Below are 181,260 nucleotides of genomic sequence, written 5' to 3'. Positions count from 1 at the left end.
GGGCCGGGTGCGGGGCTGGGACTCGGATCGGGAGTCGGCGCGGGCTGCTGCGGGAACGGACGCGGCTGCGGTGCCGGCGCCTCGCCGGGCGCGGCACCCTCGGGCGCTCCTGGAAGCGCGCCTGGTGGCAGCGGAGCCACTCCTGGCGGTACGGCTCCGGCGGGTGGTGCCCCCGGTGCGCCAGGTGGCATCCCCGGCACACCGCCGGGCGGCGGCGCTCCCTGCGGTCCGGCCTCCTCGGGTGGCATGGCCGCCTCGGACGGGATGGCGTGGATCACCGGCCGGATGTACAGCCGCGCGGTCTGCCCGAGGCTGCGGGCCTCGGTGCCGTCGTTGCCCGGGACCGTGATGACCAGGTTGTCACCGTCGATGATCACCTCGGAGCCGGAGACACCGAGCCCGTCGACGCGGGCACTGATGATCTGCTGCGCCTGGTTGAGCGACTCGCGGGTGGGCGGTGTGCCGTCCGGCGTGCGCGCGGTCAACGTGACACGGGTGCCGCCCTGCAGGTCGATGCCGAGCTTGGGCTCCGCCTTTTTGTCCCCGGTCAGGAACACCAGAAGGTAGGCGCCGATCAGCAGCACCAGGAAGAGGGCCAGATAGCGGACAGGCTGCACTGGCGCCGAAGACGATGCCACGTGTTTACAGTCTCCTCGGGATCAGTTCGTCAAAGTAGCGCTCAGTGCGCACACACTACGTGCTGAAGCTGGGACGTCAGCTGTCAGTCTTGGTGTTCGGTGCGTCGGCGGGCGACTCGTCGAGTTCCAGGTCGTCATCGAGGTCGTCGGTGATGCGGTCGCGCACCGCGAGCTTCATCCAGGTCGTCACCACGCCTGGTGCGATCTCGACGTCGACATAGTCGTCGCTGATGCCGGTGATGGTGCCCTGCAGACCCGAGGTGGTGTGGATTCTGTCCCCGATCTGCAGAGAGTTGTGCAGATCGATGGTCGCCTGCATCGCCTTCTTCTGTCGCCGGGAGGCGAAGTACATGAACGCGCCCATGATGATGAGCAGGGGCAAAAAGACGACCAAATCCATGACAGCAAATTTCTTTCGTATCGGTCTTGCGTGAAGGAACCCTACCTATTGTCGTGGGTTCTGATTCTCGAAGAGATCGTTGACCAGTGTGCCACTGCGGCACGACACCCTCACCGCCCGCCCACAGACAACGGATTCCGTTGCGATGGCCGCCCCGTCAGGGCGTTTCCGCACCTGAGTCGCGCTGGTGCCGACGGATTTGACCGAGTTGGCCTAGGCTCGACGCGAACCGTGAAGGAGGTTGCCCGGTGAGTGCCCTCGAGCAGAGTCGCCATCTCGCCACCGCCATCCCCGGCCCGCGATCCACGGAAATGATGGGCCGCCGGAATGCCGCAGTGGCCCGCGGCGTCGCCAACACCATGCCGGTGTACGCCGCGCGCGCGTTCGGCGGCATCGTCGAGGACATCGACGGCAACCGGCTGATCGACCTGGGGTCGGGTATCGCGGTCACCACGGTCGGCAACTCGTCGCCGCGGGTCGTCGACGCGGTACGCGAGCAGGCCGCCCTGTTCACGCACACGTGCTTCATGGTCACTCCGTACGAGGGGTACGTGGCCGTCGCCGAGGCGCTCAACCGGCTGACCCCCGGCGAGGGCGAGAAGCGCTCGGCGCTGTTCAACTCCGGCTCGGAAGCAGTGGAGAACGCAGTCAAGATCGCCCGCTCCTACACCGGCAAGCAGGCCGTCGTCGCCTTCGACCACGCGTATCACGGCCGCACCAACCTGACCATGGCGCTGACCGCCAAGTCGATGCCCTACAAGCACGGATTCGGACCGTTCGCGCCCGAGGTCTACCGGGCGCCGCTGTCGTATCCGTTCCGCGATGCGGAGTTCGGCAAGGAATTGGCCACCGACGGCGAGCGGGCCGCGCGCCGGGCGATCAGCGTGATCGACAAGCAGGTCGGCGCCGCCAACCTCGCCGCGGTGCTCATCGAACCGATCCAGGGTGAGGGCGGGTTCATCGTGCCCGCCGAGGGTTTCCTGCCTACGTTGCTCGACTGGTGCCGCGCCAACGACGTGGTGTTCATCGCCGACGAGGTGCAGAGCGGCTTCGCCAGGACCGGAGCGATGTTCGCGTGCGAACACGAGGGAATCGTGCCGGACCTGATCGTCACCGCGAAGGGCATCGCCGGCGGCATGCCGCTGTCGGCGGTCACCGGCCGCGCCGAGATCATGGACGCCGCCCACGTCAGCGGCTTGGGCGGTACCTACGGCGGGAACCCGGTCGCGTGCGCTGCCGCGCTGGCGACCATCGAAACCATCGAGTCCGACGGACTGGTGGCGCGCGCCGCGCAGATCGAGACATTGATGAAGGACCGGTTGCATCGCCTGCAGGCCGAAGACGACCGCATCGGTGACGTCCGGGGTCGCGGCGCCATGATGGCAGTGGAGTTGGTGGTCCCGGGCACGCTGGAGCCCGACGCCGAACTCACGCGCGCGGTGTGTGCGGCCGCCCACCGCGAAGGCGTGATCGTGTTGTCGTGCGGCACATTCGGCAATGTGCTGCGCTTCCTGCCACCGCTGGCCATCAGCGACGAACTGCTGACGGAGGGCCTGGACGTGGTGGCCCGAGCTTTGGCCCGACGATCCGAGTCCGCGACGACGACAGGGAGCTGACCTGATGACCACCGTGCAGAACTTCATCGACGGAGAGCTCGTCGACTCCGCCGGCGGGGCGACGATGCCGCTGATCGACCCGAGCACCGGCCAGCAGTACGGAACAGCTCCGGTGTCCAACGAAGAGGACATCGACCGGGCATACGCCGCAGCCGGCAAGGCATTCGCGGAGTGGAAGCGCACGACGCCGTCGCAACGACAGAAGGCGCTGCTCGATTTCGCCGACGAGGTCGAGAAGGCCGCCGATGACCTGGTCACCGCCGAGGGACGCAACACCGGCAAGCCCAACCATGTCACGGCCGTCGAAGAGATTCCGCCGATGGTCGACCAGATCCGGTTCTTCGCCGGGGCCGCGCGCGTGCTGGAGGGCAAGTCGGCCGGCGAGTACATGGCCGACCACACGTCGTGGATCCGTCGCGAGCCCGTCGGGGTCATCGGCCAGGTGGCGCCGTGGAACTACCCGATGATGATGGCGATCTGGAAGATCTGCCCGGCGATCGCGGCAGGCAACACCGTGGTCATCAAACCCAGCGACACCACCCCGGTGACCACGGTCATGCTGGCCCAGCTGGCCGCCAAGCACCTGCCGCCCGGCGTGCTCAACGTCGTCACCGGCGACCGGGTCACCGGCGCCAACCTGGTGGCTCATCCCGCACCGCAGATGGTGGCCATCACCGGGTCGGTCGCGGCAGGCCGGGCGGTTGCCACGAGCGCCGGCGGCAACCTGAAGCGCACCCACCTCGAGCTGGGCGGCAAGGCGCCGGTGATCGTGTTCGACGACGCAGACGTGGCCGCCGCGGCCGAAGGAATCGCCACCGCGGGCTACTTCAACGCCGGACAGGACTGCACAGCGGCCACCCGTGTGCTGGCGTCGGCGTCGGTCGCCGCCGACCTCACCGCCGCGCTGGCCGAGCAGGCGAAGGGCGCGACGACGACGTTCGGCCGACCCGCCGACGACGAAGACGCCTGGGTGCCGCCGGTCAACAACGCCAACCAGCTGGACCGGGTGCTGTCCTTCTTCTCCGACATCCCGTCCCACGCGACCGTCGCTGTCGGCGCGAATCGCCAGGGCGACAAGGGTTTCTACGTGGAACCGACGGTGATCGGCGGACTGCGCCAAGACGACCGCCTGGTCCAGCAGGAGATCTTCGGGCCGGTGATCACCGTGCAGTCGTTCACCGATGAGGACGAGGCGATCGCATTGGCCAACGGCGTCGAGTACGGACTGGCGTCGTCGGTGTGGACCAGGGATGTGTCACGCGCTTTGAGGGTTTCGTCCGCCCTGGATTTCGGCTGCGTGTGGATCAACACCCACATCCCGCTGGTGGCCGAGATGCCGCACGGCGGCTTCAAGTCGTCCGGGCACGGTAAGGATCTGTCGATGTACGGGCTCGAGGACTACACGCGCATCAAGCACGTGATGGCCTACACCGGTTGATCGCTCAGAACGCGATGAGGTCGACGATCATCTCGCGGATCTCGTCGGCGGTCAGGTCGCGGCCGTCCACGTGATAGGCGATGAGGTCGCTGACCAGGTCGTCGCCGGGCTGACGGCACCGCTCGGCGATCAGCACGTCGACGTAGGAGCCCAACGCGTCCAGAGTGCCGGGCTCGGCAAGCTTGTCGGTCAACCGGGCGATCGTCCACCAGTCCTTCTCCGGCACCCCGAGAGCACGGCACAGTCCGGGCAGACGCGGTCCGAGCACGATGCCCGCCACGTCGTCGTCGGCCGGAACCGTCAGCCGCGACGAGAACAACGCGGAGAGCCGCTCGGAATGCGGGTGCACGATCGGAACTCCTTCGATGATTAGCAAAGCTATTCATCTACGCTAACGTGCTCGGCGCCCAACCCCGGCCTGCGGCAGTTCGAATGTGTCCGATCTAACGCAGCCAGAAGTGCTGTGGCGCAGCCCGCATAGACGCGAAATCCCCTGCGGCGCAGGATCTCTCCTCGCGCCGCAGGGGTTTTCGGCGATCGATCGGCTAGACGGTCAGCTTGCGGTCGTTGCGGTGCCGGAACCGGCTCAGCAGCGACGGGCGACGCCGTCCCACCTGGTCGGCGGGTCGCTGCGTACCGAGCACTGTCGTGTCGTCGGTGCGGGCAACCGGTGTGGCACCGGTGTCGGCGACCGCCACCGGCTGCGGTTGCGTGACCGGGGTGTGGTGTGCGGTGCGCGTCTCCACGTACGCGATGTCGCGGGCGCTGCGCACCGACAACCGACCCAGTGCCAGGGCGCCCAGGAAGACGATCAGTGCGCCGAGCCCGTAGAAGTACGTCAGCTCCAACCACACGCGCTTGGACTCGGTGTCGGCGATCGGGACACCGGCCGAACCCAAGCCCAGCGGCCCGGCGAGCGCGCGGCCGATGACGAACCACGCACCGGCGCCGACGGCCAGCCACGAACCGAGCATGGCGGTCGCCCGGTTGCGGGACACCAGCATCAGCAGACCGCCGAGCACGGCGACCGCGCCGGGCAGGACCTCCAACCAGCCGCGGCCCATGGTCCAGACCCAGGGCTGGTCGGGGCTGAACGCGAAATCGAAGTTGGGGCCGATGAACGGAATCAGCGCACCCCACAGGCCCAATGCCATCACCAGAAGCCCGCTGGTCGCGCCGCGGCTGCGCGGAATCTGCAGCTTGCCCCTGCGGGGACGGGTAGATGTGTCAACCATGATGTGCCTCCTCGGGTATGCGGGCCGGATACCCCGTGGCCGGACCCGATAACCTCTGAAGAGCGTCAGTCGAAGAGGCCGGACTGACCCAGCCCCATCGCGCCGGCCGGCGGCGTCAGCCCCAGGTGCGTCCATGCCAACTGGGTGGCCACGCGGCCGCGCGGTGTGCGGGCGATCATGCCGGCGCGCACCAGGAACGGCTCACACACCTCTTCGACGGTGGTGGCTTCCTCCCCCACCGCGACCGCGAGGGTGGACACACCGACCGGACCGCCGCCGAAGCTGCGGGTCAGCGCCGACAACACGGCGCGGTCGAGCCGATCGAGGCCCAGCTCGTCCACGTCGTAGACCTCCAGCGCGGCCTTGGCGATGTCGCGGGTGATGACGCCGTCGGCGCGCACCTCGGCGTAATCGCGGACCCGGCGCAACAGTCGGTTGGCGATGCGTGGCGTACCGCGGGAGCGGCGCGCGATCTCGCTTGCCGCCTCGCCGCCGAGCGTGATGCCGAGGATGCCGGCCGACCGGGTGAGCACCCGTTCCAGCTCGGCGGGTTCGTAGAAATCCATGTGTGCGGTGAAGCCGAACCGGTCGCGCAGCGGCCCGGTCAACGCGCCGGAGCGGGTGGTGGCCCCGACGAGCGTGAAGGGCGCGACCTCCAGCGGGATCGACGTCGCCCCGGGCCCTTTGCCGACGACGACGTCGACGCGGAAGTCCTCCATCGCCAGGTAGAGCATCTCCTCGGCGGGACGGGCGATGCGGTGGATCTCGTCGATGAACAGCACGTCGTGCTCGACGAGGTTCGACAGCATGGCGGCCAGGTCGCCGGCACGTTCCAACGCCGGCCCGGAGGTGACGCGCAGCGAGGAGCCCAGTTCGGCGGCGATGATCATCGCCAGTGACGTCTTGCCCAGCCCCGGCGGACCCGAGAGCAGGATGTGGTCCGGAGTGCCGCCTCGGTTCCTGGCGCCCTCGAGCACCAGTTGCAACTGTTCGCGGACGCGCGGCTGGCCGATGAACTCACCCAGCGAGCGGGGACGCAGGCTGGCGTCGATGTCGCCTTCCCCGACGGTGAGCGCCGGAGACACCTCGCGGTCCTCGGCGTCGTCCGCCGGGTCTCGTTCGGAAAACCGACCCACGGTGCTACTTCTTCCCCAGCATCGACAGCGCCGACCGCAGCGCGGTCGACGTGGTGGCGTCGGGCTGCTCGGCGAGCACCTTGTCGGTGGCGTCCTCGGCCTGCTTGAGCGCGAACCCCAGGCCGACGAGTGCTTCGACGACCGGGCCGCGAACCCCGTGGGCGTCGATCGACGCGACACCCGCGGCGGCCGTGACGCCCACCTTGTCGCGCAACGTCAGCACCAGCAGCTCGGCGGTTTTCTTGCCCACCTTGGGAATTCGGGTCAGTGCTGTGACATCGCCGTCACCGATCGCCTGCCGCAGCGTGGGTCCGTCGTAGATCGCGAGCGCACCGAGAGCGATGCTCGGCCCGATGCCCGACACTCCCAGCAGCGTGAGGAACAGGTCGCGGGCGTCGGAGTCCGCGAAGCCGTACAGCGTCATGGAGTCTTCGCGCACGATCATCGCGGTGATCAGCCGGGCCTCGTCTCCGCGCCGCAGCGTGGCCAACGTCGCGGGCGTGGCCATCACCTTGTAGCCGACGCCGGCGGCTTCGACGACGACGTGGTCGAGCGCGATGTCGAGCACCTCGCCACGGACCGCGGCGATCACGTCGCACTCCCGACCGCGCCCGCGGCCTTCGCGGCCTTCAGGGTGGCGCGATACTTCCGTCGCTGCTCGGCAGCCATCTCCTCCGCGGCCGCCATGCGGGCGATCATCGGGGCGCGCCAGCAGTGACAGATCGCCAGCGCCAGGGCGTCGGCCGCGTCGGCCGGGGTTGGCTTTTGTTGCAGCGCAAGGATTCTCGTCACCATCTCGGTGACCTGCGCTTTGTCGGCGCGACCGTTGCCGGTCACCGCCGCCTTGACCTCACTGGGCGTGTGGAAGTGGACGTCGATGTCCCGGCGCGCGGCGGCCAGCGCGACCACCCCGCCGGCCTGCGCGGTCCCCATCGCGGTGTTGGCGTTCTGGTTGGAGAACACCCGCTCGATGGCGATCACGTCCGGCGCGTGGGTGTCCAGCCAGTGTTCGACCGCGTCGCTGATGGCCAGCAGCCGATGTGCCAGCGGGTGGTCCGCCGGGGTCCGAACGACGTCGACGTCGAGCGCGATGACCTGCCGTCCGCGGCCGCTCTCGATCACCGACAACCCGCATCTGGTCAGCCCGGGATCGACTCCCATCACCCGCACGCCAGTCCCTTCGACGAGAACATTCGTTCGATAGCGTAGCGGGCAGGACCGACCGCCCGTCGGTACGACACACCTCAGCTACGACACACCTCAGGTGTATGGGCGCAGCTCCTGCACCTGCTCCCCCGGCGCCGGCACGCGTCCGCAGACGCGTACACCGTGGGTGATCTCCTCGATCCGCCGGCCCGATGCCCGCCAACCGGCGACCTTCTCCACCGCGATCTCCTCGTCGGCGCGCTTGATCACCACCTTCCACGGCACGCCGAACAGTTTCGCCAGCAGCCAGAACGGCCACGCCACCAGGAACGGCAGGGCGATGACGAACATCAGCACCCCGAACCAGCTGGTCCCCCACGACGCCATGTCGAGATAGTTCAGCAGCGGCATCCAATGGCGGCGCACCGACCATCTCACCCCGTCGGCGTCCTTGAAGTGCGGCACGTCGTGAGCTTAGGGCCCGGCGGCCGTCGGCTCAGCTGAACGACGCGCGCGGCGCCCCGATGCCCGGATCGATCCTGACCGGCCCGTCCGCCGACGGGCTGACCGGGAAGTCGAAGATGGCGGTCGGGATGTACACCGTGGCACAGGCATTCGGGATGTCGACCACACCGGAGAGCCGGCCTTCGATGGGTGCCGCGCCGAGCAGCAGGTAGGCCTGCTCCGGGCTGTACCCGAACTTCGTGAGGTAGTCGATCGCGTGCAGGCACGCCCGCTGGTAGGACAGGTGCGAATCGAGGTATCGCTGTTCGCCGTCGAGGGTGACCGACGTACCCGAGAACGCCAGCCACTCGGAGTACTGCGGGTCGGTGTTGCCCGGCATGAAGATCGCGTTCTCGGTGACCCCGTAGGTCTCCATGCCGCCGGGGATGACGTCGACGCGCAGGTCGATGAACCCGCCCATCTCGATCGCACCGCAGAAGGTGATCTCGCCGTCGCCCTGGGAGAAGTGCAGGTCACCGACGGAGAGGTTCGCGCCGTCGACGAACACCGGATAGAAGACCCGGCTGCCCTTGGTCAGGTTCTTGATGTCCTGGTTGCCGCCGTTCTCCCGCGGCGGCGCGGTGCGGGCCGCTTCGGCGGCGGCCTTGGTGAACGCATCTCCGGTCAGCCCGCCGAGAATGGCGTCCTGCGGCTCGGGCGGCAGCGCCAGCGGAGGCACCCGGTTGGGGTCGGTCGCGATCAGCGCCGCCTCGCGGGTGTTCCAGCGGGCCAGCAGGTCCTTCGACGGGGCGGTCCCCATCAGGCCCGGATGCACGATGCCGGTGAACTCGACGTGCGGAACGTGGCGCGAGGTGGCCTTCTGGCCGGAGAAGTCCCAAACCGCCTTGTAGGCGTCGGGGAACTGTTCGGTGAGGAACCCGCCACCGTTCTGGGTCGGGAAGATCCCGGTGTACCCCCAGCCCTGGCCGGCCAGCGGGCCGGAGTCCTCCTGCGGGATGGGGCCGACGTCGAGGATGTCGACGATCAGCAGATCGCCCGGTTTGGCGCCCTCCACGGCGATCGGACCGGACAGCACGTGCACGGTGGTCAGCGGCGCGTTGAGGATGTCCTCGGCGGAGTCGTCGTTGACGATGGCGCCGTCGAACCACTCCCGGCAGTGCACCCGGAAGGAGTCCCCCTTCTTGACCGTGACGGCCGCGGGGATGTCGGGGTGCCACCGATTGTGGCCGAGCTTTTCCTGCTCGGTGAACCTCTTGGTGGAATCGAGCGGAAAGACGATGTCGGGCATGGGATCTCCTTACGGTCGCGGGAGCTTGCGGTGCAGTGGGTTGGTGCTGACGGGGCGTGCTCGCGTCGTCGGCGGCGGTGCGTTGACGACAGCGGGACGGTCGGCGGTGGCCCGTGTCGCGTCGTGCAGCGCCATCGCCGCGCCCCCCTTGGCGCCCAGGTGCGGCGCCGCCATCATCCGGCGGGCCGGACCACCGCAGTCGGGACACTCCACGACATCCGGACGGGTATCCATCGGATGGCGCTGACGCGTTGTGCCGCACCCGGTTTCGCAGCGAAAGACGTAGAAAACCAAGGCTTTTCCTCACTGTGCTGACCAACCCGGCGAGGCTCACATTACCGAGCAGCGGGTGTGTTCGCGCGGCAGTTGGAGAACCCGACAGCAGACGCGCCCGCCTGATGGAGACGACTACATGCCGTTGCAGGAAAAGGACTTTGCACTCTGCTAGGCCGAGGGGCCGCGGCTACTGGTGTTGCCGCTCATGCCCATGTTGCGTGCGGCCCACAGCGCGATCCGCAGGTTGATCCGGTCGGTCTCGTCGAGCGGGTTGGCGCCGGTCAGTTCGGCGATCTTCGCCAGCCTGTTGCGCAGGGTGTTGACGTGGACGTAGAGCTGATTGGCCGCCGAGGAGATGTCGTTGCCCGGAGCCAGGAACGCCTCCAGCGACGCCACCAGGTAGGTGTTGTTGCCTTTGTCGTGGTCCACCAGCGGCACCAGCAGGCGATGCACGAACGGGACCAGGCGCACTTTCGGAACGGCGGCGAGCAGCCCGTCGAGCGTGGTGATCTCGTCGATGTGGACGGCGCGGCGCCACCGCACCGCCTCGTGCAGCGCCTCGAGGGCTTCGGGGATGGCGTAGGCCATCGATTGGGCGTCCGCGCCTATCGCGACACCGCACGCCAGAGTCGAGGCGGCCAGGTCAGCGTTGAACTCCGCGGTGTGCGGGCACAAAGCGACGATGCGGTCGTCGAGCGATGCCACGGCTCCGTTGTGCCGGTCCACCAGCTCGTGCACCTGCGCGTGTACCTCGGCGGGGAAGGCGCACACGGCCACCGGCGCACCGGCGAGCCCGTAGCGGGTCAGCGCGGACTCGACCGGGCCGACGCCGAGCGTGCCGGCGACGAACCACCGCAGCAGGGCGCCGAGCTCCTGCTCCCGGGCATCGGCCTCGCGGTCTGACGCCCGACGGGACTCGACCCAGTCGACGATGCGGCGGAACGGGACCGCGGCGCGCTGGACCAGCAGCGGCAGGTCGTGGGCGGCGCACGTCCGCACCAGCGCGTCAGGCAATTCGTCGAAGACGTCTCCCAGACCGATCAGCAGTGCCGCGACGCCCCGGTCGGTCAGGGTGGTCACATAGCGGCGGATCACCTCGTCGGGTTGATCCGCCACCGGCACACCGACGCTGAGGATGAGTTCCTCCCCGGACAGATACGGCGAGGGATCGGCCAGTTCGGTGGGATAGACGTAGCGGATCGGCCGGTCGAGGTCATCGACCGGCGTGAGGATGTCGACGTGCAGATCCGGTTCGGCCAGCAATTCGCCGAGGCTGACGGTGCCATCGTGGGGTGCAGTTGCGACGGGATCGGCCGCCCGAACGGTCATGGCTGCGGAGTCTAGGTGGCTGATTGCATCCTCACAGGTCGAGTGTGAGTTTGCCTCCACGCGACCGTGACACGCAGATCATCATGGTCGTGTTGGCCTGCCGTTCGTCCTCACTGAGCAACTCGTCACGATGGTCGACCTCGCCGCCGAGCACCTTGGTCTCGCAGGTGCCGCAGAACCCGGCCGCGCAGGAGTATGCGGCGTCGGGATTGACCTCGAGGACGGCATCGAGAACGGACTTGTCCTCGGGCACCGTGACGGTGACCCCGCTGCGCGCCAGTTCGACGTCGAAGGCCGCACCGCCGACCGACACCGCCTCGGCGTCGGCAGCGGCGAACCGCTCGATGTGCAGCTGGATCTCGGGACGCCGTTCACACGCCTGTTGGACGGCGGCGATCATCGCCGGCGGCCCGCAGCAGTACACCGCGGTTCCGGCCGGACTGTCGGCCAGCGCGCCGGCGATGTCTGGCAGGCCGGCCTCGTCCTGTGCCACCAGTTCGACCCCGGCCATCGCGCACAGCCGATCGGCGAAGGCCATCGCCGATCGGCTGCGGCCGCCGTACAGCAACCGCCACAGCGGCGGATCCTGTTGGCAGCGAAGCGATTCGATCATCGCCAGGATCGGCGTGATGCCGACTCCCCCGGCCAGGAAGAGATAGCGCGAAGCGTCGACGAGCGAGAAGTTGTTCTTCGGGCCGTCGACATCGAGCACCTCACCGATGCGCAGTCGCTCGTGGATCTCCCGCGAGCCGCCGCGGCCGTCCCCGACGAGCAGGACGGCGATCATGTAGCTGTACGGATCGTCTGCCGGTCCGCACAGCGAGTACTGCCGCACCAGCCCCGAGGGGAGGGTGACCGCCACGTGCGCGCCGGGCTGCCAGGCGGGCAACGGGTCGCCGGCAGGGCTGCGCAGCACGACGCTGACGACGCCGTCGGCTTCCCAACGTAATTGAGTGACGCGCAGTCTCACGCGTGGACGTGACCGTTACTGGCCACAACCTCGACGAGTCCGCGGGCTTCCTGGATGGTCTGGACCGCGTACTGCGTGGCGCGGCGGTAGTTCAGCGTGTAGATGTCGGCGGGCGCCGACACCTCGAACGCCTGGCCGGCCAGCGGCACCTCCTTGGGATCGAGCCCTTCGAGCACCGGGGTGTCCTCGTTGAACACCATGGTTTCGGTCGCCAGGATCTCGTCGACCGTCCCGCCGCGGAAGTCGCGGTCGGTGGCCACACCCCAGAAGATGATGCACTTGTCGTAGCTGACCGGCGAGGGGAAGTCGACGAGGTAGCGCTTTCCGATCTCGGGGCCGAAATCGTAGAGGATGGTGGCGATTCCGGGCGCGTACGAATGGTAGTGCATCCAGGCGTCGCCGACCGCGGAGAACTTCGCGGAGGGAACCTGTTCGTAGTAGTAGGACGCCCAGACTTCCCGACCGTCGCGCCGGACGTCGAGGTCGGTCACGACCGGATCGACTTCGCCCATCGACGGTTCGTGCACGAACGGGAAGTGCGCCATGTCGCGGAAGTTCTCGGTGGCGGCCATGAACCCGCAGTCGGCGTGGATCGGTTCGGCTGCACGCCATTCCAGGTCGAGGTCGGCGATCTCCGGTGGGTGGGGCAAGTCGAACACCGGGTCGCCGAGGCACGTCCACACGTGTCCGAAGCGCTCGATGGCGGGGTAGGACTTGATCGCCGCCTTGGGCGGGATCCGGCCGTCGGCGGGAAGCGACGGGATCCGGGCGCAGTTGCCCGACGCGCCGTCGAATTGCCACCCGTGATACGGGCAGGCGATGTTGTCCCCCACCACCTTTCCGTCGGCCAGATTGCCACCGCGGTGGATACAGCGCCGATCGGTGACGCGCGCGGTGCCTGTCGAGTCGCGGAACACCACCAGATTCTGGTCGAGCAGCGTGGCCGACTGCGGGGTGATGATGTCCTGGGATCGGGCGACGACGAACCAGACGTGCTGGTAGGCCTCACGCAACTTGTCCGGGGTCAGGGCTTCGCGGTTCACTGTCGGTTCTCCTTACGGTCGGGCTGGGACCGGGGTCGGTTCGGGACGGGTCAGGACACGAGGGGTGAGCTGCTGGGCGCGGACGTACTCGGCGATCTCGGACATGCTCGCCACCCACACGTCGTCCATGGCGCAGACTTCGGCGATGAACTGGCGCAGGGCGGCGGCCCGGCCCGGTCGTCCCGACAGGAACGGATGATTGGTCAGGATCCAGGCGCCGCCGACGTCGCGCATGGCGGCCAGCTCGCTGCGCCACAATTCGATGGCCTTGGCGGGCGTCTCGATCAGACCGGTGCCCGAGAAGTCGGGGACGAAGCAGTACTGCTGCCAGTCGTCGAGCGCCCAGCTGACCGGCAGCTCCACCAGCGAGGTGTCGCCGACAGCCAGTTCGTACGGGTGGTCGGAGTCCATCAGCGTGGAGTCGTAGAGAAACCCGAACTCTGCCAGCAGCTTCGGTGAGTGCCAGTTCATCTCCCACATCGGGGCGCGGTAACCGGTGGGCCGCACCCCGGTGATCTCGTCGAGCGCTTCGAGTCCGCGTTCGAGGATCGCGCGTTCGGTGGCCTCGTTCACCCCGACCAGCGATTCGTGGAGGTAGCCGTGGTGGGCGATCTCGTGGCCGCCCTCGGCGATCGAGCGGATCGCGTCAGGGTGGCGGTGGGCGGTGTACCCGGGGACGAAAAAGGTGCCGGGGATCTTGAACTCGTCGAGGATGCCCAGCAGCCTCGGCACTCCGACCAGCGGGCCGTAGGCCTGGTGCGACATCGCACCCATACGGTCGGCGAAGGCGAGATCGGTTGTCAGCAGCGGAGACTCGGCGTCAACGTCGAATGTGAAGGCCACCGCGCAGCGCTTGCCGTTCGGCCAGGCCACCGGTCCTGCGGGAATCGGAGCGGTCATCGTTGTACCTTTCGTGCGAAGACGGACAAGAACTCCCAGGTGACGTTCGCTGCCGCGATGGCGGTGATCTCGGCGTGATCGTAGGCCGGTGAGACTTCGACGACATCGACGCCGACCAGGCTCACGCTGTCCAGGCCGCGGACGACTTCGAGGAGTTCGCGACTGGACATGCCGCCGGCCTCCGGTGTGCCCGTGCCGGGGGCGTGCGCCGGGTCGAGGACGTCGATGTCGACCGACACGTACACCGGTGCGTCGCCGACGCGGGTGCGGATCTTCTCGATGATCCCTGCGGCGCCCAGGGTGTCGATGTCGCGGCAGGTCACCACGGAGAAGCCGAAGTTGGCGTCCTCGACCAGATCCTGTTTGTCGTAGATCGATCCGCGCACCCCGACGTGGATGTTGCGGTCGAGCAGCAGGCCCTCTTCGAAGGCCCGGCGGAACGGTGAGCCGTGGGTGATGTCGGCGCCGTAGTACTGGTCCCAGGTGTCGAGATGGGCGTCGAAGTGCACCAGCGCCATCGGCCCGTGCACACTGTGCGCGGCCCGCAGCGACGGCAGCGCCACCGAGTGGTCACCGCCGAGGATCACCGCCTTCGTGCCCCTGCTCAGCAGGTCGGTCAGTTGGCCGGCGACCTGGTCGACGGCTTGCGCGATGTCGAACGGATTGCACGCCAGGTCTCCGGCGTCGGCGAACTGGCAGACCTCGAACGGCTTGACGTCCAATTCGGGGTTGTAGCCGCGGATCAGGCGCGAACCCTGCCGAATCGCGTTGGGGCCGAAGCGGGCTCCGGGTCGATAGGTGACGGCGCTGTCGAAGGGCACACCCACCACCACGACGTCGGCGTGCGCCACGTCCTCGAGCCGCGGCAGCCGCGCGAATGTGGTCCAGCCCGAGTACCGCGGCTGCACCTGCGGATCGGCGACGCCGATGATCGGCGGGCGGCCGGCCGACGAAGTGTTGTCGTTGTTCATCAAATGCCTTTCTAGACCCGGTTGCGGGAAAGTCCACCGTCGAGGTTGACGACTTGACCGACGGCGGCGCCGAGTTGGTGCCTGCACAGCAAGCCGATGATGCGCGCCGCTTCCTCGACTGTCCCGCATCGCCCGATCGGTGTGTCCTTGTACGAAACTCCGCCTGCCACATCGCAAATCGACCACTCCGAGTCGACCGCACCGATCGCCACCGCGTTCACCCCGATGCCGTGGACGCCGAAGTCGCGGGTCAGGGTCTTGGTCAGGGCGACGATCCCGCCGGCGGCGGCGGCCACGGCGGACAGGCAGTCGCCGCCGATGTGCCACCGGGAGGTGGTCAGCACCATCCGGCCGGCGGAACCGGCGTCGCGCATGTGGGCAGCGACGGCCTGCGCGTAGAGAAAGCTGCCGGTCAGCGTGGTGTCGACGTGTCGCCAGAAGTCCGGCATCGATTGGTCGCCGAACGCGGCCACCTGGGGCAACCCGTGCGCGACTACCAGCGCATCGATGCCGCCCATCGTCGCGACGGCGCGCGCGACGGCGGCCCGCACCGCGTCTCCGTCGGTGTGCGCCGCGCTCGCGAGCGTGCCGTCGGTGGCGGCGCCGCGCTCGGTGAAGTACTGACGCACCGCGGCGCCCAGCCGGGTGTCGATCCCGGAGATGAAGACGCGGCGCGGTTCTGTGTCCTCCATCAGATGACCGTTCCGCTGTTGACCGACAACACTTCTCCGCACAGGAAGAGATCGTCTTCCAGCAGCGCCTGCACGAGTTCGGCGACCTCACGGGGTTGGGCGATGCGCCGCGCCGGCAGGTCTTCGGTGAATCCCTCGGCCCGTTCCCACGAATCGGGCGGGAGCAGCGGCGTGTCGCAGGGACCGGGAGCGACCGCGTTGACCAGCACCCCGTCGGCGGCGACCTCCACGGCGATGCTGCGCAACAGGCTCAGTGCGGCGGCTTTCGCCGCCGCGTAATGCGCGTCGTTGCTGCCGCCGCCGATGGCGCGTTCGGAGGCGATCCCGACGATGCGTCCGCGGCGGCGGCGGCGCATCTGCGGGAGCACGGCGCGGCATACATGAGCCAGCCCGCCTACGTGCACCCGCAGCATCCGTTCCCATGCCGCCTGCGAGATCTCCAGAGCGGGGACCTCCTCGTAGTGGCCGGCGCACACCACTGCCGCGTCGATCGGTCCGAGTGCCGCCTCGATGTCGGCGATCGCGTCGTTGACCTCACGCTCTTCGGCCACATCGGCGATGAGCCATTTGTCCATGGACGGGGCGGGTTCCCGCGAGATCGAGGCGACCCGCCAGCCGTCGGTCTGCAGGATCTGTGCGATCTCCAGCCCGATTCCGCTACCGGCGCCGGTGACGACGGCGACGCGCTCCGTCATACGAGTTCCGCCCGCGTCTGCTCCACCGGCTCAGGCGGCCCGTCGGGGCCGTCGGAGCCCTCCTGGGGGCGCCGGCCGACCTTGCGCACTCTGATGATGACCGCGCCGAGCGCGAGGATCGCGCCCATCGCGACGAAGAACGCCCAGTTGATGTACCAGGTGTCCGACACCGTGCGCGGCCAGACGATGTTGACGAAGGAGAAGCCGGCCCACAGCAGCGCGAGCACCGCGACCGGGGTGCCGAATCTGCCGAGGTTCCACGGGCCGGGCTCCCAGGTGCCGCGCACGCGGGCCACCAGGCCGGTCACCAACGGGAACAGGAACGCCATGTAGTAGCCGCCGGCGGTGAAGGTCACCAGCACCGAGTAGATGTCGGTGGCTGAGATCAGGTAGACGAAGGCGCCGATGACGGTGGTCACCAGGATGGCGTTGACCGGCTGGGCCTCGGCCTTGGACAGCTTGGCCAGCACCTTCGAACCCGGCAGCACGCGATCCCGGGCGAAGGACCAGATCACCCGTGATGCGGTGGCCTGCAGTGCCAGGAAGCTCGCCAGGAAGCCGATGACGAACAGGAACAGGATCGGTTTGACGGCCGATTCACCGAGTGCGCTGCGCAGCACGTAGGTCACCGGGTCGGCCTCCTCACCGGAGGTCAGCCGGTCGAAGTCGGGCACCGCGAGGGTCACGGCCAGCGATGCGTAGGCGATCACGATCGCGATGAACGCCACGGCGAACAGCATCGCCTTGGGCACGCTGCGTTGCGGGTTCTTGACTTCCTCGGCGATCGCGCCGGCGCTTTCGAAGCCGAGGATGGACCAACCGGTGAACGCGAGCGCGGCCAGGAACGGACCCACCAGGTACGCCGTGGACCATCCGCTGGTCAGGTCGATGCCGTGCAGGATGGCGCCGAAGTCGTGGTGACGATGGAAGACCAGCAGATAGGTGCTCAGCCCCACCGAGGCGATGATCTCGGCGGCGATACTCGCACCCATCAGCGCCTTGAGGAATCCGCGTCCGAGAATGTTGGCCCCCGTGCCGGCGAGCAGGATGAGCAGCGCCACGACGCTCTGCTGCACAGCGGTCGGGCTCTCGATGCCGATGAGCTGGGCCAGGAAGCCGGCGCCGCCGTAGGCCACCGTGGCCATGATGATGACGAGCGCCCACATGTGCACCCACCCCGCCATCCACCCGACGACCTCGCCGGCCAGGCGCTTGGTCCACTGGTAGATCGAACCTTCGAACGGCCAACGCGAGACCAGTTCACCGAAGGCTAGGGCCACGAGGCACTGCCCGATCCCGACGACGATGAACGTCCACCAGAATCCGGGACCCGCGGTCGCGATCGACAGCCCGTAGATGCCGTACATCGCGACGATCGGCGAGATGAACGCGAATGCGAACGCGAACGCCGACCACAAAGAGAACTCGCGCTTCAATTCTCTTGGCGCTGAGTCTTTTTGCTTAACGGGCCTCATTTGGTGTCCCTTTCGCTACCCTCAAGACACGCAAGTATGTGCACGTTCCACCAAGAGCGGCATGCCAACTCGGCAACTGTCGTGGGGATGCACAGTCAACGGGTTTGCGGTTGTAGGTATCTACAACGTCGGACTCGCACACCGCCGCTTCGTCGTGAGAGAGCGCGCATCACCCCGTACATTCGCGGCGACGCCACTGCACCGGAGAGCGAGGACTCGTGCCCGACACCGACCAGACGACGTTCCTGTCGGCCTTGGAAGACCACCTGCGGTCCGCCGTCACCGATGACGTCGCCGAGCCGCTGCGGGGGGTCGACGAGAACCTCGGCGGCGTCGCGGCGCTGTGTCACTCCGCCGTGCAGTCCGGTGGCAAGCGTCTGCGGCCGCGGTTCGCGTACTGGGCGTGGCGCGTCGGCTCGCAGCCCGGTGCGGTCTCGCAGGCGTTGGTGGGCGTGGCCGCGGCGCTGGAGCTGCTGCACGCGGCGATCCTGGTCCACGATGACGTCATCGACTCCTCGGAGATCCGCCGTGGCCGGCCGTCGGTGCGGGCGGAGCTGGCGGCCGCTCACCGCGCCGACGGCGGGTGGGGCGACTCGCGGGAGTTCGGTGATCACATGGCGTTGCTCGTCGGCGACCTGTTGTGGTCGACCGCCCACGACACGTTCGACGCCGCGGTCGCCGAGTTGCAGGGCGACGCCGCGCGCCTGAGGGGAGCGTTCCGGAGTATGCGGCGGGAGGTGCTCGCCGGGCAGATGCTGGAGCTGCGCGCGCAGGCCGGGCGTGACTACCGCGCCGATACGGCCGAGAAGATCCTGCGCTACAAGACCAGCGTGTACACCGTCGAGCGTCCGATGGAGCTGGGGCTACTGGTGGCCGGTGGTGCGACGCAGGCGACCGCCGCGATCGTGCACGAGTACGCCGCCGCCGTGGGGCAGGCGTTCCAGCTGCGTGACGACCTCGCTGATCTTTTCGGGACCACCGACAGCAGCGGTAAACAGGGCGGCGACGACATCCGCTCGGGGAAACCGACGGAGCTGCTCGGCGTCACCCTGGACCGGGCCGGTGCGCCGGAAGTCGAGACGTTGACCGGGATCGTCGGCCGGGCGACTGCCGGAGAGCGGGACGTCGCTCGGGCGCGAGAGATCGTGCTGTCCTGCGGGGCGGTCGATCACGTCCGTCGGCACATCGCCGATCTGGTCGGCGTCGCAGAGCGCGCGATCACGCGGCTGGGCGGGGTCACCGACGACGAGACGCGCGCCGGCCTGGCGGCGATGCTCGCCGAGTGCACCGAACTGTCGTTCATGCCCGCGGCATGAGCCGGGCGGACTACTCCTCGATCTGGGCGAGGATCTCGTCGGGGATGTCGGCGTTGGTGTAGACGTCCTGCACGTCGTCGCTGTCTTCGAGCGCGTCGACCAGTTTCATCACCTTGCGCGCGCCCTCGGCGTCCAGCGGCACGGTGACCGACGGCTGGAAGCTGGCCTCGGCCGACTCGTAGTCGATGCCGGCGTCCTGCAGTGCGGTGCGCACCGCCACCAGATCGGTGGGTTCGGAGAGGATCTCGAAGCTGTCGCCCAGGTCGTTGACATCCTCGGCGCCCGCGTCGAGCACCGCGGCGAGCACGTCGTCCTCGGTCAGATCGTTCTTCTCCAGCGTCACGACGCCCTTGCGGGAGAACAGGTAGGCGACCGAACCGGGGTCGGCCATGCTGCCACCGTTGCGGGTCATGGCCACCCGTACCTCACCGGCGGCGCGGTTCTTGTTGTCGGTGAGGCACTCCACGAGAATCGCGACGCCGTTCGGCCCGTACCCCTCGTAGGTGATGGGCTGCCAGTCGGCGCCGCCGGCCTCTTCACCTGCGCCGCGCTTGCGGGCGCGCTCGATGTTGTCGTTGGGGACCGAACTCTTCTTGGCCTTCTGGATGGCGTCGTACAACGTCGGGTTTCCGCCGGGGTCACCGCCACCCGTCCGGGCCGCCACCTCGATGTTCTTGATGAGTTTGGCGAAGTTCTTGCCGCGACGCGCGTCGATCACGGCCTTCTTGTGCTTGGTGGTGGCCCACTTGGAATGGCCGCTCATGCAGGTACTACCTCTTTCGCCGACATCAGAGTCGATTGCCCAGTTTACGGTGGCCCGGGCTCGAGGCCCACCACATGGGACAACACGGGCGCACTGTTAAGTGCACCACAGTGGGCGCGTCCGATCTTACTCCGCAGTAAGATCGACGCATGACGTTCTCCCTGGAGCTGTCCTCCGACCTGCTCGACGTCCAGAAATGGGTGCACGAGTTCGCCGCCGACGTGGTGCGTCCGGCCGCCGCCGAGTGGGACGAGCGGGAAGAGACGCCGTGGCCGATCATCGCCGAAGCCGCCAAAATCGGCCTCTACTCCATGGAGTTCTTCGCCGAGCAAGCGGCCGAACCCACCGGCCTGGGGATGATCGTCGCGTTCGAGGAGATGTTCTGGGGCGACGCAGGCATCGCGCTGGCGATCCTGGGCACCGGGCTGGCGGCGGCATCGCTGGCCGCCAACGGCACCCCGGAGCAGATCGGCGAGTGGGTCCCGCAGATGTTCGGCAGCGTCGACGACCCCAAGGTCGCCGCATTCTGTTCGTCTGAACCCAACGCCGGTTCCGACGTCGGCGCGATCCTGACGCGGGCACGCTACGACGAGGCCACCGACGAGTGGGTGCTCAACGGCACCAAGACCTGGGCCACCAACGGCGGCATCGCCGAGGTGCACGTGGTGGTCGCGTCGGTGCACCCCGAGCTCGGCACCCGCGGGCAGGCGTCGTTCATCATCCCGCCGGGCACCAAGGGCCTGCGCCAGGGACAGAAGTTCCTCAAGCACGGCATCCGCGCCTCCCACACCGCCGAGGTGGTGCTCGACGAGGTGCGCATCCCCGGACGGCTCATCGTCGGCGGCAAGGAGAAGTTCGACGCGCGTATCGCCAAGGTGCGCGAAGGCAAGAAGGCCGCCGGCCAGGCCGCACTGGCGACGTTCGAACGCACCCGCCCCACCGTCGGAGCGATGGCGGTCGGCGTGGCACGCGCAGCATACGAGTACGCCCGCGATTACGCCTGCGAGCGTGAGCAATTCGGCCGCAAGATCGGCGAGTTCCAGGCAGTCGCGTTCAAGCTCGCCGACATGAAGGCACGCATCGACGCGGCGCGACTGCTGGTGTACCGGGCCGGCTGGATGGCCCGCAACGGCAAGGCCTTCGAGTCGGCCGAGGGTTCGATGGCCAAGCTGGTGGCCAGCGAGACCGCGGTGTACGTCACCGACGAGGCCATCCAGATCCTCGGCGGCAACGGTTACACCCGCGAGTACCCCGTGGAGCGGATGCACCGCGACGCCAAGATCTTCACGATCTTCGAGGGCACCAGCGAGATCCAGCGACTGGTGATGGCCCGCGCGATCACCGGGCTGCCGCTGCGCTGACCCGCACTCAGCGCACTACGGTCGCTCCCCCGTCCAGACGGATCTGCTGACCGGTCATGAACCGGGACTCGTCGGCGAGCAGATAGAGCGCGGCGTACGCGGTCTCCCAGCTGCTGGCCCGGCCCATCTTCAGTTTCACGACCTCCTTGTACGCTGCGTCGACCTCGTCGGGATCGAAACCGAACAGCTCCTGGGAGTCGTGGTTGCCCAGGGTGGAGTCGATGGGCCCCAGCATCAGGGTGTTGGCCCGGATACCGGCCTCGGCGTACTGCACCGCCGTCAGCTCGGTGATGTAGTTCAAGCCGCACTTGCCCAACGCGTAGGGCATGATTCCCATGTTCAGTCCGATCTCGTTCTTCACGCTGGCGATCGACGAGAAGTTGACGATGCTGCCGGTACTGGTCCCTTCGTTCTTCTCCATGCACTGTGCGGCGAACAGGTTGCAGTGGAAGCAGCCGAGCATGTTGACGTTGATGCCGTGGTTGAAGGCCTCCACCGTCATCGAGTTGGTTTCCAAGTCGAACGGCGGATTGATCGCGACGCTGTAGACCATGCCGTCCACGCGCCCGCTGCGCTGGATCACAGTGTCGAAAATGCGTTGACAGTCGTCTTTTTCGGCCACATCTGCCTGCACCGCGTAGGCGGTGCCACCCTCAGCGGCGATCATGTCGACGGTTTCCTGCGCGGCACCGAGGTTCAGATCCACGGCCACCACTTCGGCTCCGTGCCTAGCGGCGACGACCGCGGTGGCGCGTCCGTTGCCGATCTTGTCACCGGGCATCTGGCCGCCACCGACGATGACCACGACCTTGCCGGACAGGTCGAAGGCCGTGCGTTCCTTGTGCGCGAAATCAAGTGTCATCGTTGCTCTTTCGTGTCGTTCGGGTGGTCGGTGAAAATGGCCCGCTCCGGGCAGCCGTCGATCGCTTCGGTGACAGCGCCCTGCAGTGTGGGGTCGACATCGTCGTCGACGGCTTGCGCGTAGCCGTCATCGGTCAGCGTGAACACCTCCGGGCACAGCGCCACACAGACGCCGTGACCGGCGCAGGAGTCGTCGTCGACGCGGACTCTCACGGGGCGACCTCCAGGTGCAGGTCGGTCAGTCCGCGCAGGATGAAGGTCGGGACGTAGTCGTAGCGGCGGCTCCCGACGGCGCCATGCCTGCTCTCGTCGACGCCGATGGTGCTGGTGCGCTCGAGCAGTCGCTGGATCACCACCCGGCCTTCGGTCCGGGCCAGCGGCGCGCCGATGCAGCTGTGGATGCCGCGCCCGAAGGCGATGTGCCGCCGGGCATTCGGACGCTCGAGATCGAAGACGTCGGGGTTCTCGAAGACGCGGGGGTCCCGGTTGGCCGCACCGTAGTTCACCATCACCGTGGCGCCGACGGGGATGTCGACGCCGCCGACGGTCGTCGCCGCGCGGGCCAGTCGGAAGTCGCCGCGAATCGGGCTCTCGAACCGCAGCGCCTCCTCGATGAAGTTGGGCACCAGTTCCGGGCTGCGGCGCAGGGTGTTCTGCAGATCGCGGTCCTCGGCCAAGATCATCATCGCCGAGGACAGCAGCCGGACCGTGGTCTCCTGCCCGGCCGAGAAGAGGTTGGCAGCCACCCGGACCACGTCGATGACCTCGGGCAGGCTGCCGTCGGGGAACGTCGCCTGCGCCATCTCGGTCAGAATGTCCTCGCGCGGGTGTGCGCGGCGGTCGGCGATGTAATCGGAGAACCGGCCGTAGAGGTATTCCAGCGGGGTATGCGACATCTGCGCACCCTCGGTGCTGCCGAGCGCGATCTCCCCGGTCAGGACACCGGCGAGTTCGGCGCGGTCCTCCTCGGGCACGCCGAGCAGGTCCGCGATCACCAGCAGTGCGACCGGGTTGCCGACCTCGCGGATGAATTCGCCGCCTCCGTTGGCCAGGTACGGCGTCAGGACCTGATCGACCAGGCGCTCGAGGAATTCCTCGTTCTGCTTCAACCGCTTCGGAGTGATCAGGCGCGACAACAGAGACCGGTGCGCGGTATGGGTGGGTGGATCGAACGACGGCAGCTGGTCGCTGAACGGAAGTTCCGCGCGGCGCTCATCGATCAGCGCGCGGACTGCAGCCTCGTCGAGGCCCTCGAGTGGTACCGGGAATCCGGGGAACGGACCGGTGACGGTGTTGCAGGAAGAGAACGACTCGTGGTCACCGAGCACCGCGAGCGCTTCCTCGTATCCGGTGACCACCAGCACGCCCTGGTTCGGTTCGCGCAGCACCGGGCTGGTCTCGCGCATCCGGCGCAGAAACGCATACGGATCTGCGACCAGCGCGGGGTCGTGGAAGAAGTTGGTGGAGCGGAAATCGGTGGAGGAGAAATCGGTGGAATCGAGGGCACTGCTGGTCAAGTCCACTCCTGAATGGGGCTGGGTAGTCCGAAAACTGACCAAACGTACAGCCAGTTACCGACCGATCGTACAGCGATAAACTGTACGAATGGTCAGCGGATCGCCGATTGTTAGATGGTCTATGCGGAGGGTGCGGCTGTGAGCGGCACCACGCGAGCGCGACTCATCGACGTCGCCATCGAGCTGTTCCGGCGCCATGGCGTCGCGGGGACGTCTCTGCAGATGATCTCCGATGAGCTCGGACTCACGAAATCCGCCATCTACCATCATTTCCGCACTCGTGACGAGTTGCTGGAAGCCATCGTGGAGCCGGTCATCGCCGAGCTGGCACAGCTCGTCGAGAGCGCCGGTTCCCAGCGCGGGGCGCGGGCGCAGGCCGAAACCATGCTGAGCGGGTTCGCGGCGCTCGCAGTGGCCAACCGCACGCTGATTCCGATCCTGACCGGGGATCCCAGCGTCGGCGAACTGCTGCGCACGCGACCCGCGTGGGGTGCGATCGTCGCGCAGCAGATGGAGTTGCTCACCCGGGTCGAACCGGGCATGGGCGGTCAAGTCAGGGCCGCGATCGTGATGGCCGGGATCTCCGCTGCCGTCGGCGTGGACTACCCCGACGGCGGCGACGACCCCACCCGACTGCGGGACGAGTTGATCACCGCAGGCCGGCGCACCCTGGGCCTGCGCTCACCCCGTACGTAGCGAGTCGACGAACATCGCGTGCACCCGGCGGTCACCGGTCACCTCCGGATGGAACGACGTCGCCATCATCTGACCCTGCCGTACCGCGACAGGATGACCGGCAGCGGTGGCCAGCACCTCGACCTCCGGTCCGACCCGTTCCACCCAGGGCGCCCGGATGAACACCGCGTGCACCCGCCCGTCGATCCCGGCGAACTCCAGGTCCTCCTCGAAGGAATCCACCTGGCGGCCGAAGGCATTGCGCCGCACCGTGATATCGATGCCGCCCAGCGGCAGCGCCTCGCGCCCAGGCACCCCGGCATCCAGAATCTCCCCGGCCAGCAGGATCATTCCGGCGCACGACCCGTAGGCGGGCATCCCGTCGGCGAGGCGCTTCTGAAGCGGTTCGAGCAGGTCGAACTCACGGAGCAGATGGCTCATAGTGGTGCTTTCACCACCTGGAATCACCAGTGCGTCAACCGCGTTCAACTCCTCGGTCCGTCGTACGGTGACCGCTTGGGCTCCGGCGGCCTGCAAGGCCTGCAGGTGTTCCCGGGTGTCGCCCTGCAGCGCGAGCACCCCGACGCGGGGACTCACTCGCGGCCGCGAGCGAAGTCGCGCGGGTAGCGGGTGAGCCCTTCTTGCATGACCGCCGCCACCATCTCCCCGTACCGGTTGAAGATCTTGCCCTGCGTCAGGGACCGCCCACCGCAGGCAGACGGGGAGGACTGGTCGTAGAGCAGCCATTCGTCAGCGCGGAACGGCCGCATGAACCACATCGCGTGATCCAGGGACGCCACCATCAGGTGCTTGCGTTCCTCGATGTGGTTGACCTGGGCCGAGCCCAGCAGCGTCAGATCGCTCATGTAGGCCAACGCGCAGATGTGCAGGACGTGGTCATCAGGCAGCGGATCGCGGTGCCGGAACCACACCTGCTGCTGCGAGGCCTTGCCCTCACGCTTGGTCAGCTGGTCGCGCGGCACGATGCGCACGTCCCACTCGTCGAACTGGCGGAAGCTCGCGTCGTCGAACACTCTGCTCGAGGACTTGAAGTCGGGAATGTCGTCCGGCGGCGGCGCCGGCGGCATCGCGTCCTGGTGTTCGATGCCGCTCTGGTCGGTCTGGAACGACGCCGACATCGAGAAGATGGTCTCGCCGTGCTGAATCGCGCTGACCCGGCGGGTGCAGAACGACCCGCCGTCGCGGATCCTCTCGACGGTGTACACCGACGGCGACCGCGCGTCGCCGGCCCGCAGGAAGTAGCCGTGCAGCGAATGCACCACAAACTTCGGATCCACCGTGCGCACGGCTGACACCAGCGACTGCCCGGCGACGTGGCCACCGAAAGTGCGTTGCAGGAAACCGGATTCGGGACTGAACACACCACCGCGGTAGATGTTGACCTCGATCTGCTCCAGATCGAGGATCTCTTCGATCGCCATCTGGGAGGGGCTACCAGCCGCGCTCGGCGAGACGGTGCGGGACCGGGATGTCGTCGACGTTGATGCCGACCATCGCCTCGCCCAACCCGCGGGACACCTTGGCCAGCACGTCGGGATCGTCGTAGAACGTGGTGGCTTTCACGATGGCGGCGGCCCGTTCGGCCGGGTTGCCGGACTTGAAGATGCCGGAGCCGACGAACACGCCCTCGGCGCCCAGTTGCATCATCATCGCCGCGTCGGCCGGAGTCGCGATGCCGCCGGCGGTGAACAGCGTCACCGGCAACTTGCCTGCGCGGGCCACCTCGACCACCAGATCGTAGGGCGCCTGCAGTTCCTTGGCGGCGACGTAGAGCTCGTCTTCGCTCAGCGACGTCAACCGGCGGATCTCGCCGCCGATCTTGCGCATGTGGGTGGTGGCGTTGGAGACATCGCCGGTGCCGGCCTCGCCCTTGGAGCGGATCATCGCCGCACCTTCGGTGATTCGGCGCAATGCCTCACCGAGGTTGGTGGCCCCGCACACGAAGGGGACGGTGAAGCGCCACTTGTCGATGTGGTTGGTGTAGTCGGCGGGAGTGAGCACCTCGGACTCGTCGATGTAGTCGACACCGAGGCTCTGCAGGATCTGTGCCTCCACGAAGTGGCCGATGCGCACCTTGGCCATCACCGGGATGGTGACCGCGTCGATGATGCCCTCGATCATGTCGGGGTCGCTCATCCGCGACACCCCGCCCTGAGCGCGGATGTCGGCGGGCACCCGCTCGAGCGCCATCACCGCAACCGCACCGGCACCCTCGGCGATGCGGGCCTGCTCCGGGGTGACCACGTCCATGATCACGCCGCCCTTGAGCATTTCCGCCATTCCGCGCTTCACCCGCGCAGTGCCACGGGCAGGCCCGCTGGCGGCAGACGAGGACTGGGCGCCGAGCCCTTCGGTTTCCACAGCATTACTCCTTCAATAGCTATCGATTCAGTTTAGTGAGGGCCGCAAATCCGGGCTTTTCCGCGTCAGCGGATCGATTGCAGCGGCCGCTGCGACAGTGCGTCCGGCGCGTCGGCCAGCGCGTTCGCCTCGTCGAGGAGCTCGCCCAGCTGCAGCGGGTAGACGGCCTCACCGTTGGCGACCAATTCTTCGATCATTGTCGCATCACACCAGCGGTGGGCATGAATGTAGGTCCGCTCCAGCCCGGTGCGGCCGGCATCGGAGGGTTCGAAGCGCGCGACCCGGTAAACGAAGTACATCTCTTCGCTGCGCAGCACCGCACCGTTGAAATTGATGACGGCGTCGCGGCGCCACACCGGGCCGATCAGGTTGTCGGGCAACACTCGTAGCCCGGTCTCTTCCTCGAGCTCGCGGGCCGCGCTGGCGGCCAGCGACTCCCCCTCTTGGGCGGCGCCCCCGATGGTGAACCACCACCGGGGCTTGGGTGACGCGGTCGACGCCGGGTCGGAGCCGCACAGCAGCAGCACCGCCCCGTGCTCGTCGAGCAACACGACACGCGCCGACGTGCGGCGAGCCGCCGGCACCGCCTCGCGGGTCGACCGTTCACCACCTTCGGCGATCTCGAAATAGGTTGGCAGAGCGGCCGTTCCACCCAGCCTCAGCCACCGCACCGGACGCCTCTCGCGCAGCGCGAGAGTGTCGCGCACGGCATCGTTGTGGAAGCGGCGGGCCAACAGCACCCGCGCTTCGGCGTCGGCCAGTTCGGCGACCAGCGCGCGCGGGATCGAAGACGGGTCGACCCGGTCCAGCGCGGCTGACAGCTCGTTCTCGGCGGCTTCACGCTGGGATCGGGGCGCGCGTTCGGCAGCATCGGCCAGCGCGGCCAGCCGCCTGCCGTCGGGTCCGGCACCGTAAGCGTCGGCGGCCACCGCCCGGGCCACCACCGCGCGGCGGGCCAGCGCACCGTCGAGCGCCTGCCAGGACAGGTCGTAGCGCACGTGGAGCCGGTCCAACCGGTGCGCGGTCTGATAGGCCCAGATCGCGACGAGCACGACCAGCAGGACCAGCGCGACGACGACGACCGCCGTCGCCCACGAGATCACGACGCGACCTGGACTTTCACTCCGGCTCCGGCGACGGTTTCGTAAACCCTGAGGATCTGGCCGGCCACCACCGGCCAGTCGTAGCGGGCGACCGTCTCGGTGCCGCACTCGATGTACTGGGTGCGGGTCGCGTCGTCGGACAGCACGTCGATCAGCGCGGCGGCCAACGCGGGCGCGTCGTCCACCGGGACCAGGCGGCCGGCGTCGCCGTCGCGCAGCACCCGCCGGAACGCGTCCAGGTCGGCGGCCACCACGGCGGTGCCGGCGGCCATCGCTTCCACCAGCACGATGCCGAAGCTCTCCCCACCGGTGTTGGGAGCGCAGTAGACGTCGGCGCTGCGCATCGCCGACGCCTTGAGGCGGTCGTCGACCTGGCCGAGGAAGCGCAGGTGCTTGGCCAGAGAACCGGCCTGCTCGCGCAGTTCGTCCTCGTCGCCGCGGCCGACGACGAGGATCTCGACGTCACCGAAGCGCGCCGCCAGCGCGGGTAGCGCGCCCAGCAGCACCGCCATGCCTTTGCGAGGTTCGTCGAAACGACCGAGGAACAGCACCGTCTTCCCGGCACGCGGGTAGCCCTCGAGACGGGGCGCCGAGGCGAAGAACCCGACATCGACCCCGTTGGGGATTTCGACGGCGTCACTGCCCAACGCCTCCATCTGCCAGCGCCGCGCCAGGTCCGACACGGCGATGCGGCCGACGATCTTCTCGTGCATCGGGCGCAGGATCGGCTCGAACACCGACAGGGTCAACGACTTCGTCGTCGACGTGTGGAAGGTGGCGACGATGGGACCCGCGGCGATGTTGAGCGCCAGCATCGACAGGCTCGGCGCATTGGGCTCGTGCAGATGCAGCACATCGAACTGGCCGTCGCGCAGCCACTTCTTGACCAGGCGGTGGGTCACCGGGCCGAAGCGCAGACGTGCCACCGACCCGTTGTACGGGATCGGCACCGCCTTGCCCCCGGAGACGACGTAGTCGGGCAGAGTCGCCGCGGCCTCGGGTGACGCCGGCGCCAACACGCTGACCTCGTGGCCGCGGGCATGCATCACCTCGGCCAGCTGCAGTACGTGCGACTGCACGCCGCCGGGCACGTCGAACGAATAGGGGCAGACCATTCCGATGCGCATCAGGTCGCCTCCAGACGGGCCCGACGTTCCTGCGACAGGTCGGCCAGCCACTGCGGCTGCATCATGTGCCAGTCCGCCGGGTGTTCGGCGATGTTCTGCGCGAAGCGGTCGGCGAGCGCCTGGGTGATCGCCGTGACGTCGCCGCTGCTGGTGTCCAGCTCGGGATAGACCGCCATGCCCCAGTTGTCGGGCTCGAACCAGCAGTGCACCGGAAACAGCGCCGCACCGGTGGCCAACGCGAGCTTGGCCGGGCCGGCGGGCAGGCGGCTGGGTTCGCCGAAGAAGTCCACCTGCACCCCGGTGCGGGTCAGGTCCCGGTCGGCCATCAGGCAGACCACCCCGTTGTTCAACAGGCGGTCCCGCAGGACGTCGAACGGTGGCCGCTCGCCGCCGGACAGCGGCACCACCTCGAATCCCAAGGACTCGCGGTAGGCCAGGAAGCGGTGGTACAGCGATTCGGGTTTGAGGCGCTCGGCGACCGTGGCGAAGCTGCCGTGGTTCTGCACCAACCACACCCCGGCCATGTCCCAGTTGCCGCTGTGCGGCAAGGCCATCACTGCTCCGCGTCCCTGTTGCAGGGCCGACCACAGCATCTCGACGTTGTCGACGCTGAGCTTGCGGCCCAGCTCGGCGTGGTCCATCGACGGCAGGCGGAACGCCTCCCGCCAGTACCGCGCGTAGGAGGCCAGCGACGCGCGCATCAGTTCCTCGGGGACATCAGGGGCGGCGACGCCGATGACCCGCGCCAGGTTCTTGCGCAGTTGCTCGGGCCCGCCGTTGCGGGCGGCGTAGCGCGCGCCGGCGTCGAATGCGTTGCGCGCCACGATCTCCGGGGCAGCCCGCACCAGACGCCACCCGGATGCGTAACCCCAGTCGGTGAGCTGCGCCCCGACCGCCGACGGGATCGCCAGCAGTCCGCCGCGGTCGGGCCGGCCGCTCATTGGTCCGGTGTCTCGGCGTTGTCGGGGCCCGGGAGACGGTCCATCGCCCCGGCCGAGGCACGCACACTGTGCAGGCGTTGGCCGATGGTGATGACGCTGGTCACCGCGAGCACCCACATCGCGACGTCGAGCAGCCACGGCAGCCCAGCGAGCGGGAAGTCCGAGAGCCCGGCGCCGACGAGCACGATGATCAGCCGTTCCGGGCGTTCGATCAGTCCCCCGTCACCGGACAGGCCGCTGGCCTCCGCGCGCGCCTTGATGTAGGAGATCACCTGCGAGGACACCAGACAGATCATCGTGGCGACCACCAGCTCGGGGCTGTGCAGTCCGAACGCCGCCCACCACAGCAACCCGCAGAACACCGCGCCGTCGCTGACACGGTCGCAGGTCGCATCCAGCACCGCGCCGAAGCGGGTGCCGCCGCCGCGTTCCCGGGCCATCGCGCCGTCGAGCATGTCGGCGAGGACGAAGAACCACACGGCCACCGCACCCCACCACAGCTGCCCCATCGGGAACAGGATCAGCGCGGCCACCACCGACCCGGCAGTGCCCAGGATCGTGACGCTGTCGGGTGTCAGCCCGATCCGCAGAGCCCCTCTTGCCACCGGACGCGACAGCTTCGTGTAAGCCGCACGCGTCAGGAGGTAGAAGTCACTCACGGCTGTTTTTCCCACTCGGCGGCCAGCAGCGCGCGGGTGTCGCGCAGCAACTGCGGGATCACCTTCGAGTCGCCGATGACGGTGATGAAGTTGGCGTCGCCACCCCACCGGGGCACCACGTGCATGTGCAGGTGTTCCGAGAGCGAGCCACCGGCCGAGGTGCCCAGGTTCAGTCCGACGTTGAAGCCGTGCGGGCGCGACACGGCCTTCATGACGCGGATCGCTTTCTGGGCGAACGCCATCAGCTCGGCGCTCTCCGGCTTCGTGAGCTCCTCGAGTTCGGCCACGCGCCGGTACGGCACCACCATCAGATGGCCCGGGTTGTACGGGTAGAGGTTGAGCACCGCGTAGACGAGCTCGCCGCGGGCAACCACCAATCCGTCCTCGTCGGACATGTTGGGGATGTCGGTGAACGGCTCCGACGAGGCCGCCGAGCCGCCCTTGACGGCGTCGGCGATGTAGCTCATCCGGTGCGGTGTCCACAACCGCTGCAGGCGGTCGGGATGGCCGGCACCGCGGTCGATGATCGTGTCCTCCGGGTCCACGTCACGCCTCGTTCGTGTGGTCGATCGTCACCAGATCGGCTGTGGGGAAAGCGTTTTCTCTGCGCTGCACCCAGTCGACGATCGTCTTGACCGCCAACTCTCTTGGGACACCGTTGATCTGGGTGCGGTCGGCGAACCGGAAGGACACCGCGTCGGCCTCCACGTCGCGGTCACCCGCGAGCAGCATGAACGGCACCTTTTGGTTGGTGTGGTTGACGATCTTCTTGGCCATCCGGTCGTCGCTGGTGTCGATCTCGACGCGGATGCCGGAGCCGCGCAGTTGGGCAGCCAGTCCCTGCAGATACTCGATGTGGCCGTCGGCGACCGGAATCCCGACCACTTGCACCGGGGCCAGCCACGCCGGGAACGCGCCCGCGTAGTGCTCGGTCAGGACGCCGAAAAACCTCTCGATCGAACCGAACAGTGCACGGTGGATCAGCACGGGCCGTTGGCGTGACCCGTCGGCGGCGGTGTACTCGAGCTCGAAGCGTTCCGGCATGTTGAAGTCGAGTTGGATGGTCGACATCTGCCAGCTGCGGCCGAGCGCGTCCTTGACCTGGACGGAGATCTTCGGCCCGTAGAACGCCGCGCCGCCGGGATCGGGCACCAGCTCCAGGCCGGAGGCCTCGGCCACCTCACGCAGCGTGGCGGTGGCCTCCTCCCATACCTCGTCGGAACCGACATACTTGTCCGGGTCCTTGGTCGACAACTCCAGGTAGTAGTCGTTGAGGCCGTAGTCGGCGAGCAGCTCGAGCACGAACCCCAGCAGCGAGGCCAGTTCGTCGCGCATCTGTTCCCGCGTGGTGTAGATGTGCGCGTCGTCCTGCGTCATCCCACGCACCCGGGTCAGCCCGTGGATCACCCCGGACTTCTCGTAGCGGTACACCGAGCCGAACTCGAAGAGCCGCAACGGAAGTTCCCGATACGAACGACCACGCGACCGGTAGATCAGGTGGTGCATCGGGCAGTTCATCGGCTTGAGGTAGTAGTCCTGGCCCGGCTTGCGCACCGTGCCGTCGGGATTGAGCTCGGCGTCGATGTGCATCGGCGGGAACATCCCGTCGGCGTACCACTCCAGGTGTCCCGAGGTGATGTAGAGCTGCTCTTTGGTGATGTGCGGGGTGTTGACGAACTCGTAGCCGGCTTCCGAATGCTTACGGCGCGAATAGTCTTCCAGTTCGCGGCGTATCACTCCGCCCTTGGGATGGAACACCGGAAGGCCCGACCCCAGCTCGTCGGGGAAGCTGAACAGGTCCAGTTCGACGCCGAGTTTGCGGTGGTCGCGGCGCTGTGCCTCCTCGATGAGTTCCAGGTAGCGGTCCAGCGCCTCCTGAGACTCCCAGGCGGTGCCGTAGATGCGTTGCATGCTGGCGTTGTTCTGGTCACCGCGCCAGTAGGCCGCAGAGCTGCGGGTGAGCTTGAACGCCGGAATGTATTTGGTGGTGGGGATGTGCGGACCCCGGCACAGGTCACCCCAGACCCGTTCGCGGGTGCGTGGGTTGAGATTGTCGTAGGCGGTGAGTTCGTCGCCGCCTATCTCCATGATCTCGTCCGAACCCTCCAGGTCCCCGGACTTGTCGTCGACGAGTTCGAGTTTGTAGGGCTCGTCGGCCAGTTCTTCGCGCGCGGCGTCTTTGGACGGATAGACACGCCGCTCGAACAGCTGACCGTCTTTGACGATCTTGCGCATGCGCTTCTCGAGGGCTTCGAGGTCCTCGGGCGTGAAAGGTTGGGCGACGTCGAAGTCGTAGTAGAAGCCGTCGGTGATCGGCGGGCCGATCCCGAGCTTGGCGTCGGGGAACAGTTCCTGCACCGCCTGCGCCAGGACGTGGGCGGCCGAATGCCGGATGACGCTGCGGCCGTCCTCGCTGTCGGCCGGCACCGGCGTCACCTCGACGTCGGTGTCGGGAACCCAGCTCAGGTCGCGCAGCCGGCCGTCGGCGTCGCGGACCACGACGACTGCGTCAGACGCTCCCCGGGACGGCAGGCCGGCGTCGCGCACTGCCTGCGCCGCGGTGGTCCCGGCGGCGACCCGAATCGGGGCAGCCGGGGCGGGGCGGGCTGGCGCGCTCATGACGGGATCTCCAAACTGTCGAGGACGTGGCGTGGTGGGCCAGGACCGAGTCGCTGACGGCGACCATGCTATCGGGACGGGTCGCTAGCTCCCCAGACCAATGGGGCTGTCGAGCCACGGGTGTTCGAAGTTGACGAGTCCGGCAGCGAAAGCCAGGGCCCCGAACAACCACAGGGTGCCCAGGACGATGGCGGCGGTGAACAGTGCGCCGGCGACCTGCACCCAGAGTCCCTGCTGTTGGAACCAGGCCATGGCTGCGTCGTAGCGCTTGCGCGCGTAGCGCAGCGCTCGCCGGGCCCACTCGAACTCGGTGGCCAGGATGCCGAGCCCGAGGAAGACGATGGCCCAGCCTGGACCGGGGTATGGGATGGCGACGATGCCGAGCGCCAGGACCACGAGCCCGACAACGCCGATGGTGATGCGATAGCTCAGGTCGGCGACGCGGCGCTCCCGCAGCCGGTCGCGCCACCGCGCCCACCGCTGGACGACCCGAGGGCTGTTCGCGCCGCTCAAGGCTGTCCCGGCTTCAGTTTGACGAACAATGCGTTCGCGTCGGCGAGTACGTCCGGGCCGTCGAGTAGTCGCCCGGACACGAAGATCTTGCGCCCCACGAGTTCGTCGATGCGCGCCTCGACAGAGAGGTCGCGCTCCACGCGGGCGATCTTGCGGTAGTCGATGTGCAGGTATGCGGTGCGCTGGGCTTGGCTGTCGCTGAGCTTGAAGGAGGCGTAGCCCAACACGGAGTCGAACAGGTGGGCCACGGCACCGCCGTGAGCGGCGCCGTTGCGGCCGAGGTGGAACCGACGGAACCGGATGGTCCCTTCGAGCCGGTTGTCATCGGTGACATGCAGCTTCGAGGGGATGCCCAGGATATTGCCGCGGTTGGGCAGGTCGGGTCGGCGGCCCGACGGTGAGGACCACTCGTCGGCGTCGAAGGGCGCCAGCAGCTGCGACACCTCTTCGATCAGGTCTGCGGCGCGGGTGATGACGTCGTCGGGAGCGTCGGCGGCGCGGGCGTGGTCCTGCAGCGTGCGGACCGCCTCGATGAAGCGACCGTAGTCGGGCCCGCCACGAGTGGTCGGTTGCGGCGGATTGAAGCCCCCACCCAGTTGCGCATGGGATTCGTTGACGGTCACTTCCACACCGTATTGGGTGTTGCTTCCCGTGGCAGCACCGACTTTGCTCAGTGTGTCGAATCGACGGAAGTGCCAAGCTGGCGTCATGAAGTTGAGCGACGTCAGAGGCCGGCCGTTGACCTACTCCGAGATCGGCGCCACCGGCGGCTCGATGCCCAGCGGCTACCGCCACGTGCGGGAGACGGCGGTCATCGGTCACGGCCGTGAGCGGTTCGAGGAGGCCGCGGCGGCCGGCATGCGCTGGGGCATGTTGCGCGGTGCGGGTCTGTGGGTGGAGGCCACCTCCCCGGTGGCCGAGGTCGGATCCGAAGTGTTGGTCCACATGGGTCCGATCGGCGCGCCGTGCCGGGTGGTCTACGTCGTCGACGAGCCCGATCGACGCGGCTTCGCCTACGGCACGCTGGTCGGTCATCCCGAATCCGGCGAGGAGATGTTCGCGGTGCGCTTCGACCCGTCGACCGGCGCGGTGTACGCGGAGGTCAGCGCGTTCTCGCGGCACGCCACCTGGTGGAGCAAATTTGCCGGACCGGTGACATCACTGATGCAGCGACTGGTCACCCGCCGCTATCTACGTGCGGTGTGACCGGCCGGGGACGCCGACTTCCTCCGACCCCCACTTCACGCGCGGTGCCGGGCGGTAATCTCTGAGCGATTATTGACGTTTGAGCAGGGCGGTGAGGGTGGACGAACCAACCCCGGTCGAGGTCGCACATCTACGTGTGGCCGAGTTGGTGCAGGGTCTGCACAACAGGACCGACGGTGACGCCGACAGCGTGATCGCCGAGCTGGCCGAGCACGCCGCGGTCGAGATTCCGGGCGCCGACTGCGCCGGGATCACCTTGACGAAGAACTCCAAGAACATCGAGACGCCGGCGGCGACGTCGGAATGGCCGGTGCTCCTCGACGAGATCCAGCAGCGCCACCTCGAGGGTCCGTGCCTGACAGCGGCGTGGGAGGAAAAGACCGTCCATGTGGCCGATTTGGAGCACGACGACCGCTTTCCGAACTATCGGCGCGACGCATTGGCCGAGACGCCGATCCGGTCGGTCATGGCATTCCAGTTGTTCATCGCCGATGAGACGTTGGGCGCGTTGAACATCTATGCCGAACGACCGCGCGCGTTCGGGCCTGAATCACGCACGCTGGGTTTGATTTTCGCGGCGCATTCGTCGGTGGCGTGGAATTCCGCACGACGGGATGAACAGTTCCGTCGGGCGTTGGCCAGCCGCGACATCATCGGTCAGGCCAAGGGCATGGTGATGGAACGCTACAACGTCAACGCGGTGCAGGCCTTCGAGCTGTTGCGCAAGCTCTCGCAGGACTCGAACGTCCCGCTGTTTCAGGTGGCTACCGATCTCGTCGCCAACGCGCAGTCGTCGAAGGACTCCACGAAGACCCCGTGAGCCGAGGACAGTGGCGGATGGTCACCCGTCCGCCACTGTCTCCGCGGCTGCTACTCGTTGCCCCAGCGGTCGCGTCCAGCCGGCGCCGTCCCGGTGATCAACGCCCGGGGGATATCGACGTTGGCGATCGGCGCCGCTCCTGAATCTTCCTGCGTGGCTGACCAATCCGTTCCGATGCAGAGCAGGTCGGAGGGCACCGGGATCTCGTTGGGCAACGGGATCGGCAGGCCCGGGACCGACGGAATCGACAGCGGCGAGGGGTTCACCAGATTGGAGAGTCCGGTCGCCACCAGCGGAGTGACCGGGTCCGGCGGCGCCGGGACTCCCACCGATGCCGCACCGACCGCACCCGGGGCGGGCGCCGGCGGCGGCGGGAGGACGCTGGCCACCGACGACGCGGTGTCCTGCACGGCCCGCAGCGCACCCGGCGGGGTGAGCAGGTCGGCGACAGTCAGCGAGCTCCCGGGAGTGCCGGGGGTCGGCGTACCGGGCACACCGGCGCCGGTGTTGACCGGGGTGCCGGGGGTGCCTGGCACCGGCGGGGTTCCGCCGGACACGGAGGTGTTGACCGGGGTGCCGGGCGTCGCCGGCGTCGGCGGGGTTCCGCCGTTGACCGACACGTTGGTCGGAGTCGACGGCGCAGGGGGCGCGGGCGGAGTCCCGGCGCCACCCGACGCGGGGGTCGAGGACGGCGGGGCGGGCGGCGCCGGAGGTGTCGCGCCGGGCACCGAGGTACCGACGGGCGTCCCCGGCGTCGGCGGCGCGGGCGGCGTGACCCCGCCGGCCGGGACCTCGACTCCCCCACCCGGAGCGGGCGGCAGCGGAGGTGCCACGACGCCGGCTTCACCGAAGATCGGGGCGCCAGGGGCCGGAGGCGCGGGCGGCGTACCGCCGGGAACCGCAGCCGCGCCGACACCACCGGGAGCCGGGGGTGCCGCAGCACCGGGAGCCGCGAGACCGGCAGCGCCCTCCACCGGGGCGCCACCACCGGGCAGACCACCGGGAGCCGCAACCCCGGCCGCGCCCTCTACCGGGGCACCACCACCGGGCAGGCCCGCCGGAGCGGCGACACCGGCGTCACCGAAGATCGGTGCGCCCGGAGCGGGAGCGCCGCCACCCACGCCGCCGGCAGCAGCGTCGATGGGGGCCCCGGGGACACCTGGGGCACCGGGAACGTCCGCAGCGACCGGAACCGCAGCAGGACCTCCCGGTGCGGGCGGCGCGGGAGGCGCAGGCACGCCAGCCTCGGTCACCACCGGAACACCCGGCGCACCCGGAGCCGGAGGCACAGCCACACCACCCTCAGTCACCACCGGAACACCCGGCGCACCCGAAGCCGGAGGCACAGCCACACCACCCTCAGTCACCACCGGAACACCCGGCGCACCCGGAGCCGGAGGCACAGCCACACCACCCTCAGTCACCACCGGAACACCCGGCGCACCCGGAGCCGGAGGCACAGCCACACCACCCTCAGTCACCACCGGAACACCCGGAGTTCCGGGAGCGGGTGGAGTTGCAACCTCCACTGACGAAGCACTTGGCGTACCCGGCACACCCGGAGCCGGCGGCGTCGCAATCTCCACCGACGAAGCACTCGGCGTACCCGGCACACCCGGAGCCGGCGGCGACACAACCTCCACCGACGAAGCACTCGGCGTACCCGGCACACCCGGAGCCGGCGGCGACACAACCTGCGCCTCGGTCGAAACGGGCGCGCCCGGAGCGCCTGGGGCTGGCGGTGTCGCCACCTCGACGGAAGACTCAGACGGGCTCGCCGGTGCCGGTGGGGCAGGCGGCGTGAAGGTCTCGATCGTGCTCGCTGAGGGTTCTGCCGGAGCAGGTGGGGCCGGCGGGGTGAACCTCTCGATGGAGCCCTCGACCGGGGTACCCGGAGCCGGTGGCGCAGGCGGGGTCACCCCACCCGAAGAACCCTCCACCGGCACACCCGGAGCCGGCGGCGCAGGCGGCGTCACCCCACCCGAAGAACCCTCCACCGGCACACCCGGAGCCGGCGGCGCAGGCGGCGTCACGGCGCCGGCTTCACCGACGACGGGCGCACCCGGAGCCGGCGGAGCAGGCGGTGCGACATCACCGGCGGCGGCCGCGACGGGCGCGCCCGGAGCCGGAGGAACGGCACCGGCCTCACCGATCACGGGGGCACCGGCCGGCCCGACGGCGCCCGCGGCACCGTCTACCGGCGCGCCGACCACACCAGCGCCGTTGGCGCCGCCACCAGCTCCGGCGCCCCCGGCACCGGCGTCACCGGCAGCAGCAGCAATCGGTGCGCCGGGGACCGGTCCGCCCGGTCCGCCGGCAGCCCCGGCCTGCCCGACAACCGGCGCGCCAGGAGCAGGCAGGGCCGGAGGAGCAGCGGCGGCTACCGGAACAGCTGCGGGGCCGCCGGGTCCGGGAGGCGCAGGAGGAAGCGGTGCGCCGGCCTGGCCGACGATCGGCAGACCCGGGGCCGGCGGGACCGGCGGCGTCGCCACCCCGGCCGGGACGGTGGCCGGACCGCCGGGCGCGGGCGGCACGGGGGGAAGCGCGGCACCCGCCTCGCCCACCACCGGCAGGCCCGGAACCGGCGGAGCCGGCGGCGCAGGGTTGGCCACCGGCGTACCAACCGGCCCGCCGGGAACACCCGGCACCGGGGGTGTCCCGCCGTTGACCGACGTGACGGCAGGACCGCCGGGAGCCGGAGGCGCGGGCGGAACGCCGCCACTGGTCGAACTCGAGACCGGGGCGCCCGGGCCTCCCGGCACCGGGCGCGTGCTCGCGGCTGATGGCGTCGACACCGAGGCCGGCGGACGCGGCGGCACCGGCGGCGTCCCCGCCCGCGACGTACTGGCCGGCGGCACCACCACGGGAGGCTTGGGCTGGCCGGGCCCGGCGGTCAACGACGACGCTGCCTGCTGCAGCGCCTGGGGAATGTCAGCTGGGCGGGACACCATTTGCTGCAAGATGCCAACACACGGAACACCGCCACGGGTCGGCGCGGCGGTTGCCAGTGGGCTCAGCATCGGGGCACTCAAGAACATCCCCGCGCTGCCCATCATGACAACGACGATGCCCTTCTTGGTCCGTGACATGTGCTCCCAGTCCTTCTGCGTCGTGCTGTGCGAATCACTTCGCTTACTGGGCTTACTGAACCGACAATTTGTGAAAACGCCGCCGCGACAATTTGTGCGTTATCAAGCTGTTGCGAAGGAGAAGCGATCCCGTCACCGTCAGGACGCGGTGAGCTGCGGAAACGCGAAACGGCGAAAATTACACGGATGTGGTTTTCGCGTGTCTCACGGCAGCGGGGCGCGCCACGACAGCGTCGTTCCGCCGGAGGGTTCTGCGCGGACTGCAAACGAGCCGCCAACGTCTTGGGCGCGGCGACGAAGGTTGTCCAACCCGCTCGCGGTGATGTTGTCACCGATCCCGCGGCCGTTGTCCGACACTTCGACCGACAAATCGTCGTCGACGGTGACCACGACACTCAGCGCCGACGCGCCGGAATGGCGAACAACGTTGCTGACCGCTTCACGCACCACCGCTTCGGCATGATCGGCCAGCACGGCATCGACGACGGACAGCGGCCCGACGTACTGCACCGAGGTGCGCACGTCCGAGCCGACGAAGTCCGCGACGGCTTCGTCGAGTCGCTGCCGCAGCCGAGTGGCACCGGACGCGCCGCCATGGAGATCGAAGATCGTGGTGCGGATTTCCTGAATCACGTCCTGCAGGTCGTCCACGCATCCGGCGAGACGTTCCCGCACCTCGTCGGAGCGTGCCCGCGCGACCGTGCCCTGCAGGGACAGACCGACGGCGAACAGGCGTTGGATGACATGGTCGTGCAGATCGCGGGCAATACGGTCGCGGTCGGTGATGACGCTCATCTCCCGCATCCGGTGCTGCGCAGTGGCCAGCTGCCAGGCCAGTGTCGCCTGGTCGGCGAACGCCGACATCATGTCCAGCTCTTCGGCTTGAAAGACTTGCGCACCAACCGGTCTCATCGACACGAGCACCCCCGCCACCGCATCGGTGGCACGCAGTGGCAACACCAGTGCTGGTCCGTCACCCATGCCCACTCCGATGTCGATTCCGCTGAACCGTCCGGGAACCCGCCCGACGAACGCATCTCCCACAACGGTTTCTGACACCGCAATACGTGGAAGTGCCGAGGTATCGATGTCGCCCGCAGCAGCGACCACCATCAGCTGCGTGACGTCTTCGACGGCTACGTCGGGATCGACGGGAATGGCCACGAAAGTGGCTTTGGCGCCGCTGAGTTCCTGCACCTTCTCGGCGACCGAACGGAACACCCCTGCAGGATCGGTGCCCGACAACAGTTCGGTGCCGATGTCACGGGTGGCCTCGATCCAGGACTGTCGGCGGCGCGCCGTGTCGTAGAGGCGGGCGTTGTCGATCGCGATCCCGGCGGCCGCGGCGAGTGCCTGCACCAGAACTTCGTCGTCTTCGCTGAACTGCTGCCCGTCCCGCTTGTCGGTGAGGTAGAGATTGCCGAAGATCTCATCCCGAATGCGTACCGGCACACCGAGAAACGTCCGCATCGGCGGATGGTTGGGCGGGAACCCGACCGAGGATGAGTGACATGAAATATCTTCGAGGCGAATAGCTTTGGGCTCGTCCATGAGGACGCCCAGCACACCCCGTCCTTCGGGTAGATGCCCGATCAGCTCACTGGTGGCTTCGTCGATGCCTTCGTAGATGAACTCGATGAGTTCGTGTCCGTCGCCACGCACACCCAGGGCTCCGTACTGCGCGTCGACGAGCTCGATGGCGGTGTGCACGATGGTGCGCAGTGTGCGGTCGAGTTCCAGACCCGACGTGACGGCCAACATCGCCTCGACCAGCCCGTCGACCCGGTCCCGGCCCTTGATGATCTGTTCGACGCGGTCCTGCACCTCGGTGAGCAGCTCCCGCAGACGCAGCTGCGACAGGGTGGTGCGCACCGGCCCCAATCCCCCGGCGTCCGGCTCATCGGTTGTAGCCACCCCCCTATGGTGCACCACTGACCCCGCCCGGTCAGGTGATGACCATTGACTCTGGTGGTCCGCCGGCACCCCAGGCATGGTGGGAGTCGAAGGCAAAGGAGGTCACGATGCCCGCCAGCCGGGTCCCATCTGAAGTCATCCTCGACGCCCTGCAGTTGGCGTGCCGAGCACCGTCGTTGCACAACAGCCAACCGTGGCGCTGGGTCGTCACCTCCGACCAGGTCAAGCTGTTCGCAGACCCTGACCGTCTCCTGCGTGGAGCGGACGCCTCCGGCGGGGAAGCCCTGCTCAGTTGTGGCGCCGCACTGCACCATTTCCGCGTCGCGATGGCGGCCGCCGGTTGGGACACCACCGCCTACCGGTTGCCCGACGAGGACGACCGGCTGCACCTGGCCACCGTGGAGTTCGCGCCGGCACCATCGGTATCCACGGAGCAGAAGCGTCGCGCCGACGCCATCCTGTTGCGGCATACCGAGCGGCTCCCACTCGAGGCGCCGTCTGAATGGATCGCCGGGTACGCCGAAACCCTCAGCACGGCAGGGTCAGTCAGGATCGACCGGCTCGCCGATGAAGACCGCCCGATGGTGGCCGAAGCTTCCCATCTGGCCAATCTCCTGCGCAACGGCGACCCGCTCTACCAGGACGAGCTGGTGTCCACCACTTCGGATTTCGCTTCTCCGGACGCAATCCCACGAACCGCGTTGGCATCTCAGGACCAACAGCGGCACGTCGATGTGGGACGGGCGTTCCCGACCGGATCTGGCCCGCACCGACAGACCCACACCGCTGAGGACCAGTCCGCCATCCTGATCATGTCGACGGTCGACGAGGAACGTGAGAGCGTACTGCGTTGCGGCGAAGCACTTTCCGCGCTGCTCCTCGACGCGACCACCGCCGGGATGGCTACCTGCACCGTCAGCCATGTCACAGAAGTACCGTCGGGACGCGAGGTGGTGGCGGCGCTACTCGCCGATCGACCGTTCCCCCAGGTCCTGGTCCGGGTCGGGCGTGCCGCCACCCTGGATGCTCCCCCTCCGGCGACACCTCGTCGACCGATCGAGGAGGTCGTGGAAATCCACAGGAGCGCGGAATGAACGAACGCACCGGTAGCCCTTGCATCGTCGTCGGCATCGACGGCTCGCCCTCTGCTGTCGATGCCGCCCTGTGGGCTGTCGACCACGCCGTCGCCGACGGGCTCCCTCTCCGGCTGGTCTATGTGATCGAGCCGTCCGAGGACGGCGAACGGCCAGACCCGCAAGATCAGGCCCGACGGCTCGCGACGGCCGAGCTGGCGATCCGCTACGCAGTGACCGCGGTGGAATCCACCGAGAAAGGTGTCGACATCGATATCGCGGTTCTACACGGCCCGCCGGTGCGCGTTCTGCTCGAAGCGGCTCGGGCGGCCACGCTGCTGTGCGTCGGTTCGCGCGGACTGCGTCATGCCACCCGTGGTCGCATCGGATCCACCGCAGCCGCGGTGTCGGCCGCCGCCCACTGCCCGGTCGCCGTCGTGCGCGCACACCGCCCGCACAGCGCTCACCAGCGCAGCGTGGCCGTCGAGTTCAACGACGTCTCCGCCGGCCCTGCGGTCGTCCGGCACGCACTGGAGGAAGCTCATCGGCGCAGCGCCCCGGTGCAATTGATCGCCCCACCCCGCGTGTGTGCCGAGATCCAGGCGCAGGGGTCGCGTCAGTTCTCCCAGTGGACGCGTGACTACCCCGACCTCGACATCAGTCCGGTGAGTTGCGCCCACACCCTCGACTACCTGCGCCATCACGCCGATTCCATCCAGCTGCTGGTGGTCGGCCGCGACCGGGCAGGCGGGGTGGCCGATGTGGTCGGCGCGCCCGGCAATGTCGCACTGCGCGACACCGATTGTTCGATACTGGTCGTGTGAACCCCACGCAGACTGGAGTCCCATCGTGGTGAAGGTGTTCCTGGTCGACGATCACGAGGTGGTCCGGCGGGGGCTGATCGATCTGCTGGGCGCCGATCCGGACCTCGAAGTCGTCGGTGAGGCCGGCTCGGTGGCCGAAGCCCTTGCCCGTATCCCCGCCACCCAACCCGACGTGGCCGTGCTCGATGTCCGGCTGCCCGACGGCAACGGCATCGAACTGTGCCGCGACCTGTTGTCGCAACTACCGGACCTGCGCTGCCTGATGTTGACGTCGTTCACCTCCGACGAGGCGATGCTCGACGCCATTCTGGCCGGTGCCAGCGGCTACGTCGTCAAAGACATCAAGGGCATGGAGCTGGCGCGCGCGATCAAGGAGGTCGGCGCGGGGCGGTCCCTTCTGGACAACCGCGCCGCCGCGGCGCTGATGACCAAGCTGCGCAGCGACGACGAACGCGCCGATCCGCTGTCGGGCCTGACCGACCAGGAGCGCGTCCTGCTCGATCTGCTCGGCGAGGGACTGACCAACAAGCAGATCGCCGCCCGAATGTTCCTCGCCGAGAAGACGGTCAAGAACTACGTGTCGCGTCTGTTGGCCAAGCTCGGTATGGAGCGGCGCACCCAGGCGGCGGTGTTCGTGTCCAAACTCGACCGTCACCGCCGCCCCGGCGACGGCTGAGCGGGCCCGTTCAGCCGATCGGCGCTCCGTCGAGCGTCGTCATGATCTCCGACAGATCCCGCCGCGGAGTCGACGGCAGCGGGTCAGCGTTGACCGGCGCCCAGCCGATGCGCAACATCATCTGCGGGTGTGCGTCCGTTCCGAAAACATCGGCGCGCACCGTCGACCGCGTCTCGGCCACCTCCAACGGCTCGGTGATCGGGCAGCAGGCCAGCCCCTGGGCCGTGGCGGTCAGCATCACGATGCTGGCGGCCTCACCGGCGCGCAGCTGCGCGAGGCGATCGTCGGCGACGGTACCGAGCGCGACCACCACGGCGTTGTCTTCTCCGGGGTGGACTCCGGGCGGCTGGGCGAGCACGCCACCGGCAAACGACCGCACCGGGATCGGCCCGGTGCCGTCGGGTCCGGGGACGCTGCGTGCGGGCACACCGGCTGTGGACGCGTAGCGTCCGCTCCACGTGGTCAACTCGGCCAGGTACTCGGGGTCGGCCAGGTGCCGCGAGGCGGCGGCAGTGACCAACTGGCGCAACGCCTGCAGATCGTCGATGCGACGCAGGATGACACCTGCGCGTGCGGCGCGCGCGCCCATCAACGCGATGTCGCCGCCGGGTACCGGCCAGGCGCTGTAGTGACGACGGTCCGTGCGTCGGCGGGGAATCGCCGCGGCCAGGGCCACGTCGAGGTCGGCAGCCGGGTACGGGTACAGCTCGAGTGCGGCCAGATGGTCGGCATCGGCCGGGTCCGGAAACCGCCGGATCTTGGCTTGCCAGCCCAGCGCAGCCAGCGCGACCACGCAATGATGCAGTGCCGCACCGCAACTGAGCATCAGATCACGGCCGTCCGGGTCGGTGTGCGTCAGGAGCAGGTCGCGGTTGGCGTAGAGGTGAAGGCTGTGCTCGCCCACCTTCCACTGCCACGGCTGGGAGTTGTGCACCGATGGTGCCCGGCCGGCCAAAGCCAGCGCCGAGCGCACCGTCTCGGCATCGGGGAAGATTTCGTCCATCGACTCGACCGTCCTTCGCAGTTCGTTGGTCACCTACCAGGGTGCGCTGCCGAATGCGGAGCCGACGAGGGCACAAAGACCTCTACCTGGTCACCCCCGGTCGCAACCAGACTGCCGTGTCCGGCGGCAGAACGTTTCCGACGGCCGGAGCCGAAGCCACCGCCACCGTCATGTCGGCAGGCAACGAAACGTCGTGCTCGCCGGTGTTGACCCAGCACTGCGCGTCGCCACGCCGGAACGCCGCGACATCGGCGCCGATGTCGAGCCAGTGCACCGGTCCGGCGTCGCGCCACAGCGACGGCCGCAGTTGCAGCGCGCGCCGGTACAGGTTCAGCGTCGAGTCCGGATCCCGGTCCTGCGCCTGGACGCTGTGCTGCGCCCAGTGCGTGGGCTGCGGAAGCCAGGTCACCGCGTCCGGGCGCGAGGCGAATCCGTACGGTACGTCGGTTTCCGTCCACGGCAACGGAATTCGGCATCCGTCGCGGCCGACGTCGGTGAATCCGGACTGCACCCACGTCGGATCCTGACGCACTTCGTCGGGTAGATCCTCGATCTCTTCGAGGGCCAGTTCCTCGCCCTGGTAGACGTAGGCCGTTCCCGGCAGCGCCAGTTGGACCAGAGCCGCCGCACGGGCACGCCGACGGCCGAGTTCGTGATCGGGGTCCTCGTCGGCCCAGCGTCCGCGTTCCCAGTCGGTTTCGATCAGGTGGGTGGGTTGCGAGCGCGCGAACCTGGTGACGGTGCGGGTGACGTCGTGGTTGGACAGCACCCAGGTCGGGGGTGCGCCGACCGTCGCCGCGGCGGCGATCGCGTCGTCGATGACCTCGTGCAACACCGCTGCCCGCCAGGGTGTCCGCAGGAAATCGAATTGGAAAGCGGTGTGCAGCTCATCGGGGCGCAGGTAGCGCGACAGCCGTTCATTGCCGTCCACCCACGCCTCGGCGATGAAGATGCGTTCGGGGGTGTAGCGGTCGGCCACCGCCCGCCACCCGCGGTAGATGTCGTGCACGCCGTCCTGGTCCCACGCAGGATGACCGGCGCGGTCCTGCACGAGTGACTGTGCGGTGTCCACAGATTCGTCGGCGTCGGGCAGCCCGGCCTGTTTCACCAGTCCGTGCGCCACGTCGATGCGGAACCCGTCGACCCCGCGGTCGAACCAGAAAGCGAGGATGTCCTCGAATTCGGCACGCACTTCGGGATGGTCCCAGTTGAGGTCGGGTTGGCCGGGGGCGAACAAGTGCAGGTACCACGCGCCGTCGGCGAGCCGCGTCCATGCCGGACCACCGAAGACGCTCTGCCAGTTGTTGGGCGGCTGCGCGCCGTCGGGCCCGCGGCCGGCGCGGAAGTGGTAGCGATTCCGTGCACCGGGCTCGTCGGCCAGCGCGGCGCGGAACCACGCGTGCTGATCGGAGGTGTGGTTGGGCACGATGTCGAGCAGCACCCGGATACCCGCGGCGTGGGCGTCGGCGATCAGTTGCTGGGCATCAGCCAACGTCCCGTACGCGGGTTCGATGTCGCGGTAGTCGGCGACGTCATATCCGGCGTCGGCCATCGGCGACGGATACCACGGGTTGATCCAGATCGCGTCGACACCCAGGCCGGCCAGGTACGGCAGACGCTCTCGCAGCCCGGCGATGTCGCCGATGCCGTCGCCGTCACCGTCGGCGAAGCTGCGGATGTAGACCTGGTAGACGACGGCTGTCTGCCACCACGACATGTCTGCAGCGGGCACGACTCTCCTTCACGGCTGCTGGGATGCTGAGCCACCAGCCTTGCGGGCCGCCCCCGGTGTGTCCACTTGGTCGCTCTCCTCGGCGGGCCGATCCCCCACCGAACCTGTGAGGTGTGACACACTCGACGGGTATCGAATGTGCTGCCCGTGGCCCTCATCGAAGGCCACGGTTTCATATACGAGGGACAAACTTCATAAACGAGGACGTGATGAGACGAAACCTGTTCGCCCGCGGGCGACGGCGTCGCGCAATCGCGCTGGCCAGTGCGCCTCTGGTCGCCGCGACGCTGTTGTCCGGTTGCGGCAGCGAGGGCGGCCCCCCGACGCTGACGTGGTACATCCTCCCCGACAACGGTGGCTCGGTCACCCGGGCGCAGGAATGCGCCGACGCCTCCGGCGGCGCATATCAGGTGCGTATCGAAGCGCTGCCCAGCACGGCGACCGCGCAACGTGAACAGATGGTGCGGCGGCTGGCGGCCGGGGACTCCTCGATCGACATCGTCAGCCTCGACGTCGTGTTCACCGCCGAGTTCGCCAACGCCGGATTCCTGCGGCCCTACAGCGCCGAGGAGACCCAACGATTGACCGCCGGCATGCTGCCGGCTCCCGTGCAGACAGGTACCTGGGACGACCAGGTCTACGGCGTGCCCTACAAGTCCAACGCGCAACTGCTCTGGTACCGCAAATCGCATGCCGCGGCGGCCGGGGTGGATCCGGCCAGCCCCACCTTCACGTGGGACGAGATGATCAAAGCCGCTGTGGGGCAGAACAAGAAGGTTGCCGTACAGGCCCAGCGGTACGAGGGCTACACCGTGCTGATCAACGCGTTGATGCTCTCCGCCGGCGGGGAAATGCTGCAGAACGTGGAGGCCGGGCGCGACGCCACGCCGTCGATGGCCAGCCCCGCCGGCGACAAGACCGCACAGATCATCGGCAACTTGGCGCGCTCCACCGCCGCACCCACCGACATGTCGAACGCGTCGGAAGAGCAGGCCCGCGCGAACTTCCAGTCCGATCAGGGCATGTTCATGGTGAACTGGCCCTACGTGCTGGCCGCGGCCCGCACTGCGGCGCAAGACGGGACGTTGCCCCAGCAGGTCGTCGACGACATCGGCTGGGCGCGGTACCCGCGGGTGGCGCCCGACCGGCCCAGCGCTCCGCCGCTGGGTGGCGCCAACCTCGGGATCGGGGCGTTCACCGAACATCCCGACGAAGCCGTCGCGTTCGTCGAATGCGTCAACGCGCTTCCGAAAGCCACGCAGTACATGCTCGACGAGGGTGAGCCGTCGCCCTACGCGGCGACCTACGACGACCCGGAGTTGCGGGCCGAGTACGAGAACGCCGACCTGATCCGGGAATCCATCGCCGAAGGCGGGCCGCGACCACTGTCGCCGTTCTACACCGACATTTCCGGAGCGGTGCAGCAGACCTGGCATCCGCCGGCGTCGGTGAATGCCGAAACCCCGGAAAGGACAGACCAATTCATGGCTGACGTGTTGGCGGGGAGGCGGCTGCTGTGACCACATTGCAGACCCCACCGCTACAGAAGGAACCGGGCAAGGCCGCGCTCAGTGAGCGCGCCAAAGGGGAACGGCGGCTCGGTCTCTACCTGACGGCGCCGTCGTACCTGGTGATGCTGCTGGTCACCGCCTACCCGCTGGGCTACGCGCTGGTCCTGAGCCTGTACAACTTCCGCCTGACCGACCCGGAGGGGCGCCGCTTCGTCGGACTGAGCAACTACGGCGTCGTCCTCACCGACCCGGTCTGGTGGAACGACTTCGTCACCACGCTGGCGATCACCGTCGTCACGGTCGCGATCGAACTCGTGCTGGGCTTCTGGTTCGCGTTCGTGATGCTGCGCATCGTGCGCGGTCGCGGACCGTTGCGCACCGCGATCCTGATCCCATACGGGATCGTCACGGTCGTCTCGGCGTTCATCTGGCGCTACGCGTTCGCCATCGACTCCGGTTTCGTCAACCAGTGGCTCAACCTGACCGACTTCGACTGGTTCGGTGACCGGTGGTCGGCGATCTTCGTCATCTGCCTGTCCGAGATATGGAAGACCACACCGTTCATCTCGCTGCTGCTGCTGGCCGGCCTGGTGCAGGTCCCGGAGGACATGCAGGAGGCCGCCAAGGTGGACGGCGCCACCGCGTGGCAACGATTGTGGAAGATCACGCTGCCGAACATGAAGGCCGCCATCATGGTGGCACTGCTGTTCCGCACGCTCGACGCCTGGCGGATCTTCGACAACCCGTACGTCATGACAGCCGGCGCCAACAACACCGAGACGATCTCGTTCCTGGCCTATCGACAGAACGTCACCCTGGTCAATCTCGGTATGGGATCAGCGGTCTCGGTGCTGTTGTTCCTGTCCGTGGTGGCCATCGCGTGGGTCTTCATCAAGGTCTTCAAAACCGACCTCTCGCAAGTCAGGGGTGACCAGTGACCAAGAACACGAAGTGGTGGACGATCGCCGGCATCGTGATCGTCATCTACAGCTTCGCGCCGATGCTGTGGATGATCAGCTTGGCCTTCAAACCGCCGTCGGACATCGTCTCTGGTAACCCGCAGTTCCTTCCGAGTACGTTCACGCTGGACAACTTCGCGCAGATCTTCAGCCAGCCGTTGTTCACCCGGGCGCTGATCAACTCGATCGGCATCGCCGTCATCGCAACCGTCATCTCGGTGATCATCGCGATGTTCGCCGCGTATGCGATTGCGCGGCTGGATTTTCCGGGCAAGAAGGTGCTGCTGTCGCTGGCGTTGGGTATCGCGATGTTCCCGCAGGCGGCTCTGGTCGGCCCGCTGTTCGACATGTGGCGCGGCCTGGGCATCTACGACACCTGGCTCGGCCTGATCATCCCCTATCTGACTTTCGCGCTGCCGCTGTCGATCTGGACGATGTCGGCGTTCTTCCGTCAGATCCCGTGGGAGATGGAGTACGCCGCACAGGTCGACGGCGCCACCCAGTGGCAGGCGTTCCGCAAGGTGATCGTGCCGTTGGCCGCGCCAGGGGTGTTCACCACGGCCATCCTGACGTTCTTCTTCTGCTGGAACGACTTCCTGTTCGCGATTTCGTTGACCTCCACCGACAATGCCCGCACGGTCCCTGCCGCGCTGGCGTTCTTCCAGGGGGCGTCGTACTTCGAGTCCCCCGTGCCCTACATCATGGCGGCGTCGGTCATCGTGACCATCCCCGTCGTCATCTTGGTCCTCATCTTCCAGCGGCGCATCGTCGCCGGTCTGACCTCCGGAGCAGTGAAGGGATAGCCATGGCAGCAATCACCCTGCGCAACATCGTCAAGAAGTACGGTGACGGCTATCCGGCCGTCAACGACGTCAGCCTCGACATCGCCGACGGCGAGTTCATGATCCTGGTCGGGCCGTCGGGGTGCGGCAAGTCCACGCTGCTGCGCATGATCGTGGGCCTGGACGACATCACCTCCGGCGACCTGTTGATCGGCGACCGCAAGGTCAACGACAAGGCACCCCGCGAGCGCAACCTCGCGATGGTGTTCCAGAACTACGCGCTCTACCCGCACCTGACGGTGTTCGAGAACATCGCGTTCCCGTTGCGCTTGGCGGGCAAGCTCTCCGACGACGAGATCCGCAAGCGGGTCACCGACGCCGCCGACACCCTCGAGCTCGGTGAACATCTGGACCGCAAGCCCGCCAACCTGTCCGGCGGTCAGCGCCAGCGGGTGGCCATGGGGCGTGCCATCGTCCGCGAGGCCGACGCGTTCCTGTTCGACGAGCCGTTGAGCAACCTGGACGCGAAACTGCGCGGGCAGATGCGCACCGAGATCCTGCGGCTGCAACGGAAACTGGGCGTCACCACCGTCTACGTCACTCACGACCAAACCGAAGCGATGACGCTCGGCGACCGGGTTGCCGTCCTGAAAAAGGGTGTGCTGCAACAGGTGGCGAGCCCACGCGAGCTCTACGACCAGCCGGTCAATCTGTTCGTCGCCGGCTTCATCGGTTCACCGCCGATGAACTTCGTCCCGGCCCGGGTGCAGGGCGACCAGATCGAGTTGCCGTTCGCCACGATTCCGTTGCTCGACGAGTGGCGCAGCGCGCTGGGCGAAGGCAAGGACGGGGCGGTCTACATCGCCGGGATTCGGCCGGGGGCCTTCGAGGACGCCGAGTTCGTCGACGCCGAGAAGAAACAGCGCGGTGTCACCTTCGATGTCTCGATCGACGTCACCGAGTGGCTGGGAAACGAGCAGTACGCGTTCGTGCCGTTCGAAGCCTCCGCCGAGATCTCCGACCAGCTCGAACAACTGGCCAAGGATCTCGACAGCGAGCAGTTGCGCAGTCAGATCGTCGTCGAGCTGGACCCGATGAGCCGGGTCAGCGCCGGCGACAGCGCGACCCTGTGGCTGGATTCGCGGCGCCTGCACCTGTTCGATCCGCAAACGGGCGAGAACCTGACAAGGGTCGGCGAGTCGCGCGGACGGCACGCCGCACCGACGGGGTAAGCACACGGCGATGGCCGCTCCCGAGTTGCGGTTGCGGGCGCCGCGTCCGGGACTGGTCGCGCTGCCCTGGGAGCGCGCCCTCGCCGACTGGGGCGAGCCCGACGTTGTGCTGCGCACGTTGCCGGTGGGGCCCAGCCGGCACCTGGTCAGGTTCGTCGAGTCCGACGGGGCGTTGTGGGCACTCAAGGAACTCCCGCCGCGGATCGCAGCACGCGAGTACGACGTGCTCCGCCGGGTCGAGGCCATGGGTCTCAACTCCGTCCGGCCCGCAGGCGTGGTGATCCAGCCGGACTTCGACACCGCGATCCTGGTCACCCACTACCTCGAGTCGTCGTGGCAGTACCGCCGACTGTTCATGCGGTTGCCGCCTGACGCGCGCAAGCATCGGTCCCGGTTGTTCGACGCGTTGGCCACCCTGCTGGTGGAGCTGCACCGGCATGGTGTGTTCTGGGGTGACTGCTCGCTGGCCAACACGCTGTTCATCCGCGACGGGCAGGTTCTGCAGGCGTTCCTGGTCGACGCCGAGACCAGTGAGGTACACCCCAGCCTGTCGAACGGCCAGCGCAGCCAAGACATCGAGATCACCGTCGAGAACGTCGCCGCGGGGCTGCTCGACGTCGCGGCCAGCATCGACCGGTACGACCTCGAACCGGAGTTCCTGCGGGAGGCGCTCGGGTTGCGCGAACGCTATGAGCAATTGTGGGAATTGCTGCACGCCAAGCCGACTTTCGGTTTCTCGGACCGCTTCCGCGTGGAAGGCACCATCCGCCGGCTCAACGAGTTGGGTTTCGTTGTCGACGAGGTGTCGCTGCAGCCGGTCAGTTCGGGTACCGACGAACTGCGTCTGCACGTCGCGGTGGGCGACCGCAGCTACCACGCGACCGAGCTGCGGCGCCTGACCGGAATGAACGTCGGGGAGGGGCAGGCCCGCATCCTGTTGGGTGATCTGCACGCCTATCGCGGTCAGCTGTCGCAGGAGGCCGGCTACGACGTGGACCTTCCCACAGCCGCCAAGCTGTGGTTCATGGAAGTGGCCACCCCGACGATGCATCGCGCACATCAAGCGATCGGCGCAACCGGCTCCCCGATCCAGGCGTACTGCGATCTGCTGGAGGTGCGCTGGCTGCTCTCCGAGCAGGCGCAGCGCGACGTCGGCACCGAGCAGGCGCTGCAGGCGCTGTCCCGCCAGGCCGTGCCCGATGAGTCGGCTGCTCAGCTGCGGGTGGTGGAGATCCCCACCGAGCCGTTCTCGGTGCTCGACGAGGATGACTGATGCCGCACATTCGGACCGCGCCAGCCTATTTCTCCGCATCTGCGGATAGAGTATGGGCATGGTGCCTGCGCTCCGGATCAAAGAGGCCGCGACGCTCCTCGGTGTCAGCGACGACACGGTGCGCCGCTGGATAGACAGTGGAGCGCTGACGTCGTCGAAAGACGACGCGGGCCGCAAGGTGATCCCCGGCGATGTGCTGGCGGAGTTCGCGCGCGAGCATGCGGCGCCACCTCCCGATCTCCTGGGTGTCGGCAGCTCCGCGCGCAATCGGCTGGTCGGTTTGGTCACGAAGGTCACCGCCGACCGGGTGATGAGCGAGGTGCAGATGCAGTGCGGTCCTTTCACCATCGTGTCGTTGATGAGCAGCGAGTCCGTGAAGACCCTCGGATTGGAGCCGGGCGTGGTCGCGGTCGCCGTGGTGAAGGCGACGACGGTGATCGTGGAGACGCCGGTGGGCAGCTCATGAGGCGCTGGCTGTGCGCTGTGGTGGCCGCCGTGGTGTTGGCCGGTTGCTCTTCGGCGCAGCAGGACTCCCCCACTGTCACCGTGTTCGCCGCGGCGTCGTTGAGAGCCACCTTCACCGAGTTGGGCGAGGTCTTCGAAGAACAGCACCCGGGCACGACGGTGTCCTTCAACTTCGCCGGCTCCTCCGACCTCGTCGCTCAACTCGTCCAGGGCGCGCCGGGCGACGTGCTCGCCACTGCCGACACCGACACCATGGGCGCTGCGGTCGACGCCGGCCTGGTCTCCGACGCCCCGGTGGACTTCGCGGCCAACGTCTTGACCATCGTGACCGCGCCCGGGAACCCCAGGCGTATAAGTCGTTTCGCCGACCTGGCTGGACGGGACCTCCAGGTCGTCGTGTGCGCACCGCAGGTGCCGTGCGGGTCCGCCACCGAGGCGGCCGAGCAGGCCACAGGCATCATGTTGCGCCCGGTCAGCGAAGAATCCGCTGTCACCGATGTCCTGGGCAAGGTGACCTCCGGCCAGGCCGACGCGGGGCTGGTCTACGTGACCGATGCACGCGCTGCCGGCGACAAGGTCGACGTCGTGCCGTTCGCCGAATCCGGCGCCGCGGTCAACACATATCCCATCGCCACGCTGGCCGGTTCCCGCGACCACCGGGCCGCCGGACAGTTCGTCGAACTGGTCACCGGCCCGCGCGGCCGAACCGTCCTCGCCGCAGCGGGATTCACCACCCCATGATCGGGCGCCGCACCGCCGGGGATGTGACAGTCGGATTGCCGTCCTGGCTTTACGTGCCCGCCGCCGCGGGTGCGGTGTTCGTGATCCTGCCGCTGGTGGCGATGCTCACGCGGATCGACTGGGCGCACTTCATCCCGCTGATCACCTCGGAGTCGTCGCAGTCGGCACTGCGGTTGAGCCTCCAGACCGCCGCGGCGAGCACCGTCGTCTGCCTGGTGGTGGGCGTGCCCATGGCAATGGTGCTCGCGCGCAGCAGATTCCAGGTTCTGAAATACCTGCGACCGCTGATCCTGTTGCCGTTGGTCATCCCGCCCGTGGTCGGCGGCATCGCGCTGCTGTACACATTCGGGCGCCAAGGCCTGCTCGGCCGGGAACTCGACGTGCTGGGTGTCCGCATAGCCTTCACCACCGCAGCCGTGGTACTAGCGCAGTCGTTCGTGTCGCTGCCGTTCTTGGTGGTCAGCCTCGAAGGTGCACTGCGTTCGGCCGGTTCGCGCTACGAGCAGGTGGCCGCGACCCTCGGCGCGCGACCGACCACAGTCCTGCGCACGGTGACTGTGCCGCTGGTGCTTCCCGGGTTGGCCTCGGGAACGGTGTTGGCTTTCGCCCGGTCGCTCGGCGAGTTCGGTGCGACGTTGACGTTCGCCGGATCGCTGCAGGGCGTCACACGCACACTGCCTTTGGAGATCTACCTGCAGCGCGAAACCGACGCCGACGCCGCAGTAGCGCTGTCGGTGCTGTTGATCGCGGTGGCCGCGGTGGTGGTGCTCGCCACCGGCGGCCGGCGCCTGGGCGGCTCCCTGTGAGCGGCGTGGCCGTGCGGGCACGACTCGACCGCCGCAACCTCGATGTCGAACTCGCCGTCGACGACGGCGAGGTGCTCGCGGTACTCGGCCCGAACGGAGCCGGCAAATCCACGGTGTTGCAGATCATCTCCGGGTTGGTACAACCGGATGCCGGCCGCGTGCAGCTCGGTTCCCGGGTCCTGACCGACACCGACGCCGGGACCTTCGTTCCCCCGCACGCCCGCGGGGTGGCGATGCTGTCTCAGCAACCGTTGTTGTTCCCCCACATGACCGTCGCCCGCAACGTGGCCTACGGACCGCGCTGCACCGGCAAGCCGCGGGCCCTCGCGCGAGAGGTCGGGCACCGCTGGCTTGACGCCGTCGGGGCGGCCGATCTGGCCGACCGCCGCCCCGCCCAGCTGTCGGGCGGACAGGCCCAACGGGTGGCGCTCGCGCGGGCGTTGGCCACCGAGCCGGCGCTGCTGCTGCTCGACGAGCCGATGGCCGCGCTCGATGTGACGGCCGCTCCCTCCCTGCGGCGGCTTCTGCGCACCGTGTTGCGCGACGCACGTCGCACCGCCATCGTCGTCACGCATGACGTGATCGACGCGTTGGCCATCGCCGACACGGCGATCGTCATCGAAGCCGGCAGGATCGTCGAGCACGGACCCGTTCGACAGGTCCTGACCGCACCCCGCAGCGCCTTCGCCGCGCGGATGGCCGGGGTGAACCTGATCTCCGGTACCGTCGCCTCCCCGGGGGTCCTCAGAACAGCGTGGGGCACCGACCTTTCCGGACGGGGGGACGTCGAGACGGGCGCGCCGGCCGTCGCGGTGTTTTCACCGACCGCCGTGGCTGTCCACGCCGAGCCGCCGCACGGCAGTCCCCGCAACGTCTTCCCGGTGACCATCGGCGACATCGACGTCCAGGGAGCCGTGGCGCGAATCCGGAGCGGTCAGCTGCCCGACGGCGGCACCGGACCGGCCGCCGACATCACCCCGGCCGCCGTGGCCGACCTCGACCTGCATCCGGGAAATACCGTGTACTTCGTGGTGAAGGCGCAAGAGGTCGCGATTCACCAGGCGGACGCACGCCACGATGCATGACGAAACCGGTTGGTGGGTATCGCCGAAGTCGTAGCCATGACGACTTCAGGAGGATCGGTGCAGGACTGCTCGGGGAGTGGACGCCGCGTGGAGAACGAGCCCAACGCCAGTGCGGCGACGTGCCCGGTCTGCGGCCGGGAGGTTCCGGTCGAGCCGGAGGAAACCCCCGACGGTCTGGCTTTCGTCGTCGCGCCGCACGAACGTGCCGTCGCCGGCTGACTCAGGACGCACGCAGCACGAACATCGTGCCCACGACCGCGCCCTCACCGATGAGGGTGCCCATCTGCTCGGACTGCTGCTGCGAGGCCTTCCAGGCGTCGGTGTCGCCGTAACGGTCGGCCATCTCGGTGTCGACCTCGTCGGCGCGATCCTCCCAATCATCGGGCGCCGCACCCAGTTCCGAAGCGATCTGCTGGGCGTCGACACGCAAGCCGGCTTCGTCGAACAACGCGTGAAGCCCGTCCGCGGTCGGAAACCTGTTGCCCTCGGGTTGCTCGCTCGGCGCAATGTCGCGGGTCGCGACGAACACCAACAGGCCGATGCCGCCCCCGGGGCGCACCGTCCGTCGCAGCTCGGTCAGCAGTCCCAACTGATCGGGCATCGTGCAGAGCACACCCAGCGACCAGGCCGCATCGAAGGTGTCGTCCCCGATCGGCAGCGCCGAGGCGGAGCCTTGCACCACCGGGTACCCGAACAGTCGTCGCGCCGCGCGGCAGGCGCCCGCCTCGGGTTCGACGAGCACCGGATGAACGGCGTTGGTCTGCACCGCATAGGCTGCGGGCCCACCCACTCCGGCGCCCGCATCGAGCAACGTGCCTCCCGGTGCGAGACCGAGACGGTCGATCAGCCAGTCCAGCGCTGCAGGGCTACCGCTCCCCCGGCACGCCGCCGGTAGGTAGTAGTCGGCGCCCAGGCGGACACACACCTGGGCGGTCCACTCGGCCACGGTGTCGAACTCGGCCGACATCGCGTCGCTCATGATCGGGCCCGGATGCGTGCGGCCACCTCGGCCTTGATCTCGGCGCCGCGCCGGCTGCCGGCGGCGGTGCCGGAGCCCGACAGGTTCACGCCGGCGACCCCGTCGATGCGCAGCAGCGCCGAAGCCTCGGCGACAGCAGCCTCGATACCGGCCTCGACCGGGTCCGCGGCATCGAGCACGCTGCCGACAACCTCGGTGTCGAGCTCCAGTCCCGGAAGTCCCTGCAGCACAGCGGCCGACACCGAGTCGGTGAAGACCGCGACGCCGGCCAGCACCGGGATCGTCAGCCCGTGCGCTCGCGCGGCACCCATGAAAGCGGCCACCGTCGACGGTTCGGTCACGTGGTTGAGGACCGCGACCCGTGCCCCCGCGCGTTGCTTCTGCACCAGACGCAACGGACGCTGCTCGACCGGCGGCGCGGTCGGGGTTTCGGGCACAGCGGCGGTCATACCCAATTCGGCGGCCAGCGCCACCAGACGCGGCCCGTCCAGATCGAAGCTCTGTGTCACCTCCGGGCGTACGTCGTAGCCGCGCCCGTCGCCGGTCACACACAGCACGGTTTCGACACCCAGATGCGCCAGCCCGCGCAGCTCCTGTTCCAGCACCACGCGGTTGCGGTCCCGGCACGACAGGGAAATCCAGGGCCGGGCGCCACTGTCCATGATCAGCCGGCTCATCAGCGTCGGCGGGAAGTCAGGCCGGTTCTGGTGTTCCCCCACCAGAACCGCGTCGCAAGTCTGGGCCAGCTGCGCAGCGACCGAGCGGACGTCGTCAGAATCAAAAGGCGCACAACTGAAATCAGCCAGCACCAGCGGTGGGTCGGGCATCGGATCCTGGTGCGGATGATTCTCCGGCCACAGCACCACGTCGGGGAAAGCGCATGGGCCCGGCCGCATCTCGCACTGCCCGTCGAGGCGGACGCCGCCGCACGGGCCGAAGTGCATCCGCTTGGGACAGTCGACGTTCACCTCAGGACGCCTCTGCCTCACTGCGTTCCTCCTGCAGGCGGTCTTTGGTGCGCAGCAGCCGCAGCAGAGTCACCAGGCCCAGACCGCCGATGATGTTGCCGACCACGGTGTAGCCGAACCAGCCCAGCCAGTCGAGGTATCCGAACGGGGTGCCCCCGCCGAGCAAGGCGCCGAAGATCAGCAGAGAGTCCAGAATCGAATGGAACATCTGCAGCCCGGCCAGCAGGAACCCGCCGGCGACAGCGGCGGCGATCTTGGCCGGAACCGAATCGGTGCCGTGCTGCAGTCGCGTCATCAGGGTGATGACCATCCCGCCGAGCACCGCCAGGGACATCGTCTCGGCGCTCAGCGGGGCGGTCACAAAGTGCGTCGCCGACTCCAGCGTCTGCGCCCGCAGTTTCGGGAATGCGGTGATGATCAGCCACATGATGAGCCAGCCACCCACCAGATTGGCCGTCAACGTGCCGCCCCACAGCTTGAACAGCTGCGCGACGCTGGCCCGCTTGGCCACGACCGTCGTGACCGGCACCAGGAAACCTTCGGTGAACAGCTCACTGCGGCCCAGCAGCAACGCCAGGAAGCCGATCGAGAACGCCAGGCCCGCCAGCAGGTGGTCCCCGGTGGCGTGCAGCACCGCGAGATAGGCGAGCACACCGATGGCGACCTCGGTGCCGCCGAAGAATCCGGTGACGAAGATCTCCCGCCAGCCACGGTGCAGGCGCTGCGTGCCTTCGCCGACGATGCGCTCGAACGCTGCCTCGAGTTCGTCCTCGATGGGTCGGTCGGTCTCGCCCAGGGCGCGCTGACTGGTCTCACTCATGGCTGCCGATCCTCTTCTGGAGATTTCCAAAGCGATGGTGAGTACCCGCATCTTCGCCACTGATAGCGGATCCGCTCCCGCAGGCGACACACATCGAGCCCGCACCGAGTAGCCTGCGCAATGACTCACCAGGGGCGATGTCCCCATGCCCAAGCCAGGAGGCGCGGTGGATCTCATCGGTCGGCGCCGTGAATGCGAAGCTCTCGACGAGCTGCTCGCCGCGGTGCAATCCGGTCGCAGCCGGGCGGTGGTGCTCTGTGGTGAAGCGGGGATCGGCAAGACCGCGCTTCTCGACGAGATGGCGCGCCGGGCGACCGGAATTCGCGTGGTGCGCCTGATGGGAATCGAGTCCGAAATGGAGTTCGCGTTCTCGGCCCTGCACCAGCTCTGCACCACGCTCGCCGACGGGATGGGGCGGCTGACCGCCCCGCAAGCCGACGCCCTCGGCGTCGCTCTCGGTGAGCGCGACGGCCCCACACCGGACCCGTTCCTGGTCGGTCTCGGTGTCCTCAACCTGATGTCGGAGGCCGCGCTGGAACGCGGGCTCGTCGTGCTCGTCGACGACCAGCACTGGTTGGACCCGGCGTCGGCACGGGTGCTGGCCTTCGTCGGACGACGCCTGGCCGCGGAAGCGGTCGGACTGGTCTTCGCGACCCGCGTCCGCGGGGACGAGCTGCGGGGCCTGCCGGAGTTGGCCGTCGACCGCCTGCGCGACGACGACTCCCGCGCGCTGTTGGCGCAGAACCTCGACGGACCGCTGGACCGCAGTGTCCGTAACCGCATCATCGCCGAAGCGCACGGGAATCCCCTCGCGCTGCTGGAGTTGCCCCGTTCGCTCAGCCGTGCCGAACTGGCGGGCGGATTCGGCGAGCCCGGCGCGCCGGCGTCGCACAGCCTCGAGGCGACCTACCGTCGGCAACTGGAGGCGTTGCCGCGGAACACCCGCCGGCTGTTGGCGCTGGCCGCGGCAGAGCCGACCGGTGACCCGGCGGTGTTGTGGCGCGCGGCCGAAGTGCTCGGGCTGGACGCCGACGCCGCGGTGCCGGCCCTCGAGCTCGGCCTGGCAGAAATCGGCAACCGCGTGCTGTTCCGGCATCCGCTGGTGCGATCGACCGCCTATCGATGCGTGCCGCTGTCTGACCGGCAGACGATCCACGGCGCGCTCGCCGCGGTCACCGACGCACGTCGTCAACCCGACCGCCGCGCATGGCATCTCGGTCATGCGGCGATCGGACCCGACGAACGCGTCGCCGACGAGCTGGCCCGCTCAGCGGGTCGCGTCCGGGCCCGCGGCGGAGTCACCGCCGCCGCGGTGTTCCTGCAGCGGGCCTCGGAATTGACGATCGACCCCGCGCGCCGCGTGGACCTCGCGACCGAGGCGGCCGCGGCGAAGGCTCAGGCCGGCGCGTTCGACGCCGCCCGAGACCTGCTGGGCGTCGCGGAGTCCGCGCCGTTGACCGGTTTGCAGCGTGCCCGCGCGGATTTGGTGCGCGCACAACTGGCGATGGTGAGCCGACACGGCAACGACGCCGCACCGCTCCTGCTCGCCGCGGCGCGGCGGCTCGAGGACATCGATCCGGCGCGGGCCCGAGACACGTACCTCGACGCGCTGGCGGCGGGAGTCTTCGCCGGCCGGCTGGCCGTCGACGGCGGCATCGTCGAGGCCGCGAAGGCGGCCGCCACCGCCGCCGTGCGCATCGCCCGCACCGACTCGCCCGCCGATCTGCTGCTGCGCGGCCTGGCCACCCAACTGTGCGACGGATTCGAGCAGGGCTTGCCGACCCTCCGCCAGGCGATCCACGCGTACGGGCGCCCGATGACCCCCGAAGACGAGTTGCGATGGATGTTCCTGGCGTGCTTGGCCGCAGCCCGCCTGTGGGATATCGACCGGCACACCGCACTGTCCGCGCGCTACCTCGAGCTCGCACGTGCCTCGGGGACGATCACGCAGCTGCCGTTGGCCCTGAGCAGCCGCGTCATACCGCTCATTCTCACCGGCCACTTCGCCGAAGCCGCCCGCGCGATCGACGAGATGTGCACCGCCATCGAGGCGATGGGCAACAATCTCACACCGTTCAGCGCCATCGTGTTGGCCGCGATGCGGGGTGACGGCGACACAGTGGACCGCCTGGGTGCCGCGGCCCGAGCCGATGCCGAACGACGGGGCGAGGGATTCGGACTGACGGCGGTGGCATGGGCACAGTCTCTGGTGGCCAACGGCCGCGGCGACTACCAAAGCGCCTGTGCTGCAGCGTCGTACGCCTCACAGCATCGCGGAGATGCGTCGGCGGCCACCTGGTGGTCGCTTCCCGAACTCATCGAAGCTTCGGTGCGGCTACGCGACGTCGCGATGGCGACCGCGACGCTGGACCGGTTGGCTGAGATGACCACTCCCAGTGCGACGGACTGGTCGCTCGGTGTCGAAGCACGGTCGCGCGCACTGGTCAGCGAAGGCGACGTCGCCGAGGGTCTCTACCTCGAGGCCGTCGAGCGGTTCGAGCACGCAGGACTGCACCCGGATCTGGGCCGGGCGCGCCTGGTCTACGGCGAATGGTTACGACGACAACGCCGCCGCGTCGATGCCCGCGCACAGCTGCGCTCGGCGCACGACCTCTTCGAGTCCATCGGCATGGCCGCGTTCGCCGACCGTGCCCGGCGTGAACTGCTCGCCACCGGGGAGCACGCCCGCCGTCGCACCGAGGCACCGCCGAGGACCTCCGAACTGACAGCTCAGGAGAACCACATCGCCCAGCTCGCCCGCGACGGACTGTCCAATCCGGAGATCGGCGCCCGGCTGTTCATCAGCGCTCGCACCGTCCAGTACCACCTGGGCAAGGTGTTCACCAAGCTCGGCATCGAATCGCGCAGCCAGCTCAGCACCGCGCTGCCCGACCCGGTCGACCACTGACACGACTGGCCAGTGGCGGATGCGAACACCACCTCGCGCCACGCACCCTCTGATGATCAACCCACCTGTCAGAGGAGTTCACATGAAGATGCGCGCCGCGCGCATGTACGGCTACAAGCAGCCGCTGCGTCTGGAAGAAATCGACGTGCCGGCACCGGGTCCCGAGGAAGTCCTCGTCCGGGTGGGCGGAGCAGGGATGTGCCGCACCGACTTTCAATTGATCGACGGCTACTTCGACAACGGTCTGGCGATGGACTACCCGATCACGCCGGGTCACGAGATCGCCGGTTGGGTCGACGGTTTGGGAGCGGAGGTACCGAAATCCGCGCAGCTGTCCGAAGGCGACCAGGTGGTGGTGTTCGGCAGCTGGGGCGACGGCGCCTGCCGGCAATGCCATGAAGGCAACGAACAACTGTGCGCCCACGGCGTGTGGGCGGGCTTCAGCCGCCACGGCGGCTACCAGGAGTACATCCCGGTCAACTACCGCTACCTGATCAAGATGCCCGGAGGCGGAGAACTGTCACCGGACAATCTGGCCCCGCTCACCGACGCCGGGCTCACCCCGTACCGCGGTCTCAAGAAGTTGCGCGCCGCCGGCCATCTCGGACCCGGCCGCACCCTGGCCGTCAGCGGCATCGGCGGACTCGGCAGCTACGGCGCGCAGTACGCGAAGTTGTTGGGCGGCGGCGCCGACGTCGTCGCCTTCGCGCGTAGCGACGAGAAACTGAAAATCGCGGTGGACAACGGGGTGGACTACGCGATCAACGTGCGCGACAAGACCCACGACGAGGTGCGAGACGAACTCGAGGCCCTGACCGGACGGCCCGCACTCGACGCGGTGATCGAATGCGCCGGCTCCGAGGACGCGATCCGGTTGGCGTTCTCGCTGCTGGCCGCCGAGGGAGCAGTGGCATCGGTCGGACTGATCGGTAACCGCATCGACATCCCGCTCTTCCCGTTGGTGGCACGCGAATACACCTACTACGGCTCGTTCTGGGGCAACTACAACGACCTGACCGAAGTACTGGCCCTGGCCGCAGCGGGCAAGGTCAAGCATTCGGTGACGAGGGTCCGGTTCGACGATGTCAACGAAACACTGGAAGCCATCGGACGCGGCGACATCCTGGGCCGTGCGGTGATCGTCTATGACTGACATGGCTGTCGTACAACACGATTCGGCGTCCGCACGCAACATCGCCACCGTCACAGCTGGTTTCGACGCGTGGCGCGCCGGAACCGGAAGTCCGTATGACGCCCTGGCCGACGACGTCATCTGGGAGATCGTCGGCAACTCGGCGGCCTCACGCGTCTACACCGGCAAAGAGGACTTCCTGAACACCGTGATCCGCCCGTTCAACGCCCGGATGTCGCAGCGGCTGGTGCCCACTGTCCGCGACGTGTACGCCGACGGCGACACGGTGATCGTCTTCTTCGATGCCGAAGGCGTGGCGCGTGACGGCATCCCCTACCGCAACACCTATGCGTGGTTTCTCACACTGCGCGATGGTCACATTGTCAAAGCGACGGCGTTCTTCGACGCGATCGCGTTCAACGACCTGTGGCAGCGGGTGGACGGTTAGACGCGCGGTGTTGCGGCGCGCGGAACAATCGGTCCCCCCGTCGACGTTGACCGGTCCATGGCTGTCGAGGACCTGTTTGAACCGCTGACCGTGCGCTCGTTGACGATACCCAACCGCTTCGCGATGGCACCGATGACCCGCCAGGCATCCCCCGGCGGTGTGCCCGGTCCCGACGTGGCCGAGTACTACCGGCGGCGAGCGGCAGGCGAGGTCGGCCTCATCATCACCGAAGGGGTGCGGTTGCCCGACCCGGCGGCGGGCTACCCGTTCAGCATCCCGACCCTGGCCGGCGACGACGTCTTGGCGGGGTGGGCCCGCGTGGTCGAGAGCGTGCACCGCGAAGGCAGCACGATCGCCGCCCAGCTGTGGCATCAGGGCGTGGAGCGCAACGACGCCGACGGTGTCGTCGTGCTCAGTCCGTCCGGCGTCGACGGTCACGGCAACCCGAAAGGCCGCGCCCTGCAGACCGACGAGCTTCCGGCACTCGCCGCCCAGTTCGCGCAAGCCGCGGCGACGGCGCGCGAAGTGGGATTCGACGCGATCGAGCTGCACGGCGCTCACGGCTACCTGCTCGACCAATTCTTCTGGCCCAAAACCAATCTGCGCACCGACGGCTACGGCGGGTCGCTGTCCGAACGCACCCGCTTCCCGGCCGAGGTCGTGGCCGCTGTGCGCGCCGCTGTCGGACCCGACTTCCCGGTGATCTTCCGCTTCTCGCAGTGGAAGGGCACCGACTACGGCGCCTCGATCGCCGCGAACCCACTTGAGTTGCAGGAGTTGCTCGCTCCGCTGATCGACGCGGGCGTCGACGTCTTCCACCCGTCGACCCGTCGGCACTACGTCCCCGCGTTCCCGGAAGCCGACCCCGATCTCAGCCTCGCCGGCTGGACGAAGAAGGTGACCGGCGTGCCCGTCATCGCCGTCGGTTCGGTCGGCCTGCAGACACAGTTCCGCAGTGAGAAGCCCGGCCAGCTCATCGAACCCGCAGACGTCGACCGGCTGGTCGAACAGTTCGATGCAGGCGAGTTCGACGTCGTTGCGCTCGGGCGTGCGCTGCTGGCGGATCCAGGGTGGGTGCACCGGCTGCGCACCGGGAACCTCGGCGGATTCGCCGGCTACGACCCGGCGAAGGCGTTGGCCGCACTCGCGTGAGTGCGCTCGGAGGGTGCTTGCGGGGTCAGACTGCGGCGTAGCCGAGCATGTTGACCCCGGGGCACAGGTTGTCGATCGCGGCATTGACGATCAGCGCGGCCTCTCGGCGTTCGAGCATCGGGTTCACCTGCCAGACCTGTTCAGCGACAAGATTCGGGTGCCGACCGAACATCAGGCCGTAATCCGGCCGCAGCATCGAGCAGGCGGCCTTCCCGACGCGGAGTAGACCCTCCGGGCCCTGCGGTGAATTCAGGCCCAGTGCGTCCATCGCGCCGAGAAATGAGGCGTTGTCCGCGCTCGCTAAGGGCGATGTGGTCAGCGTTAGCGCCGCCGCGATGGCCGTAGCGGTGACAGCAACTCCGAGCCGTCCACCGAGCCGAACTGAAGAAGTGCGAGCCATTGCCAAGTCCCCCCGTGTCCACCCCGACGCGTACCTGCTCAGACGCTGAATCGCAGCATCGCAGACCCAGCAATGTACGCCAGTCACGAAACCGTTACAAGCCCGCTCTTGCGCGCACAGCGAACATGACGACACCAACGACAACGGACGATCCGACGCCCGATCGTCGAGCTACTGGTCGGTGCCACCACGGGCCGCCGAGACGCACCCACTAATTCGCCGAACTCAGATATGTTGGCGGGGAACGGATTACGAAGATCGACACCCGGCGCGACTCAGCATTTCGGGGCCACGGATGATGTGCTTTGTGGTGGTCCCGGCTGGGTTCGAACCAGCGACCTTCCGCGTGTGAGGCGGACGCTCTCCCACTGAGCTACGAGACCGTATCCGACAGGTCGGACGAGGCAGAAGACTAACACGCGCGCCCCCTGCCGCCAGAATCCGCTCCCCGGCCGCCTGCGCCATCAGCGCGCCTACCTGCGACGATGCCGGTATCGTACCGCCGATGACGGGGTGGGGCCTCGGGTTCGCCGTGGCGATGGCGGCGGCGTCTCCATGAGCGCCGTCGGACCCGGCGGTGCGGTGTTCGTCTGCGCCTGTGACTCGGCGCTCAGTGCCGCCGACCCGTTGAGTTACGGGCAAGAGCGGCAATTGGATTCGATTCGCTGCGTGGGCTTTTCGCTGTCCCGTGAGAGATACGCATTGTTCTGAAGGGGGAGAAATGAAGAAGGTGATCGCGGCGAGTGCCGCTGCTCTGGCCGGTGCGGCGACGCTGGGTGCGCCCGTCGCCGGCGCCGAGTTGGCGGGGTTCACGTCGCCGAGCGGCAACATCGGCTGCTTGCTGGCCGATGACTCGGTGCGCTGCGACATCGCCCAGCGCGACTGGGCACCGCCGCCGCGTCCGGCGAGCTGTCCGGACATGGTCGATTTCGGGCAGGGCCTCACGCTGCGCCCCACCGGCCCGGCCAGCTTCGTCTGCGCCGGCGACACGACCCTGGGCAGCGGACCCGCCCTGCCGTACGGCCAGTACCAGGCCGGCGGCGGAATGAGTTGCACCAGTGAGCCGTCAGGGATGCGGTGCTCGAACTCCGACGGTCACGGCTTCACGATTTCCCGGCAGGTTTACGCGCTGTTCTGAGGTGATTTGTGTCCGCGACTGCCGGTGGACTATCGTTCTGCATCGCGACGGGCGACGATCTCGCTCGTGGCGCGCGGATGTAGCGCAGTTGGTAGCGCATCACCTTGCCAAGGTGAGGGTCGCGGGTTCGAATCCCGTCATCCGCTCGAAGGTGCAGTGGCATCAACCCCAGCGGTGGAGTGGCCGAGTGGTGAGGCAACGGCCTGCAAAGCCGTGCACACGGGTTCGATTCCCGTCTCCACCTCCAAGTACGTCCCGGCGCGATTAGCTCAGCGGGAGAGCGCTTCCCTGACACGGAAGAGGTCACTGGTTCAATCCCAGTATCGCGCACCAGCATTCGCGTCTCACAGTCGATCGCAATAAGGCCCCTGACGGCATATCGCCGGCAGGGGCCTTACGCATACGCTCAGGCGCGCGGCGGCGGATTGACCACGCCGGGCCGCGCCGCCGGGTAATCGGCGTCTCTACGCTTCTTCAGGCCCGCCAAGCCCAACAGGCCGAGCAGTCCCAGAAGTCCCCAGAGCCCCGTGTTGTCACTGCCCTCGTCCTCCATGTCCTGCGCGAGCACTGTCGTGGCAGGCGCGGGCACGACGCTCTCCGACGCCTGAGCGACGCCGGCCCCTCCGAAAAGCAACGTGAGGGTGGTGGCACCCACGGCGACCGCACTGCGTGACCTGTTCATTTTCGCTCCTTTGCATTCTTCGTTTCGGAGCTAGCGACCCCCAAGCCGACGCTCCCCCTAGCTCGAGGCAGGGGGTTACCACCGCAAATCAAGCTAAACTCGGGAGCCTTTCCGAGGCCGACATTCCGGCTATAACGCGCAGGTCATCGACATTGAGTGAGTCACGTCACACGGTCTGCGATTAGTGCAGCTAACTTGACGGAATTCGCCGACTACCGCGCCGCTCAGCCCGTCCGGCCGGCGACTCGTCCCGAGCTCCGCATCGCGCGATCCCGTTGGCCGCCGTCAGCATTTTCGCCGGGAACGTTCGGGAAGAACGCAGCGAAAACGTGGATTCTGTTTCCGGTGCGGTTTTGCCGGCCGGGCGTCGGGGCTCGGGTGTTCGGCAGGTCACTCCAGTCACACCTATCCACCTTTTGCAGGGAAAGTTCGAGTGGAGCGCTGCAAAAAGCCGATAGGTGTGACAGGTGAGGTCACCGAGCCTGGGTCGCTGGGAAATCCAGGGTCGAGCAGGCCGCACCTCGGGATCGAACATATGATCGAACCGTGGGCATGCAGGAGATCGGCTACGGCGGGCAGCCGCTGCCCACGGTGTTCCGCCGCGTCGATCCGCCCGCCGCGGTCCTGATCGACCTCGTGGCGCTCTTCTCGCGCCAACCGCACTGCGCCGGGCGCTACCACCCGCAGGGGCTGCAGCTCGACGCCGTCGTCGAGGGCACCCTGACCTGCTGGGGACGCGCCGAACACGGCGGCTGGTGGGGCCTGGTCACCTACTCGGTCAGGCACGGCAGCGCGCAGCACAACGTGACCCACTGGGCGCCGGCCTGGGTGCTCAAGACGAAGCAGAAGTGATTTCGTGATTTCAACCAAGAGACCCTTGACGGACGTCAACTCGGACAGAATGCTTAGCCGCGTGATCAGGTTGACTGAGCAGCAGATCATCGAGGACCTCGCCCGCCGCTTGGCGGATGCACACACCGAAGTCGAGCCCACCGAGGTCGCGCGCGTGGTCAAGGAGCAGCACGCCCGCTTCGCCGATCGGCCGATCCGGGACTTCGTCCCCCTCTTCGTCGAGCGCAACGCCAAAGCGGAGCTGCAGAAGCTCGACTCCTGACCGAGTCACAATTCGTTACCGCTTTTCCAGTGAAGACCTAAGTCCCTATCAGGTCACTCTCAGGTTTGGGCCATAACTTCGCTAGTACACAGCGATGTGATGGTCAACCCCGATACGCTCGACCCGCCACCGATCCCCCCTGGGTGGCGGGTCGAGATCGTTTCCGGCCCCGAATGCATCCGCCTCGCGGGCGGTAACCGATAGTGTTTCCACACGCACCGCGCCGAGGATGAGGTGGGACATGATTCGCCAGTTGCTCGTGGCCAGCGCACTCAGTGCTGCGACCACCTTCTCCGCTCCGCTCGCCGGCGCCGAGCCGGGACCGATGTTCCCCGACAACCCCGGCCGGTATGCCACCGACGTTCCCGGCATGCAGTACGACGTCCAGCTGACCGCACCGTGCACGAACATGGAGCGGTTCACGTTCGGTCGCGGCAGGGGTGGCCAGGCGCTGCAGTGCCGGTGGATCCCCAATCAGTGGCCGCCCGTCTACACGGGGTTCTGGCAGGCGACATATGCGCTGCACGGCGTTCAGGAGATCGGCGGCCCCTGCCCGGATCCGCAAGCCGCAGCGCAAGCTCCCGACGGCCGGCCGCTGGTGTGCATGGGCGCCAAGGGGTGGCAGGCCGGGATCTTCAACAGGGAAGGCTTCACGCCGCTCTGACGGTCAGTGGCTGCGCAGCGTCCGACTCGGCTCGGTACCGAAGACCTCCTTGTACGCACTGCTGAAGCGTCCCGGATGACTGAATCCGCAGCGCCCGGCGATCGACGTCACGGTGTCGCGCGCCGGATCGGCGGACTTCAGCTCCTCATGCGCCCGCTCCAGCCGCACCCGACGCAGGTACTCCAGCGGCGTGGTGTCCAGATGCTCACGAAACGCATACTGGATGGCTCGCGGGGTGACGTCCCCGGCCGCGGCGATGTCGTGAATCGTGACGTCGTACTGGGCGTTCTCGTGAATGAAGTCCAGCGCACGCCGCAGCATCCGCGGATACTGCGCGTTTCCACGATCCTCGCCCCTCATCGGTGGACTGGGTTCCCAAGTTTGCGAAAATCGAACATCGGAGTGATTTATTCCACTGCATGACACCATCAGCGCATGACTGACCGCATCGAAGTGAGCCGCACGATCCCCGCCACGCCGGCCGAAATATTCGCCATACTCTGCGATCCGCAGGGACACGTCGCCATCGACGCCACCGGAATGCTCCAGGACGCCGACGGCAACCCGGTCCGCGGGGCCGGCGACTCGTTCGTCGTCCACATGGACCGCGAGGCGCTCAACGACTTCCCCCTCGGCCGCTACGAGGTCACTGTCGAGATCACCGAATACGACCAGGACCGACTCCTCGCCTGGACCATTCTCGGTCAGGTCCGCCCGCAGATCGGGCACGTGTACGGCTACCGACTCGAGCCGGACACCGAGGGCACCGTCGTCACGTCGTTCTACGACTGGTCTGCCATCGACCAGAAGTGGCGTGAAGCGGGCATCTTCCCGGTGGTGTCCGAAGCAGCCCTGCGCGCGACCCTCGGCATTCTCGACCGGACCGTGCGCCGCGGCTACCCACGCCCGTCAACCAACAGTTGACGATCCAGGCCCGTCAACCTACGGTTGACGCATGAGTGACGCCGCCAAGATCAGCCACCCCGTCCGCCTCGACGACCTGATCGAGGTGATCAAACAGGTCCACGACCAACCTCTCGACCAGCTGACCGACGCGGTCCTGGCCGCCGAAGCCCTCGGCGAGGTCGCCGACCACCTCATCGGCCACTTCGTCGACCAGGCGCGCCGCTCCGGCGCCTCCTGGACAGAAATCGGCAAATGCATGGGCGTCACCAAACAGGCCGCGCAGAAGCGATTCGTGCCGAAAGCACCCACCGACCCCGCGGCCATGGACCCCGCGGCCGGGTTCAGCCGTTTCACCGAACGCGCCCGCAACGCCGTCGTCGAAGCGCAGAACCGGGCCCACGCCGCGGGCAACGCCGAGATCTCGCCTGCACACCTGGTCCTGGGTCTGTTCGCCGACCCGACCGGGCTGGCCGCCCGATTGATCGCCGACCAGGGCGTGGACATCGCCACGCTTCCGGGCACCGTCACCCTGCCCGACCGCGTGGCCGACGTCCCCGCCCTCATCCCGTTCGACACGCGGGCCAAGAAGGCGCTCGAGCTGACGTTCCGCCACGCACTTCGCCTGGGGCACAACTACGTCGGCACCGAACACCTCCTGCTGGCCCTCTACGACGAAGAGGACGACGGCGGTGTCCTGCACGCCTCCGGCATCGACATCGAGCGCTTCGAACGCGAACTCGTGGCGGCACTGGAAGCGTTCACGCAGAACTGACCGCACCAACTCCGCCCACCGCCGTCAGCGGCGTGTGCGATCATGTCCACCACGTCGAGGAGGGATGTCGGGATGCGTCGTTGGCTCGTGGTGCTCGTCGCCGCTATCGCGGCACTCGCGGGCGTACTGGCCCCGCCGGCAGCCGCGGTCGGCATTCCGATCGGGCGTCTCGGTGAGACGCTGCGCGTCGAGTTCAAGGGCCTCGTCGCCGATGTGGCGATCAACAACATCGCCCCGTCGCCGGTCCCGCCGGGCTTCGGCTACCCTCCCCGGGCTCCCCGCTACCAGGTCTACCGCGCTGAGGTGACCATCACGCCGGTGCAGCTGCCCACCCCGTACGCGATGGGCATCACGTTCTCGTTCCGCGGTGTGACGCCGACCGGCGACGCCTACGAGCCCCGCAACAGCGATTCCCCCGACGCGCTGCAGTTCGGCATGCAGGCCGCCCAAGTCGGCCGCACGTTCACCGGCGGGGTCTGGTGGGACTGCTACCGCGACCTGGTCTCCAATGTCGTTCTGCTGGACCGGATCAGCGGCACCCGCCTGGCGCAGTGGAACGTCACCTGAAAGACTTGGCCACCCTGATCTCGCCGGCCACCCCGGAGTCCGTCCCCGAACTGGCCGCGCTGGCCGCGCGCACCTTCCCGCTGGCCTGTCCCCCGTCGACGGGTCCCGACGACGTCGCCGCGTTCATCGCCGAAAACCTCACCGCGGCACGGTTTTCCGAATACCTGAACGATCGCGGACGCGTCGTGCTCACCGCGACCGCGGGCGGCCACATCGTCGGCTACGCCATGACCGTTGCCGGCGTGCCCGACGACGACGCCGACGTCGCCGCCGCGGTGACCACCCGACCCGCGATCGAGCTGTCCAAGATGTACGTCGCTCCCGAAGCCCACGGCAGCGGCACCGCCGCAGCGCTGATGACCGCTGTGCTCGCGCACGCCGCACAGGCGGGCGCAACCTGCGTGTGGCTGGGTGTGAACCAGAAAAACCAACGTGCCCAGCGGTTTTACGCCAAACACGGCTTCTCGGTGGCAGGTGTCAAGACGTTCCGCCTCGGCACCCACATCGAGCACGACTACGTGATGCTGCGTCCGCTCTGACCGGCGGCGGTCAACGCCAGCAGTCGCGACGTCGCGCGCAGATACTTCTTGCGGAACCCACCGGCCAACATCTCCTCACTGAAGATGGTGTCCAACTTGGCGCCGGACGCCACCACCGGAATCCCTGCGTCGTAGAGCCGGTCGGTCAGCGACACCAACCGCAACGCGACGTTCTGGTCGTCGATCGGGTGCACCCCGGTGAGAAAAACCTGTGTGACGTCTTCAATCAGCGTCAGATACCGCGACGGGTGCATGGTGGCCAGGTGCGCGCACAACTGGTCGAAGTCGTCGAGGGTGGCACCGGCCACCGCAGCCGCGCGCTCGGCGACCTCGCCGTCGCTGAGCGGTTCGGGTGCGGGCGGCAGGCCGCGGTGGCGGTAGTCCGGCCCTTCGATCCGCACCGTGGTGAACATCGCAGCCAACGTGTTGATCTCGCGCAGGAAGTCCTGCGCGGCGAAGCGGCCCTCCCCCAACTGTTCGGGCAGCGTGTTCGACGTCGCGGCCACCGAGACGCCCCGCTCGACGAGCGCGGACAGCAGACGCGAGACCAGCGTGGTGTTGCCCGGGTCGTCCAGCTCGAACTCGTCGATGCACACCAGCACATAGTCGGCCAGCAGGTCGATGCACTCCGTGAACCCGAACACCCCGGCCAGCTGGGTGAGCTCACCGAACGTCGCGAACGCCTTCTTTCCCGACACCGCGTAGTACGACGACGCCAGCAGATGCGTCTTGCCCACGCCGAAACCGCCGTCGAGGTACACCCCGACCCCGGGCAGCACCTCCCGCTTGCCGAACAGCTTCTTCTTGCCCGCGCGCCGCTGCTCGGCCTGCTCGCAGAACGTGCGGCACGCCGTCACCGCGTCGGCCTGCGACGGTTCGGCGGGGTCGGGACGGTAGGTGTCGAAGCTGACCTCGGCGAACGTCGGCGGCGGAATCAACTGGGCGATCAACCGCTCCGGCGTCACGCTGGGATGACGATCGACCAGATGACCGACTTCGCTGGACCCGTGCATGCGCAGAACCCTAACGGCGCACCGCGCTTCTGCGTATGTCCGGCGGCGGGGACGGGACGCAGTTCACACTCGCGTATCCGGGTCGGGCCGACAAAGCGCGGGGACATCGGTCAGTAATGTGGGCGACATGCGTCGACTGCTCCGCGCTCGCCGCGGCGCCGCGGTGGCCGTCGCGGTGTCGCTGGCCGTTGCCGGGTGTTCTCCCGGCCTGGCCGCCAACCCCCGCTACGCCACCGACTCCGGCGCCGGCCCGCAGGGCGCCGCACCGACCACCGATCAGGCGGCCGGACCGCCGGCCATCGAAGCCCCCAAGAACGACCTGTCGTGGCGGGACTGCACGGCGCGGGTGTTCAGCTCCGCGGCCGTCGACCCGATCCCCGGCGTCCGGCTCGAATGCGCCAGTTACGACGCCGACCTGGATCCGATCAGCGGTGCGACCGGCTCGGTGAGCATCGGCGTCGTGCGCGCGATGTCCGCGCAGACCCCCGTCGACGCCGGCCCGTTGGTGATGACCACCGGCTCGGACGTGCCGACCTCCGTGCAACTTCCCGCCTGGCTGTCGCGCGCCGGCGCCGACGTGCTCAAGACCCGTCCGGTGGTCTCGGTGGACCGCCGGGGCATCGGGCTCTCCGGCGCGCTGGACTGCCGCGACGTCTACGACCGTCAGGAGATGTTCGAACAGGCGCAGTTCCAGTCCGGGGACGACCCGGTGGCCGCGTTGAGTTCGATCACCATGACCGCCACCACCAACTGCACCGACACCATCGCCCCCGGCGACTCTGCCTACGACAACGCCCACGCCGCCGAGGACATCGAGCGTCTGCGCACCATGTGGGATGTGCCGGCGCTGGCGCTGCTGGGCATCGGCAACGGCGCCCAGGTCGCGCTCGCGTACGCCGGTTCGCATCCGAACAAGGTGGCCCGGCTGGTCCTGGACTCTCCGCTGCCGCTGGGCATCGCCGACGAGGCCGCCACCGAGCAGCGCGTCAAAGGCCAACAGGCCGCCCTCGACGCGTGGGCCACCCAGTGCGCAGCGGCCAACTGCCCGCTGGGAGCCGACCCAAAAGCGGCGGTCGACGCGCTGCTGAACGCGGCGCGGGCCGGCAACGGCCCCGGCGGCGCATCGCTGGCCGCGGTCGCCGACGCGATCTCCACCGCGCTGGCGTTCCCCCGCGGGGGCCGCCTCGACGCGACCAACGACCTGGCCTTCGCGGTCGCCGACGCGCGGTCCGGCGACACCAACCGGCTCAACAACCTGATCAACCAGGCCGAGACGTTGCGCCAGAGCGACGGCCAGTTCGTCAACGGCTGCAGCGACGCCCTGAACCGGCCCACCCCGGACCGGGTCCGTGAACTGGTGGTCGCCTGGGGCAAGCAGTACCCGCAGTTCGGGGTCGTCGGCGCGCTCGACATGGTCAAGTGCCTGCACTGGCCCAGCGGCGCGGCACCGAAGGAGCCGGCGGGCCTGGAGATCCCCACGCTGCTCCTCGGAGTACAGAACGACCCGATCGTCGGCAACGAGGGCGTGGCCGCGGTCGCGGCCACCGCGATCAACGCGGGCTCTGCCAACCGTCGGGTGATCTGGCAGGGCATCGGCCACGGCGCGGTCGTCTACTCCCCCTGCGCGCTGCCGCCCGTGCTGACCTACCTCGATGACGGGCAGCTGCCCGACACCGACACGTACTGCCCGGCATGAGCCGGCGGGTCCGACGGCTAGGTGTACGGTGCGCACGTGCGTGATCTTGTTCTGAGCGCTTTCCGGCCGCGCACGTCGCCGCCGAGCACCGCCTCGGTGCTGCGATCGGTGCTGTGGCCGTTGGCGATCCTGTCGATCATCCACCGCAGCTATGTGCTGGCCACCAACGGCTACATCACCGACGACTTCGCACCCGTCTACCGCGCGGTGGTGAACTTCAAGCTCGGCTGGGACATCTACAACGAGAACTTCGACCACGTCGACCCGCACTATCTGTATCCCCCCGGCGGCACCCTGCTGATGGCGCCGTTCGGGTACCTGCCGGTCGACGCGTCGCGGTTCTGGTTCATCTTCTTCAACACGCTGGCCATCGTGCTGGCCGCCTATTTCCTGTTGCGGCTGTTCAAGTTCGGACTCGCCTCGGTGGCCGCGCCGGCGCTGCTGCTCGCGATGTTCTGCACCGAAAGCGTCACCAACACCCTGGTCTTCGGCAACATCAACGGCGTCATCCTGCTGCTCGAGGTGTTGTTCTTCCGGTGGCTGCTCAGCGCCGGTACACCTGGAAACCGCAACCACGAATGGCTGGCCGGCATCTCGATCGGACTGACCCTCGTGGTCAAACCCCTGTTGGCGCCGCTGCTGTTGTTGCCCCTGCTCAATCGGCAGTGGCGCACGCTGGTCGCTGCATTCGCCGTGCCGGCGGTCTTCAACGCCGCCGCCTGGCCGCTGGTCAGCGACCCGATGAGCTTCGTCACGCGCACCGTGCCCTACATCCTGTCGACTCGCGACTACTTCAACAGCTCGATCCTCGGCAACGGCGTCTACTACGGCCTGCCGATGTGGTTGATCATGACGTTGCGGATCGTGTTCGCCCTGCTCGGTGCCGCCGCGCTGTGGCTGCTGTACCGCTACTACCGCACCCGCGATCCCCTGTTCTGGATGCTGACGTCCTCGGGTGTGCTGCTGTTGACGTCCTGGCTGGTGCTCTCACTGGGCCAGGGCTACTACTCGATGATGCTGTTCCCGTTCCTGATGACCGTGGTGCTGCCCAACTCGGTGATCCGCAGCTGGGTGGCGTGGCTGGCGATCTACGGGTTCCTCACCATGGACCGCTGGCTGATGTTCCACTGGCCCAGCACCGGTCGGGCACTGGAGTACCTCAAGATCACCTACGGGTGGTCGCTGCTGCTGATCGTGGTGTTCTCGGTGCTGCTGTTCCGTTACCTCGACGCCAGGAATGACGGCCGGCTCGACGACGGCATCGATCCGCCCTGGCTGACTGGCGACGCCGCGGCGCGCGCACCGGCGACGAGTAGCCTGAAACCATGACAGCGACAGGTCCCAAGCTGGTTCTCAGCGACGATCAGTGGCGTGAGCGGCTCACCCCGCAGGAGTTCGCGGTGTTGCGGCGGGCGGGTACCGAACGTCCCTTCACCGGCGAATACAACGACACCAAGACCGAGGGCGTCTACCAGTGCCGGGCGTGCGGCTACGAGTTGTTCCGCAGCACCGAGAAGTTCGAATCACATTGCGGCTGGCCGTCGTTCTTCGATCCGGCCGACTCCGACGCCGTGGTGTTGCGCTCCGACGACACGCTGGGAATGCGCCGCGTCGAGGTGTTGTGCGCGAACTGCCACAGCCATCTCGGGCACGTGTTCGAAGGCGAGGGCTACCCCACCCCGACGGACAAGCGCTACTGCATCAACTCGATCTCGCTGCGCCTGGTGCCCAGCGAGTCCTGATCCTCCCGGATTCGGGAGCGCTGTTCGCGCAACAGGTTCGAGATGTCCGGCGCCGGCAACGGGGCGCTGAAGTGGAAGCCCTGCGCCACCTGGCACCCGTATTCCCGCAGTCGGGCCGCGGTTTCGGCGTTCTCGACGCCCTCGGCCACCGGCGTGACACCCAGTGAGTGCGCCAGACCGATCACGGCACGGGCGATGGCCGCCGACGCCGGATGCGTCAGGATCGGCGCGATGAACTCCCGGTCCAATTTGACCTCGTCGACCGGGAACTCGCGCAGATACCACAACGCCGAATAGCCCTTGCCGAAATCGTCGATGGCCACCCGGATTCCGCGGGCGCGCAGCGCTTCGAACACCGTTCTGGTGCGGCCCAGATTGTCCAGCAGCAGGTCCTCGGTGATCTCGATCGTGAGGCATTCCGCCGGCAGCGCGCGCTCCTCGAGCGCCTGGGTCAGTTGCTCACACAGCCCGGGATCGGCGATTGCCGGGGCGAACACGTTGATGGCCACCGGAACACCGATACCCGTCTCGTACCAGCGCGCGGCATCGTCGAGTGCGGCGGAGAGCACCACCGAGGTCAGCGAGCGCATCAGGCCGTGACGACGGACCAGCGGCAGGAACTGCGCCGGCCCGAGCAACCCCCGGCGGGGATGTGGCCACCGGATCAACGCCTCCAGCCCGACGATCCGGTAGGTGCTCAGGTCGAACTTGGGCTGGTACACCACGCTCAGGCCGCCCTGCTCGATGGCCGAGCGCAGTTCGCCCAACAGCTGCGCCGTCACCACACCGGCGTCCTCACCGTCGCCCTGTGGCGCCACCGGCTGACCCGACTCCATGCCGGGTGCGAACACCACCAGCCGACCGGTGCGGTCATGCTTGGCCGCCTCGAGTGCGAACTCTGCGCGTTTGTGCAGTTCGTCGGCCGACGAGCACCACTGTTCGGCGCCTGTGGTGGCCATGCCCACGCCGGGCCGCAGCCGAAGTTCCTGCCCGTCGACGACGAATGGCCGGTCGAACGCATCGATCACGTCCTCGGCCGTGTCCCGGGACGCGTCGGGGTCACCCATCATGATCACGGCGAACTCGTCGCCACCCACCCGGGCGACGGTGTCGCTGGCGCGCACCGCCCCGACGATGCGCTCGGCGACCCGGATCAACAACATGTCACCCGCCTGGTGACCGAAGCTCTCGTTGACCACCCGGAAGTCGTCGAGGTCGAGAACCAGCACCGTGACGTCGAGCGTATGACGTTGGTGCAGCTGTACCGCGTGCACCAGACGATCCAAGAACAGGGTGCGATTCGCCAGCCCGGTGAGCGGGTCGTGCAGTGCCCGGTCTGCCACTTCGGCCAGCAGACGACGATTCTCGGCGAGCACCAAGACCTGCCGGATCAGCACCGCCACCACCGTCACCGCGGCCGCGACGAACACCGGCCCGAGGCCGTCGACCAGAACCGGCGTGCACAGCACCGCGGACAGCGCGACCGGCAGATACGGCAGCCACACCGACAATCCCGGCGGTATCGAGGAGACGTCGACCGTGTCCTCACCCGAGGACGTCGCCGTCACCAGCGCGGCCTTCCCGATGCAGAGAAAACCCCAGGCCCAGCCGATCGCGATGACGTGGTAGTGCCGATCGGTGTCGACCGCGGTCAGATACACGTAGGCAGTGTCGGACGACGCGATCAGCGTCAGCCCCGCCGCCAACCAACCCAGATGCCGGCGTCCTCCGGCCGGTGCGCGCACCAGCATCAGCACCGCGACGGTGATCAGCGCGATGTCGACGATCGGATAGGACAACGCCATGGCGAGGACAGCGGGATCTCCCGACCGCACGTCGTGCACCGTCTGCAGCACGGTCACCCAGGCCAGCCCGAACAGCGCCGCACCGACGATGACGCCGTCGAGCAGCAGCCGAACCTGAGTCGTCTGCGGCGCCGTCGACAGCATGAACACCAGGCAGCCGCCGGCACCGACCAAGAAGGCGAGGTAGCCGGCGTCGGCCCAGGAGAACACCGGGTGCGACCCGGTGGTCAGGTGGATGTAGGCCCAGCTCAGGCTTGCCAGTCCCCAGGCGAGCGTGCCGCAGGTCATCGCCGACCAGGCGGCCCGGTCCCGGCCTCGCGCACGCACGGCGGCCGTCGCGCAGCACGCGGCGGCGAAGAGCGCAAAGGCGACGACACCGAAGTCGTCGACCAGACGGATCACGTCGTGCCCACCCCAATCGGTGAGCAGCCACCCCGAGTAAGCCGCCCCCACGATCACAGCACCCGCCGTGACCCCCTGCAGGTTCGGCATGGCGGGAGCTTAGCAACGTTAGCTGAGTTAGGGAAACAGTTCGGGTCCGAGACACAAGATTTGCCAGTCTGTGCCACATTTGCGCTGGCTGTCGCGTTTCCCAGTGCGGAGATCAGAAAATTATCGGACAAGAAAATTTGCGCAGGGTCCCGATCGGGCTACCGGATCGGGACGTCAGCAAATCGTCATGGCAGGGCGGTGACCAACTGCTCGACCGACACCCGAGGTCCGGTGAAAAACGGCGTCTCCTCGCGGACGTGACGACGCGCATCGGTGGCGCGCAGATCACGCATCAGGTCGACGATGCGGTGCAACTCCGGCGCCTCGAAGGCGAGCAGCCATTCGTAGTCCCCCAAGGCGAACGACGGCACGGTGTTGGCGCGCACATCCTTGTAGCCGCGCGCAGCCATACCGTGCTCGGCCAGCATCCGCCGGCGCTCCTCGTCCGGCAGCAGGTACCAGTCCAGAGAGCGCACGAACGGATACACGCAGATGTAGGCCCCCGGCTCCTCGCCGGCCAAGAACGCCGGGATGTGACTCTTGTTGAACTCCGCGGGTCGATGCAGCGCGACATTGCTCCACACCGGGGTCGAGGCGCGGCCCAGCGTGGTGGTGCGGCGGAAGTCGGCATAGGTGGCCTGCAGCGCCTCGACGGTCTCCGCGTGCGTCCAGATCATGAAGTCGGCGTCGGCGCGCATGCCCGCGATGTCGTACAGACCCCGCACGACGACGCCCTTGTCCTCCTGCTGCTTGAGGAAAGTCGCTGTCTCGTCGACGACGGCGGCGCGTGCGTCCTCACCGCGTTCCAGTTCACCGGGAGTCACCGAAAATACGGAGAACATCAGGTACCGGATGGTGGCGTTGAGGGCGTCGAAATCGAGCTTGGACATGCCTCTATCCTGCCACGCAGGCGATTTGGGATGGCGACCCCGTCGAAGGGGTCCGGGTCACTGCTGCACGTGCAGCCCGGCCACCGCCCGGGTCGCCGCGGCCACGCAGGCCGGCACACCGATGCCGTCGAGGTATGCGCCGGCCACCGCCAGCGTCGGGGGCAGCCCGACGCGGATGTCGGCGACCAGGCCGGCGTGGCCGGGACCGTATTGCGGCATCGCATCGATCCATCGCACCACCCGGGCGTCCTCGGGTTCGACCGCGACGTCGAACAGCGTCCGCAGGTCCTCGCCGGCCCAGCTCAGCAAGTCGTCGTCCCCGACGCTGCGGGCGAGATCGTCGCCGAACCGACCGAACGACAACCGCACCATCTCGACGTTGCCGCGACCGCCCCACTTGCGCGAGGACAGCGTGACCGCTTTGGCGTGAAGGCGGCTGCGGCCGGCCACCAGCACGCCGGACTGCTCGGGCAACGGCGTGCCGCCGGGCAATGCCAGTGCCACCACGGCCGCCGACGCCACCGGGATGCGCCGCGCCGCCGCGGCACTGCCCGGGGCGATGACCTCGATCAGCGGAGCCACCCGCGGTGCGGGAACAGCCAGCACGACCGCGTCGGCCGACCAGCGTCCGCCCTCGTCGTCGACGAGTTTCCACCCAGGCCCGTCACGCTCCAGACCGCGGACTGCGACCTGCGCCCACGTCAGCTCCGACCGGCTCACGAGTTCGTCGAGCAGCACCTGATAGCCGCCGTCGACGGCACCGAACACCGAGCCCGGCAGCGGCGGCGGCAGCGCCGCGCCGACGGCTTCGGTCAGGCTGCGCGCGCCGCGGTCCAGGGCAGCGGCCACGGTCGGTGCGGCCGCACGCAGGCCGATGGTCGCAGCCGATCCGGCGTACACCCCCGCCAGGAGCGGATCCACCGAACGGGTCACCACCTGTTCGCCGAAGCGGTCGCCGACCAGTTCGGCGACCGCGGGGTCGGCCCCGGCACGCCAGGCCAGTGGTCGGCGCGGCTCGTCGCGCATCCACCGGATCGTCGCCTCGTCGACCAAACCGGTCAGGGCGTCGGCGCGCGAGGGGATGCCGTTGACGGTGTCCTTCGGCAGCGCGTGCAGCCGCCCGTCGCTGTAGATCAGCGGCCGGGCGCCGGTGGTGCCGATCTGCTTGCCGGCCAACCCGAGCTCACCGAGCAGGGCGGGCACCTCGGGTCGGCGCGCCACGAAGGCCTCGGCGCCCACATCCAGCGGCTGACCGGCGATCCGCTCGGTGCGCAGCACACCGCCGAGGCGGTCGGCCGGGTCGAACACGGTGATCGACGCCCGGGAACCGGCCATCACCCGCAGCCGGTAGGCCGCCACCAGACCGGAGATGCCGCCGCCGACGACGCAGAACGACCGGCTCACAACTGGTGCACCAGCGCGACAGTGTCGGTGATGATGCCGGGGTCGGTGGTCGGCAGCACGCCGTGGCCGAGGTTGAAGACGTGCCCGGAAGCGCCCGCGTCCATCGCGCGGCGGCCATCGTCGACGACGGCACGGACCGCACGCTCCACCACCGGCCACCCGGCCAGCAGCACCACCGGGTCCAAGTTCCCCTGCAGCGCGACGCCCGGCTGGACCCGCCCCGCAGCAGCGGTCAGCGACGTGCGCCAGTCCACGCCGACCACCGCCGGAGTGCCGTGCCCGGTGACCGCCTCCGACATGGCGCCGAGCAACTCGGCGGTGCCGACCCCGAAGTGCGTCATCGGGACGCCGTAGTCGGCCAACGAGGCGAACACCCGCGCGCTGTGCGGCAGCACGTAGGTCCGGTAGTCCACCAGAGACAGCGTCCCGGCCCACGAATCGAACACCTGGATCGCGTCGACACCGGCGTCGAGCTGGACCTGCAGGAAGGAGATGGTGACGTCGGTCAACGCGGTCATCAGCGCGTGCCAGACGTCCGGCGCGCCCAGCATCATCGCCTTGGTGTGCTCGTGGTTGCGGCTGGGGCCGCCTTCGACCAGGTAGGACGCGAGCGTGAACGGCGCGCCGGCGAACCCGATGAGCGGCACGTCGCCGAGCTCGCGCGTCAGCCGGGTCACCGCCGCCGAGACCGGCTCGACCTGGTCGCGCTGCAGCTCGCCGATCGACTCCACATCCCCGGTGGTGCGGATCGGGTGCTCGATGACCGGCCCGACGTCGGGCACGATGTCCAGCCCGATACCCGCGGCGCGCAACGGCACCACGATGTCGGAGAACAAAATCGCCGCGTCCACGTCGTGCCGGCGCACCGGCTGCAGCGTGATCTCGGTGATCAGGTCGGCGTCGAAACAGGCCTGCATCATGGTGTTCTTGGCCCGCAACTCGCGGTACTCCGGCAGCGACCGTCCGGCCTGCCGCATCATCCACACCGGCACGCGGTGTGGTTTGCGGCCGGCGACGGCAGCCAGGTACGGCGATTCGGGCAGCTCGCGGCGCGTATTCATCGCCGTCCATGCTGCCATGCGCCTCTCGGCGCGCCTGCGGCCAGCGGCGACAAGATCGACTAGCGTCATAGGCTGTGACCACCGCCGAACCGGCTCAATTCCGTGAAGCGGTGGCGGCTATGAGTGCCACCACCGTACGGCCGGAGATCGAGCTGGGCCCGATCCGTCCGCCGCAACGCCTCGCACCGTTCAGCTATGCGTTGGGCGCCGAGGTCAAGCACGCCGAGACCACGGTCGTCCCGGAACGCTCCGAAGGCGACGCGTTCGGTCGGCTCATCCTGCTGCACGACCCTGAAGGCGCCGACGCGTGGGACGGCACAATGCGTCTCGTGGCTTACATTCAGGCGGATCTGGACTCCAGCGAGGCCGTCGACCCGTTGCTGCCCGAGGTGGCGTGGAGTTGGCTGGTCGACGCGCTCGAACAACGTGCCGAACACGTCACCGCGCTCGGCGGCACCGTCACCGCCACCACGTCGGTGCGTTACGGCGACATCTCCGGGCCGCCGCGGGCCCACCAGCTCGAGTTGCGCGCGTCCTGGACGGCGACGACCCTCGACCTCGGTCCGCACGTCCAAGCGTTCTGCGAGGTCCTCGAGCACGCCGCCGGCCTGCCGCCGGCCGGGGTGACCGACTTGAGCTCGCGGACGCGCGCCTGACCCATGCCAGACACCGAACCGGTGGGTTCCGCCATGGACGAATCTGGCGACCCCGGCGCCCCCGCCGCGCTGGCTGACTCCGCCGCCCTGGCTGACTCCGGCGGCACCGCCGCCGTGGCCGAACCGGAGGCCGAGCCGCTGCTCGCGCCCCGCGACGGCGTGCCCGACCTGTCGGTCAGCCGCTATGAGATCGCGCGCGCGGCCGAGTTGCTGGCCTCGGGCACCGGTCCGTTCGCGGTCGACGCCGAGCGCGCATCGGGCTTCCGCTACTCCAACCGCGCCTACCTGATCCAGATCCGCCGCCGCGATGCCGGCACCGTGCTCATCGATCCGGTCAGCCACGGCGGCGACTCCGTCGAGGTCCTCGCTCCGGTGGCCGCGGTACTGGCCACCGACGAGTGGGTGCTGCACGCAGCCGACCAGGACCTGCCGTGCCTGGCCGAGGTCGGGATGAGGCCGAGCGCGCTCTACGACACCGAACTCGCCGGCCGGCTGGCCAACTTCGACCGAGTCAACCTGGCGTCGATGGTGCAGCGCATGCTGGGCCTGCAGCTGACCAAAGGGCACGGCGCGGCGGACTGGTCGAAGCGGCCGCTGCCCGACGAGTGGCTGAATTACGCGGCGCTGGACGTCGAGGTGCTGGCCGAGCTGCGCGACGCGATCGCCGCCGAACTCGAGGAGCAGGGCAAGACCGAGTGGGCGCGACAGGAATTCGAGTTCCTGCGCACCTTCGAGGCCTCGCCCACCCGGCGGGACCGTTGGCGGCGCACCTCCGGTATCCACAAGGTGCGCGATCCGCGGGCGCTGGCCGCGGTGCGGGAACTGTGGACCACCCGCGACCAGATCGCGCGCCGACGCGACATCGCCCCGGGGCGCATCCTGCCCGACAGCGCCATCATCAGCGCGGCCACCGCCGACCCCGACACCGTCGAAAAGCTCACCGCGCTCCCGGTTTTCGGCGGTTCACGGCAGCGGCGCAGCGCACAGGTCTGGCTGGACGCGCTGGCCCGGGCCCGGACCGCCGAGCGACCGTCGGCGCAGGAACCGTCCAACGGTCCACCGCCGGCGTCGCGGTGGGCGCGACGCAAACCGGAGGCCGCCGCGCGCCTCGATGCAGCCAAGGCGGCGCTGGCCGAACTGGCGCAACAGGTTTCGGTGCCGGCGGAGAACCTGCTGTCGCCCGACACGGTCCGGCGCCTGTGCTGGGACTGGACGCCGGCGGGCGACCCCGAAGCGGCGGTCGACGAGTTCCTCCAGGCGTGCTCGGCGCGGCCCTGGCAGCGCGAGCTGACCGTGCCCGTGCTGGCACGGGCGTTGACCACCGCGCAACCGTGACGCCGGCGATGCGCTGTCGCGGCTCAGCGCAATAGTTCGGCCAGGAACGGCGTGGAGTCCGGCAGCGACGCCAGCACCGTGCCGCCGTGGTCCTGGTCCGGATACACCTTCAGCGTGACCGGCTCACCGTTGGCGACCAGCTGATCGTGGAATCGCAGCGTCAGGTTGGGCGGCACGTCGCGATCACGCAGCCCCACGCCGAGGAAGATCGGACGGTCGTAACCGTCGGACGGGATGCCCATGTAGTCATCGATGGCCTCGGCGGCGCCGGGCAGTGACGCGATCGGCGCACTGAACAGGCCCGGCACCGTGGTACCGGTCAGCTCTGCCGAAAGGTCGGACAGACACAGTGTTTCGGCCCGCTCGGCAGCCACTCGGCCGGCCGGGGACAACACCTCGTCGACGTTCAGATCCGGACGTGCTTCGCGCAGAGCGGCCACGATGTACGCCGCGTAGGCGGTGGCCACCGGTCCCAGCTCGGGCGGCACAGCCATGTCCGGCCCGGCCTGCTTGACCAGACTCTCCACTCCCGCCGGCGTGCCGGTCGCGACGACGCCGCGGTAGTCCAGACCGGACCCGGCGCTGAACTCGGTGGCCCAGCGGGCCGTGGCGACCGCGGCCGCACCGCCCTGGGACTGGCCCACCACCGCCCACTTGGGTGACAGCGGCAGCTCCATCCGGTGGGCGGCCAGCACCGCGTCGGTGACACCGCGGGCGGTGGTGACGCTGTTGAGATAGCTCATCAACCCCGGCGTCCCCAGACCGGTGTAGTCGGCTGCGACCACCGCGTAGCCCTCGTCGAGCCAATGGCTCAGGTACTCGCCGTCGCGGCCGCTGCGCGGATGCGCCGACGGCGTGCAGTCATCCCCCAGCCCCACCGTGCCGTGCGCCCACGCCACGACAGGCCAACCGCCTTGCGGCGCAGCGACTTTCGGCAGGAACACTGCGGCGGTTCCGACCGCCGGGCGGTCGTGCTGGTCGACGGTCGAATACAGGATCCGGTAGGCCGCGCCGGCACCGGCGACCGACAGGTTCGGGTCCAGCGGCACCGTTCCGATCAGCCCGCCGGGTGCGGGGACGGGCCCGGAGTAGGCGCGCTCGTCCATGCCCGACCATTGCGGCGGCGCCGCCGAGGCCGTCTGTGGGACTGCCACCAGACTGGCCACGAGCAACGCCGCAACGACAAGAATCCGTACGCCGAGAAGCGATCTCATTCGTCTAGTCGAGATGCTCGCTGACCTCGCGGTCGCCGACGGCCGGGCCGAGTGCGGACACCCATCCGGTGATCTGGCGGGCGATGTTGCGCTCGGTCAGTCCGGCCTCGCTGAGCACTTCACCCCGGGAAGCGTGGTCGAAGAACCGCTGCGGCAACGCCGCATCCCGGCACGGCACGTCCACCTCGGCGCGGCGCAGCGCACCGGAGACTGCCGAGCCGATGCCGCCCTGCACGCCGTTGTCCTCGAGGGTGACGACCAGTTTGTGGCGCGCCGCCATCGTGACGACGACGTCGGGGACCGGCAGCACCCAGCGCGGGTCGACCACCGTGACGCCGATGCCGTGCGTGCGCAACCGTTCGGCGACGGCCAACGCCATCGCGGCGAACGGACCGACCGCCACGATCAGCACATCCTCGGCGGAGTCACCGTCCGGGACCGCGAGCACGTCGACACCGTCGCGCCGTTCGAGCGCGGGGATGTCCTCGCCGACATCACCTTTCGGGAAGCGCAGCGCCGTCGGGCCGTCGTCGACCTCGAGCGCCTCGGCCAGTTCCTCGCGCAACCGGGCACCGTCCCGGGGCGCGGCCACGCGCATGCCGGGCACGACGTTGAGGATCGACAGGTCCCACATGCCGTTGTGGCTGGCGCCGTCGGGACCGGTGACGCCGGAACGGTCCAGCACCATCGTCACCGGAAGCCGGTGCAGCGCCACGTCCATCATCACCTGGTCGAAGGCCCGGTTCAGGAAGGTCGAGTAGACCGCGACGACCGGATGCATGCCGCCCATCGCCAGACCCGCTGCCGACGTGACGGCGTGCTGCTCGGCGATGCCCACGTCGAAGAACCGGTCCGGGTAGCGGTCCCGGAACGCCGACAGGCCGGTCGGGCCCGGCATGGCCGCGGTGATCGCGACGACGTCACGACGTTTGGCGGCCAACCGCACCAGCGCCTCGGAGAACGTCGACGTCCATCCCGGGCCGGGCACCGAAGTGGCCAGACCGGTCCGGGGATCGATGACGCCGCAGGCGTGCATCTGTTCGTCGACGTCGTTCTCCGCCGGCGCATAGCCCATGCCCTTGCGGGTCACGACGTGGACCACGACGGGCGCGTTGAAAGCCCGGGCATGGCGCAGCGCGCTCTCCACCGCGTGCTCGTCGTGCCCGTCGATCGGTCCCACGTATTTCAGGCCCAGGTCGGTGAACATCACCTGCGGGGACAACGCGTCCTTGATGCCGGCCTTGATGCTGTGCATGCACTGATAGCAGAACTCGCCGATGACCGGCACTCCGCGGACAGCCTTGCGGCCCTCCTCGAGCACCCGCTCGTAGCCCGGCTGCAGACGCAGCGCGGCGAGGTGCTCGGCGAAGCCGCCGATCGTCGGCGCATAGCTGCGGCCGTTGTCGTTGACGACGATGACCACCGGACGCTGGGACGCGGCGATGTTGTTCATCGCTTCCCAGCACATGCCACCGGTCAGCGCGCCGTCCCCGACCACGGCGACGACGTGGCGGTTGCGGTGCCCGCTCAGTTCGAACGCCTTGGCCAGCCCGTCGGCGTAGGACAGCGCCGAACTGGCGTGGCTGGATTCCACCCAGTCGTGCTCGCTCTCCGAGCGCGACGGATAGCCCGACAGGCCGTCCTTCTTGCGCAGGGTCTCGAAGTCCGGGCAGCGGCCGGTCAGCATCTTGTGTACGTATGCCTGATGGCCGGTGTCGAACAGGATCGGGTCATACGGCGAGTCGAAGACGCGGTGCAGCGCAAGCGTCAACTCCACGACGCCCAGGTTGGGTCCCAGATGTCCACCGGTGGCCGCGACCTTGTGGATCAAGAAGTCGCGGATCTCGCGGGCCAACTCCTCCAGTTGCGCCTGCGAGAGGTGCTGCAGATCGGCGGGACCGCGGATCTGTTCAAGCATCCCGCCAGTCTACGCACGGCCCGCGGGGTCAGTCCTGTCGAGCCTGGTACACGTCGGGCACCCCGTCACGGTCGTCGTCGACCGTCTCCAGCTGGTGAATGCGCCGGTAGGCGGCGTTTCTGGACAGCAGCAGCACGGACGCACCGGCCGCGGCGATCAGAGATCCGGCCAACACGCCGATTTTCACCAATTCGTCACGTTCGGTGCCCAGACCGTAGGCAAGATCGCCGATGAGCAGCGACACGGTGAACCCGATGCCGGCCAGCATCGACATCCCCAGAACGTCGATCCAGCGCAGCGACGGATCCAACTCGGCCCTGGTGACCGCGGACAGGATCCGGGTGGTGCCGAAGATGCCCAGCGGCTTGCCGAGCACCAGCCCGGCGATGATGCCGAGGGTCACCGGTTCGGTGAACGCGTGCGACAGCCCGCTCAGCCCGCCGATGCTGACGCCGGCGGCGAAGAACGCGAAGGCCGGGATCGCCACGCCGGCCGACAGCGGCCGCAGCCGGTGCTCGAAGTGTTCGGCCAGGCCCGGCCCGGCAGCGGGACCACCGGCGGCCGCGCTGCGCCACACCGGCACGGCAAGGCCCAACAGCACTCCGGCGACGGTCGCGTGGACGCCGGATTCGTGCATCAGCACCCACGTCGCCACCGCCAGCGGGATCAGCAGCCACCACGCGCGGATGCGTCGCTGCACGCAGACGGTGAACAGCACCAGCGGCACCAGCGCCCCGGCCAGCGCCCAGCCGTTGATCTGCTCGGTGTAGAAGACCGCGATGACGAGGATCGCCAGCAGATCGTCCACCACCGCGAGCGTGAGCAGGAAGATGCGCAGCGCCGAGGGCAGATGGGTGGAGATGACGGCCAGGACGGCAACCGCGAACGCGATGTCGGTCGCCGTCGGTATCGCCCATCCTCGCAGCGCGTCGGGTTCGGTCTGGGACAACACCGCGACGAAGATCAGCGCCGGCATCACCATGCCGCCGATTGCTGCGGCGATCGGCAGGACGGCGCGCGACGGGTCCCGCAGGTCGCCGGCCACGAACTCGCGTTTGAGTTCGAGCCCGACGATGAAGAAGAAGATGGCCAGCAGTCCGTCGGCCGCCCACGTGCCCACACTGAGTTCGAGGTGCAGCCCGAACGGGTGGCCGCCGATGCGGGTGTCGCGCAGCGCGAAGTAGGTGTCGGCCCACGGTGTGTTGGCCCACACCAGCGCCGCCGCTGCGGCGACCAGCAGCACCACCCCGCCGACCGTTTCCTTGCGCAGGATGTCGGTGATGCGGCTGGTCTCGGCCCACGATCCCCGGCTGAAGATCGTGCGGTTCCGTGCAGATTTGTCGGTCACAAAGGGCCTATCGGGTGCGGGCGCGGTCAGGTCGTCGCCGACCAGACTTCCCGGCACACCGGTTTCCAAGCGTAGGGCATGCCTGTCCGGTGAGGATTACGGCTCGGGGTGGCCGTGCGCCGTCGTGCCGTTGGGTGCGGCGCCGGACCGTGGTCCTCGGCCGGCGAAGAGCGCCTCGTCGGACCAGCGGGCCGCGGCGGCGTGCCCGGCGAGCAGTTTGAGGTAGAACACCGGGCCGAACCAACGTGCCGACGGGTACGGTTCCAGCGTCGCGTCCAACGCGATCCCGCCTGCTGTCAGCGCCCAGCCCAGCGGACGCCGGTGGGCGCGGAAGCGGCGAATCAGCACCGTGGCCGTCAACAGGTAGCCGTAGCGGACGCCGGCGTGCAGCCAGCCGCGGCGGCCGGCCCCGTCGACCCAGGCCAGCACCAACGGGTGCAGGTGCACCAGCGCGAACCGCAGGTGGTCGGCGTCGGTCTGACCCGGGCGCTCGTACCAGCGGGCGCAGGCGACGGTGTTGTTGGCCCACGCGCCACCCCACAGGTCCACCGCCGACACCGCCAACAGCGCCACCTTGGGCCGGCTCAGCCTGCGGGCGTGGCGCAGCGCGTCGACACCGCCCGCCCCGGCCAGCGTCAGGATCGTCACGGTTCCGGCGGGGCTGGTCTCCGGGCCGACGAACTCCAGCCATGCGCGCCGCAGCGGGCCGATGCGCTCGCTCATGCCTGTCCCGCGCGGGTCAGCACGGTGATGCACTCGACGTGATGGGTCAGCGGGAACGAATCGAACACCCGCAGGGCCTCGACCTCGTATCCGCGGGCCCGGTACAGGCCGACGTCGCGGGCGAAAGACGCTGCTTCGCAACCGATGTGCACGATACGAGGCACCTCGGCGGCGGCCAGCGCATCGATCACCTCGCGGCCGGCCCCGGTCCGCGGCGGGTCGAGCACCGCGACGTCGGCGCGCCGAGTCTGCGTGCCCAGGGCGCGGCGCACCGAGTCGTTGATGACGGTGACCCACCCCAGATCGGCCAGCGCTGTGCGCGCCGACCGCGACGCACCGCGCGAGGTGTCCACGGTGATCACCCGCCCGCCGTCGCCGACCGCCTGCGCCAGCCCGGCAGCGAAAATGCCTGCGCCACCGTACAGATCCCACGCGGTCATCCCGGGGCCCAACTGCGCCCATTCGACGACCAGTCGGCTGTAGAGCTCCGCGGCGTCGCGGTGGGCCTGCCAGAACGCGGTGACCGGAATACGCCAGGTGCGTCCACCCACCCGCTGCACGGCTTCGTATCCGCCTTCGACGACCGCGGTCTTGCGGCCGCCGCGGCTACCCGCCGTCACGATGTGGCGCACGCCGTCGTCGTCGACGGCCACGTGCACCGCGGCTCCCGGCGGCCACGTCTGCTCCGCGACCCCGGCGAGCATGTCGCCGGGCAACTGCGCGCAGTCCAGGCGGTGCACCAGTTCGTCGCTGTGGTAGCGGTGGAACCCGGCGCGCCCGTCGGCCGAGGTGTCCAGCCGCACCCGGGTGCGCCATCCGGTCGCCGAACCGCCCCCGACGGGTTCGGCGGTGGCCTCGTCCTCATCGCACCAGTGGTAATCCCCCAGACGCGCAAGTTGATTGGCCACCACCGCACCCTTGATGCGGCGAGCCTCCGACGGCTCGGCGAACGCCAGATCGCAACACCCGGACTGCTCGGGTCCGGCGATCGGACACAGCGATTCGATCCGCGCGGGTGCCGCGTCGAGCACCTCGGTCACCTCGGCGTTCCAGTACGACGCGCGCTCGTCGAGCACCCGCACCCGCACGGTCTCCCCCGGTAGCGCGTACCGCACGAACACCACCCGCCCGTCGTGGCGGGCGACGCACTTCCCGCCGTTGGCGGCCGCGTCGGTGCGCACCACCAAATCGCCCGTGTCAGTGCTCAATCCAGGAATCCCTTCCGCGCGTCGCCCGGCGCCGACTGCGGCGCCAGCTTCTTCAACCGTTCCGACGAGGACAGTTGCCACGGCACCGAGGTCACCATCACATTCGGCATGAACAGCAGCCGGCCTTTGAGACGCAACGCGCTCTGGTTGTGCAGCACCTGTTCCCACCAGTGGCCCACCACGTACTCCGGGATGAACACGGTGACCACGGTGCGCGGCGATTCCTTGCTGATCCGTTTGACGTAATCGAGTACCGGCCTGGTGATCTCGCGGTACGGCGATGCGATCACCTTCAGCGGCACGCTGATGTCGCTGTCCTCCCATTTGAGCACCAACTCCCGGGTCTCGGCGTCATCGACGCTCACCGTGACGGCCTCCAGGGTGTCCGGGCGGGTGGCGCGCGCGTAGGCCAGCGCGCGCAGCGTGGGCAGGTGCACATTCGACACCAGCACGATGGCGTGGTTGCGGCTGGGCAGCACGATGTCCTCGGCCTCCTCGGACTGGATCTCCAGCTCGCGGCGCACCGAGGTGTAGTGCCGGTGGATCAGGTTCATCACACCGAACAGCGCACCCATCGCCAAGATCGCGATCCACGCTCCGGCGACGAACTTGGTGACCACCACGATCACCAACACCGAGCCGGTGCACACACAACCCACGATGCTGATCGCACGGGCACGGTGCATGCGGGCACGCGCCTCGGGCTCGGTTTCGGTGCGCAGTAATCGGGTCCAGTGCCGCACCATGCCGAACTGACTCATGGTGAACGAGACGAACACACCGACGATATACAGCTGGATCAGCGCGGTCACCTCGGCGCCGAACGCGACGACGAACGCGATGGCACCGAACGCCAGGAACAGGATGCCGTTGGAGAAGGCAAGCCGGTCGCCGCGGGTGTGCAACTGGCGGGGCAGGTAACGGTCCTGCGCCAGAATCGATCCCAGCACCGGGAAACCGTTGAACGCGGTGTTGGCCGCGAGCACCAAGATCAGCGCGGTGACCCCGGCGATCAGGTACAGCCCCGGCGCGAAGTCGTGGAACACCGCGTCGGCGAGCTGGGCGATCAGCGTCTTCTGGTGGTAGTCGGCCGGCGCACCGACCAGCTGCTCCTGCGGGCGTTCGGCGATCTGCACACCGGTGGCCTGGGCCAGCATGATGATGCCCATGAAGAGCGTGACCGCGATGACGCCGAGCAACAGCAGGGTGGTGGCCGCGTTGCGGGACTTGGGTTTCCGGAACGCGGGCACCCCGTTGCTGATCGCCTCGACACCGGTCAGCGCGGCGCTGCCCGACGAAAACGCCCGCGCGACGAGGAAGATCAGCGCGACACCCAGCACGTCGCCGTGTTCGGCGTTCATCTCGAATTCGGCCGATTCCGCACGCAGCGGGTTGTCCAGGACGTAGATCTGAAAGAAGCCCCAGCCCAACATGATCACGATGCCGGCCATGAACGCATAGGTCGGGATCGCGAACGCGGTACCGGATTCCCGGATACCGCGCAGGTTCAGGGATGCCAGCAGCAGGATCGCGATGACGGCGAACAGCACCTTGTGGTGGTTGACGAACGGGATCGCCGAGCCGATGTTCGACATCGCCGAGGACATCGACACCGCCACCGTCAGCACGTAGTCGACCAGCAGCGCGCTGGCTACCGTCAGGCCCGCCGTCGGCCCGAGGTTGGTGGTCACCACTTCGTAGTCCCCGCCACCGGACGGGTAGGCGTGCACGTTCTGCCGGTAGCTCGCGATCACCACGAGCATCACCGCCGCAACGGCCAACCCGATCCACGGCGCCATCGAATAGGCCGCCAACCCCGCCACCGAGAGCACCAGGAAGATCTCCTCGGGCGCGTATGCCGTCGAGGACAGCGCGTCTGAAGCGAAGACCGGAAGGGCGATGCGCTTGGGCAGCAGGGTGTGCGACAGACGGTCGCTGCGGAACGGCCTGCCGAGGACGAGCCGGCGCGCGACGGTCGAAAGCTTGGACACGACAGCCAAGAGTAAGCCTGCCCACCCGGAACCGCCGCAAAGCTGTAGCGTTGCGCCGAGCACAGGTATCCAGCAACTCGCTGGCGCCGCGACCGGCGCAGGTGGAAGGACACGACAGGTGCGCGTAGTGGTGATGGGATGCGGCCGGGTCGGTGCGTTGCTGGCCGACAGTCTGGCCAGGATCGGCCATGATGTCGCGGTGATCGACCGCGACAGCGCGGCGTTTCACCGGCTCTCCCCCGACTTCCCGGGCGAGCGGGTGCTCGGGATGGGTTTCGACCGCGATGTGTTGGTGCGGGCCGGCATCGAGCAGGCTTCCGCCTTCGCCGCGGTCTCCTCCGGCGACAACTCGAACATCATCTCGGCGCGGGTGGCCCGCGAGACCTTCGGCGTGCAGCGCGTGGTGGCACGCATCTACGACGCCAAACGCGCCGCCGTGTACGAACGGCTGGGGATCCCGACCGTGGCCACCGTGCCGTGGACCACCGACCGACTGCTGAACGTGCTCACCCGCGAGACCGAAACCACCAAGTGGCGCGACCCCAGCGGCAACGTCGGGGTGGCCGAGCTGACGCTGCACGAGGACTGGGTGGGCCGCCGCATCAGCGAATTGGAGGCTGCCACCTCGGGCCGGGTGGCGTTTCTGATCCGGTTCGGCGCCGGTCTGCTGCCGGACGTCAAAACGGTGGTGCAGGCCGGGGATCAGGTGTATCTGGCGGCGGTTTCGGGTCACATCGCCGAGGCGCTGGCCATCGCGGCGCTGCCACCCACTGAGGATGCCGAGGGCCGGTGACACGCACGCGAGGAGCAATCGGATGACGCGCACGCGAGGAGCAATTAAGTGAAAGTCGCCATCGCCGGAGCCGGTGCCGTCGGCCGCTCGATCGCCCGCGAACTCGTCGCCTCGCATGAGGTCACGCTGCTGGAACGCAATCCCGAACACATCGACGTCACCGCGGTTCCCGCAGCGCACTGGCGGCTGGGCGACGCCTGCGAGCTGAGCCTGCTGGAATCGGTCAAGCTCGAGGAGTTCGACGTCGTCATCGCGGCCACCGGCGACGACAAGGCCAACGTGGTGCTGAGCCTGCTGTCGAAAACGGAGTTCGCCGTGCCGCGCGTAGTGGCCCGGGTCAACGACCCCCGCAACGAATGGCTGTTCGACGAATCCTGGGGTGTCGACGTCGCGGTGTCGACGCCGCGCATGCTGGCCTCGCTGGTCGAGGAAGCGGTGTCGGTGGGTGATCTGGTGCGGCTCATCGAGTTCCGCAAGGGCCAGGCCAACCTGGTCGAGATCACTCTGCCCGACGACACCCCGTGGGGCGGCAAGCCGGTCAAACGCCTCGAGCTGCCCCGCGACGCGGCGCTGGTGACCATCCTGCGCGGTGCCCGCGTGATCGTGCCCGAAGCCGACGAACCTCTCGAGGGCGGCGACGAGCTGTTGTTCGTCGCGGTGGCCGAGGTGGAAGACCAACTGCGCGAGCAGCTGCTGCGGCCGCCCAGCCGCTGAGCGGCGCTGTCAGTCCTGGCCGGCGACCACGTCGTCGACGTCGTCGTCCACCCGCTGCTTGCGCACCGCACGTTTGGCCGCCCGAATGGCCAGATAGGTCACCAGCGCGGCCACCGCGGTCAACGGCCAACCCATCGCGATGCGCGCCACGCCCAGCCACCCGGTCTGGTCGGCGTCGTAGAGGTGGCGCTGCACGACGAACCGCGACGCGAACACCAGCACCCACACCAGGGTGGCCAGATCGAACGCCCGCACCGCGGCGGCGACCTCACGCCAGTCGCGGTCGGCGGTGTTGACCCAGCCCCAGATGTAACCGACGACCGGACGGCGGATCACCACCGACACGGCGAAGACCACCGCCCAGAACAACGAGGTCCAGATGCCCAGCAGGAAGTAGCCCTTGGACGCACCGACCAGGTAGGCGATCAGCGCGCTGATACCGACGGCGAAGAATCCGGAGATCGCCGGTTGGGTCGACTCGCGCCGGGCCAACCGCCACACCAGGATCACGGTGGCCACACCGAGCGCTGCGGAGATCGCCGGCAGCAGACCGAACGCCGAGGACACCGGCACGAACACCACGACCGGCAGCGACGAGTAGATCAGGCCGCTGACGCCGCCCATCTGCTCCAGGACTGCCGCCCCTCGCGGCGCAGCGCCTTGCTGGTCCGGGTCGGTGTCCGGAGCGCTCACTTCTGGATCTCGTAGTGCGGGTTGTAGATCGCCTTGGCACCGCTGTCGAGCTTGCCCACGCGGCCACGCACCTTCAGCGTCCGACCCGATTCGATGCCCGGGATGCGGCGCTGCCCGAGCCACACCAGCATCACCGAGTCGGTGCCGTCGAACAGTTCGGCCTTCACACCGCCGCCACAGTTCTTGCCGCTGCACTCGACGCTGCGCAAGGTGCCGATCATCGTCACCTCCTGGCCGCGCTGGCAGTCGATCGCCCTCTGCGCGCCGGTGTGCGCGACGTCCTCGGAGAGCTCTTCGACATCGAGCTGCTCCGGGTCCTCGGTCAACCGGCGAGTGAGCCGCCGCAGGTAACCCTCGGCCGTGGCCATGGCTTCTCCTGACCTTCTGTCAATCCGCTCCTGCGGGATTACCCCGCCGCAGGCCACCGTAGACCTCCCGGTGCACAGATGCGAACGAGGCGCCGGTCCGTTTCACGCCGGCGAGCCGGCCGAGTCAATCCGTGTGGTGCCGACCGGGCACGATCGAGGACATGGCGGTCGAAATGCGCGGTGTCACCGCGGTCCTGCTCCCCGGTACCGGTTCCGACGACGACTTCGTCTACCGCGCGTTCGCGGGTCCGCTGCACGCTGCGGGCGCCACGGTGGTGACGCCGCGGCCGCAGCCGCAGCGCCTGATCGCGGGATACCGCGACGCGCTCACCGACGCCGCGCGGTCGGGCCCGATCGCGGTGGGCGGGGTGTCGATCGGCGCGGCGGTCGCGCTGGACTGGGCGCTGGCTCATCCGGCGCGAACCGTCGCGGTACTGGCCGCGCTCCCGGCGTGGAGCGGGGCGCCGGACACCGCTGCCGCCGCGCACGCGGCCCGCTACTCGGCCGAGGCGCTGCGACGCGACGGTTTGGCGGTCACCACCGCACAGATGCAGGCGTCCAGTCCGCCGTGGTTGGCCGAGGAACTGACCCGCTCCTGGGCGGGCCAGTGGCCGGCGCTGCCCGACGCGATGGAGGAAGCGGCGTCCTACCGGGCGCCCACCGCCGACGCGTTGACCGGCCTGGCGGCCCCGATGGCCGTGGTGTCGGCCACCGACGACGCGGTCCACCCGCTACACGTCGGGGTCGAGTGGGCATCGGCCGCGCCGCGCGCGGTGCTGCGCACCGTCACGCTGGACCAGATCGGGGCAGACCCAGCCGTGCTAGGCGCACAGTGCCTGGCCGGTCTGGCCGACCTCGACGGCGCGGCGTCGCGCTAGCCTCAGCCACCCATGCTGGTGCGCAGCTGCTGCATCGCCGAGCCTTGGGTGCCCTGCCGGGCCGCAGGTGTGGGCGGCTGTTGCTGCTGGGGCGGCGCCGGCTGACCGGCGGCCTGGGCCTGTTGGGCGGCCGCCTGCTCCTGCGCGAGGCGCAGTTGCGCGGCCATCGGCTCAGGGAGTTCGACCGCGAGCGGGGTACGGACCGGCAGCGGGGTGTCGCCGCGACGGACCACCGTGTCGGCCAATGCGTTTCGCGCCTGCGCGGCCAGGGCCCCGATGTGTTCGGCGGGACCGTTGACCACGCAGCGCACCATCCACCGGTAGCCGTCGACGCCGATGAACCGCACGACCGTCGCCCCGTCCGCCGCGGTGCCGACCACCTCGCGCCCCCATGGCCCGTCCTCGATGCTGACGTGGGGTACGTCCCGGCGCAGCGACTCGGCCAACTCGGCGGCCACCTCGCGCCACAGGCCCGCGGATTTCGGTGCAGCATAGGCGGCGATGGTGAACCGTCCCTGCGGGGTGACCACCCAGACGGCGCTCGGCACGCCGGTCTCGGCGAGCTCGACCTGCACCTGTCCGCCGTCCGGCATCGGGATCAGCACCGATCCCAGGTCCAGGCGCGCCACGGTGGCCACCTCGGGGTCGTCGAAGTCCTCGATGTCGAACGGACCCTCGAGCTCGTCGTCGGCGTCGTCCTGCGACGCCTCGATCCGGTCGTCGTCGTCTTTGCGGTGTCGCCTCAGTGCCATTTCCGCTTCCCCTCACTTCTCACAGGCTCGCGTGTCCCCCCGATGACCCGTGTCCCCCGTCGCCGCGCGTGGTGCCGGTCACGCCGGCCTCGTCGAACGACGACACCTCGACCAGCTCCGGCAACTCGACGCGCTGTACCAGCAGTTGGGCGATGCGGTCGCCGCGCCGGATCTCGATCGGCGTGGCGGGATCCAGGTTGATCAGCGACACCTTGATCTCGCCACGATAGCCCGCATCGATGGTGCCGGGACTGTTGACGATCGAAAGGCCCACGCGCGCAGCCAGTCCGGAGCGGGGATGCACCAGACCGACCATGCCGTGCGGAATCGCCACCGCGATGCCGGTCGGAACCAGAGCGCGGGCACCGGGGGCGAGCTCGACGTCGGTGGCGCTGTACAGGTCGACTCCGGCATCGCCGTCGTGCGCGCGGCTGGGCAGCGGCAACCCGCGGTCGAGCCGCACTACCGCCAGAGAGGTGGACACGACGTCAAAGACTACTCTTGGCCGCGTGTCCGACACGCGCGCCACGACCCAAACGGTCCGCTACCGCGAGCGGTTGCGGGTTCCCTGGTGGTGGTGGCCGCCGGCAATGGTGGTGGCCGCATTGATCGCCGTGGTGTTCCAGCGCGGCCTGACCGGTCTGCCCGACTGGGTGCCGTTCGCCGCGCTGCTGCCGGTGGCAGGGGTGACGTTGCTGTGGCTCGGCCGCTACGAGGTGCGCGTCGTCGAATCCGGCGGCCAGACGCAGCTGTGGGTGGGCGAGGCCCATCTGCCGACCTCGGTGATCGCGCGCACGGCGGAGGTGCCCAAGTCGGCGAAATCGGCCGCGCTCGGCCGCCAGCTGGATCCGGCGGCTTACGTGGTCCACCGGGCGTGGGTCGGCCCGATGGTCCTCGTGGTGCTCGACGATCCGGACGATCCCACGCCGTACTGGCTGATCAGCGCCAAGCATCCGGACCGCGTCCTGGCGGCGTTGCGCCAGTGACGACTGCGCGGCCTCAGGCCGCGCAGTCCGAGCAGATCATCATGCCGTTCTTCTCGCTCGCCAGCCGGCTCCGGTGATGGACCAGGAAGCAGCTGGAGCAGGTGAACTCGTCGGCCTGCTTGGGAATCACCCGTACCGACAACTCCTCACCGGAGAGGTCGGCGCCGGGCAGCTCGAAAGACTCGGCGGTCTCTGACTCGTCGACATCGACGACAGCCGACTGAGCTTCGTTGCGCCGTGCCTTCAGTTCCTCGAGTGAGTCCTCGGAAACATCGTCGGTCTCAGTGCGCCGTGGGGCGTCGTAATCGGTGGCCATGCCTGTCCCCTCCGTGAAGCTCGTTGCAGCGTTGCTTTGTACCAGCGTCGAACGCATCCGCCAAACGATTCGTGCCCGGAAAGCGACGCAGTGCACTGTGATTTATGTCACAATCATACGGGTCTGCGCGTTCACGCCGGTCGGGGCGTCGCGCGCGGGGCTCTAGAGTGCTCAGCGTGGTCGCGCAAATCACCGATGGAACGGCGTTCGACAAACGCGGACGGCCGTTTCGGCGTCGCAACCTGGTGCCGGGCATCGTCATGTTCGCCGTGCTTGCGGTCATCTCGCTGCTGGTGTGGGTGATCGCGCTGTCCCGCCCTGTCGACGTGGTCGAAGCCGCACCCTGCAACCCGCCACCGGCGCCGGCCGATCCCAATGCCGCAATGCCCGTCCTCGAGCCGGTGGCGCGCACCGCGATGACCGACGTCATGCCCGCCAAGCTCGCCGACACCCGCATCCGGGTGCTCAACGCCAGCGGCCAGGGCGGACAAGCCGCCGAGATCGCCGGCGCGCTGCGCGACCTCGGCTTCGCCGAACCGGAAGCCGCCAACGATCCCATCTACGCCACCGCGCGGCTGCAGTGCCAGGGTCAGATCCGGTTCGGCCCGTCCGGACGCGCCGCAGCCGCCGCCGTCTGGCTGGTGGCCCCGTGCACCGAGCTGTATCAGGACGAACGCAGCGACGACTCGGTCGATCTGGCCATCGGAACCGACTTCACCGAGCTGGTCCGCAGCGACGACATCGACGCCGTGCTGGCCAGCCTGATGCCCGACGCCACCCAGCCCGCCGACCCCGCACTGCTGAGCAAGATCCACACCGGAACCTGCTGATCAGGCTTCCTCGGCCGCACCGCACCGCCGCAACTCCGCGTCGAAGGCGGCGCTGATGCCCGGAGCTGCGGCGATCACCAGCCCCGACCCGTCCGGAGTCGACGGCAGACGCAGCCGCGCCCCGGCCTCCGCGGCGATCAACGCGCCGGCCGCCCAGTCCCAGCGCTGCACCCCGTCTTCGTAATAGCCGTCGAGGCGGCCGGTCGCGACCATGCACAGGTCCAGCGCGCACGATCCGATGCGGCGCAGGTCCCGCACCTGCGGGAGCAACCTCGCCACCACCTGGCCCTGCCGCTGCCGGCGGGCCGGGTCGTATGCGAACCCGGTCCCGATCAACGCCGTGGACAGGTCCTCGGCCCCGCTGCAGCGCAGCACCGTGACCACCTCCGCGCGCCGCACCCGCGCCCCGCCGCCGACCGCAGCCGAATAGACCGCGCCGGCGGCCACGTCGGCGACCGCGCCGGCCAACGAGACACCATCGCGCTGCACGGCCACCGACACGGCGTACGCCTCGATCCCGTAGAGGAAGTTCACGGTGCCGTCGATCGGGTCGAGCACCCAGGTGAGTTCCCCGTCGTCGCAGGTCTGCGGCCCGCCTTCCTCCTCGCCGAGGATCCGCTCGCCGGGGCGCAGCTCCCCGATCCGGTTGCGCAGCAACCGCTCGGTCTCGGTGTCGACGACGGTGACCGGATCAGTCGGGGTGCTCTTCGTGCGCACCGCGGCGGAGGCGGGCGGTCGTCCGCCGTCTCCGAACACCTCGCCGCGACGCCGCAGCACAAATGCGGCCGCTTCGGCGGCCAGCTGTTCGGCCACGTCGCGCAACCGCCCCGGGTTGATATCTGCACCGCTCATGAGCCCATCGCAGCACACCCGCAACCGATAATGTGGCCACCACCCACTCACCTTGGTAGAGGAGTCTCATGAGCGCCACGGAGTCCGCACCGCGCCGCGGGTTCGGCATCGACGTCGGCGGCAGCGGGGTCAAGGGCGGCATCGTCGACCTCGACACCGGTGAGTTGATCGGGGACCGGTTCAAACTCCTGACCCCGCAGCCCGCGACCCCGGAGGCGGTCGCGGCCACCATCGCCCAGGTCGTCGACCATTTCCAGTGGGACGGGCCCCTGGGCGTGACGTATCCGGGCGTCGTGGTCGACGGAATCGTGCACACCGCGGCCAACGTCGACAAGGCGTGGATCGGCCGCAACGCCGCTCAGGTGATCGGCGACGCGCTGCCGCGTCACCAAGTCACGGTGCTCAACGACGCCGACGCCGCCGGGCTGGCCGAGGAGCGGTTCGGCGCCGGCCGCGACAACAGCGGCGTCATCGTGCTGCTGACCTTCGGCACCGGGATCGGTTCGGCGGTCATCCACAACGGTGCGCTGCTGCCCAACACCGAGTTCGGTCACCTGGAGGTCGGCGGCAAAGAGGCCGAGCATCGTGCGGCAAGCTCGGTCAAAGAAGCCAAAGGGTGGTCCTACGAACGCTGGGCCAGAGAAGTCACCGATGTGCTGATGGCCATCGAGAACGCGATCTGGCCGGATCTGTTCATCGCCGGCGGAGGCATCAGCCGCAAAGCCGACAAGTGGATTCCGCTGTTGAAGAACCGCACGCCGGTCGTGGCCGCGGCGCTGCGCAACACCGCAGGCATCGTGGGCGCGGCGATGGCCGCCGAGGCCGACGTCACCACCACCACGCCGTGATTTCTGCGCCGGCGGCGCGCGGTGCGACGCGTCGTTTTCGTCGCTGGGCACGGGTGCGCCCACTCTGTCGTTACAATGGTCCTCGGCGACCGCCCAGCCCACACCGCAGCGGAGCATCCCGACATTGAGATCTCGCCGACATCGACATAGCCGACCCAATTTCGGTGGCGCATCACTGCGCGCCGAGACCGCACGACCGAAAGGGTGTACGTGGCAGCGACAAAGGCAAGCCCGGCAACCGATGAGCCGGTGAAGCGCACCGCCGCCAAGACCCCAGCTAAGAAGGCTGCGCCGGCCAAGAAGGCGGCCAAGAGCGCACCCGCGAAATCGGCCAAGGCGCCCGCGGCCAAGTCCGCCGGCCGCGGACGCGCCAAGAAGGCCACCGCGGCGGTCGAGGCCACCGACGACGATCTGACCACCGAGGCCACCGACGACCTGGAGGTCGAGCCCGGCGAGGATCTCGAAGTCGAGGACACCGACATCGATCTCGAGGACATCGAGGTCGACGACGCCGACGACTCCGGCGCCGCGGCCACCCCCAAGGCGGGTGCGACGGCGAAGGCCGACGACGCCGACGACGACATCGACGAACCGTCCGACAAGGACAAGGCCTCAGGCGATTTCGTCTGGGACGAAGAGGAGTCCGAGGCGCTGCGCCAGGCCCGCAAGGACGCCGAGCTCACCGCGTCCGCCGACTCCGTCCGCGCGTACCTGAAGCAGATCGGCAAGGTCGCGCTGCTCAACGCCGAAGAAGAGGTCGAGCTCGCCAAGCGCATCGAAGCGGGTCTCTACGCCACGCAGTTGATGGCGGAGTACGCCGAGAAGGGCGAGAAGCTGCCCGCCGCGCAGCGTCGCGACATGATGTGGATCTGCCGCGACGGTGACCGCGCCAAGAACCACCTGCTCGAGGCCAACCTCCGTCTGGTGGTGTCGCTGGCCAAGCGCTACACCGGCCGCGGCATGGCGTTCCTGGACCTCATCCAGGAGGGCAACCTCGGTCTGATCCGCGCCGTCGAGAAGTTCGACTACACCAAGGGTTACAAGTTCTCCACCTACGCCACGTGGTGGATCCGTCAGGCCATCACCCGCGCGATGGCCGACCAGGCCCGCACCATCCGTATCCCGGTGCACATGGTCGAGGTCATCAACAAGCTGGGCCGCATCCAGCGCGAGCTGCTTCAGGACCTGGGCCGCGAGCCCACCCCCGAGGAGCTCGCCAAGGAGATGGACATCACGCCGGAGAAGGTGCTGGAGATCCAGCAGTACGCGCGTGAGCCGATTTCGCTGGACCAGACCATCGGCGACGAGGGCGATAGCCAGCTCGGCGACTTCATCGAAGACAGTGAAGCCGTCGTCGCGGTGGACGCCGTGTCCTTCACCCTGCTGCAGGATCAGCTGCAGTCGGTGCTCGAGACGCTCTCGGAGCGCGAGGCCGGCGTGGTCCGGCTGCGGTTCGGCCTCACCGACGGCCAGCCGCGCACGCTCGACGAGATCGGTCAGGTCTACGGCGTCACCCGCGAACGGATCCGCCAGATCGAGTCCAAGACCATGAGCAAGCTGCGCCACCCGAGCCGCTCGCAGGTGCTGCGCGACTACCTGGACTAGAACCCGCGACAACGGCCTATGGTGCCGGTAGCGTGCACGCGTGACACAGACGCGGTCCCGCCGCCGGGTTCCTCCGGTGCGCCTGCTCAACATGGTTGATCGGCTGCGTGCCGGACTGGCCACGGCACACCGGTCGACGGCGCCCGGCAACGTGGCCCTGCTCGAGCTGGCGACCGGGTCCTGGGTGACCCAGATCCTCTACGTCGCCGCACGGTTGGGCATCGCCGACCGGCTCGCCGACGGACCGGCCCGCGCCGAGGACGTCGCCGAGGACGTCGGCGCGCACCGCGATTCCGTCCGTCGATTGATGCGCGCGCTGACCAGTCGCGGGGTGCTTCGCGAACAGCGGGACGGCCGCTTCGCGCTGACCGCGGTCGGTCAGGCCCTGCGCAGCGACACCGACAACTCGCTGCGCGACATGGTGCTGTTCATCGGGCATCCGATGCGCTGGGCCGATTGGGGCGCACTGGAACACGCGGTGCGGACGGGCCAGCCGGCCGCCGAACACCTGCGCGGGATGCCCTATTTCGACTACCTCGACACCGACCCGGAGTTCGCCGAGGTGTTCAACCGGGCGATGACCGCCGCCAGCGGACTCTCGGACGAAATCGCGCTCGGCGCATGCGATTTCAGCGGATCGTCACTCGTGGTCGACGTCGGCGGCGGCCACGGCAGCGTGCTGTCGACGATCCTGCACAGTGCGCCGCAGGCATCCGGACTGCTCTACGACCTGCCCAAGGTGGTCGCAGGTGCGGGACCGGTGCTCGACGCCGCCGGCGTGGCACACCGTTGCCGCGTGGTGGGTGGTTCGTTCATGGAATCGGTGCCGGCGGGCGGCGACGTCTACGTGCTCAAGAACATCCTGCACGACTGGAACGACGAAGACGCCTGCACGATTCTGCGCAACGTCCGAACCGCCGCCGCCGACGGGGCCCGTTTGGTCGTGCTGGAAATGGTTCTGCCGCAACGAGCTTCGTCGTTCATCGGGCACATGCTCGACATGGAGATGCTCGTGGTGGCGCACGGCCGGGAGCGCACCGAAGCGGAGTACGCATCCTTGTTGCGCGACACCGGGTTTCGGCTCGACCGCGTCATTCCGACCGTCACCCCGATCTCGGTGATCGAGGCGACGGCCGTCTAGCTCCCGCGTCAGCCGTTGTCGGAGCGGGCGCCGTTTCCGCTGCCGCCGGATCCGCCCGCGCCGCCGGCACCGCCGCGACTGCCCGACGCGTCGGTGCCGCCCGTGCCGGCCGCACCCGACGTTCCGCCTGCGCCGTCGCCGGACGGGCCGCCGGCACCACCGCGTCCACCCGCACCGCCGCGACCGCCGTTGCCGACGGCGCCGTCGCCACCGTCCGCACCCTTTGCGCCCTGCTCGCTGCCGGCACCGCCGCGGCCACCGGTGCCACCGGCACCTCCGTCACCACCTGCACCGCCGGCTCCGCCGCGACCGCCGTTGCCTCCGGCTCCGACCTCGACCGGGCCAGCACCCGGGTCGGACACGTCGGCACCGCCGCGACCACCGTTGCCGCCGTCACCGCCGACCGCGCCGTTGCCGCCGGTGCCGCCACCGCCTCCGAGACCACCGGCCCCGCCGTTGCCGGTCAGTCGGCCGCTGCGGCCGCCCGCTCCGCCGTTGCCGCCTGGAGTTCCCGTCATACCGGCCGCACCGGTACCACCGTCGCCGCCGGCGCCACCCACGCCGCCGAAGCCGACGCCCTGGTCGATCCTGACGTCGCCTCCGGCGCCGCCGTTGCCACCGCGGGCGCCGGTACCGCCGGTGCCGCCCGCGCCGCCCTCGTTGCCGAATGCCGCCGCGCCCGGACCGGTGTCCTGCGCGAGGCCCGCGTCGCCGCCGTCACCGCCGGCGCCGTAGCCGGCGCCGTTTCCGCCGGCACCACCGGCTCCGCCGATCGTGTACGTGTGGCGTGGGCTGAGGAACGAGGTGGTGCCCTGGCCCTGCCCGCCGCGGCCTCCTGCCTGGTCGGTACCCGAGCGTCCGTCCTCGCCGCGTCCACCGTCGCGTCCGCGCAGTGTTCCGTCGACCACGCGGTTGCTGAGCGGAAGACCTGTGGGGCCGCTGTAGTTCGGGTTGCCGGTGGCGGCCTGGCCGCGACCGGGGAAGTTCACGCCGTCGAAGCCGGCTCCGCCAATGCCCCCGTTGCCACCGTTTCCGCCGTTGCCGTGCAAACGCCCAGCAGCGCCGCCCGCGCCACCGTGGCCTCCGGCGACGCCGAGTGCGCCGTCCGCGCCATGCCCGCCGTCGCCGCCATCACCCGTCGTGGCAAACAGTCCTACGTTGCCGCCGTCCCCGCCGTCCTGGCCCGGAAAGTAGCCGTCTCCCCCGCGGCCGCCGTTACCGCCAAACAAACCGCCGTTGCCACCGTTGCCACCCCGCGCGCCGTTTCCCCCGTTGCCGAACAGCAGACCGCCGTTGCCGCCGTTGCAGGCTGCACCCTCACAGTCCTCAGACGCGTCCAGTCCGTCGCCGATCAGCCATCCCCCGGGCCCCACCATCGGGCGCACGGGCGCGGCGGCCGATACGAGATCGACGGACACCTCCGCAGTCCGGTTGTCGCGCGAACCGGCCGAGCCGATCCACCAAACATCTTGCTGACCAGTGGATTCATTCCCCAGAGACGACTCCGTCGACGCCAGCTGGACGTCCATCTCCACGATGTCCGCCGCGGTGGAATCCTGACCGAACAGGAGGCCGACGCCGATCACGGTGGCCCCGCCCGTCCCGGCAAAGAGCCACTGCCGAGTCGCTCGCCAATTGATCTTCCGCCCCGCGTCCAACCCAACGGTCATGTGCTGCAATCCCCTCCCGATACGCGCCATGGATTGCTGGAATCTAACATGGCAAATTATCTGGACGGTAAACGCACGCGCGCAGCGACCGGCGTTGGCACTCGATGGGATCAGCGTTTGCGCTCGCGCACCTTGTAGGTCGAGGGCCAGGATTCACGGGTCTCGTCGCCGACGAGCGGCACACCCTTGCTGCCGATCCGGACGTCGTAGGCTTCCTTGCCCGCGCCGGCTTCGCGGTTGGCGTGCTCGGTGGCCAGATAGATCAACTGGTCGATCTCGGCTTCGGCGAATGCCACGAACGTCGTCTTGCGCACGATCTCCTCGGCCGGCGGCACCATGCGGTCGGGCAGCACCCGACTGAGCACCGCGGCGATACCGAGCAGCGAGAACGGCACCACCCAGTAACAGACGAACGACACCGGGGTGCGCGTGTCGAGCAGCGTGGCGTCGCCCTGCACGATCGGCGGGATGGCCGCCGACACCGTCATCCCCGCGAAGGCCGCGATCCAGATCCAGGTCAGCACCCTGGTGATGCGGCCGAACACGTCGCTTTCGATGACCTCCTTCGGCTGACCGCTCTCGGCGAACTCACGCACGAACGGCTTGCCGATCAGCGCACCGACCAGCGCGACCAGGAAGATGCCCGCGGTGCTCAGCGGCTGCAGCCACCGCTCGAGAAACGACTGGTCACCGGCGAACGTCAACACGGTCAGTACCGAAAACGTTGCGACGGCGCCGATTTCGAGGGTCAGGCCGGGAGACCGCCGGATCCTCGCCACGACCAAGACCGCTACCGCCGCCGCGAGCGCAACCAGGACGGCCGTCGCGAACGGCACGTTGCCGACAAGAACCCAGTAGATGATCCACGGCGCAAAGCCAGAGAGTATGCCCACGAAACGGCAGTGTATTGAGTCACCCCGACGCCCTGCCGTGACGTGCGTCACCTCGGCATCACGCCATCGGTGCGAAGAACCCGTCCGGACCAGGCAAATAAGGGGTGATGTGGATCACAGCATCTACAGGGAGTTCTCCATACAAATGCGGGAACACCATGCCATCGGGATCGGCGGGAACACCCGGTTCCCAGCGCACTGGAGAGGTGAGTCGTGCAGGGTCGATGCAGAGCAGCATCAGGTCCGTACGACCGGCATACAGCCGGTTGGCCGGCAAATGCACCTGCGCGGGTGTCGACAGGTGGACGAACCCGACCGACTCCAGCGAGTCGGGTCGGTGAGTACCGAGGTCTCGCGCCCGCGCCCATTCGTCGGCGGAGCACAGATGGACGAGAACGGCCTCCGCGTCCATACCGTCGACCCCTCCCCGCCGCAATTCGGCTCTCGGTGAAACACGACACACCCGTGAACCCCCGGGGAACAACGCCGGAAGCCCACGCGTCTGACAGAGTAGAGATACGCCGCTACACCCTGGAGGTGCCACTATGACCGCAACGCTCACCAGCCCCGAACTGACCAAGGCTGACCGCTGCGACCGTTGCGGCGCCGCTGCACGGGTGCGCGCCACGCTGCCCTCGGGCGCCGAACTGCTGTTCTGCCAACACCACGCCAATGAGCACGAGGCCAAGCTGATCGAGATGGCCGCCGTCCTCCAGGTGAGCGCGGTGGAGGCCTAGTCACCGATCCGCCATGCTGGTCTGGTCATGGGTGACCAGTCAGCGCAGCCGGTGAAACGGCCGACGTCGTCGCGTCATCACCTTCGCCACCTGACCCTCCGCACACTGTCGAAAAGTTGGGACGACTCCATCTTTTCGGAGTCGGCTCAGGCTGCGTTCTGGTGCGCGCTGTCGTTGCCGCCGTTGCTGCTCGGCATGCTGGGCAGCCTCGCCTACATCGCTCCGCTGTTCGGGCCGGACACACTGCCGACCATCGAGAGTCAGATCATCGCGGTCGCCGACCGGTTCTTCTCCCCCAACGTCGTCGTCGAGATCATCGAGCCGACCGTGCGCGACATCGTGCAGGGGGCGCGTGGCGAGGTCGTGTCGATCGGGTTCGTCATCTCGCTGTGGGCAGGCTCATCGGCGATTTCGGCGTTCGTGGACTCGATCACCGAGGCACACGGCCAGACGGAGCTTCGCCACCCCGTCCGCCAACGCTTCTATGCACTCGGGCTGTACGTCGTGATGCTGATCGGCGCGATCATCACCGCGCCGTTTCTCGCGCTCGGGCCGCGCAAGGTCGGCGAGTTCATCCCAGAGAGCTGGGATCGGTTCCTGCAGTTCGGCTATTACCCCGTGCTGTTCCTGGGGCTGCTCATCGCGGTCAACCTGCTGTATCGCGTCTCGCTGCCCGAACCGCTGCCGTCGCACCGACTGCTCGCGGGATCAGTACTGGCGACGGTGGTCTTTTTGATCGCGACCTGGGCGCTGCGGCTGTACCTGACGTGGATCACCAGCACCGGGTACACCTACGGCGCGCTGGCCACTCCGATCGCATTTCTGCTGTTCGCGTTCTTTCTCGGCTTCTCGATCATGATCGGTGCCGAACTCAATGCCGCGGTCCAGGAGGAATGGCCGGCCCCCGAGACCCACACCAACCGGCTACGCGGTTGGCTGGGCGGCCGGGGCGATACCGACGCGGCTACTTCTTGAGCTGCTCGTAGATCCGCTTGCAATCCGGGCAGACCGGGGATCCCGGCTTGGCCGAGCGCGTCACGGGAAAGACCTCACCGCACAACGCGACGACATGCGTTCCCATCACCGCGCTCTCGGCGATTTTGTCCTTCTTGACGTAGTGGAAGAACTTGGGAGTGTCGCTGTCGGTCCCGTCGTCGACGCGTTCGTCGGTATCGGTGCGTTCGATCGTCTGGGTATCCATGCGCCTATTGTGCCTGGCGGCGAATCGGTAAGAAATGCGACGGGTTTCCCCCGGCATATATGTGGAACAGTGGAGGTATGACATCGCGACCCGGCCTGCGTCTCCCGTGCGTGACCACGAGCTGAACTTCGACGACGACGGGCGCCCGGTCCTCATCACCCGGGCGGCGCCCGCGTACGAGGAACAGCACCGGCAGCGGGTGCGGAAATATCTGACGTTGATGTCGTTCCGGATCCCGTCTCTGATCCTGGCGGCGGTGGCATACGGCATCTGGCACAACGGCCTGATCTCGCTGGCGATCATCCTCGTGGCGATTCCCCTGCCCTGGATGGCCGTGTTGATCGCCAATGATCGGCCTCCGCGTTCCGCCGAGGAACCGCGGCGCTACGACTCGAACAAGCGCATCCCGCTGTTCCCGACATCCGAGCAACCCGCCATCTACGGCGGGCTGGACGTCGAGCCGCCGCAATCGAGCGCCACCGAATTTCGCGACGATCGTCCGCGCTGAGCGGCATCTGCACCCATTCTCAGCACATTCTCAGGTCGGCGCTGAAAAACCGCTGATCAGAACGTGTGAAGGCCTCCGAACGTGGGAACTCATTGCGCGTCTAGGGCGTTGTAACTCACGAAAGTTCCACCCGATCAGGAGGCCGTCATGGCAAATGCCACCACCAGCCGCGTTGACCAAGACCTGGACGCTCAGAGTCCAGCCGCAGACCTGGTGCGGGTGTACCTGAACGGAATCGGCAAAACCGCGTTGCTCACGGCCGCCGACGAGGTCGAGCTGGCCAAGCGGATCGAGGCGGGGCTGTATGCGCGGCATCTCCTCGAGACGCGAAAGCGGTTGGGTGAGAACCGCAAACGTGACCTCGCCGCTGTCGTGCGCGACGGTGAGGCCGCCCGCAGGCACCTTCTCGAGGCCAACCTGCGCCTGGTGGTGTCGCTGGCCAAGCGATACACCGGCCGCGGCATGCCGCTGCTGGACCTCATCCAGGAAGGCAACCTGGGCCTGATCCGCGCGATGGAGAAGTTCGACTACGCCAAGGGCTTCAAGTTCTCCACCTACGCAACGTGGTGGATCCGTCAGGCGATCACCCGCGGTATGGCCGACCAGAGCCGCACCATCCGGCTCCCCGTTCACTTGGTCGAACAGGTCAACAAGCTGGCCCGGATCAAGCGCGAGATGCACCAGAACCTGGGCCGCGAAGCCACCGACGAGGAACTCGCCGAGGAATCAGGTATCCCGGTGGAGAAGATCAACGACCTGCTCGAGCACAGCCGCGACCCGGTGAGCCTGGACATGCCGGTCGGCAGCGATGAGGAAGCGCCACTGGGCGACTTCATCGAGGATGCCGAGGCGATGTCCGCGGAGAACGCGGTGATCTCCGAATTGCTGCATACCGACATCCGCTACGTGCTGGCCACGCTCGACGAGCGCGAACAGCAGGTCATCCGGCTGCGGTTCGGACTCGACGACGGGCAGCCGCGCACCCTCGACCAGATCGGCAAGCTGTTCGGCCTCTCGCGCGAGCGGGTTCGCCAGATCGAGCGCGAGGTCATGGCCAAGCTGCGCAACGGCGAGCGGGCCGACCGCCTGCGGTCGTACGCGAGCTGACCGGATTCTCAGCAAGGCCCGCCCCACCGGGGCGGGCCTTGCGTCTTCGTGGCGATGTGGCACGCGTCGCTACACGAAGCGCGCTGTTCAGGTACAGGAAACGGTAGACTCGCCGGCGACGGAGGGTGTGCCATGAACGATCTAGTCGATACCACTGAGATGTACCTGCGGACGATCTACGACCTCGAAGAGGAGGGCGTGATCCCACTGCGCGCGCGCATTGCAGAGCGTCTCGAGCAGAGCGGCCCCACCGTCAGCCAGACCGTGTCCCGGATGGAGCGCGACGGCCTGCTGCATGTCGCCGGCGATCGGCACCTCGAACTGACCGACAAGGGCCGCGCGCTGGCCGTGGCGGTGATGCGCAAGCACCGACTGGCCGAACGTTTGCTTGTCGACGTCATCGGGCTCCCATGGGAGGAAGTCCACGCCGAGGCCTGCCGCTGGGAGCACGTCATGAGCGTCGACGTGGAGCGCCGACTGGTGAAGGTTCTCGACAACCCCACCACCTCGCCGTTCGGAAACCCGATTCCGGGCCTGTCGGAACTCGGGGTCGGCGAGCAGTTGATCGACGAGGCCTTCAATCTGGTGCGTCTGACCGAACTGCCGGCCGGCATGCCCGTGGCTGTCGTGGTGCGTCAACTCACCGAACACGTCCAGGGTGACGTCGAGCTGATCGCCCGGCTCAAGGATGCAGGCGTGGTGCCCAACGCCCGCGTGACCGTCGAGGTCAACGATCATGGCGGCGTGAACATCCTCATCCCCGGCCACGAGCAGGTCGAACTGCCCCACGAAATGGCGCACGCCGTCAAGGTCGAGAAGGTCTGATCGGTCACCCCGCCCGGCGGCCGAACAGCCGTCGCGGCGGCAGCTGAACGCCCAACTGCCGCGCCAACCGGTATCCGGTACGCGCGAGATCGCGAATCCGTTCGGGCCGCATCCCGGACTGCAGAGCGGTGTCGAGCATGCCGGCCATGGTGTGCTCCGGACGGCAACTCAGCGCCGCATCCAGCGAGATCCCGGCCAGCGGACCGTCACCGCGGGCGTAGGCCGAGAAAGCCAACAGCACCAGAGCCTCCACGCGCCACGGCGCCGGGAGACGACGGGACAGGTCGGCCCACAGGCTCTCTGCCATGCCCGCTTTGTCGCCGACGGCGAGCGCGTACAACGTGTCCCGCACCCGCGGATCGGTCAGCGCCCATGCCAACCGCGCCGAGTCGGCGTCGCTGAGCGAGCGGCCCTGGTCGACCTCGGCGGCGCAGGCCAGCGCATGTTCGATGTCGGCGCGCGCCGACGCCGGCGGCCGCTGGGGATCGATGGGTCCGGCCTGGACGATCACCTCGGCCAGCGCTGCGCTGTGTGCCGGGTCCGCCACGGCCACCACGTCGACGAGGTCCGAGCGTCGAGCGTAGAGCCGCCGGCCGTCGAGAACAGCGGCCGCGGCGACCGGCGACGCGCTCGGGTCCTCGACCACGCCGGAGGCGCCGCAGCCGTCGGCACAGTGCCAGCGCGCACCGGCCGCGACACGCTCGACCACGTGCACGGCGTACAACTCCACGTCGCGTGAGTCGAGCTCGACGGCCAGCAGGTGCGCCAGCTCCCGGTACTCGTCGGCGCACATCGGGCACGATGCGCCCGTGTCGTCGACCAGGACACCGATGACGGCCTCGGCGCCCGATGTCGCGGCAAGGTGCGCGAGCTGCGGCAGTGTTCCCCGCAGTTCGCCGTCGAGGTCGGCACGGAGGACCGCACCCATGTCGCCGTCGGCGACAGTGACGAGCACCAGGGATTGCTCCGGCACGAAGCCCAGAACAGCGGGTAGCGCAGCGATCAATACGCCGGGACGGTCGAGCGGGCAGTCGGAGCGCGATGAAGTGGTCATGGAGCAAACCTCGCAACGCGTTCCGACAGTTCGGGGACATCGGCGAGTGCACCGGCCGCAGCTGGGGATGAAAGCGGCTTTGGGGATAATCGTCCGCGTGCCGGCCGCGCCGTCGCGCCCGGTTTCTGCCCGACCGACGCAGGGTAGACGCAGTGGACCGGCGCAGGAATGTCACACCCGAGTGTGTACGTTCGACATACACGACAGCCCGCGAACACATGCGGGACAATGGGAGGCACAAACCCGTGACGGCAAAGCCCGTCACACCGAAGCGGGCGAGGAGGCGAGAACCATGGGTGACCACAACGATCCCAGTCAGCACTATCAGCCTGAGCAGACCGGCATGTACGAACTCGAGTTCCCTTCACCACAGCTGACCGCGCCCGACGGCCGCGGACCGGTACTCATCCACGCGCTCGAGGGGTTCTCCGACGCCGGTCGGGCGATCAAGCTCGCCGCCCAGCACATGAAGGACACCCTCAACACCGAACTCGTGGCGTCGTTCGCCATCGACGATCTACTCGACTACCGGTCCCGTCGGCCGCTGATGACGTTCAAGACCGATCACTTCACCGGCTACGACGAACCCGAGCTCAACCTCTACGCCCTGCACGACAGCGTCGGCACGCCGTTTTTGTTGCTGGCCGGATTGGAACCGGACCTGCGCTGGGAGCGCTTCATCACCGCGGTCCGGTTGCTGGCCGAGCGTCTGGGTGTGCGCCGAGTGATCGGGCTTGGTTCCATCCCGATGGCTGTCCCCCACACACGTCCGATCACCCTGACCGCGCACTCCAACGACAAGGAACTCATCTCCGAGCACCAGCCGTGGGTCGGTGAGGTTCAGGTGCCGGGCAGCGTGTCCAACCTGCTGGAGTTCCGGATGGCCCAGCACGGCCACGAAGTCGTGGGCTTCACGGTGCACGTGCCGCACTACCTGGCCCAGACCGACTACCCCGCCGCCGCCGAAAGCCTGATCTCCGAGGTCGCGCGGTCGGCGTCGCTGCAGATCCCGACCACCGAGCTCGCGCAGGCCGCTGCCGAGTTGTACGAGAAGATCAACGAGCAGGTTGCCGCCAGCCCCGAAGTCGCTCAAGTGGTGGACGCCCTGGAGCGCCAGTACGATGCCTTCGTCGCTGCTCAGGAGAACCGGTCCCTGTTGGCACGCGACGAAGATCTGCCCAGCGGGGACGAGCTCGGTGCCGAGTTCGAGCGGTTCCTCGCCCAGCAGGCCGGCGAAAAGTACCGCAAGGACGGGGAGAGTCCCGACTCTCCCTGACCGGGCCCCGATGACGAGGGTGGGCGACGTGACGAGAAGCGACCCGATGCGATGACGTCACGCACCGCCCACCTGAGGCGGGTCCGGGAGCTCACCCCTGTCCTGGAGTACCGCACCATCCACGGGTACCGCCGCGCCTTCCGTATCGCCGGCTCCGGTCCGGCGATCCTGTTGATCCACGGGATCGGGGACAACTCGACCACCTGGAGCACAGTGCAGGCCGCGCTGGCCCAACGCTTCACGGTGATCGCACCCGATCTGCTCGGTCACGGCCAGTCCGACAAACCGCGCGCCGACTACTCGGTGGCCGCGTACGCCAACGGGATGCGCGATCTGCTCAGTGTGTTGGACATCGACAGCGTCACCGTCGTCGGCCACTCGCTCGGCGGTGGGGTGGCAATGCAGTTCGCCTATCAGTTTCCGCAACTGGTCGAACGACTGATCCTGGTCGGTGCGGGCGGCGTCACCAAGGACGTCAACATCGCCTTGCGCGCGGCTTCCCTACCGTTGGGCAGCGAGGCTCTGGCGCTGCTGCGCTTGCCGTTGATGCTGCCGGCACTGCAGGTCCTCGGCCGTGTCGGCGGCGCGGTATTCGGCTCGACGAACATGGGCCGCGACATCCCGAACGTATTACGCATCCTGGCCGACCTTCCCGAGCCAACCGCATCGTCGGCATTCGCGCGCACCTTGCGGGCCGTGGTCGACTGGCGGGGCCAGGTCGTGACCATGCTCGACCGTTGTTATCTGACGCGTTCGGTCCCCGTCCAGCTGATCTGGGGACGCTGCGATTCGGTGATCCCCGTCGCCCACGCCGAACTGGCGCATGCCGCGATGCCCGGTTCCCGGCTCGAGATCTTCGAGAACTCTGGCCATTTCCCGTTCCACGATGACCCGGACCGCTTCGTCGAGGTGGTCCAGACGTTCATCGATTCCACCGAACCCGCCGTCTACGACCAGGACTATCTGCGCGATCTGCTGCGCTCCGGCGAAACCACGATCACCGGGCCGGCCGATACCCGCGTCGCGGTGCTCGATGCGCTGGAGGCCGACGAGCGCAGCGCAACCTGACTTGCCACAACCGTCGGCGACGTACCATCGCCCCATGGCCATCGATGTCACGGTGCTGCGGGTGTTCACCGACCGCGAAGGCAAGTTCGGCAATCCGCTCGGCGTGGTGGATTCGGCTACGGTCGATCCGGCGGACAGGCAACGCATCGCCGCCGAATTGGGTTACAGCGAAACGGTTTTCGTCACGGTACCGGCCGAACACGCCCAGTCCGCACACGCCCGCATTCATACGCCCACCACCGAACTCCCGTTCGCCGGCCACCCCACGGTGGGGGCCTCGTGGTGGCTGAAGGACCGCGGCACTCCCGTCAAGACGCTGCAGGTACCCGCGGGCGTCGTGCAGGTCGGCTACCACGACGACCTCACCTCCGTCAGCGCCCGCGCAGCCTGGGCACCGGATTTCGTCATCCATGACGTGGCCACGCTCGACGATTTGGCTGCTGCCGACCCCGACGACTACGGCGACGACGTCGAACACTATCTGTGGACATGGGCCGACGAGGCCGCCAACACCATCCGGTCGCGAATGTTCGCTCCACACCTCGGAATTCGCGAGGACGAAGCCACCGGCGCCGCAGCGGTGCGGATCACCGAGTACCTGAGCCGCGACCTGACCATCGTGCAGGGTCAAGGATCGATCATTCACACCACCTGGAGCCCGGACGGGTGGGTGCAGGTGGCCGGTCGCGTCATCGACGACGGGGTACGACAACTCGACTGAACCGCCCAGCGGGCTCAGTTCGGGGCAGACACTTCCCGGTGGGCCCGCAGCGCCTGGATTTCCCGTTCGAAGTCCTCGGCCGAGGAGAACGAGCGGTACACCGACGCGAACCGAAGATAGGCGACCTCGTCCAGGTCTCGCAGCGGCCCGAGGATCGCCAGGCCCACCTCGTGGCTGGGCACCTCCGGCGAACCGGTGGCCCGCACCGCGTCTTCGACTTTCTGCGCCAGCAGGTTCAGCGCGTCGTCATCGACCTGACGTCCCTGACAGGCACGCCGCACGCCTTTGATGACCTTCTCCCGACTGAAAGGTTCAGTCACCCCGCTGCGCTTGACGACTGCCAGGATGGCCGATTCAACCGTGGTGAACCGCCGACCGCACTCCGGGCATGACCGCCGACGCCTGATGGCCTGCCCCTCGTCGGTCTCGCGGGAATCGACGACGCGGGAATCGGGATGACGGCAGAAAGGACAGTGCATGTCCACTCCTTCGCCGCATCGACAGACCGCTTCGAACGTTCTCGAGCCTACCTGCGCGGCGCTGCGACGCCCTGACGCCAGACCGATCGGCACGTGTCGTTTCATCGGCGATCAGGCGATGGGGGCGATCAACGTCTGCCCGGCGTCGACGGCGACCGTCTCGAGTTGGTTCAACTCGCGGATCTTGGCGACCACGTCAGCCACCGGCGCCTCGGGAGCGACCCGGCGGGCCACATGCTGCAGCGACTCGCCGGCCTGCACCTGGACCACGGCCAGCCGGGTCGGCACCGCGGCCTCCTCGCCCTGGAGACCACCGATCTGGGCCACGAGCCCCAACCACACCGTGATGGCCGCCGCGACCAGAGCCAGCACCACGGTGGTGGCCGGCGTGATGGGGCGACGGCGGTGCGGTGCCCGCGACATCACGACACCGGTCCCGCGGTACCGCATCGGCGCGACCTTCGGCCGTGGCGACCCCGACGGACCGGTCCTGCCGGGCACCCGTACCGGACGCGCCGTGCGGCTCCGCGTACCCGGCTGCCGCTCGACATCCGTGAAGATGTCCATCTCGGGTGAGTAGATGACTGTCATTTCGCCCCGCCTCTCGATCGGTTGGTTCGCCAGTGTGTTCGAACGTTAGTCGATCAGGTGTTCGATGGATAGAACATGTGATCGAACTGTTGCAGACCGTATCGGCAGCCACCGACAAATCCGGGTGGACGAGTTCTCGCAGCTCGCCGGCATCTTGTCCGACACGCGGTCGAACACATGTTTGATCACGTCGGTGGTCTGGGTTAGATTCAGCACATGAGCGACGACAGCAGCGACCGCACCGCCGACTCGGCCACCAGCACTGCCGGTGGCGTACGCCGCGACCGCGGCTCGGGGCTGACCGAGCGTCAGCGCACAATCCTGGAGGTCATCCGCGCCTCGGTGACCAGTCGCGGCTATCCACCCAGCATCCGGGAGATCGGCGACGCCGTGGGTCTGACCTCCACGTCGTCGGTGGCCCACCAGTTGCGCACGCTGGAACGCAAGGGCTACCTGCGCCGCGATCCCAACCGGCCCCGGGCGGTGGATGTGCGCGGCCTCGAGGACAATACGGCCGCCGCGGTGCCCGCCACCGAGGTCAGTGGGTCCGACGCGCTGCCGGAACCGATGTTCGTACCGGTGCTCGGCCGAATCGCCGCCGGCGGCCCCATCCTGGCCGAAGAAGCTGTCGAGGACGTCTTCCCGCTGCCCCGCGAACTGGTCGGGGAAGGCTCACTGTTCCTGCTCAAGGTCGTCGGCGAATCGATGGTCGACGCGGCCATCTGCGACGGTGACTGGGTGGTGGTCCGTCAACAGAACGTCGCCGACAACGGTGACATCGTCGCTGCGATGATCGACGGCGAGGCCACGGTCAAAACCTTCAAGCGCACCCGCGGCCAGGTGTGGCTGATGCCGCACAATCCGGCGTTCGACCCGATCCCGGGCAACGAGGCCGCGATCCTCGGCAAAGTCGTCACGGTCATCCGCAAGGTCTGAGCGTCGACCGGGCCGGACGCGTCGAGTCAGCGGCTCCGGACGAATCCGTTGGTGATCGCCATCTCCTCGCTGGCGAACCAGAGTTCGGCCGGCGCGTCGGCGTAGTCGCCGTCCTCAGGCGTCCAGTACAGGCCCGAACGGGTGTCGGCTTTGACCGGGTACCCCTCCGGCGCCTCGCTGGGATCGTCGAGCGGCATGTGGACTGCGGTCCCGCCCGGGGTCGGCTCGTCGTCGTCGATACGAGCATGGCGGCCGGTGTCGGTCATGGCGTCCCTTTCCAGGTTCGGGTCCGGCGCCGGCACAGCGACCACCAGGGGCTCTCTGTCGGCTTCGACCACAGGTTCGTCGTAGTCCTCGACCTCGCTGAGAGTCGGTACGCGCGTCGGCGCGGTGTCGACGGCGTCGGGGTCTTCCTCGGGTTCCGCGCCGGCGGATCCGTCGGACTCCCCCGCGCCGCGGGGATCGTCGGGCGTAGCAGGAACACCCCAGAAGCTCAGCGGTGTCGGGTCCACCTCGTCGGAAACGGCCGACGCCCTCGCCGGCTCAGGAGGAGTTCCCGCGGCCACCGGCGTCAGGCCTTCGCGCGCGTAGCGGTCGCCGAACAGCACGTCTTCGTCGTCGCTGCTCGCGGCGAATGAAGAGCCCTCCCCTGGGCCGACGTCGGTGGCGGCGAACGGTCCGGGCGGTGTGTCGTATCCGAAGGGGTCGTTGTCGCGGCGGCGGTTGCGCATCACCAGGAACCCGACGACGCCGACAAGCGCGAGCAGCGCGGCGATCGCGGCCAACCACCACCACGACCATTGCAGACCGGTACCAGGATCGTCCGTCGTGGCCTCGGGCGCCGACGGGGTGGTGGCCTGCGGAGACTGTTGACCGGGCACCTGCAGCCCGGCGAGTCGACCCGTCAGATTGCCCGGCTCGGCGGTGAACTTCTGGCTCGCGGAGTCGTAGGTGATGGCGCCGTTGCTGAACCGCTGGGTGATGACCGACCCGTCCTGGGACTGATCGGCCACAGGGGCGCCCAGCTCGCCGGTGGCGCCCCCGAGTTCGTCCCATGCGAGTTTCATCGCGCCGCGCACGATCACCGCACCGTGATCGGGGGTCCAGAAGATCACCGGGTCGTCCTCGGCGGCGAACGTGCTCATCCGGCTGGGTGCGATGCCGCCGTCGACTTCGCTGCTGGTCGGGAAACCGAGGTCGCCCTCGGGCCCGCCGACGCTCTCGTACTTTTCGAGTACCTGACCGGTCACGACATTGGCGCCGGTCTCCGGGCTGTAGAAGATCTTGCCGTTGACGAAGTCCTGGCCCAGTCCGTCGTCACCGATCGGATACGGCTCTCCCTGGGCGGCCCCCAGCGGCCCGAGCGGACCGCCCGCAGCGCGACGGGCCGCGTTGATGGCCGACTCGGGATCGTCGGGCACCGTCAGGTCCGACAGCTGTCCGGCGAGTTCGGGCGGCACCGTGGTGAAGGTCTTGCTGCTCGAGTCGTAGGACAGCTCGCCTCCGGTGAACCGCTGTCGGACCACCGAACCGTTGTAGGTCTCGTCCTCGGCCGGCACGCCGAGCACGCCGGAGGATCCGCCGAGGCGGTCCCAGGCCGCGTTGATGGCGCCCCGGACCACGCGCGCGCCGGTGTCCGGGGTCCAGAAGATCACGGGGTTGTCGGCGGCGCTGAACGTGCTGTTGCGACTGCCCGGAGCTCGTCCGGGACCCTCGTCGATCGTGGGAAAACCGAGGTCACTGTCGGCGGGGCCGCCCAACGCCTCGTACTTCTCCAGGATCGCACCCTGCATGAAATGGGCGCCGGTGGCCGGGGTGAAGAACATCTTGCCCGCGGCGAAGTTCTGCGCGAAGCCCTCTCCGACGGGATAGACCTCCCCCGAGCGGGGCCCCAGCGGACCGGCATCGCCGCCGGTCGCCTCCCACGCCGCGGTGATCGCGCCACCGGCCTCGACCTCGGGTTGCGCGGTCGCGATCGGCGCCACCAGGAACGCCGCGGCGATTCCCAACAGGCCGATCGTGAAACGACCGACCGTACGTTGGCGCAGCATCAGCTGCCGGATCATTCGTCCTCCCCGCGGTCGGCGATTCGGTCCTGCGAAATTACCGCGTCCGTTCACTCTGCTTCAGAGGGCCTCGATAACCAAGGAACCTCGCCGGTTCACTCCAAGATTATGCGCCGGTCACCGAACCGTGACCTGCCATCTGCCCGCACTAGACTGCCCGGGATGCCGACGCCGCGGAGCAGCCTGACCCATTGGGGTGCGTTCACCGCCACTGTCGCCGACGGTGACATCGCGGCTGTGCAGCCGTGGAACGGGGACACCGACCCGTCGCCGGCATTGGGCAACCTGCCCGGTTCGGTACGCCACAGTTCCCGAATCACCGGGCCGGCGGTGCGGCGCGGGTGGCTCGATGACGGTCCCGGTCCGAGCACTCGACGCGGAGCCGACGGCTTCGTCGCGGTGTCGTGGGACGAACTCGAGGAGTTGCTGGCGGGTGAACTGAGCCGGGTGATCGACACCCACGGCAACGAGGCGATCTTCGGCGGCTCCTACGGCTGGTCCAGCGCCGGCCGTTTCCACCACGCCCAGAGCCAGGTCCACCGGTTCTTGAACTGTCTTGGCGGCTATACCTTTTCGCGGCACTCCTACAGCCTCGGGGCCACCGGGGTGATCATGCCGCGTGTGGTGGGCACCCACGATGACCTGTTCAAGCGCTCGACGCAGTGGGACGTCATCGTCGACCACACCGATCTGATGGTGTGCTTCGGCGGTGTGGCACTGAAGAACACCGGCGTCAACCACGGCGGCACCACCGCGCATCCGGCGCGTGACGCGCTGGACCGTTTCACCGGCCGCGGCGGACGGGTGGTCTCGGTGTCGCCGCTGCGCGACGACTTCACCGGTCCGTGTCAGTGGTGGCCGGTGGTTCCCGGCACCGACGTCGCGGTGATGCTCGGCCTGGCCTACGTGCTGGCCACCGAATCGCTGGCCGACGAGGAGTTCCTGGCCAGGTACTGCACCGGGTATCGACGCTTCGAGCGTTACCTGCTGGGTCTCGACGACGGCGTGCCGAAGTCACCGCATTGGGCGGCGCGGATCAGCGGACTCGACGCCGACGAGTTGGTCGCGCTGGCCCGGCAGATGGCCGCGGCGCGCACGTTGGTCACGGTCAGCTGGTCGCTGCAGCGCACCCGGTTCGGTGAGCAGGCCCCGTGGATGGGGCTCACGCTGGCGGCGATGCTGGGCCAGATCGGGCTACCCGGCGGCGGCTTCGGTCACGGCTACGGGTCGATGAACGAGCCGGGTCTGGCGCCGTTGCGGTGTGGGTTGCCACGGCTGCCACAGGGCATCAATCCGGTGACGTCGTTCATCCCGGTCGCGGCGGTCAGCGACATGCTGCTGCATCCGGGCGAGGCGTTCGACTACAACGGTGCGCGACTGATCTACCCCGACATCAAGCTGGTGTACTGGGCCGGGGGCAACCCGTTCCATCATCATCAGAACCTGCCGCGGCTGCGGCGGGCGCTGGGTCGGCCCGACACCGTGGTGGTGCACGACCCGTACTGGACCGCGATGGCCCGGCATGCCGACATCGTGGTGCCGTCGACGACGTTCGCCGAGCGCGACGACCTCTCCGGCTCCCGCAACGACCCGGTGCTGATGGCGATGCCGAAACTGACCGAGCCCTACGCACAGTCGCGTGACGACTACGACACCTTCGCGGCGTTGGCCGGCCGCCTCGGTGTGGCCGAGGAGTTCACCGAAGGCCGTTCGTCGGCACAGTGGCTGGCCCATCTATACGAAACATGGTCGGACACACTCGATTTCGATGTGCCCACCTTCGAGGAGTTCTGGGCGGCCGGCCACCTGCGGCTGCCCACCGAGGAGGGCCTGACGCTGCTGGCCGACTTCCGGACCGACCCGCAGCGCCACCGTCTGGCCACACCGAGCGGACGGATCGAGATCTTCTCCGCCGACATCGACGGTTTCGACTACCCGGACTGCGCCGGGCACCCGACGTGGTTCGAACCAGCCGAGTGGCTCGGCGGGCAGTTGGCGCAGCGTTATCCGCTGCACCTGTTGGCCAACCAGCCGGTCGCCCGCTTACACAGCCAACTCGACGACGGGGCAGCCAGTCGGCAATCGAAAGTGGCCGGCCGCGAACCGATCCGGCTCAATCCGGCCGACGCTGCGGCGCGCGGACTCTGCAGCGGAGACATCGTGCGGGTGTTCAACGACCGCGGCGCGTGCCTGGCCGGTGTGGTGATCGACGCTGCGGTGCGCAGCAGCGTGGTCCAGTTGGCCACCGGCGCGTGGTTCGACCCGGCCGACCCTGCCGACCCGGATGCCATGTGCGTGAACGGGAACCCGAACGTGCTCACCGACGACGTCGGGACGTCGTCGCTGGCGAGGGGGTGCAGCGGTGCGCACACGCTGGTGCAGGTCGAGAAGTTCGCCGGTGAGCCACCGCCGGTGCGGGCCTATCAGCCGCCGGAGGTCGTGGCGCGCTGAGCGGGACGACGCGACCGGCGGCGCTGCGGCCGCCGCTGTTGCTGCTGACCGGGACCACGGCCACGCTCGGGGGCGCGAGCCGCCGGTGTCGCGACCGGCTGCGGGGCCCGGCGCGGCAGTGCGATCTCGCCGACGAGTGCGTGGACTTCGGCGGAGTCGGCGTGAACCTCTTTGGGCCGCACCGTGATCCCCGCCTTCTTGAGCAGCTGCTGGGTGTCGCGCCGCTGTTCGGGCAGCACCACGGTGACGACGTCGCCGTCGCTGCCCGCCCGCGCCGTGCGGCCCGAACGGTGCAGATAGGCCTTGTGCTCCATGGGCGGGTCGACGTGCACGACCAGTTCGACACCGTCGACGTGCACACCGCGCGCGGCGATGTCGGTGGCCACCAGCACACGCGCTGACCCGTCGGCGAACGCGGCGAGGTTGCGTTCCCGGGCCGGCTGGGACAGGTTGCCGTGCAGATCGACCGACGGCACACCGGCGTCGGTGAGCTGCTTGGCCAGTTTGCGGGCCTGATGTTTGGTGCGCATGAACAGGATTCGCCGGCCGGTCCCCGATGCCAGCCTGTGCACCAGCGCCTTCTTCTCCGACGCACCGCCGACGTGGAACACATGGTGGGTCATCTGCACGGGTGCGGCGTCGGCCTCGTCGACCGAGTGCAGCACCGGATCGTGCAGGAACCGTCGCACCAGCTTGTCGACGCCATTGTCCAGCGTCGCCGAGAACAACAGCCGCTGCCCGCCGGCGGGGGTCGCCGCCAGGATGCGGGTGACACCGGGCAGGAATCCGAGGTCGGCCATGTGGTCGGCTTCGTCGAGGACGCTGACCGCGACGTTGTCGAGTCGGATCAGCTTCTGGCCCATCAGGTCTTCCAGACGACCGGGGCAGGCCACCACGATGTCGACGCCCGCGCGCAGCGCGTCGACCTGACGCTTCTGCGAGACGCCGCCGTAGATGGTGGTCACCCGCAGTCCGCACGCCTTCGCGAGCGGTTCCAGGGTGGCGGTGATCTGGGTGGCCAGCTCGCGGGTGGGCGCGAGCACCAGGCCGGTCGGCCGGGCCGGTTGACGACGACGGCCGGTCAGCGCGGCGACCAGCGGCAGTGAGAACGCCAGCGTCTTGCCGCTGCCGGTCTTCCCGCGGCCCAGCACGTCTCGACCGGCGAGCGCATCGGGCAACGTCGCGGTCTGGATCGGGAACGGCGCGGTGATGCCGCCGGCGGTCAATGCGGCCACCAGAGGTGCGGGCACGCCGAGGGAAGCGAAGGACTCCGAGGGCGTGGAGGCAGGGGTGGACGCAGGCATAGCTGTGGTCATGAACGATCTTTCTGTCAGTGCCGTTTCGGGCGGTGTGTGCCCGAGCGACCGCGACAGAAGAAGTCCAGCGGTGATGCGCACACAGTGGCGGTTCCCCACAGGGGGTGGTTGACGCCGTGATGGATGGTCAGGGTCGGCGAGAGCGGTTTCGCGGCCGACGCTCCCCCAGCCTAACCCATGCGGCCGGGGTGAGCGCATTCGCACACGTCACACCGTGCGGAACTCGTCCAGTCCGGCCGCCAGCGCCACCGGCACTCGGGCCTTGATGCGGGTGCCGTGTTCGGTGTGTTCGGTGGCATCGACGTAGCCGTCGGCGTGCACGCGCGCGACGAGGTCGCCGCGGTCGTACGGGATGGTGACGTCGACGGCGATGTCGGTGGGCTCCACCAATTCGGCCATCCGGGAACGCAATCGGTCGAGACCGTCGCCGGTGTGCGCCGAGACGAACACCGCACCGGGAAGTGCGCGCCGCAGCTGCGCCAGCGTCAACCCGTCGGCGGCGTCGGTCTTGTTGACCACCAACAGTTCTGGCGGTGAGGCGATGCCGTATTCGGCGACCACCTCGTTGACCACCTGGCGTACGGCGTTGATCTGTGCCAGCGGGTTGGCATCCGAGCCGTCGACGACGTGCACGAGCAGGTCGGCGTCGACGACCTCTTCGAGGGTGGACCGGAAAGCTTCGACCAACTGGGTGGGCAGGTGCCGCACGAACCCGACCGTGTCGGTCAGCACGAAGGGTCGGCCGTCGTCGAATTCGCCACGGCGCGTTGTGGGTTCGAGGGTGGCGAACAATGCGTTCTCGACCAGGACACCCGCGCCGGTCAGGGCATTGAGCAGACTGGACTTGCCGGCGTTGGTGTAGCCGACGATGGCCACCGACGGCACCTCGGCACGCCGCCGTCCGCTGCGCTGGGTGTCGCGGATCTTCTTCATTTCCTTGATGTCTCGGCGCAGCTTGGCCATCCGCTCGCGGATGCGACGACGATCGGTCTCGATCTTGGTCTCACCCGGTCCGCGGGTGCCGACACCGCCGCCGGCGCCGCCGGCCCGGCCACCGGCCTGACGCGACATGGACTCACCCCAGCCGCGCAGCCGCGGCAGCATGTACTCCATCTGCGCCAGGGACACCTGCGCCTTGCCTTCGCGGCTGGTCGCGTGCTGGGCGAAGATGTCGAGGATCAGCGCGGTGCGGTCGATGACCTTCACCTTCACGACCTTCTCCAGGGCGTTGAGCTGGGCGGGGCTGAGCTCACCGTCGCAGATGACGGTGTCGGCTCCGGTGGCGAGCACCACCTCGCGCAACTCGGCCGCCTTGCCGGAGCCGATGTAGGTGGCCGGGTCCGGTTTGTCGCGGCGCTGGATGACGCCTTCGAGCACTTCGGATCCGGCGGTTTCGGCCAGCGCGGCCAGTTCGGCCAGGCTGGCGTCCGCATCGGCGGCGCTGCCTTCGGTCCAGACTCCGACCAGCACCACGCGTTCGAGGCGCAGCTGCCGGTATTCGACCTCGGAGATGTCGGACAGCTCGGTGGACAGCCCGGCGACGCGACGCAGCGCGGTGCGGTCTTCGAGTGCCAGTTCGCCGGCACTGGGCGTTTCGAGGAATTCGGGATATGTCATAGGCGAATCAACATTCGCACGGAGATCACTTTTCATGCACCCCAATTAACGTCCCTGAACTCTCCACCATTCCTCCGAGAGCTCTCCGTGGGCGACCAGTTCCGACGGCCCGCGCAGGAAGCTACTGGCCTCGGTGACGGTGACCTGTACCTCCCCGCCGGGGATGAGTACCCGTAACCGGCCGGTCTGATCACCGGAATGTGCCAGCGCAGCCACCACCGCGGCCACGGTCCCGGTACCGCAGGAGCGGGTCTCGCCCACCCCGCGCTCGTGCACACGCATCGACACCGCCCCGTCGACCGGAGTCGTGAGCACTTCGACGTTGACACCGTCGGGGAACTGTTCGTGATCGAAGGTCACCGCGGCGGCGACGTCGAGTGCGGCCAGCTCGTCAGCGGTCAGCGAAGGATCCACGCAGGCAAGGTGCGGGTTGCCGACGTCGACGGCCAGACCTTCAAAGCGTCGTCCGCCCACCACGGCACGGCCGGAGCCGAGCACGTTGGCTTTGCCCATCTCCACGGTGACGTCGGCCGCCAGTCCGTCGGCGGCGTGCAGCACCACCGGGCGGGGCCCGGCCAAGGAGCCGACGACGAACTCGCGGCGCTGCTCGAGACCGCTGGCGTACAAATGGTGCGCGAACACCCGCACACCGTTGCCGCACATCTGCGCGATCGAGCCGTCGGCGTTGCGGTAGTCCATGAACCAGTCCTCGGCGGCGACGCCCTCGGGCAGCCGGTCGAGCACCCCGGCGGCCAGGGCGGCACCGGCCGTCGTCACCCGCAGCACACCGTCGGCGCCCAGCCCGCGTCGGCGGTCGCACAGCGCGGCCACCGCGGCGGGCGTCAGATCCAGCGCGGCCGGCAGGTCGGGCAGCACGACGAAGTCGTTCTGCGTGCCGTGGCCTTTGGTGAACTTCACCTGGTCAGGATACGTCTCGCCAGTGACCGACCACCGCGTCGGCAAGGTGCGGCAGTGCCCCGTCGAACCAGGTGATGCGGTGGTCACGGCGGAACCAGGAACGCTGACGGCGCACGTAGCGCCGAGTGCCCAGGAAGGTGGGTTCGCGCGCGGCGGCGCCGTCGCCGCCGGCGTCGAGGTCGGCGAGCACCTGGGCGTAGCCGAGCGCGCGTGCCGCGGTCACACCGTCGCGCAGGCCGCGCCCGATCAGCGCGACCACCTCCTCGACCAGGCCGCGGGCGAACATGGTGTCGGTGCGTCGGGCCAGCCGTTCGTCGAGCACCTCGGTGGGCCAGTCCAACCCGACGATCACGGTGCCCCACCGCGGCTCGCCGATCTGGGGCGCGGAGGCGGCGAACGGTTGGCCCGTCAGCTCGACGACCTCCAGTGCCCGCACGATGCGCCGACCATCGGTCGGCAGGATCGTCGCCGCCGCAGCGGGGTCGACGCGGTGCAGCTCCGCATGCAGGGCCGCCACCCCGTCCTCGGCCAATCGGGCTTCCCATCTGGCCCGGACCGCGGGTTCGGTGGCCGGGAAGGCCCAGTCGTCGAGCAGGGACTGCACGTAGAGCATCGACCCGCCCACGATGACCGGCAGGGCTCCGCGGGCCAGCACCGCCTCGACGTCGGCGGCGGCGGCCTGCTGGTAGCGGGCGACGCTGGCGGTCTCGGTGACCTCGAGGACGTCGAGCTGATGGTGGGGCACGCCGCGGCGCTCGTCGACCGGCAGCTTGGCGGTGCCGATGTCCATGCCGCGGTAGAGCTGCATGGCGTCGGCGTTGACCACTTCGGTCGGGATGTCGAGGCGGTCCGCGACAGCCAGGGCGAGGTCGGATTTGCCGGTGCCGGTCGGCCCGACCAGGGCCAGCGGGCGCAGCGTCACGGCGTCCACAGGCCGACGAAGTAGCCGACGCCGTACGGGGCGCCGCGGTAGAGCTCCTCGGCGGCGCGGGGACCGGGTTCGGTCAGGCCCGCCAGCGCCTGGAACGCGACGCGCCCGACGACCGGCGCCGGTGTCTGTCGCAGCGCGGCGGTGTCACCGGCGGCCAGGGCGTCGTCGAATGCGGCCTGCGCGTCGACAGACGAGGGGTCGTGACCGCCGGGCGCCCCGGGGGTCAGGGTGTGGAAGCCGTCGGCGACGACGAGCACCCCGACAGGTTCGTCGGTGCGGTCCAGTTCGGTGCGCAGCTCCCGCCCGCGGCGGTACGCCGCGTCGGGATCCAGACCCGAATCCAGGGCGTGCGCCTCGACCTCGGCGGTCGGCGCGGCCAGCCCCCGCAGCCAGCCGGCGATCAGCGCGCACAGCGGCAGCGCCGTCGGCGCGGCGGCGAGCGCCCCGGCAGACAGTGCGACCGGCAGGTCGACGCCGTAACCGGCGAACGTGCCGCGCGCGGCGGGTCCGTGTCGGGCGTCGCTGTCGGCGGCGCCGAGGGCGATCCAGCGCGGCCCCAGCGTCGCTGCGGCGGCCTGTGCGGCCGAGCGCAGCGCGGCGGTCTCGGTGGCGGCGTCGCCGGCCAGTTCGGCGACCATCACCGGTGCCGACGGAACGATCGCGATGGCGCTGAGCACGCCACCAGTTAACCGCAGCGGCTCACACCGGCTCGTGGGTGGCAGCCTCGCCGCGAGCCAGCGCGGTGGTGGCCACCACCATCACGACGACGGCCGCGAGCAGCGTGAACCACCCCGCCTCGCCGGGCTGCAACGTCTCGCCGAGCACCACGACACCGAGCCCGCACGCCACGATCGGCTCGGCGATCGTCATGGCCGGCAGCGACGCGGTCAGCGCGCCGGCACGGAACGCCGCCTGCTGCAGCACGGTGCCGCCGACGGCCACGAACACCCATGCGTACAACTCGGGGGACGCCAGCAGCGTCACCACCCCGTCCCACGACGTCACGTCCAGCCGGTGCACCACGGTCTTGGTCAGCACGGCGAAGACGCCCCACAGGGCACCGGCGGCAACGGCCAGCAGCACCGCGCTGATGGTCCCCGACCAGATCCGCGCACCGATCAGGCACAGCGCCAGCACGGGGCCCAGGACCGCCGTCACCTCCAGCCACGCCGCCAGCGACGCGCGGGTCTGCCCCGCGGTCGGGTTGCCGACGGTCACCACGATGATCACCGCCGCAGCCAGCAGCGCCGCCCACACCCACTCGCGGCCCGAGACCCGCCGGTCGGCCAACCGCGCGTGGATGGGCAGGGCGAACAGCAGCGAGGTGACCAGCAGGGCCTGCACCAGCAGCACCGAGCCGAATCCCAGCGCGGCGGCCTGCAGCCCGAAACCGCCGGCGGCCACCGCACTGCCCAGCCACCACCCCCGGTCCCGCAGCAGGTGGGCGAACAGCGCCACATGGCCGACCGGTTCATCGGTGACCTGCTGGGCCGAGCGCTGATGGAGGACGTCACCCACGGCGACGAACAGCGCCGCTGCCAGCGCCAGCAGCACCGCGATATCGGCTTTGGCCATCGGCCTCCTCACGTTCTGCACCGAAGCCTAGAGAGCAGGCATGCCCAGACCATGGGCACGGGGCCGGGTGACCTGTTTCAATAGCGGACGAACGGCTATAGGGCGCCGCGCTGCGCGGCACGTGCGCGAGATCGCGCGAAAGGGCACGAGGTAACGGACATGACGACAACCGAACCGGGCGGAGCAGGCGAGGCCGACCAGCAGCAGCCGACGGGCTCCACACCCGCGACTCCCCGACCGACGCCCGGCCCGAGACCCGGTCCCGGTAAACCCGTCCCGCGCCCGACCGCACCCGCCAAGGCACCCGTGGTCACGGTGCCGACCAGCGATCCGCGCAAGTTCGGGCGCGTCGACCCCGACGGCACGGTATGGCTGATCACCGCCGCCGGTGAGCGGACCATCGGATCCTGGCAGGCCGGGGAACCCGAAGCCGCGTTCGAGCACTTCGGCCGTCGTTTCGACGACCTGCACACCGAGGTGGTGCTGCTGGAGCGCCGGCTGGCCTCCGGTTCCGGTGACGCCCGCAAGATCCGGTCGGCGGCCACGGCGCTGGCCGAGACGCTGCCTGATGCACACGTGCTCGGCGACGTCGACTCGCTGGCGGCCCGGCTGGCCGACATCGTCGCCCGGGCCGACGACGCCACCGCGCAGGAGAAGACGCGGCGCGAGGAGCAGCGCGCCGCGCAGACCGCGCGCAAGGAGGCGCTGGCGGCCGAGGCCGAGGACCTGGCCGCCAACTCCACGCAGTGGAAGGTCGCCGGCGACCGGTTGCGGGCGATTCTCGACGAGTGGAAGACGATCACCGGTCTGGACCGCAAGACCGACGATGCGTTGTGGAAGCGCTACTCGGCGGCCCGGGACACGTTCAATCGGCGCCGCGGCTCGCACTTCGCCGAGCTGGACCGCGAGCGGGCCGGCGCCAAGCAGGCCAAGGAAGCGTTGTGCGTGCGCGCCGAGGAGCTGTGCGACTCCACCGACTGGGGTCCGACGTCGGCGTTGTTCCGGGAGCTGCTCGCCGAGTGGAAGGCCGCCGGGCGCGCGGCCAAGGACGTCGACGACGCGCTGTGGCAGCGGTTCAAGGGCGCTCAGGACAAGTTCTTCTCGGCCCGCAACGCGGCGTCGGCGGAGCGGGACGCCGAGTTCCGCGCCAACGCCGAAGCCAAGGAGGCGTTGCTGGCCGAGGCCGAGAAGATCGACGTCTCCGACCTGGACTCAGCGCGCGCTGCGCTGCGGTCCATCGGCGACCGTTGGGACGCCATCGGCAAGGTGCCGCGCGAGCGGGCCGCCGACCTGGAGCGCCGCCTGCGCGCCGTGGAGAAGAAGATCCGCGACGCCCCGACCGGCGGCGTGGACCCGGAGGCGCAGGCACGCGCGGACCAGTTCCGCGCGCGCGCCGAACAGTTCGAACGGCAGGCCGCCAAGGCCGAGGCCGCGGGCCGTGCCAAGGAGGCCGAGCAGGCCCGGGCCAGCGCCGAGCAGTGGCGGCAGTGGGCCGAGGCCGCGGTCGAGGCCCTGGGCAAGCGGCGTAGCTAACCTGCGGGCTGGTCCGGGTCGCGCGGCCCGCGGGGCCGGCGAGGATCCTCGTCCGGGTCGTGCAGCGGTCGGCCGTGAATCTGGGCGGCGCGCCGACGGCGCTCCTCTTCGGCGGCCATCTGCAGCGCGGTGCGCGTCCACACCAGCCGCGCCCAGTGGAAGGTCAGCAGGATCACCGCGACCCAGCCGATCACCAGTCCGAAGCCGGGCCCGGGATACTGCTCCCCCACGGTTTGCCGGGACCAGACCGCGAGCATGCCGATCACACTGGCCACCGCGGATCCGGCCAGCGCCACCCAGGCCAGCACCCAGCGGCGGGTCAGCAGCGCCAGGATCGAGAATCCGACCGAGAAGACGATCGCCAGCACGCTGAACACGCGCGACGGCAGCGCGACGCCCTCCTTGTCGGCGGCCTCGGTGAAGATCAGCACGTCGAACCCGCGGGCGCTGCCGGTGTGGGGCAGCACGAACGACAGGAGCACCGCGAACACCAGCACCGCGACCACGAGCGCGCGGGCACCGGCGTCGAACTCACCGGCGACGCGGCGCTCGACGTCTTCGATGTCGCCCTTGTACGAGTCGAATTCGTCGGGCTGGCGCGGACTGGTCATCGGGTGCATCCGTTCGTGACCGGGGCCGGCGCGGGTGCTCCGACGCCGGGCATGCCCAAGCCGACACCGGTGCGCGGCCGCTGCCCGGCGGCGTGGGCGTCCCCGGCGCGTGTGCGTCGGTGACTGAGCACGCCGGCGTCGGCGACCAGGTGGTGCGGGGCCGCCGAGGTGACGGTGGTGGTGACGACGTCGCCGGGCCGGATCTGCTCGCGCAGCGCACCGGGCGCGAAGTGCACCAACCGGCCGTCGCGGGCACGTCCCGACAGCCGCGCGGTGCTGGCGTCTTTACGGCCTTCGCCGGTGGCGACGAGCACCTCGACGGTCTGTCCCACCTGAGCGGCGTTCTCCTCCAACGAAATCTGCTCCTGCAGCGCGATCAACCGCTGATACCGTTCGGAGACAACCTCTTTGGGCACCTGGTCGGCCAACTCGGCGGCCGGCGTTCCGGGCCGCTTCGAGTACTGGAACGTAAAGGCGCCGGCGAACCTCGCCGCGGCGACCACGTCGAGCGTCGCCTGGAAATCGGCTTCGGTCTCGCCGGGGAAGCCGACGATCAGGTCGGTGGTGATCGCCGCGTGCGGGATCGCCGCGCGCACCCGTTCGATGATGCCCAGATAGCGTTCGGCGCGGTACGACCGCCGCATGGCGCGCAGGATGCGGTCCGAGCCCGACTGCAGCGGCATGTGCAGTGTCGGACACACGTTCGGCGTCTCGGCCATCGCCTCGATCACGTCGTCGGTGAACTCGGCGGGATGCGGCGAGGTGAACCGCAGCCGCTCCAGGCCGTCGATGTCGCCGCACGCCCGCAGGAGTTTGGCGAACGCGCCGCGGTCCCGGGGTTGATCCGCCCAGGTCGTCGGGTCCTCGCGCAAGCGCTCGTCCGTAGCGAAAGAGACGCCGTAGGCGTTGACGTTCTGCCCCAGCAGCGTGATCTCCAGGACACCCTGATCGACCAGCGACCGCACTTCGGCGAGCACATCGCCGGGCCGGCGGTCCACCTCCTTACCCCGCAACGACGGCACGATGCAGAACGTGCACGTGTTGTTGCACCCGACGGAGATGGAAACCCACGCCGCATAGGAGGATTCACGGCTGGCCGGCAGCGAGGATGGGAACTCACGAAGCGCTTCGGTGATCTCGACCTGCGCGACGCGGTTGTGCCGGGCACGTTCGAGCAGTGTGGGCAGCGACCCGATGTTGTGGGTGCCGAACACCACGTCGACCCACGGCGCCTTCTGCAGGACGGCGTCGCGGTCCTTCTGCGCCAGGCAGCCGCCGACGGCGATCTGCATGCCCGGGTCGAGTTGCTTGCGCGGCGCCAGATGGCTGAGGTTGCCGTAGAGCTTGTTGTCGGCGTTCTCGCGTACCGCGCAGGTGTTGAACACCACCACGTCGGCGTCGGCGCCCTCGTCGGCACGCCGATAGCCGGCCTCTTCGAGCAGGCCGGCGAGCCGTTCGGAGTCGTGCACATTCATCTGGCAGCCGTAGGTCCGGACCTGGTAAGTACGCACGCTCCGTGGTTCGACGGGCGCCCGCTCGGCGGCGTCCACCTGCTCCGTCACCATGGAAGTCACGGGCCCATGGTACGGCGGCGACGGCATGCCGCCGAAACGCGCGAGGCACCGCCAATCGGTGACTTGCAAGGCAGCAAGCCCCACGTCTGGGTAAGGTCAGCACCCATGCAGACGCCTTCGGCCGTGCCGATGATCTCGATGAAGGCGGTCAACAAGCACTTCGGTGCGCTGCACGTGCTCAACGACATCAATCTCGAGGTGGGCAGGGGCCAGGTCGTCGTGGTGCTCGGGCCCTCGGGCTCGGGCAAATCCACGTTGTGCCGCACGATCAACCGGCTCGAGACCATCGACTCGGGCACCATCACCATCGACGGTCAGGTGCTGCCCGAGGAGGGTCGCAAGCTCGCCCAGTTGCGTTCCGATGTCGGCATGGTGTTCCAGTCGTTCAACCTGTTCGCGCACAAGACGATCGTCGACAACGTGATGCTGGCGCCGATGAAGGTGCGCCGCGCGTCGAAGGCGCAGGCGCGCGAGAAGGCGATGGCGCTGCTCGAGCGTGTCGGTGTGGCCAACCAGGCCGACAAGTACCCGGCCCAGTTGTCCGGCGGGCAGCAGCAGCGGGTGGCGATCGCGCGGTCGCTGGCGATGGATCCCAAGGTGATGCTGTTCGACGAGCCGACCAGCGCGCTGGACCCGGAGATGATCAACGAGGTGCTCTCGGTGATGTCGGCGCTGGCCGCCGAGGGCATGACGATGCTCGTGGTCACCCATGAGATGGGCTTCGCGCGGCGCGCCGCCGACCGGGTGGTGTTCATGTCCGACGGGGCCATCGTCGAGGACGCCGAACCCGCACAGTTCTTCGACAATCCGCGGTCCGACCGGGCCAAGGATTTCCTCGGCAAGATCCTGCATCACTGACACGAAAGGACCCGTTGTCATGTCCCGGAAGCCGCGTTCCCCCCGCGTCCTCGCCGCCCTCGCCGTCTGCGCAGTCCTGCCTCTGGCCGCCACCGCGTGCGGTGACGGCGGGGGTGGCGGCGGTGAAGGAGGTGGCGACACCATCGTCATCGGCACCAAGTTCGACCAGCCCGGTCTGGGCATGAAGAACCCCGACGGCACGATGAGCGGGTTCGACGTCGACGTGGCGACCTATGTCGCCGGTGAGCTGGGCTACACACCCGAGCAGATCGAGTGGAAGGAAGCGCCCTCGCCGCAGCGGGAGAACCTGATCCAGAACGGGCAGGTCAGTTTCATCGCCGCCACGTACTCGATCACCGATTCGCGCAAGGAGAAGGTCGACTTCGCGGGGCCGTATCTGCTCACCGGTCAGAGCCTGCTGGTGCGTTCGGACAACAACGACATCACCGGCGCGGCCTCGCTGGAGAACAACAAGGTGCTGTGTTCGGTGTCGGGGTCGACGCCCGCGCAGAAGATCAAGGACGAGTACCAGCGCGTCCAGCTGCAGCAGTACGACACCTATTCGGCGTGCATCGAGGCGCTCAAGAACGGTGCGGTCGACGCGGTGACCACCGACGAGGTCATCCTCGCCGGCTACGCCGCGCAGAGCCCCGGCGCGTTCAAGATCGTCGGTGAGCCGTTCTCCGAGGAGCGCTACGGCATCGGGCTGAAGAAGGACGACGCCGAGATGCGCAGCAAGATCAACGACGCCATCAAGAAGATGGAAGACAGCGGCGCCTGGAAGGAAGCGTTCGACAAGAACCTCGGCCCGGCCGGAATCACCGCGCCGACGCCTCCGCCGCTCGACAACTGACGCCGGGCTCCGGAAGCGCCCGTGGAGGTCTTCACCGAGTACCGCGCGCAGATCTTCGCCGCGTTCGCCACCACGATCGAACTGACGCTGTATTCGGCCGTCGGTGCGTTGATCCTGGGGACCGCGCTCGCGGCGATGCGGCTGGCCCCGGTGCCGATGCTGAACTGGATCGGCACCAGCTATGTCAACATCGTGCGCAACACGCCGTTGACGTTGATCATCCTGTTCTGCTCGTTCGGCCTGGCCCAGACGATGGGCATCACGCTGGCCGACCGGCAGTCGCCGACGTTCATCGCTGACAGCAGCTTCCGGTTGGCGGTGCTCGGGTTCATCGTCTACACCGCGGCATTCGTCTGCGAGACGGTGCGCTCCGGGGTGAACACGGTGCCGTTGGGCCAGGCGGAAGCGGCGCGCGCGCTCGGTCTGACGTTCAGCCAGAATCTCCGGATCATCCTGCTGCCGCAGGCGTTCCGCGCGGTCCTGATTCCGCTCGGCTCGGTGTTGATCGCGCTGACGAAGAACACCACGATCGCCTCGGCCATCGGGGTGGCCGAGGCGGCGCTGCTGATGAAGGAGATGATCGAGAACACCGCCGCCGTGATGGTGGTGGGCGGCATCTTCGCGTTGGGCTTCGTGATCCTCACGCTTCCGATGGGGTTGATCTTCGGGTGGCTGGGCCGACGGCTGGCGGTGGTCCGGTGACGACGTCGACGGTGCTGTTCGACGCCCCGGGACCGCGCGCCCGGCTGCGTAACCGGGTGGTGTCAGCGGTCACCGCGGTGGTGCTGGTCGCGGTGGCATGGCTGGTCTACACCCGGCTGGAGGCCAAGGGGCAGTTGACCGCCGACAAGTGGCGGCCCTTCCTCAGTGCCGACCTGTGGACCACCTACGTGCTGCCGGGTGTGCAGGGCACGTTGACCGCGGCGGCGGTCTCGATCGTGGCGGCCCTGGTGCTGGGTTTCGTGATGGGTGTGGGACGGTTGTCGACCCGGCTCCCGATCCGGTGGTTCTGCGCGGTGTTCGTGGAGTTCTTCCGCGCGGTCCCGGTGCTGATCATGATGATCTTCGCGTACTTCCTGTATGCGTTCTACGACGTGTTCCCGTCGAAGCACCTGGCCCTGGCGGCGGTGATCACCGGGCTGACGTTGTACAACGGCGCGGTGATCGCCGAGATCGTGCGGGCGGGCGTCCACGCGCTGCCGCGAGGTCAGTCCGAAGCGGCCTCGGCGCTGGGTCTGACGTGGGGGCAGACGATGCGCACGGTGCTGTTGCCGCAGGCCATCACGTCGATGCTGCCCGTGCTGATCTCGCAGCTGGTGGTGGTTCTGAAAGACACCGCGCTGGGTTACCAGATCACGTTCGTGGAGATGGTGCGTCAGGGCACCGTGGTCGGCTCCTCGTACGGCAACTACATTCCGGCGCTGATGGTGATCGCGGTGCTGATGATCACCGTGAACTTCGCCCTGTCGTGGTTTGCGACCTGGCTGGAACGACGGCTGCGGCGCGCCCGTCGCGGACCGGCGCCGATGGAGGCCGAACCGCTCGAACTGCAGGCCGACCGGAGCCGCGGCGTCTGAGTGAGGCGACGCCGCGTCCTGTCAGACCCGGCGTCGCTCCCGCTCGTTGGCCAGCTCCGCGACCACCACGTCGACGGCCAGTGACTGGCTGTAGCCGCGGCGGGCCAGCATCCCGACCAGTCGCCGGGTCACCTTGTTCTGCGCGTCCCGGTCGTCGGGATCGCCGAGTTTCTCGCGGCGCAGCTTGTCGCGGACCAACTGCTCGGCTCGGGTGCGCTCGGCGCCCGCGTCGATGTCGGCCAGCGCCGCGTCGATGACCTCGTTGCCGACGCCCTTCTTGCGAAGTTCAGCAGCCAACGCGCGCTTACCCTTTCCGGCATGCGTACGCCGGGACCGCACCCACTGCTCGGCGAAGTCCTCGTCATCGATGAGCCCGACCTCGGTGAGGCGGTCGAGCACCGTCGCGATGATGTCGTCCGGGAAGCCACGTTTGGCCAGCTGCTCTTCCAGCTCGGCGCGGGTACGCGCTCGGGCGCTGAGCAGGCGCAGGCACACGGCCCGCGCCTGCTCGGCACGCCTGGCGGGGTCCTGCGGCGACTCCGCGGAACTAGAAGTCGACGGGAGCGGGAAGGACGTCATCGTCGGCCGTCACGACAGCACCGATACCGAGCTTCTCTTTGATCTTCTTCTCGATCTCGTTGGCCACGTCGACGTTCTCCAGCAGGAATTTGCGGGCGTTCTCCTTGCCCTGGCCCAGCTGTTCACCCTCATAGGTGAACCAGGAACCGGACTTGCGGATGAAGCCGTGCTCCACGCCCATGTCGATCAGCGAGCCTTCCTTGCTGATGCCGCGGCCGTAGAGGATGTCGAACTCGGCCTGCTTGAAGGGGGGCGCCACCTTGTTCTTGACGATCTTGGCCCGGGTGCGGTTGCCGACCGCGTCGGTGCCGTCCTTGAGGGTCTCGATCCGCCGGACGTCGATCCGCACCGAGGCGTAGAACTTCAACGCCTTGCCGCCCGTGGTGGTTTCGGGACTCCCGAACATCACGCCGATCTTCTCGCGCAGCTGGTTGATGAAGATTGCGGTGGTGCCCGAGTTGTTCAGCGCACCGGTCATCTTGCGCAGCGCCTGGCTCATCAGGCGGGCCTGCAGACCCACGTGGCTGTCCCCCATCTCGCCCTCGATCTCGGCGCGCGGCACCAGCGCTGCCACCGAGTCGATGACCAGGATGTCGAGCGCGCCGGAACGGATCAGCATGTCGGCGATCTCGAGGGCCTGCTCACCGGTGTCGGGCTGGGAGACCAGCAGTGCGTCGGTGTCCACGCCGAGCTTCTGGGCGTAATCGGGGTCCAGCGCGTGCTCGGCGTCGATGAACGCGGCGATGCCGCCGGCGGCCTGGGCGTTGGCCACCGCGTGCAGGGCGACGGTGGTCTTACCCGAGGATTCCGGGCCATAGATCTCGATGACGCGGCCGCGGGGCAGCCCGCCGATGCCGAGTGCGACGTCGAGGGAGATGGACCCGGTGGGGATGACCGAGATCGGCGTGCGCACATCGTCGCCGAGCCGCATCACCGACCCCTTGCCGAAGTTCTTGTCGATCTGCGCGAGGGCCAGCTCCAGAGCCTTCTCGCGATCAGGGGCCTGTGGCGCCATGGTGATACCTCTTCCGGTAGTCGTTGGTGACCGGTTCTCGGTCGGTTAGCCGCGACGCTAGATCAGGCCACCGACAAGTCTCTCCCGCCGAACTCCACCCACAGTAGACGAACAGGTGTTCGATTCAAGTGGACACGCCGAAAGCAGACGCACTCACCACTGATCGCGCGGCACGTCGAAGTCCGCGCACAACGCCCGCCACACCTGGCGCGGCTCGACCCCGTCCTCGATGGCCTGGGCCGCCGTCCGCCCGCCGAGACTGGTCAACACGTGGTCCACCAGCATCGACGACGCCCGTACCGCGCCGAACTGCCCCTCCACCAGCTCGTGGAATTCCGTCAGCCGCACACGCCCAAACTACGCGGACCCCGTCAGGGCGTCATGGCACACCCGTACCGGATCGGCGACGTCGGCGACAGTCGCCCCGGCCCGCCGCGCGGCGTCCCGGTAGCCCGGAGCGCCCAGCACCTCACGCACCGCCACCGCCAGCGCCTCGCCACTCAACGGTCGGACCAGCTGCGCACTGCCTTGGCGCACAACACGATTGGCGATCTCCCATTGGTCGCCACCACCGGGTACGACGACCATCGGCACGCCCGCCAGCAGTGCTTTCGCCACCGTGCCGTGCCCCCCGCCGCAGATCAGCAGATCGGCCGCGGCCAACAGTTCGTCCTGGCGTCCGAGCCCGACCACCGCCCAGGGCGGCACCTCGCCTTCGGGGCCGTCGAGCTGCGAGACCACCACCCGCGACCCGGCCGGCAGCACCTCGCCGGGCACCAGCGTGCGCAGCGCCACCTCCCCCAGCCCCTCGGCTCCGGTGGTCGCGGTCGACGGTGCGACCACCACCACCGGACCGTCACCGGGCGGCAGGTCGAGCACCACGGTGGTGGGCTCGAAGTGCAGCGGGCCCACCACGACGGCTTCGGCCGGCCAATCCGGACGCGGCACCTCCAGGGCGGGCAGGGTGGCGATCAGGCGGCGCAGCGGTCCCGGGTCCTCGGCGGGAAGACCGATACCCGCGCGGGCCTCGGCCCGCTGCCGCAGCCCCGCGCGCCAGGACCGGGCGCTCAGAGCGCGCAGCACCGCGTCGCGCAGCCGCCCGCGTATCCCGGTGCCCGGCGCCAGCCCGCTGCCCACCGGCGGCAGGCCCTTCGACGGCCGGTACAGCGGATGGGTGTTGAGCTCCACCCACGGCAGACCGAGCAGTTCGGCGGCCAATCCACCGCACACCGTGATCGAGTCGGACACCACCAGATCGGGACGCAGCGCCGCGATGACGTCGCGATTGAGCACCGCCATCCGGGCGGCACGGCGGTGGATCTTCGCGCCGGCGTCGGCGTCGTCGTCGACCGCGGTCGGGTCCAGCCCGGCGAGTTCCACCGCGTCCACGCCGTGTGCGCGGGCCGGCTCGAGCCACCGGGTGCCGGTGAGCAGCGTCGGGGTGTCGCCGGCAGCGGCAAAGCGCAGACACAGTGCGATGGCCGGGAATGCGTGTCCGGGATCAGGACCCGCCACGACGGCAACACGCATGCGGGCTACCCTGCCACAGCCTCCGGGGCTAGGCTCGGGCGATATGACCGATCAGGCTCCGAACACGCCGGCAGCACCCACCACGCCACCGGCCGCATCCACCACGCCGACGGTGCCCGACAACGCCGACATCGTGCAGTCGTTCCTGTTCGCCCTCGCCGACTCGGACCTCGACACCGTCGAGTCGCTGGCCGCGCCGGAACTGCTGTGGCAGAACGTCGGCCTGCCCTCGCTGCGCGGGCGCGACCGAATCATGAAGCTGCTCCGCCGGTCCGAGGACCGGATGGGGTTCGCGGTGAAGTTCCACAGCATCGCCGCCGAGGGTGACACGGTGCTCACCGAGCGCACCGACGCGATCATCTTCGGGCCGCTGCGGCTGCAGTTCTGGGTGTGCGGTCGCTTCGAGATCCGCAACGGTCAGATCACGCTGTGGCGCGATTATTTCGACGCCGTGGACTGCATGGTCAAGGCGCCGTTGCGGGCACTGGTCGGGTTGGTCGTCCCGTCGCTGCGCCCCACCTTCTGAGCTAAGCGCCGCGCAGCCGGCCCAGTTCGTCGAACGCCTGCGCCCACCCGCTGAGCCGGTCGGTGGCCGAGGACAGTTGCTCCCGGTAGCGGCGCTGCGACATCGGCGAGCTCGACAACGCGCCGGAGTTGGTCGCCGAGACCAGTTGCGCTGCGGCACAGACCATTTCGTCGTACTGGCGGGCGCCGCGCTCGAGCTGGGCGGAGAACGCCGCGATGGTCGGAGTCAGGTGCGGACGTGATTGCGGGGCGGCCTTGACCGTGCGCTCCATCGAGGTCACCTCGGCGGCCGTGGCGGCCATCGTCGCGGCGGTCTGCTCGGCGGCCACCCGGATCTCCCGGAGTTCGTCGGCGGGCAGCATATGCCCGCGCTCGAGCACGCCCAGCAGCGAGTACAACCCACGTTCGGAGGCCGCCAGCGACGTCATCGGCTGCCGCGCCGCCGAACCCCACGGCGGAAGTCGACGCGCGGTGCGGGTGCGTGGCGGCGGCAGCGGCTCACCGCGCAGCCAGCGGTAGCGCAGGAACGCCAGCGTGGACAGGAACGCCGCGCCGACGGCGATCGGCGACGGGATGAACAGCGCCCACACCGGCGTGCTCCACGCCGCGAGCAACGCCGTCACACCAATCCAGAACACCGCGGACAACGCGAGGAACACACCCAGCCGCAACGCCCAGCGTCGTTTACGCAGCATCTTGGCGCGCGGATCGGCCGCGGCGCTGAGTTTGTCGGCCACGAGCTCGGACCATTCCGCGGCGGTGTCGATCCCGCGCTGGGCCAACGATCGCCCACGACGCTGCTTGCCGATGTGTGTAGCCACGGTTGGAATCCTGTGAAAGTTATTGCGACAGCGGGTTTTCCGGTGTCGGGTTCGGGTTGGCCGCCGGGGTGGCCGGGGTCTGGTCGGGGGTGGCGGTTCCACCGGTGGGCAGCTGTTCGCCGCGCATGGACGCCCGGATCTGCTCGAGCCGCGAATGGCCGGCCATCTGCACACTGGCCTGCTGCACTTCCATCATCCGGCCCTGCACGGAGTTCTGCGCCAGCTCGGCCGACCCCATCGCGTTGGCGTAGCGCCGCTCGATCTTGTCGCGGATCTCGTCGAGGTTCGGCGTGTTGCCCGGCGCGGCGATCTCGGTCATCGAGCGCAGCGAGGCGCTGACCTGTTCCTGCATCTTGGCCTGCTCGAGCTGGGAGAGCAGCTTGGTGCGCTCGGCGATCTTCTGCTGCAGGACCATCGCGTTCTGCTCGACGGCCTTCTTGGCCTGCGACGCGGCCTGCAGCGCCTGGTCGTGCAGCGTCTTGAGGTCTTCGACGCTCTGCTCGGCGGTCACCAGCTGCGCGGCGAACGCCTCGGCCGCGTTGTTGTACTCGGTGGCCTTGTTGGCATCGCCGTTGGCCACGGCCTGATCGGCGAGCGTGAGCGCCTGCCGGACGTTGGCCTGCAGCTTCTCGATGTCGGCGAGCTGGCGGTTCAGTTTCATCTCGAGCTGCCGCTGGTTTCCGATGACCGAGGCCGCCTGCTGGGTGAGCGCCTGATGCTGTCGCTGCGCCTCCTCGATGGCCTGCTGGATCTGCACCTTCGGATCGGCGTATTCGTCGACCTTGGAGCTGAACAGCGCCATGAGGTACTTCCACGCCTTGACGAACGGATTGGCCATGAGTTCATTCCGCCTTCGTATGTCGAACGCTCAGCCGGGCTGGGCACGTGCAATGCCCCCAACTTATCTGTTGCGAGCAGCTCACCGCACCCCTGCTGGGTGCACGGGTCACGCCACCGCCATCGAGGAAACCTGCGGAATGACGACCTTGGTGGCGGCGTCGATACGTGTCGCGCCGGCTTCCTCGCGCGTCAGCTCCGCACGCGACTCCTCGACGGCCATCTCGTCACCGGCCGCGCTGAGGACCCGCGACAGCGGCACCGAGAGCGCTCCGCAGATCGCGCTGAGCAGCTCGCTCGATGCTTCCTTGCGTCCGCGCTCGACCTCGGAGAGATATCCGAGGCTCACTCGCGCCGAATCCGACACTTCCCGCAATGTGCGTCCCTGCTCGACTCGGGCGCGCCGCAGCACGTCGCCGATCACTTCGCGCAGCAATACCCCCATCGCGCACTCCTGTCTGCTAGGTCGGTGTCCTTACCAGAGCCAACGCGCCACAGCGCCGGGATGGTTCCCGGATCGTCGTCACGGATGCGAAAGTGCGGCATGTAACACGTCCACGGCCGCGTGGACGGTGGCGAGCCGGATGTCCCAGCGGCTGCCGTGCAGCTGCAACTGCTCGACGGTGGTGGCCACCGGTCCGGCGACGCCGACGAAGACAGTGCCGACCGGATGTCCGCCGTGCGGCTCGGGTCCGGCGACCCCGGTGACGCCGACGCCCCAGGTGGCGCCGCAGCGTCGCCTCGCACCGACGGCCAGGGCCCGCGCGGTCGGTTCGGCCACCGGACCGGCTGCGTCGAGCACGCCGGCGGGCACTCCGGCCAAGGCTGCTTTGGTGTCCACGGTGTAGGTCACCAGGCCGCCGCGCAGGACGGCGCTGGCGCCGGGCACCCCGGCCAACGTGGCGGCCAGCAGCCCCGCGGTGAGGGATTCGGCGGTCGCGACCGTCTCGCGTCGCACCGTCAGGTCGGCGACCAGGGCGCGCACGTCGTCAGTGAGCAGCGGATCGTCCACGCGCATCCCGCCATGCCGAGACGAAGTAGTCCACCCCGGTGAGCACGGTGAGCACCACCGCGACGAGCATGATGACCCACGCGACGGTCAGCCACGCGCCGGCGAGCGGCAGGATGAACAGCCCGATCGCGACGCCTTGGACGAGGGTCTTGAGCTTGCCGCCGCGACTGGCCGGGATGACACCGCGGCGCAACACCGCGAAGCGCAGAGCGGTCACCCCGAGTTCGCGGACCAGGATGACGATGGTCACCCACCACGGCAGGTCGCCGAGCATCGACAGGCCGATCAGCGCGGCGCCGATGAGCGCCTTGTCGGCCAGTGGATCGGCCAGCGTGCCGAACTCGGTGACCATGCCGTAGCTGCGCGCCAGCGCGCCGTCGAGGTGGTCGGTGATGACCGCCGTCACGAACACGACGAATGCGGTTATCCGCCAGACGGTTTCGTGTCCGTCGCCGGCGAACAGCGCGAGGAGGAAGACCGGGACGAGGATGAAACGCACCCCGGTGAGGGCGTTGGCGAGGTTGGCCACCCGAGCGCGCGGGACCACAGGATCGGTATGTGGTTGGCCCGGCACCGACACAGAATACTGGTTGCTCGAACCGATACCCTTCGGTGTGTGAGCGCAGCTGGGGACGCAACCGTCGACGGCGTCGTGGTGCGGCGCGCCCGCACCTCCGATGTGCCCGCCATCAAGGCGCTGGTCGACATCTACGCCGGCAAGATCCTGCTCGAGAAGAACCTGGTGACGCTGTACGAATCGGTGCAGGAGTTCTGGGTCGCCGAGGACGCCGGCGAGGTGATCGGCTGTGGCGCGTTGCACGTGTTGTGGTCCGATCTGGGCGAGGTGCGCACGGTGGCGGTGCATCCGAAGGTGCGGGGCCGCGGGGTCGGCCACCGCATCGTCCGGCAGCTGCTGGCCGTGGCGACCGAACTGCACCTGCAGCGGATCTTCGTGCTGACCTTCGAGGTCGAGTTCTTCAGCCGCCACGGCTTCACCGAGATCGACGGCACGCCGGTGACCGCCGAGGTGTACGAGGAGATGTGCCGCTCGTATGACACCGGCGTCGCGGAGTTCCTGGACCTGTCCTATGTGAAGCCGAACATCCTGGGCAACACCCGGATGCTGTTGACCCTCTGACAGTGCCCCTCTAACCGCCGAAATTGCATTCCACGCGCGTCAACAGCGGGTTCTGCGCGCGCTGGAAGCAATTTCGGCGTCAGTACTAGAAGTCCGGCTCGTCGTCCGAGGCTCCGTTGGCGTCGCTGCCGCCGCGGATCAGCGCCAGCGTGCCGGCCAGCTCGTCGGGCTTGACGAGCACCTCGCGCGCCTTCGACCCCTCCGACGGCCCGACGATCCCGCGGGTCTCCATCAGGTCCATCAGGCGGCCCGCCTTGGCGAAGCCGACGCGCAGCTTGCGCTGCAGCATCGACGTGGAGCCGAACTGCGAGGACACCACCAGCTCGACGGCCTGCAGGAACACGTCCATGTCGTCGCCGATGTCGGGGTCGACGTCCTTGCGCTCCCCCGCCTTGACGGCGGTGACGCCCTCGACGAACTCGGGCTCGGCCTGATCCTTGGTGGCGCTGACGACGGCCTGGATCTCCTCGTCGGTGATGAACGCGCCCTGCAGTCGGATCGGCTTGCCCGCGCCCATCGGGAGGAACAGGCCGTCGCCCATGCCGATGAGCTTCTCTGCGCCCGGCTGGTCGAGGATGACGCGGCTGTCGGTCAGCGACGACGTCGCGAACGCCAGCCGTGACGGCACGTTGGTCTTGATCAGACCGGTCACGACGTCCACCGAGGGCCGCTGGGTGGCCAGCACCAGGTGGATACCGGCCGCGCGGGCCTTCTGCGTGATGCGCACGATCGCGTCCTCGACGTCTCGCGGTGCGGTCATCATCAGGTCGGCGAGCTCGTCGACGATCGCGAGGATGTAGGGGTAGGGCTTGTACTCGCGCTGGCTGCCCAGAGGTGCGGTGATCTCGCCGCTGCGGACCTTCTCGTTGAACACGTCGATGTGCCGCACCCGCGAGGCCTGCATGTCCTGGTAGCGCTGCTCCATCTCCTCGACCAGCCAGGCCAGCGCGGCGGCCGCCTTCTTGGGCTCGGTGATGATCGGTGTGATCAGGTGCGGGATGCCCTCGTAGGGCGTGAGCTCCACCATCTTCGGGTCGATCAGGATCATCCTGACCTCGTCGGGGGTGGCGCGCGCCAGCAGCGACACCAGCATCGAGTTGACGAAGCTGGACTTACCCGAACCGGTCGAGCCGGCCACCAGCAGGTGCGGCATCTTGGCGAGGTTGGCCGAGATGAAGTCGCCCTCGATGTCCTTGCCGAGCCCGATCACCAGCGGATGGTGGTCGCGCCGGGTCGACGGCGCGGTCAGCACGTCGGCCAGGCGCACCATCTCCCGGTCGGTGTTGGGCACCTCGATGCCGACCGCGGACTTGCCCGGGATGGGCGCGAGCATGCGGACGCTCTCGGTGGCCACGGCGTAGGCGATGTTGCGGTGCAGTGCGGTGATCTTCTCGACCTTCACACCGGGTCCCAGCTCGACCTCGTAGCGGGTCACCGTCGGGCCGCGGGTGCAGCCGGTCACGGCGGCGTCGACCTTGAACTGCTGCAGCACGGAGGTGATGGCGTCGGTCATCGCCTGGTTCGCCGACGTCAGCCGCTTGGGCGGCTCCCCCGCGATGAGCAGTTCCAGTGACGGCAGGGTGTACGGACCGTCGACGACGCGGTCGAGCGACAGCTCCGGCTCTTTCGGCTGTTCTTTCGGCTGCTCTTTCAGCGGCTTCTTGCGGGTGCGCGGCGCCGGCGCCTCGGTGACCGGCGCCGGAACCTCCTCGTCGAGCGGATAGTTGTCCATCGGCGAACCCGCGGGTGCCGGCAGCGGAACGGTCGGCTGGGTGGCCGTCGGCCACGACTGCTCGCCGTCGCGCGGATCCTCGTCGTAGTAGCCGTCGGAGAAGTCCTCGGCGGGCTCGGCGGCGCGGTCGTCGGCGTCGTCGTAGTCGTCGTCCGCGTACTCGTCGTAGTCGTCATACTCACCGCGCCACCGCGTGGTGAACATGTCGCGCAACGTCTCAGGCACTTCCCGGATCGTCGTGCCGGTCACCAGCAGCAGGCCGAACACCGCGGCCATGACCAACAACGGGGCGGCGATCCACGGGGTCAGCCCGTCGGCGAGCGGGCCACCGATCGCGAAACCGAGGAACCCGGCGGCGTGTTCACGGGCCTGCGGTTCCAGCGGCGCACCGGCCCACAGGTGCCACAGACCCAGTACCGGGAGCCCGATCATGCCGGCGCCGAGGATCAGGCGCGGGCGGGTCTCGGGGTCCGGTTCCGAACGCATCAACACCACACCCAGCACGGCCAGCACGACCGGGACGAGGACGACCGCCGCGCCGATCAGGACCCGGATCGACGAGTCGATCCACGCACCGACGGGGCGGGCGGCGTCGTACCAGGAACCCGCCGCGACCACCACGGCAAGGCCCAGCAGGGCCAGGGCCAGCCCGTCGCGCCGGTGGCCGGGCTCCAGATCGCGTGCGCGCCCCACCGAACGGGCCGTGCTGCCCACGCCGCGGGCGAGCATCAACCAGCCGGCGCGGATGCCGCGACCGACGGCCGTCCCGGCGGCCGAGACCACCGACGGGTTCCGGCGCGCCGGTTTGCGGCGCGACGGCGCGGCCGCCCGTGCCGGACGGCTGGGTCGGCTCGCTGCGCCTTTGCCCCGGGAGGTGGCCTTTGACCTGGTCGGACGGGCTGACGAGCGGGCCGCGGTCTTACTGGGCATGCCTGTCAGCCTAGTCGCAACCACCTCATCCGCACCATCAGCCACACTAGTCACAAAAGGGTGTCAGGCCGGTGTCGGAACGACGACGCTGTCGGCGGCGGACAGTACCGTGTGATTCGTTCACTCACGTCCGCCGGTCCAGCCAGTCGAGGAGCCGCCATGCCCGTCGTCGTCATCGCCACCATGAAGGCCAAGGCCGAGTCCGTCGACCTGGTCCGCGACGCCTGCAAACAGGCCATCGAGGCCGTGCACGACGAGCCGGGCTGCCAGCTCTACGCGCTGCACGAGGCCGACGGCACGTTCGTCTTCGTCGAGCAGTGGGCCGACGCCGACGCGCTGCAGACCCACAGCACCGCACCGGCGATCGGGAAACTGTTCGGCGCCGTCGGCGAGCACCTCGACGGCGCTCCCGACGTCAAGATGCTGCAACCGGTGGTGACCGGCGATCCCGCCAAGGGTCAGCTGCGGCCGTAGGCTGCTCCTCCATGGGTGAGCTCACTGGCAAAGTCGCATTCATCACCGGCGCCGCGCGCGGGCAGGGCCGGGCGCACGCGGTGAAGTTGGCCGCCGCCGGCGCCGACATCATCGCGCTGGACCTCTGCGCGCAGATCGACTCGGTGCCCTATCCGTTGGCCACGCCCGACGATCTCGCCGAGACCGTGAAGCTGGTCGAGGACACCGGGGCGCGCATCGTCGCGCACCACGCCGACGTCCGCGACCGCGACGCCGTCAAAGCCGTGCTGCGCGACGGGACCGCCCAGCTGGGCGACCGCCTCGACATCGTCATCGCCAACGCCGGCATCGCCCCCATGGCCGCCCACGACGCGTGGCAGGACGTGATCGACGTCAACCTCACCGGCGTCTACAACACCGTCGACGTGGCGATGAAGCCGATGATCAAGTTCGGCAACGGCGGTGCGATCGTGCTGACCAGCTCGGTGGCCGGGCTGGTCGGGCTGGGCTCCCCGATCGCAGGCTCGGTGGGCTATGTCGCCGCCAAGCACGGCATCGTCGGGCTCATGCGGCTGTACGCGAACTTCCTTGCGCCGCATAGCATTCGGGTCAACTCGGTCCATCCGGCCGGCGTCGACACCCCGATGATCGACAACGAGTTCACCCGCGCCTGGCTCGAAGGCGCAGCCCGGGATCAGCAGATGGGCGGCCCCGACATGGGCAACCCGATGCCGGTGCAGACCCTCGACGCCGAGGACATCGCCAACGCGGTGTTCTGGCTGGTCTCCGACGCGGCCCGATACGTCACCGGCGTCGCGCTGCCGGTCGACGCAGGGTTCGTGAACAAACTTTGAACCGGTCATGACGCGTCCAGACCCGGCAGCCCGGACGGCGGTGGGGCCGATGACCCTGGCGGCGATCGAACACCACGAACCCCCGGACCGCCGCCTGGTCGACGACGACCTCGCGGAGTCGTTCCTGCCGGCCCGCGCCCGCCTGATGGTGCGTCTGACCCGTACCGCCTGGATGCGCAGGGCCGTGTACTCGACCGTCGAACGCACCGCGCCGGGAGTCTGGACCAGCATCGCCTGCCGCAAGCGCTACATCGACGAACGCCTCTCGGACCCGTTGAACGAGACCGACGCGGTGATCGTGCTCGGCTCCGGTCTGGACACCCGCGGCTGCCGCATCGCCCGGCACGGCGATCTGCCCGTCTACGAAATCGATCGACCCGAGGCCATCGACCACAAGCGGGTGGTCCTGCAACGGGTCGCCGGTGAGGTCCTGCCGTCCGTCCATCTGGTCGGCCTGGACTTCGCGACCGGGAATCTGATGAGCGCGCTACAGTCACACGGTTTCCGGGACGACCGGCGCGCCTTCGTCATCTGGGAGGGCGTCACCCAGTACCTGAGCGCCGACACGGTCGCCGACACCCTGGCAGCGTTGGGCAACCTGGCCCCGGGCAGCCGCCTGGTGTTCTCCTACATCCGCCAGGACTTCATCGACGGGGTCAACCTCTACGGCGCCGACGCGCTGTACCGCCGGTTCCGGCAGCGCAGCCGACTGTGGCAGTCCGGCATGGTGCCCGAACAGGTCGCCGAGATGCTCGCCGAGCACGGTTGGCGCCTGGTCGAACAGGTCGGCCCCGGCTATTACCGCGACACCTACATCCGCCCCACCGGACGCGACCTGACCGCCTCGCCGATCGAATGGATGGCGCTCGCCGAACGCTGAGTTGTTCCAGTCAGCCGTTTGACCTGTCGGTTGCGGGGATGAGCGTAGGCTTTGACACGGACCGGTGACGCACCACACACCGGGCGGGGACTGTTGTGCCGGGGGGAATGCCATGGCCGAGCTCATCGAGGTCACGCGATCATGGCCACCATCCTGATCGCCGAGGACGAACCGAGGATCTCATCGTTCGTCAAGCGGGGACTGCAAGCGCACGGCTTTGCAGCAACAGTCGTGTCCGATGGCCCGGCCGCCTACACCCTGATCCGCCGCGGCAAGATCGATCTGCTGATCCTCGACATCGGACTGCCCAAGATGGACGGGCTGACAGTGCTGCGGCGCCTGCGCCAGGAAGGCAATTCGATCCCCGTGATCATGCTGTCGTCGCGAAGCAGCCCCGCGGACTTCCATGCGAGCATGGCCAGCGGCGCCGATGACTGTCTGCGCAAACCCTTCCGGTTCGAGGAGTTGCTGTCGCGGGTGCGCCGATACCTCCGGCAGAACCGTCCGCGCGAAGTCACCGAGCTCAAATACGGCAACCTGCGCCTGGATCTGCGCACCCGACGCGCCCACGTGGGCGACTACGTCGTCGACCTGTCGGCCCGCGAATGCGCCTTGGCCGAGACCTTCCTGCGGCACCCGGGCCAGGTACTCACCCGTGAGCAGCTGCTGCGCCAGGTCTGGGGACAAGACCAGGAACCGGGCTCCAACGTCGTCGACGTCTACGTGCGGTACCTGCGGCGGAAACTCGGCGCGAACCGGTTCGTCACCCTGCGGGGCCTCGGATACCGGCTGGAAGCGGTCTGACCGGCGTTTCAGATCTCGATGACGGTCGGCACGATCATCGGCTGACGACGGTAGGTCTCCCCCACCCACTTGCCCACGGTGCGGCGCACCGCCTGGGCGATACGCGTCGGGTCGGTGACGTTCTGCGAGGCGAGGTTCTCCAATTCCGCCTCGACTTTGCGCGCGACCGGTTCGAGCGCCTTGGGGTCTTCGGAGAACCCGCGCGAGTGCAGATGGGCCGGCGCGGCCGGCTTGCCCGTGCCCCGCCGGACGACGACGGTGATCGCGACGAATCCCGACGACAGGATCAGCCGTTCCCCCAGCGTCGCGTCACCGACATCACCGGTGACCAGGCCGTCGACGAACATCTTGCCGACCGGCACCGCACCTGCGACGCGGGCCCGCCCGGCGACCAGGTCCACGCTGACACCGTTCTCGGCGAGCACGATGTTCTCCTCCGGCACGCCGGTGCGCGCGGCCAACGCGGCGTTGGCGCGCAGCATGCGCCACGTGCCGTGCACGGGCATCACGTTGCGGGGCCGCACGCCGTTGTACAGGAACATCAACTCGCCGGCGTAGGCATGGCCCGAGACATGAACGCGCGCTTGCTGATTCGTGACCACCCGGGCACCGATCTTGGCCAGTGCGTCGATGACGCCGAAGACCGCCTCTTCGTTCCCGGGGATCAGCGAGGACGACAGGATGATCAGGTCGCCGTCGGTCAGGGTGATGCTGCGGTGCTCGCCGCGCGACATCCGCGACAACGCCGCCATCGGCTCGCCCTGGGTGCCGGTGGTGATCAAGACCACCCGGTCGGCCGGCATCATCTCGGCGGCGCCGATGTCGAGGACGTCCGCGTCGGCCACGCGCAGATAGCCCAGTTCGCGCGCGATGCCCATGTTGCGCACCATCGAACGGCCGACGAACGAAACTCGGCGACCCAGCGCCACGGCCGCGTCGATGATCTGTTGCACCCGGTCGACGTTGGAGGCGAAGCACGCGACGATCACCCGTCCCTGCGCGCCGCGGATCAACCGGTGCAGCGCCGGGCCGACCTCACTTTCCGACGGGCCGACACCGGGGATCTCGGAGTTGGTCGAGTCGCACAGAAACAGGTCGACGCCGGCGTCGCCGAGTCGCGACATGCCGGGCAGATCGGTCGGACGGCCGTCGAGGGGTAGCTGGTCGAGCTTGATGTCGCCGGTGTGCAGCACCGTGCCCGCGCCGGTGTGGATGCCGACGGCCAGACATCCGGGGATCGAGTGGTTGACCGCGAAGTATTCGCACTCGAACACGCCGTGGGTGGTGCTCTGGCGTTCGGCCACCTCGACCAGGACCGGCTTGATGCGGTGCTCGCGGCACTTCTCGGTCACCAGGGCGAGGGTGAACTTGGATCCGACGATCGGGATGTCGGGACGCATCTTCAGCAGGAACGGGATGGCGCCGATGTGGTCCTCGTGGCCGTGGGTGACGATCACCGCCTCGACGTCATCGAGGCGGTCCTCGACGTGCCGCAGATCGGGCAGGATCAGGTCCACACCGGGTTCGTCGTGAGTGGGAAACAGCACGCCGCAGTCGACGATCAGCAGCCGGCCGAGGTGTTCGAACACCGTCATGTTGCGGCCGATCTCGCCGATCCCGCCCAGCGCGGTCACGCGCAGACCACCCGGGTCCAAAGGCCCGGGCGGCGTCAGCGCGGTGTCCACTACCGAAGCACCGCCGCGGCGCGCATGTCAGCGGCCAACCGATCTTGCTGCGCGTCGTCGGCCGGGATCTGCGGCAGACGGGGGTCACCGGCGTCGAATCCCTGCAACCGCAGGGCCGCTTTGGACATCGTCACCCCACCGAGTCTGTTCTGCGCAGCCGCCAGTGGGCCGAGGGTGACGTTGATCTTGCGCGCCGTTGCCACATCCCCAGAAGCGAAGGCGGTCAACATGTGTCGCAGCTGGCTGGCGGCGACGTGGCCCCAGACGCTGACGAATCCGACGGCGCCCATGGCCAGCCACGGCAGGTTCAGCGAGTCGTCGCCGGAGTAGTAGGCCAGACCGGTTTCGGCGATGATCTGTCCGCCGCCGTGCAGATCGCCCTTGGCGTCCTTGATGGCGACGATGTTCGGGTGCCCGGCCAGGGCGCGGATGGTGTCCCAGTCGATCGGCACCGAGGAACGCGGCGGAATGTCGTAGAGGATCACCGGCAGGTCGGTGGCGTCGGCCACCGCGGTGAAGTGGGCTTTCAGCCCCGCCTGAGGGGGTCGCGAGTAGTAGGGGGTGACGACCAGCAGCCCGTGGGCGCCGGCGTCGGCGCAGGCTTTCGCCAGGTGGATGCTGTGCGCGGTGTCATAGCTGCCCGCGCCGGCGACGACGCGAGCGCGGTCGCCGACCGCCTCGAGAACGGCACGCAGCAGCGCGATCTTCTCGTCGTCGGTGGTGGTGGGTGACTCCCCGGTGGTGCCGGACAGCACCAGGCCGTCGCAGCCGGCGTCCACCAGCCGCGTGGCCAGGAGGGCCGCGGTTTCCAGGTCGAGCGTGCCGTCGGGCTTGAACGGAGTAACCATCGCGGTCAACAAAGTGCCCAACTGGGCGGTGGCGTCGAATCCGCTGGTACTCACGGGCACCTAGGTTACCCGGTGGGTAGGGCCGTCCACGAATGCATTGCCGGGCTCACACCTCGGTTGCCAGCGGGCTGGTCGCCACCTCGGTGCCGTCGGCCAGAACGGTGATCTCGAAGTCGGAGAACACCGCCGGCGCGACATCGACCAGCCGCCTCAGGCACTCGATGGCCAGGCGGCGGATCTCGCGGTCTGCGTGTTCGCTCGCGCGCATCGCGATGAAGTGCCGCCAGGCCCGGTAATTGCCGGTGACGACGATGCGGGTCTCGGTGGCGTTGGGTAGCACCGCGCGGGCGGCCTGGCGAGCCTGCTTGCGACGCAGTACGGCGTTGGGTTGGTCGGCGAACTTGGCCTCCAGCCGCTGCAGCAGCTCGGTGTAGGCCGCCCGGCCCGCGTCGGCGGCGGCGGCGAAGATCTCTGTCAGCTCCGGGTCGTCGTCGATGCCCGGTGGGGCCACCACCTGTGAGTCGTGTTCGGGCACATAGCGCTGGGACAGTTGCGAATACGAGAAGTGCCGGTGCCGGATCAGCTCGTGGGTGCACGAACGGGAGATGCCGGTGATGTAGAACGAGACCGAGGCGTGCTCGAGTACCGAGAAGTGCCCGACGTCGATGATGTGGCGTAGGTAGGACTCGTTGGTCGCGGTGCGCGGATTGGGTTTGTCCCAACTCTGGTAGCAGGCGCGGCCCGCGAACTCGGTGAGCGCCTGCCCGCCGTCGGCGTCGGTGCTCCAGGGCACATCGGGCGGGGCGAAGAAATCGGTCTTGGCGATCAGTTGCACCCGCAGCGGGGCGATCTCGGCCACGGGGCTGAGCCTAACTCGGTCGGTGCCCGGTTCCGCGCATGCCGTCGGTCTGCCCCGGCCCGACCCCGGGGAGATGCTGATGGTCGATCCGGTCGCCGCCGGCGCGTTTCGACCGGTACATCGCCGCGTCGGCGACGTGGATGAGCCGATCGACGAACTCCGTGAATTCCTGGGCGACAACGCGTTCTGCGGCCGTGGAGCAGGTGCCGAAGCTCGCCGTGACCCCGGCCGGCAGATCGATGATCCCGAGTCTGATCCTCGCGATGGTCGCGGCGTGCTGGGCCGGTTCGTCGGTGTCGGCTATCAGGAATTCCTCGCCGCCCAGCCGACCCAGGATCGCGTCGGCGCCGCACGTCTGGCGCAGCACCCCGGCAACCTCGACGAGTACGTGGTCCCCGGCGGCGTGGCCGAGGGTGTCGTTGATCTTCTTGAAGTGATCGAGGTCGATCATCGTGACGTTCAGACACTTCCCGGACGGCCGGTTCGCGATCAGCTCGCACACGGCGCTGTAGAAGCCACGCCGGTCGAGCAGCCCGGTCAACGGGTCACGGTCGGCGTTGCGCAGATCCGTGCGTAGCGCGTGGACCAGCGACTGGATGCCGAACGGCACGCCGATGTTGAGGGACAGCACCGTCAGTACGGCGGCGACCGTCAGCGCCACGTCTGCGGTGTCGACCACCAGGCGCGTCGCGGTGACCGCGGTGCACACCACCGCGACGCCGAGGTTGACCAGCATGTGGTTCAACGCGTGGAAGTACGCGAGAAACCCGCCGACCGCCGCGAACAGCGTGGCGCCCATCAAACCGTTGTACGGATTCGACATCGCCAGGCACATCGCGGCGATGCTCAGTGAGCAGACGAAGTTGAAGATCAACGACTGGGTGCGGGTCGGCCATCGCCACAGCCACAGCATCGAGGCAGCCAGGCCACACACCGCGGACGTCACCGCCACCGCCCGGGTCAAGGTGTGGTCGGGCCCGACCGGGCTGCCGAGCAACACGATGGGCAGGACCGCGAGCAGTGCGGTGAAGCCGAAGGTGGCCATCCGCCACCGCATCTGCAGTCCGCGGTCGTGCAGATAGACCGTGAACCAGTCGAACTGGTCGGTTCGACGCCACCAGCGCCGCACTACCTCCATACGAGCTTCATACTCGACTGTCACCTCACCGCAACACGGAGCGCGGCGGCGAGCTCGCCGCGTTCGCCGACGGTGACGTCGTCGCAACCCAACCAGCCCGCCATCGACCGCAACTCCGGTGCCAGCGCGGCGGTGACCCGGTCCTCGTCTGCGGCGTCCTCGGCGAAGGCACCGACGACGTGCAGCGCGTCGTCGGTGCGTTTGAGGTCGACGCGGCCGACGAGTTCGCCGTCGAGCAGGAACGGCCACACGTAATAGCCGAACTGCCGTTTCGGCGCGGGAGTGTAGATCTCCAGACGGTAGAAGAAGTTGAACAATCGCTCTACCCGCGGCCGGAAGAAGATCAACGGGTCGAACGGGCACAGCAGCGCGGTGCCACGGTCGCGGCGCGGGATGCTCTGTCCGGCACGCAGGTACGCCGGGGCCGCCCAGCCGTCGACCTGGACCGGTTCCAGTTCGCCGGCGGCCACCAGCTCGCTGATCGCCGGCTTGACCTGGCGGGCGGCGAGCCGGAAGTAGTCGCGCAGGTCGGCTTCGGTGGCCACGCCCAGTGCGGTCGCGGCGCGCAACACCAGTTCGCGGACCGCGTCGACCTCGTCGACCTGTCGCTGCAGGACGTCGGCCGGCAGCACCCGTTCGACCAGGTCGTAGTGCCGGGCGAACCCGACCCGGTGGCCGTGGTCAGCACCCCGGCCGACCAGAGGGCCTCTGCCACCCACTTGGTGTCGCTGCGATCCCACCAGGGACCTTTGCGGCCCCGCGGCTCGGCCTCCAGGTACTCCTCGATCTGTCCGGCCGTGGCCGGACCGAGCGCGGTCACCGCCGCGACGATGTCCTCGGCGAGTTTCGGGTTGCGCTTGACGATCTCGGTGCCCCACCGGCCGTGGGTGTACTCGCGCATCCGCCACCGCATCAGCGGCCAGTCGTCGACCGACATCAGCGCCGCCTCATGTGCCCAGTACTCGACCAGCAGCCGCGGCGAACGGGGCGAATGGCTCCAGGCCGCGCGGTCGAGCAGGTCCCGGTCATAGGGCCCGAGCCGGCTGAACACCGGAGCGTAGTGCGCGCGCACCGCCACCGACACCGAATCCAGTTGGAGCACCTGCAGCCGGGCGATCAGCCGCTTCAGATGGGCGCGGGTGACCGCACCCGCAGGCTTCCCGTCATGAAAACCCTGTGCTGCCAAGGCAATCCGACGTGCCTGTGCAGCGGTCAGCGTCATGACCGGACGAAGCTGAAGAACCGGTGGCGCAGCCCGGAGGAGCTGTCCTGCCAGTCTCCCTCCGTACCGGTCCAGGATTCGTCGAGCACCGGCGCCAGCACATCGTGGTCCTCGCGGCGCAGGTCGACGTCGACCTCGGTGATCTCGCACCGGGTCGCCAACGGCATCGCCAGGCCGTAGATCTGCGAGCCGCCGATCACCCAGGCATCGTCGAGGGGCGCGTCCTGCAGGTCGGCCACCACTTCGGCGCCGTCGGCCCGGTAGCCGGCCTGCCGGCTGACCACCACGTTGCGCCGACCCGGCAGAGGTCGCACCGACGGGGGCAGCGACTCCCAGGTCAGCCGCCCCATGATGACGGTGTGGCCCATGGTGAGTTCCTTGAACCGCGCCAGGTCCTCGGGAAGCCGCCACGGGATGCCGCCGTTGCGGCCGATGACTCCCGATGTCGATTGCGCCCAGATCAGTCCCAGGCTCACACCGCCACCGGAGCCTTGATCGCCGGGTGCGGATCGTAGTTCTTGATGACGATGTCGTCGTAGGTGTAGTCGAAGATCGAATCGCGTTCCGCGAGAACGAGTTCGGGATACGGCCGGGGTTGCCGCGACAGCTGCTCGGTGACCTGCTCGACGTGGTTGTCGTAGATGTGGCAGTCCCCTCCGGTCCAGATGAACTCCCCCACCGCCAGGCCGGCCTGCGCGGCCATCATGTGTGTGAGCAGTGCGTAGCTGGCGATGTTGAACGGCACGCCGAGGAACAGGTCGGCGCTGCGCTGATACAGCTGGCACGACAGCCGGCCGTCGGCGACGTAGAACTGGAAGAACGCGTGACACGGCGGCAGCGCCATCTGCGGGATCTCGCCGACATTCCAGGCCGAGACGATGTTGCGCCGCGAGTCGGGGTCGGACTTGAGCAGCTCGAGCGCGGCGCTGATCTGGTCGATGTGGTCACCGGACGGGGTCGGCCAGGACCGCCACTGCACGCCGTAGACGGGACCGAGATCGCCGGTGGGCGAGGCCCATTCGTCCCAGATGGTGACACCGTGCTCCTGCAGCCACCGGACGTTGCGCTCGCCCCGCAGGAACCACAGCAGCTCGTAGATCACCGACTTGGTGTGCACCTTCTTGGTGGTGATCAGCGGGAAGCCGGCATTCAGGTCGTAACGCATCTGGTGACCGAACACGCTGCGCGTCCCGGTCCCGGTCCGGTCGGATTTCGCGACACCGGTGTCGAGCACCAGGCGCAGCAAGTCCTCATAAGGGGTGGCGATCGGCACGGAGTTCAGCTTACGTCCGAGCCGATGGAGTAGAACGGAACCCATGCCGACGATCAACGACGCCATCACGACGGCCGACGGCTCCTGCCCGGTCAGCCTGCACCTCCCCGATGGGGACGGGCCGTGGCCGGGCATCGTGATGTACCCCGATGCCGGTGGCGCCCGGGACACGTTCCGGGCGATGGCCGACCGGCTGGCCGGCTACGGCTATGCCGTGCTGGTGCCCGACGTCTACTACCGCGACGGGGACTGGGCGCCGTTCACGATGGCCACGGTGTTCACCGATCCCAAGGAACGTCAGCGGCTGTTCGCGATGATCAAGAAGGTGACGCCGGAATTCATGGCCGCGGACGCCAACGCGTTCTTCGACTACCTGGCAGCGCGACCGGAAGTGCGGGGCGAGTCCTTCGGCACCACGGGCTACTGCATGGGCGGACGCACGTCGTTGCTCGTCGCGGGCCGGGTGCCGCAGCGCGTCGCCGCGGCCATGTCCTTCCACGGCGGCGGGTTGGTCACCGAGGAGCCGGACAGCCCCCACCTGTTGGCCGACCGTATCCGGGCCGCGGTGTACATCGGAGGCGCCAAGGACGACCGCGCGTTCACGAAGAAGGACGCCGAATCCCTGGACAAGGCGCTCAGCGACGCCGGCGTGGAGCACACCATCGAGTGGTATGGGGCGGCACACGGGTTCGCAGTCCCCGACAACGCACCGTTCGACGAGCAGGCCGCCGAGAAACACTGGGATGCGATGCGGTCGTTCTTCTCCGCTCACCTCGCCTAGCGGTGTCGTCGGGCCTTCAGATATGCCGAGAGACTGCCCGCGATTCCCCGGGCGGCGTAGAAGCCGGCCAGCGTGCACAGCAGGATCAGCACGACGAACATCACCAGCCAGTTGGTCCGGTCGTGGTCGATGTTCCACCACACGATGGTGAACAGCACGGCGCAGACGAACACCACGATGTCGCGCCAGTTGCCGCGGTAGGACAGCGCCATCTCGCGTAGTTCGCGGTTCTTGTCGATGCCGGCGATCAACCCGTCGATGCGCAGGTCGATGACGCGCTGCAGTTCGGCTCGCCGGTGCACCTGGTCGGCGGGTATCCGTTCGAGCAGGTCCATGTCGGCGGCGATGTTGCCGCGGATGTCGGGGCCTTTGAGGCTTCCGGCGGCCAGGCCGAGCAGCGCGCCGCCGGCCACGGGCGCTCCGGCGAGGGCGAATTCGGCGATTCCGGGCATGGAAGTCCTCCGTCAGTCCATCAGCGTGGCGGCCAACGTGCCGCCCAGCTCATAGGCATGGTCGCGCACAGTGGCGTCCAACGGGCCGTTGATCTCCAGCGTGTCGGCGGCTTGTACGAGGTCCAGCCCGGTCGCCAACCGGTGCACGGACTGCGCGGCGCCGGTGGTGTCGTTGTTTCCGTGCACCCACAGGCCGTATGGCCGGCCGGCGACGTGGTCGAGGCTCGGGTAGTACACGGTGTCGAAGAAGTGCTTCAACGCCCCGGACATGTAGCCGAAATTGGCGGTGGTGCCGAACAGGTAGCCGTCGGCGGCGAGCATGTCGGGGATCGTCGCGGCCAGCGCGGGGCGGGTGACGACGTCGACGCCGGTGATGTCGGGATCGCGCGCGCCGGCCAGCATGGCCTCGAGCAGCTCCCGGGTGCCCGGCGACGGGGTGTGATGCACCACCAGCAGCGTCTTGCTCACCGTGCGGCCTCCTCCAGCTGCACCGCCTTTTTCATGGCCTCGCGCGCTCGCGACCGGTCGCCGGCGTAGTCGTAGGCGCGTGCCAGCCGATACCAGCGCCGCCAGTTGTCCGGGTCGGCCTCGACTTCGTCGCGGACCTGTTCGAACAGAGCGTCGGCCGCGTCGCGCTCGATGCGTCCCGACGGCCGCCGCGGCAGGTCGCTGACGTCGAGCTCGAGTCCCTCCTGCGCGGCCAGGCGAGCCAGCCGCTGATGGGCGAGGCCGGCGCGCACCGTGGCCACCATCGCCCAGACGCCGATGACCGGCAGCAGGGCCAGCGCAGCGCCCAGGCCGATGGCGGCCGGCTCCCCTGAGGTGATCAGCTTCCACGCGATCCGACCCAACAGCACGAAGTAGACGACGAGCGCGACGCACATGAAGGCGATCAGCGCTTGAATGCGCAGAGCGCGCGCCCCGTCGCTCATGCCAGGTCGAGCAGCGGCTCGATGCCGATGGTCAGTCCCGGGCGCTCGGCGACCTTGCGGACGGCGAGCAGGACGCCGGGAACAAATGAGGTCCGGTCGATGCTGTCGTGCCGGATGGTCAGCGTCTCCCCCTCGGTGCCGAACAGCACCTCCTGATGGGCGACCAGACCGGCGAGCCGCACAGAATGCACCGGGACGCCGTCGACGTCGGCGCCCCGCGCGCCCTCCAGACCGGTGCTGGTGGCATCGGGGTTGGGCGGCAACCCTTTTCGGGCCTCCGCGATCAGCCGCGCCGTGCGCGTGGCGGTGCCTGACGGCGCGTCGGCCTTGTGCGGGTGGTGTAGCTCGATCACCTCGACCGACTCGAAGAACTTGGCCGCCTGCTGCGCGAAGTGCATCGACAGCACCGCACCGATCGCGAAGTTGGGCGCGATGAGAACGGAGACGTCCGGCTTGTCGGCGAGCCAGCCCCGAACCTGGTCGAGCCGTTCGTCGGTGAATCCGGTGGTGCCGACGACGGCGTGGATTCCGTTGTCGATCAAGAACTTCAGGTTGTCCATGACGACGCTGGGGTGGGTGAAGTCGATGACCACCTCGGTCTGGGATTCCACCAGCGACGACAGCGGATCGTCAGCGTCCACACCGACGGTGAACGTGAGGTCGTCGGCGGCCTCGACTCCGGCCACCATCGTCGCACCGACCTTGCCTTTGGCACCCAGAACTCCGACTCGCATGGGCACACCCTAACGGTCCGCCGCGACGCTCAGATTTGTCGGTGGTTCGAACTAGTGTTCTAATCATGGATACGGCGTCGGAAGCGCTTGGGGTGATGGCCGAGCAGGTGGCCGCCTTGGGTAAGGCTGCCGAGGAGTTGTCGCATCGTGAATTGATCGGGTTGTTGAGCGAGCTGACCACGCTGGTGCGCAGCGTGCCGGCCCTCGAACATCAGATCCTGGCGCGGCTCACTGACGAGACCGAGCCGTTCCGGCTGGGTGAGAAGTCCTGGAAGAAGGTGCTGACCACCGCGTTGCGGGTCAGCGGCGCCGATGCGCGGCGGCGCCTGGCCCGGGCCGAGGCGCTGGGGCCGCGCCGCGCGATGACCGGCCAACCGTTGCCGCCGTTGTGGGAGGCCACGGCCGCGGCGCAAGCTGCCGGCCTGCTCGACGAGGAGCATGTCGCGGTGATCGCGAAGTTCCACAAGAAACTCCCGGCCAGCGTGGATGCGGGCACCCGCGCCGAGGCTGATCGGCATCTGGCCCACATCGGTGCCGGACTGGATCCGGAGAATCTCGATGCGGCGGCGGCGATGTTGTTGGTGATGATCGATCCCGACGGCGCCGAACCCAGCGAGGCCGAGATCGCCCGTAAATGCGGGATCACCATCGGCAAGCAGCGCGCCGACGGCACCGCGAGCATCTCCGGAACGCTCTCACCCGAAGCGCTGGCGATCTGGGAAGCGATCTTCGCCAAAGATGCCGCTCCGGGCGCCAACCTGCCCGGACAGCCACCCGGCGAGACCGGCGAGGCCAATCCAGAACCGGCCCAGAGCCGCGATTGGCGGACTCCAGCCCAACGCCGGCATGACGCGTTCGTCGCCGTCGGGCGCCGCGCCCTACAGTCCGGGGAACTCGGCACGCATAACGGGCTGCCGGTCACCGTCATCGTGTCCACGACCCTGCAGGAATTGGAGAAAGGCGCGGGGGTCGCGGTTACCGGCGGGGGCAGCGTGCTGCCGATGCGCGATCTGATCCGGATGGCCGCCCGCGCCCATCACTACCTGTATGTCTACGACCAACACACCGGCCAGAGTCTGTATCTGGGCCGAGCCAGACGCCTGGCCAACACCGCCCAGCGGATCGTGCTGCACGCTCGCGACCGCGGCTGCACCCGCCCCGGCTGTACCGCCCCGGGCTACTGGTGCTAGGCCCACCACGCCACGGCCGACTGGGGCGTAGGAGGAGAAACCAACGTCGACGATCTGGCCCTGGCCTGCCCAGCATGCCACCACATGCTCGACAAAACCGACTGGCGCACAACCAAAAACGACAAGAACCAGACGGAGTGGATCCCACCACCCGACCTCGACAAAGGCCGCCACCGCACCAACGGCTACCACCACCCCGAACGTTATCTTCTTCCCGAAGACGAAGACGGCGACCCATAGCTGGGTTTAGCCTCGGGCAATGAGCGGCGCGGCGCGTCAAAGTGGATGCGTGGGAGCACTGGCCGCGGGAGCACTGGCCGCGGGCACGCTGATGTGCGCGACGGCTGCGCCGGCGGCAGCAGTCCCGGTCTACGGCAGCAACGGGGTGTTCGGCGTGACCACACAGCCGCGTGACGGGTGGGCGACGACGCACATCGCGCCGGGGCGCTATCGCGTCGACCAGTCGCCGAGCATGCAGCCGTACCAGAGCCCACCGGGAAGATGGTTCCGATGCCGCGAATTCCCCTGCATGCCAACTACACCGCAGAACATCATCGCAACCGGCGCAGCACTGCGGGACGCCCCGACATTCGTCGACATCCTCCCCACCGACGTGGCCGTCGCGCTACACAACGTGACCCTGACCCTCGCGTGAACTAGAGCGGCGACGCGCCGCGCAGATGCTCGAAGATCAACGAGGTCTGCGTACCCGCGACATCGGCATCGGCGTTGAGGTTGTCCACCACGAACTTTCGCAGATCCTCGGTGTCGCGGGCAGCGACGTGCAGCAGGAAGTCGTCGGCACCGGCGAGGAAGTAGACATCCATGACCTGTGGTCTGCTGCGGATCTGCGCGATGAAGTCACGGATCCGCCCGCGCGCGTTCGACTGCAGACTCACCGAGATCATCGCCTCGAGGGTCAGACCGATCGCCGAGGGGTCGATATCGGCATAGAAGCCCCGGATCACCCCGCTCTCCTGAAGCCGGCGCACCCGGCCGTGACAGGTCGATGGCGCGATACCGACACGTTCGGCCAGTGCGCTGTTCGGTAGCCGCGCGTCAGCATGCAGGGCAGTCAGAATGCGGCGATCCACGTCGTCGAGAACCACGGGCCGAACATCCTTCGGCGTCGCGGGCCGCGAGGGGGCGGAGTTCGACGATCCAGAGTCCATGCCTCGACGCTACCGAATCTTCTTCATGAATATTGCCGACAAATCGATACTTCTTCAGAATCATCTCCTACAGGCAGATAATCTCCAGGAGCCCTCATGCGTGTCGGAATCCCGACCGAAATCAAGAACAACGAGTTCCGGGTCGCGGTCACCCCGTCCGGTGTGGTGGAGCTCGTGCACCGCGGCCACGACGTTCTGATCCAGTCGGGCGCCGGCGAAGGATCGTCGATCTCCGACGCCGACTTCAAGCGGGCCGGCGCTCAGCTGATCGGCACCGCCGAGGAGGTCTGGGCCGAAGCCGATCTGCTCCTGAAGGTGAAGGAGCCGATCGAGACCGAATACCCACGCCTGCGCACCGGGCAGACACTGTTCACCTATCTCCATCTCGCGGCCTCCAAGCCGTGCACCGAGGCACTGCTGGCCTCGGGCACCACCGCCATCGCCTACGAGACCGTCCAGAGCGCCGACGGGTCGCTACCGCTGCTGGCCCCGATGAGCGAGGTGGCCGGGCGGCTGGCCGCGCAGGTCGGCGCCTATCACCTGATGCGCAGCCACGGCGGTCGCGGTGTGCTGATGGGCGGCGTCCCCGGTGTCGCGCCGGCGCAGGTGGTGGTGATCGGCGGCGGCACCGCCGGCTACAACGCCGCCCGCGTCGCCGCCGGAATGGGCGCGCACGTCATCGTTTTCGACGTCAGCATCCCGAAACTGCGCGACATCGACGCCGAGTTCGGCGGTCGCATCGAAACCCGCTACTCGTCGGCGCTCGATCTCGAAGACGCCGTCAAAGCGGCCGACCTGGTGATCGGCGCGGTGCTCGTGCCGGGGGCCAAAACGCCGATGCTGGTGTCCAATTCGACCGTCGCGCACATGAGGCCGGGTGCGGTGCTGGTGGACATCGCCATCGATCAGGGCGGCTGCTTCGAAGACTCGCGGCCCACCACTCACGACGATCCCACCTACGCGGTGCACGACACGATCTTCTACTGCGTGGCCAACATGCCCGGCGCCGTGCCGCGCACCTCGACGTGGGCGCTGACCAACGCGACGCTGCCGTACGTCATCGCACTGGCCGATCACGGTTGGGCACCTGCGTGCCGCGCTGATGACGCTCTGGCGCAAGGCCTTTCGACACACAACGGCGCCTTGCTGAACCGTCAGGTGGCCGAAGACCTGGACCTGCCCTACACCGATCCGGTCGCCGTGCTCGCCTAGTCGTCAAGGTCGCCGTCGAGGTAGAACCAGCGACCCGCCCGCCGCGCGAAGCGCGAGCGCTCGTGCAGTGCCCCGTGGCGGTGATGGGCACGGAACTCGACCTCACCGGTGTCGTCGTCGACGCCGCCGGCGACCCGGTCGACGATCTCCAGGCGCGTCCACGTCACCGTCGTGCCCTCGGCCACCTCCGGTGGGCGGGTACGCGGATGCCAGGTGCGCCATACGTAGGTCGCGTCGCCCACCACATACGCGCTGTAGCGCGAACGCATCAGCTGCTCGGCGGTCTGCGCCTGCGCCTCACCGAGATGCAGCGGCTGGCAGCACACGCCGTAATCAGCGGTACTGCCGCACGGGCACGGCTCATCGGATCGCACACCCGCAGTCTGCCGCACACCCGCACGTAGCCTCGAGGCATGTCCCCTCTGGCCGACCTGCTCGCGAACGCACCGACCACCACGTCCGCGGCTCTCGAACTCTTCGACTCACTGCCGCCGGTGGACCCCGACGCGATGATCGGCACCTGGCGTGGCGCCGAAGTCCCGACGGGTCACGTCCTCGACGGCATGCTGACCGCCACCGGGTGGTGGGGTAAACAGTTCGTCGACGCCGACCGCGTCCATCCGCTGTTGTTCCCCACCGCCGACGGTCGCGCACTGTGGCCACTGAACCCGGCGCTGGCGTTCCCCGGCCTGGGCATCGTGACGCGCCTACCTGCGCTGAAGAAACTTCGCTACGCGGGTGTCTTCTCCGCGCTGCGACCCGCCTTGGCAGCCCGCGGCCCCAAGGCCCGGCTACGAACCACCCGCTACCGCGGGGTGGACAGCGCGACGATGATCTACGACCAGGTGCCGGTCAACGACGTGTTCCGGCTGGTCGACCGGGCCGACGGCCCGGATGTGGTGCTGGGCGCGATGGACCTGCGCGGCTTCAGTACCCCGTATTTCTTTGCCCTGCAACGGGATGAGTCACTGCCGGTGATCTAGCTCCGCGACCAGCAGCGCGGCCAGCTCACCCATCAACGGCCGGAATCCCGGCGCGTCGGGGTCGTCGGCAGCCGAGCGCACCATCAACGACAACAACAGCCGCTGCCCCGCCGGCCCGTACGCGATCCCCACGTCGTTGGTGGAGCCGTAGTCGCCGCTGCCGGTCTTGTCCGCGGTCGTCCAGCCCTGCGGCAGCCCGGCCCGCATGCTGGAAGTCTGGTTGCCCCGCATCCATTCCTCGAGCAGAGCACGATCGGCCGGCGCCAACGCGTCGCCGGCCAGCAGGTTGCGGTACCCGACGCCGATGGCGCGCGTGGTGGTGGTATCGCGCGGATCGCCGGGGACCGCCGCGTTCAACTCGATCTCCCAGCGGTCCAGCCGGCTACGGTCATCGCCGATGCTGCGGGCGAATTCGGTGATGGCCGGCGGTCCGCCGAGTGTCCGCAGCAACAGATTGCCGGCGGTGTTGTCGCTCTGCTGCACCGCCGCCACACACAGCTCGGCCAACGTCATCGTGGTGCCGATCCGCGGTTCGGTCAGCGGGGAATGCCGTTGGATGTCGCCGGCGTCGATGGGCACCGCATCGGTGAGCGCCAGTTCACCCCGGTGGGCTCGCTGCAACACCGCCGCCGCGGCGTAGGCCTTGAACGTCGAACACATCGCCCGCATTTCGTCATCGCCGAAGGCCACCGTCGCTTCGGTGTCGAGGTTGACGGCGTAGACACCGATTCGGGCGTTGTGGAGACGCTGCAGTTCGTCGAGACGCTGGGTGACGTCGGGGGCCGCGAGTGCTCGCGGCGTGCATGCGGTGAGCGCCGCCAGAGTCAACCCGCCGACCAGGACCTGCCTTCGAGAAAGGGGAAACATCGGGAGCCACCCTAGCTCCCGTCGGGCCCCCTTGCCATGGAGAAACTCGCTCAGCCCGCGATTTTCTGCAACGGCCGGGGTAGTGCGCGCTTGCCGCGCACCGGGCCCAGCACCGCCGCACCGAACGGCCGGCTCAGCAGTTGCCGAGCCACGGCGTTGACCTCCTCGACGGTGACGGCGTCGATGCGTGCCAAGGTGTCGGCGACGGTGTGGTGCTCGCCGTGGTTGAGTTCGCTGCGGCCGATCCGGTGCATCCGCGACGCCGAATCCTCCAGTCCCAGTACGAGACCGCCGCGCAACGACCCCTTGGCGATCCGGCACTCGTCGGCGGTCAGACCGTCGCGCACGACATCGTCGAGCACATCGGTGGTGACCCGGACGACCTCGTCGAAGCGCTCCGGTTGGCAGCCGGCATAGATCGACAGGGCCCCGCTGTCGGCGAACGTGTCGACGGTCGAGTACACCGAGTACGCCAGCCCGCGGGTTTCCCGAATCTCTTGGAACAGACGGGAACTCAACCCGCCGCCGAGCGCGGTGTTGAGTACCCCGAGCGCCCAGCGGTGTTCCCAGTGCCGGCCGGGGGTGCGTACCCCCATCGACAGATGGGTCTGCTCGGCGTCGCGCTTGATGAGCTGCAGCGTCGGGCGCCCCGGCACCCGCCCCGCGCCGCGGCGCGGCGGCACCGGCGACCGGCCCCGCACCAGGTGCGGGCCGAAGTGCTCGCGGACCAGAGCGACGACCTCGTCGTGGTCGACATTGCCGGCGACGGCCACGACCATCCGGTCCGGGGTGTAGCGGCGCACGTGGAACGAATTCAACTGCGCGCGGGTCATCGACGAGATCGACTCGATGCTGCCGATCACCGGTCGCCCCACCGGGTGATCCCCGAACATCGCCGACAGGAACACATCTCCGAGCGTGTCCTCGGGATCGTCGTCACGCATCGCGATCTCTTCGAGCACGACGTCGCGCTCGATCTCGACGTCGTCGGCCAGGCACCGGCCGCGCAGCACCACGTCGGCAACCAGGTCCACGCCGAGGGCGAGGTCGGTGTCGAGGACGTGGGCGTAGTAGCAGGTGTGCTCGCGGGACGTGAACGCATTGAGCTCACCGCCCACCGCGTCCACGGCCTGCGCGATCTGCACCGCACTGCGCGTCGGCGTCGCCTTGAACAGCAGGTGCTCCAGGAAGTGTGCGGCGCCGGCCACGGTGCGACCTTCGTCGCGGGAACCGACGCCGACCCACACTCCGACCGAGGCCGAATGCACCGACGGCACATACTCGGTGACCACGCGCAGACCACCGGGCAACTGGGTACGGCGCAACCCCGTCTGGTCCGCTGCGTCGCTGCGCCGCGAACGGCGCAGCGACGACGAACTAGCTGCTGGAGGTTGCGGCATCGACCGGCGCGGCTGCGCCCTCCTCCGGAGCTGCGGCGGCACTGGCTGCGGCGTCTTCGTCCACCAGGACCAATGAGATCTTCCCGCGGTTGTCGATGTCGGCGATCTCGACGCGCAGCTTGTCGCCGACCTTGACGACGTCCTCGACCTTGTTGATGCGCTTGCCCTTACCGAGCTTGGAGATGTGCACCAGCCCGTCGCGACCCGGCAGCAGCGACACGAAGGCGCCGAAGTCGGTGGTCTTGACCACGGTTCCGAGGAACCGTTCACCGATCTTGGGCAGCTGCGGGTTGGCGATCGCGTTGATCTTGTCGATCGCGGCCTGGGCCGACAGCCCGTCGGCGGCGCCGACGAACACGGTGCCGTCGTCCTCGATCGAGATCTGGGCGCCGGTCTCCTCGGTGATCGAGTTGATCATCTTGCCCTTGGGCCCGATGACCTCACCGATCTTGTCGACCGGCACCTTGATCGTGGTGATGCGCGGCGCGTACGGGCTCATCTCGTCGGGCTCGTCGATGGCCTCGGCCATCACGTCCAGGATGGTCAGACGCGCGTCCTTGGCCTGCGCCAGGGCGCCCGCCAGCACCTGCGACGGGATGCCGTCGAGCTTGGTGTCGAGCTGCAGCGCGGTGACGAAGTCCTTGGTGCCGGCGCACTTGAAGTCCATGTCGCCGAACGCGTCCTCGGCGCCGAGGATGTCGGTCAGCGTGACGAAGCGCCTTTCGACGCCACCACCCTCGACTTCGACATCGTCGGACACCAGACCCATCGCGATACCGGCGACGGGCGCCTTCAGCGGCACACCGGCGTTGAGCAGCGACAGGGTCGAGGCGCACACCGAGCCCATCGAGGTGGAACCGTTGGAGCCCAACGCTTCTGAGACCTGACGGATCGAGTACGGGAATTCCTCCACGCTGGGCAGCACCGGCATCAACGCACGCTCGGCCAGCGCTCCGTGGCCGATCTCGCGACGCTTGGGCGAACCGACGCGACCGGTCTCGCCGGTCGAGTACGGCGGGAAGTTGTAGTGGTGCATGTAGCGCTTGGACGTCTCCGGTCCCAGCGAGTCGATCTGCTGGGCCATCTTCATCATGTCCAGCGTGGTGATGCCCATGATCTGGGTCTCGCCACGCTCGAACAGCGCACTGCCGTGGGCGCGCGGGATCACCGCGACCTCGGCCGAGAGCGCACGGATGTCGGTGACGCCGCGGCCGTCGATGCGGAAGTGGTCGGTCAGGATGCGCTGACGCACCAGCTTCTTGGTCAGCGCCCGGTACGCCGCGCCGATCTCCTTCTCCCGGCCGGCGTACTGCTCGGCCAGACGCTCGAGCACCTCGGCCTTGATCTCGTCGGTGCGGTCGTTGCGCTCGTTCTTGCCGGCGATGGTCAGTGCCTCGGCCAGCGCGTCGGTGGCCACCGAGGCGACCGAGTAGTAGACGTCCTCGCCGTACTCGGGGAACAGCGGGTATTCGGCGGTTTCCTTGCCGGCCGCGTCGTTGAGCTCCTGCTGCGCGGTGCACAGCGCGGCGATGAACGGCTTGGCCGCCTCCAGGCCCTCGGCGACCACGGTCTCCGAGGGAGCCGCCGCCCCGCTGCCGATGAGCTCGATGACGTTCTCGGTGGCCTCGGCCTCGACCATCATGATCGCGACGTCGTCCTTGCCGTCGTTGACGACCTTGCGGCCGGCGACCACCATGTCGAACACCGCGCGCTCGAGCTGCTCGACGGTCGGGAACGCCACCCAGGTGCCGTCGATCAGGGCGACACGCACGCCGCCGACCGGACCGGAGAACGGCAGGCCGGAGATCTGGGTCGACGCCGACGCGGCGTTGATGGCCAGTACGTCGTAGAGGTCCTGCGGGTTGAGGCTCAGCACGGTGACCACGACCTGGATCTCGTTGCGCAGGCCGGAGACGAAGGTCGGGCGCAGCGGCCGGTCGATCAGGCGGCAGGTCAGGATCGCGTCGGTCGACGGACGGCCTTCACGGCGGAAGAACGAGCCGGGGATCCGGCCCGCGGCGTACATCCGCTCCTCCACGTCGATGGTCAGCGGGAAGAAGTCGAAGTGATCCTTCGGGGTCTTGCTCGCGGTGGTGGCGCTGAGCAGCATGGTCTCGTCGTCGAGGTAGGCGACGACAGCGCCGGCGGCCTGCTGGGCCAGCCGACCGGTCTCGAAACGGATGGTGCGGGTGCCGAAGCTCCCGTTGTCGATAACGGCGGTGGACTCGAACACGCCTTCTTCGATTTCAACTACAGACATAGACGTCCGTTGGGCCTCTCTGGGTCATCATTCACCTGTTTCGCGTGCACACGCGCATGAATGCGGAAGATCCCGGTCCCCCGGCGGCACCGGGAGTCCCGGCCCAGATGCGGCGACGGCCGTCAGTCGAAGCGGCCGGAGTCCTACTCCGGCAGCCACTACCGAAGACCGCGCGATCGGGCGGTTCTTTTCGTGTCACGCGGGAGCGGCGCCGGCGGTCTGCTCAGCACCGCACCCGGTTGTTCGCGCACTACGGCAAGCGAACGGTCCCATGGTACATCCAGGTAGGGTCATCGCCGTAAACGCGTGCGGTCAGGACACGTCCTCGACGCACACGGTGAAGTCGCGCGCGTCGTAGGCGTAGCCCAGACCGCTGACGCAGCCGTCCACGTCGGCGACGCCGCGCATGACCGCGATCGCCCGTTGCCGGTTCGGCGCAGAGGTGTCGTCGCAGCGGACCCGCACGGGGTCGCGTCCGCTGTCGACGTTCATGCAGCCGCCGATCACCCAGTCGACATCCAGACAGATCGTGGTGCTCTCGTCGGAGAACGCGCTCTGCTTGGAGTAGGACGAGTCGATGTCGGCGGGGCAGCCGTCGGTGTCGGTACCCGCACCCGAGACCATGGCGACGACCCGATAGTTCGACTCGTCGCTGCCGCACGCGGCGGGTGTGGCCTCGGGTCGGTCGGGCGGACCGCTCACCTCGAGGCAGTCGCCGACCGACATTTCAGCAGCAGCCGCCGACGAACATGCAGTGACCAGGCCGGCGGCCAACGTGGCGGCCGCCGCCAGCGCGACGCCCCTCGAGCGGGTCGTCACGACCCGAGCCGGCCGACCCGTCAGCGACGCAGGCCGAGGCGCTCGATCAGCGAGCGGTAGCGCTGCACGTCGACCTGCGCGACATACTTGAGCAGCCGGCGACGACGACCGACCAGAAGCAGCAGACCGCGACGCGAGTGGTGGTCGTGCTTGTGCACCTTCAGGTGCTCGGTGAGATCGACGATCCGCTTGGTCAGCAGCGCAACCTGGGCCTCCGGCGAACCGGTGTCGGTGTCGTGCAGGCCGTACTGGCCGAGGATCTCTTTTTTCTGTTCGGCGGTGAGCGCCACGGGACAACTCCATCTATTCCAGTTCGCGGGGAAAGAACCTGGGGCATGCCCCAGACGGCGCGGCCACCGCGAACTGCAGCGCGCGCCGGGTCGGTGTGGGAGTTTAGCAGCGCGTACGTGACGGTCGCGAATCGCTGAGCTACTGCGTCGACAGGATGGCGCGGGCACGTTCGGTGTCGGCGTCCATCGCGGTGACGAGGTCAGAGACCGAGTCGAACTTCTCCTGCCCGCGCAGCCGGGCGACGAAGTCGACGGCCACGTGCTGTCCGTACAGGTCGGCGGAGGTGTCCAGCACGAACGCCTCCACCGTGCGGGTGCGCCCGGAGAACGTCGGGTTGGTGCCCACCGACACCGCCGCCTGGTACCGCTCCCCCGGCGTGACCGTACCCACCACCGGGCCGTGCCCCAGCACCGTGAACCACGCCGCGTACACACCGTCGGCCGGAATCGCCGAGTACATCGGCGGCGCCACGTTGGCGGTCGGGAAGCCCAGCACCTTGCCGCGGCCGTCGCCGCGCACGACCACGCCCTCGACCCGGTGCGGTCGGCCCAGCGCCTCGGCGGCGGCGACCATGTCACCGGCGTCGACGCAGGAGCGGATGTAGGTGGAGGAGAACGTGACGGTCTCGTCGCGGTAGGACTCCGGCGTTTCGGACACCAGCGTCAGCGATTCCACGGCGAAGCCGAACCGTTCGCCGGCCTTGCGCAGCAGATCCACGGTGCCGGCCGCCTTCTTGCCGAACGTGAAGTTCTCGCCGACCACCACCTCGACGACGTGCAGTCGCTCGACCAGCAGCTCGTGGATGTAGCGCTCCGGTGTGAGCTTCATGAAGTCGGCGGTGAACGGCATCACCAGGAAGACATCGATACCGAGTTCCTCGACCAGTTCGGCCCTCCGGGTCAGCGTCGTCAGCTGCGCCGGGTGACTGCCCGGGAACACGACCTCCATCGGGTGCGGATCGAACGTCATCAGCACCGTCGGGACACCACGTGACCGGCCGGCCTTCACGGCGCGACTGATCAGCTCCTGATGTCCGCGATGGACGCCGTCGAACACTCCGATCGTGACGACGCATCGACCCCAGTCGGTGGGGATTTCGTCCTGCCCCCGCCAGCGCTGCACGTCCGTTAGCCTACGGCCCCACACCGGGGCCGGCCCAACAGCACCACCCGTTCCGGTGATGATTGCCTAAACTTCCAAGGTGTGAGTCCTGACACGAACCCTGCCGACCTCTCGACGGTGGCTCAGGACTACCTGAAAACCATCTGGACCGCCCAGGAGTGGTCGCACGAGAAGGTCAGCACCAAGCTGCTCGCCGAGCGCATCGGTGTATCGGCCAGCACGGCGTCGGAGTCGATCCGCAAGCTCGCCGACCAGGGCCTGGTCGATCACGAGAAGTACGGCGCGGTCACCCTCACCGAGGCGGGTCGGCGCGCGGCGCTGGCGATGGTTCGCCGCCACCGGTTGATGGAGACGTTCCTGGTCCGCGAGTTGGGCTACAGCTGGGACGAGGTGCACGACGAGGCCGAGGTGCTCGAGCACGCGGTGTCCGACCTGATGCTCGACCGGATCGACGCCAAGCTGGGCTTCCCGACGCGCGACCCGCACGGCGACCCGATCCCGGCGGCCGACGGAAAGGTCCCCACGCCACCGGCACGCCAGCTCTCGGTCTGCGAGGACGGGGACGCGGGCACCGTCGCCCGGATCTCTGACGCCGACCCGGAGATGCTGCGTTACTTCGACACCGTCGGCATCACCCTGGACTGCCGCGTGCGGGTGGTGGCCCGACGCGATTTCGCGGGCATGATCTCGGTGGCGGTGCAGTGCCCGCGCGGAACGTCCGACGAGACCACCGTCGATCTGGGAAGTCCAGCAGCAGAAGCAATCTGGGTTGTCGCATAGAAGGGTGCACCGATGGCGAAGCTGGAGTTGAAGCGCTCCCTGGCCATGCCCGCCGACGATGCGTGGGCCCATGCGTCGAACCTGTCGACCCTCGGGGACTGGATGCCGATGCACCAGGGGTGGCGTTCGGAAGTCCCTGACGAGATCGGCGTCGGCACCACCATCGTCGGCGTGGCCGGCGCCAAGGGCATGCGCAACCGGGTGACGTGGACGGTCCGCGAGTTCGACCCGCCGTCAGCACTGGCGGTCAGCGGAGAAGGAGTGGGCGGCACCCGCTACAAGATGACCATGAGGGTGGCCTCCACCGACGACGGCTGCACGTTCAGTGTCCGGATGGACCTGGGAGGCGCGCCGTTGTTCGGTCCTGTCGGGGCCGCCGCAGTACGCGCGATCAAGGGCGACATCGACAAAGCCATCAAGCGGTTCGAGCAGCTGTACGCGTAGCTGGGAGCGCTCGGGTCAGAACGCCCAGCTGTTGCCTGGTTGCACGACGAAGCCGTGCTCGCCGTAGTGGCGGTCCGGCGGGTCCGGTAGGTCGTCCGACCAGGTGTCGGGTTTTTTCGCCAGACATGCCAGGGCATCGTCGTCGATCACCGCACATTCGACCCCGTTGCATGCGGCGATCTTCGATCCTGTCGGTAGCAACGGAAACGCATCCCCGTCCGCTCCCGCGGTGTCCGTGCGCGTCAGCACACCTGGCTGTGTCAGCGACACAGCGGCGGAGTCGACACCGTCGGCATTCCCGGGAATCGCGGCCGAACAGAACACGCCCAGTTCGGCGATCAGGCTGTTGCGACATTGCAGACCCGACGGGGTGCTGAACACCCAGCCCGAGGCGCTCGGGCGTGCACCCAGCACCTCGTAGGCACTCGGGTCGACCTCGGGATAGGCAGCCAGGTCGGGAAACTCCGGCGGCACCGCGGAAGCCGCGGGTGCGCCGCACAACGTCGCCAGGGTGAGCATCACCGCGAGCGTCGCACCCGCCATTCCCGAAGACCGCACGGCTGTTAGATCGTCGAAGCGGCCGGGACGTTACTCAACCCTCAGCTGAGCGAATTCTGTTCGGCGTCGGCGGCGTAGATGCCGAGCAGGTCGCGCGCGGAGACCATGCCGACCAGATCGCCCTCGCGTTCCACCAGGACGTGCCGGATGTAGCGGTCCATCATCCGCGTCGCCACCTTGGCCACAGTGTCGTCGGCGTCGCACCAGATCAGCGTCTTGCTGGCGACGTCGGCGGCCGGCACGGACGACGGATCCTTCCCGGACGCGACCACCCGCACCACGTCGCGCTCGGTGACCAGCGCCCCGGGCCGCGGGTCGTCGCCCACCACCACCGCACCGACCTCGTTGTCGACGATCGTTTTCGCGACGTCGGCGACGGTGGCGTCGGAAGCCACCCGGATCACCGCGTCGCCCGTGATCGTCGAGATCTGGATCGAACCTGCCGCAGGAATCTCAGTCATGACTCCATGGTGGCACCAGAACGACGTTCACAGCGTCGCCGGTCGCAGCACGACCACCGAGCGGGTCCGCTTCGGCTCGTCGGACAACAGCGCGATCACCTGCCCGTCGGGTGCCGTGGCCGCGTAGACGCCGTCGATACCAGCCGGCGCCAGTGCCCGCCCGTGGCGGGCGGACTCGGCTTCTTCGGCCGACAGATCCCGGCGCGCGAACGCCAACAGACACGCCTGGTCGAGCGGATAGCTGAGCTCGGCACTGTCGGCGAGTTGCTCGAGCGTGCGGGCCTGGTCCAGGCCGAACCGGCCGACGCGCGTGCGCCGCAACGCGGTCAGGTGGCCGCCGACCCCCAGCGCAGCACCGACGTCACGGGCCAGCGCTCGGACGTAGGTTCCACTGGAGCAGTCCACGGCGACGTCGACGTCGACGTACTCACCGCTGCGCCGGACGCCCAGCACGTCGAACCGGCCGATGCGGACGCGGCGCGCGGCGAGCTCGACCGCGCGGCCTTCGCGTGCCAGTTGATAGGACCGCTTGCCGTCGATCTTGATGGCGCTGACCGTGGAGGGGATCTGGTCGATGTCGCCGCGCAGGTCGGAGACTGCCGCGGCGATCTGCTCATCGCTGACTGCGGCGGCCGAAACCGACTGCAGCACTTCGCCTTCGGCGTCTTCGGTGGTGGTGGTCTGCCCGAGGCGGATGGTGGCCAGATAGGACTTGTCGGTGGCGGTGAGCAGGCCGAGCACTTTGGTGGCCCGTTCGATGCCGACCACCAGGACGCCGGTGGCCATCGGGTCCAGTGTGCCGGCGTGGCCGACCTTGCGGGTGCCGAACAGCCGTCGGCAGCGGCCGACGACGTCGTGGCTGGTCATCCCGCCCGGTTTGTCGACGATGACCAGTCCGGGATCGGGAGGACGTCTGCCGGACGCGCTCACAGCACGATCGCGGTCAGCGCGATCCCGTTGCGCACCGACCAGCGCCCGGTCAGGCGTTGCAGCGGGGGCCCCGACTCGGCCTGCGGGTCGATCAGGATCTCCGAGGTGAACGTTCCGGCCTGGCCCGAGCGGTCGGACTCGAAGGTGATGTGGGCGTCCTCGAACCCGAGCCAGCGGTGCGTCAGCGGATACCAGACCTTGTAGGTGGCCTCTTTGGCGCAGAACAACACCCGGTCCCAGTGCACACCGGCGGGCAGCGCGCCCAGCTCCGCGCGTTCGGCGGGCAGGCTGATCGCGTCGAGCACACCGTTCGGCAGCACGTCGTGGGGTTCGGCGTCGATGCCGACCGAACGCACGTGCCCGCGCCGGCCCACCGCCGCGCCGCGGAAGCCCTCGCAGTGGGTCAGACTGCCGACGATGCCGTCGGGCCAGCGCGGTTCGCCCTTCTCCCCCTTGAGGATCGGCACCGGTTGCTCACCGAGGTCCACCAACGCCTGGCGCGCGCAGTAGCGCACGGTGACGAACTCGTTGCGGCGCTTGGCCACCGACTTCGCGATCAGCGGCTCCTCCTCCGGCAGCGGCGCGAGTTCCGGTGCGTCGAAGTACATTTCGGCGGCGGCCAAGCCGTCGGTGTCGCCGGGCAGCACACCGGCCAGCAGTAACGTCGCAGCGATCACGCGCGGTCCTTGATCCGTTGCTGCATCTTGGTGGCGTGGTCGCGCATCTCCTGGGTGATCTGGAAGTGCCCGCCGAACTCGTTGAGGTACCCGGGGCTGTACTTCGGATCGGGCAGGATCTGTCGCAGCCAGCGATAAGGCTTGCGGCGGCGCCACTCTCGCGGGTAACCGACCGACACCTCTTCGAAGCGCACCCCGTCGTACCAGGTGGTGCGCGGGATGTGGAGATGGCCGTAGATCGAGCAGACCGCGTTGTAGCGCGTGTGCCAGTCGGCGGTCGCGGTGGTTCCGCACCACAGCGAGAACTCGCGGTAGAACATCGCGTCGCACGGTTCGCGGACCATCGGGAAGTGGTTGACCTGGACGGTGGGCATCATCCAGTCGAGGTCCTCGAGGCGACCGCGGGTGTAGGCGACCCGCTCCCGGCACCACGCGTCACGGGTGGCATACGGTTCGGCCGACAGCAGGTACTCGTCGGTGCCGACGATGTTGCGTTCCCGCGCGATGGCCAGCCCCTCGGCCTTGGTCCCGGCACCGGCGGGCAGGAACGAATAGTCGTAGAGCAGGAACATCGGCACGATGGTCGCGGGCCCGCCCTCCTCGGTCCACACCGGGAAGGGATGCTCGGGGGTGAGGATGCCCATCTGGTCGCACATGTCGACCAGGTAGTCGTAGCGGGCTTTGCCGAAGATCTGCATCGGGTCGCGGTTGGTGGTCCACAGCTCGTGATTGCCGGGCACCCAGATGACCTTCGCGAAGCGTTTGCGCAGCAGATCGAGCGCCCAGCGAATCTCGTCGGTGCGTTCGGCGACGTCGCCGGCGACGATCAGCCAGTCGTCGGGTGAGGACGGGTACAGCGACTCGGTGACCGGCTTGTTGCCGGTGTGGCCGGTGTGGAGGTCACTGACCGCCCAGAGCGTGGGGCGTCGGTCGTCAGTCACGACACATCAGCCTACTGGTGCGCGTTCCCCGCGCCCGCCCAGGCAACTAGAACATGTTCTAGATTCCCGTCCCGGACGTTTTCCCCGCCCGTTACACTCCGCAGCAGAGGTGCCCGGGAACGGCGGTTCGGCCGCCACGCGATGAAGGGATGGCGATGTTCGCCAAGCTGCGACTGCTCTCGGCGCTGTGCGCTCTGCTGGCGGCGGTGGCCGTGGTGTGGCAGTCCGGCCCCGTCGACGCTCCCACGCCGGGACCGGTGCAGCTGCGCGCGACCGATGCACCGCTGACGACGATCAAGTACCCCGTGGTCGAGACCGTCGATCCCCGGCCGTTCGACCCGTGCCGCGACATCCCGCTCGACGTCGTGCAGCGCATCGGCCTGGCGTTCACCCCGCCGACGCCCGAGGACGGGCTGCGCTGCAAGTTCGACGCCGGTAACTACCAGATGGCGGTCGAGGCGTTCGTGTGGCGCACCTACGAGGAGACCGTGCCGCCGGATGCTGTCGAGCTCGACATCAACGGCCGCCGCGCGGCGCAGTACTGGATCATGAAGCCGACGGACTGGAACAACCGCTGGTGGATCACCTGCATGGTCGCGTTCAAGACCGATTACGGCGTGATCCAGCAGTCGCTGTTCTACTCCCCGATCTACAGCGAGCCCGATCCGGACTGCATGCAGACCAACCTGCAGCGCGCCCATGAGCTCAGCCCGCACTACATCTACTGAGCTTCAGTAGTGTTCGTGACGTGAGTTCCCGCGTCGCGCGTCTGGCTCAGGAGACTCTCGCCCGTGTCCTGAAACTGCCGCCGCCGCTGTGCGACCACGACGTCGACCGGGCGGTCCGCGTTCCGATGCGCGACGGCGTCGATCTGGTCGCCGATCACTACGCACCGAAGACCGCCGATCCCGCGGGCACGCTGCTGGTGCGCGGGCCGTACGGCCGCGGCTATCCGTTCTCGGCGCTGTTCGGCTCGGTGTATGCCGCGCGTGGCTATCACGTCGTCGTCCAGAGTGTGCGGGGCACCTACGGGTCGGGCGGCGAGTTCGAGCCGTTCGTCAACGAGATCGCCGACGGCGCCGACACCGTCGCGTGGCTGCGGGTCCAGCCGTGGTTCACCGGCACCTTCGCCACGGTGGGTTTGTCGTATCTGGGCTTCACGCAGTGGGCGTTGCTCACCGATCCGCCACCGGAACTCAAGGCCGCGGTGATCACCGTCGGTCCCGACGACGTGAGCGGACCCCGTTGGGGCACCGGGTCTTTCGGCCTCAACGACTTCCTGGGCTGGAGTGATCTGGTCGGCCGTCAGGAGGACCCGAACCGGTTGCGCACCCTGGCGCGCCAGGCCGGTGCGCAGCGCCGGGTCACCCGGGCGTCGCTCGGCCTGCCGCTCGGTGCGGCCAGCCGGGAGCTCCTCGGCAGCGGCGCTCCGTGGTTCGAGTCATGGCTCGAGCATCCCGACCGCGACGATCCGTTCTGGACCCGGGTGCACCTGCGCGACCGACTGGACCGCGCGGAGGTGCCGGTGCTGTTGCTGACCGGCTGGCAAGACCTCTTCGTCGAGCAGACCGTCGAGCACTACCGCATGCTCAGCGGGCGCGGCGTGCCCACAGGCCTCACCGTCGGCCCGTGGACGCACGGCCAGATGATGACCACCGCGGCGCCGACCGTGCTGCGGGAGTCGATGGACTGGCTGGCGACCCACCTCGGCGGTGCCGACCCCCAGCGGGAAGCCCCGGTGCGGATCCATCTGGCCGGGCACGGCTGGGTGGAGCTGCCCGACTGGCCGCCCGTGATGCCCGAGCAGGTGCTGCACCTGCAGCCCGGCGGCAAGCTCGCCGTCGCCGCACCCGAGCCGGGCAGCTCGGCGACGTTCGTCTACAACCCGGCCGACCCGACGCCGACGGTCGGGGGACGGCTGCTCTCCCCCGCCGGCGGCTACCGCGACGACACCGAGTTGGCGCGTCGTGCCGACGTGCTCACGTTCACCGGCACTCCGCTGCCGGCGGACCTGTATGTCGTCGGCCGGCCGGTGCTCGAGGTGCAACATTCGTGCGGCAACCCGCACAACGACCTGTTCGTCCGGATCAGTCAGGTCGACGCGCAGGGCCGGTCGCACAACGTCAGCGACGGGTATGTGGCCTCCGCGCCGGACCAGGGCACCGTGCGCATCGCGCTCGATCCGGTCGCCTGGACGTTCCCGGCCGGGTCACGGATTCGGGTGCTGATCGCCGGCGGCTCCCATCCGCGGTTCCTGCGCAATCTCGGCACGGGCGAGCCCGTCGCCACCGCCACCACGGTCCGAACCGCGCGGCACACCGTGCACTTCGGTGCTGCCACCCGCCTGGTGCTGCCCGCCGGCCGGCAGCCCCCGTCAGCCGACTGAGGCGCGCACCTGCTCCGCGATGGCGTCCAGCTCGTCGTCGGAGTGCACCGGCGGGCCCCACACCGGGTCGACCGGGACGGTGACCCAGCTGGTGCAGCCGCGGTAGTCGGGGGTGCGCGGCAGTCGCACCGGCTCGGCGAGCGGGGCAGCCGACACCACCAGCGCCGCCAGCCGGTGCCGCGGCCGGAAGTCCAGACGGTCGGCGCGCACGGATTCGTCGGTCCAGATGTGGTGGGCGGCGATCGCGCCGAGGTTCTCGGGCCGGTGCACCTCGACGGCGGCGACCACCTGCGCACCGGCGCGCAGCAGCACCGCGTCCTCGGTGCTGTCGTCGACTGCCGGGTCGAGCAGGTCGCGGTGCTCGGGCCGGACCCGTTCGGCGTGGCTGTGCGCGACCGTCGGGAACAGCAGGAACCGGGTGGCAGCGACGTCGAAGCGCTTCTCCCCGATACCGCCCTTGCGCAGCAGCACCGTCTGGCGGCCGTCGAGCAGCGCGTGGATGGCCGCGCTCCACTCTTTGAGCGCCGGTTGGGTCAAGGTGCGCGTCATGCGCTGCTCATGCGGGCGCGCACTTCCGGACGGCGAAGCGGCGGAACGGATTTCGGGGGTTGGCGGCGCGGCTGCAGGCCGGCCAACAGCCGCTGGGTGGAGGCCGTCACTTCGGCGACGGCGGTTTCGAACGCATCGATGTTGGCTCCCGACGGGCGGGTGATGCCGCTGACCTTGCGCACGTATTGGCGTGCGGCGGCCTCGATCTCCTCGTCGGTGGCGGCCGGCTCCAGGCCGCGCAGCTCGGTGATGTTTCGGCACATGGGATCCACGATAGGCCGATCGCTGCGGGCCGATACGGTAAGCGGATGAGCCAAGACGACATCCTGCTGATCGACACTCGAGATCGGGTCCGGACGCTGACGTTCAACCGTCCGCAGGCACGCAACGCGCTGTCGGCGGCGCTGCGTTCGAGTTTCTTCGCGGCGCTGCGGCACGCCGAGGCCGACGAGGAGGTCGACGTCGTGATCGTCACCGGCGCCGATCCCGTGTTCTGCGCGGGACTGGACCTCAAGGAGCTCGGTGACACCACGGAGCTGCCGGACATCTCGCCGAAGTGGCCGCCGATGACCAAGCCGGTGATCGGTGCGATCAACGGCCCCGCGGTGACCGGCGGCCTCGAGCTGGCGTTGTACTGCGACATCCTGATCGCGTCCGAGCAGGCACGGTTCGCCGACACGCATGCGCGCGTCGGTCTGCTGCCCACCTGGGGCCTGTCGGTGCGGCTGCCGCAGAAGGTCGGGGTCGGGATGGCGCGGCGGATGAGCATGACCGGCGACTACCTGTCGGCCGAGGAGGCCCTGCGCTGCGGGTTGGTGACCCAGGTGGTGCCGCACGGGCAGTTGCTCGACACCGCGCGCCAGATCGCCGCGTCGATCGTCGGCAACAACCAGAAGGCCGTGCGTGCGCTGCTGGACTCCTATCACCAGATCGACGAGGCGGCCAACGGTGCGGCGCTCTGGCAGGAGGCCGCCGCCGCGCGGGTGTGGATGAGCAGCACGTCCGGCGACGACATCGCGGCGAGCCGCAGCGCGGTGATGGAGCGCGGCCGCACGCAGGTGCGGTGACCCTTGTTTCGGCGAGCGAGCGTGTCTGTCCCCCGACACGCCGGTCTCCCGCACGATTTCCCGCGCGCTCGCCGACGTTGACAGCACCCGGGGGGCACACGGCACCCTCGGTACATGACCGATGACTCTCCGACGGTCAACCACCACGGTGACCACCCTGGGTTCAGCGGCCTGAGCGGCACCCTGTGCGCCCTGGTCTTCCTGCTCACCGGCCGGCGATCCGCGCGACTGGCCGCTGAGCTGACGGCGGTCACCGCTGACGACCACGTCGTCGACATCGGCTGCGGTCCTGGAACCGCGGTGCGCGAGGCGGCCCGGCGGGGCGCACGCGCCACCGGTGTGGACCCTTCGGCCTCGATGCTCGCGGTCGGTCGGGCCGTCTTCCGCCGCGCCGGCATCACCCTCGTCGAAGGTGAAGCCGAGGCGCTTCCGCTGCCTGATGCGTCGGCGACGGTGGTGTGGGCGTTGGCCACGGTGCATCACTGGCGCGCCGTCGATGCGGGATTGACCGAAGCGCATCGCGTCCTCGCCTCGGGTGGCCGTCTGTTGGCGGTCGAGCGGCAGAGTCCGCCCGGGGCGACCGGGTTCGCGAGTCACGGTTGGACGCGCGCGCAGGCGGACGCATTCGCCGACCTGTGCCGTTCGGCCGGGTTCACTGGCGCCACCGTGGGTTCCGAGCGCGTGGGGCGGCGCGATGTCTGGACGGTCAGCGCGACGCGGCCGTGACGTCAGCGCGCGGTCGACGGGCGTCAGCGCGCGGTCGACGGGCGCGAGCGCGCGCACAATGCCGGCGATCACCGGCGTGGCGAGGGACAGACCCGCGCGCTCGGCGAAACTAGGGGGCCGTTCCGGGGACGAGCCAACGGCCCGAGAGCACCCGCCAACCCACGAAGACCAGACGCAGCACCATGAACGTGCTGAGCCCGGCCCAGATCCCCAACAGGCCCCAGCCGAACGCCAGCGACAGCCACACCAACGGCAGGAAACCGAGCAGTGCACTGGCCATCGTCGCGTTGCGCATGAACTTCGCGTCCCCTGCCCCGAGCAGCACACCGTCGACGGCGAAAACGATTCCCGCGACCGGCAATTGGGCGACCAGGAACCACCACGGCACCGCGATCTCGTCGAGCACCGACCGGTCGTCGGTGAACACCGCCGGCAATACCGACGCCCCGACGGCGAACACCGCGGCCAGCACGGCCGCCGCCACGGCCGAGAACACCGTCACCCGCCACGCCACCGACTTCGCGTGCACCAGATGCCCCGCACCCAGCGCGGCACCGACGAGGGACTGCGCGGCGATCGCCAACGAATCCAACACCAGCGCAAGGAAGTTCCACAGCTGCAGCACCACCTGATGCGCGGCCACCGCTGCGGCCCCGAACCGGGCGGCCACCGCACCGGCGGAGACGAAGCACGCCTGGAACGCCAACGTCCGCAGCACCAGATCGCGGCCCATCACCACCTGCGCGCGCAGCACCGCAAGCCGCGGTCGCAGCCCGACCTTCTCGACCAGCAGCGCGCGGAAGAACAACCCTGCCGCCAACCACTGCCCGACGATGTTGGCCACCGCCGAACCGGTCAACCCCAGTTCGGGCGCACCGAACAGGCCGTACACCAGCAGCGGGCACAGCACCGCGGAGACCGCGAAGCCGAACACCACATACCGCAGCGGGCGCACCGTGTCCTGCACGCCGCGCATCCATCCGTTACCTGCGGCGGCCACCAGGATCGCGGGCACCGCCAGGCTGGCCACACGTACCCACGGCAGGGCGGCCTCGGCGATGTCACCACCGGCGGCCAGCGCGGAAACCAAAGGCACAGCGGTCAATTGGACCGCGACGACGATCGCGGTCCCGATCCCCAGTGCCAGCCAGGTGGCCTGCACCCCCTCCTCGACGGCGGCGGCACGGTTCCCGGCGCCGTAGAACCGCGCGGCACGCGCCGTGGTGCCGTAGGACAGGAACGTCAGCTGGGAACTGAGCACTCCCATGATCAGCGCGCCGATCGCCAGGCCGGCGAGGCTGAGCGCGCCGAGTCGGCCGACGACCGCGAGATCGAACAGCAGGTACAGGGGTTCGGCGGCCAACACACCCAGAGCCGGGAAGGCCAGTGCAGCGATCCGCCGGCTGGTGGCCGGCGCGGTGGGCTCAGCCAAGGCGCCGCGGACCGGGATCAGCCCAGAGCACTACGCAGCGCCGCGACGACGTCGTCTGCGGTTCCCGACGCGGTGTATCCGGCGGCCAGCCGGTGTCCGCCGCCACCGAACGTGGCGCCGACCGCGGACACGTCGAGGGCCTTCGACCTCATCGACACCGACCATTTCTGCGGCGCGATCTCTTTGAAGACCGCGGCCACCTCGGCCTGCTGCGTGGTGCGGACGATGTCGACGATGCTCTCGACCTCTTCGGGACGGGCGGCCGACCATTCGTCGTGCGGCACCGTCGCGTAGACCAGGCCGCGACCGTCGGCGGCTTCGGCGACCAGCCGCGCCGAACCCAGCACGCGCGACAGCATCGGCAGCCACGCGAACGGGTGGGTGTCGAGCAGGGTGCGGCTGATGCCGGCGTTGTCGACGCCGATCTCCACCAGCCGCGCCGCCAACCGGTGCGCGCGGGCACTGGCCCAGCGGAACGATCCGGTGTCGGTGGCCAGACCCGCGTAGAGACAGTGCGCCACACCGACGTCGACAGGCTTGTCCCACGCGTCGAGCAGTTCGGCCACCAGCATCGTCGTCGAGTCCGCCGTCGCGTCGACGAAGTTCGCGCTGCCGAACAGCGTGTTCGAGGCATGGTGGTCGATGACCAGGACCTGTCGGTTCGGCTCGGCGAGTTCACCGAGAGCGCCCAGCCGGTTCATGCTGGGGATGTCGACGGTGACCACCAGGTCGGCGTCGCGTCGCATCTGATCAGGCGGCACCAGCAGGTGACAACCGGGCAGCGTGTACAGCGACTCCGGTAGCGCGTCGGGCGCGGCGAAACTGACCTGGACCTCGGTGCCGGCCTGTTCGAGGATCAACGCCAACGCGAGACCGGCACCGATGGTGTCGGCGTCGGGGAACACGTGACAGACCACGCTCACCGACTGAGCTGACGACAGCAGCTCCGCGGCCGTAGCGGCGTCCACACGCGTGCCCGTCGTCAGAGCATCAGTCCTCGAGTCTGTCGCGGTCACCAGCGTCCTCAGCATCCCGCCCCCGGTCTGCCTCGTCTCCCCCGCCTACACGGTACGGGTCGGCCTCACCGGCCGGCTTCGCCCCTTGCCGAACTCTGGCCAAATCCTCATCCGCGGCGCGGGCCCGGGCCAGCAGCTCCTCCATCCGGTGCGCGGCGTCGGGCACCGTGTCGCGGGCGAAGGCCAGGGTCGGTGTGAACCGGACACCGAGGCTCGCGCCCACTTTGGAGCGCAGCACCCCGGTGGCCTTGTCCAGCGCCGCGGCTGCTGCCGCGTAGTCGGGCTCCTCGTCCAACGAGCTGCCCATCACCGTGTAGTACAGGGTGGCGTCGTGCAGGTCGTTGGTGACCTTCGCATCAGTGATCGTCACGCCGGCGAGACGAGGATCCTTGATCTCGTACTCGATTGCCGACGCGACGATCGTGCTGATGCGCTTGGCCAGTCGGCGTGCCCGGGCAGGGTCAGCCATCTAGACCCGTTCCTTCTCGACCAGCTCGTAGGTCTCGACGATGTCGCCTTCCTTGATGTCGGAGTAGGTCAACGTCAGACCGCACTCGTAGCCCTCGCGGACCTCGGTGACGTCGTCCTTCTCGCGCTTGAGCGACGAGACGGTGAGGTTCTCGGCGACCACCACGTTGTCGCGCAGCAACCGCGCCTTCGCGTTGCGGCGCATGATCCCCGACTGCACCAGGCAGCCGGCGATGTTGCCGACCTTCGACGAGCGGAAGATCGCACGGATCTCGGCGCGGCCGAGCTCCTTCTCCTCGTAGACCGGCTTGAGCATGCCCTTGAGCGCGGCCTCGATCTCGTCGATCGCCTGGTAGATGATCGAGTAGTAGCGGATCTCCACACCCTCGCGGTTGGCCAGCTCGGTGGCCTTGCCCTCGGCGCGGACGTTGAACCCGATGATGATCGCATCCGAGGCCGACGCCAGGTTGACGTTGGTCTCGGTGACGCCACCGACACCGCGGTCGATGACCCGCAGCTGCACCTCGTCGTCGATCTGGATGCCCAGCAGGGCCTCCTCGAGCGCTTCGACCGTACCGGCGTTGTCGCCCTTGAGGATGAGGTTGAGCTGGCTGGTTTCCTTCAGCGCCGAATCCAGATCCTCGAGGCTGATGCGCTTGCGGCTGCGGGCGGCCAGCGCGTTGCGCTTGCGCGCGCTGCGCCGGTCGGCGATCTGCCGGGCGATGCGGTCCTCGTCGACGACCAGGAAGTTGTCACCGGCACCGGGCACCGACGTGAAGCCGATGACCTGGACCGGCCGCGACGGCAGCGCCTCGGTGACGTCCTCGCCGTGCTCGTCGACCATGCGGCGGACGCGCCCGTAGGCGTCGCCGGCCACCACCGAGTCGCCGACCCGCAGCGTGCCGCGCTGGATGAGCACGGTCGCGACGGGACCGCGGCCACGGTCGAGGTGCGCCTCGATCGCGACACCCTGGGCCTCCATGTCGGGGTTGGCCCGCAGGTCCAGCGACGCGTCGGCAGTCAGCACGACCGCCTCGAGCAGCGCATCGATGTTGGTGCCCGCCTTGGCCGAGATGTCGACGAACATGGTGTCGCCGCCGTACTCCTCGGGCACGAGACCGTACTCGGTGAGCTGACCGCGGATCTTGGCCGGGTCGGCGCCTTCCTTGTCGATCTTGTTGACTGCCACCACGATCGGCACGTCGGCGGCCTGCGCGTGGTTGACCGCCTCCACCGTCTGCGGCATGACGCCGTCGTCGGCGGCGACCACCAGGATCGCGATGTCGGTGGCCTTCGCACCACGGGCACGCATGGCGGTGAACGCTTCGTGACCGGGGGTGTCGATGAAGGTGATCGGTCGCTCGTTGCCGTCGAGGTCGACGGTGACCTGGTAGGCGCCGATGTGCTGGGTGATGCCGCCGGCCTCGCCCTCGCGGACGGTGGCGTTGCGGATCGTGTCCAGCAGTCGGGTCTTGCCGTGGTCGACGTGACCCATGACGGTCACCACCGGCGGACGGAACTCGAGGTCGTCTTCGCCGCCCTCGTCTTCGCCGTAGGTCAGGTCGAAGGACTCGAGCAGTTCGCGGTCCTCGTCCTCGGGCGAGACGACCTGAACCTTGTAGTTCATCTCGCCGCCGAGCAGTTCGAGGATGTCGTCGCCGACGGACTGCGTCGCGGTGACCATCTCACCGAGGTTGAACAGCGCCTGCACCAGCGAGGCCGGGTTGGCGTCGATCTTCTCGGCGAAGTCGCTCAGCGAGGCGCCGCGGGCCAGCCGGATGGTCTCGCCGTTGCCGTGCGGCAACCGCACACCACCGACGACCGGGGCCTGCATGTTCTCGTATTCGGCGCGTTTCGCCCGCTTCGACTTGCGACCCCGCTTGGGTGCGCCGCCGGGACGACCGAACGCACCGGCTGCGCCGCCGCGCTGGCCGGGACGACCGCCGCCACCGGGACGGCCGCGGAAACCTCCGCCACCTGCGGGAGCTCCGCCACCGCCGCCGCGGTAGTTGCCGCCACCGCCGCCGCCACCCGGACGGCCGGCGCCGCCGGGCGTGGGTCGGGGACCGCTACCGGGACGCGGACCGCCGCCGGGGCGGGGACCGCCGCCGGGAACGGGTCGCGCGCCGGGCGGACGCGGCGGCATGTTGCCGGGCGTGGCACCGGGCCGCGGGCCGCCACCGGGACGGGGACCGCCCGGGCCGGGCCGGGGACCACCGGGGCCCTGAGGCCTGGGGATCGGCCGCTCGACCGGCTGCTGGGTGGAGAACGGGTTGTTGCCGACGCGCGGGGTGCGCGCGGCGGGCTTGGGGGCACCGGGTTTGGGG

The 181,260-nt window shown here is 68.7% G+C and carries 190 protein-coding genes, 4 tRNA genes and 3 pseudogenes; 80 read left to right on the top strand and 117 right to left on the bottom strand.

Features of this window, described 5'->3' with window-relative positions; genetic code table 11:
• Nucleotides 1–638: pseudogene (locus ACQI46_RS23005) on the bottom strand (protein translocase subunit SecD); the annotation flags it as partial.
• 76 nt (nt 639–714) lie between these two features.
• The gene (gene yajC / locus ACQI46_RS23000; RefSeq protein WP_427096353.1) at nt 715–1,038 is read right to left on the bottom strand and encodes a preprotein translocase subunit YajC; all 324 of its coding nucleotides are present in this window, start codon (nt 1,036–1,038) and stop codon (nt 715–717) included.
• 248 nt (nt 1,039–1,286) lie between these two features.
• Here yajC and gabT point away from each other — a divergent pair, with 248 nt between their 5' ends.
• Nucleotides 1,287–2,654 carry a 4-aminobutyrate--2-oxoglutarate transaminase gene (gabT, locus tag ACQI46_RS22995; protein WP_427096352.1) on the top strand — a complete coding sequence of 456 codons (1,368 nt, stop codon included), beginning with the start codon at nt 1,287–1,289 and terminating at the stop codon, nt 2,652–2,654.
• A gap of 4 nt (nt 2,655–2,658) precedes the next feature.
• Nucleotides 2,659–4,092 (top strand): gamma-aminobutyraldehyde dehydrogenase, encoded by a 1,434-nt coding sequence (locus tag ACQI46_RS22990; protein ID WP_427096351.1) that lies wholly within the window; start codon nt 2,659–2,661, stop codon nt 4,090–4,092.
• Nucleotides 4,093–4,096: 4 nt separating this feature from the next.
• On the opposite strand, the gene ACQI46_RS22985 is transcribed toward ACQI46_RS22990, so the two are convergent.
• From ACQI46_RS22985 to ACQI46_RS22910, 16 genes are all read right to left on the bottom strand, one after another.
• Nucleotides 4,097–4,441 carry a hypothetical protein gene (locus ACQI46_RS22985; protein ID WP_427096350.1) on the bottom strand — a complete coding sequence of 115 codons (345 nt, stop codon included), beginning with the start codon at nt 4,439–4,441 and terminating at the stop codon, nt 4,097–4,099.
• 196 nt (nt 4,442–4,637) lie between these two features.
• The gene (locus tag ACQI46_RS22980; protein ID WP_427096349.1) at nt 4,638–5,327 is read right to left on the bottom strand and encodes a hypothetical protein; all 690 of its coding nucleotides are present in this window, start codon (nt 5,325–5,327) and stop codon (nt 4,638–4,640) included.
• A gap of 65 nt (nt 5,328–5,392) precedes the next feature.
• Nucleotides 5,393–6,463: a Holliday junction branch migration DNA helicase RuvB gene (ruvB, locus tag ACQI46_RS22975; protein WP_427096348.1), complete on the bottom strand. Its 1,071-nt coding sequence runs from the start codon at nt 6,461–6,463 to the stop codon at nt 5,393–5,395.
• Between the two features lie 4 nt (nt 6,464–6,467).
• Entirely contained in the window at nt 6,468–7,055 is a 588-nt protein-coding gene (gene ruvA / locus ACQI46_RS22970; protein ID WP_427096347.1) for a Holliday junction branch migration protein RuvA, read from the bottom strand.
• The gene (gene ruvC / locus ACQI46_RS22965; RefSeq protein WP_427096346.1) at nt 7,052–7,633 is read right to left on the bottom strand and encodes a crossover junction endodeoxyribonuclease RuvC; all 582 of its coding nucleotides are present in this window, start codon (nt 7,631–7,633) and stop codon (nt 7,052–7,054) included. Before ruvC ends, ruvA begins: the two co-directional genes overlap by 4 nt.
• Nucleotides 7,634–7,723: 90 nt before the next feature.
• The gene (locus ACQI46_RS22960) at nt 7,724–8,074 is read right to left on the bottom strand and encodes a hypothetical protein (RefSeq protein WP_427096345.1); all 351 of its coding nucleotides are present in this window, start codon (nt 8,072–8,074) and stop codon (nt 7,724–7,726) included.
• A 31-nt stretch (nt 8,075–8,105) separates the two neighbouring features.
• Nucleotides 8,106–9,362: a formamidase gene (gene fmdA, locus ACQI46_RS22955; RefSeq protein ID WP_427096344.1), complete on the bottom strand. Its 1,257-nt coding sequence runs from the start codon at nt 9,360–9,362 to the stop codon at nt 8,106–8,108.
• A gap of 9 nt (nt 9,363–9,371) precedes the next feature.
• Entirely contained in the window at nt 9,372–9,596 is a 225-nt protein-coding gene (locus ACQI46_RS22950) for a zinc ribbon domain-containing protein (protein WP_427096343.1), read from the bottom strand.
• A gap of 210 nt (nt 9,597–9,806) precedes the next feature.
• A complete protein-coding gene (locus ACQI46_RS22945; protein WP_427096342.1) occupies nt 9,807–10,967 on the bottom strand; it encodes a PucR family transcriptional regulator in 1,161 nt (386 codons plus the stop codon).
• Between the two features lie 31 nt (nt 10,968–10,998).
• Nucleotides 10,999–11,937, bottom strand: a complete 939-nt coding sequence (locus tag ACQI46_RS22940) for a PDR/VanB family oxidoreductase (RefSeq protein ID WP_427096341.1) — start codon at nt 11,935–11,937, stop codon at nt 10,999–11,001.
• Nucleotides 11,934–12,980, bottom strand: coding sequence for a Rieske 2Fe-2S domain-containing protein (locus ACQI46_RS22935; protein WP_427096340.1), 1,047 nt, complete (start codon nt 12,978–12,980; stop codon nt 11,934–11,936). Before ACQI46_RS22935 ends, ACQI46_RS22940 begins: the two co-directional genes overlap by 4 nt.
• 12 nt (nt 12,981–12,992) lie before the next feature.
• Entirely contained in the window at nt 12,993–13,880 is an 888-nt protein-coding gene (locus ACQI46_RS22930) for a polysaccharide deacetylase family protein (protein WP_427096339.1), read from the bottom strand.
• The gene (gene speB, locus ACQI46_RS22925; RefSeq protein WP_427096338.1) at nt 13,877–14,851 is read right to left on the bottom strand and encodes an agmatinase; all 975 of its coding nucleotides are present in this window, start codon (nt 14,849–14,851) and stop codon (nt 13,877–13,879) included. Before speB ends, ACQI46_RS22930 begins: the two co-directional genes overlap by 4 nt.
• A gap of 11 nt (nt 14,852–14,862) precedes the next feature.
• Nucleotides 14,863–15,543 carry an SDR family oxidoreductase gene (locus ACQI46_RS22920; protein WP_427096337.1) on the bottom strand — a complete coding sequence of 227 codons (681 nt, stop codon included), beginning with the start codon at nt 15,541–15,543 and terminating at the stop codon, nt 14,863–14,865.
• Nucleotides 15,543–16,238 (bottom strand): SDR family NAD(P)-dependent oxidoreductase, encoded by a 696-nt coding sequence (locus tag ACQI46_RS22915; RefSeq protein ID WP_427096336.1) that lies wholly within the window; start codon nt 16,236–16,238, stop codon nt 15,543–15,545. The genes ACQI46_RS22920 and ACQI46_RS22915 overlap by 1 nt, the downstream gene beginning before the upstream one ends.
• Nucleotides 16,235–17,674 carry an APC family permease gene (locus ACQI46_RS22910; RefSeq protein WP_427096335.1) on the bottom strand — a complete coding sequence of 480 codons (1,440 nt, stop codon included), beginning with the start codon at nt 17,672–17,674 and terminating at the stop codon, nt 16,235–16,237. Before ACQI46_RS22910 ends, ACQI46_RS22915 begins: the two co-directional genes overlap by 4 nt.
• A gap of 257 nt (nt 17,675–17,931) precedes the next feature.
• Between ACQI46_RS22910 and ACQI46_RS22905 the strand changes: the two genes are divergently transcribed.
• The gene (locus ACQI46_RS22905) at nt 17,932–19,029 is read left to right on the top strand and encodes a polyprenyl synthetase family protein (protein WP_427096334.1); all 1,098 of its coding nucleotides are present in this window, start codon (nt 17,932–17,934) and stop codon (nt 19,027–19,029) included.
• A gap of 10 nt (nt 19,030–19,039) precedes the next feature.
• Here ACQI46_RS22905 and ACQI46_RS22900 read toward each other — a convergent pair whose 3' ends face one another.
• Nucleotides 19,040–19,792 (bottom strand): YebC/PmpR family DNA-binding transcriptional regulator, encoded by a 753-nt coding sequence (locus ACQI46_RS22900; protein WP_427096333.1) that lies wholly within the window; start codon nt 19,790–19,792, stop codon nt 19,040–19,042.
• 149 nt (nt 19,793–19,941) lie between these two features.
• Between ACQI46_RS22900 and ACQI46_RS22895 the strand changes: the two genes are divergently transcribed.
• Entirely contained in the window at nt 19,942–21,153 is a 1,212-nt protein-coding gene (locus ACQI46_RS22895) for an acyl-CoA dehydrogenase family protein (protein ID WP_427096332.1), read from the top strand.
• A gap of 7 nt (nt 21,154–21,160) precedes the next feature.
• Here ACQI46_RS22895 and ACQI46_RS22890 read toward each other — a convergent pair whose 3' ends face one another.
• From ACQI46_RS22890 to ACQI46_RS22880, 3 genes are read right to left on the bottom strand one after another with little or no spacing between them, the layout of a single operon-like run.
• Complete coding sequence (locus ACQI46_RS22890) at nt 21,161–22,015, bottom strand: SDR family NAD(P)-dependent oxidoreductase (protein ID WP_427096331.1); 855 nt, start codon at nt 22,013–22,015, stop codon at nt 21,161–21,163.
• Entirely contained in the window at nt 22,012–22,227 is a 216-nt protein-coding gene (locus ACQI46_RS22885; protein WP_427096330.1) for a ferredoxin, read from the bottom strand. The genes ACQI46_RS22890 and ACQI46_RS22885 overlap by 4 nt, the downstream gene beginning before the upstream one ends.
• Nucleotides 22,224–23,531 carry a cytochrome P450 gene (locus ACQI46_RS22880; RefSeq protein WP_427096329.1) on the bottom strand — a complete coding sequence of 436 codons (1,308 nt, stop codon included), beginning with the start codon at nt 23,529–23,531 and terminating at the stop codon, nt 22,224–22,226. Before ACQI46_RS22880 ends, ACQI46_RS22885 begins: the two co-directional genes overlap by 4 nt.
• Before the next feature lie 114 nt (nt 23,532–23,645).
• On the opposite strand from ACQI46_RS22880, the gene ACQI46_RS22875 reads away from it, so the two are divergent.
• Nucleotides 23,646–24,227 (top strand): TetR/AcrR family transcriptional regulator, encoded by a 582-nt coding sequence (locus tag ACQI46_RS22875; protein WP_427096328.1) that lies wholly within the window; start codon nt 23,646–23,648, stop codon nt 24,225–24,227.
• On the opposite strand, the gene pdxT is transcribed toward ACQI46_RS22875, so the two are convergent.
• From pdxT to ACQI46_RS22820, 11 genes are all read right to left on the bottom strand, one after another.
• Nucleotides 24,213–24,803 (bottom strand): pyridoxal 5'-phosphate synthase glutaminase subunit PdxT, encoded by a 591-nt coding sequence (gene pdxT, locus ACQI46_RS22870; protein ID WP_427096327.1) that lies wholly within the window; start codon nt 24,801–24,803, stop codon nt 24,213–24,215. The genes ACQI46_RS22875 and pdxT overlap by 15 nt on opposite strands.
• The gene (tesB, locus tag ACQI46_RS22865) at nt 24,800–25,648 is read right to left on the bottom strand and encodes an acyl-CoA thioesterase II (RefSeq protein WP_427096326.1); all 849 of its coding nucleotides are present in this window, start codon (nt 25,646–25,648) and stop codon (nt 24,800–24,802) included. Before tesB ends, pdxT begins: the two co-directional genes overlap by 4 nt.
• Before the next feature lie 10 nt (nt 25,649–25,658).
• Nucleotides 25,659–26,588 carry a pyridoxal 5'-phosphate synthase lyase subunit PdxS gene (gene pdxS / locus ACQI46_RS22860; protein ID WP_427096325.1) on the bottom strand — a complete coding sequence of 310 codons (930 nt, stop codon included), beginning with the start codon at nt 26,586–26,588 and terminating at the stop codon, nt 25,659–25,661.
• Nucleotides 26,589–26,653: 65 nt separating this feature from the next.
• The gene (locus ACQI46_RS22855; protein WP_427096324.1) at nt 26,654–27,691 is read right to left on the bottom strand and encodes an NUDIX hydrolase; all 1,038 of its coding nucleotides are present in this window, start codon (nt 27,689–27,691) and stop codon (nt 26,654–26,656) included.
• Complete coding sequence (locus tag ACQI46_RS22850; RefSeq protein WP_427096323.1) at nt 27,688–28,818, bottom strand: glycosyltransferase family 4 protein; 1,131 nt, start codon at nt 28,816–28,818, stop codon at nt 27,688–27,690. Before ACQI46_RS22850 ends, ACQI46_RS22855 begins: the two co-directional genes overlap by 4 nt.
• Entirely contained in the window at nt 28,818–29,759 is a 942-nt protein-coding gene (locus ACQI46_RS22845; protein ID WP_427096322.1) for a phosphatidylinositol mannoside acyltransferase, read from the bottom strand. Before ACQI46_RS22845 ends, ACQI46_RS22850 begins: the two co-directional genes overlap by 1 nt.
• On the bottom strand, nt 29,756–30,418 hold the full coding sequence (gene pgsA / locus ACQI46_RS22840) for a phosphatidylinositol phosphate synthase (protein WP_427096321.1): 663 nt from the start codon (nt 30,416–30,418) through the stop codon (nt 29,756–29,758). Before pgsA (ACQI46_RS22840) ends, ACQI46_RS22845 begins: the two co-directional genes overlap by 4 nt.
• On the bottom strand, nt 30,415–30,963 hold the full coding sequence (locus ACQI46_RS22835; RefSeq protein ID WP_427096320.1) for an HIT family protein: 549 nt from the start codon (nt 30,961–30,963) through the stop codon (nt 30,415–30,417). The genes pgsA (ACQI46_RS22840) and ACQI46_RS22835 overlap by 4 nt, the downstream gene beginning before the upstream one ends.
• A gap of 1 nt (nt 30,964) precedes the next feature.
• Nucleotides 30,965–33,037 (bottom strand): threonine--tRNA ligase, encoded by a 2,073-nt coding sequence (gene thrS / locus ACQI46_RS22830; protein WP_427096319.1) that lies wholly within the window; start codon nt 33,035–33,037, stop codon nt 30,965–30,967.
• Nucleotides 33,038–33,121: 84 nt separating this feature from the next.
• A complete protein-coding gene (locus tag ACQI46_RS22825; RefSeq protein ID WP_427096318.1) occupies nt 33,122–33,550 on the bottom strand; it encodes a TIGR02611 family protein in 429 nt (142 codons plus the stop codon).
• Complete coding sequence (locus tag ACQI46_RS22820; RefSeq protein ID WP_427096317.1) at nt 33,547–34,173, bottom strand: PaaI family thioesterase; 627 nt, start codon at nt 34,171–34,173, stop codon at nt 33,547–33,549. Before ACQI46_RS22820 ends, ACQI46_RS22825 begins: the two co-directional genes overlap by 4 nt.
• 85 nt (nt 34,174–34,258) lie before the next feature.
• On the opposite strand from ACQI46_RS22820, the gene ACQI46_RS22815 reads away from it, so the two are divergent.
• On the top strand, nt 34,259–34,756 hold the full coding sequence (locus ACQI46_RS22815) for a DUF1990 family protein (protein WP_427096316.1): 498 nt from the start codon (nt 34,259–34,261) through the stop codon (nt 34,754–34,756).
• Between the two features lie 97 nt (nt 34,757–34,853).
• Nucleotides 34,854–35,576, top strand: coding sequence for a GAF and ANTAR domain-containing protein (locus ACQI46_RS22810; protein WP_427096315.1), 723 nt, complete (start codon nt 34,854–34,856; stop codon nt 35,574–35,576).
• A 50-nt stretch (nt 35,577–35,626) separates the two neighbouring features.
• Here the strand turns inward: ACQI46_RS22810 and ACQI46_RS22805 are convergent, their stop codons facing one another.
• Nucleotides 35,627–38,665, bottom strand: a complete 3,039-nt coding sequence (locus tag ACQI46_RS22805; RefSeq protein WP_427096314.1) for a hypothetical protein — start codon at nt 38,663–38,665, stop codon at nt 35,627–35,629.
• Between the two features lie 204 nt (nt 38,666–38,869).
• Nucleotides 38,870–40,594, bottom strand: coding sequence for a GAF domain-containing protein (locus tag ACQI46_RS22800; protein ID WP_427096367.1), 1,725 nt, complete (start codon nt 40,592–40,594; stop codon nt 38,870–38,872).
• A gap of 92 nt (nt 40,595–40,686) precedes the next feature.
• On the opposite strand from ACQI46_RS22800, the gene ACQI46_RS22795 reads away from it, so the two are divergent.
• From ACQI46_RS22795 to dosR, 3 genes are read left to right on the top strand one after another with little or no spacing between them, the layout of a single operon-like run.
• Complete coding sequence (locus ACQI46_RS22795) at nt 40,687–41,673, top strand: Acg family FMN-binding oxidoreductase (RefSeq protein ID WP_427096313.1); 987 nt, start codon at nt 40,687–40,689, stop codon at nt 41,671–41,673.
• Nucleotides 41,670–42,476: a universal stress protein gene (locus tag ACQI46_RS22790; RefSeq protein WP_427096312.1), complete on the top strand. Its 807-nt coding sequence runs from the start codon at nt 41,670–41,672 to the stop codon at nt 42,474–42,476. Before ACQI46_RS22795 ends, ACQI46_RS22790 begins: the two co-directional genes overlap by 4 nt.
• Nucleotides 42,477–42,501: 25 nt before the next feature.
• Entirely contained in the window at nt 42,502–43,152 is a 651-nt protein-coding gene (gene dosR, locus ACQI46_RS22785; protein ID WP_427096311.1) for a hypoxia response regulator transcription factor DosR/DevR, read from the top strand.
• 10 nt (nt 43,153–43,162) lie between these two features.
• Here the strand turns inward: dosR and ACQI46_RS22780 are convergent, their stop codons facing one another.
• Nucleotides 43,163–44,155 (bottom strand): Acg family FMN-binding oxidoreductase, encoded by a 993-nt coding sequence (locus tag ACQI46_RS22780; RefSeq protein ID WP_427096310.1) that lies wholly within the window; start codon nt 44,153–44,155, stop codon nt 43,163–43,165.
• Nucleotides 44,156–44,237: 82 nt separating this feature from the next.
• Nucleotides 44,238–45,872 carry a glycoside hydrolase family 13 protein gene (locus ACQI46_RS22775; protein ID WP_427096366.1) on the bottom strand — a complete coding sequence of 545 codons (1,635 nt, stop codon included), beginning with the start codon at nt 45,870–45,872 and terminating at the stop codon, nt 44,238–44,240.
• Between the two features lie 224 nt (nt 45,873–46,096).
• On the opposite strand from ACQI46_RS22775, the gene ACQI46_RS22770 reads away from it, so the two are divergent.
• From ACQI46_RS22770 to ACQI46_RS22725, 10 genes are read left to right on the top strand one after another with little or no spacing between them, the layout of a single operon-like run.
• Nucleotides 46,097–47,407, top strand: coding sequence for an extracellular solute-binding protein (locus tag ACQI46_RS22770; protein ID WP_427096309.1), 1,311 nt, complete (start codon nt 46,097–46,099; stop codon nt 47,405–47,407).
• Complete coding sequence (locus tag ACQI46_RS22765) at nt 47,404–48,336, top strand: carbohydrate ABC transporter permease (RefSeq protein ID WP_427096308.1); 933 nt, start codon at nt 47,404–47,406, stop codon at nt 48,334–48,336. Before ACQI46_RS22770 ends, ACQI46_RS22765 begins: the two co-directional genes overlap by 4 nt.
• Entirely contained in the window at nt 48,333–49,160 is an 828-nt protein-coding gene (locus ACQI46_RS22760) for a carbohydrate ABC transporter permease (protein ID WP_427096307.1), read from the top strand. The genes ACQI46_RS22765 and ACQI46_RS22760 overlap by 4 nt, the downstream gene beginning before the upstream one ends.
• Before the next feature lie 2 nt (nt 49,161–49,162).
• A complete protein-coding gene (locus tag ACQI46_RS22755) occupies nt 49,163–50,371 on the top strand; it encodes an ABC transporter ATP-binding protein (RefSeq protein ID WP_427096306.1) in 1,209 nt (402 codons plus the stop codon).
• A gap of 10 nt (nt 50,372–50,381) precedes the next feature.
• The gene (locus ACQI46_RS22750) at nt 50,382–51,644 is read left to right on the top strand and encodes a DUF4032 domain-containing protein (RefSeq protein WP_427096305.1); all 1,263 of its coding nucleotides are present in this window, start codon (nt 50,382–50,384) and stop codon (nt 51,642–51,644) included.
• Nucleotides 51,645–51,702: 58 nt separating this feature from the next.
• The gene (locus tag ACQI46_RS22745; RefSeq protein ID WP_427096304.1) at nt 51,703–52,110 is read left to right on the top strand and encodes a TOBE domain-containing protein; all 408 of its coding nucleotides are present in this window, start codon (nt 51,703–51,705) and stop codon (nt 52,108–52,110) included.
• On the top strand, nt 52,107–52,850 hold the full coding sequence (gene modA / locus ACQI46_RS22740; RefSeq protein ID WP_427096303.1) for a molybdate ABC transporter substrate-binding protein: 744 nt from the start codon (nt 52,107–52,109) through the stop codon (nt 52,848–52,850). Before ACQI46_RS22745 ends, modA begins: the two co-directional genes overlap by 4 nt.
• Nucleotides 52,847–53,656, top strand: a complete 810-nt coding sequence (locus ACQI46_RS22735; protein WP_427096302.1) for an ABC transporter permease — start codon at nt 52,847–52,849, stop codon at nt 53,654–53,656. Before modA ends, ACQI46_RS22735 begins: the two co-directional genes overlap by 4 nt.
• Entirely contained in the window at nt 53,653–54,741 is a 1,089-nt protein-coding gene (locus ACQI46_RS22730; protein ID WP_427096301.1) for a sulfate/molybdate ABC transporter ATP-binding protein, read from the top strand. Before ACQI46_RS22735 ends, ACQI46_RS22730 begins: the two co-directional genes overlap by 4 nt.
• Nucleotides 54,742–54,777: 36 nt before the next feature.
• Nucleotides 54,778–54,960 carry a hypothetical protein gene (locus ACQI46_RS22725; RefSeq protein ID WP_427096300.1) on the top strand — a complete coding sequence of 61 codons (183 nt, stop codon included), beginning with the start codon at nt 54,778–54,780 and terminating at the stop codon, nt 54,958–54,960.
• A 1-nt stretch (nt 54,961) separates the two neighbouring features.
• Here the strand turns inward: ACQI46_RS22725 and ACQI46_RS22720 are convergent, their stop codons facing one another.
• Genes ACQI46_RS22720 through ACQI46_RS22710 form a run of 3 tightly spaced genes read right to left on the bottom strand, consistent with a single transcriptional unit; the run spans nt 54,962 to nt 57,508 of the window.
• Nucleotides 54,962–55,720 (bottom strand): class I SAM-dependent methyltransferase, encoded by a 759-nt coding sequence (locus ACQI46_RS22720; protein ID WP_427096299.1) that lies wholly within the window; start codon nt 55,718–55,720, stop codon nt 54,962–54,964.
• Complete coding sequence (locus tag ACQI46_RS22715) at nt 55,717–56,664, bottom strand: methylenetetrahydrofolate reductase (RefSeq protein WP_427096365.1); 948 nt, start codon at nt 56,662–56,664, stop codon at nt 55,717–55,719. Before ACQI46_RS22715 ends, ACQI46_RS22720 begins: the two co-directional genes overlap by 4 nt.
• Before the next feature lie 25 nt (nt 56,665–56,689).
• The gene (locus tag ACQI46_RS22710; protein ID WP_427096298.1) at nt 56,690–57,508 is read right to left on the bottom strand and encodes a formate/nitrite transporter family protein; all 819 of its coding nucleotides are present in this window, start codon (nt 57,506–57,508) and stop codon (nt 56,690–56,692) included.
• Between the two features lie 166 nt (nt 57,509–57,674).
• On the opposite strand from ACQI46_RS22710, the gene ACQI46_RS22705 reads away from it, so the two are divergent.
• From ACQI46_RS22705 to ACQI46_RS22690, 4 genes are all read left to right on the top strand, one after another.
• A complete protein-coding gene (locus ACQI46_RS22705) occupies nt 57,675–60,416 on the top strand; it encodes a helix-turn-helix transcriptional regulator (RefSeq protein WP_427096297.1) in 2,742 nt (913 codons plus the stop codon).
• An 82-nt stretch (nt 60,417–60,498) separates the two neighbouring features.
• Nucleotides 60,499–61,569 carry an NAD(P)-dependent alcohol dehydrogenase gene (locus tag ACQI46_RS22700; RefSeq protein ID WP_427096296.1) on the top strand — a complete coding sequence of 357 codons (1,071 nt, stop codon included), beginning with the start codon at nt 60,499–60,501 and terminating at the stop codon, nt 61,567–61,569.
• Nucleotides 61,562–61,996, top strand: a complete 435-nt coding sequence (locus tag ACQI46_RS22695) for a nuclear transport factor 2 family protein (RefSeq protein WP_427096295.1) — start codon at nt 61,562–61,564, stop codon at nt 61,994–61,996. The genes ACQI46_RS22700 and ACQI46_RS22695 overlap by 8 nt, the downstream gene beginning before the upstream one ends.
• 57 nt (nt 61,997–62,053) lie before the next feature.
• Complete coding sequence (locus ACQI46_RS22690) at nt 62,054–63,148, top strand: 12-oxophytodienoate reductase (protein ID WP_427096294.1); 1,095 nt, start codon at nt 62,054–62,056, stop codon at nt 63,146–63,148.
• 25 nt (nt 63,149–63,173) lie between these two features.
• On the opposite strand, the gene ACQI46_RS22685 is transcribed toward ACQI46_RS22690, so the two are convergent.
• Nucleotides 63,174–63,548, bottom strand: a complete 375-nt coding sequence (locus ACQI46_RS22685; protein WP_427096293.1) for a DUF732 domain-containing protein — start codon at nt 63,546–63,548, stop codon at nt 63,174–63,176.
• Nucleotides 63,549–63,856: 308 nt separating this feature from the next.
• Nucleotides 63,857–63,931, bottom strand: a tRNA-Val gene (locus tag ACQI46_RS22680).
• A gap of 338 nt (nt 63,932–64,269) precedes the next feature.
• Between ACQI46_RS22680 and ACQI46_RS22675 the strand changes: the two genes are divergently transcribed.
• The 4 genes from ACQI46_RS22675 (at nt 64,270) to ACQI46_RS22660 (ending at nt 65,019) form a co-directional block, all read left to right on the top strand.
• Entirely contained in the window at nt 64,270–64,686 is a 417-nt protein-coding gene (locus ACQI46_RS22675) for a DUF6636 domain-containing protein (RefSeq protein WP_427096292.1), read from the top strand.
• 73 nt (nt 64,687–64,759) lie between these two features.
• Nucleotides 64,760–64,832: transfer RNA gene (locus ACQI46_RS22670), tRNA-Gly, on the top strand.
• 27 nt (nt 64,833–64,859) lie between these two features.
• Nucleotides 64,860–64,933: transfer RNA gene (locus tag ACQI46_RS22665), tRNA-Cys, on the top strand.
• A gap of 11 nt (nt 64,934–64,944) precedes the next feature.
• Nucleotides 64,945–65,019: transfer RNA gene (locus tag ACQI46_RS22660), tRNA-Val, on the top strand.
• Nucleotides 65,020–65,092: 73 nt separating this feature from the next.
• Here ACQI46_RS22660 and ACQI46_RS22655 read toward each other — a convergent pair.
• Nucleotides 65,093–65,368 carry a WGxxGxxG family protein gene (locus ACQI46_RS22655; protein WP_427096291.1) on the bottom strand — a complete coding sequence of 92 codons (276 nt, stop codon included), beginning with the start codon at nt 65,366–65,368 and terminating at the stop codon, nt 65,093–65,095.
• A gap of 552 nt (nt 65,369–65,920) precedes the next feature.
• Between ACQI46_RS22655 and ACQI46_RS22650 the strand changes: the two genes are divergently transcribed.
• The 3 genes from ACQI46_RS22650 (at nt 65,921) to ACQI46_RS22640 (ending at nt 67,146) form a co-directional block, all read left to right on the top strand.
• Nucleotides 65,921–66,220, top strand: a complete 300-nt coding sequence (locus ACQI46_RS22650) for a hypothetical protein (protein ID WP_427096364.1) — start codon at nt 65,921–65,923, stop codon at nt 66,218–66,220.
• Nucleotides 66,221–66,281: 61 nt separating this feature from the next.
• Nucleotides 66,282–66,482, top strand: a complete 201-nt coding sequence (locus ACQI46_RS22645; RefSeq protein WP_427096290.1) for a three-helix bundle dimerization domain-containing protein — start codon at nt 66,282–66,284, stop codon at nt 66,480–66,482.
• Nucleotides 66,483–66,723: 241 nt separating this feature from the next.
• Nucleotides 66,724–67,146, top strand: coding sequence for a hypothetical protein (locus ACQI46_RS22640; RefSeq protein ID WP_427096289.1), 423 nt, complete (start codon nt 66,724–66,726; stop codon nt 67,144–67,146).
• 3 nt (nt 67,147–67,149) lie between these two features.
• Here ACQI46_RS22640 and ACQI46_RS22635 read toward each other — a convergent pair whose 3' ends face one another.
• Nucleotides 67,150–67,506 (bottom strand): helix-turn-helix transcriptional regulator, encoded by a 357-nt coding sequence (locus ACQI46_RS22635; protein WP_427096288.1) that lies wholly within the window; start codon nt 67,504–67,506, stop codon nt 67,150–67,152.
• 75 nt (nt 67,507–67,581) lie between these two features.
• Here ACQI46_RS22635 and ACQI46_RS22630 point away from each other — a divergent pair, with 75 nt between their 5' ends.
• The 4 genes from ACQI46_RS22630 (at nt 67,582) to ACQI46_RS22615 (ending at nt 69,930) form a co-directional block, all read left to right on the top strand.
• Nucleotides 67,582–68,070 carry an SRPBCC family protein gene (locus ACQI46_RS22630; RefSeq protein WP_427096287.1) on the top strand — a complete coding sequence of 163 codons (489 nt, stop codon included), beginning with the start codon at nt 67,582–67,584 and terminating at the stop codon, nt 68,068–68,070.
• A gap of 31 nt (nt 68,071–68,101) precedes the next feature.
• Entirely contained in the window at nt 68,102–68,824 is a 723-nt protein-coding gene (locus ACQI46_RS22625) for a Clp protease N-terminal domain-containing protein (protein WP_427096286.1), read from the top strand.
• A gap of 72 nt (nt 68,825–68,896) precedes the next feature.
• A complete protein-coding gene (locus tag ACQI46_RS22620; RefSeq protein WP_427096285.1) occupies nt 68,897–69,391 on the top strand; it encodes a hypothetical protein in 495 nt (164 codons plus the stop codon).
• Entirely contained in the window at nt 69,388–69,930 is a 543-nt protein-coding gene (locus tag ACQI46_RS22615) for a GNAT family N-acetyltransferase (RefSeq protein ID WP_427096363.1), read from the top strand. Before ACQI46_RS22620 ends, ACQI46_RS22615 begins: the two co-directional genes overlap by 4 nt.
• On the opposite strand, the gene zapE is transcribed toward ACQI46_RS22615, so the two are convergent.
• A complete protein-coding gene (gene zapE, locus ACQI46_RS22610) occupies nt 69,906–70,943 on the bottom strand; it encodes a cell division protein ZapE (RefSeq protein WP_427096284.1) in 1,038 nt (345 codons plus the stop codon). The two genes, ACQI46_RS22615 and zapE, sit on opposite strands and share 25 nt — an antisense overlap.
• A 127-nt stretch (nt 70,944–71,070) precedes the next feature.
• Between zapE and ACQI46_RS22605 the strand changes: the two genes are divergently transcribed.
• From ACQI46_RS22605 to msrB, 3 genes are read left to right on the top strand one after another with little or no spacing between them, the layout of a single operon-like run.
• Entirely contained in the window at nt 71,071–72,639 is a 1,569-nt protein-coding gene (locus ACQI46_RS22605) for an alpha/beta fold hydrolase (protein WP_427096283.1), read from the top strand.
• Nucleotides 72,640–72,675: 36 nt separating this feature from the next.
• Nucleotides 72,676–73,968: an arabinofuranan 3-O-arabinosyltransferase gene (gene aftC, locus ACQI46_RS22600; protein WP_427096282.1), complete on the top strand. Its 1,293-nt coding sequence runs from the start codon at nt 72,676–72,678 to the stop codon at nt 73,966–73,968.
• Nucleotides 73,965–74,381, top strand: a complete 417-nt coding sequence (msrB, locus tag ACQI46_RS22595) for a peptide-methionine (R)-S-oxide reductase MsrB (RefSeq protein WP_427096281.1) — start codon at nt 73,965–73,967, stop codon at nt 74,379–74,381. The genes aftC and msrB overlap by 4 nt, the downstream gene beginning before the upstream one ends.
• Here msrB and ACQI46_RS22590 read toward each other — a convergent pair.
• The 4 genes from ACQI46_RS22590 to hemE form a co-directional block, all read right to left on the bottom strand.
• The gene (locus ACQI46_RS22590; RefSeq protein WP_427096280.1) at nt 74,333–76,678 is read right to left on the bottom strand and encodes a putative bifunctional diguanylate cyclase/phosphodiesterase; all 2,346 of its coding nucleotides are present in this window, start codon (nt 76,676–76,678) and stop codon (nt 74,333–74,335) included. The genes msrB and ACQI46_RS22590 overlap by 49 nt on opposite strands.
• 185 nt (nt 76,679–76,863) lie before the next feature.
• Nucleotides 76,864–77,568 (bottom strand): hydrogen peroxide-dependent heme synthase, encoded by a 705-nt coding sequence (hemQ, locus tag ACQI46_RS22585; protein ID WP_427096279.1) that lies wholly within the window; start codon nt 77,566–77,568, stop codon nt 76,864–76,866.
• A 57-nt stretch (nt 77,569–77,625) separates the two neighbouring features.
• On the bottom strand, nt 77,626–78,972 hold the full coding sequence (locus ACQI46_RS22580) for a protoporphyrinogen oxidase (protein ID WP_427096278.1): 1,347 nt from the start codon (nt 78,970–78,972) through the stop codon (nt 77,626–77,628).
• Nucleotides 78,969–80,033, bottom strand: coding sequence for a uroporphyrinogen decarboxylase (gene hemE, locus ACQI46_RS22575; protein WP_427096277.1), 1,065 nt, complete (start codon nt 80,031–80,033; stop codon nt 78,969–78,971). Before hemE ends, ACQI46_RS22580 begins: the two co-directional genes overlap by 4 nt.
• Before the next feature lie 74 nt (nt 80,034–80,107).
• Between hemE and ACQI46_RS22570 the strand changes: the two genes are divergently transcribed.
• A complete protein-coding gene (locus tag ACQI46_RS22570) occupies nt 80,108–80,689 on the top strand; it encodes a DUF3000 domain-containing protein (protein ID WP_427096276.1) in 582 nt (193 codons plus the stop codon).
• Between the two features lie 33 nt (nt 80,690–80,722).
• Entirely contained in the window at nt 80,723–82,024 is a 1,302-nt protein-coding gene (locus tag ACQI46_RS22565; RefSeq protein WP_427096275.1) for an HRDC domain-containing protein, read from the top strand.
• A 23-nt stretch (nt 82,025–82,047) separates the two neighbouring features.
• On the opposite strand, the gene ACQI46_RS22560 is transcribed toward ACQI46_RS22565, so the two are convergent.
• The 6 genes from ACQI46_RS22560 to ACQI46_RS22535 all read right to left on the bottom strand — a co-directional run bounded on the left by ACQI46_RS22560 (nt 82,048) and on the right by ACQI46_RS22535 (nt 90,426).
• Entirely contained in the window at nt 82,048–83,238 is a 1,191-nt protein-coding gene (locus ACQI46_RS22560; protein WP_427096274.1) for a prolyl oligopeptidase family serine peptidase, read from the bottom strand.
• A 4-nt stretch (nt 83,239–83,242) separates the two neighbouring features.
• Nucleotides 83,243–85,156 (bottom strand): 1-deoxy-D-xylulose-5-phosphate synthase, encoded by a 1,914-nt coding sequence (dxs, locus tag ACQI46_RS22555; protein WP_427096273.1) that lies wholly within the window; start codon nt 85,154–85,156, stop codon nt 83,243–83,245.
• 28 nt (nt 85,157–85,184) lie between these two features.
• Entirely contained in the window at nt 85,185–86,504 is a 1,320-nt protein-coding gene (gene nhaA, locus ACQI46_RS22550) for a Na+/H+ antiporter NhaA (protein ID WP_427096272.1), read from the bottom strand.
• 96 nt (nt 86,505–86,600) lie between these two features.
• Nucleotides 86,601–87,227: a hypothetical protein gene (locus ACQI46_RS22545; RefSeq protein WP_427096271.1), complete on the bottom strand. Its 627-nt coding sequence runs from the start codon at nt 87,225–87,227 to the stop codon at nt 86,601–86,603.
• Nucleotides 87,224–88,435, bottom strand: a complete 1,212-nt coding sequence (locus ACQI46_RS22540) for a class I SAM-dependent RNA methyltransferase (protein WP_427096270.1) — start codon at nt 88,433–88,435, stop codon at nt 87,224–87,226. The genes ACQI46_RS22545 and ACQI46_RS22540 overlap by 4 nt, the downstream gene beginning before the upstream one ends.
• Entirely contained in the window at nt 88,432–90,426 is a 1,995-nt protein-coding gene (locus tag ACQI46_RS22535; RefSeq protein WP_427096269.1) for an APC family permease, read from the bottom strand. Before ACQI46_RS22535 ends, ACQI46_RS22540 begins: the two co-directional genes overlap by 4 nt.
• 118 nt (nt 90,427–90,544) lie before the next feature.
• On the opposite strand from ACQI46_RS22535, the gene ACQI46_RS22530 reads away from it, so the two are divergent.
• Together ACQI46_RS22530 and ACQI46_RS22525 are read left to right on the top strand one after the other, a co-directional pair.
• Complete coding sequence (locus ACQI46_RS22530; protein ID WP_427096268.1) at nt 90,545–91,219, top strand: potassium channel family protein; 675 nt, start codon at nt 90,545–90,547, stop codon at nt 91,217–91,219.
• Between the two features lie 48 nt (nt 91,220–91,267).
• A complete protein-coding gene (locus tag ACQI46_RS22525) occupies nt 91,268–91,933 on the top strand; it encodes a potassium channel family protein (protein ID WP_427096267.1) in 666 nt (221 codons plus the stop codon).
• A gap of 9 nt (nt 91,934–91,942) precedes the next feature.
• Here the strand turns inward: ACQI46_RS22525 and ACQI46_RS22520 are convergent, their stop codons facing one another.
• Nucleotides 91,943–92,626, bottom strand: a complete 684-nt coding sequence (locus ACQI46_RS22520; RefSeq protein WP_427096266.1) for a DUF3159 domain-containing protein — start codon at nt 92,624–92,626, stop codon at nt 91,943–91,945.
• Nucleotides 92,623–92,994, bottom strand: coding sequence for an OB-fold nucleic acid binding domain-containing protein (locus ACQI46_RS22515; protein ID WP_427096265.1), 372 nt, complete (start codon nt 92,992–92,994; stop codon nt 92,623–92,625). Before ACQI46_RS22515 ends, ACQI46_RS22520 begins: the two co-directional genes overlap by 4 nt.
• Before the next feature lie 161 nt (nt 92,995–93,155).
• Between ACQI46_RS22515 and ACQI46_RS22510 the strand changes: the two genes are divergently transcribed.
• A complete protein-coding gene (locus ACQI46_RS22510; protein WP_427096264.1) occupies nt 93,156–93,872 on the top strand; it encodes an alpha/beta fold hydrolase in 717 nt (238 codons plus the stop codon).
• Between the two features lie 2 nt (nt 93,873–93,874).
• Here the strand turns inward: ACQI46_RS22510 and ACQI46_RS22505 are convergent, their stop codons facing one another.
• Nucleotides 93,875–94,624, bottom strand: a complete 750-nt coding sequence (locus ACQI46_RS22505; protein WP_427096263.1) for a DUF3710 domain-containing protein — start codon at nt 94,622–94,624, stop codon at nt 93,875–93,877.
• A 19-nt stretch (nt 94,625–94,643) separates the two neighbouring features.
• Entirely contained in the window at nt 94,644–95,108 is a 465-nt protein-coding gene (gene dut, locus ACQI46_RS22500; protein WP_427096262.1) for a dUTP diphosphatase, read from the bottom strand.
• A 25-nt stretch (nt 95,109–95,133) separates the two neighbouring features.
• Between dut and ACQI46_RS22495 the strand changes: the two genes are divergently transcribed.
• Nucleotides 95,134–95,610 (top strand): DUF3093 domain-containing protein, encoded by a 477-nt coding sequence (locus ACQI46_RS22495; RefSeq protein WP_427096261.1) that lies wholly within the window; start codon nt 95,134–95,136, stop codon nt 95,608–95,610.
• Nucleotides 95,611–95,623: 13 nt separating this feature from the next.
• Here the strand turns inward: ACQI46_RS22495 and ACQI46_RS22490 are convergent, their stop codons facing one another.
• Nucleotides 95,624–95,926 carry a DUF4193 domain-containing protein gene (locus tag ACQI46_RS22490; RefSeq protein ID WP_043408120.1) on the bottom strand — a complete coding sequence of 101 codons (303 nt, stop codon included), beginning with the start codon at nt 95,924–95,926 and terminating at the stop codon, nt 95,624–95,626.
• A 176-nt stretch (nt 95,927–96,102) separates the two neighbouring features.
• Between ACQI46_RS22490 and cei the strand changes: the two genes are divergently transcribed.
• On the top strand, nt 96,103–96,756 hold the full coding sequence (gene cei / locus ACQI46_RS22485; RefSeq protein ID WP_427096260.1) for an envelope integrity protein Cei: 654 nt from the start codon (nt 96,103–96,105) through the stop codon (nt 96,754–96,756).
• On the opposite strand, the gene ACQI46_RS22480 is transcribed toward cei, so the two are convergent.
• On the bottom strand, nt 96,757–97,608 hold the full coding sequence (locus ACQI46_RS22480; protein ID WP_427096259.1) for an inositol monophosphatase family protein: 852 nt from the start codon (nt 97,606–97,608) through the stop codon (nt 96,757–96,759). It abuts the gene before it with no gap.
• Nucleotides 97,609–97,676: 68 nt separating this feature from the next.
• Between ACQI46_RS22480 and ppgK the strand changes: the two genes are divergently transcribed.
• The 3 genes from ppgK (at nt 97,677) to ACQI46_RS22465 (ending at nt 101,202) form a co-directional block, all read left to right on the top strand.
• On the top strand, nt 97,677–98,456 hold the full coding sequence (gene ppgK / locus ACQI46_RS22475; protein ID WP_427096258.1) for a polyphosphate--glucose phosphotransferase: 780 nt from the start codon (nt 97,677–97,679) through the stop codon (nt 98,454–98,456).
• A gap of 210 nt (nt 98,457–98,666) precedes the next feature.
• Nucleotides 98,667–100,061, top strand: a complete 1,395-nt coding sequence (locus ACQI46_RS22470) for an RNA polymerase sigma factor (protein ID WP_427096257.1) — start codon at nt 98,667–98,669, stop codon at nt 100,059–100,061.
• Nucleotides 100,062–100,152: 91 nt separating this feature from the next.
• Nucleotides 100,153–101,202, top strand: coding sequence for a methyltransferase (locus tag ACQI46_RS22465; RefSeq protein ID WP_427096362.1), 1,050 nt, complete (start codon nt 100,153–100,155; stop codon nt 101,200–101,202).
• An 8-nt stretch (nt 101,203–101,210) separates the two neighbouring features.
• On the opposite strand, the gene ACQI46_RS22460 is transcribed toward ACQI46_RS22465, so the two are convergent.
• From ACQI46_RS22460 to ACQI46_RS22450, 3 genes are all read right to left on the bottom strand, one after another.
• Nucleotides 101,211–102,872 carry a hypothetical protein gene (locus tag ACQI46_RS22460; protein ID WP_427096256.1) on the bottom strand — a complete coding sequence of 554 codons (1,662 nt, stop codon included), beginning with the start codon at nt 102,870–102,872 and terminating at the stop codon, nt 101,211–101,213.
• 110 nt (nt 102,873–102,982) lie between these two features.
• The gene (locus ACQI46_RS22455) at nt 102,983–103,765 is read right to left on the bottom strand and encodes a hypothetical protein (RefSeq protein ID WP_427096255.1); all 783 of its coding nucleotides are present in this window, start codon (nt 103,763–103,765) and stop codon (nt 102,983–102,985) included.
• Between the two features lie 58 nt (nt 103,766–103,823).
• The gene (locus tag ACQI46_RS22450) at nt 103,824–104,177 is read right to left on the bottom strand and encodes a DUF952 domain-containing protein (protein ID WP_427096254.1); all 354 of its coding nucleotides are present in this window, start codon (nt 104,175–104,177) and stop codon (nt 103,824–103,826) included.
• A 133-nt stretch (nt 104,178–104,310) separates the two neighbouring features.
• Between ACQI46_RS22450 and ACQI46_RS22445 the strand changes: the two genes are divergently transcribed.
• Nucleotides 104,311–104,502, top strand: coding sequence for a DUF7455 domain-containing protein (locus ACQI46_RS22445; protein ID WP_427096253.1), 192 nt, complete (start codon nt 104,311–104,313; stop codon nt 104,500–104,502).
• 27 nt (nt 104,503–104,529) lie between these two features.
• Nucleotides 104,530–105,477 (top strand): YihY/virulence factor BrkB family protein, encoded by a 948-nt coding sequence (locus ACQI46_RS22440; protein WP_427096252.1) that lies wholly within the window; start codon nt 104,530–104,532, stop codon nt 105,475–105,477.
• Here the strand turns inward: ACQI46_RS22440 and ACQI46_RS22435 are convergent.
• Nucleotides 105,467–105,703: a DUF3039 domain-containing protein gene (locus ACQI46_RS22435; RefSeq protein WP_427059704.1), complete on the bottom strand. Its 237-nt coding sequence runs from the start codon at nt 105,701–105,703 to the stop codon at nt 105,467–105,469. The two genes, ACQI46_RS22440 and ACQI46_RS22435, sit on opposite strands and share 11 nt — an antisense overlap.
• 106 nt (nt 105,704–105,809) lie before the next feature.
• Here ACQI46_RS22435 and ACQI46_RS22430 point away from each other — a divergent pair, with 106 nt between their 5' ends.
• The 3 genes from ACQI46_RS22430 (at nt 105,810) to ACQI46_RS22420 (ending at nt 108,143) form a co-directional block, all read left to right on the top strand.
• Nucleotides 105,810–106,211: a DUF3099 domain-containing protein gene (locus tag ACQI46_RS22430; protein WP_427096251.1), complete on the top strand. Its 402-nt coding sequence runs from the start codon at nt 105,810–105,812 to the stop codon at nt 106,209–106,211.
• Between the two features lie 147 nt (nt 106,212–106,358).
• A complete protein-coding gene (sigB, locus tag ACQI46_RS22425; RefSeq protein WP_427059702.1) occupies nt 106,359–107,318 on the top strand; it encodes a sigma-70 family RNA polymerase sigma factor SigB in 960 nt (319 codons plus the stop codon).
• Between the two features lie 132 nt (nt 107,319–107,450).
• On the top strand, nt 107,451–108,143 hold the full coding sequence (locus ACQI46_RS22420; RefSeq protein WP_427096250.1) for an iron dependent repressor, metal binding and dimerization domain protein: 693 nt from the start codon (nt 107,451–107,453) through the stop codon (nt 108,141–108,143).
• A 4-nt stretch (nt 108,144–108,147) separates the two neighbouring features.
• Here ACQI46_RS22420 and ACQI46_RS22415 read toward each other — a convergent pair whose 3' ends face one another.
• Nucleotides 108,148–109,197 carry a DUF4192 domain-containing protein gene (locus ACQI46_RS22415; protein WP_427096249.1) on the bottom strand — a complete coding sequence of 350 codons (1,050 nt, stop codon included), beginning with the start codon at nt 109,195–109,197 and terminating at the stop codon, nt 108,148–108,150.
• A gap of 292 nt (nt 109,198–109,489) precedes the next feature.
• Here ACQI46_RS22415 and ACQI46_RS22410 point away from each other — a divergent pair, with 292 nt between their 5' ends.
• From ACQI46_RS22410 to ACQI46_RS22400, 3 genes are read left to right on the top strand one after another with little or no spacing between them, the layout of a single operon-like run.
• Complete coding sequence (locus tag ACQI46_RS22410; RefSeq protein ID WP_427096248.1) at nt 109,490–110,473, top strand: proteasome assembly chaperone family protein; 984 nt, start codon at nt 109,490–109,492, stop codon at nt 110,471–110,473.
• Nucleotides 110,474–110,524: 51 nt separating this feature from the next.
• The gene (locus tag ACQI46_RS22405) at nt 110,525–111,541 is read left to right on the top strand and encodes an alpha/beta fold hydrolase (protein ID WP_427096247.1); all 1,017 of its coding nucleotides are present in this window, start codon (nt 110,525–110,527) and stop codon (nt 111,539–111,541) included.
• Nucleotides 111,542–111,575: 34 nt separating this feature from the next.
• Nucleotides 111,576–112,262, top strand: a complete 687-nt coding sequence (locus tag ACQI46_RS22400) for a PhzF family phenazine biosynthesis protein (protein WP_427096246.1) — start codon at nt 111,576–111,578, stop codon at nt 112,260–112,262.
• 14 nt (nt 112,263–112,276) lie between these two features.
• Here ACQI46_RS22400 and nrdR read toward each other — a convergent pair whose 3' ends face one another.
• Both nrdR and ACQI46_RS22390 read right to left on the bottom strand, forming a co-directional pair.
• Nucleotides 112,277–112,741, bottom strand: coding sequence for a transcriptional regulator NrdR (gene nrdR / locus ACQI46_RS22395; protein WP_427096245.1), 465 nt, complete (start codon nt 112,739–112,741; stop codon nt 112,277–112,279).
• A 111-nt stretch (nt 112,742–112,852) separates the two neighbouring features.
• A complete protein-coding gene (locus ACQI46_RS22390; protein WP_427096244.1) occupies nt 112,853–113,332 on the bottom strand; it encodes a LysM peptidoglycan-binding domain-containing protein in 480 nt (159 codons plus the stop codon).
• A 216-nt stretch (nt 113,333–113,548) separates the two neighbouring features.
• Here ACQI46_RS22390 and lexA point away from each other — a divergent pair, with 216 nt between their 5' ends.
• Nucleotides 113,549–114,268 (top strand): transcriptional repressor LexA, encoded by a 720-nt coding sequence (gene lexA, locus ACQI46_RS22385; RefSeq protein ID WP_427096243.1) that lies wholly within the window; start codon nt 113,549–113,551, stop codon nt 114,266–114,268.
• A 26-nt stretch (nt 114,269–114,294) separates the two neighbouring features.
• On the opposite strand, the gene ACQI46_RS22380 is transcribed toward lexA, so the two are convergent.
• A complete protein-coding gene (locus ACQI46_RS22380) occupies nt 114,295–116,334 on the bottom strand; it encodes an LGFP repeat-containing protein (RefSeq protein WP_427096242.1) in 2,040 nt (679 codons plus the stop codon).
• A 162-nt stretch (nt 116,335–116,496) separates the two neighbouring features.
• On the opposite strand from ACQI46_RS22380, the gene ACQI46_RS22375 reads away from it, so the two are divergent.
• Entirely contained in the window at nt 116,497–118,785 is a 2,289-nt protein-coding gene (locus ACQI46_RS22375; protein ID WP_427096241.1) for a molybdopterin guanine dinucleotide-containing S/N-oxide reductase, read from the top strand.
• Here the strand turns inward: ACQI46_RS22375 and ACQI46_RS22370 are convergent.
• The 6 genes from ACQI46_RS22370 to ACQI46_RS22345 form a co-directional block, all read right to left on the bottom strand.
• Nucleotides 118,758–120,089 (bottom strand): DEAD/DEAH box helicase, encoded by a 1,332-nt coding sequence (locus ACQI46_RS22370; RefSeq protein WP_427096361.1) that lies wholly within the window; start codon nt 120,087–120,089, stop codon nt 118,758–118,760. The two genes, ACQI46_RS22375 and ACQI46_RS22370, sit on opposite strands and share 28 nt — an antisense overlap.
• 219 nt (nt 120,090–120,308) lie before the next feature.
• Nucleotides 120,309–121,718, bottom strand: a complete 1,410-nt coding sequence (gene hflX, locus ACQI46_RS22365) for a GTPase HflX (RefSeq protein WP_427096240.1) — start codon at nt 121,716–121,718, stop codon at nt 120,309–120,311.
• 45 nt (nt 121,719–121,763) lie between these two features.
• Nucleotides 121,764–122,636, bottom strand: a complete 873-nt coding sequence (dapF, locus tag ACQI46_RS22360; RefSeq protein WP_427096239.1) for a diaminopimelate epimerase — start codon at nt 122,634–122,636, stop codon at nt 121,764–121,766.
• Nucleotides 122,637–122,640: 4 nt separating this feature from the next.
• Nucleotides 122,641–123,552 (bottom strand): tRNA (adenosine(37)-N6)-dimethylallyltransferase MiaA, encoded by a 912-nt coding sequence (gene miaA, locus ACQI46_RS22355; RefSeq protein WP_427096360.1) that lies wholly within the window; start codon nt 123,550–123,552, stop codon nt 122,641–122,643.
• 2 nt (nt 123,553–123,554) lie between these two features.
• The gene (locus ACQI46_RS22350) at nt 123,555–124,244 is read right to left on the bottom strand and encodes a hypothetical protein (protein ID WP_427096238.1); all 690 of its coding nucleotides are present in this window, start codon (nt 124,242–124,244) and stop codon (nt 123,555–123,557) included.
• Between the two features lie 22 nt (nt 124,245–124,266).
• Nucleotides 124,267–125,142, bottom strand: coding sequence for a DMT family transporter (locus tag ACQI46_RS22345; RefSeq protein ID WP_427096237.1), 876 nt, complete (start codon nt 125,140–125,142; stop codon nt 124,267–124,269).
• A gap of 159 nt (nt 125,143–125,301) precedes the next feature.
• Between ACQI46_RS22345 and ACQI46_RS22340 the strand changes: the two genes are divergently transcribed.
• The gene (locus tag ACQI46_RS22340) at nt 125,302–126,675 is read left to right on the top strand and encodes a DUF349 domain-containing protein (RefSeq protein WP_427096236.1); all 1,374 of its coding nucleotides are present in this window, start codon (nt 125,302–125,304) and stop codon (nt 126,673–126,675) included.
• On the opposite strand, the gene ACQI46_RS22335 is transcribed toward ACQI46_RS22340, so the two are convergent.
• On the bottom strand, nt 126,672–127,295 hold the full coding sequence (locus ACQI46_RS22335) for a hypothetical protein (protein WP_427096235.1): 624 nt from the start codon (nt 127,293–127,295) through the stop codon (nt 126,672–126,674). The two genes, ACQI46_RS22340 and ACQI46_RS22335, sit on opposite strands and share 4 nt — an antisense overlap.
• Nucleotides 127,283–128,851, bottom strand: coding sequence for a tRNA (N6-isopentenyl adenosine(37)-C2)-methylthiotransferase MiaB (gene miaB / locus ACQI46_RS22330; RefSeq protein WP_427096359.1), 1,569 nt, complete (start codon nt 128,849–128,851; stop codon nt 127,283–127,285). The genes ACQI46_RS22335 and miaB overlap by 13 nt, the downstream gene beginning before the upstream one ends.
• 138 nt (nt 128,852–128,989) lie before the next feature.
• On the opposite strand from miaB, the gene ACQI46_RS22325 reads away from it, so the two are divergent.
• From ACQI46_RS22325 to ACQI46_RS22310, 4 genes are read left to right on the top strand one after another with little or no spacing between them, the layout of a single operon-like run.
• On the top strand, nt 128,990–129,718 hold the full coding sequence (locus ACQI46_RS22325; protein ID WP_427096358.1) for an amino acid ABC transporter ATP-binding protein: 729 nt from the start codon (nt 128,990–128,992) through the stop codon (nt 129,716–129,718).
• A 19-nt stretch (nt 129,719–129,737) separates the two neighbouring features.
• A complete protein-coding gene (locus ACQI46_RS22320; protein ID WP_427096234.1) occupies nt 129,738–130,571 on the top strand; it encodes a glutamate ABC transporter substrate-binding protein in 834 nt (277 codons plus the stop codon).
• A gap of 21 nt (nt 130,572–130,592) precedes the next feature.
• Nucleotides 130,593–131,273, top strand: coding sequence for an amino acid ABC transporter permease (locus ACQI46_RS22315; protein WP_427096233.1), 681 nt, complete (start codon nt 130,593–130,595; stop codon nt 131,271–131,273).
• Nucleotides 131,270–132,148, top strand: a complete 879-nt coding sequence (locus tag ACQI46_RS22310) for an amino acid ABC transporter permease (protein ID WP_427096232.1) — start codon at nt 131,270–131,272, stop codon at nt 132,146–132,148. Before ACQI46_RS22315 ends, ACQI46_RS22310 begins: the two co-directional genes overlap by 4 nt.
• A gap of 21 nt (nt 132,149–132,169) precedes the next feature.
• Here ACQI46_RS22310 and recX read toward each other — a convergent pair whose 3' ends face one another.
• The 4 genes from recX to ACQI46_RS22290 form a co-directional block, all read right to left on the bottom strand.
• Nucleotides 132,170–132,727 carry a recombination regulator RecX gene (gene recX, locus ACQI46_RS22305; RefSeq protein WP_427096231.1) on the bottom strand — a complete coding sequence of 186 codons (558 nt, stop codon included), beginning with the start codon at nt 132,725–132,727 and terminating at the stop codon, nt 132,170–132,172.
• Nucleotides 132,696–133,742, bottom strand: coding sequence for a recombinase RecA (gene recA / locus ACQI46_RS22300; RefSeq protein WP_427096230.1), 1,047 nt, complete (start codon nt 133,740–133,742; stop codon nt 132,696–132,698). The genes recX and recA overlap by 32 nt, the downstream gene beginning before the upstream one ends.
• A gap of 153 nt (nt 133,743–133,895) precedes the next feature.
• On the bottom strand, nt 133,896–134,090 hold the full coding sequence (locus ACQI46_RS22295; RefSeq protein WP_427096229.1) for a DUF3046 domain-containing protein: 195 nt from the start codon (nt 134,088–134,090) through the stop codon (nt 133,896–133,898).
• A 9-nt stretch (nt 134,091–134,099) separates the two neighbouring features.
• The gene (locus ACQI46_RS22290) at nt 134,100–135,272 is read right to left on the bottom strand and encodes a glycosyltransferase (RefSeq protein WP_427096228.1); all 1,173 of its coding nucleotides are present in this window, start codon (nt 135,270–135,272) and stop codon (nt 134,100–134,102) included.
• Between the two features lie 43 nt (nt 135,273–135,315).
• On the opposite strand from ACQI46_RS22290, the gene ACQI46_RS22285 reads away from it, so the two are divergent.
• Nucleotides 135,316–135,798, top strand: coding sequence for a limonene-1,2-epoxide hydrolase family protein (locus ACQI46_RS22285; RefSeq protein WP_427096227.1), 483 nt, complete (start codon nt 135,316–135,318; stop codon nt 135,796–135,798).
• A gap of 1 nt (nt 135,799) precedes the next feature.
• On the opposite strand, the gene pspM is transcribed toward ACQI46_RS22285, so the two are convergent.
• The 5 genes from pspM to pgsA (ACQI46_RS22260) form a co-directional block, all read right to left on the bottom strand.
• Nucleotides 135,800–136,618, bottom strand: coding sequence for a phage shock envelope stress response protein PspM (gene pspM, locus ACQI46_RS22280; protein ID WP_427096226.1), 819 nt, complete (start codon nt 136,616–136,618; stop codon nt 135,800–135,802).
• 19 nt (nt 136,619–136,637) lie between these two features.
• A complete protein-coding gene (gene pspA, locus ACQI46_RS22275; protein WP_427096225.1) occupies nt 136,638–137,456 on the bottom strand; it encodes a phage shock protein PspA in 819 nt (272 codons plus the stop codon).
• 108 nt (nt 137,457–137,564) lie between these two features.
• A complete protein-coding gene (gene clgR, locus ACQI46_RS22270; RefSeq protein ID WP_427096224.1) occupies nt 137,565–137,900 on the bottom strand; it encodes a transcriptional regulator ClgR in 336 nt (111 codons plus the stop codon).
• 78 nt (nt 137,901–137,978) lie between these two features.
• Nucleotides 137,979–138,467 carry a CinA family protein gene (locus ACQI46_RS22265; protein WP_427096223.1) on the bottom strand — a complete coding sequence of 163 codons (489 nt, stop codon included), beginning with the start codon at nt 138,465–138,467 and terminating at the stop codon, nt 137,979–137,981.
• A complete protein-coding gene (pgsA, locus tag ACQI46_RS22260; protein ID WP_427096222.1) occupies nt 138,445–139,041 on the bottom strand; it encodes a CDP-diacylglycerol--glycerol-3-phosphate 3-phosphatidyltransferase in 597 nt (198 codons plus the stop codon). The genes ACQI46_RS22265 and pgsA (ACQI46_RS22260) overlap by 23 nt, the downstream gene beginning before the upstream one ends.
• Nucleotides 139,042–139,119: 78 nt before the next feature.
• Between pgsA (ACQI46_RS22260) and ACQI46_RS22255 the strand changes: the two genes are divergently transcribed.
• On the top strand, nt 139,120–139,605 hold the full coding sequence (locus tag ACQI46_RS22255) for an amino-acid N-acetyltransferase (RefSeq protein WP_427096357.1): 486 nt from the start codon (nt 139,120–139,122) through the stop codon (nt 139,603–139,605).
• Between the two features lie 85 nt (nt 139,606–139,690).
• Here ACQI46_RS22255 and ACQI46_RS22250 read toward each other — a convergent pair whose 3' ends face one another.
• The gene (locus ACQI46_RS22250) at nt 139,691–142,267 is read right to left on the bottom strand and encodes a DNA translocase FtsK (RefSeq protein WP_427096221.1); all 2,577 of its coding nucleotides are present in this window, start codon (nt 142,265–142,267) and stop codon (nt 139,691–139,693) included.
• Between the two features lie 159 nt (nt 142,268–142,426).
• Here ACQI46_RS22250 and ACQI46_RS22245 point away from each other — a divergent pair, with 159 nt between their 5' ends.
• The 4 genes from ACQI46_RS22245 (at nt 142,427) to ACQI46_RS22230 (ending at nt 145,258) form a co-directional block, all read left to right on the top strand.
• Nucleotides 142,427–142,741, top strand: a complete 315-nt coding sequence (locus ACQI46_RS22245) for a putative quinol monooxygenase (protein ID WP_427096220.1) — start codon at nt 142,427–142,429, stop codon at nt 142,739–142,741.
• 11 nt (nt 142,742–142,752) lie between these two features.
• Nucleotides 142,753–143,574: a mycofactocin-coupled SDR family oxidoreductase gene (locus tag ACQI46_RS22240; protein WP_427096219.1), complete on the top strand. Its 822-nt coding sequence runs from the start codon at nt 142,753–142,755 to the stop codon at nt 143,572–143,574.
• Nucleotides 143,575–143,581: 7 nt separating this feature from the next.
• Nucleotides 143,582–144,454 carry an SAM-dependent methyltransferase gene (locus ACQI46_RS22235; protein ID WP_427096218.1) on the top strand — a complete coding sequence of 291 codons (873 nt, stop codon included), beginning with the start codon at nt 143,582–143,584 and terminating at the stop codon, nt 144,452–144,454.
• A 141-nt stretch (nt 144,455–144,595) separates the two neighbouring features.
• Complete coding sequence (locus ACQI46_RS22230; RefSeq protein ID WP_427096217.1) at nt 144,596–145,258, top strand: response regulator transcription factor; 663 nt, start codon at nt 144,596–144,598, stop codon at nt 145,256–145,258.
• A gap of 8 nt (nt 145,259–145,266) precedes the next feature.
• Here the strand turns inward: ACQI46_RS22230 and ACQI46_RS22225 are convergent, their stop codons facing one another.
• The 7 genes and pseudogenes from ACQI46_RS22225 to ACQI46_RS22195 all read right to left on the bottom strand — a co-directional run bounded on the left by ACQI46_RS22225 (nt 145,267) and on the right by ACQI46_RS22195 (nt 152,283).
• The gene (locus tag ACQI46_RS22225) at nt 145,267–146,943 is read right to left on the bottom strand and encodes a ribonuclease J (protein WP_427096216.1); all 1,677 of its coding nucleotides are present in this window, start codon (nt 146,941–146,943) and stop codon (nt 145,267–145,269) included.
• Nucleotides 146,943–147,845, bottom strand: a complete 903-nt coding sequence (gene dapA, locus ACQI46_RS22220) for a 4-hydroxy-tetrahydrodipicolinate synthase (protein WP_427096215.1) — start codon at nt 147,843–147,845, stop codon at nt 146,943–146,945. Before dapA ends, ACQI46_RS22225 begins: the two co-directional genes overlap by 1 nt.
• 52 nt (nt 147,846–147,897) lie before the next feature.
• Nucleotides 147,898–148,650: an FAD-dependent thymidylate synthase gene (gene thyX, locus ACQI46_RS22215; RefSeq protein WP_427096214.1), complete on the bottom strand. Its 753-nt coding sequence runs from the start codon at nt 148,648–148,650 to the stop codon at nt 147,898–147,900.
• Between the two features lie 10 nt (nt 148,651–148,660).
• Entirely contained in the window at nt 148,661–149,788 is a 1,128-nt protein-coding gene (locus tag ACQI46_RS22210) for a diguanylate cyclase domain-containing protein (protein ID WP_427096213.1), read from the bottom strand.
• Between the two features lie 20 nt (nt 149,789–149,808).
• Nucleotides 149,809–151,010 (bottom strand): annotated as a pseudogene (locus ACQI46_RS22205) (winged helix-turn-helix domain-containing protein).
• On the bottom strand, nt 151,007–151,486 hold the full coding sequence (locus tag ACQI46_RS22200) for a dihydrofolate reductase (protein ID WP_427096212.1): 480 nt from the start codon (nt 151,484–151,486) through the stop codon (nt 151,007–151,009). Before ACQI46_RS22200 ends, ACQI46_RS22205 begins: the two are co-directional and overlap by 4 nt.
• The gene (locus tag ACQI46_RS22195) at nt 151,483–152,283 is read right to left on the bottom strand and encodes a thymidylate synthase (protein ID WP_427096211.1); all 801 of its coding nucleotides are present in this window, start codon (nt 152,281–152,283) and stop codon (nt 151,483–151,485) included. Before ACQI46_RS22195 ends, ACQI46_RS22200 begins: the two co-directional genes overlap by 4 nt.
• Nucleotides 152,284–152,326: 43 nt before the next feature.
• On the opposite strand from ACQI46_RS22195, the gene ACQI46_RS22190 reads away from it, so the two are divergent.
• A complete protein-coding gene (locus tag ACQI46_RS22190; RefSeq protein ID WP_427096210.1) occupies nt 152,327–153,064 on the top strand; it encodes a dienelactone hydrolase family protein in 738 nt (245 codons plus the stop codon).
• On the opposite strand, the gene ACQI46_RS22185 is transcribed toward ACQI46_RS22190, so the two are convergent.
• The 4 genes from ACQI46_RS22185 to dapB are packed head-to-tail and all read right to left on the bottom strand — an operon-like array spanning nt 153,061 to nt 155,182.
• Nucleotides 153,061–153,516, bottom strand: coding sequence for a hypothetical protein (locus tag ACQI46_RS22185; RefSeq protein WP_427096209.1), 456 nt, complete (start codon nt 153,514–153,516; stop codon nt 153,061–153,063). The genes ACQI46_RS22190 and ACQI46_RS22185 overlap by 4 nt on opposite strands.
• 12 nt (nt 153,517–153,528) lie before the next feature.
• Complete coding sequence (locus ACQI46_RS22180; protein WP_427096208.1) at nt 153,529–153,984, bottom strand: flavodoxin family protein; 456 nt, start codon at nt 153,982–153,984, stop codon at nt 153,529–153,531.
• The gene (locus ACQI46_RS22175; protein WP_427096207.1) at nt 153,981–154,448 is read right to left on the bottom strand and encodes a hypothetical protein; all 468 of its coding nucleotides are present in this window, start codon (nt 154,446–154,448) and stop codon (nt 153,981–153,983) included. Before ACQI46_RS22175 ends, ACQI46_RS22180 begins: the two co-directional genes overlap by 4 nt.
• Nucleotides 154,445–155,182 (bottom strand): 4-hydroxy-tetrahydrodipicolinate reductase, encoded by a 738-nt coding sequence (gene dapB / locus ACQI46_RS22170; protein WP_427096206.1) that lies wholly within the window; start codon nt 155,180–155,182, stop codon nt 154,445–154,447. The genes ACQI46_RS22175 and dapB overlap by 4 nt, the downstream gene beginning before the upstream one ends.
• A 65-nt stretch (nt 155,183–155,247) precedes the next feature.
• Between dapB and ACQI46_RS22165 the strand changes: the two are divergent.
• Both ACQI46_RS22165 and ACQI46_RS22160 read left to right on the top strand, forming a co-directional pair.
• Nucleotides 155,248–156,612, top strand: a pseudogene (locus ACQI46_RS22165) (DUF222 domain-containing protein).
• A gap of 91 nt (nt 156,613–156,703) precedes the next feature.
• On the top strand, nt 156,704–157,027 hold the full coding sequence (locus tag ACQI46_RS22160) for a hypothetical protein (RefSeq protein ID WP_427096356.1): 324 nt from the start codon (nt 156,704–156,706) through the stop codon (nt 157,025–157,027).
• A gap of 1 nt (nt 157,028) precedes the next feature.
• Here ACQI46_RS22160 and ACQI46_RS22155 read toward each other — a convergent pair whose 3' ends face one another.
• Nucleotides 157,029–157,544 carry an Lrp/AsnC family transcriptional regulator gene (locus tag ACQI46_RS22155; RefSeq protein ID WP_427096205.1) on the bottom strand — a complete coding sequence of 172 codons (516 nt, stop codon included), beginning with the start codon at nt 157,542–157,544 and terminating at the stop codon, nt 157,029–157,031.
• Nucleotides 157,545–157,640: 96 nt separating this feature from the next.
• On the opposite strand from ACQI46_RS22155, the gene ald reads away from it, so the two are divergent.
• Nucleotides 157,641–158,756 carry an alanine dehydrogenase gene (ald, locus tag ACQI46_RS22150; protein ID WP_427096204.1) on the top strand — a complete coding sequence of 372 codons (1,116 nt, stop codon included), beginning with the start codon at nt 157,641–157,643 and terminating at the stop codon, nt 158,754–158,756.
• Here ald and ACQI46_RS22145 read toward each other — a convergent pair.
• A complete protein-coding gene (locus ACQI46_RS22145; RefSeq protein ID WP_427096203.1) occupies nt 158,753–159,130 on the bottom strand; it encodes a YchJ family protein in 378 nt (125 codons plus the stop codon). The two genes, ald and ACQI46_RS22145, sit on opposite strands and share 4 nt — an antisense overlap.
• Before the next feature lie 39 nt (nt 159,131–159,169).
• On the opposite strand from ACQI46_RS22145, the gene ACQI46_RS22140 reads away from it, so the two are divergent.
• Nucleotides 159,170–159,739 (top strand): DUF4334 domain-containing protein, encoded by a 570-nt coding sequence (locus ACQI46_RS22140; protein WP_427096202.1) that lies wholly within the window; start codon nt 159,170–159,172, stop codon nt 159,737–159,739.
• Here the strand turns inward: ACQI46_RS22140 and bla are convergent.
• The 6 genes from bla to ACQI46_RS22110 form a co-directional block, all read right to left on the bottom strand.
• A complete protein-coding gene (gene bla, locus ACQI46_RS22135) occupies nt 159,722–160,606 on the bottom strand; it encodes a class A beta-lactamase (protein ID WP_427096201.1) in 885 nt (294 codons plus the stop codon). The two genes, ACQI46_RS22140 and bla, sit on opposite strands and share 18 nt — an antisense overlap.
• A gap of 50 nt (nt 160,607–160,656) precedes the next feature.
• Entirely contained in the window at nt 160,657–162,006 is a 1,350-nt protein-coding gene (locus ACQI46_RS22130; RefSeq protein ID WP_427096200.1) for a M16 family metallopeptidase, read from the bottom strand.
• Nucleotides 161,984–164,266, bottom strand: coding sequence for a polyribonucleotide nucleotidyltransferase (locus tag ACQI46_RS22125; protein ID WP_427096199.1), 2,283 nt, complete (start codon nt 164,264–164,266; stop codon nt 161,984–161,986). The genes ACQI46_RS22130 and ACQI46_RS22125 overlap by 23 nt, the downstream gene beginning before the upstream one ends.
• 312 nt (nt 164,267–164,578) lie before the next feature.
• Nucleotides 164,579–165,085 (bottom strand): LppU family putative lipoprotein, encoded by a 507-nt coding sequence (gene lppU / locus ACQI46_RS22120; protein ID WP_427096198.1) that lies wholly within the window; start codon nt 165,083–165,085, stop codon nt 164,579–164,581.
• Nucleotides 165,086–165,105: 20 nt separating this feature from the next.
• Nucleotides 165,106–165,375, bottom strand: coding sequence for a 30S ribosomal protein S15 (rpsO, locus tag ACQI46_RS22115; RefSeq protein ID WP_427059642.1), 270 nt, complete (start codon nt 165,373–165,375; stop codon nt 165,106–165,108).
• 139 nt (nt 165,376–165,514) lie between these two features.
• Nucleotides 165,515–166,498, bottom strand: a complete 984-nt coding sequence (locus ACQI46_RS22110; RefSeq protein ID WP_427096197.1) for a bifunctional riboflavin kinase/FAD synthetase — start codon at nt 166,496–166,498, stop codon at nt 165,515–165,517.
• An 81-nt stretch (nt 166,499–166,579) separates the two neighbouring features.
• Between ACQI46_RS22110 and mntR the strand changes: the two genes are divergently transcribed.
• Both mntR and ACQI46_RS22100 read left to right on the top strand, forming a co-directional pair.
• Entirely contained in the window at nt 166,580–167,278 is a 699-nt protein-coding gene (mntR, locus tag ACQI46_RS22105) for a manganese-binding transcriptional regulator MntR (protein WP_427096196.1), read from the top strand.
• A 12-nt stretch (nt 167,279–167,290) separates the two neighbouring features.
• Nucleotides 167,291–167,722: a type II toxin-antitoxin system Rv0910 family toxin gene (locus tag ACQI46_RS22100; RefSeq protein ID WP_427096195.1), complete on the top strand. Its 432-nt coding sequence runs from the start codon at nt 167,291–167,293 to the stop codon at nt 167,720–167,722.
• 15 nt (nt 167,723–167,737) lie between these two features.
• Here the strand turns inward: ACQI46_RS22100 and ACQI46_RS22095 are convergent, their stop codons facing one another.
• The 5 genes from ACQI46_RS22095 to ACQI46_RS22075 all read right to left on the bottom strand — a co-directional run bounded on the left by ACQI46_RS22095 (nt 167,738) and on the right by ACQI46_RS22075 (nt 171,289).
• Nucleotides 167,738–168,175 carry a hypothetical protein gene (locus ACQI46_RS22095; RefSeq protein WP_427096355.1) on the bottom strand — a complete coding sequence of 146 codons (438 nt, stop codon included), beginning with the start codon at nt 168,173–168,175 and terminating at the stop codon, nt 167,738–167,740.
• A 146-nt stretch (nt 168,176–168,321) separates the two neighbouring features.
• Complete coding sequence (locus tag ACQI46_RS22090) at nt 168,322–168,741, bottom strand: CBS domain-containing protein (RefSeq protein ID WP_427096194.1); 420 nt, start codon at nt 168,739–168,741, stop codon at nt 168,322–168,324.
• A gap of 27 nt (nt 168,742–168,768) precedes the next feature.
• Nucleotides 168,769–169,671, bottom strand: a complete 903-nt coding sequence (gene truB / locus ACQI46_RS22085; RefSeq protein WP_427096193.1) for a tRNA pseudouridine(55) synthase TruB — start codon at nt 169,669–169,671, stop codon at nt 168,769–168,771.
• Nucleotides 169,668–170,345, bottom strand: coding sequence for a 4'-phosphopantetheinyl transferase family protein (locus ACQI46_RS22080; protein WP_427096354.1), 678 nt, complete (start codon nt 170,343–170,345; stop codon nt 169,668–169,670). Before ACQI46_RS22080 ends, truB begins: the two co-directional genes overlap by 4 nt.
• Nucleotides 170,345–171,289, bottom strand: coding sequence for a metallophosphoesterase family protein (locus ACQI46_RS22075; RefSeq protein ID WP_427096192.1), 945 nt, complete (start codon nt 171,287–171,289; stop codon nt 170,345–170,347). The genes ACQI46_RS22080 and ACQI46_RS22075 overlap by 1 nt, the downstream gene beginning before the upstream one ends.
• 155 nt (nt 171,290–171,444) lie before the next feature.
• On the opposite strand from ACQI46_RS22075, the gene ACQI46_RS22070 reads away from it, so the two are divergent.
• Nucleotides 171,445–172,017, top strand: coding sequence for a DUF3558 domain-containing protein (locus ACQI46_RS22070; protein WP_427096191.1), 573 nt, complete (start codon nt 171,445–171,447; stop codon nt 172,015–172,017).
• A gap of 20 nt (nt 172,018–172,037) precedes the next feature.
• Nucleotides 172,038–173,675 (top strand): CocE/NonD family hydrolase, encoded by a 1,638-nt coding sequence (locus tag ACQI46_RS22065; protein WP_427096190.1) that lies wholly within the window; start codon nt 172,038–172,040, stop codon nt 173,673–173,675.
• On the opposite strand, the gene ACQI46_RS22060 is transcribed toward ACQI46_RS22065, so the two are convergent.
• Nucleotides 173,664–174,224, bottom strand: coding sequence for a DUF1802 family protein (locus ACQI46_RS22060; protein WP_427096189.1), 561 nt, complete (start codon nt 174,222–174,224; stop codon nt 173,664–173,666). The genes ACQI46_RS22065 and ACQI46_RS22060 overlap by 12 nt on opposite strands.
• Nucleotides 174,221–174,487, bottom strand: coding sequence for a DUF2277 domain-containing protein (locus ACQI46_RS22055; RefSeq protein ID WP_427096188.1), 267 nt, complete (start codon nt 174,485–174,487; stop codon nt 174,221–174,223). The genes ACQI46_RS22060 and ACQI46_RS22055 overlap by 4 nt, the downstream gene beginning before the upstream one ends.
• Before the next feature lie 45 nt (nt 174,488–174,532).
• On the opposite strand from ACQI46_RS22055, the gene ACQI46_RS22050 reads away from it, so the two are divergent.
• Nucleotides 174,533–175,291: an enoyl-CoA hydratase gene (locus ACQI46_RS22050; protein ID WP_427096187.1), complete on the top strand. Its 759-nt coding sequence runs from the start codon at nt 174,533–174,535 to the stop codon at nt 175,289–175,291.
• Nucleotides 175,292–175,405: 114 nt separating this feature from the next.
• A complete protein-coding gene (locus tag ACQI46_RS22045) occupies nt 175,406–176,017 on the top strand; it encodes a class I SAM-dependent methyltransferase (RefSeq protein WP_427096186.1) in 612 nt (203 codons plus the stop codon).
• Between the two features lie 109 nt (nt 176,018–176,126).
• Here ACQI46_RS22045 and ACQI46_RS22040 read toward each other — a convergent pair whose 3' ends face one another.
• The 4 genes from ACQI46_RS22040 to infB form a co-directional block, all read right to left on the bottom strand.
• Complete coding sequence (locus ACQI46_RS22040; RefSeq protein WP_427096185.1) at nt 176,127–177,449, bottom strand: MATE family efflux transporter; 1,323 nt, start codon at nt 177,447–177,449, stop codon at nt 176,127–176,129.
• 17 nt (nt 177,450–177,466) lie between these two features.
• Nucleotides 177,467–178,480, bottom strand: coding sequence for a DHH family phosphoesterase (locus ACQI46_RS22035; RefSeq protein WP_427096184.1), 1,014 nt, complete (start codon nt 178,478–178,480; stop codon nt 177,467–177,469).
• Nucleotides 178,440–178,934: a 30S ribosome-binding factor RbfA gene (gene rbfA, locus ACQI46_RS22030; RefSeq protein WP_427096183.1), complete on the bottom strand. Its 495-nt coding sequence runs from the start codon at nt 178,932–178,934 to the stop codon at nt 178,440–178,442. The genes ACQI46_RS22035 and rbfA overlap by 41 nt, the downstream gene beginning before the upstream one ends.
• The coding region (gene infB, locus ACQI46_RS22025) for a translation initiation factor IF-2 (RefSeq protein WP_427096182.1) at nt 178,935–181,260 on the bottom strand (2,326 nt) is incomplete at its 5' end. It abuts the gene before it with no gap.

This window comes from Mycobacterium sp. SMC-4, assembly GCF_050205565.1.
Classification (GTDB): Bacteria; Actinomycetota; Actinomycetes; order Mycobacteriales; family Mycobacteriaceae; genus Mycobacterium.
Note: the sequence above shows the minus strand (reverse complement) of the source record. Positions and strands in the feature narration are given on the sequence as shown.

Excerpts from the sequence above, each read along its gene's own strand:
- ACQI46_RS22130 (WP_427096200.1), bottom strand. The coding sequence starts at position 162,006 with ATGCCGCAACCTCCAGCAGCTAGTTCGTCGTCGCTGCGCCGTTCGCGG.
- ACQI46_RS22055 (WP_427096188.1), bottom strand. The coding sequence starts at position 174,487 with ATGTGCCGAAACATCACCGAGCTGCGCGGCCTGGAGCCGGCCGCCACC.
- ACQI46_RS22335 (WP_427096235.1), bottom strand. The coding sequence starts at position 127,295 with ATGCACCCGATGACCAGTCCGCGCCAGCCCGACGAATTCGACTCGTAC.
- ACQI46_RS22735 (WP_427096302.1), top strand. The coding sequence starts at position 52,847 with ATGATCGGGCGCCGCACCGCCGGGGATGTGACAGTCGGATTGCCGTCC.
- recX (WP_427096231.1), bottom strand. The coding sequence starts at position 132,727 with ATGACGTCCTTCCCGCTCCCGTCGACTTCTAGTTCCGCGGAGTCGCCG.
- clgR (WP_427096224.1), bottom strand. The coding sequence starts at position 137,900 with ATGGGGGTATTGCTGCGCGAAGTGATCGGCGACGTGCTGCGGCGCGCC.
- ACQI46_RS22950 (WP_427096343.1), bottom strand. The coding sequence starts at position 9,596 with ATGGATACCCGTCCGGATGTCGTGGAGTGTCCCGACTGCGGTGGTCCG.
- ACQI46_RS22700 (WP_427096296.1), top strand. The coding sequence starts at position 60,499 with ATGAAGATGCGCGCCGCGCGCATGTACGGCTACAAGCAGCCGCTGCGT.
- ACQI46_RS22245 (WP_427096220.1), top strand. The coding sequence starts at position 142,427 with ATGCCCGTCGTCGTCATCGCCACCATGAAGGCCAAGGCCGAGTCCGTC.
- ACQI46_RS22640 (WP_427096289.1), top strand. The coding sequence starts at position 66,724 with ATGATTCGCCAGTTGCTCGTGGCCAGCGCACTCAGTGCTGCGACCACC.
- tesB (WP_427096326.1), bottom strand. The coding sequence starts at position 25,648 with ATGGCGATCGAAGAGATCCTCGATCTGGAGCAGATCGAGGTCAACATC.
- ACQI46_RS22845 (WP_427096322.1), bottom strand. The coding sequence starts at position 29,759 with ATGAGCGGCCGGCCCGACCGCGGCGGACTGCTGGCGATCCCGTCGGCG.
- ACQI46_RS22460 (WP_427096256.1), bottom strand. The coding sequence starts at position 102,872 with ATGACCGTTGGGTTGGACGCGGGGCGGAAGATCAATTGGCGAGCGACT.
- ACQI46_RS22895 (WP_427096332.1), top strand. The coding sequence starts at position 19,942 with ATGACGTTCTCCCTGGAGCTGTCCTCCGACCTGCTCGACGTCCAGAAA.
- ACQI46_RS22750 (WP_427096305.1), top strand. The coding sequence starts at position 50,382 with ATGGCCGCTCCCGAGTTGCGGTTGCGGGCGCCGCGTCCGGGACTGGTC.
- thrS (WP_427096319.1), bottom strand. The coding sequence starts at position 33,037 with ATGAGCGCGCCAGCCCGCCCCGCCCCGGCTGCCCCGATTCGGGTCGCC.
- ACQI46_RS22945 (WP_427096342.1), bottom strand. The coding sequence starts at position 10,967 with ATGACCGTTCGGGCGGCCGATCCCGTCGCAACTGCACCCCACGATGGC.
- ACQI46_RS22210 (WP_427096213.1), bottom strand. The coding sequence starts at position 149,788 with ATGGAGGTAGTGCGGCGCTGGTGGCGTCGAACCGACCAGTTCGACTGG.
- ACQI46_RS22780 (WP_427096310.1), bottom strand. The coding sequence starts at position 44,155 with ATGGACGAAATCTTCCCCGATGCCGAGACGGTGCGCTCGGCGCTGGCT.
- ACQI46_RS22725 (WP_427096300.1), top strand. The coding sequence starts at position 54,778 with ATGACGACTTCAGGAGGATCGGTGCAGGACTGCTCGGGGAGTGGACGC.
- ACQI46_RS22815 (WP_427096316.1), top strand. The coding sequence starts at position 34,259 with ATGAAGTTGAGCGACGTCAGAGGCCGGCCGTTGACCTACTCCGAGATC.
- ACQI46_RS22745 (WP_427096304.1), top strand. The coding sequence starts at position 51,703 with ATGGTGCCTGCGCTCCGGATCAAAGAGGCCGCGACGCTCCTCGGTGTC.
- ACQI46_RS22155 (WP_427096205.1), bottom strand. The coding sequence starts at position 157,544 with ATGGACTCTGGATCGTCGAACTCCGCCCCCTCGCGGCCCGCGACGCCG.
- ACQI46_RS22190 (WP_427096210.1), top strand. The coding sequence starts at position 152,327 with ATGCCGACGATCAACGACGCCATCACGACGGCCGACGGCTCCTGCCCG.
- ACQI46_RS22790 (WP_427096312.1), top strand. The coding sequence starts at position 41,670 with ATGAACGAACGCACCGGTAGCCCTTGCATCGTCGTCGGCATCGACGGC.
- ACQI46_RS22875 (WP_427096328.1), top strand. The coding sequence starts at position 23,646 with ATGGTCTATGCGGAGGGTGCGGCTGTGAGCGGCACCACGCGAGCGCGA.
- ACQI46_RS22655 (WP_427096291.1), bottom strand. The coding sequence starts at position 65,368 with ATGAACAGGTCACGCAGTGCGGTCGCCGTGGGTGCCACCACCCTCACG.
- ACQI46_RS22175 (WP_427096207.1), bottom strand. The coding sequence starts at position 154,448 with ATGAGCGACGGGGCGCGCGCTCTGCGCATTCAAGCGCTGATCGCCTTC.
- ACQI46_RS22045 (WP_427096186.1), top strand. The coding sequence starts at position 175,406 with ATGACCGATGACTCTCCGACGGTCAACCACCACGGTGACCACCCTGGG.
- ACQI46_RS22390 (WP_427096244.1), bottom strand. The coding sequence starts at position 113,332 with ATGACAGTCATCTACTCACCCGAGATGGACATCTTCACGGATGTCGAG.
- ACQI46_RS22635 (WP_427096288.1), bottom strand. The coding sequence starts at position 67,506 with ATGAGGGGCGAGGATCGTGGAAACGCGCAGTATCCGCGGATGCTGCGG.
- ACQI46_RS22450 (WP_427096254.1), bottom strand. The coding sequence starts at position 104,177 with ATGGACGCGGAGGCCGTTCTCGTCCATCTGTGCTCCGCCGACGAATGG.
- ACQI46_RS22755 (WP_427096306.1), top strand. The coding sequence starts at position 49,163 with ATGGCAGCAATCACCCTGCGCAACATCGTCAAGAAGTACGGTGACGGC.
- ACQI46_RS22920 (WP_427096337.1), bottom strand. The coding sequence starts at position 15,543 with ATGGAGGACACAGAACCGCGCCGCGTCTTCATCTCCGGGATCGACACC.
- ACQI46_RS22480 (WP_427096259.1), bottom strand. The coding sequence starts at position 97,608 with ATGAGCGGTGCAGATATCAACCCGGGGCGGTTGCGCGACGTGGCCGAA.
- ACQI46_RS22690 (WP_427096294.1), top strand. The coding sequence starts at position 62,054 with ATGGCTGTCGAGGACCTGTTTGAACCGCTGACCGTGCGCTCGTTGACG.
- ACQI46_RS22710 (WP_427096298.1), bottom strand. The coding sequence starts at position 57,508 with ATGAGTGAGACCAGTCAGCGCGCCCTGGGCGAGACCGACCGACCCATC.
- ACQI46_RS22405 (WP_427096247.1), top strand. The coding sequence starts at position 110,525 with ATGACGTCACGCACCGCCCACCTGAGGCGGGTCCGGGAGCTCACCCCT.
- pspA (WP_427096225.1), bottom strand. The coding sequence starts at position 137,456 with ATGGCCAATCCGTTCGTCAAGGCGTGGAAGTACCTCATGGCGCTGTTC.
- ACQI46_RS22140 (WP_427096202.1), top strand. The coding sequence starts at position 159,170 with ATGTCCCCTCTGGCCGACCTGCTCGCGAACGCACCGACCACCACGTCC.
- hemE (WP_427096277.1), bottom strand. The coding sequence starts at position 80,033 with ATGAATACGCGCCGCGAGCTGCCCGAATCGCCGTACCTGGCTGCCGTC.
- ACQI46_RS22890 (WP_427096331.1), bottom strand. The coding sequence starts at position 22,015 with ATGACACTTGATTTCGCGCACAAGGAACGCACGGCCTTCGACCTGTCC.
- ACQI46_RS22035 (WP_427096184.1), bottom strand. The coding sequence starts at position 178,480 with ATGCTGAGGACGCTGGTGACCGCGACAGACTCGAGGACTGATGCTCTG.
- ACQI46_RS22410 (WP_427096248.1), top strand. The coding sequence starts at position 109,490 with ATGGGTGACCACAACGATCCCAGTCAGCACTATCAGCCTGAGCAGACC.
- ACQI46_RS22565 (WP_427096275.1), top strand. The coding sequence starts at position 80,723 with ATGGACGAATCTGGCGACCCCGGCGCCCCCGCCGCGCTGGCTGACTCC.
- ACQI46_RS22625 (WP_427096286.1), top strand. The coding sequence starts at position 68,102 with ATGAGTGACGCCGCCAAGATCAGCCACCCCGTCCGCCTCGACGACCTG.
- ACQI46_RS22560 (WP_427096274.1), bottom strand. The coding sequence starts at position 83,238 with ATGAGATCGCTTCTCGGCGTACGGATTCTTGTCGTTGCGGCGTTGCTC.
- yajC (WP_427096353.1), bottom strand. The coding sequence starts at position 1,038 with ATGGATTTGGTCGTCTTTTTGCCCCTGCTCATCATCATGGGCGCGTTC.
- ACQI46_RS22590 (WP_427096280.1), bottom strand. The coding sequence starts at position 76,678 with ATGCCGAACCTGCAGGGGGTCACGGCGGGTGCTGTGATCGTGGGGGCG.
- ACQI46_RS22605 (WP_427096283.1), top strand. The coding sequence starts at position 71,071 with ATGCGTCGACTGCTCCGCGCTCGCCGCGGCGCCGCGGTGGCCGTCGCG.
- ACQI46_RS22795 (WP_427096313.1), top strand. The coding sequence starts at position 40,687 with ATGCCCGCCAGCCGGGTCCCATCTGAAGTCATCCTCGACGCCCTGCAG.
- ACQI46_RS22685 (WP_427096293.1), bottom strand. The coding sequence starts at position 63,548 with ATGGCTCGCACTTCTTCAGTTCGGCTCGGTGGACGGCTCGGAGTTGCT.
- ppgK (WP_427096258.1), top strand. The coding sequence starts at position 97,677 with ATGAGCGCCACGGAGTCCGCACCGCGCCGCGGGTTCGGCATCGACGTC.
- ACQI46_RS22720 (WP_427096299.1), bottom strand. The coding sequence starts at position 55,720 with ATGAGCGACGCGATGTCGGCCGAGTTCGACACCGTGGCCGAGTGGACC.
- ACQI46_RS22490 (WP_043408120.1), bottom strand. The coding sequence starts at position 95,926 with ATGGCCACCGATTACGACGCCCCACGGCGCACTGAGACCGACGATGTT.
- ACQI46_RS22440 (WP_427096252.1), top strand. The coding sequence starts at position 104,530 with ATGGGTGACCAGTCAGCGCAGCCGGTGAAACGGCCGACGTCGTCGCGT.
- ACQI46_RS22415 (WP_427096249.1), bottom strand. The coding sequence starts at position 109,197 with ATGACCACTTCATCGCGCTCCGACTGCCCGCTCGACCGTCCCGGCGTA.
- ACQI46_RS22345 (WP_427096237.1), bottom strand. The coding sequence starts at position 125,142 with ATGGCCAAAGCCGATATCGCGGTGCTGCTGGCGCTGGCAGCGGCGCTG.
- dapB (WP_427096206.1), bottom strand. The coding sequence starts at position 155,182 with ATGCGAGTCGGAGTTCTGGGTGCCAAAGGCAAGGTCGGTGCGACGATG.
- ACQI46_RS22630 (WP_427096287.1), top strand. The coding sequence starts at position 67,582 with ATGACTGACCGCATCGAAGTGAGCCGCACGATCCCCGCCACGCCGGCC.
- ACQI46_RS22695 (WP_427096295.1), top strand. The coding sequence starts at position 61,562 with ATGACTGACATGGCTGTCGTACAACACGATTCGGCGTCCGCACGCAAC.
- ACQI46_RS22100 (WP_427096195.1), top strand. The coding sequence starts at position 167,291 with ATGGCGAAGCTGGAGTTGAAGCGCTCCCTGGCCATGCCCGCCGACGAT.
- ACQI46_RS22775 (WP_427096366.1), bottom strand. The coding sequence starts at position 45,872 with ATGTCGTGGTGGCAGACAGCCGTCGTCTACCAGGTCTACATCCGCAGC.
- hflX (WP_427096240.1), bottom strand. The coding sequence starts at position 121,718 with ATGACATATCCCGAATTCCTCGAAACGCCCAGTGCCGGCGAACTGGCA.
- speB (WP_427096338.1), bottom strand. The coding sequence starts at position 14,851 with ATGAACAACGACAACACTTCGTCGGCCGGCCGCCCGCCGATCATCGGC.
- ACQI46_RS22505 (WP_427096263.1), bottom strand. The coding sequence starts at position 94,624 with ATGGCACTGAGGCGACACCGCAAAGACGACGACGACCGGATCGAGGCG.
- ACQI46_RS22510 (WP_427096264.1), top strand. The coding sequence starts at position 93,156 with ATGGCGGTCGAAATGCGCGGTGTCACCGCGGTCCTGCTCCCCGGTACC.
- ACQI46_RS22320 (WP_427096234.1), top strand. The coding sequence starts at position 129,738 with ATGTCCCGGAAGCCGCGTTCCCCCCGCGTCCTCGCCGCCCTCGCCGTC.
- fmdA (WP_427096344.1), bottom strand. The coding sequence starts at position 9,362 with ATGCCCGACATCGTCTTTCCGCTCGATTCCACCAAGAGGTTCACCGAG.
- ACQI46_RS22090 (WP_427096194.1), bottom strand. The coding sequence starts at position 168,741 with ATGACTGAGATTCCTGCGGCAGGTTCGATCCAGATCTCGACGATCACG.
- ACQI46_RS22620 (WP_427096285.1), top strand. The coding sequence starts at position 68,897 with ATGCGTCGTTGGCTCGTGGTGCTCGTCGCCGCTATCGCGGCACTCGCG.
- dxs (WP_427096273.1), bottom strand. The coding sequence starts at position 85,156 with ATGCTTGAACAGATCCGCGGTCCCGCCGATCTGCAGCACCTCTCGCAG.
- ACQI46_RS22770 (WP_427096309.1), top strand. The coding sequence starts at position 46,097 with ATGAGACGAAACCTGTTCGCCCGCGGGCGACGGCGTCGCGCAATCGCG.
- ACQI46_RS22515 (WP_427096265.1), bottom strand. The coding sequence starts at position 92,994 with ATGGCCACGGCCGAGGGTTACCTGCGGCGGCTCACTCGCCGGTTGACC.
- hemQ (WP_427096279.1), bottom strand. The coding sequence starts at position 77,568 with ATGTCCAAGCTCGATTTCGACGCCCTCAACGCCACCATCCGGTACCTG.
- ACQI46_RS22050 (WP_427096187.1), top strand. The coding sequence starts at position 174,533 with ATGAGCCAAGACGACATCCTGCTGATCGACACTCGAGATCGGGTCCGG.
- ACQI46_RS22325 (WP_427096358.1), top strand. The coding sequence starts at position 128,990 with ATGATCTCGATGAAGGCGGTCAACAAGCACTTCGGTGCGCTGCACGTG.
- ACQI46_RS22900 (WP_427096333.1), bottom strand. The coding sequence starts at position 19,792 with ATGAGCGGCCATTCCAAGTGGGCCACCACCAAGCACAAGAAGGCCGTG.
- ACQI46_RS22230 (WP_427096217.1), top strand. The coding sequence starts at position 144,596 with ATGGCCACCATCCTGATCGCCGAGGACGAACCGAGGATCTCATCGTTC.
- ACQI46_RS22060 (WP_427096189.1), bottom strand. The coding sequence starts at position 174,224 with ATGACGCGCACCTTGACCCAACCGGCGCTCAAAGAGTGGAGCGCGGCC.
- ACQI46_RS22240 (WP_427096219.1), top strand. The coding sequence starts at position 142,753 with ATGGGTGAGCTCACTGGCAAAGTCGCATTCATCACCGGCGCCGCGCGC.
- ACQI46_RS22675 (WP_427096292.1), top strand. The coding sequence starts at position 64,270 with ATGAAGAAGGTGATCGCGGCGAGTGCCGCTGCTCTGGCCGGTGCGGCG.
- miaB (WP_427096359.1), bottom strand. The coding sequence starts at position 128,851 with ATGGTGACGGAGCAGGTGGACGCCGCCGAGCGGGCGCCCGTCGAACCA.
- ACQI46_RS22290 (WP_427096228.1), bottom strand. The coding sequence starts at position 135,272 with ATGCGTGTTGCCGTCGTGGCGGGTCCTGATCCCGGACACGCATTCCCG.
- ACQI46_RS22715 (WP_427096365.1), bottom strand. The coding sequence starts at position 56,664 with ATGCACTTCGGCCCGTGCGGCGGCGTCCGCCTCGACGGGCAGTGCGAG.
- ACQI46_RS22070 (WP_427096191.1), top strand. The coding sequence starts at position 171,445 with ATGTTCGCCAAGCTGCGACTGCTCTCGGCGCTGTGCGCTCTGCTGGCG.
- lexA (WP_427096243.1), top strand. The coding sequence starts at position 113,549 with ATGAGCGACGACAGCAGCGACCGCACCGCCGACTCGGCCACCAGCACT.
- ACQI46_RS22160 (WP_427096356.1), top strand. The coding sequence starts at position 156,704 with ATGTGCGCGACGGCTGCGCCGGCGGCAGCAGTCCCGGTCTACGGCAGC.
- ACQI46_RS22400 (WP_427096246.1), top strand. The coding sequence starts at position 111,576 with ATGGCCATCGATGTCACGGTGCTGCGGGTGTTCACCGACCGCGAAGGC.
- ACQI46_RS22370 (WP_427096361.1), bottom strand. The coding sequence starts at position 120,089 with ATGCCTGCGTCCACCCCTGCCTCCACGCCCTCGGAGTCCTTCGCTTCC.
- ald (WP_427096204.1), top strand. The coding sequence starts at position 157,641 with ATGCGTGTCGGAATCCCGACCGAAATCAAGAACAACGAGTTCCGGGTC.
- sigB (WP_427059702.1), top strand. The coding sequence starts at position 106,359 with ATGGCAAATGCCACCACCAGCCGCGTTGACCAAGACCTGGACGCTCAG.
- ACQI46_RS22930 (WP_427096339.1), bottom strand. The coding sequence starts at position 13,880 with ATGACCGCTCCGATTCCCGCAGGACCGGTGGCCTGGCCGAACGGCAAG.
- ACQI46_RS22340 (WP_427096236.1), top strand. The coding sequence starts at position 125,302 with ATGACGACAACCGAACCGGGCGGAGCAGGCGAGGCCGACCAGCAGCAG.
- ACQI46_RS22420 (WP_427096250.1), top strand. The coding sequence starts at position 107,451 with ATGAACGATCTAGTCGATACCACTGAGATGTACCTGCGGACGATCTAC.
- recA (WP_427096230.1), bottom strand. The coding sequence starts at position 133,742 with ATGGCGCCACAGGCCCCTGATCGCGAGAAGGCTCTGGAGCTGGCCCTC.
- ACQI46_RS22915 (WP_427096336.1), bottom strand. The coding sequence starts at position 16,238 with ATGACGGAGCGCGTCGCCGTCGTCACCGGCGCCGGTAGCGGAATCGGG.
- ACQI46_RS22380 (WP_427096242.1), bottom strand. The coding sequence starts at position 116,334 with ATGATCCGGCAGCTGATGCTGCGCCAACGTACGGTCGGTCGTTTCACG.
- ACQI46_RS22545 (WP_427096271.1), bottom strand. The coding sequence starts at position 87,227 with ATGAGCGAGCGCATCGGCCCGCTGCGGCGCGCATGGCTGGAGTTCGTC.
- ACQI46_RS22465 (WP_427096362.1), top strand. The coding sequence starts at position 100,153 with ATGGTTGATCGGCTGCGTGCCGGACTGGCCACGGCACACCGGTCGACG.
- ACQI46_RS22185 (WP_427096209.1), bottom strand. The coding sequence starts at position 153,516 with ATGCCCGGAATCGCCGAATTCGCCCTCGCCGGAGCGCCCGTGGCCGGC.
- ACQI46_RS22285 (WP_427096227.1), top strand. The coding sequence starts at position 135,316 with ATGACCGATCAGGCTCCGAACACGCCGGCAGCACCCACCACGCCACCG.
- rbfA (WP_427096183.1), bottom strand. The coding sequence starts at position 178,934 with ATGGCTGACCCTGCCCGGGCACGCCGACTGGCCAAGCGCATCAGCACG.
- ACQI46_RS22980 (WP_427096349.1), bottom strand. The coding sequence starts at position 5,327 with ATGGTTGACACATCTACCCGTCCCCGCAGGGGCAAGCTGCAGATTCCG.
- ACQI46_RS22990 (WP_427096351.1), top strand. The coding sequence starts at position 2,659 with ATGACCACCGTGCAGAACTTCATCGACGGAGAGCTCGTCGACTCCGCC.
- ACQI46_RS22125 (WP_427096199.1), bottom strand. The coding sequence starts at position 164,266 with ATGTCTGTAGTTGAAATCGAAGAAGGCGTGTTCGAGTCCACCGCCGTT.
- ACQI46_RS22235 (WP_427096218.1), top strand. The coding sequence starts at position 143,582 with ATGACGCGTCCAGACCCGGCAGCCCGGACGGCGGTGGGGCCGATGACC.
- modA (WP_427096303.1), top strand. The coding sequence starts at position 52,107 with ATGAGGCGCTGGCTGTGCGCTGTGGTGGCCGCCGTGGTGTTGGCCGGT.
- ACQI46_RS22445 (WP_427096253.1), top strand. The coding sequence starts at position 104,311 with ATGACCGCAACGCTCACCAGCCCCGAACTGACCAAGGCTGACCGCTGC.
- ACQI46_RS22250 (WP_427096221.1), bottom strand. The coding sequence starts at position 142,267 with ATGCCCAGTAAGACCGCGGCCCGCTCGTCAGCCCGTCCGACCAGGTCA.
- ACQI46_RS22650 (WP_427096364.1), top strand. The coding sequence starts at position 65,921 with ATGCAGGAGATCGGCTACGGCGGGCAGCCGCTGCCCACGGTGTTCCGC.
- ACQI46_RS22850 (WP_427096323.1), bottom strand. The coding sequence starts at position 28,818 with ATGCGCATCGGAATGGTCTGCCCCTATTCGTTCGACGTGCCCGGCGGC.
- zapE (WP_427096284.1), bottom strand. The coding sequence starts at position 70,943 with ATGCACGGGTCCAGCGAAGTCGGTCATCTGGTCGATCGTCATCCCAGC.
- msrB (WP_427096281.1), top strand. The coding sequence starts at position 73,965 with ATGACAGCGACAGGTCCCAAGCTGGTTCTCAGCGACGATCAGTGGCGT.
- bla (WP_427096201.1), bottom strand. The coding sequence starts at position 160,606 with ATGTTTCCCCTTTCTCGAAGGCAGGTCCTGGTCGGCGGGTTGACTCTG.
- ACQI46_RS22375 (WP_427096241.1), top strand. The coding sequence starts at position 116,497 with ATGCCGACGCCGCGGAGCAGCCTGACCCATTGGGGTGCGTTCACCGCC.
- ACQI46_RS22435 (WP_427059704.1), bottom strand. The coding sequence starts at position 105,703 with ATGGATACCCAGACGATCGAACGCACCGATACCGACGAACGCGTCGAC.
- nrdR (WP_427096245.1), bottom strand. The coding sequence starts at position 112,741 with ATGCACTGTCCTTTCTGCCGTCATCCCGATTCCCGCGTCGTCGATTCC.
- ACQI46_RS22805 (WP_427096314.1), bottom strand. The coding sequence starts at position 38,665 with ATGTCACGGACCAAGAAGGGCATCGTCGTTGTCATGATGGGCAGCGCG.